Source organism: Phyllobacterium sp. UNC302MFCol5.2 (genome assembly GCF_000686005.1).
Lineage (GTDB): Bacteria > Pseudomonadota > Alphaproteobacteria > Rhizobiales > Rhizobiaceae > Phyllobacterium > Phyllobacterium pellucidum.
The window spans coordinates 1-172,988 of record NZ_JMLL01000001.1 but is presented as its reverse complement, the minus strand read 5'-3'; the positions used below and the strand labels follow the sequence as shown (position 1 = coordinate 172,988).

Genomic DNA, 172,988 nt, shown 5'->3' with positions numbered 1-172,988 from the left:
AAGGTGCGTGAAGACGTGCATCCGCGTGGAATTGAACCAGACGAAAAACGGCTTGTCTGCCTTATGCTGGCGATCGATATAGTCCTTGGCAGCAGCAAGGAATTCCTCATCGATGGTTTCCATCCGCTTGGTATTGAGCGCGCCCGTATCTTCGATCTTTCCATCCGCACTCGACTTGATCACACCGCGCGGGCCGAACTGCTTTCGGAACGACGGATCCTTCGGATAAAAATATCCCTCGGGCTCTTCCTCAGCATTCAGGTGATAGAGATTGCCGAAAAATTCGTCAAAGCCATGATTTGTCGGCAGGTGTTGATCCTGATCGCCGAGGTGGTTCTTCCCGAACTGGCCTGTGGCGTATCCTTTCGACTTCATTACATCGGCAATGGTTGGCATCCAATCCTGGATACCGTGCGGATCGCCCGGCATACCTATAGTAAGAAGTCCGGTGCGAAAGGGCTCCTGACCGAGAATGAAGGACGCACGTCCCGCAGTGCAACTTTGCTGACCATAGGAATCCGTAAAGATCGCGCCTTCTTTTGCGATGCGGTCGATATTCGGAGTACGATACCCCATCAACCCCATTGTGTAGGCGCTGATCTGTGGAATACCAATATCGTCGCCAAATATGACGAGAATGTTCGGCGGCTTACCTGACCCGCCGGATTGGGCTTCGGCGGCTGGCTGTTGAGTTTGCGCGTTACTTCGATCCACGGTGGAGGCCACAGCAAGGGCCGCGACGGCAAGGGAACTGCCGCCAAGCAAAAGTTCGCGGCGGCTGACGGAAGGTGCTCCGTCCGACTTTCCGGTCTTTGTATCCTTCATCGGAAATTCTCCTCAAGAGATTACAATGCGATTGCAATTCAGGCGTGAAAATTCATCGGTGGAAGTACGTTACGGTAAATCCGCGCGTAAATGCTTGTCCGAATTTCAGGCGATGCAACTTTACTCCCCAAGAGCATAGTAAAAACTAGGAAAATATTGTGCCTCCTATGGAGACACTGGTCCCTATCTTGGGGGTGCAGCCAGAGGCATACCCACGCCTAACATTGATCAGCTTGCGAAGGACGGAATCATGTTCACGTCCTTTTATGCTCAACCGAGCTGCATTCCCGGACGGGCTGCGATTCAAACCGGTCGGATTCCAAAGCGATCAGAGATGACAACGGTGCTCAGACAGCAGTACGCCAGCGACCAGTCCATGGTGCTATTTTGACCTGTTATTATCGCCCTGCTTTATCGTATTGAACCGTTGCAGCGTGTTGTAGCGCAAGTTCCTGATTTCAACGACGCCGCCTTCCAGAACCGTGTAGACAACTTCCCCGTTCTTGGCTGTCGCGGTTTCGCCGGGTTTGCCCTCGCCTCTTATGATCTTGTTTATGGTTGCAAGCTGAGATGTGCTGTCGTCCTCGGCAAATGCGGGCGGGGAATGCAGGCCGATGGTAAAGACCAAGGAAAGAAGAGCCGTTACTGGTCTGATCATGACTATCCTCAGCAAGGTGAGCGCAAAGCAAAGCGTCGCAACTTAACTCAATTTGTGCCTTGATGGCGAACGTCATTCTTGGCCATCCTTGATGACTTTTGCAGCGCTTGCCAGTATTGAATGCTTGGGCCCAGTCAGGGCGAACCTCCCGCACCGGAGCAGAGAAATGCCATCGAGCGAATTGTTGATCGCGTTCCTGATAACGACGGCGATCTTCGCCTATATTCCAGGGCCAGCCATGCTCTACGCCGCCGCCCAGACGATCGCGCGCGGACGCCGTGCGGGCTTGATGGCATCCCTCGGCATTCATCTTGGTTGCTATGTCCATGTCATTGCCGCCGCGGCGGGCCTGTCGATGCTCTTTCACGCCGTGCCAATGCTCTACATGCTGGTGAAGCTTGCCGGTGCTGCCTATCTTGTCTGGCTCGGCATCTCGTTGTTTCGTGCCAGGGTCGAGGATGTCGCGCTGCCCGGGATTGAGGCAAAGTCCGGCCGCCGCGCATTCCTTGAGAGTATCAGCGTCGAAGTGCTTAACCCCAAGACCGCCATTTTCTTCATGGCGTTCCTGCCGCAATTCATTGATGCTTCGGCGGCATTCCCCATCTGGGTACAGTTCCTGATCCTTGGAACAATCGTCAACCTGATGTTTTCATCCGCCGACATCGTCTGCGTCTTTCTCGCTGGGGCAATTGTCACGCGGCTCCGGCGCTCAAACCACGCCCGCAGGCTCATGCAGCGGGCCGGCGGCGCCCTGCTCGTCGGTCTCGGCACCCATCTCGCCTTGCAGCGCAGCTAGTCTCCTGTCGGCTCCTCACTCCGTCCGGTGACCGCCCGAACGTCACGCGCGACCTCGCGCATATCATTGTTGAGCTGATGGTCCCGGCCTTCGAGCACGCACATCAACGCGTGCGGCAGAGCTTTCATATAAAGGTCCGTGTGCGCGGCGGGCACCACATCGTCGGCCGTTCCGCGATAAAGATAGATGGGAATGCCGGGCGGAAGTCGATCCGCAAGGTCGTCGCACGCCCCGATGTCATCGTCCGGCCACCCGCCTTCGCCGATGAAAGGCGGTGCTATCAGGAACAGCCCGCCAAACGCGCGTGGTAAGGCCGATTCCGCGAGGACGTGCAGCAGGATCGTGCCGCCGACCGAGTGGCCGACAAGAATTGCACCGTCGTCCAGGCCATCGAACGCGCTGAGCAACGCACCTTTCCAGGCGGCATACTTCGGATCACCCTCATCGGGCATGCGCGGATAGTGGACCGGATAGGCGGCACCGAGTTCCTGTCGGAGGCTCTCCGCAAGCTTGTCGTCCCAGTGATCGTGGGTACCTTCCCCGGCGCCTTGAACGAAGAGGATATCTCTGGCCATCTCCCGATTTTATGCGACTGCACTGACGGGTACAAGACGCGGGCCCGGCGCACAGGCACCTCAGGTGGTAAGGGACAATGCCGCCATTCTCTCGCGTAGCAATGGAACGGCAAAATCCACGAATGCGCGAAGTTTCAGTGGAGTCCGCCCTTGCGCGACATAGACCGCGCTTACCGGCCATGCCGGCGGTTCAAAGTCTTCAAGCAGGAGGACAAGTTTTCCAGCGGAGACAGCGCCTTGCGCCTGGTAGGAGAGCAATCGCGTAACGCCGAGCTCGGCTGCCGCCGCGTCGGCCGCCGCTTCGGCGGTCGTCACGCTGAGCCGCGATTGCACAGGAACGTCGACCTCGCGCTTTCCCTCGACAAAGGTCCATATCCTGGGCGAGTTGAATCCCTCGAAGGTGATGCAGTCATGGGTCGCGAGTTCTTCCGGGCGCGCGGGCGTACCACGTCTTGACAGATAGGCGGGGCTTGCATAGGCCGCCCGTCGGATCATCCCGACCTTCGTCGCCACAAGATTGCTGTCCGGCAGATTGCCAATGCGGATGGCAAGGTCGATGTGATCCTCGATCAGATTGACCTGCCGATCGCTAAGGCTCAATCGCAGATTGATCTGCGGATAGGCCTTGAGGAATTCGGTTACCACCGGCAGCACATGCAAACGGCCGAAAACGATGGGCGCGGTGACGGTCAGGTCGCCCTTTGGCGCTACAAACTCCCCGGCAGCTATCCGCTCCGCTTCTTCGACCTGCTGCAGAATCATTTTGCTCGCCTCAACATAGGCGCGCCCGGCGTCGGTGAGCTCGAACTGCCGGCTCGAGCGTATCAGGAGACGCGTGTCGAGGTGAGCCTCAAGTTCGGCGACTTTGCGACTTACCGTTGCAAGCGGCATGTTTAGCCGTCGAGAGGCCGAAGATAGACTGCCCGCGTCCACGGCAGCCAGAAGCACGGCCATTGCATCAAGACGATCCATCAAGCCTTCCATATTTTGGTAGGATAACTCCCGATTTCCCTTTCTACTGCGATTTGATGAAAGAAGCTATATATGCGTCACGTTCAACGCACGAGGTCACAGTCATGTCGTCCGCCCCTGCCTATTCAAGCGATGTAGCCTTCACGCCGACGGTAAAATCGATCCAGGCGCGCAAGGGTTCGCGCGCCGGTTATGCCAGCATGGAAGAGCGTGGCTCGTGGCGGACGGGGTTCACTCCCGATCTCGTCGCCTTTATCGAGAGCCAGACCAGTGTTTTCCTTGCCACCGCCAATGCGGAAGGCCAGCCCTATATCCAGCATCGCGGCGGCCCGGCGGGGTTCATGCACGTTGTCGATGACCATACGATCGCCTTCGCCGACTTTGCCGGCAATCGGCAGTACATCACGCAAGGCAACCTCGCCGACAATTCAAAGGCCTACCTTTTTCTCATCGACTACCGTACGCGCCAGCGCGTGAAGCTTTGGGGCGAGGCCGAGGTGGTCGAAGACGCCGAACTCACCGCCAAGCTCATGCCCGAGAACTATCGGGCCCGCCCGGAACAGGTAATCATTTTCAGGGTTGCTGCCTGGGATGCGAACTGCCCGCAACATATACCCCTGCGATTCGAGGCTGCGGAGGTCGAAGCAATCGTCGCAGGGCGTGACGTAAGGATCAAGGAGCTCGAGGCCGAGGTAGCACGTCTGCGTAAAGCGCAATCCTCGCAGTAACCCAATCGATTTTCGGCGGGATTTGCACGCTGTTGCCCTGCTGCCACGCAGGTGAAATAGGCGGTCTGCAACCGGCAAAAGTAGCGAGTTGTTAACCTTGGTTTTCTATTCAAATAGGGAGCCCATCGGGTAACACCACACCATTCCGTTTGCAGGCATCATGCGCATCCCAAGAACAAATTTTCCAATTAAAACAGACGAATATGAGTTCGAGACCGAATTGGAGCGGGTGCCGAATCGCGTCCCTCCATATGAGGCACCGGTCGCTGCGCCCGCGCCGGCACAAGCGCCGCTACGCGCCGCCGAGCCGCCCCGCCGTGTGAGCGCCCAATATGAACCTGTCGACGTGCGCCGCAGCATCACGCCTGCGGTGCCGGCCCGTCCGGTGTCCCCGGCCATACGCCCGCAGCGGACAAACTCGATGAACGCTGACGACCCGTCCCTGCCAATCTCCAAACGCATGTTTTCGCTTTCCGAGAATGTGCGGTTTACCCGCACGCCCGACAGCGAACTCCTGAAGGGCAAGCTGCCGGAGATCAAGCCGGCGCCTCGGCCGGCCGCGTCCACAGCCAAGCCCACTCCAATCGCTGTGCCGCAAGCACCCGTTGTTCCGCAAACGCCACACGTCGCGGCAGCGCCACGCCTGGGATCCGCACGTATACAGAAGGTACCCGCACCCGTTCGGGCCGCCGAAGTGGGGCAAGCGTCGCTACCGCCGGTAAGCGCCTCGCCCCTCGCCTATGTCTCGGACTTTGCCTTCTTTGATTCGATGGATATTCCCCTCGATACAGCGCCGAAAATTGTCGCGCCGGCGCGGCCGAACCCGAAGCCGGCCTTCAGCCTTGATGAAATCACCGCCCGGTTTCGCATCGTCGAGTGCACGCCGGCAGGTGTCCTGGAGGCAGCGCCGAAGCCCCGGCTTGTGGCACCGCCACTGGATTCCGAGCCGGTTGAAGAAAGGCTCATCGAAACGTCCGCGCCGATCGTAGCGGAAGTGATCGAGGCCGAGATCGTTATGGAAACCATCGAACCCATGGTCGTGATCGAGGCCGAGCGGACACCGATCGTCATTGAACCGACCCAAGCGCCAAAGCGTCGCGACATCGTACGCTCTGCACAGCCGCTCGCGCCCCGCCCGTTCGCGCTTGCACCGGCCGCGAACCGTGCGATTGCAGCAACGCATTCGGGCGGGTATGAAAAGCCGCCGGTGACGCTGCTCCAGGAGGCGGTGACGCAGGATGCGGTTACGATCTCGCAGGAGACGCTGGAGCAGAATGCCGGCCTCCTCGAAAGCGTTCTTGAGGATTTCGGCGTGCGCGGCGAGATCATCCACGTTCGGCCGGGGCCGGTCGTGACGCTCTATGAATTCGAACCCGCCCCCGGCGTAAAATCCTCCCGCGTCATCAACCTTGCCGACGACATTGCGCGTTCGATGTCGGCGCTCTCGGCCCGCGTAGCGGTCGTCCCGGGCCGCAACGTGATCGGCATCGAATTGCCCAATACGACGCGCGAGACGGTTTATCTGCGCGAGATGGTTGCCTCGGAGAATTTCGACAAGACCAAGTTCAAGCTCGCGCTTTGCCTTGGCAAGACTATCGGCGGCGAGCCGGTGATTGCTGAACTCGCCAAGATGCCGCATCTCCTGGTTGCCGGAACGACAGGCTCGGGCAAATCCGTTGCCATCAACACCATGATTCTCTCCCTCCTCTACCGGCTGACGCCGGACGAGTGCCGGCTGATCATGGTCGATCCGAAGATGCTGGAATTGTCGATTTATGATGGCATTCCCCACCTTCTCACACCCGTCGTCACCGACCCGAAAAAGGCGGTCATGGCGCTGAAGTGGGCGGTGCGCGAGATGGAAGATCGCTACCGCAAAATGTCGAAGCTCGGGGTGCGCAACATCGACGGTTTCAATGCGCGCGTAACCGGCGCCGCCGAAAAGGGCGAGACGGTCACATGCACTGTGCAGACCGGCTTCGACAAGGGCACGGGCGAGCCGATTTACGAGCAGGAAGCCATCGATCTGAAGCCGATGCCGTTCATCGTCATCATCGTCGATGAAATGGCCGACCTGATGATGGTCGCAGGCAAGGAGATCGAAGGCGCCATCCAGCGCCTGGCGCAGATGGCGCGCGCCGCCGGCATCCATCTGATCATGGCGACGCAGCGCCCCTCCGTGGACGTCATCACCGGCACCATCAAGGCGAATTTCCCGACCCGCATCTCCTTCCAGGTCACCTCCAAGATCGACAGCCGCACCATCCTTGGCGAACAGGGCGCCGAACAACTTCTCGGCCAGGGCGATATGCTGCACATGATCGGCGGCGGGCGTATCTCCCGCGTCCATGGTCCCTTCGTTTCCGACGAGGAAGTCGAGAAGATCGTCGCGCACCTGAAGGCGCAGGGCCAGCCCGATTATCTCGACACCGTGACGGCGGACGAGAGCGAAGAAGAAGAGCCGGAAGCCGAGGACAGCGCAGTGTTCGACAAGAGCGCCATGGCAGCCGAGGATGGCAACGAACTCTACGAACAGGCCGTCAAGGTGATGCTGCGCGACAAGAAGTGCTCGACCTCCTATATCCAGCGCCGCCTCGGCATCGGCTACAATCGCGCGGCATCATTGGTCGAGCGGATGGAAAAGGAAGGCCTGGTCGGGCCCGCCAACCATGTCGGCAAGCGTGAAATCCTGCATGGCCGTAGGGAAAGCGCCATGATGGACGATGTGGACTAACGACCCATTTAAACGCAAAAGGCCCGCGCCGGTAAAGCGCGGGCCTTTTGTTTGTGAATGAATTAAGCGGCGTCCTGAATCGCTGAAAGCTTCCAGTCCGCATTGGGCTTGCGCACGAAGGTCCAGACTTCCGTGGTCTGGCTCGGCTCCTTCTCGTCGCCATTGACGATGCGGCCGGTTTCGCGGTCGACCATGGAGTCGATGCTCGAATAGCGCATGGCGGTCGTCGCATATTCCGTATCGCCTTCGGCCCAGGCTTCGGCAATATCCGCCTGCAACAGCTTTACGCTGGAAACGCTGTTGCGCAGGCCATCGGTTGCGTTCTGGCCGAGTTCCTCGGCGAGATAGGACATGGCTTCCGGCGTCGTCAGCTTGCGCAACGTGGCATAATCTTCCTTGCCATAGGCAGTCTGCACTTCCGTCAAAAGCTGCTCGAAACGATCGAGATCATCCTGTTTCAGGCCGATCTCGTCGCCGCCCGCGGAAGCTGCCGCCGCTTGATAGCCGCCACCATTACTGTAGTTGGCATTTCCCGCCGCACCTGAACCCGAACCGATCGTCGGAATTCTGAAGGACGCGTTTGAGGGCGCATTGCCTTCGGCGCTGCGGCCGAATGCAGGCCCGCCTGCCGGCGCCATGGTCGTCTGGCGCGAGCGGAAGAAGCGCATCGCAAGCATCACCACGCCAATAAGGAGCCCGATCTGCAGCAACATGCCGAGGAACCCGGCTGCACCGCCGAAGCCGTGGCCAAGCAAGGTGCCGATCAGGCCGCCGACCAGCAGACCGCCGATGAGTGAGCGGCCCATGCCGCCGAAAAGACCCGGACGCTGCTGCTGGCCCAATTGCGGCTGTGCGGCAGAGGGCTGGGCCGCATCGGGCCGCGGGCTCATGCTGCGCTCGATTGGCGCTGCCGGAGCCGGCGCCGTGCGCGTCGGCGCGGGCGCCTGAAACGTGCGGGCGCCGCGGCTGCCAAACCCGCCGCCACCACGCCGGGCGTCAGCGTCATGGACAACGCTGAATGACACCGCCATGCCCAGGGCAAGAATAGCGGCAATCCGGCTTAAGCGGTTTAGAACGGGCAGCATGCAACAGTCTCCTCAATCATGTTACGAAACATCTGTTGCGCCGCATATGGTGAAAGCCGGCGGGCTTTTGAAGGATCGGCGGCAAGTTTTTCGCTGGCGTCGTGTTGAAAGCGTGCTTCCTTGGGCTCTCGTCCCGAGCAAGCACTCTTGCGGCAACCAGCGAAGCGGCGCCTGTAAATAACACCATCCCGGGCATCGTCGTATTCTCGCCACATCAACCGCTAGGCTTGATGCCTGCTGTTGCGATGGCGCGGCACTTAAGGGGAATGGGTTCTCTTCTACGATCAGCCGACGTTGTGGATCAGGTCTGCAGCGAGACACGAATCTCCAGATGAGGGACCGAACTATTGGTTCATCAATGCGTCGTAATACTCGTGCTCTTGACGTTTTTCGCCTTGCTGGGAGCGCTTGCGCTGTTTTCAGACAATAACGGTCCCCTGCGACAGTCGCCACAGACGACCGTTGAGTCGCCCCTTTAGGCAGGTCTCAAATACCCGCATACCATTCATAGCCTCGGTCCTCCCAAAAGCCGCCCTTCCCGCCCCAAATACCCCTGAAACTGTCGGTGAGCTCGATGCGCATCACATATTTGGCGTGCTTGTAGCCGAGTTGGCGTTCAACGCGCAGCCGTAGCGGCGCGCCGTGCGCCACTTCGAGTTCCTTGCCGTTCATGGCATAGGCGAGGATCGTCTGCGGGTGCCAGGCGTCGACGAGATCGATGCTCTCGTAATATTTGCCGCTGCCATCGAGGGTCTGCTCCAGTTCGTCTGCGCAATAGAACACCGCATACCGCGCGCCGGGAGCAAGCCCCGCCTTTTCGAGTACGAGGCCAAGCGGGACACCTGTCCATTTGCCGATTGCGCTCCAGCCTTCGACGCAATCGTGCCGGGTGATCTGCGTCCGTGACGGCATGGCTTTGAGGTCAGCCAGCGAGAGCTCCAATGGCCGCTGCACCATTCCGTTCACGACGAGTTTCCAGTCGGCGAAGTTGGTTTCCCTGAGCTGGGCATACTCCTCGCTGCCCGGTTCCGACGTGCCATTCGGCTTGAACACCGGTGAAAGATCGGCTTCGCTGAATTCGCGCGCCAGGGGCTGGTGCCCCATCAAGAGTCGCTGGGCTCCCATTGTCAGCGATTCTGCCCGTTGCAGTATATCGTTGACGGTTGTGCTCTGGACGAGCGCGTCGCAGCCGGTCAAAAGCCCGGTAGCCGCAACGCTGGAGCCGATGAGGAAGCGGCGGCGGGTCAGGTCGATGCTCATGTCGACTTTTCCTTTTCAGGCTCGACGCGCAGCGCATAATAGCCGGTGCTCATCGAGCGCAAATTGTTCCAGACGCCTGAAACCAGCACCATCACGATATGGACGATGACAAAGGCGACGAGGAGCGAGGCGGTAATGAAATGGATGGTCCGCGCCGATTGGCGGCCGCCGAAGAGATCGAGCAGCCATGGAAAGATCGCGTTGAACCCCGGTGACATCGTCAGCCCCGTGAGGACCATGAGCGGCAGCAGGACGAAGATCACGCCGACATAGGCAAGTTTTTGCAGGGCGTTGTAATGGCGGGCCGCTTCGCCTTTTGGAAAGCGCAGCCGCGCATGTTCGGCAACCTCGTGGGCAAGATGGCCCGGCGTCAGTTCGGTTCGGGTCGGCGCAAGATCGCGGCGAAAATGCCCGGCGAGAAGGCCATAGAGGAGATAAACGAAACCATTGATGACGAAGAACCAGGCGAAGAAGAAATGCCAGCGCCGGCCGGTGGCAAGGTCCTGATAGCTCGGAATCGTGATCCAGGACGGGAAGGCGCGCGGTGCAAGTTCGCCATCGACGATCGATGCACCGAGGACCCCGGTCGTCGGAAGAGAGATGGAGCCGATACGGGTAACGCCCTTGATCGTATCGCCATCCTCGACCGCGCCGATTGAAATGAACTATGGATCGGGTCTCGCATCGGCGCCGTATTGCCCCCAGTAAAGCGCCGGATGGGCATTGAAGATTTGCAGGCCGCTCATCAAAAGAAAACTCAGGCAGAGGACGTTGAGCCAATGCGTGATACGCACGAGCACCGAATGCCGATAGAAGAGCACCTTGCGCGACTTCGCCGTTTCGGATTGTGCAATGCTTGTCATGGACGGCCTCCAAAGCCGAAGCGGCTGCAATTATGCGTGGCGAACTCACCCGCCACGCACGATCTCCATGTTACTTTTTCTTGGGCGCCATCGTGCCCATGGCATCTGAGGTGCCGCTCTTCTTCATCATTGTATCGGATTTCATTGTATCCTTTTTCATCGCCATCTGGTCGCATTCCTTCATCATGGAATCCTTCTTCATGGCGTCCTTCTCCATGCCCGCATGCTTCATGCAATCGGATTTGGTCATCGGCTTCATTGCCTCCGCGGCCGATGCCGCGTTTGCCCCGGCAATGCCGGCGCCAGCAATGAGAGCCGAAACGGCGATGCGGCGAATGAGAGTGTTCATGGGTTTTCTCCTTTGGTTTGAAGTAGATACGGTGCGACGCGTCCTTTAGTTTCGGGACACATTCCGCATCCTTGCCTTCCGGTCGTTGCCGGAAATTCTCTGCTCTCGCTGTCACGCCGGCTGTGCGCCGATCACATGAAGCAGTTCGCGGTGAGGCACGGATCGGTTACAGCATCACGCATTGGTGATCATTCTTTAGTGGAATACGGCGCAAGCCATTGACGCGCCGGCGGCTTGGCTCTCATCTGTAACCTTTTCGCCATGCCTGCGAATAAAGGATGAATGAGAGTGCTTTCGCTCGAAACGCGATTGAAGGAACTCATGCTCGCCAGCCTTGCCGGCGATGCGCGCAGCTATGGAGCCCTTCTCAACGAGGTGGCGAGGCATCTGCGCTTTTATTTCTTGCGGCGGCTGTCCGATGCGCACAAGGGCGATGCCGACGACCTGGTGCAGGAGACGCTGATGGCGCTGCACACGCGGCGGGCAACATATGAGATCGACAGGCCCTTTACGGCCTGGCTGCATGCTATTGCGCGTTACAAGCTGATCGACCATTTCCGGCGCAACCGCATCCGGGCCACTGTGCCCCTCGACGATGTGGAAGACCTGTTTGCGACGGATTTATCCGACGCTGCAAGCGACCGCATGGATGTCGAGCGGCTGCTTGAAGCGGCGCCGGAAAGAACGCGCGATCTGATCCGCCGCACCAGGATCGAAGGACAGTCCATCGCCGAGGTGGCGGAAAGCACTGGCCTTACCGAAACGACGGTCAAGGTCAGCATTCACAGAGGAATAAAGGCCATAGCGACGAAGCTCAAAGGGCGGGCTGCCAATGACGACAAATGACCTGATTGCGCGTCTGACAGGCGAGTTGAAGCCGGTGTCACCCATGGCCGTCGTTGGCCGCGTTGCTGCGGGGCTCGGCCTTGGCTCCATCGCCTCGGCGCTTCTCATGTATTTCTGGCTCGGCCTGAGGCCTGACATGGCAACAGCCATGGGCACGACGCCGTTCTGGGTCAAGTTCGCCTATACGCTTGCGCTTGCCGCCGCTGGCGGCTGGGCGGTAAAGCGCATCGCCCATCCGCTCGGCAGCATCCGCGTTAGCCTTGCCTTGATGGCGGTAGCAATCATCGTGATCAGTTTCCTCGCCTTTGCCGAGCTCGCGGCAACGCCCCCCGAACAATATATGGCAATGATGAAGGGCCGTTCGGTCAGCGTGTGCACGTTCAACATCGTCATGCTCTCGCTGCCCCTGCTCATTGCAGCATTCTGGGTATTGCGCGGCCTTGCTCCAACGCGGCTGACAGTTGCGGGCGCCGCTGCCGGCCTGGCGGCCGGGGCGATCGCCTCATTCGTCTATTCGTTTCATTGCACTGAAAGCGGCATGCCATTCATCGCCATGTGGTACACGCTGGGCGTGCTCGTAACCGGCCTCATCGGGGCGATAGTGGGGCGGTATGTTCTGCGGTGGTGAGTCCCTGGGCGTAGTGTGACGCGCTACGCCTTCATCAGCCACTCGTGTTCGGCAGCATTGTGGAACTTCCAGGTGCGCTTCGGTCCCGCCATGACATTGAGATAGTAAAGGTCGTAGCCATGACAGGCGGCGCAGGGATGGTAACCCTTTGGCACCATCACCACGTCGCCATCCTCGATCGCCATAGCCTCGTCGAGCGAGCGATCATCCGTGTAGACCCGCTGGAAACCGAAACCCTGCGGCGGATGGAAGCGATGGTAGTAGGTTTCTTCCAGATAGGATTCGGCCGGCAGATTGTCCTGATCGTGCTTGTGCGGCGGATAGCTGGATGTATGCCCGCCAGGCGTGATGACCTCGACCACCAACAGCGAATCCGCTGGCTCGTTCTCCGGCAGGATGTTGGTGACATAGCGCGTATTGGTGCCCTTGCCCCGTGTTTCCTGGCCGAGATCGTCGGGGGAAATCACTCGCGCCGGCAGTCCGCCGCCAAGGCCCGGCGCCGAACATACCGCAAGCTCGACGGCCGTCTCGGCGACGATCGACCACTCCTTGCCTTGCGGAAGATAGACGGACCAGGGCTTGCCATCAAACGGCGACATGCGGGTTCCAAGGATGCCGAGATCTTCGCCATCGACGACCACCCTGCCCTTGCCGGTCACGAAGACGAGGCACACTTCCTTGTCGCCCGTGGTGCCGCTCGCAGATTGGCCCTCGTCCAGTTTGTGCAGGTCGAAGCCGACATAGGTCCAGCCCGCGCTTTTCGGCGTCACATGCGCAACACGTCCCTTGCCGGGCGCTGCCTTGATGAGCAATTTCGACATGCCCTACTCCTTCTTGTTCTCAGGGTCCGGCTGCTGCTCCGACGCATCGTAGATAATGAAGAACTGCCAGACGCCGTAGCCGGCAAATCCGAGCGCGATGACACCCCAGAACGGCGTGCCGGTGGCAAACTCGAAGATCGCCCAGGCAACACAGAAGGCAACCACGGCAATACGGCGCCACAGCGGACGGAAAAACGGATGGTTCGAGTCCTTGATCAAGCGAGACCTGCTTCCTTGATGAAGCGGCTGAGATTGGCGTATCCAAGCTTCGAATAGACGGCCGGATCGGCCTTCTCCGGATCCTGCTCAGCCTCGACCACAACCCAGCCGCTGTACCCTTTCAGTTCTTTCAAAACCCGAACATAGTCGATCATGCCGTCGCCAGGAACCGTGTAAACGCCGGCAAGGACGGAATCGAGAAACGACCAGTCCTCGCGGTTCGAGCGCCACATCACGTCCTCACGAATATCCTTACAATGGACATGGCTGATGCGCGCCTTGTAGTGGCGTGCAAGCCGCGCCGGATCGGCGCCGCCCCACGTCGCATGGCCGGTATCGAGAAGAAGGTGCACCGGTGCGCCGGTGGCTTCCATGAACCGGTCGATCTCGCACTCGGCCTGAACCACTGTGCCCATATGGTGATGGTAGACGAGTTGCAGGCCGTAAATCTGCTGGATGGCCTCGGCAAAACGCGTGTAGCGCTCGCCAAACACCGTCCAGGAAGCCTTCTGCAGGACGGGGCGAGCCGAGAGCGGCATATCCTTGTTGGAATGGATGGCATTGGACGTCTCCGCGGCGATCAGCACCGAGCAGCCCATATCCTTGAGCAAGGTCGCATGTGCCTTTGCGGCTTCAAGTTCCGCATCGACATCGCGCAGCAGGAGTTCTGTGGAATACCAGCCGCTGACGAGGCTGTGGCCGTAAGATTCGAGAATGGGCCGCAATTTGTCGGCGGTGCGCGGAAACTTGTTGCCGAGTTCCATGCCGGTGAAGCCGGCCGCCTGCGCCTGCTCGAGGCAGGTCTCCAGCGGTATGTCCCCGCCGATCTCAAGCATATCGTCATTGGACCAGCCGATTGGGTTCGCCCCGATGCGGATCATTCTTTCATTCCTTTGGTTCTGGGTTGATTTGAGATTGTAAATCGGCGCCGTCGCTTCGCTTCGACCCTGCCCACAAGTGGAGGGTAAGGGCAGCGACTTGCCTGATCAATCACCAACCCGTTGCAGTTTCTGTTTTGCTTCGTAGTTCCGCCGCGCATCGTTCACCTCGCTGCGCGCACTGACCTCCGGTACGGCGACATCCCACCAGAAACCGCCGTCCTCGGTCGAGATCAGCGGATCGGTATCGATAACCACCACCGTCGTTCGATCGTTCTGCTTGGCGCGTGCCAGGGCACTTTCGAGCTCCGCGATGGAGGCTACCTTTTCGGAAATGGCGCCAAGACTGCGCGCGTGAGCGGCAAAGTCGATCTCGGGCAGAACCTCGTGCTTCGTGTCCTTGAGAAGATTGTTGAAATTCGCGCCACCGGTGCCCATCTGCAGCCGGTTGATACAGCCATAGCCGCGATTGTCGAGCAGCACGATGTTGATCTTGTGGCCGAGCATGACCGAAGTCGCGATCTCCGAATTCAGCATCAGATACGAGCCGTCACCGATCATCACCACGACCTCGTCGTTGGGCTTTGCCATCTTCGCTCCGAGACCGCCGGCGATCTCGTAACCCATGCAGGAAAAGCCGTATTCGGCGTGGTAGGAACCGGGAGCGCCCGCCTGCCAGAGTTTGTGCATTTCCCCCGGTAATCCGCCCGCAGCGTGCAAAACGGTCGCCTGCGCGCCCATGGCGCGTTGCACGGCGCCAATCACCTGCGCGTCGGAAGGCAGGGACGCATTGGTCGGTCCCGTCACCTTGGCCGCCGCCCGCTGCCATTCTTCCTTGCCGCCTTTCGCATTGCCGGTCCAATCTATCGGGGCGCGGTAATCCTTGAGGGCGGCCGCAAGCTCCTCGAGCCCTTCCCTGGCGTCGGCGACAAGCGGCAGCGCCCGATGTTTTGTCGCGTCAAAGGGCTGGACGTTCAGTCCGATGAAGGTCTTCTCCGCGTTCTGGAACAATGCCCAGGACCCTGTAGTGAAGTCCTGAAGCCGCGTTCCGACGGCGAGAATGACATCCGCCTCCTGCGCGAGCCGGTTAGCCGCCGAGGTGCCCGTCACGCCGACCGCGGCCATGTTGAGAGGATGCACGTCCGGTAACGAGGACTTGCCGCCTTGTGTTTCGCAAACGGGTATGCCTGCCGCCTCGACGAATGACGCAAGTTCGTTCGATGCCTGCGAATAGATAACCCCGCCGCCCGCGATGACGAGCGGTTTCTTGGCCGATTTCAGCGCGGCAACCGCCGCAGCAAGCTCGTCGCGATCCGGCCGCTGCCGGCGTCGAGTCCAGACGCGTTCCTCGAAAAAGCTTTCCGGATAATCGTATGCCTCAGCCTGCACATCCTGGCACAGTGCAAGCGTCACCGGTCCGCACTCGGCCGGATCGGTCAGGACGGCCATGGTGCGGGCGAGCGCCGGGATGATCTGTTCGGGACGAGTGATGCGGTCGAAATAGCGTGAGACCGGACGGAAGCAATCATTGGCCGAAACAGTTCCGTCGCCAAAGGACTCGACCTGCTGCAGAACCGGATCAGGCACCCGGTTTGCGAATACGTCGCCGGGCAGCAGCAGGAGCGGCAGGCGATTGACATGCGCCAGTGCCGCCGCAGTCACCATGTTGGTGGCCCCGGGTCCAACCGAACTCGTCACCGCCATCATCCGCTGGCGGAAGCTCGCCTTGGCAAAAGCGATCGCCGCATGCGCCATCGCCTGTTCGTTGTGGGCGCGATAGGTCGGAAGCTCCTCCCTCACCTGATAGAGCGCCTCGCCGAGGCCCGCGACGTTGCCATGGCCGAAAATCGCCCAGACCCCGGCAAAGACCGGCACCTTTTTGCCATCGACCATCGTCATCTGGCGGCTAAGGAAACGCGTCAGGGCCTGCGCCATGGTCAGGCGTATCGTCTTGGTCATCTCAGTCTCCTCCCGGGAAGTTCGCTATCCCGACGCTGGCAATAATAGTCCTATGCCGCCTGCCGGTCGCGGCTGGCAAGCCAGGCCTTGGTCAATTTTTCGAAACGGCCGGCCATGTCGTCGATCGCAGCCTCGTCCGAGATCCGTCCCGCGAGCCAATTCTCCGCCGCATCCATGAACAATGTCCGCCCGACGGCAAAGCCCTTGACGATCGGGGCACCAGCGGTGGCAACGAAAGCCGCCTCAAGTTCGTCATGTGGCGCTTCAAGTCCGAGGAGTACGACACCACGGCACCACGGATCGTTCTTTTCGATCACCGCTTCAATTTTCTTCCAGGCGCCAGCCGATGCCTGCGGTTCGAGCTTCCACCAGTCCGGCTTTATCCCGAGCGCATAGAGTTCCTCAAGCGCCTGCGGAATAGTGTTGTCATCGACCTCGCCATGCTTGCCGGCGATGATTTCGATCAAGAGCTCGCGGCCGACCTTGCGAGCGGCCTCGAAGAGTGACCGCAGCTTCGCCTGCTGCTCTTCCTTCAGCGCCGCCGGATCATCCGGCCGGTAGAAACACAGGCACTTGATGCAATGATCGACCGGCCATTCCGCCAGTTGCGAACCGATGTCCTGTGAAAACTCGAAGCGCAGCGGGCGCGAACCCGGCAGTTCGACCGGACGCCCGAGCCAATCGAAATTGTGGCGGGCGAATTCGAACATCGCCTCCCGGCCGAACTTCTCGTCGATCAGCATGCCGTAGCCGCTGCGCCCATCTGCGACCTTGGCGGCGGCCTTCACCGCCAGTTCCTTGAAGGCCTCGATTTTATCAGCCCCTGCGCCGAGCTTCTCTGCCAGCGCTTCGAGCTGGACGCGGTGATCGATCGCAAAAGCCATCATTGCCGGAATATCGCGGCGGCGCGTCGTCGCCCAATGGACGTGGTTTATCGCCTCGTCCTTGCGCAGCGCATGGTAGCGGCTGCCATGTTCTAGGAAATATTGCAGTTCCTCGTAAGTCGGAATTTCCGGGGCGCATAGCAGCCTCGACACGGCAAAGGCGCCGCAGGCATTCGCCCAGGTCGCGGCGGTGGCAAGGCTTTCGCCGCCGAGCCAGCCGCGCAGGAAACCGGACATAAAGGCATCGCCGGCGCCGAGCACGTTAAAGACCTCGATCGGAAAGCCTTTGCCGACGATTCCGTCCTCGAGGTCATCGGATATGGCGCCTTCATAGACGATACAACCCATGGGACCGCGCTTGAGCACGATGGTCCCGCTGGAAAGGGCGCGGATCGCCTTGAGGGCGCTCAAAAGATCGGCTTCGCCCGAGGCGATCAGCACTTCTTCCTCGGTGCCGACAATGAGGTCGCAATCGGCGAGAACCGTCTTCAGATGGTTGGAGACCTTGTCTGAGGCGATGTAACGGCTGTCGCCAGCCCCATGACCGGCAAGGCCCCAGAGATTTGGACGGTAGTCGATATCAAAGACGACCTTGCCGCCGGCTTCCTTGATCAGGCGAATTACCTTGCGCTGCGCTGCATCGGTATTGGGCTTGGAAAAGTGCGTGCCGGTCACGACCACGGCGCGCGCCGACCGGATGAATTCCGGATCGACATCGCTTTCATCGATGGCCATGTCGGCACAATTCTCGCGATAGAAGATGAGCGGAAAGCTCTTGTCGTTTTCCACCGAGAGGATGACGAGCGCCGAAAGCCGTTCCGGATCGGTGATGACGCCTTGCGTCGCAACGCCTTCGCGCTGCAGTTGCTCACGGATAAAACGCCCCATCTGTTCGTCGCCGACTCGTGTCAAAAGCGCCGAGCGCAGTCCGAGCCGCGCCGTACCGACAGCGATATTGGTGGGACAGCCGCCGAGGGACTTGGCAAACGAGGCAATGTCCTCAAGCCGCGAGCCGATCTGCTGGCCGTAAAGGTCAACCGAGGAACGACCGATCGTTATGACATCAAGCAGCTTGCTCGTATCAGCTCCGTCCATGATGGTCCTCCCGATATGCTGATTGTCCCGCTCGCTGAGCCTGGGAATTTTGCCATATGAAATAATAATTCTATCAAATCGTCAATATGGAATGTCTGTTCTTTTTGTAATCGAGCCAGAGTGAACGCGCATTTCATGCGTCAAGCCTGGCTATGAATGAGGACGAGATTGCACCGCTAGGTATTTCTGCGTTTCTCCGCGACACTGACAGTCAGCGCCATTGCCAGTGCCATGGTGCCGGAGAGGGAGCGGAAGCCGGAGAAATCGCCCTCTGCCGCCTCGAACCATACGCTCGCAGACTGGGCAAGTGGTGAGAAGGCGCTGTCGGTAATGGCGACAACCGGGACATTTCGGGCCGATAAAGCCGCAGCATGTTCGATCGTGGCAGAAGCATATGGCGAGAAGCTGATGGCAATGGCGGCATCGCGGGGCCCGGCAAAGGAAATGATCTCAGGGTCGATACCGGCGGTCGATTCGATCAGCTGGTTGCGAATTTTCAGTTTGCCGAATGCATATGCCATGTAAGCGGTAATAGGATAGGAGCGGCGGCGCGCCAGGAGATAGATCGTCTCAGCACCCGATAAAATGTCGACCGCCCGTTCGAGTACATCCTCTTCCACATTGTGGGAAATCGTCTCGATCGAATGCGTCGCTGCCGTAAGGAAGCCATTCAATATCGTGCGGTTCTTCGAAAGCCCGTGCGTGTCACCCCGCAGGGCCGATAGCCGTTCTTCGTACGATGTTTGCCGCTCGCGCAGACGTTCCCGAAACACCGCCTGAAGGCTGGTAAAGCCGTCGAAGCCGAGATGCTGGGCAAAACGGATGAGCGTCGACGGCTGCACGCCCGCTGTCTGGGCGATACTTGCGGCGGTGCCGAAGGCGATCTCATCGGGATTGCTCAATGCGTAAGCCGCAATCTGCGCGAGGCGTTTGGGCAGCACTTCGCGGCGATCGAGGATCATCGTGCGCAGCGCATCGAAATCCCGCGGCAGGGCCGCCTCGTTGTCCATGCTCGCCACCCCTATCCTTTCCCGCAACTGGTGCCCGCCGCGACAAAATATTTATATCGAGACGGATCAGTTATTCCATTTACTCCACTTATAGATTATTTCAATCAGGAACTGCAAGCGATGGGAGAGAGCGATGCTGGGTGTTGGGCTGATCGGAACCGGCTTCATGGGCAAATGCCATGCGCTGGCGTGGAACTCGGTTCGCGCCGTCTTCGGCGATGTGGGGCCGGTGCGGCTTGTGCATCTCGGTGAAGCCAACGCCGAACTCGCAGTGCGCAGAGCCGGCGAATTCGGCTTTCAGAAGGGCTCCGGCGACTGGCGCTCTGTGATCGAGGACCCGGAAGTCAATGTCGTTTCGATCACGACGCCAAATCAGTTTCATCCCGAAATGGCAATCGCCGCGCTGGAAGCCGGCAAGCACGTCTGGTGCGAGAAGCCCATGGCACCGCTTTTCGCCGACGCCGAAGCCATGCTTGCAGCAGCGAAGCGAAGCGACAAAGTGGCCGCACTCGGGTACAACTACATCCAGGGACCAGCGATCCGCCACATTCGCAAGCTCCTGGCCGAAAGGATCATCGGCGAGGTCAATCATCTGCGCATCGAGATGGACGAAGATTTCATGGCCGACCCCGATGCGCTGTTCAACTGGAAACACGCATCATCATCAGGCTACGGTGCACTCGACGATTTTGCGGTGCATCCCCTGTCGCTGCTGTTTACGCTATTCGGCCGCGTGTCGCGCGTGATGTGCGACATGTCCAGGCCCTATCCGACGCGCAAGACGGAGGATGGCAGCGATCGCGCCGTAGAGACCTTCGACAGCGCCAGCGTGCTCATGCACATGGAAAACGGCGTCGCCGGAACGTTGCAGGTCAACCGCTCGGCATGGGGCCGCAAGGGGCGTATCTCACTGCAGATTTTCGGCTCAAAAGGCTCGATCCTGTTCGACCAGGAGCGCGCAAATGAGTTCCAGCTCTACGTGACCTCGGATCGGAAGACTGAACAGGGTTATCGTACGATCCTCACGGCGCCGCATCACGAGCCCTATGACCGATTTATCCCCGCGCCCGGCCATGGACTTGGTTTCAACGACCTGAAGATCATCGAGTGCCACGAACTTATCAAGCGCATCAATGGCGCGCCCGCGCATTTGATCGAATTTGCCGATGGGCTCGAGATCGAGCGGACTGTTCACGCCATGGCCCGCTCCTACCAGGAACAGCGCTGGGTGGACGTCCGATAGCCCGCAGGCACAACTTCGTTCAACCTCTATAACGTGTTGCGTTATAGTACGAGTTCGATTATCGTTTCAGGATGATCCAGAGCTTTGCAGACCGCGAAACGCAGTTGATTTGGTCTGGCATCAGAAGCCGCAAGTTGCCGTCCGATATTCAGGCTGTCGCCTTGCGAAAACTGCGCTTGCTTAACCAGGCGCGCGTGATCGATGACCTTCGGATCCCTCCCGGGAATCGACTTGAGGCACTCAAAGGTAATCTCGCCGGGCAGCATTCGATCCGCATAAACGATCAATGGCGCGTCTGTTTCAAGTGGGCGGAAGGAGGGCCACGCGATGTCAAAATTATCGACTATCACGACTGAAGACAACTTGTTGCCGAACCCGCATCCCGGTGAGATTCTGCTGCACGAGTTTTTAGTGCCGATGGGCCTTAGCCAAAATGCGCTGGCGCGAGCGGTTCATGTCCCGCCGCGACGCATTAATGAAATCGTCCTGGGCAAGCGCGTAGTAACTGCTGATACCGATCTTCGGCTTGCCAGATATTTCGGCATTTCCGAAGGTTTCTTTCTCGGGCTGCAGGCCGATTATGATTTGCTGAAACGGAGGCGTGAAATCGGAAACGACCTCGTTGCGATCGAGCCCAGGGCAGCTTGACAGAACTTGGGATTCCACCCTCCCCGCGCCGGGGAGGGTTTCGCCGAGCATGGCTTATAGAGTGATGGTTCGACCTTCCTTTACCGAGCGCAGAGCCGCATCTGCAAGCGCCAATGCCTTGAGACCATCGTCGCCGCCTGGCGCGGCCTTTGATCCCTTGGCGATGGCGTCAATGAATGCAGCGATCTCATTGGCGTAAGCTTCGGTGTAGCGCGTCATGAAGAAGTCATGCAGCGGCGGGCGGGTATAGCCGCTGCCGTTCGCCACTTCGATCGAGACCGGCCGCTGGTTCTCCGCCGAAACCATGCCCTTCGAGCCATGCACTTCGATGCGCTGGTCATAGCCATAGGTGGCGCGGCGCGAATTCGAGATCACGCACTGCTTGCCCGAAGCCGTCGATAGAATGACGCTGACGCTGTCATAGTCGCCAAGTTCGCCGATCTTCTTGTCGACGAGCACCGCAGCATGCGCGGTGACGGCGACCGGCTCCTCGCCGAGGAGGAAACGGGCCATATCGAAATCGTGGATCGTCATGTCGCGGAAAATGCCGCCCGAGCGCGTGATATATTCCGCCGGCGGCGCACCCGGATCACGCGAGGTGATCGTGACCATCTCGACATCGCCTATCGCGCCATCGTCAATCGCCTTGCGCACCGCCGCAAAGTGCGGATCGAAGCGCCGGTTGAAGCCTACCATGAGCGTTGCGCCGGTTTCCTGAACGACGTTCAGACACTGTCTGACGCGCTCGACGTCGAGGTCGATCGGCTTTTCGCAGAAGATCGCCTTGCCGGCGCGCGCAAAGCGCTCGATCAGTTCGGCATGCGTGTCGGTCGGCGTGCAGATGATCACCGCGTTGATGTCCGCGGCCTTTTCAATATCGTCGATGCTGCGGATTTCGCAGCCATGTGCCGTGGCAAGGTCCTTGGCAGCCTGTTCGAAAGCATCCGCAACGGCGACGAGCTTCGCCTGCGGGTTCGATGTGACGGCCTTCGCGTGAACCTTGCCGATGCGGCCCGCCCCGAGCAGGCCAAAGCGTACAGTCATTTTCAATACCTCTTTAAAGAAGCCCGGAACAAACCCGGGCGTTGTTATCCGCTCCCTGCCGTGATCCCCCGGGCTAGACCCGAGGGCTCAAAGGACGCAGAGGGCGTATTTGCTTGGATCCTGGGGGGCAAGCCCGATCCTCGGGTCAGGCCCGACGATCGCAGTTCAACAGTCGTTACCCTTTATACCTTGCGCTTCTTCTGGCGGTACACGTCAACGATAACCGCCGCAACGATAATCACGCCCTTGATGATTTCCTGGTAGTAGGCATCGACCCTGAGGAAGGTGAAGCCGGAAATCATCACGCCGAGGATGATGGCGCCAATGACCGTACCGGTGATACGGCCAATACCGCCCGTCAGGGATGTGCCCCCGATAACCGCAGCGGCAATCGCGTCAAGTTCGTAGGTAACGCCCATGCCGGCCTGTGCAGTCTGGGCACGTGCGGCGGTGACGATGCCGGCAAGCCCCGCCAAAAGACCGGCAATGGCATAGACCTTGATGAGATGGCTCTCAATATTGATACCGGAAACGCGCGCAGCCTGGGCATTCGCGCCGATCGCATAGGTGAACTTGCCGTAGCGCGTATAGCGCAGCGCAATGTGAAAGACGAGCGCAACGACGAGGAAGACGACGACCGGCCAGATGCTGGTGCCGATGAAATTGAACTGATCGGTCAGCCCTGAAACCGGCGAGCCTTTTGTATACCACTTGGCCACGCCGCGCGCCGATACCATCATGCCGAGCGTCGCGATGAAGGGCGGTATCTTGGTATAGGAGATCAGCCAGCCGTTGACGATGCCGGCGAGGAGACCGATACCAAGGCCAACGCCGATCGGGATAAAAAACGGCAGGTCTGTCAACGCAGGATAGACCGGCCGTGCCCATGTGGAGGATTGGGCAAAACTTGCAGCGATCATCGCCGTCATGCCGACCACGGAGCCGGATGAAAGATCAATGCCGCCAGTAATGATGACCTGGGTAACGCCGACTGCGATAATGCCGATCACCGAGACCTGCAGAATGATGATGCGCAGTCGCTGGACATTCATCAGAAAGCTCTGACCGGCAAAAATCCAGCCCAGAATCTCGAAAATCAGCGCAATACCGATAAGGACGAGGAGGATATTTACCTCAGGCGGCAGCCGCCTGCGGCTTCGCGGCGCTAGAGGGGGTGTCGTTGCCTTGGCGGTTACAGGTTCGCTTGTCATTGTTCGTTCCTCCCCGGCGCGCTCACTTGGAAGCGAGCTCCATCACCTTGACCTGGGTTGCTTCGTTTCGATCGAGAAATCCGGTTACGCGGCCTTCGTGCATCACCATGATGCGGTCGCTCATGCCGAGCACTTCCGGCATTTCCGACGAGATCATGATGACGGCGACGCCCTGTTTGGCGAGTTGTGAAACAAGGCGATGAATCTCCGCCTTGGCGCCAACGTCGATGCCGCGGGTCGGCTCGTCGAGAATGAGAATTTTCGGGTTCGTCAGGAGCCAGCGGCCGATCAGCACCTTTTGCTGGTTGCCGCCTGAAAGGTTTTCGACCTTCTCTTCAAGGCTCGGCGTCTTTACCCGCAGCGTATCGCTCATTGTCTTGCACGCCTTGGAAATCTGCCTTTCCGCAACGAAGCCATATTTGACGAAGCGGTCCTGAAGCACGGCGATCTGCATGTTCTCAAGCACATCGAGAATGAGCAGGCAGCCGGTTTCCTTGCGGTCTTCGGTGATGAACGCCATGCCATGGGCGATCGCCTTGTGGGGCGTATCGATCTTTACGTCCTTGCCGTTGATGGCGATGGTGCCTGTCGTTGCCGGCGTCACCCCGAAGACCGTCTCCGCCACATTCGAGCGGCCCGAGCCGACCAGTCCGGCAATGCCGAGGATCTCGCCCGCGCGCACATCGAACGAGATATCGTGGAAGACGTTTTTCAGTGAAAGGTCCTTTACCGAAAGCACCACATCGCCGATCGGCACCGTTTCCTTCGGAAACATCTGCGTAATTTCGCGCCCGACCATCATCTTGATGATGTCGTCGCGGGTAACGTCCGTCGATGCATGTGTGCCGATAAAGCGACCGTCGCGGAACACCGAAAACTCGTCGGCAATCTCGAAGAGCTCGTTCATCTTGTGGGTGATGTAGACGATGCCGATACCCTGCGACCGCAGATCGCGAATGATGGCAAAGAGATGCTCCACTTCGCGCTCTGTCAGCGCCGAAGTCGGCTCATCCATGATAAGGACGTCGGATTCGTAGGAGACCGCCTTGGCGATTTCGACCATCTGCCGGTTCGCGACGGATAGGTCGCGCACCTGGCTGTCGGGATCAAGGTTGATATTGAGCCGCTGGAACAGCTCTGCGGTCATGTCGTGCATCTTGCCATGATCGACGAAGCCGAACCCGTTCTTGGGCTCGCGCCGGATCCAGATGTTCTCCGCCACGGTCATGAACGGCATCAGGTTGAGTTCCTGATGGATCATGGCGATGCCGTTTTCGAGCGCATCGAGCGGCGATTTCAGGCGGATCGGCACCCCTTTGAGGAAGACTTCGCCCTGATCTGGAATATATATTCCAGCGAGGATCTTCATCAGGGTGGATTTGCCGGCGCCGTTTTCGCCCATGAGCGCGTGCACCGTGCCCCGCTTCAACCGGAACTGGACATTGTCCAGCGCGAGGACGCCCGGAAACTCCTTGCGGACGTTTTCCGCATTCAGGAGATATTCGGCCTGCGGTATGGCGCCACTGGCGCGCACCGCCGCCATGGTCGAGGGACTGACTGCCATGATCATCTCCTCCCAGAGAGGCTCCATTATAGACCGGAACGCATGAAAACGATGCGTTCCGGATCGTCAAAAGGCGTTGAACGGCCTTAGTTCGACTTCTGGTACTTCGAGAGGTTCTCCGGTGTTACCAGTTCGAACGGAACGTAGACCTTGGCCTCGACCTTCTCGCCCTTGGCAAGTTTCAGCGCTGCATCGACAGCGCCCTGCCCCTGGCCCGCGGCGTTCTGGAACACGGTTACGTCGAGATCGCCCGCCGCCATGGCGGCAAGCGCGTCCTGCGTCGCATCGACACCGCCGATCACGACGGAATCCATGGTGCGGCCGGCAGCCTTCAGGGCCTGGATCGCGCCGATGGCCATTTCATCATTGTTGGAGATCACCGCATCGAACTTGAGACCGGCGGAAAGCCAGTTCGTCATGAGGTCGGCGCCCTGCGTACGGGACCAGTTAGCAGTCTGTTCTTCAACGATTTTAAGGCCTTTGCACTCATCCGTGGCGATCACATCGTGAATGTCCTTGGTGCGCTGGCGCGCGGCCTGGTTGGAGAGTTCGCCCATCATGACGACGACGTCGCCCTTGCCCTTCAGCAGACGGCAGACTTCCTTGGTCTCGAGGGTACCGGACTCAACCTCGTTCGACGCCACGAATGCCTGCTTCTCGGGCAGTTCATTGACGTTGACGGGTTCGCGGTTGACGTAAACCAGCGGAATGCCGGCGTCGGCGGCGATCTTCGACATGGCCGCAGTCGCGTCCGTATCGACCGGGTTCACGATGATCGCATCCACCTTGGAAGCGATGAAATTCTGGATCTGGCTCTGCTGCTTGGCGACGTCGTTCTGCGCGTCTTCAACCTGAAGGGTCACTCCATCGAGCGTCTTGGCATAGTCCTGCATTCCATTGCGCAGAACGGTGAGGAAGTTGTCATCGAACAGAGCCATCGACACGCCGATATTGGCGGCGAAGGCCGAACTGCTCATCAGGGCCGAAACAGCCACGGTCATCAGTAACTTTTTCATTTCATCTCCTCCACAAATGGTGCCCGGCCACACCCGCTTTAATCCGGATTGTCCCCACACCTTGGTACACGCAGCCAACCTACCCCTGGATGCGAGATTGCGGCGAGGAGAGTGCGCGAAATTTCGCGCAAACCTGATCCTGAGCCTCCTAGAACGGAATATACAAACCGTTGTGCTCAGTTTCTGAAATATTTATTCCATTTTATCGTTCAAGCGTCAAGCAAGATTCAATTGAAGCGGCAATAATTGCCGGTCTAATTTTGCACGGCTGTGCAACTGGAAGTGGTTCCTGACGATGCTCATAGGCGAAACGATCGATGCATCGTGTACGACTTTGGTCCGATTGACACCTTTTGCACCAACTCGAAATATGCAGCGTTTGTTTAATCGGTTTAGGTTGGCATTTTGGGAGGAATGCGACATTCGACGCCAGTCGATATTTGAAGGCAGCGCCCATTTGCGCATCAACACATTTTTCAAGAATTCATTTGGGAGGAGACGATGATGATTAGACGCACCTTGGTGGCGTCCCTGCTTGGTTGCACGATATTGACAGGTTGCGACGGCAAGGACGAAGCGCCAGCACCAACCAGTACGTTTGCAGCGGATGTTGAAACGCTCAAGCACGACAATGCCGCGCTCAAGGACGATAACGCTTCCCTGAAAGCAGCGGGCGAGGCGGCCAGCTCACAAATCGCCCTATTGCAGTCACAGGTTGCGGAGAGCAAAACCACCGACAGTGTTGCGACAACGGCTATGTCGGATGCCATCAACCGCCTGCAAAGCCAGTTCGACGCCCTGCAGCAGTCTGCGACTGACACCAAACAGTCGGACGACGCGTTCAAAGCCAGCCTGCAAGCCGGCCTGGACAAACTGGCCGAACTTTCGAAAAATCCGCAACTGACCCCAGCCGACCGCATCGCGCTTGACGGGTTGACCGGCACGCTCAAAACGATGGGCGACGGCATTGCCGCCGCCGCAAATGTCAAGGATTTGGAAGCTGTAAAGGCCAAACTGGCAGAGCTGCAAAAGAGCCCGCAGCTCACGGCCTCCGACCGTACAGCCCTTGATGAACTTGGCGGCAAGCTCAAGGGCCTGAGCGACGATATTGCCACGGCGGTCAAGACCGCAGGCGACGACAGAACGAAACTCACAGCCGCCAGCGACAGCATCAAGCAGTTGCTTGAGGCGATGAAATCCAAGGCGGACACCACGACCGTTGCCGCTCTCGGCGAGCAGCTGGCCAAACTGCAGAGCGCCTTCGACGTTTCCGCCAAATCCAGCGCCGAGACCGCAAGCAAAATCGCCGCTCAACTGGCCGCGATCGAAGGTTCGATGGCCAAGCTGGTTCCGGACGATTTGACCGCCTACGTCAACCAGTTTGTCGGCACCGCCGACGCCAAGATGGCCGAAGGCGCTGTTGCCGTCGCCGCCGGCAAAGGCGGATCGCTTTCGCCAGGCGCGGGCGTACCATTCGGCATGGTCTTCTGGGCGCCGGAAAATCATTACAATTGGGAGTCGAAGACCTGGCCTTCCGGTTATTACTGGAGCAATAATGGGACAACAAAGGGCATAAAGGGTTTCAGCCTTACCCATATGAACGGCGCAGGCTGCGCCGGCAATGGCGGTGAGTTTCCCATGATGCCGCTGACCGGCGCCTCCTTCGACCTTTCCAAGGGTGTTACCTTTTCCCACGCCAATGAGTCGGCGGCGGCGGGATACTACCAGGTCAAGCTCGACTCAAACGTCAATGTCGAACTCACCGCGACTGCGCGCACGGGTTTCGGCCGTTTCGTCTATCCCGCCGACGGAAAAGCCTTTCTTTTGATCGATCCGACGCGCACGAATGTACGCAAAGGGCAGTCCGGTGAAATCAAGGTTGCCCCGGACTCGCCCCGCGCCCTCGTTGGCAGAGCGCAGACCGGCGCGTTCTGTGTTCCGTACAATGGTGACGATAAGCCTGATGCCTTTATCTATGCCGAATTCAATCAGGACTTCGTCCTGACGACGATTGCCGGCGCGCCGGCATTAGAGTTTACAACGGTACCCGGCAAGCCAACCGATATCATGATGAAGGTCGGTGTTTCATTCGTCAGCCAGGACAACGCCAAGCTCAACCTTCAGCAGGAAAGCGTCAAGGAATGGAATTTCGACGCCGCAAGAGCGGTGAATCGAAAGCAGTGGAATGACAAGCTTGGAACGATCAAGGTCGATTGGGACAAGGCGAAGAACAACGATTATTTCATCCATCAGAAGCAGAAGCTCTACACTTTTTTCTTCAGGTCATTGCTTGCGCCGACGATCGCAAGCGACGTCGATGGCAGCTATATGGGTTTTGACCGTCAGATCAAAAAGGCTGAGGCGGGACGCGTTCAATACACCAACTTCTCTGGCTGGGATATCTACCGGCAGCTTACGCCCCTTCACGCCCTGTTCTTCCCGAAAGAGGCCGCCGATATGGCCCAGTCCATGGTCAATATGGGCAAGGTGTGCGGCGCACTGCCCCGTTGGGTCAACTACAGCAACGACAAGGGTGTCATGTCCGGGGATTCCGGGCCTATCATTGTGGCTCAGGCACATGCCTTCGGCGCCACGAATTTCGATACGGAATCGGCGAGACAACTTATGGTCAATGCCGCCGATGATCCGGTCGCGCACTGCCAGGGCAAGTCGATTGCGGATGTGCGGCTCGGCTATCTTTCCCGCGGCTATATTTTCAGTGCTGATTGGAACGGGTACATCTCGACGAGCCTCGAACTCGCCGCCAGCGACTACGCTGTCGGAAAATTCGCCAGCAAGGTTGGCGACACCGCTAATGGCAACCGGCTGATTAACCAATCCGCGAGCTGGAAGAACTCGCTGAACAAAACGGGTGCCAAACCGGTGATGGCGCAAAAGGGTCGTGACGGCAAATGGGGCGGCTCCTGCGCGCCAAACGGCTGCTTCATGGAAGGTTCGGACGAACAATATCTATGGATGGTGCTGCATGATCTCGGCGGGTTGGTCGATGAACTCGGCGGTGCGAAAGCGACATCCGACAGGCTTGACGTGTTCTTTACTGAATTGAACGCCGGTGAAAAGAGCAAGCATGCCTATCTTGGCAACGAGCCATCATTCGGATCGGCCTGGGTCTATAATTGGACGCAGAACCCGGCCGGAACGCAGCGCGTGGTCCGCCGAATGGTCGGGACAGTCGAGGACTTCCAAAACAAGAAAGACGCCGTCTTCGAGCTCAATCCGGCGGGCCTCCCAGGCAACGACGATCTCGGCTCGATCTCAGCCATGTATGTGTGGGGAGCACTTGGCTTCTATCCGGAAATTCCAGGAGAAGGCGGCGTAAGCCTCCACTCGCCGCTGTTCCCGACGACGCAACTGCGTCTTGCTGACGGTAAGGCCGACGTGGCCATCAGAGCTGCGAATGCGCCAGCAACCTATACCCAAGGCCTCCGCCTCAACGGCGTGCTGTACGACAGCACCTGGCTTCCGGTGGAAAATCTGATCGCCAACAGCCTGGCGACTCTTGACTTCACCCTTGGCGACGAACCGTCGCAATGGGCAACGCTGGCAACGCCGGCAATTCTCCCGCCCTCACCCGCTAAGGGAAAGGTCTGGGAAAAGGCTTCGTACAAGGGCTTGGCTGCCGCGTTCAACAATTGCGGCATCGGCGGCCTTGCGACATCGTGCATTACCACTTCGATGATGGTGCCAACGCCCAATGACAGTGTCTATTCAAGTGGCGGCGTCCCTGGAACAAGCATCGATGGGACGACGCTCAAACTCGCCGATGTTAATTCGGAGGGATTGAAACTCATTGCCGGACTTTTCGATGCGCTACCGACCCAAACAAGACTGCATCCGCTGGGCCGCGACAACGTCATTTCCTACGGGCAGATTGTAAAATTCGACAAGCCATTGAAGGGAAATACGCTTTTCGTTCTTGGTGCAGGGTCGAGCGGCACCGGTAGCGGCAAGGCGATCTTGACTTTTGGCGATGGCACGACAGAAACCGTAAGCATATCCTTGCCGGATTGGACGGACGCCACCGCATATTCGCTGCCAGCAATAGCCGCGACAGGCAGCACTGATGCACAAAAGCTTGCTGCCTATAGCGCCGACTCGACCAAAGGAAACGGCTACAGGATCGTGTATGAAGCGGATGGACGCCTCAAATGGGCCGGTGGTAAAACCACGACGAAGGCAAGGCTCTACTACCAGGCCATCAAGCTGTCGGGGACAAAGGAGATTGCCCAGATTGAACTGCCCGACATGGCAAGCAGTTCCAGCACGTCTCCTCCTTCCAACCTGCTTCATATCTTCGGCATCAACGCCGCCGATGTGAGCTACCCATGATCCCGCAACGGCGCGATTGATGTAGAAATGGCCACCGCAAGGTGCCATTTCATTCCGGAATGTTGGTAGAATATGCTTTTTGCATCCGCACCTTCGAGCGCTGCGGCCGGTCAATTTCTTCTCCCACCACTCGAAGCTTCGCTCAATTGAGCGAAGCTTCCTTCGCAGTTGGACCACTATAAGGCGGTGCGTCGTAAAATTTATCGAGCGCCGCTTTCAACGGTTTGCGCGCTTCCTCCGAATAGTGGGTCGAGTGCCCGCCCTCGAACAGCTTCACCGGTACGCGCTGCCCCAGCCCCGCGCCCTTTAGATCGAGCTCGGTCTGATAGAAGGGTGTAACCGCATCATAGTAGCCGTGGATTACAAGCATCTTTATCGAAGGGTCCTTGCCGATCACTGCCTTAAGATCCGGCAGGCTGCTCCGCGCCGCAGATCCCGGGGCGGAGCGTTCGAAATTCCAGGCATCAAACGCAGGATCGGAAGAGCTTATATACTCCGCCTGCGCATTGTAGTTTAGCGTATCGGGCAGGTAACGGTCCATTTCGTAGCCTAATGCATAGCCGGCATAGCCCTCCGGGTCATAGGGTGTCGCCACTTTATAGCCATCCGCATCTTTCACCCACTGACCCTTGATATGAACCCGGGCGTCGTACTGACTTTTAAGATAGTCCGTTCTGAAAAGCTGCTTCAGGAAGTACCCGGGAAACATGTTCAAACCGTCCTTCCAGTATATCTGCTTGGCCGTCGTGATTTTTTCCAGATATTGAGTAAGATCTTTCCCCTCCTTTGAGGCGAGATAACTCGTCCATTCTTTTGACTCGAAGTTCATCGTATCTTCGTTCGGCGTGCCGGCATAATAAATCTTGTCGGCAGCTGCGAACTTCGTCTTCATGAAGGTCCGGATCGTATCCAGGTAGGATTCGACCGAGGTCTCGCTCGGCCTGGCTTTCGATTCCTTGTACCAATCGGCGATCATGGCGTAGGTCGGCACATAGCCGGCACAGGAAATAGGCTTCTTCCAGTCGTCGCCATGGGCCGAGCAAAGCGAATCATAGTCGAGCGCGGGTGAATTGAGGATGACACCCGACAGGACAATTGGATCCTTGCCGGATTTGTCGGGTTCGAACTGGCTCTTGCCCGCATCTTCCATGAGATTTGCAAGTATTGGCGTGCGAACGCCGCTATAGGAAATACCGTAGAGATATTTGGGTGAAAGCTGGCGGGTGTTGAGGTTGACGTAACGCCGGATGAAATCCCGCAAAACCGGCGGATCTTCGTCCAGGCCCCAGAAGTCGGCATTTTTCTTCGGCGCGATTGCCTGTGAGTACCCGGTGCCGACGGGATCGACGAACACGAGATCGGTCTTGTCCAACAATGTCTCGGCATTGCTGATAAATGGAAGCCGGTCGGGCTCCGATGTTTGGTATTGATCGGGGATATCCGGATAGCCTGCCTTCAGGCGCTTCGGGCCCCATGAACCCATCTGCAATGATAGCGATGCTCCGCCCGGGCCGCCATTGAAGAGGAAGGTAACGGGCCGCTTACCTTTGGGCAGTCCGTCCCTGGTATAGGCCATGAAAAATATCGTCGCCTGCGGCTTGTTGGTCTTGAGGTCGTGTGACGTTAGGTGACCCGCAGACGCGGTAAACTGCACCGTTTTGCCACCGATCTTCATGGAAGTGCGCTTGACGGATACCACCTCATCAACTTTATCGAGTGCCAGCGACCCCGTTTCGCTGCCGTCGTAGATGCGGTTGTCGTCGACGACTTTGTCTTTAGGCGCGAGAATCTCGAAAGCCTCGTCCTCGTGGCCGGCATTGGCGAGCATTTCTCCAGCCTCCTTGGAAAGCCCTGCCCCCTTCAAGGTATTGACTGCCTTTGTCAGGTTGCCTTTCTTGAGGTAGTCGTCAGCGGCTTTCTTGGCCGAAGCTGCGTCGAGCTCAGCCTTAGGCATATCAATTTCTTTGCCTTTCGCCTCTTTGACCGCAGATGCATTGGCGGCTTGGGAGACCCCTTCCCCAACGTCTGGGGCAGGGCCGGCGAGCAGCGTCGGCCGTACTTCGGTGAGCGCAACGCCCGCGCCATTTTGGGACAAGGACGAGTTGGAGCCGTCGTAAGCGGTTAACAGGAGAAGCGAGGCAAGTGCATAAAACTGAAATTTCATCGACGCCAAATCTCTGTACTGAATGAATTTATGACATTCAACTCTTTGCAATCAGAAAGATCAGCGTCAATTCTTCTAAAGTTTAATTGGATATTTATCCGTCGATTTATTCAAGTATTTGAGCTGAATACATAATAGCATTCGCCATTAATTCCTACTTTTCAATCTATACTTGTAGAAGTAAACCTGAAACTCGATATCTCTCGAAGGAGTAATTAAGAGCGAAATGGCCACGGGGTGGCCATTTCGCTCTTCCCGACACCGTACTTGAATGCAAATGTGTCACGTAGGAATGACGCAGCAGGCGCGACCGAGGCCGCGCCTTGCCATCCATTTATTGCGTCGATAGTGCCTTGACCGCAGAAGTCCGGGACCGGCATATGGCGGGGCGTCGTAGAACGCGTTCAACATCTCTTTCAGTGGCCTGCGGGCTTCTTCGGACGAGTAGGTCATATGACCGCCTTCAAAGAGCCCTACCGGCATGCGGTCTTTCAGACCTGCCCCCTCAATGTCCAGTTCGGTCTGATAGAACGGCGTCACAATGTCGTAGTAGCCATGGAACACCAGCGTTTTGATCGATGGGTCCTTGACGACGATCGCTTTCAGGTCGGGCAAGCTGGTTGCCTGCTTGCTTGCCGTTGCAGTCCGTTCCCACTTCCAGCCGTCATATGCGGCGTCGGAGGATTTGATATAAGTGGAACTCACATTGTAATTGGTGAAGTTCGGCAGATACGTCTTGATTTCATTCTGGAACGCCACATCCTCGTAGTCGCTCATATTATAGGGCTCTTCGTGAGCCGGAACATCGCCGACGCGCTTGACCCACTTGCCAGGAATGACCATTCGAGCATCGTAATAATTCTTGATAAAATTCTTAAGAAGTACGGTGTCCATGAAGAACACTTCGCCGTTGTTCAGTCCGTGCCGCCAATTGCCCTCCTTGATAGTCGTGATAGCACTCAGGTAGGAGGTCAGGATATCGCCGTCGGGGGTATCGACGAAGGCTGACCATTCCGGCGAGTCGAAATACTCCGTATCCTCGTTCGGGACGCCCTTGTAGTAAAGCTCGTTAGCCGGTGCGAAGCGCTCCACCATGAACTTTCTGATCGTAGACAAGTAGCTTTCGACTGACGTTCCCGCCGGTCGCGCTTTCGATAGCTTGTGCCAATCCGCGATCATGGCATAGGTTGGTACTAACCCCGCACAGGAGAGGGGCTTTTTCCAGTCATCGCCATAGTCGGAACATGTGACATCGTAGGCAAGAACCGGCGAATTTAGGATAACGCCGGAAAGGACGACGGAATCCTTGCCGGATTTGTCCGGCTCGAACTGGCTCTTGCCGGCGTCTTCCATAAGGTTCGCTACGATCGGCGTGCGAATGCCGCCATAGGATTCGCCGTAGACGTATTTCGGCGAAAGCTGACGATTGTTGACGTTGACATAGCGCCGGATGAAATCGCGGATGACAGGTGGATCCTGGTCGACGCCCCAAAAATCGGAATTAGTGTGCGGCGCGATCGCTTGGGAGTAGCCGGCGCCCGGAGGATCGATGAAGACGAGATCCGACTTGTCGAGAAGCGTTTCGACGTTGGGAACCAGAGGAAAGTGCTGCGGCTGTACGGTCTTGTATTCCTCCGGAACGACCGGCGCGCCCGTCTTGAGGCGCCGGGGCGCCCACGATCCGAGGTGAAGCCAGATCGAAGCCGAGCCCGGGCCGCCGTTCCAGAAGAAGGTGACGGGACGCTTCTCCTTCGGCAGGCCGTCGCGTGTATACGCGGTATAGAATAGCGCGGCCTGTGGTTCCTTGGTCTTCAGATCATAGGCGATTAGGTGACCAGCGGATGCTGTGTAGGGGACAGACTTGCCGTTGACATCAACGACATCGCGCTTCGCCGAGGCGACTTCGACAGCATCCTTGAGCGCAAGCGATCCGGTTGCACTGCCATCATATTGATAAGTGTCGTCGACAACCTTGTCCTTGGGCGCAAGGAGATCGAACGCTTCCTCTTCCTTGCCCGCATTGGCAAGCAATTCACCGGCATCCTTGGCGAGCCCCGCTGCTTTCAGCGTACTGACAGCCTTTGTCAGTGCGGCTTCCTTGGTTTCTTTGGCCTCTACAGTCGCAGCATCGAGAAGCAGCTTGGCATTCGTTTCGGCTTTGTCCAACGTTGCCTTTGCGTCAAGTGTCGCCTGATCTTTCAGTTGCACGGCCTTTTTGTCCGCGGCGTCGGTGAGTGCTTTTGCATCCGCGGCAGCCTTGTCTGTAACCGCCTTGGCCTCGCTCTCCGCCTTGTCCTTCACTGCCTTTGCAGCTGAGGCAGCGGCCTCTGCCGACGCTGTGGCATCTTTCGAGGCCTTGTCGGCAAGGGCGGCCGCGTCCTTCGCAGCCTGATCCGTGATTTGTTTTGCTTGCTTTTCGGCAGTGTCGGTGAGGGCTTTGGCTTCCTTCGCGGCAATGTCCTTTGTCGCGATGGCGTCCAGCTTTGCTTTTTCGGTGAGTTCCGTTGCCTTGACTTCGACTGCCTTCTTTGCAGCGTCGGCTGCATCGGTGAGCGCCTTTGCGTCTGCGGCAGCCTTGTCTGTAACGACCTTGGCCTCACTCTCCGCCTTATCCTTCAATGCCTTTACGGCTGCGGCAGCAGCCTCTGCCGACGCAGTGGAATCTTTCGAGGCCTTGTCGGCAAGGGCGGCCGCATCCTTTGCGGCCTGATCCGCAATTTGCTTTGCTTGCTTGTCAGCGGTGTCGGTGAGTGCCTTGGCGTCAATGGTTGCCTGGTCTTTGAGGGCCTTGCCTTCTTTCGCGGCAATGTCCTTTGTCGCGATGGCGTCCAGCTTTGCTTTTTCGGTTAGTTCCGTTGCCTTCGCTTCCGCTGCCTTTTTTGCATTTTCGGCATCGATGGAAGCCTTCGAAATGACAGCGCCCGCATCCGTAGCGGCACGATCGAGCAGCTTCTTCGCCTCACCCTCGGTGTTGGCCTGTAATTCCTTGGCCTTTTTCTCCGCCTCATCCAGAATGTTCTTGGCAGTGAGCGAAGCAGCGTTATTGGCGTCTTTGCTTGCCTGTTCGCGAAGTATTACGATTTCGGCGTTGGCTTGTTGTCGCATCGCCGTCGCATCCGCTTCGGCCTTTGCGGTGATTGCCGAAGCATCGGCTACCGCCTTTGCCTGCGTGTCAGTAAAAGTCCCGGCCGTTTCGTTTCCCGTGGACGATGAGTTGGAGCCGTCGCACGCTGCAAGAAAAAGCAGCGCCGCAAGCGATGAATACCGCAAATTCATTTTGGGCTAAATCCTTGAATTTATGACAATAATACGAACGTCCACGGCGACGCCTCCGATCTGAAGATCAGAAGTCGTGGTGCGGAAAAAAAATATTCAAATACGCGATGGGGAGTGACAGTTACAGGCAGCAGTGAAAGTCATGGAGTTCAATCCCGAGCCAAGTTGAGGGTTGTAAAACTTGATTCATGTCAAGGAGAGAGGTCGGCGTCAATTCGCCTAAAGTTTAACCGGATAAAGAATTGGGCCGTTTATTTAGTCATTGTTTTCAATAAGATATCGATGGTTGCATGGACATGCGCCTCCGTCAACCTTAGCGTGTAGACCCGTTTCATGCATCTGCGCCTGCCACTGACTCGTTCTAAACCAGCCCGGCCTTGATTCCGTCCATGCTGTCCCGGACTGCCTCGGCAGGATTCTCGAGTTGCTGAACTTCCTCGGCAAAAGGCTCGAAGGAAAAGGCGCCGTCATACCCCTGATCGATGAGCGCGCGCATCTGCTCGATATTGCCGAGCCGGTCCTTGTCGTCGACCAGCACCCGATGCGGATCGCGCATGGCGCTGACCGTGACGTCCGGATCGGTCACCCCGGAAATATGGACGAGGCCGGTCATCGCCGGGAAAAGTTCCGGCTCGCCGGCAAGATGATGGTGGAACGTGTCATGCACGAGCTTGAACCGCTCCTCCCCGCCGACCGCCTGAATTGCCTCGACGGCCTCACGCTTCGAGCGCAGGGAGCAAACCTCGAAGCCGAGCGGCTCGACATAGCCGATCAGGCCACGCTGTTCGAGAATGGGCTTTAGCCCCTTCAGCGCAGAGCGAAGGTTTGCCTGGCGCTCACCATCCCTTTGCCCGGTGCCGTCATTGACGGGAACGAGCACCAGTGCCTTGGCGCCGACGTCCCTTGCATAGTCCGCAAGTTCTACTGCCTCTTTCTCGCGCTCCGGTGTCCAGTCGTTGAAGCGCTGCAGCGCGTTGATTGTTGCGATTCTCACGCCCACCTCGTCGGCCAATGCCTTCACTTCGCTCGCGTCCGTGCCGTCCATGATGGCGTTGCCGCCAAGATCATTGCGGATCTCGACATCCTTGAGGCCAAGCGACTTTGCCAGTTCAAAGAATTTGCGCGGCGAAAGCCCGGGAGCGACCATATGATTAAGAGCAAAAACTGGATGCGAAATTGTGTCGGTCATGTGATTTCCTCCCGAAGATCCCAACGTCGCGCAAGGACGTTGCCGTTGGGCGTGAACATCTGTCGTGATCGCCTCGTCGTCAATCACCATGATGAGCGAAAAACTATCATTCCTGATAGATTCGGTGGTGACGAGACGTCAGATATTCTCCGGCAGGTAGATGTCGAAGGGCAGGAAGGTCTGGCCCGGTGCATTGGCCGCGCCCCGCTCGATCGCATGGCCCATGAGGTCGACGAGTTCGCGGCAAAGCCGCTGCAGCGGCGTGGAAATCGCCATTGTAACGATGTTGTCGGCAAGCGCGGCGCGCGATTCCGGCGTGATCTCATTGACGATCATCACCGGCGGCGGTTTGATGCCCGTTTCCCGCAGCGCGGCGATTGCCCCCTCCATGCCGCCACCCGCCACATAGCAGCCCGCAAGGTCGGGATGGCGGCGCATCAGGTCGAGCATGGCCTCATGGGTGATCTGCCGGGTTTCAAGGTTTACCATCGTATCGAGAACGGTGAACTCCTGCGCCTCTTCGCGGAAAAATGCCCGAAAGCCGATCTCGCGCAGTTCGTGACCGTGATAGCGATGGCTTCCAACGAAGATGACGACCTTTCCGGGCTTGCGCGCCGCCTTGGCAATCATCCACGCCGCAGTGCGCCCGACCTTGCGATTGTTGACGCCGATATAGCCTTCGCGCACCCCGGCGGCGAAATCGGACAGCAGTGAGAAGACCGGAATATCCTTCTGCTTCAATTCCTCGACGGCAGCGGTGATGGCCGGATGATCCGGCGCAACCAGGCCGACCGCCCGGCACCGGCCGGCAAGCGGCCTCAGCTTGGCGACGATATCTTCGGGCGATTGCGAAGCGCAGAATTCAACCTGGGCAATGCCGCGAAAATGCACGGCTTGCGCAACGGCGTTTTCGATCTCGCGTGCAAAGCTTTGATAGAATTGATGACCCGGCTTGCTGAGCAGGAATCCAACCTTGTATTCCGGGAGTTCCTGACGCATGCGCTGGCGAATAAGACCCGCGGCGTGATAGCCGATCGTGTTGGCCGCCTCATAAACGCGCCGCGCCGTCTCTTCACGCACCGGCAGCCGGTTGTTGAGCACCCTGTCGACCGTGGCAACGCTGACACCAGATTCCCGTGCAAGATCAGCAATAGTCGGTCGGTTCGCCAATGTCTTCTTCGCCTGATAGATTCTATCATCGTTTCCTACCATGGCATGAGGGTAAATGATAGAATTTCCTCATCCTCGATTGAGGCGCGGCAGCCATACTCATAATATCCCGGCGACACGCAATTCCATTGCATCGATCTGGGAGGTCACGCAATGAACACAGCCAGCTCGGCGGCGCCGACAAAAAGGGATTACAGCCTCATCGGCCGGGATTCCCGCCTCGCCGTGGAATCCGGTCTCGCCGCTGCCGAGTGGTATCATACTGACATTCCGCGCAAGCAGATGAAGGAACTGATGAAACGCAGCGATGGCCCCGCAATTCGCGATACGATCATCTGGCTCGGGAGCATGACCATCCTTGCCGGTCTCGGCATCTACTTCTGGGGCAGTTGGCTATGCGTGCCCTTCTTCCTCGCCTACGGCGTGCTCTACGGCTCCGCATCTGACAGCCGCTGGCACGAATGCGGACATGGCACTGCATTCAAGACGCGCTGGATGAACGACGCGGTCTATGAAATCGCCTGTTTCATGATCATGCGCAACCCGATCACCTGGCGCTGGAGCCACACGCGCCATCACACGGACACCGTCATTGTCGGCCGTGATCCGGAGATCGCGGTCATGCGCCCGCCCGACCTCTTGCGCCTCGTCCTCAACTTCTTCGGCATTCTCGATGCCTGGCACGCGATGACCGATCTTGTCCGCAATGCGTCCGGCATTGTCAACGCCGAGGAAAAGACCTTCATTCCCGAACAGGAACAGCCCAAGGTCATCCTTGTCGCGCGGATCTGGGCGGCGATCTATCTCGCAACCATTGCGCTTTCCATCTATATGGGCTCGATCCTGCCGCTGATGGTCATCGGCCTGCCTCGCCTTTATGGCGCCTGGCATCATGTCATGACCGGGCTTCTGCAGCATGGCGGCCTTGCCGACAATGTCATCGACCACAGGCTGAACAGCCGCACGGTTTACATGAATCCGGTCAGCCGCTTCATCTACTGGAACATGAATTATCACGTCGAGCACCACATGTTCCCGATGGTGCCCTACCATGCGCTGCCGCAGCTCCACGCCATGACCAGGCACGACCTGCCCGCGCCGAACCCATCCATTCTCAGCGGCTACCGCGAGATGATCCCCGCCTTCATTCGCCAATTGCGCAACGAGGACTATTTCCTGAAGCGTGAACTGCCGGCAACGGCAAAGCCCTACCGCGAGGCGTTTCACAACGAAGCTTTGGCATCCGCGGCGGAATAGTCGGGTCTGTATCCAGGACAACATTCGGGAGGAATGAATATGAGCAATTGGGTTGAGGCCTGCACCTCCGAGGATATCGACGAGGAGGACGTCATGCGCTTTGATCACGACGGGCGCACCTTCGCGATCTATCGCAGCCCCGAGGACGAGTTCTTCGCCACCGACGGCTTGTGCACGCATGAGCATATCCACCTTGCCGACGGCCTGGTCATGGATGAGATTATCGAATGCCCGAAACACAACGGCCGCTTCAACTACAAGACCGGCCAGGCCAAGGGCGCGCCGGTCTGCGTCAATCTCAGGACATATCCGGTCAAGGTCGAGTCCGGCAAAGTCCTCATTCAGCTCGGGTGACAGTCATGGAACATGGCATGGTCATCATCGGCGCCGGCGAATGCGGGGTGCGCGCGGCATTTGCCCTGCGTGAAAACGGCTATGGCGGGACGATCGCGTTAATCGGCACCGAACCGCACCTCCCCTATGAACGCCCGCCACTTTCGAAAGAGGCGATGGTCTCCGACGATCATCCCTTGCCGAGAACCATCGCCAGTATCGAACAATTCGCTGAGCAGCGGATCGACTTCATTGGCAATTCAACGGCTGCGTCTATCGACCGGGCCGCAAAGTCGGTCGTCCTTCACAACGGCCGAAAAATTGCATACGAGCGGCTGCTGATTGCCACAGGCGCTCTGCCGCGCGCCCTGCCGCTTGCTGCAGGCAGCAAACATTGCGTCACCTTGCGCAGCTATGACGACGCGCTGCGCATCCGTGCGCGCTTCGGTCCGGCGGCACGCATTGCTATCATCGGTGGTGGGTTCATCGGCCTCGAACTTGCCGCAAGCGCACGCAAGCGCGGCGCGGCGGTGACGGTCATCGAGGCGCAGCCGCGTATCCTGATGCGGGGCGTGCCGCAAGAGATCGCCGAGGTCATCGCCGCCCGCCATCGCCATGAAGGCGTCAGTCTGCGCTGCGGAACAGGGATCGCATCGATCAACGACACGGACGACAGCGTCAACATCACCCTTGCTGACGGCATGGAAATTGCCGCCGATCTTGCGGTGATCGGGATTGGCGCTGTCCCTGTCACGGATCTGGCTGAAGCGGCCGGTCTCGAAACCGCCAATGGCATCATCGTAAATGATTGGCTGCAGACGAGCGACCCTGACATATTTGCTGCCGGGGATTGCTGCGCCTTTCCACTCGCGATCTATGGCGGACGACGCGTCCGCCTGGAGGCCTGGCGCAATGCGCAGGAACAAGGTTCCCTCGCCGCGCGCAACATGCTCGGCGGCCGGGAGCCACACGAATCCGTACCGTGGTTCTGGTCCGATCAATACGAACTCGGCCTGCAGGTCGCGGGACTTGCCGACGAAGCGACGGAGACGATCCGCCGTGACCTTGGCGACGATGCCTTCATCCTCTTTCATCTTGCCGCCGATGGCCGGCTTGTCGCGGCAAGCGGCATCGGACCCGGCAATGCTGTCGCCAAAGATATTCGCCTCGCCGAGATGTTGATCCAACGCAGCGCGCGACCGGTTCCAGCGCAGCTTCAATCGAGCCATGTCAAACTCAAATCGCTGCTCGCGGCCTAAGGCGGATAACCATGCGAAACCTGCGCCCCACCGTCGCGGACATTCTTGCACTTAAGGGCCGCCGCCAGCTAACCATGCTGCGGGTCGAAACGCTGGAGGAAGCCGAGGCCGCCGAACGCGCCCGCGTCGACATGCTTTCCATACCGCCGGCGTTGCTTACGCCGGAATTTCGCGACGCGGCGCCCTCTGCCTTTACCGTGCCGGGGCTCGAATACGGCGATTTCGTCACCGCCGAGGATTACCTGCGGGGTGCGTTCACGGCACGCAAGGCGGGCGCTGACGCTGTCTATTGCGCCGCAAGTCTTGCCACGGTGCGCCGGCTTCGCGACGAGGGAATCCCCGTATGCGGACATGTGGGCCTCATCCCGTCCAAGGCGACCTGGACGGGCGGATTCAGGGCGGTAGGGAAGACTGCGACGAGCGCGCTCGAAATCTGGCGGCAGACCAGGGCGCTTGAAGAGGCAGGCGCCTTCGCCGCCGAGATAGAGGTCGTGCCGGTTGACGTCGCCTCCGCCATCAGCGAGCGAACATCGCTTTTCATGATCTCGATGGGCGCGGGCGCGGGCTGCGATGCGCAGTATCTTTTCGCGGCCGACGTGCTCGGTTCAAATCGCGGCCATTATCCGCGCCACGCCAAGGTCTATCGCAACTTCACGGCTGAACTCGACCGCCTGCAGCAGGAAAGGATCGCGGCCTTTTCCGAGTTCGTCGCCGACGTGAGTGCCAGGACATATCCGGGACCAGAACATGTCGTCGGCATGCCGCGCGAAGAACTGGACCGGTTCTTGCGCGAACTGCCCTCTCTCTGATCTACGGTCGCCGTTTGCCTTAAGCCTCGACTTCGACATTGCCGAGCGGCTTGGAGCAGCAGGCGAGGATATAGCCCTCGTCGATTTCCTCATCGAGGATGCCGCCATTGTGGTCCATGTCGACGTTGCCGGCGAGCTTCATAACTTTGCACGTGCCGCAAAGACCCGACTCGCAGGCGGCGGCAATGCGGATGCCAGCACCGCGCGCCGCCTTGAGGATCGTTTCTCCGGCCGCGCATGGCACCTCCATGCTCGACATCGAGAACGTCACCGTCGCGCTCGCGGCCGGCTCCGTGGAGATCCCGTCGAGCATCGGCAGGACAGGCTCGGGCGCCGGGCCGAAGCTTTCCTGATGGTAGTGGGCCATGTCGAATCCGGACGCTTCGAGCATATTGCGCACATCACGCATGAAGCTTTCCGGACCGCAGCAGAAAATGGTCCTGTCCTTGAAGTCCGGGGCGAGCAGCGGCAGCTTCGGCGTTTCGAGCCTGCCGCGTATGCCGGTCCAGACCTGCCCCATCTCGTGCTCCTTGATGAGGAAGGTCAATTTCAGGTTCGGCATGCAACTCGTCAGATATTCGAGTTCCTTGCGGAAAATGATATCGCTCGGACGCCGCGCGCAGGTAACGAAATTGATATCGCTCTGCGGCGCGCAATCATGCATCCAGCGCGTCATCGACATCATGGGCGTGATGCCTGAGCCGGCTGATATGAAAAGATACTTGCTGCCGGGATGCTTGCGCATCGAAAAGTCGCCGAGCGGGCCAAAGGCCTTGAGGCGCACGCCCGGCATGAGATGATCGAGCATCCAGCGCGTGCCGATGCTATCTTCCTGCGCCTTGACCGTCACGGCGACGGTGAAGGGTCGGGAGGGGCTCGATGACAATGTAAAGGTGCGCAAAACCGCTTCCGGTTGCACGGGCAGCTCGAAGGTCATGAACTGGCCAGGCTCATAACGAAACCAGTTATGATTATCCGAGCGGAAGGTGAAGGTCTTCACATTGGGCGCTTCCTCGACGACCGAAAGACATTCGAGATGCAGCCGGTCGTTCCACGGCTGCATCTGGTCGAGGTGCGGATAATTCTGGGAAACGCCAATGTTCATTCAAGCAACCCTGCTGAGTTTCGTATCGCCGGAAAGCCGCGCTTCCATGGCATTGCTATACCATTCCAGGAATTGAAGGACGCCGCCTTCATGCTCGACCGAATAGGGACCGGGTTCATAGGCCGGCGAGCGAATGCCGAACGCGTTTTCTTCGACGATGCGACGGTCCTGATCGTTGGTTTCCAGCCAGACATGCGTCAGCTCTTCGAGATTATAATCGACGCCCTCAACCGCATCCTTATGAACTAGCCACTTGGTCGTGACTTGCGTCTCGTTCGGACCGAGTGGCAAGACACGGAAAGAGATCGCATGGTCGCCAAGGATGTGATTCCAGGTCGTTGGATAATGGTAGAGGAGCAGTGAACCTATGCTCCTGGCGTTGACGTCGTCGCTGAGCTGACGGCCGACGGCGCGCTTGCCCGATAGAGTATAGCTCTCGGCATTGTTGATGAGCGGAACACGGGTCGCCCGATACTGCCCATCTTCAGCGATGCGGAATACGCTTGGCAAACCAGCCGCCTCGCACTTGTCCCAGTGCGATACCATTTCCGGATCTTCCTTCGAACCCTGAATTCCGGTGGCGCTCGGCGCTTCAGGGAAGGTCTTGCAAAGCTCAGGATGGTTGCCGGCGCAATGGTAGCACTCGCGGTTATTCTCCCAGACGAGCTTCCAGTTGCCTTTCTCGACGATCGAACTCTGGAAGGCGACCTTGGTTTCCGTCAGCCGGTGTGGCGCAAGGTACGGCTCGAGCAGGGTTCGTGTCGGGGTGAAATCGGGCGCGATCTGCGCCAGGCAGATGAAGATGTAGCCGCCGACGCTCTCGCAATGCACCGTTTTCAGACTGAACTGGCTCGCGTCGAAATCGTCACCCATCTGGCGGGCAAAAAGTAGACGTCCGTCGAGCTCATACGTCCACTGGTGATAGGGGCAGACGAGTTTTGCCGAGCTCCCCTTCTCACCCGCGCAGATGCGCGAACCGCGATGGCGGCAGGAATTGTGGAAGGCGCGAATCTGTCCCTGGCGGTCGCGAACGATGACGACGGGGTAGTCGCCGACCTGTACCGTGAAATAATTGCCGGGTTTGGCGACTTCGCAATCATGGCCGATGAACAGCCAGTCGCGATAATAAATCGTCTCCATGTCGAGACGGTAGTAGTCTGGGTCCGAGTAGAAAGCCTGTTCCAGTCCGTAGCCCGGTTTCCGGTTTCCGAGATTCCGGAGAAGTTCATTGCGAATGTCCATGTCGCGTCCTCGCCTTAAGCCTGCAAAGAACTGACTGGTGGTGACGGAGAAGAACGTCCGTGCAGCCAACGTTTGTCGGCCGCACAAAGCCATGCTCCTTGATCGCCCACCGCGATCAGTCGGTTTTCCCTCAAGGCTGGTTTCCGGGCTCTGGAGTTGCCTTTTCAGACTTCACGGCGCCTTCCCGGGGTGCACTCCCAGTGGCTGTTTTGCCGCGTTTTACTCCACTACCGTTGCGGGGGCAGCGCCGGGTTTTAACCGGCTTCCCAATTCTCCGCCTTCCCTAGAAAGCGGCACCTCAAGTGATTACGATAAAAGCATCGGGCTTTGGAAAAGGATAGGTGCGGAAACGACATCCCATTTACGAACGGCGACACGCGGCATTGCGGTCAAATGGTGCGCCGCACCCTTGACCCCGGGCGCTGTCGATTTGTGGCACTGACGCTGATCATACCATTGGGCGATGCAGATATTGCCTGATCGATTCCGGCTTCATCTCTATCGAGAATCCCGGCATCGAAGGGGGCATATAGGCGGCATTGCGAATATCGCAGGGATCGACGAAATGCTCGTGCAGATGATCGACATATTCGATCACCCGCCCCTCCTTGGTGCCCGACACCGCGATGTAGTCGATCATCGACAAATGCTGCACATATTCGCAGAGGCCAACCCCACCCGCATGCGGCCAGACCGGCAGATTGTATTTCGCCGCGATCAGCAGCACCGCCAGCACCTCGTTGAGCCCGCCCATGCGGCAGGAATCGATCTGGACCACATCGATCGCACCTTCAGCGATGAACTGCTTGAACATGATCCGGTTCTGGCACATCTCGCCGGTCGCCACCTTGACCGGCTTGATCGCCTCGCGAATCTTGCGATGCCCGGCGACATCATCCGGGCTCGTCGGTTCCTCGATGAAGAACGGCTTGACGAAGGCAAGCTTCTTCACCCAGTCGATGGCCTCGTTGACCTCCCAGACCTGGTTGGCATCGATCATCAGGATACGGTCTGGCCCGATCACCTCGCGGGCGATCGTCAGCCGGCGGATGTCATCCTCGAGATCGCGCCCGACCTTCATCTTGACGTGGTTGAAGCCGGCATCGACGGCCTCCTGGCAAAGCCGGCGCAGCTTTTCGTCGGAATAGCCTAGCCAACCGGCGGAGGTCGTATAGCAAGGATAGCCTTCGGCCTTGAGGGCAGCGATGCGTTCCGCCTTACCGGCATCGGCTTTCCGCAGAATGTCGAGTGCCTCGTCGCGAGTCAGAACATCGGTCAGGTAGCGGAAATCGACAATGTTGACGATTTCCTCCGGCGTCATCTCGCCGACCAGCTGCCAGACTGGTTTGCCGGCTTCCTTGGCCAGCAAGTCCCAGACGGCGTTGACGACGGCGCCGGTGGCAAGATGCATGGCGCCCTTGTCCGGCCCGATCCAGCGCAATTGGCTGTCGCCAGTGATGAAATGCCAAAAGCGTCCCGGATTTTCCTTCACCCAGTCGAGTTCAAGTCCGATGACCAGATGCTTCATCGCTTCGATGGCGAGGCAGCAAATCTCGTTGCCACGCCCGATGGTGAATGTGAGGCCGTGCCCGGCAAGACCACCCTTATCCGTATCAAGAACGACATAGGCCGCCGAATAATCCGGATCCGGGTTCATCGCGTCGGAACCGTCAAGCCCCTGCGACGTAGGGAAACGGATGTCGAAAACCCGAAGATCGGTGATGCGGGTCATGTCTTGCTCCTGAAATTGCCCAGTAATCTCGTTTTCAATTTTAGTTTGTCGCAAATGATCAGGTGTCGGCGCGCGCCACCTGCTTCTGGTTGCCAAGGCCTTCAATTCCAAGCTCGATGACATCGCTCGCCTTCAGATAGCGCGGCGGCTTCATGCCCATCCCGACGCCGGGCGGCGTGCCGGTTGAAATGATGTCGCCGGGCTGCAGGCTCATGAACTGGCTGAGATAGGAGACGAGGAAGGCAACGCCGTAAACCATGGTCTTTGTCGAGCCGTTCTGCATCGTCTCGCCATTGACGGTGAGCCACATTTTGAGGTTTTGCGGGTCGGCGATCTCTTCCTTCGTTACCAGCCACGGACCGGTCGGCCCGAACGTGTCGCAGCTCTTGCCCTTGGTCCATTGCCCGGCACGCTCGATCTGGAACGCGCGCTCGCTGACGTCATGGACGGTGCAGTAGCCGGCGACGTAGTCGAGCGCGTCGGCTTCGCTGACATATTTTGCGGTACGGCCGATGACGACGCCGAGTTCCACTTCCCAGTCGGTCTTTTCCGAACCGCGCGGTATGAGCAGGTCGTCATTCGGCCCGACAATGGCGGAGGTCGCCTTCATGAAGATCACGGGTTCCGGTGGCACGGCCATCCCGGATTCTGCTGCATGGTCGGCATAGTTGAGGCCGATGCAGATGAACTTTCCGGTGCCGGCAATGCAGGGACCAAGGCGCGGGGCGCCCTCGACGAGCGGAAGGCCATCCATATCGAGATCGGCCAGCTTTGCCAGCGCTGCTGGATCGAGTACGGCGCCCGAAAGGTCGCTGACTTTCCCCGAGAGATCGCGAATCTGGCCCTTAGTGTCGAGTATGCCGGGCTTTTCCTGCCCGGGGGCGCCATAGCGTAGAAATTTCATCGTTTATTCCTTTGGTTAGACGGTCCAGCCGCCATCGATATTGTAGGCTTGGCCGGTCGTGTAGGTCGCGCCGGCAAGATAGACGGCAAGATCGGCAATCTCTTCCGGCAAGCCGAGGCGTCCCATGGGCTGGCGGGCGATGAATGCCGCACGCGTCGTCTCATAGTCGCCCCCGGCGCGCATGCGCTGCTCCAGCGACGGGCTTTCGACCGTGCCCGGGCAAATCGCGTTGCAGCGAATACCTTGCGTGATGTAGTCGGCGGCCACCGCCTTGGTCAGACCGAGCACCGCGGCCTTGGTCACGCCGTAGGCGAAGCGGTTCGGCACGCCTTTCACGCTGCTTGCAACGGAAGACATGTTGACGATCGCGCCATCCTTTCGCTCGATCATTCCGGGCAGCACCGCCCTGATCGTACGGATCATCGCGCGAACGTTGAGGTCGAGGGCAAAGTCGAGATCGGCATCCGGCATTTCGAGGATCGAGCCGCCGTGCACGAAACCGGCGCAATTGAACAAGATGTCGATCGCCCCGATCTCGCCGATCACCCTGTTGACCTCGTCGGTTTTCAGCACATCGAGCTCGCGCGGATGGATACTGTCTTCCTTGGGCAAGGCATCGAGAAGTTGCTCGTTGATATCCGTCGCATGGACGATTGCGCCTTCGCGGGCGAATGCGAGCACGGATGCCCGCCCGATGCCCTGCCCTGCCGCCGTGATGAGAACGCGCTTGCCCGCAAGCTTGCCTGTCATTTCAAACCTCCATTTCGACACGTATCGTGCCTGTCATGCACCCGATGCCCTGCGCTCGGCAATCAGGATGTGATCTGCGGCGAGAACCACCTCGTCGCGCTGGTTCAGAACTTCGCAGCGCTCGACCACGCGACCGCTGCCGGTGCGCTTCGGATCATCTTCCTTGACGCTGATGGTCACGCGGGTCCGGATCGTATCGCCGATGAACACCGGGCGCACAAAGCGCAGCCGGTCGTAGCCATAGGAAAAAGCCACGGGATTGATCAGGCTCGCCGTGAGCCCGACGCCGATCGAAAAGATCATCGTGCCGTGCGCCACGCGCTGGCCGAACGGCGTCGTCTTGGCAAATTCCGCGTCCATGTGGTGCGGGAAGAAATCGCCGGTATGGCCCGCATGCACCACGAAATCGGTCTCGGTGATCGTCCTCCCGGAGGTGACGCGTACATGGCCAAGTTCATAGTCCTCGAAATAGATTGCCTGTTCGGCCATTCACGCCTCCGCCAGTTTCGCCAGCGGCGTTGCCGGCATTGCGCTCGATTCATAAGCCGCCTCGACCAGCGCCATCGTCTGCCAGCCATCTTCGACCGAACTGACCAAGGTCTCGTCTTCTCCACTCGCGAAACGCTGCAGATTGGCCATGCGCCCAACGAAGGCATCCGGGAACCAGGCGCCCTTCAGGGGAACGTCGATCCAGTCCGAGCCGCCCTTCGGGTAGATCATCAGCACGTCCGGCTCGCCGCGCGGATAGTCGAGATTGACCCCGAGCTTCACATAGGCAGCGCCTTCAGTGCCGCAGATACGGAACTCGCAGGCCTGGAATTTGCGGCCGAATTTGTGGTCATGGTTGATGGAGAGCGCACAGCGCACGGTATCGCCGTAATCAAGAATGGCGCTCGTCCGCGTCTGCGCGACCTTGTGGTTCGGATGCCCCAGCGTCTTGGCATGAACGCCCAGCGGATTGCCGAGAATCTGGCGGATGAGATCGATATAATGGATCGAATGCATGGCGATTTCGACTCGGGGCAGGCCAGCGAGGAACGGCCAGAGCGACCACGGCGTGTCAAGCGCCAGCCAGGCATCGAAATCGATGACGTCGCCAAGCCAACCTTGCGCAATCGCATCTTTCAGGGCGAGCATCATCGGCGCAAAGCGCAGCTGGAAGTTGACGGCGGCCGTGATATTGCGCTCGCGGCAAATCTCCACGATTTCGGAGGCTTCTCCAAGATCGCTCCCCATAGGCTTCTGGATCAGCGCGAACGATCCCTGCGGCAGCGCCCGCAACACATCCGCATGGCGCGAAGGCGGCGTCGCCAGATCGAAGATCGCATCCTCCACCGCAGCGGCTTCCGCCAGCGACGCGTAGGCGGTCACGCCCCACTGATCGGCAAGCTTGCGCGCCTTGTCGAGGTCGGGATCAAACAGCCCGGCAATCGGAAAGCCGCCCTTCCGATAGGCGGGGTAGTGCGCATCGCCGACGATGCTGCCGGCGCCGAAGGTCACGATGGGCCTTGGCTTTTCGGGCAATGGCCAATTCTGCTGCAGGGCCGTAGGGTCAAAACGCATCACTATTCCTCATCAGTCGAGATGGAACACTTCTTCCATCGTCGCCCACCACTCGCCTTCGGCCCTGGTTTCAAGCGGAATCTGGCATGGCATGCACTCGGCCCACCATTCCTGGTTCCTCGGGTCCGCTGCCATCTTCGCCATATCGGCGGCAAAATCCGTCCCGTGATATTCGAAGGTACCGAACAGGACGTTTTCCGGCTCGCGTAGAAAGATTGTGTAGCTGCGGATATTGCAGCTCGAAATAAGCGCGAGAATCTCCGGCCAGACAGCAGCATGCAGGCGCTTGTATTCGGCGACCTTATCCGGGTTGAGCCCGATTATCATGCCCATGCGCTGCATCGTCAGACCCTTATCTCGGTGGTGAATTCGTCGACGCTCCGGCCTTTGACCGCATCCCAGTCCCAATCGATGCCGATACCGGGTTCGGACGGCGCCACAGCATGGCCGTTCTCGATCCGCATCTGCGTATGGGTGAGATCGTCGAGCTGCGGGATGTATTCGACATATTTGCCATTCTGGACGGCGCAGGTAAGGCTCACATGCAGTTCCATGAGGAAGTGCGGGCAGACCGGCATGTCGAAGGCTTCCGCCGTGTGCGCGACCTTCAGCCATGGCGTGATACCGCCGATACGACCGACATCGACCTGCACGATCGAGCAGGCACGCTTCTGCATATATTCGCGGAAGTGGCGTATCGAATAGAGCGATTCGCCGACCGCGACCGGGATTGCCGTGGCGGATGAAAGGCGCACATGCCCATCGATGTCATCCGCCGGCAGCGGCTCTTCCAGCCAGGCAAGATCGACATCGCGCAGCACATGCGAACGACGAATGGCCTCGTCGAGGGTAAAGCCCTGGTTGGCATCCGTCATGATTTCGAAGCCGGAACCGACAGCATCGCGCACGGCGGAAAGCCGGTCGAGATCCTCCGAGCCATGCGGCCGGCCAATCTTGACCTTGGCGCCGCGGAACCCCTTGGCCTGCGCCTGCAGCGCATCGTCAACCAGCGCCTGCTTTTCAATGTGCAGCCAACCACCCTCGGTTGTATAGAGGGGACAGCGATCCTTGGTGCCGCCTGCAAGTTTCCATAGTGGCAGGCCCTGCTTCTTCGCCCGCAAATCCCAGAGCGCCGTATCGACGGCGGCCAGCGCTATCGCCGTGATTGCACCAATGGTCGTCGCGTGCGTTGCGAATTCGAGATCACGCCAGATGGCTTCGATCTGGTCGGCATCCTTGCCGAGTATGCGCGGAACAAGGTGATCGGAAAGGAGCCGCATGACCGAGGAGCCGCCTGTGCCGATCGTGTAGCTGTAGCCGGTGCCGGTTGCGCCATCGCTGTCGGTAATGGTGACAATAGGTGTTTCCTGGCTGACGAAACTCTGGATAGCGTCAGTCCGCAGGACCTTCGGCGGCAGATCCACCATACGCAGTTCGACGCGTTCAATCTTTGCCATCGTATCAGCTCCGCAAGGTTTTGCCGGTTTCGGGCGAGAAGAGATGCGCCTGCGACAGGTCGAAACTGAACTTTACCACCTCGCCGCCGGCAATGGCGCGCGGATTGAGCATGCGCGAAACCCATTCGCGCTCTGCCATGGTGACAAAGAGCAGCGTTTCATTGCCGAGCGGCTCGGTGATCGACACCGGCAGCTCCAGTTCGTGAACATCGGTGGCTTCACCGGAATTGAGGCCGTGCCCGGTCGGGTAGATATCATCAGGACGCAAGCCGAAAATCACCTTGTCGCCGGCCGCGACCTTGTTGCGGAATTCGGCCGGCAGCGGCAGGCTCTGGCCGCCCTCGAAAATGAGCTTTCCGTCCGCGACGCTGGCCTCGTTGAGGTTCATCGGCGGCGAACCGATGAAGCCGGCGACAAAGCGCGTGGCCGGACGCTTGAACACCTCGTCTGGCGTTCCGACCTGTTCGATATAGCCGTCGCGCATGATGACGATGCGATCCGAAAGCGTCATCGCCTCGACCTGATCGTGCGTCACATAGATCATGGTGGATTGCACCTTGTTGTGCAGGCGCTTGATCTCCGTTCGCACCTGCGTGCGCAGCTTCGCATCGAGATTCGACAGCGGTTCGTCGAAGAGGAAGACGTCGGGCTGGCGCACGATGGCCCGCCCCATCGCGACACGCTGGCGCTGGCCGCCGGAAAGCTGCGACGGCCGACGGTCCATATATTTGCCGAGATCGAGAATCTGTGCCGCTTCGTTGACGCGGGCGTCGATCTCGCTCTGCGCAACTTTGCCGATCTTCAGCGAAAAGCCCATATTCTCCCGCACTGTCATATGCGGGTAGAGCGCGTAGGATTGGAACACCATCGAGATATTGCGGGCGCGCGGCGGCAGATCGTTGACGGGCTTGCCGCCGATCTCGATCACGCCGTCGCTGATATCCTCGAGCCCGGCGATCATCCGCAGCGTCGTCGACTTGCCGCAGCCGGAAGGTCCGACCAGCGCGATGAACTCGCGATCCTTGACCTCAAGATCGATGCCATGCACGACGTCGACATTGCCGTAACGCTTGACCAGCTTTTTGAGTGTGACGGGAGCCATGCGAACTAACCTTTCACCGCGCCGAACGTCAGTCCGGACACGAGATGCTTTTGAATGATGAACGTCAGGGTGAGCGCCGGAATGATCATGACGACGGCGAGCGCGCACATGCCGCGCCAGTCGATGGTAAATTCCGACGTATAATCGAGAAGGCCGACGGGCAGCGTCTTCGAATTCACCGAGCGGGTGATCTGCGAGGCAAGCGCATACTCGTTCCACGAGGTCAAGAATGCGAAGATGCCGGCGGAAGCAATGCCGGGCCCGGCGAGCGGAAATTCCACCTGCCAGAATGCCTGCCAGCGCGTGCAGCCGTCGATCTGCGCGGCCTCCGCAAGGTCTTTCGGCACCTGGCGGAAGAAGCCGTCGATCAGCCAGATCGTAAAGGGCACATTCAGCGCCACATAGACCAGGATCATGGCAAAGTGCATATCGATGATGCCGAGGCGCGCGAAGATCATGAAAAGGGGCAGCGACAGCGCAATGCCGGGCACCGCACGCGTCAGCATGAAGCCGAGGAAGATACCGGACTTGCCCTTGAACTTGTAGCGGGCAAAGGCGTAGCCGCCGGCGGTGCCGACAACCAGCGCGATGATGGTCGACGTAATCGAAATGATCAGCGAGTTGCGGAAATAGTCGATGACTGGAATGCCACCCTGCCCGGCCCCGCCGAACATGGCGCGATAGGCGTCGAATGACAGTTCCTGCGGAATCCAGACCGGTGGCTTCGCCATGATCTCGACAGTGGGACGCAGCGAACTCAGGACGATCCACAGGCCCGGCAGGCAAATTACCAGCATCGCGAGGAACAGGCCGACGAGGTGGGCGAACTTCAGCGCGCGGCGCTTGAATCTATGGGATGTATTCAGATCCATCTTACCACTCCGCTCCAATCTGCTGGCGCGCAGCCGCAAGTTTCCTGAAGAAATAGACAGTGAAAAGGATCGACAGCAGGATCGAGATATAGGCCATGGCATTGGCAAACCCCATGCGGCCATCACTATAGGCGGTGCGCCCGATGAGGGTCCACAGGAGTTCGGTGCGCTTGGCCGGCCCGCCATCGGTCATGATCTTGACAATGTCATAGGCGCGCGCAACGTCGAGCGAGCGGATCGTCATGGCGATGAACGCGAACGGCATCAGGTACGGCCATGTGACGAAACGAAAAGTCTGCCAGGGCGTGCAGCCGTCGACCCGCGCCGCTTCGATCGGCTCCTGCGGCATGGCGAGAAGTCCGGCAAGGATCAGGATGGCGAAGACCGAGGTCGACGACCAGATCTCGGCGACGATGATCGAGAACAGGGCAAGGTTGCCGTCGATCAGCCACGGTATGGCATTGGTGGCAAGACCGAGCGATTGCAGGGCGTTGTTGATGAAGCCCACATTGTCATTGAAGAGGAACTTGAACTGGAAGCCGACAAGCACCGGGGAGAACATCATCGGGAACATCATCAGTGTGCGCAGGAGCCGCTGACCGTGCGTTGCCTTGTTGACGAGCATGGCAAGTCCGAGGCCGAGCATCATTTCCGCGTTAAGCGCAATCGTCAAAAGCAGAACGGTGCGTCCGAACGCCGTCCAGAATTCATAGCTGGTGAGTGCCGTGACGTAGTTCCGGAAGCCGATGAGAACCCAGATCGTCTCGGGCTTGGTCAGACGGAACGGCGTAAAACTCGAATAGAGCGAGAAAAGCAGCGGCAGGACGATCACGGCGGCAAGAACGATGATCGCGGGCAGTAGCAAGAGTGTCGGCGCTGATAGTTTGAGAGATTTCATCGGATGCCTTGTTCTGACGTCACCTGGACAGCGAGCCAGCGCAATAATCACTGACCTTAAAGGTAAAACTTCCAGCTCAGGGCAAGGTCATTGCCCCGCGCCGGATGAATTGGACGATCGGGACAGCACCGCGTGCGGCACCGTCCCGAAACTGAAATCAGATCAGAGCTTGCCGGCGTCCTTCAGGATGTCGGTTGCCTTCTGGGCTGCGGTATCAAGCGCTTCCTTTGACGTCTTGTCGCCAAGGATCGCCGCCTGCAGTTCCGGATAGACCGCGTTGGAAATTTCGATCCATTCGGCAAGTGGCGGAACCGGGAAAGCGCTCTTTGCCTCTTCCTGGAACGCATTTAGCACTTCCGACTTGTACGGATCGGATTTCGACTGCTCGATATCCCATTCCCATACCTTGGTGCGCGTCGGCAGCGGGCCATTCTTGGCTTCGAGCTTTTGGCTGTCTTCGTTGGTCAGCCACCAGACCAGGGAAGCAGCGGCATCCTTGTGGGCGCAGTTTTCCGTGACCGAGAAGCCGTGATGGCCGGACCAGCCGGTGCGCTTGCCGGAAGAACCCTTAGGCGCCACCTTGATGCCGACATTGCCCGCGACCTTCGACGACTTCGGGTCGTTGAAGAAGCTGGCCCAGCCCGGCCAATCGAGGTTGATGGCGATCGAACCTGAAGCGAAGCCCTGGCCGAGATCATCCCAAAGATAGTTGGTCGTGCCGGCAGGCACAGCCTTTGCCTTGTAGAGGTTGACGAACCAGTCGAGCGCCTTAACGCCGGCTTCCGAATTGAAGGCCGGCTTGCCTTGCGCATCGATATACTCGCCGCCTTCGGCAATGACCATTTCATAGAAGCGGCCGTTGATCGCCTCTTCCTTGCCGGCGAACTGCGTGCCGTAGAAATCCGGCGCCTTGGTGAAGAACTGCGCCTGATCCGAAACCTGCTGCCAGGTATCCGGCGGCGTCAGGTCGTAGCCGTACTTTTCCTTGAACGCCTTCTTGTTGGCGTCGTCCTCGTAAAGGCTCTTCTGGTAATAGAGCGCCGATACGTCGAACTGCGCGCGCGGCAGCATGACGAGCTTGCCGTCAAGCGTCGAGGCCTTGATGTTGTTGGGGACGAATTCCGCGATTTCTTCCGCCGGAAGCAGCTTGTTCAGGTCGGTATAGATGCCTGGATACTGCGGTGCGAACGACGAGTGGTTCGATCCAACACACCAGTTCAGGCTGCCCGAGGCGATGTCCGACTTGATCTCCTTGTCGAGCTCGAAGTGGTTCTTCTTCGACAGGATGTTGACCTTGGCGCCCGTCAGCTTTTCCCACTCGCCGATACGCTCGTAGAGGGGCTCGTACTGCTGACCGCCGATAAGCTTGGCGTCGATCGTCACGCCGTCGAATTTTCCAGGCAAGTCTGCCGCAACGGCTCCCTGCGCTGCCAACAACGCGATAGCCCCAGCTGAAACGCTGGCCAAAAGATACTTCATCGAAATTCCTCCCAAAGCGGGACCGCTCCCCGGCTCCCGCACAGTTAAACACCCATATATGGGCGCTTCATTCATATACAAACATTAATTAGGCTCTATCGTCAAGCAAGGAATTCGCTTTCCTACGAATATCCTCTTCGTATATGCATACTCTCAATGGGGAGATTTTTCATGACGGACGAAGACGACAGCGACCGGTATCGGGCGCCTGCGCTCGACAAGGGGCTAGATATTCTCGAACTGCTTTCCGGGATTGATGGGGGGCTCACCCAGGCGGAAATTGCCAAGTTTCTCGGGCGAAGCCCCAATGAATTTTATCGTATGCTCGACCGGCTGGTGCGGCGCGGCTACGTTACACGGCTGGAGGGAGACCGCTACTCTTTAACCCTTAAACTCTTCGGCCTTGCGCAGCTCCATGCACCGGTACGCCGCCTGGTATCCTATGCGACGCCCTTGATGCGCGACCTTGCCGTCAATTCTAAGCAGGCCAACCAGCTCAGCGTCTTCGATCGTGGCGCGGCGGTGGTCATCGCCCAACAGGAAGCCCCGGAATACTGGGGCATCTCGATCCGCGTCGGCTCGCATATCAGCCTGTTCAACACCGGCTCCGGTCACGTGCTTCTTGCCTTCAGGTCGGATGATGAGCGGGCCCTGATGATTGCCGAATACGAAAAGCACGCGGACGATATTGCCCAGCCTGCGGACTTTCTCGAGCGCCTCAACCAGATTCGCGAACGTGGATATGAGGTCATGCCGAGCGCTCAGACCGCGGGCGTCTACAACGTTTCGGCGCCGGTACTTGGGCCGGACGGGCGCGCCATTGCCGCCCTGACCTGTCCCTATATTCAGCTCCTGAACATTGCGAACGCTCCAGCCATCGACGATGCCCGCAAGATGCTGGTGGCGACGGCCCAGAAATTATCGGCACTCGCCGGGGCCGACGTCATTCATTCAAGTGTGCCCCGGCACGCCTGACCGAAAGAGGAATTCCCCATGTCAGTCATGCCCTTGATCGATACCCACCTTCATATTATCGATCAGTCTGCCCTCTCTTATCCCTGGCTTGCCGGCGCAGATTCCCTCAACCGCGACTTCAGCTACGAGGAATATGCCGTGCAGGCGCGCCGCGCCGGCATTGCACAGGCGCTACACATGGAAGTGGATGTCGCCGCGCACGAGATCGAGACGGAAACGGCCTACATTGCGGGCCTTGCCCGTCGAGAGGACAGCCTTATTGCCGGAGCCATATCCTCCTGCCGTCCGGAAGACGGGGATTTTCCCGCCTTCCTCGAACGTCAGATTGCCAACCCCCTGGTGAAGGGTTTCCGGCGCGTGCTCCATGTGATGCCAGACGCGCTTTCGGAAAGCCCAACGTTTCGCAACAATATCAAGAGCCTCGGCAAAACGCGGCTGACTTTCGACCTCTGTGTCCTGCCGCGCCAGATCGACAAGGCGATTACGCTCGTTGATCTTGCACCGGATGTCACCTTTATCCTCGATCACTGCGGCGTGCCGGATATCAAGGGCGAGAAGTTCGACGAGTGGAGCGGAAAGGTTGCCGAGATCGCCAAGCGCAGCAACGTCATCGCCAAGATATCTGGGGTGGTTGCCTATGCGGACGCCGACGCTTGGCAGGTGGATACGCTCAAGCCCTATGTTCATCACGTGATTGACAGTTTCCGCTTTGACCGGCTCGTCTGGGGCAGCGATTGGCCCGTTTGCACGCTTGGCGGCGGGCTTGCTACCTGGGTCGCGACAACCCATGCGCTCGTTTCCGGCTGCAGCAACGAGGAGCGGGGCAAGCTTTTCTCGCAGAACGCCCGTCGCATCTGGAACCTCGGCTGAACCTGCCCTCGGTTCAAATAGGCTTGCCTGCCGCCGCCTGCCGCTTTACCCATGGTAAAATCAGCGGCACAAACGGCAGGGGCGACAATGGCGGTAGAGACAAGCGGACCGGATCTTTTAAGCGTCGTGGTCCTGCTCGGCGCGGGCGTCGTCGCCGTGCCGTTATTCAAGCGCCTCGGCCTCGGCTCCATCCTCGGTTATCTCGCGGCCGGGGTGGTCATCGGTCCTTTCGGTCTTAAGTTCTTTTCCGATCCCGAAACGATCCTGCATGTGGCGGAACTCGGCGTCGTCATGTTTCTTTTCATCATTGGCCTTGAGATGCAGCCTTCCCGGTTATGGGGGTTGCGCAAGGACATCTTCGGACTTGGCGCGCTTCAGGTCGGTGTCTGCGCCCTCCTTCTGACCGGCGTCGGCATCGCCACCGGCTTTCCTGTGGCGCATTCCTTTGTCGCCGGCGCCGGCTTCGTTCTGACGTCGACCGCCATTGTCATGCAACTTCTCGAGGAGCGCGGCGAGACGGCGACGCCACAGGGCCAGCGCATGGTGTCGATCCTTCTTCTTGAAGATCTGGCCATCGTCCCCTTGCTGGCGATCGTCGCTTTTCTCGCCCCGATGAGCGTGGAAGCCGCAGGCGGCATGCACTGGGTTCCGATCGGCATAGGGATCGGAGCCATTGTCGGCCTCGTGCTCGCCGGCAAATACCTGCTCAATCCGCTATTCGGATTTCTTGCGCAATCGCGCGCCCGCGAGGTCATGACGGCGGCGGCGCTGCTTGTCGTCCTTGGATCGGCGCTGCTGATGCAGGTGAGCGGGCTCTCCATGGCCATGGGCGCGTTCCTTGCCGGCGTTCTCCTTTCCGAATCGACGTTCCGCCACCAGCTCGAAGCCGATATCGAGCCTTTCCGCGGCATCTTGCTCGGCCTGTTCTTCCTCGCAGTCGGCATGTCGCTCGACTTGAGCGTTGTCGCTGCCAACTGGAAGACCGTCATTTTCTACGTCGTCGCCTTCAAGGTCGTGAAAGCGACCGGGATCTATGCCGTTGCACGGCTGCTGAAATCTTCCAACCGCGAGGCAATCGAACGCGCCGTCATCATGGCCCAGGGCGGCGAATTCGCTTTCGTGCTCTATGCGACAGCCACGGCCGTGGGCATTCTCGACGGCCAGGCGAATGCAATTCTTACAGCCGTGATCATCTTCTCGATGTTCCTGACGCCCCTGCTTCTCGTTGCCCTGCGTTTTCTCATGCCAGAAGAAAAACAGGACCTGGAAGCGGTCGAGGTGGCGGAAGGCCTTTCGGGCAACGTGCTGATCATCGGCTTCGGCCGGTTCGGACAGATTTCCTGCCAGCCGCTGTTGCTGCGCGGCGTCGATATCTCAATCATCGACAACGACGTTGAAATGATCCAAGCGGCATCGCAATTCGGCTTCAAGGTCTATTACGGCGATGGCACGCGGCTTGATATTCTGCACGCCGCCGGCGCCGGTCGGGCCCAGGCCGTTCTCATTTGCGTCGACAAGGCTGAGACAATCCTTTCGATCGCCAACCTGCTCAAATCAGAATTCCCGCTCGTGCAAATCTATGCGCGCGCCTACGACCGCGGCAATACGATCGAACTGATCAAGATCGGCGTCGATTACCAGATGCGCGAGACCTTCGAATCGGCGCTGATCTTCGGCGAGAATACGCTCGTCGGGCTCGGCGTCGACAGGCGCGAGGCCGCCGACGTGATCGAGGATGTGAGACGGCGCGACGCCGAACGTCTCGACCTTCAGGTGGCAGGCGGCATACGCGCCGGCATCGACCTCATGAAGGGCAATGCCCCGGTTCCCGGCCCGCTGATCAAGCCGCGCCGCGCCGGTCAGGTAATCAACCCCGAGGTCGCCGGGGTGCAACCGCCGCAAAACGCCGACGCAAACTGAAGGGATCATCATCATGCCTGACACGGACGATGCGAAGATCACGGCCATTGTCGATTTCTGGCGCGAGGCCGGAGAGGAAAAATGGTGGACCAAGGATGAGGCATTCGATGAACTGTGCCGCGCGCAGTTTCTCGACGACCACTATGTCGCGGCGCGCCGCGAGTATGAACACTGGGTCGATACTCCCCACGGAGCTCTGGCGCTGATGGTGCTGCTCGATCAGTTTCCCCGCAATTTCTTTCGCAATACCGGCCACATGTATGCGACGGACTCGCTGGCCCGCATGTATGCCCACCGCGCCCTCGAACAGGGTCACGACATCTCCATCGAAAATCCCTTGCGCGCCTTCTTCTATCTGCCCTTCATGCATTCCGAAGACCTCGACGATCAGAGGCGGTGTGTGGAACTTTGCAGCGGCGGCTCGCCTGCCAATGTCGAATACGCCCATGACCACTACGATATCATCCAGCGCTTCGGCCGCTTTCCGCATCGCAACGCCATTCTCGGCCGCACAATGACCGAGGAAGAACAGACCTTTCTCGATGCCGGCGGGTTTGCAGGGTAGCCAAAACACCCGGCTACCCCTTGAACTCGAACCTTGCGGCTGCCATTATAGGCCTATCTGGCACACGCAATTTTCACTTTGACAGCCAGTCAAACAGGGACTGACCGCGCATCGATGCCGGACGATCAATCTGAAGAGCCTCCAAGTCCGGACTTGCGAAGCATGCTGACTCTGCATGCGCAGCGTCAGCGACTACACTCCTATTGCGCTATTTATTCCGTTTTCCCCCACGCCCGCGGCTCCCGCTGTGGCATCGCGTTGTCACGCGTCGGCGCATCCGCCCGCCGCGCTGTACGCTGATTATTTTCTTCGAAAGGACCTGACGTTCCAATGGAATGGACCCTTGACTGGATTGCCGATCCCAATGCCTGGATAGGACTCCTGACCCTGATCGTGCTCGAGATCGTTCTCGGCATCGACAATCTCGTCTTCATTGCGATTCTTGCCGACAAGCTGCCTGCGCACCAGCGCAATCGCGCGCGCATTCTTGGCCTTTCGCTGGCGCTGATCATGCGCCTGCTGCTGCTTGCCTCGATTTCCTGGGTGGTGAAGCTCACGACCCCGCTGTTCAGCGTGGCAGGCTTCGGGTTCTCCGGGCGCGACATTATCCTCATTATCGGCGGCGTGTTCCTCCTGTTCAAGGGCACGATGGAACTGCACGAGCGCCTTGAAGGGCATCTTTCCGCCAAGGAAACGAATGCCGCCAACGCGGTTTTCTGGCAGGTCATCGCCCAGATCGTCGTTCTTGATGCTGTGTTCTCCCTCGATAGCGTCATCACCGCTGTCGGCATGGTAAAGTATCTCGAAGTCATGATGATCGCTGTCGTCATCGCCGTCGGCGTGATGATGCTGGCGGCAAAGCCGCTCATGAACTTCGTCAACCGCCATCCGACGGTCGTCATCCTCTGTCTCGGCTTCCTGATGATGATCGGCTTCAGCCTCATCGTCGAAGGCTTCGGCTTCCACATTCCGAAGGGCTATCTCTACGCCGCGATCGGCTTCTCGGTCCTCGTCGAAGCGGCCAACCAGCTTGGACGCCACAACCGCGAAAAACACGTCACCACCATGGACCTGCGCGACCGCACCGCCGGCGCCGTGCTGCGCCTTCTCGGCGGCGGACGTGGCGCCGAGGCGCCGCATTCCGATACGCTCGACGTCATTGCCGAGCACAGCGCCGCAAGCGACGTCTTCCATCCGGAAGAGAAGGAAATGATCCGCGGCGTGCTCGACCTCGTCGAACGCCCGGTGCGCTCGATCATGTCGCCACGCAATGAAGTCGAATGGCTCGATCTCGACGAGACCAACGAAGAACTCCTTGCCGAGATCCGCACCCTGTCCCACAGCCGCGTCGTGCTGGCGCGCGGGCGCGTCGATGAATTTGTCGGCGTTGCGCTGACCAAGGATCTGCTGTTTGCCATACTCGACGGCGGCAAGATCGATTGGGAGAAAGTGACGCGCCAGCCGCTGATCTTCCACGAAAACGCCAATGTGCTGCGCGTCATGGAACAGTTGCGCGGCTCTTACGTGCAGATGGGCGTGGTGCTCGACGAGCATGGTTCGTTCGAGGGCATCGTCACGCCTACCGACGTTCTTGAGGCGATCGCCGGCGACTTCCCCGAGGAGGGCGAGGATAGTCCGGTCATCGAGCGCGCCGAGGACGGCAGCATGGTCGTTGACGGCTATATCGACATTCGCCGCCTTGGCGGCCTGATCGATCGCGACCTGGTCGACGATGGCGACCGCTACACGACGCTTGCGGGCTATATCCTGTGGAATCTGGGTCACATTCCCGCAGCGGGCGAGAAACTCACCGTCGACGACCTCGAATTCGAGATCGTCGAGATGGAGGGACGCAACATCGGCAAGGTCCGCATTTCGCCGGCCCAGACCGCAGCCTTCATCTGACGCCAGTCGCGGTCCGGACGTTTCCGGACCGCAGTTGCGATCAACTGCCGAGGATGGCCTTTTTGAACGTCTCTATATTGTGGTGCATCATGTCGATGTAGGTGCTTGCACCGTCGTCCGGCTTTGACAATGCATCCGAATAGAGCGTCCCGCCGACCTTGAGCTTTGTTTCGCTGGCGATCTGCTCGATGAGGCGCGGATTTGTGATGTTCTCAACGAAAATCGCCGAGGCCTTGTCTTCCTTGATCTGCTTGATCAGGGCGACAATATCGGCAGCAGAGGCCTCCGAATCCGTCGATATGCCCTCAGGCGCAAGGAAGGTCAGACCATATTCATGCTGGAAATAGCCGAAGGCATCATGTGACGTGATGACCAGCCGCTTCGACTCCGGGATGGAGGCGATTGCCGCCTTGACCTCGGTTTCGGTTGCGTCGAGCTTTGCCGTATAGGCGGTCGCGTTGCTTTTATAGGTATCGCAATTTGCAGTGTCGGCCGTGCAGAAGGCATCGACGATATTCTTCACATAAATCTTGGCATTGCTGATCGACTGAAATGCATGTGGATCGAACGCCTCATGTTCTTCGTGCTGCGTGCCGCTGGCCGCTTCATAATGGTGTTCGTCCTCGGCGCTCTTGATCGGCTCGACGCCCTTGCTCAACTCAATGATCGGCGCCTTTGTGGCGCTCGCCTCAACGAGACGCGGCAGAAAGCCTTCGAAATGCAGGCCATTCACCAGCACCACATCGGCGCTGGCGACCGCCGCGGCATCAGCGGGCTTCGGTTCATAGACATGCGCATCGCCGTCCGGGCCGACGAGGGTCGTCAGCTTGATCTTGTCGCCGCCGACATTCTTGGCGAAGTCCGAAATCACCGTGAAGCTGGAGACCACCTTGAGCGGATCCGCAAATGCGGTCGAGTAGGCCCCGCTCAGTAATAGTATAACATTCACAGTTGCGGCAAGTTTGAAGGCTTTTTTCATGGGTTCCATTCCTGGTTTGCTAGGCGGTTCTGTGGCGGTGAGGACGCAGGCGGCTATTGATGACGCCACGCGTGCCGATGACGATCGAACTCAGATAGATCGTGCCGGCCGATAGAATGATGGCGGGCCCCGAAGGCACGGCAAAATGATAGGAAATCAAAAGCCCGCCGGCGCATGAAATGCAGCCGATGACGATGGCAAGACCGCACATGGGTCCGACGCGCGACGTCCAGAAACGGGCAGCGGCGGCTGGCAGCATCATCAGGCCGACGGCGAGCAAGGTGCCGAGCGCCTGGAAGCCGCCGACGAGGTTGATGACAACCAGGGCGAGGAAAATGAAATGCACCGGCGTGCCGATGCGGCTTACCGAGCGCAGGAAGAGCGGATCGAGACATTCGGCGACAAGGCCGCGCCAGAAAATGGCGAGCGTGACGACGCTGATGGCGGAGATTATCCCGATCAGGCTAAGCGCCTCATTGTTGAGTGCGAGCACCGTTCCGAAGAGAACATTCATCAAATCGACATTCGAGCCGCGCAACGAGACGATCAGGACCCCGAGCGCCAGTGAAATCAGATAGAAGGCCGCCATCGACGCGTCCTCCTTCTGGATGGTGAAGCGCGAGACGGCGCCGGCGCCGAGCGCGACGATGACGCCGGCCACAAGACCTCCAATCGTCATCGGCACGATTTGCAGCCCGTAAAGGAGAAAGCCGACCGCGGCGCCAGGCAGGATGGCATGCGCCATCGCATCGCCGGTCAGGCTCATGCGCCGTAACATCAGGAATACACCGACCGGGCAGGAACCGAGGGCAAGTGCGACCGAGCCAAGCAAGGCGCGCTGCATGAAGCTGTAGTCTGCGAACGGCGCGATAAAGAAATCATACATGGTCGCGCTGCCCGTGATGATGGTGCTCGTGATCATGATGCGCGTGATGGTGATGACCATCATCGTGGTGGTGCGCCGCTACATGGGCGTCATCGTCCTCGCACCAGGGCGCACCCTCTTCCCAGGCCTCGTGAAATTGGCGCGCATGCAGGAGATTTTCCGGCCGCAGCGTCTCACGCGATGCGCCCCAGGCGATGGGTTTTCGCGCAAGGAGCAGCGTCTCTGGAAAATGCTCTCGCACGAGGTCGAGATCATGGACGACGACCATAATTGTGCGATTCTCGCCGTGCCAGCGTTTGATAAGATCGATCAGGTCGCTGACGGTTTTCGTGTCGATCGCATTGAACGGCTCATCGAGCAGTATAAGATCGGCATCCTGCAGCAGGACCCTGGCAAATAGCGCACGCTGCAACTGTCCGCCGGAGAGCGTGTCGATCGGGCGCAGTTCGAAGCCTTCGAGCCCGACGCTCATCAGAGCCTTGGATACTCTTTCCTTGTCTTTAGCGGTGATGCGTCCGAGCAGTCCGCGCTTTGGCCAAAGGCCAAGCGAGACGAGATCGACGACACGCGCAGGGAATGAGCGGTCGAGTTCGGACTGCTGCGGCAGGTAGGCAATGCGCGTCCCCTTCTCGACCGTACAGGACCCCGACATCGGCTTTAAAACACCGACAATCCCCTTCATAAGAGTGGATTTGCCCGACCCGTTCAGGCCAACGACGGCCGTAAGCGAGCCGCGGCGAACGCTTCCATTCAAATGATGCACGGCCGGGTGCCGGTGATAGCCGAGCGTAAGGTCGCGAAAGGTCAGGCAGGGTACGGGCATTGTTTCTACTGCGTTCGCTGAAGGTGCCGCCAGTGCGCGGGCTTTGCCAAATCGATATGTGATGTTATTACATTAGTCAACAATGGCGAATTTGAGAACCGCCGAAAATCGTGTATCCACTGGCACCAAGGCCCAAGACTGACTATCTGCTACTGATGATCAAGGAGCATTTTCGGCAATGACATCGACGCAAGAGCTGACCAAGAACCAGGCGCTGGTTTTCAATGCCCTGGCTCGCGCCGAGGGGCCTCTCAGCGCTTATACGATACTCGACCAGCTGCGCGGCGAGGGTTTCCGCGCCCCGCTCCAGGTCTATCGGGCCCTCGACAAATTGCTCGACTACGGCATGATCCACCGGCTCGAAAGCATCAATGCCTTCGTCGCCTGCTCGCATCCGCACAACCACAGCCATAGCCATGGCATGACCGCCTTCGCCATCTGCGAGAAATGCGGTCAGGTATCTGAATTCTCCGATGATGTGATCACGGGACGCGTGCGGGAGTGGACAAGCGAAAATGGCTTCAGGCAGTCGAAGACCACGATTGAGATTCGCGGCGTTTGCGCCAATTGCGCGGCAGCCTAATCGCCTTCTACAATCAGCGTTTGTAAGCCTTCAGCCAAATATCCACGCCGGATGTCACCGTCTTGCGGATAAGCGCAGACGACGGAGGCGTCGCCATGCAGCCGAATATGCGCTTCTTGAAAAGTCCTGACATGAAAAGGTCAGCCAGCTGATAGGTTGCAAGCTCGGTGTCCTCGATGTCGAGGGTCCCGGCGGCGACATGCTTGTCGATCAGCGCCCGCATAAGAGCTTGGCCACGCCGCGGACCCCTTTCGTAGAAATCGCGGCTCATTGACGGCATGCGCTCGGCAACGCCGATGACGACACGCTGCGCGCGGATGACGACATCGGAGGTTACGACCGTCGCCAGAGCAGTGCCGAACTCGATCAGAGCGTCGCGCAGATCGCCTTCGCTTTCCAGCGCATGGTAGATGTCGGCAAACAGCACTTCGCGATAGTGATTGCAGAGCTCCATGAAGAGCTCTTCCTTGCTGTCGAAGTAAACGTAGATCGTGCCCTTAGAAACGCCGGCCTCACGCGTGATGTCATTCATGCTGGCCGCATCAAAACCCATCTGCGAGAAAATGCGGTTTGCCCCCTCGAGGATCTGCTGACGCTTGGCCGGATCCTGGCCCGCTGCAAGACGACCCGGACGGTCCCCATCGGTCATGAACTCGGCATCCGAAAGGGGGTGCGCCTTCACGACGTATGGCTTGGTAGACGACATATGAAAGTATTTTCCTTATTTCCGATTCTTTTTCGAACCAGTCGGTTCGATCCACTTGATATGCGCCTCCATTTGCGCTATGTCAATGATCGAACCGATTGGTTCAATCACTTTTCAGAGTGAATTCCATAAGAAAGAGCCTTTCAATGCCAGCGTCCAAAGCAAAGAATGAAGCTGATATCCGTCAGTTTCCGGCCCCGGCTCCTGCCGCCAAGGTAGAGGCTCCGGCGAAGGTCGAAGCGCCGCAAGCCGACATTGCCGCGGCAGCGCCGGCAGCGCCGAAGAAGCGTTCGAAGAAGCGCTTGATCCTGCCGGTCGTGGTTGTCGCTGCCCTGTGCGCAGGCGCCTGGTACGGCCACGAATGGTGGACGACGGGCCGTTTCATGGTTTCCACTGACGACGCCTACGTTCAGGGCGATATCACCGCCATTGCCCCGAAGGTCATGGGCTATATCGACACGATCAATGTCGTTGCCAACCAGCGCGTTAAGGCGGGCGACCCGCTGATCACGCTCGACAATGGCGACTATACGATTGCCGAGAAGCAGGCCGAGGCGCAGATCGAAACGCAAAGACTTTCTCTCGACCGTATCAAGGCGCAGACGGAAGCCGCCAGGGCTTCGCTGCAGCAGGCCCAGGCTGGCAAGCTTGCCGCTCAGGCGGTGCTGACCAATGCGCAGAACTCTTCGGTTCGTGCCAAGCAGCTTCATGCAACGAGCTTTGCATCGCAGTCGCAGCTCGACGACGCGACGGCAGCTCTCGACCAGGCAAAGGCAAACATCGCTTCGTCCGATGCGCAGATTGCCACGGCAAACGCCAATATCGGCGTACTCGACGCCCAGTATAAGGAAGCTGAAAGCGCGATCGCCTCGCTGCAACTCGCCAAGGACAAGGCGGCTCGCGACCTGGGCTTCACCATCATCCGTGCGCCCGTGGATGGCGTCGTCGGCAATCTTGCCGCCAAGAAGGGCGATCTCGTCAGCTCGGGTCAGCGCCTCGCCGCCCTCGTTCCGGTGAACGCGCTCTATATCGATGCAAACTATAAGGAAACGCAGCTCAAGGATATCGAAGTCGGGCAGAAGGTGCATGTACGTGTCGACGCGCTGTCGGGCGAGACCTTCGAAGGCACCGTTGCCTCCGTGGCGCCCGCTTCCGGCGCCGTCTTCTCGCTGCTTCCGCCTGAAAACGCGACCGGCAACTTCACCAAGGTCGTCCAGCGCGTACCCGTCCGTATCGCCTTGCCCGCCGACGTGCTTGCCAGCGGCAAGCTCCAGGCTGGTTTGAGCGTTGTCGTCGACGTCGATACCCGCACGACGCCGAGCTCATAGCCGGATAGGCCGAGAATCATGTCAAAAGCCGCAGCCATCGGAGGGCCCGCAGCACCTGCGGTTCCTGACGAACATATCGATCCAAAGAAGGCGATCGCCTTCCTCGCCATGGTCTTTGGCATGTTCATGGCGATTCTCGACATTCAGATCGTCTCGGCCTCCCTGGCCGAAATCCAGGCCGGCCTCAGCGCCAGTTCCGATGAAATTTCCTGGGTGCAGACGTCCTACCTCATCGCCGAAGTCATCATGATTCCGCTGTCCGGGTTCCTCGGACGGCTGCTTTCGACACGTGTCCTCTTTTCGGCATCGGCCGCAGGCTTCACGCTCGCCAGCATTCTTTGTGCGACGGCGACGAACATCGACCAGATGATCATCTACCGCGCAATCCAGGGCTTTATCGGCGGCGGAATGATCCCCAGCGTTTTTGCTGCGGCCTTTACCATTTTCCCGCCTTCTAAGCGCTCGATCGTTTCGCCGATGATCGGTCTCGTCGCCACGCTCGCGCCGACAATCGGTCCGACAGTCGGCGGCTATTTGAGCAACGCTTTCTCCTGGCACTGGCTGTTCCTCGTCAACGTCATACCGGGCATTCTGGTCGCCGTCGCCACCTGGAACCTCATCGACTTCGACAAGGGCGATCGCTCGCTGCTCAGCAAGTTCGACTGGTGGGGGCTTGCCGGCATGGCAGCGTTCCTTGGTTCGCTCGAATACGTTCTGGAGGAAGGCCCGCGCAATGACTGGCTGCAGGACACGACGATCTTCTATTGCAGCATCGTGCTCGTTATCGGCGCCGTCACCTTCTTCTACCGCGCCTTTACCGCCGAACAGCCGATCGTCGACCTTTTCGCCTTCAAGAACCTGAACTTTGCGTTCGGGTCGGCATTCTCATTCGTCCTCGGTATCGGCCTCTATGGCTTGACCTATATTTATCCGGTCTATCTTGGCCGCATTCGTGGCTACGATGCGCTGATGATCGGCGAGGCGCTGTTTGTCAGCGGCCTTTCCATGTTCCTGACGGCACCGATTGCCGGCTTCCTTTCCGGCCGCATGGATCCGCGCATCATGATCATGATCGGCTTCCTTGGCTTTGCCGCCGGCACCTGGACCATGACGCATCTCACCGCCGACTGGGATTTCTACGAGCTTCTCATTCCACAAATCCTGCGCGGCTGCTCGCTGATGCTGTGCATGGTGCCGATCAACAATCTGGCGCTCGGCACATTGCCACCATCGCGATTGAAGAATGCTTCAGGCCTTTTCAACCTGACGCGTAATCTCGGCGGTGCGGTAGGGCTTGCGGTTATCAACACAATTCTCACGGACCGTGGCGCATTACACTATGCGCAGCTTTCGGAGAACGTTCGCTGGGGTAATCCTGAAGCGCAGGACCTCATCGACAGCATGACCAGGAAGTTTGCGGCCAACGGCCTCGACGGCCCGACAACGGCGCTGAGCAAGGTCTCGGGGATGGTGCATCAACAAGCGTCGCTGCTGTCGTTCATGGATGTTTTCTACATCCTGACGCTGCTCTTTGCCTCGCTCGCGGTTTTTGCCATTCTCATGCGCAAACCCGGCGCACCAGCGCCCGGGGGCGGCGGCGGCCACTGAACGGAATAACTATTTAGTCGGCGCATATTGCCTGCAGGTTCCCCTCGCCATTTCCGGGTCAGCTAAGCTACTCGAACTAATGCGTAAGATGTACCTTTCGTATTAATTGCTAAGCCACGAAAAAAGTGGTTCACTCCAGCGTACCCGCTCAGGGAGAAGACGTTCACCAGCTTGTCATCGGTCTGTCATCCAACTGACATGAGAGACCTTTATCGGGGAGCAGAACGTCCAAAAGAGCCAATGACGTATCGCAAAAGGGGTTTACCAAATGATCGATTATTCCAAACGATTGCTCGCGCTGTCGACGGCTGTGCTGTTCGCTGGTACGACGATTTCGTTCGCCGAAGCACCGGCCGAACTGGTCGCCGCGGCCAAGAAGGAAGGCACGTTGACGACGATCGCCTTGCCGCACGACTGGTGCGGATATGGTGACATCATCGCCGGCTTCAAAGCCAAGTACGGCCTCGAAGTCAACGAACTCAACCCGGATGCCGGTTCGAAGGACGAAGTCGAAGCCATCAAGGCGAACAAGGACAACAAGGGCCCGCAGGCTCCTGACGTCATCGACGTCGGTCTTTCGTTCGGCCCCGATGCCAAGAAAGACGGCCTGACGATGCCCTACAAGGTATCGACCTGGGATTCGATCCCGGCCGAACTGAAGGACGCCGATGGCCATTGGTTCGGCGACTATTATGGCGTCATGTCGCTGCAGGTAAACACCGATATCGTCAAGAACGTCCCGAAGGATTGGGCCGACCTGCTCAAGCCGGAATATGCCAACAGCGTTGCGCTGGCCGGTGATCCGCGCGCCTCGAACCAGGCGATCCTCGCCGTATCGGCTGCCGGCGCGTCGACAGGCGCCAAGCCCGGCGCCGCAGGCGGCGAAGCCGGCCTGAAGTACTTTGCCGAACTCAACAAGGCTGGCAATTTCGTTCCGGTCATCGGCAAGTCCGGCACGCTCGCGCAGGGTGCAACCCCGATCATCATAAGCTGGGACTACAATGCTCTTGCTGGCCGTGACACCCTCAAGGGCAACCCGCCGGTTGAAGTCGTCGTTCCGCCGTCCGGCGTTCTGGCCGGCGTTTACGTGCAGGCCATCAGCGCCTACGCACCACACCCGAATGCTGCCAAGCTCTGGATGGAATACCTCTATTCCGACGAAGGCCAGATTGGCTACCTCAAGGGCTATTGTCACCCGGCCCGTTTCCAGGATCTGGTAAAAAACAACAAGGTCCCGAAGGAACTTCTCGACAAGCTTCCACCAGCAGCAGCCTACGAGAAGGCATTCTTCCCAACGCTCGATGAACAGGCTGCCGCCAAGGAAGTCATCACCAAGGGTTGGGACAAGGTCGTCGGCGCCAACGTCCAGTAAGCCGCATTCAGCGATCCCCGCGGAGCAATCCGCGGGGATTCCTGCATTGAGCAACGCGTTGTGCTAGGTTGCACACGCGGGCTTATCTGAAAGCGATTGTCGGCTCATCCTGTGCTGGTATCCTGCACCAGGAATTGGAACCCAAGAAGCGGTCTCGAACACTCCATGAGTGCAATCTCAGAACCAGGTCCTACACTTCCCGTCGCGGCGGCCGAGAAAAAGCGGCTTTCGCTCGATTGGCTCGGCGTCATGCCGTTCATGATCTTCGCGCTCCTGTTCCTGGTCCTGCCGACCGTCTTTCTCGTCGCAGGCGCATTCCAGGATCCGCAAGGCAAACTGACTTTTGCCAATATCGCCAACCTCTTCCAGCCGTCGATCCTCAATGCCTACTGGATCTCGATCAAGATTTCGCTGGCCTCTGCCCTTCTTGGCGCGGGAATTGGCTTCGCCATCGCCGCCGCCGTCGTCCTGGGCGGTCTGCCTGCATGGATACGCGCACCGTTGATGACCTTCTCCGGCGTCGCATCGAACTTTGCCGGCGTTCCGCTCGCCTACGCTTTCCTGTTCACATTGGGGCGCACCGGGCTTGTTACCTATCTTTTGTTGAACATCTTCGGCTTTAACCTCTACGCCCACGGCTTCAACCTGCTGAGCTTCTGGGGCCTGACGATAACGTATCTGTATTTCCAGATCCCGCTGATGGTCCTCATCATCACGCCGGCGCTTGACGGACTGAAGCGGGAATGGCGGGAAGCTGCGCTCATTCTCGGCGCGACGAAGAACCAGTATTGGCGAATGGTTGCCTTTCCGATTCTCTGGCCGGCATTGCTGGGCACGATTCTGCTATTGTTTGCCAATTCGTTCGGAGCAATCGCCACCGCCTATGCGCTGACCGGGTCTTCGCTCAGTATCGTGCCTATCGTCCTTTATGCGCAGATTCGCGGCGACGTCCTGCAGGACCCGCAACTCGGCTACGCGCTCGCCTTCGGCATGATCGTCATCACCGGCATTTCCAACGGCGTCTATATCTGGATGCGTGCCCGCAGCGAACGGTGGCTCAAATGAAGACGAATCGCTTCTGGTCCTGGCTCGCGCTCGCCTTCGGCATCCTCTATTTCACACTGCCGCTGATCGGCCTTCTCGAGTTTTCGCTGCGGATGCGGCGCGGCACCTATTCGCTTGACGCCTACTGGGTCGTCTTGAGCGATCCGGGCTTTCAGGCAACCTTCGGTTATTCCGTCGTCATGGCCATCGCGACGATCATCGTCGGCGTAGTCCTGGTCGTTCCGACCGCCTATTGGGTACGGCTGCGACTACCGGGGCTGCGTCCGTTCATCGAGTTCATCACCCTGTTGCCGCTGGTCATTCCCGCAATCGTTATCGTCTTCGGCTATATTCGCCTTTATAATACCTCGTCGATCTTGCCTCTGACCGGATCCGCGATGGGAACCAACATACTGCTTTGCCTCGGCTATACCACATTGGCGCTGCCCTATATGTACCGTGCTGTCGACACGGGCCTTGGCGCCATCGATATACGGACCATGACGGAAGCCGCCGAAAGTCTCGGCGCAAGCCGGATCACCATCATGTCGAGCATTATTCTGCCGAATGTGCTCGTCGCCGTGCTTTCGGGTGCATTCCTGACCTTCGCCATCGTCATCGGCGAGTTCACCATGGCGGCGCTGCTCAACCGGCCCGCATTCGGCCCGTTCCTGCAATTGCTCGGCGCCAACCGTGCCTATGAGCCGGCCGCGCTATCCGTGATTGCCTTCGCCATTACCTGGGTCTGTATGGGCCTCATCCAGGTCGTTACCCGCCTTAACAAATCTCTCGCTGCGACCCGGCGATAATCGGAAGAAACAACACCATGTCGTTCCTTACCATCAGCCATTTGAAAAAGAGCTTCGGAGCCACAACAGTCGTTCATGATTTCAATCTTAACGTCGAGAAGGGCGAATTCATTTCGTTCCTCGGGCCGAGTGGCTGCGGCAAGACGACGGTGCTGCGCATGGTTGCGGGCTTCGAAACGCCATCTTCGGGCAGCATCAGCATCGGCGGCAAGGATGTCGTCAACTTGAAGCCGAACCAGCGCAATATCGGCATGGTCTTTCAGGCCTATGCGCTTTTTCCCAATATGACAGTTGCGCAGAATGTTGCTTTCGGTCTGAAGGTGGCAAAGAAGCCGCAGGCCGAGATCACTGCGACGGTGCAAGAGATGCTGTCCTTGATCAAACTCGATCACCTGGCCGAGCGCTTCCCCTATCAGCTTTCCGGCGGACAGCAGCAGCGCGTCGCGCTTGCACGGGCGCTCGCGACGAAGCCACAGGTGCTGTTGCTCGATGAACCCCTCTCGGCCCTCGATGCCAAGATCCGCGTCTCGCTGCGCGAGGAAATCCGCGCCATCCAGCGCAAGCTCGGCATCACCACCATCTTCGTAACGCACGACCAGGAAGAAGCGCTGTCTATATCCGACCGCATTGTCGTCATGTATGAGGGCCGTGCCGAACAGGTCGGCGCTCCTTTCGAGATCTACAACCAGCCGGCATCACGCTTTGTCGCGTCGTTCGTCGGAACGCTGAATACGATCGACGCCGTGGTTCGCGACGCCAAGACCGGCATCATCACGGTTGACGGCAAGGATGTCGCCATCGGTCCGCGCCTCAACGGTCACCAGTCCGGCGACCGGATTTCGCTCGCGGTGCGCCCCGAGGCGGTCAGCCTTGGCGAAGCCACGGACAAACGCGAGACAACGCTCGACGGCACGATCAACAGCGTGCACTTCCTCGGCTCGGTGATCCGTATCCGCGCATCGCTTGGCGAAAACGTCGTCTCGTTCGATACGTTCAACAATCCGAGCGCTCCACCGCCGGAACCCGGCGAGAACGTCAAGGTCAGCCTCGCGGCAAAGGACCTCCTGGTGCTCGGGCACTAAGTCTTGAACTCACGAGCCATGCAATCTATGTTAGCTAAGTAACTCTAGCTAAGGCTTGGTCAATGGTCACTGTAAACATGCACGACGCAAAAACACGTCTGTCGAGTTTGGTTGAAAGCCTCGAGCTTGGACAGGAAAGCGAATTTATCCTGGCACGCAACGGCGAGCCGGTTGCGAAGCTTGTGCCATTCACCCTGCCCAAACGCATTGGGGCAGCGCGTCACATTCTCGCTGGCCTCGACATTCCCAAAACCGTGGAAGCTTTTAATGCCGGCGACCCAGATGTAAGCGAAGATTTCGAAAGCAGCGCTTTGACGCCGATAATCCCGTGAAGCTTCTACTGGATACGCATATAGCACTCTGGATTGCCGAGGGTTCCGATGGTCTCTCGAGTAAGGTCATCGAGATGGCCGCAAATCCAGACAACAGCTTGTACATCAGCGCTGCCGCCATCTGGGAAATTTCGATCAAGCACTCGAAGGGCAACCTCAAACTGCATCCCCGCGATGCTCGCTCGGCGTTCCATCTTGCCGGGATCGTCGAGCTTCCGGTTTCGGGTAACCATGCGGAAGCCGTGGCATCGCTTCCATACTATGCCGATCACTCTGATCCGTTCGATCGCATCATGGTCGCCCAGGCACTGCACGAGGCTGTGCCACTGCTCACCGCCGATGCCAAGCTGTGGCGCTACCACGCGACACTCGTAATTCCTGCCTGATATCCACTCAATTTCGCGATTAAAAGGGAGCGCCGTTTCCCGCGCCCCCTTGTTTTAATCGCAGTACCTGCGGCTATCCCGCAATCGCCTCATCAAGCAGTTTCAGTGCCGCTTTCTTGGTGAGTTTTACTGGATTGCCACCGGCCGTCGGATCGACAATCGCCATATCCGCGATGTGTTCCTTCTGCTTCTTGCTCATGTCCAGATCCTTGATTAGACCGGGCAGCGTGTGCGGGACTTTCAGTTCCTTACGCAGTTTCAGCACCGCCTTGGCAAAGCCGTCGAAGCCCCCCTTGATGCCGATATAGTTGGCAAGGCGGCCAATTCGCTCCTCGACGGCGTCACGGTTGAAGGCGAGCACATAGGGCATGAAGACCGCATTGGTCATGCCGTGATGCGTGTCGTAGATCGCGCCGATCGGATGCGACAGCGAGTGGATTGCACCGAGCCCTTTCTGAAACGCCGTTGCGCCCATGGCCGCTGCGCTCATCATGTGTGCGCGCGCAGTCAAATCCTTGCCGTCGGCAAAGGCCTTGGGCAGGTTTTCGAATACCAGCCGGATGCCTTCGACCGCAATGCCGTCGGCCATCGGGTGATAGCCCGGCGCGCAATAGGCTTCGAGGCAGTGGGCGAGCGCATCCATGCCCGTGCCTGCGGTGATGAATGCCGGCATGCCGACCGAAAGTTCAGGATCGGCAATCACGATCGCCGGCAGCATCTTCGGGTGGAAGATTACCTTCTTGGTGTGGCTTTCCTCATGGGTGATCACGCCGGCGCGGCCGACCTCAGACCCGGTTCCGGCCGTTGTCGGGACGGCGATGACCGGCGCTATCGCATCGCCATTCGCCCGCGTCCACCAGTCGTCGATGTCCTCGAAATCCCAGAGCGGCCGTGTCTGCCCGGCTTGAAAGGCGATCAGCTTGCCGAGGTCGAGCGCCGAACCGCCGCCAAAAGCGATGACGCCATCATGCTTGCCCTTCGTGAAGGCGGCGATACCCGCCGTCAGGTTCGATTCCACCGGATTGGGTTTCACATCCGAGAATACCCCATAGGGCACTTTGGCGTCGTCGAGGATTTTCAGCGTGCTCGATACGACCGGCAGTCTGGCGAGCCCTGGATCGGTGACGAACAGCGGATTTTTGATCCCCGTCGCTTCCAGCACTTCCGGCAGTTCCTTGATGCGCCCCGCGCCGAAACGAACCGTCGTCGGATAATTCCACTTGGAAATGAGTTTGCTCATGTGATTTTTCTTTCGGATGGATGGGATCAGTATGTGAGATTACCCCCTCTGTCCTGCCGGACATCTCCCCTGTCGGGAGATGGGCGGTAGCCCAGAGGAGGGTAGATCATCATCAAATGGCTTCGCGCAAATGATACGACTTGGGCCGAGTGAGATTGCCATAGCCGATCGCCGACATGGCACCGCCCTTGCCCGTCTCTTTGACCCCGGTCCAGACCAGCGCCGGATCGATATAATCGCAGCGATTCATGAAGACGGTGCCGGTTTCAATTCGATCGCCGATCTTGGCGGCGTGGTCGGTGTCGGTCGTCCACAGCGATGCCGTAAGGCCGTACTGGCTGTCGTTCATCAGCGCGAGCGCCTCCTCGTCATTGCGCACCTTCATGATGCCGACGATCGGACCAAAACTCTCTTCTCGCATCACGCTCATCTGATGATCGACGCCCGTCAATACCTCTGGGGCGATGTAGGGCGAACCTGCAATGTCCTTGGCGACACGCATGTTGACATGGGCCTTGGCGCCCTTGCGCAGCGCCTCCGCCTTTTGCTCGCGCACAAGATCGGCAAAGCGCGTCTGCGCCATCGGTCCCATTGTCGTCTCTGCATCCAGCGGATTGCCGACCACATACTGCTTGGTCAGGTCGATGAAGCCGTCGATGAAGCGGTCATAGACGTCCTCATGCACATATATGCGCTCGATGCCGCAGCAGCATTGACCCGAATTGAAGAACGCGCCATCGACGAGGTTGGCGACGGCGTGGTCGAGATTGACATCAGGCAACACGTAAGCGGGGTCCTTGCCTCCAAGTTCAAGGCCAAGTGTCATGAACGTCCCCGCTGCCGCCTTCTCGATGGCACGACCACCGGCCACCGACCCGGTGAAATTCACATGGTCGATACGGCCGGAACCCAGGAGCTTTTCGGTCTGGGCGTGGCCGAGGACGATGTTCTGGAAGACACCCTTGGGTAGCCCCGCTTTCTCGAAAGCCTGCGCGAAGCGTTCTCCAACGAGCAGCGTTTGGGCCGCGTGCTTAAGGATCACGGCATTGCCGGCCATCAGCGCGGGAATGATCGTGTTGACTGCAGTGAGGTACGGATAGTTCCACGGCGCAATGACCATGACGACGCCGAGCGGCACATGTTTGATGTAGCGGCGAAAGCCCGGCCTGTCGTTTTCGACGACGGGCGCAAGCGCCTGCTCGGCGATGCGGACCATATAGCGGGTACGCTCCTCGACGCCGCCCTTTTCACCGCCATAGCGCACGGGACGGCCCATTTGCCAGGCGATCTCTGGCACGATCTCGTCATTCATGGCGAGCAGCGCGTCAAGCGCCGCAAGACAGAGCCGTCCGCGCTCTTCGATGCTCGTCTGCGCCCAATCCGTCTGCGCAAGTTTCGCTGCTTCCACCGCTGCATCCACGGCCTTGTCGGTAGCGATGGAGCGTTCCGCGTAGACGGAGCCGTCAATGGGGGTAATCAGTTTGACCGTGTCGGCCATGGTTCAACCTCTAGTCTGGTTCTGGTGTTCCGTCTTCAATACCGTTCGAAGCCGCGATGCAACTCCCAGTCGGTCACGCGCCGATCATATTCGAACTGTTCCCAGCGCGCGGTGTGGACATAGTGCTCCACAACATCGTCGCCCAGCGCGGTTTTGAGCATCTTGGAACGGGCAAGCGTTTCGGTGGCGTCACGCAGCGTCTTCGGAATTTCCTTGAGACGAGCGCCGCCGTAGGCGTCACCCTTAAAGGGCGCGGCAAGCTCCAGTTTCTCGTCGATTCCCGCCAGCCCCGAGGCAATCAGTCCGGCGAAGGCGAGGTATGGATTGAGGTCTGCGCCGCCGATGCGGCATTCGATGCGGATGCCCTTGGTGCCTTCGCCGCAAAGACGGAAACCTGCCGTGCGATTGTCTAGGCTCCATACATTCTTCGTCGGCGCGAAGGTACCGGCCTGAAAGCGTTTGTAGGAGTTGATGTAGGGCGCGAGAAAATAGGTGAAATCATCGGCATATTTCAATTGGCCGGCCACCCATTGACGCATCAGTGCCGACATCGTGTGTTCGGCGTTCTTGTCGTAGAAGAGCGGGGTCTTGCCGTCGGCGCTCCATAGCGAATTGTGGACATGGCTCGAACTGCCGGCGAGAGAATAATCGTACTTTGCCATGAAAGTGATCGCCTTGCCCATCTGGGTGGCGATCTCCTTGCAGCCATTTTTCATAACGACGTGGCGGTCGGCCATTTCCAGCGCCTCGGCATATCGTACATTGATCTCTTCCTGGCCCGGGCCCCACTCTCCCTTGGAATTCTCGACCGGAATGCCGGCGTCGAACAGGCCATTGCGGATCGCCCGCATGACCACATCTTCCTTGGTCGTCATCTGGATAATATAATCCTGGATATAGGGCGAAGCCGTCGCCATGCCTTTCCAGTTCTTGGCCCGCGCCGTCTCATAGGTCTCATCGAACAGATAGAATTCGAGTTCTGATGCAAAATAGGCGAGATAGCCACGATCCTTCAATCGCGCGAGTTGGCGCTTCAGGATGCTGCGCGGCGAATGCGGCAGGTCCTCGTGATGATGATGGTCGAGAATGTCGCAGAGAACGAGGGCGCATTTTTCGAGCCACGGAATATGGCGGATGGTCGAAAGATCGGGCTTGATGACGAAATCGCCATAGCCCTGCTGCCAGCTCGCGGCCTTGTAGCCTGGCACCGGCTCCATATCGATGTCGTTGGCCAAGAGATAGTTGCAGCCATGCGTTTCGTCATGCGCCGACTCGACGAAATAGGAAGCGTGGAACCGCTTGCCGACGAGGCGGCCCTGCATGTCGACGAAACAGGCCAGCACCGTATCGATCTCGCCATTGGTCACGTGGCGCTTTAGTTCGTCGAAACTCCAATGTCCGGGCATAGTCTTTCCTTGTACGAGATATATTCATCACGGGCAAAATAAGGGCGGCGACCAGCAAGCCCGGTCGCCGCCCTTGCGTGGGTCAGCTTCGTTCGCCGACGGCCTGCTCGGCTGCCTTGATCGCAGCCTGACGTGCGGCAATGATTTCGCCGAGTGGAGGACCCTGGAAACGACGCTTTTCGAAGGCGAACCAGACGATTGCCGTCAGGATGAAGAAGCCTACCGTGATGTAGAGCGCCCAGTCATTCGGCGGCTGAATGCCAATGATGAAGATCAGGATCATCGAAATAACCGACAGGATCGCGAACAGCGTGAAGATGCCGCGTCCCATGTTCCATGGTCCCATCTTGTCCCATTTCGGCGTGCCCCAGGCGAGGAGGCCGAGAACGATCGGAACGGTGAACGACAGGAACAGGAAGATGACCGTGCACGAAACGACGATCGTATAGGCGGAGGTACCTGCAACGGAGACGATCGACGAGCCCCAGACGAACAGAACCGAAAGCACTGCGGCCGTCCAGATAGCGGCAACGGGCGTGCGGTAGGTCGGGCTGACCTTGGCGAGTGCAGCGGAGCCCGGCAGGCCCCCGTCACGCGAGAATGCGAAGATCATGCGCGACGCCGATGTCACCGTGGCGAGACCGCAAAGCAGCTGCGCCAGGAAGACGACGATATAGACGAATTCCTTAAGGCCGGTGCCGACGCGCTGGTCGAAAGCCCAGAAGAAAACGTTCCAGCCCTGTGCTGCGGCCTCGTCCATGTTCGGAATCATCAACACGAAAGCGGCAAGGAACAGGTAGCCGAAGATCGCCGACCAGACGACCGACATGACCATCGCGCGCGGCACGGAACTTGCGGCCTTCAATGTTTCTTCGGATGTATGCGCGGAGGCATCGTAGCCGGTGATCGTATAGATCGGCAGCAAGAGCCCGAGTGCGAACACCCATGCGTTCGATACCGACGGCCAGACGTTGCCACCCGCTTCGCCGGAATAGTTGTGGAACGAGAAGAGACGGCTGAAGTCCCAGGTCTCGGCGGAGAGAAGGCACACGACCGCAATAAGGATCGACCCGAAGAAGATCAGGTAGCCGGAGAAGTCGGTGAGTTTCGCCGTGAGCTTAATGCCGAGGTGGTTGATGAGCGCTTGGGCGCCGGTGATGATCACGAGAAAGATCATCTGCGTCGTCAGCGTGTTCTCAATGCCGAGCGCCGGGCCGAAGGCGCCGACGAAGAACGTCCAGGTGCCGACATTGATGGCGCCAAGAACGGTGATGAGACCAAGCAGATTGAGCCAGGCCGTTACCCAGCCGGTACCGCGATTGCCGAGGATCGAACCCCAATGGTAGAGACCGCCCGCTGTCGGATAGGCGGAGCTGATCTGCGACATGGCGACGGCAAAGGTCAGCGAGACGAAGCAGCCGACCAGCCAGCCGATACCGATGCCGATGCCGCCCGCGCCCGACGTGGCCTGGGCCAGCGAGTTGATGCCGCCGGAAAGGATGCAGATGATCGAAAAGGAGACGGCAAAGTTGGAAAAGCGGCTGAGCCGCCGCTCCAGTTCCTGGGCGTAGCCCATGCTGTGAAGGACCTTTATGTCCTCCGATTTATCTGTGTCAGTATAGTCCTGCTGTGTCATCACGTTCCCCTATTATTCTGGTAAGTTGCAACGTCAGATACTCGCGAGCGCTACTCCGTAAGCTTGTCTATGCCGTCCCCGTTTTTGGTGAACTCGCCGCTTGCGCAAGCGGCCGCTCCACAATCTCCCTGAGCAGCCTTGAGAGCGTTTCGCCCCAGGCCATTTCTTTTTGAGCGGTGGTGATGAGATCGTTACGGATCTCGATCATCACTGCCGGAAACCCGAGAGCGGACGCGTGCCGCTCCAAAGTGTAATAGACGCGATCCGCCGGCGAATAGGGTTCGTTGACCCCAACGCAAAATTGTGTCAGCGCCTCAAGGCCGGCAATGAGCGGTGCGGCGATCCTGTCGTCGGCATCGTGGATGATGCCGATGTCCCAGGGCCGCGGAATGCCCCGGTAGACCGGCGTAAAGGAATGCACGGCGACGTAGATCGGGTCGGGCAGACCCTTGGCGGCACGTGCACGCGCCAGATCCTCGATCGCTGAGTGATAGGGTCGATGCGAAATGCCAATTCGCCTTTGTTTCTCTTCCTCGCTCAATTCGGCATTGGCCGGAATTGCCGTTGATTCGCTCAGCGAAGGAATAAGATCGGGCGCATCCAGCGGGCGATTGCAATCGATGATCAGCCTAGACACGCAGGATTCGACCAGCGGCGCATCGAGAAGGCTGCTCATCACCATGCTTACGCCGATGGCGCCGGGATCCCAGGCAATATGCCGCTTCAGGTCGATCGGCTTGAGTCCAAGCGTGCCATAGCCTTCGGGAATGTGATTGGACGCGTGATCGCATAAAATGATGAACGGGCCGGCGCCATCCGCGTTAGACACGCGGACCACATCCTCGCTTTTTACCGTTGCCTGCGACATTCCCATTGCGGCTCTCTGGCAAGCTGTAATTTACGTTACATTTTGTATTTTTGTTTCCACTCGCGTATGATTTGATACACAACGATAAAATTTGTCAAATCCGAATTTACGTTCCAGCGGATATTGGCGGCGAAGATGGGGAAGCACCGATGCAGACCAGCATTTCCGAGCTGATCGCCGAAAGAATCGACAATATGTCGACCTCGGAGCGCAAGGCAGCACAGACCCTTGTCGCCAACTATCCGTTGATCGGACTGCGAACGGTCGCTGAATTTTCGACTCAGGCGGGCGTGAGTTCACCCACAATACTTCGATTTGTCTCGCGCCTTGGCTTCCAGAGCTACCCGGAATTCCAGGGCGCGCTCCAGGAGGAGCTTGCTGCGCAGTTGCAGTCGCCCTGGAACCGCGCGGCAACCATCCAGGCGAGCAATAACAGCGCCGAATTTCCGTTGATGGAAGCCGCGATCGACAATATCCGCGAAACGTTCCAGCATCTTTCCGTGCAGCAGCTCGGCGATGTCGTCGACGCGATCAGCCGTGCACGCGCCCGCATCTACCTGCTTGGCGGGCGCTTTACCGATCCCATTGCCCGCTACATGGCCGCACATCTCAAAATAACACGTCCGGGCGTAACGCATCTTACCGGCCAGGAAAGCCATTGGCGCGATCAGCTGATCGACATGGGCAAGAAGGACGTCCTCGTCATTTTCGACATTCGGCGCTATCAGGACAGCCTCATCCGCTTTGCGGAGAAGGCACAGGCTCGGGGCGTGGAAATCGTGCTGATCACCGACCAGTGGCTCTCGCCGATTGCGCGCTTTGCACGGCACGTGATCGCCGGCCGCACCGCGGTCCCATCGCCATGGGATTCGTCCGCGACGCTATTTCTCGTCGCCGAGACCCTGATCGCCGAAGTGACGCGCAAGCTCGAAAAAAGCAGCGCCAACCGCATACGTGACATGGAGCAACTGCGCGACAAATGACAGGCGGGGCATTGCCCCCTCGCCCGATTGATATACAAATGCGGTTCCCGGCCAGGCAGGCCCGCCAGGCGCGTGGCTGCGCTGAAAAACATTATCGGATTGATCAAGGACAAATATCATGCAGCAAGCTGACATCGGATTGATCGGCCTTGGCGTCATGGGCGCCAACCTGGCGCTCAATATTGCCGAGAACGGTTATCGCGTCGCGGTCTTCAACCGGACGGTTGCAAAGACCCACCAGTTCTACGAGGACGCCGGCGACCTGAAGGACAAGATAGTCCCTTGCGAAACGCTCGAAGACCTTGCGAAGAACATCAGGGCGCCGCGTCCTATCATCCTGATGGTCAAGGCTGGCGAGGCCGTCGACGAGCAGACCGCTGCCCTTAAGCCGTTCCTCGCCAAGGACGACATCATCATCGACGCCGGCAATGCCAATTTCCATGACACGGTGCGCCGCCTGGCCGCGCTCGGCCCCAATGATCCGACCTTCGTCGGTATGGGTGTTTCTGGCGGCGAGGAAGGCGCGCGCCATGGTCCCTCGATCATGGTGGGCGGCACGCCTGAATCCTATGCTCGTATCGAGCCGGTGCTCACGGCCATATCGGCGAAATACAAGGGCGAGTCCTGCTCGGCGCTGCTCGGGCCCGATGGCGCCGGTCATTTCGTCAAGACCATCCATAACGGTATCGAATATGCCGATATGCAGATGATCGCCGAGGTCTACGGCATATTGCGCGACGGCCTTGGCCTTGCGCCGGATGCCATCGGCAGGATTTTCGAGAAATGGAACGAAGGCCCGCTCAACTCGTACCTCATCGAGATCACTGCCAAGGTTCTTGCGGCCACTGACAAAGATACCGGCAAGCCCGCAGTCGATGTCATCCTCGATAGCGCCGGCCAGAAGGGCACGGGCCGCTGGGCCGCCATCGAGGCGCAGATGCTGGGCATCCCGGCAACGGCGATCGAAGCGGCGGTCGCGGCGCGTTCGATCTCTTCGCTGGTCGGTGAGCGCAAGCTGGCCGCGGACGCCTATGGCGATCTGCTTGCCGGTAGAAAGCTCGTCCATGATGCCGCGTTTATCGACGCGCTTGAAGACGGACTGCTTGCCGGAAAGATTGCGGCCTATGCGCAGGGCTTCGAAGTCATGGCAGGCGCTTCAAAAGAGAATGGCTGGAACGTCCCGCTGGCGACAACTGCCCGTATCTGGCGCGCGGGATGCATCATCCGCTCGCAATTTCTTGACGAGATCGCTGCCGCCTTCGAAGGCAGCGAGGGCAAGAACCTGCTCCTGGCGCCAGCCTTCGTCGAGCGTATGAAGACCGGGTCGGCATCCCTGCGCAAGGTGGTCGCGGAAGCGGCGCTCGCCGGTCTGCCGACACCTGCTTTGTCCGCCGCGCTCAACTATTTCGACGGCTACCGGCAGCAACGCGGCACGGCCAATGTCATTCAGGCGCAACGCGATTTCTTCGGCGCGCATGGCTTCAAGCGGCTCGATCAGGACGGTGACTTCCACGGCCCCTGGTCGGACGTCGATTAATTTTTGGCGTCGTCGCGCCGCCATTGTCTACGGGACGGCGACAATCCATCAAGCGGAAGCCGGGTTTAAGCACGCCCGGTTCGGCGACATATAGCAGGCATGTAACGCAACAAGAGGGCCGGTAAATACCGCGCCGGAGTGACGGATCATGTCAGTCAGCAGCTATCAACATCGCATTCACAAGGCAGGGAAACCGGGCAAGCCGCTGTTTTTCGTTTTCCACGGCACCGGCGGCGACGAGAACCAGTTCTTCGATTTCGGCCGCAGGCTGCTTCCTGAAGCCGGCATCGTCTCGCCGCGCGGCGACGTCTCCGAACATGGCGCCGCCCGGTTTTTCCGCCGCCCGGGCGAAGGCGTCTACGATATGGACGATCTCGCCTGGCGCACTACGGCTATGGCCGATTTCATCCGTGCTCACAAATCTGAAGCCCAGCCTCCGAAGCTCATTGGCCTTGGCTATTCCAATGGCGCCAATATTCTTGCCTCAGCCCTGTTGGCGCAGCCCGATCTCTTCGATGCAGCGGTGCTGCTGCATCCGCTCATCCCATGGCAACCGGCGCCGCAGCCGGCGCTCAAGGGCAAGCATGTGCTCATCACGGCCGGACAGCGCGACCCGATCTGCCCTCCCGCGCTGACGCAGGCGTTTGCAGATTACCTGACGGCGCAGGGCGTTGATATCGAGCTCGTCTGGCATCCGGGCGGCCACGAGATTCAGCAGAGCGAAGTCACCGCCATCGAGCGTTTCGTTAGGCAATTTGCCTGACGATGCCTGGCCCCCTCTGATGGAGGGGGCTCTCGTGGCTACATCGAAAAACGCAGGGAAACCGGCGCAGCCTGTGTTGCACGTGACGGCTTGCGGCCGCGCGGCGACAAAAGGCCATGTGCACCCGCAAGGTGGCCGGGCTTGAGTTCCAGCGCCAGGAACCGGCGGCGCTCGACCGGGCCGGGCATGGCAAGCAGCGCCGTCTTCTCGCCCTCAAAGCCGAAGCGCTCATAATATTCCGGATCGCCGACGAGGATGATCGCGCCGTGACCAAGGCGAGCAGCCTCGCTGATGCCATGGCGCATCAGGGCAACGCCGATGCCGTGCCCCTTCAGTGTGGGCTCGACGGCAAGCGGTCCGAGCAGGAGCGCGCGCACCGGCTTGCCAGCCGCGTCATGGCCCGCCTGAATATCCCACAGCCGCACCGAACCGAGCAGCATGCCACCATCGCCGCGTGCGACAAAGGCGAGGCCTTCGGAGGGCAGGCGCCCACGCCGCAGCTTTTCCGAAGACTTGCGGCGACGTCCCTCGCCCATGGCGCGGTCGAGCAGCGCTTCGCGCGCCGCTTCGTCCTGCGCCGTCTCGTTGCGTATCGTATAGGCCTGTGCGCCTTGGACGTGCAGGTTCTGGTTGAAATCTACTGCGTTCATCTTCTTGACCAATCTTCAATCATGGGCGTCATCAAGGCCGGCAAATTGCCGGCCAAATTCCACGATCGGGCGATGCCCGATCAGATGACGTATGATCGGAGGGGTTCGAAGCCGTTGAAGGCAACCGCCGAGTAGGTCGTTGTGTAAGCGCCCGTACCCTCGATCAGCACCTCGTCGCCAATTGTCAGCGAGATCGGCAGCGGATAGGGGTTCTTCTCGTACATCACGTCGGCGCTATCGCAGGTCGGGCCGGCGAGAACGCAAGGCGCATTGTGATCGCCATCACGCGGCGTAGTGATCTGATAACGGATCGCTTCGTCCATCGTCTCGGCGAGACCGCCGAACTTGCCGATGTCGAGATAGACCCAGCGTACATTGTCGTTGTCCGCCTTCTTCGAGACGAGAACGACCTCGGCCTTGATGACGCCGGCATTGCCTACCATGCCGCGGCCGGGTTCGATGATCGTCTCTGGCAGGCGATTGCCAAAGTGACGGCTCAGCGCCTGGAAGATCGCCTGGCCGTAGGCCTGTGCGGTCGGCACGTCCTTGAGGTAACGGGTCGGGAAACCGCCGCCCATGTTGACCATCTTCAGCGTGATGCCTTCCTTGGCAAGCGCATCGAAAACCTGCTTTGCATCGCCAAGCGCGCGATCCCAAGCGGAGAGATCCGTCTGCTGCGAGCCGACATGGAAAGAAACGCCATAGGAGTCGAGGCCGAGCTTCTGCGCAGCGCGCAGGACGTCGACAGCCATCGCCGGAACGCAGCCGAACTTGCGCGACAGCGGCCATTCGGCGCCGGCACCATCGGTCAGAACGCGGCAGAACACACGCGAACCTGGAGCAGCGCGGGCAACCTTTTCAACTTCCTCGACGCAATCGACGGCAAAGAGACGGATGCCGAGTTCGAAGGCGCGGGCGATGTCACGCTCCTTCTTGATCGTGTTGCCGAACGAAATGCGGTCTGCCGTTGCGCCGGCGTCCAGAGCCATTTCGACTTCGGCCACGGAAGCCGTATCGAAGCTCGAGCCAAGCGAGGCGAGCAGGCGCAGGATCTCAGGCGCGGGATTTGCCTTAACGGCATAGAAAATCTTCGACTCAGGGAGAGCCATTTCGAAATTGTGGAAATTTTCCCGAATGACTTCAAGATCGACGACGAGGCAGGGGCCGTTCGGGCGTCGGGTGTTGATGAAGTCGAGGATGCGCTGCGTAGCCATCTTGGGTCTCCAATCCGTAGCGGCACTTCCGGCCGCCTTGAGCAAGTCGCGGTTTCATGGGACGCGCCCGATGTACCGCATGGACAAAGTGCATGAGTCGGTCCTGCGTGAGGCCAGCCTTTGGAGATGCTGAAACCACGAGACTTTTTTCATGCGGCGATGGACCGACGCTGAAACCAGCGTAAATCCGCTTTGTCTGCCTTGGCTTGGATGTACCCATCCGCACTACAGGCAATGAAGGTGTGCCTCTTCAGTAATCCCGGCTTATGGACAGCCGGAAGACACCAGAAAGGCCCGCACCGTCGTTGCTTCAAGATGTCCTCAGTTCAGCAGTAGGCCGCTAAACTGACTGGAGGGGTTAGTTCCAGGTACCATACCGTTTCCTCACCATTATGAAGATCGGCGGACACCCACAGGCACGTGCGACTTTGGGCAAGCGCCATATAAGGTGAAAGATGTGTCCAATCAATGAAAATTCTGCGGCAACGCCAATTTTTTTATTCGTTGAACAAGGTGTCGAAAATGGCCTAGAATCATTGAACGATGCACACAATTCCGCCCCTGAATGCCCTGCTCGACGTTCCGTTACCCGCGCTTGCTTCGGGTCGCGGGCCTCTGACCGGCGAGACGCTCGCCGTAAAGGACATTTTTGATGTGGCCGGGATGGTAACGGGCGGTGGCAACCCGCAAAAAGCGGCCGAATCACCCCCTGCCATGCACACGGCGCCAGCTATCCAGATGCTGCTCGACAACGGGGCGAAACTCGCGGGAAAATCCCAGACGGATGAATTCGCCTTCTCGCTGCTTGGCCAGAACGCCCATTTCCCGCATCCGGTCAATCCGGCAGCGCCCGACCGCGTGACCGGAGGATCGTCGTCAGGTTCAGTCTCCGCCGTTGCCGGCGGTCTCGTCACCATCGCAGCGGGCTCTGATACGGGCGGTTCGATCCGCGCACCGGCAAGTTTTTGCGGGCTCCCGGGCTTGCGGACGACGCATGGGCGTATCACCCTCGAAGGTGCATTGCCGCTCGCGCCTTCGCTCGACGTCTTCGGCTGGTTCGCCAAGGATATTGCGCTTTACGAAAAAGTCGGAGCTGTCCTTCTTGACGCCGACGCCCAGGACTTCAAGCTGACGCGCCCGCTTTTCATCCCGTTGCTCGAACATTTTCTGATCGGCGAGGCAGAGGATGCCGCCTACAGAAAAATGTACGCCACCGTTTGCGCCCATCTGGGCCAAGCCCGTTCCGCACGCCAGCCGACTGCGTCGATGGACGATCTATATCTGTGTTTTCGCCAGATACAGGGTTTCGAGGTCTGGCAGGCGCATGGCGCATGGATCGCCGCCAAGGATCGCGGCCTTGGACCGGGCGTGCGTGAGCGTTTCGAATATAGCTCAAAGATCGACCGGACCACTTACGATACGCAGACGCGCCGCCGCGATCTCTTCCGTTCCGAACTCGGCGACCTGCTGCGCGACGATGGCGTCCTCATCCTGCCGACTGTGCCCGGCGCGGCGCCGCTGGCCGCCGCGGCCTTCGACGATCTACAGACCTATCGCGAGCGAATGCTGCATCTCCTTTGCCTGTCGCCCCTCTCCGGCTTCCCGCAGATCACCTTGCCGTTAGGGGAGGTGCACGGCGCACCTTTCGGCATATCGCTGCTTGGACCGAAGAACAGCGACCGCGCGCTGATCAGGCTCGGCCGGGCTATTCTCGACACATCGGCAAGGGCGATCTGAGATGGACACGCTCACCCGCATGCGGGCTTTCATCGACGTGGTCGAGGCCGAAGGCTTTTCGGCGGCGGCGCGCAAGATCGGACGTTCCAAGGCCCTGCTTTCGAAATATGTGCGGGAACTTGAAGATGAACTCGGAGCGCTGCTCCTCAATCGCACCACGCGGCAGTTCTCGCTGACCGAAGCCGGGCACACATATTACCAGCGCGCCAGCGAAATTCTGCGCGAAGTCGAAAGCCTGCAGGAGGCGGTGCGCGAATCGAGCAGCGATATCAAGGGCCGCATCAAGATATCCGCGCCGCGTACCTTTGCCGATGCCGAGATCGGCCAGTGCCTCATCGACTTTTGTGCCGAGCAGCCGGATATTGTCCTCGACGTGCGGCTGGACGACCGCTTCGTCGACCTTGTGGAAGAAGGGTTCGACCTTGCCATCCGCATCACCCGCATGCAGGACTCCTCGCTTATAGCCAAGCGCCTCGCACCCTTCCATGTCATTGCCTGCGGCTCGCCGGACCTGATCGAGCGGCTGGGACGCCCTGAGCGCCCCGAGCTTCTCGCCTCTTTGCCCTGCCTTGTCGATACGAACAATCGCTCGCGCAATACCTGGCAATTCCTGAATGAAGACGGGGCGCCGTTATCCGTCCAGGTATCGGGGCCGATCGAAATCAACAGTCCGCTTTCAACGCGCCGGGCCGCCCTTGCCGGCCTCGGCTTTGCCCTGCTGCCGGATTTTGTGGCCCAGGCCGATATTAATAGCGGCAGGCTGGTCAGCGTTCTTGAGCAATTCATTCCACGCGATGCCGGCATTCATGCGGTCTATCCGCACCGCCGCTACCTGCCTGCAAAGGTGCGCGTTCTCGTCGATTATCTTGCCAAGTGGTTCAAGGACAATCGCCGCTCCTAATTATGTTAAATGTTATATTATATCGTCCCAATTTCGCCAATTTCGGCATATCCCTTAGCGCAACTCACGAAAGGCTTTTCATGCAGCAGAGATTCGCGGTTTTTATCGGCGCAATGGCGGCGGGACTGACCTTTGCCACCCCTGCCTATGTGCACCCGCATGTCTTTGCCGAAGCGCGCCTGGATGTGTCGATCAAGCCCGACGGGACCGTTGAAAAGCTCGGCCATGTCTGGCGCTTCGACGACATATTTTCAAGTACGGTGCTGGTCGAGTTCGACAAGAACGCGGACATGAAACTCGACGAAAAGGAACTGACGGAACTCGCCTCGACGATCAACGCGTCGATATCGGAATACGACTATTTCCAGTCCGTCACGCTCGATGGCAAGCAGATCGCCATGGGAGCGCCACAGCACCTCATCGCGGACTTTCAGAACAACCAGTTGCTGATCATCTTCGAGAGTGCGCCAAAGCAGCCGCTGAAGCTCGGCAAGAAGACCAGTTTCGGCGTCTATGACCCGACATTCTATACGGCAATCGACTATGTGAACGACACGGACATCCATGTCACGGGCGTGCCCTCCGGCTGCACGCATAAGGTGGTCCGTCCGGATCCTGACGAAGCGATCGCCGCCAACCAGGCGACGCTGACCGATGCCTTTTTCAACGATCCAACAGGGACCAACATGTCGAAGATCTTTGCGACCCGGCTGGAAATCGAATGCCCCAAGGGCTGAGTGAAGGATAGACCATGCGCAAACGCACCCTGGTGGGTACCCTGGCAGTCCTCGTTCTTGTCGGCGGGCACGCCCTCGCCCAGACCTCCTCGCTCGGGATCGGCTCCAACGAGGTTGCCATGCAGCCGACAGGGCCGTTCGCCGAGCTCATCCTCTGGATAAACATCCAGCAGCGCAATTTCTATCTCGCCATGACCCACGCCCTGAAAGGCATGCGCGAGGATCCCTGGCAAGTGTCGATACTCGTCGGCCTGTCATTCCTCTACGGTATCCTCCACGCGGTCGGCCCGGGACATGGCAAGGCTGTCATCTCCTCCTACATGCTGGCCAATGAGACGACCTTGCGGCGTGGCGTGCTTCTGTCATTTGCCTCATCCATGCTGCAGGCGTTCACCGCGCTCTTCATCATCGGCCTGACATTTCTGGCGCTACGCGGCACCACGGTTTCGATGAACGACGCGGCGCGCTACATGGAGATCGCGAGCTTCGTGCTGATTATCGCCTTCGGCCTTTCATTGCTCTGGCGCAAGGTTCCGCAGCTGTTTCGCCCGCGCGTAGCTCAACTCGTGGCACACGGCGACGGCACTGCCGTACTCGCCCCCGATCATCATCACCACCATCACGACCATGGTCATCACGCCCATCACCAGCATGATCACGTGCACCATGCCCATGCCGGACACGATCATGAACATCATCATGCTCATGGTCACCATCACCATGCCGAAGGCGACGTGTGCGAGACCTGTGGGCATTCGCACGCGCCGGACCCTGCCATGCTTGCGGGGGAGTTCAACTGGAAGACAGCCTGGGCGGCGATCGTAGCCGTCGGTTTGCGTCCCTGTTCAGGCGCGCTAATCGTCCTTACCTTCTCGCTGCTCAACGGGCTTGTTCTCGGCGGTGTGCTTTCGGTGTTCGCAATGGCGCTCGGAACGTTCATCACCGTCGCGGTCCTCGCCACACTGGCAGTGACGGCAAAGAATGTAGCGCTGAGGGTTTCGGGCGCCTCCGCGCTTTCCGGGCGGGTCCAGAACATTATCGAAGTTGCCGGGGCACTCTTCATCGTGCTCTTTGGCATCCTGCTCCTGACCGCATCGCTGCGGTTCTAGAGCTTGCTCGAGATCAGTCGTCCTTGTGCTGTCGCCTGGCACGCAGCCAGAACACCACGAAGAAACCGGCAACGAAGACGACGGCAAGGATTCCGGCGGCCGGTGCCGATCGCTCGCCAAGCGCCAGCATCAGTGTCGGCATGAAATAGGCGACGATGCCAAAACCAAACATGATGCAGGCAGCCGCGATGGCGGCACTACGGGTTTTCGGATCCATCACGCTTCAAACGCCTCGATTGCTGTTGGCAGGTTTGTAGCGGCAGCACGTATTTATGCAAGGGGCGCTTTCACGCAGCGCGAAACTCTTCGAGCCGCTTGATCTGCTTGCCCGCGGCATCGAAATTCTCCGGTGAAAGCCATTTCTGGTAGGCGGCCTTCAGCGCCGGCCATTCGCTGTCGATGATCGAGAACCACGCCGTATCGCGGTTCTTGCCCTTTTGCACCATATGCTGGCGGAAAATGCCTTCGAACTTGAAGCCGAAGCGTTCTGCCGATCGTTTGGAGGGCTCGTTGGCATTGTTGCACTTCCACTCATAGCGCCGGTAGCCGAGTTCGTCGAAAATATAAGCCATGAACAGAAATTGCGCTTCGGTGGCCGCGGGCTTGCGCGAGATCAGCGGGCCCCAATAGATATTGCCGATTTCGATCACGCCGAAGGCCGGATCGATGCGCATCAGCGTCTGGCGTCCGGCGACCTTGCCGCTCGCCTTGTCGATAACGGCAAAGAAAAGGGGGTCCTTGCTTGCGGCAACCTTCTCCAGCCATTCACTGAAAGCCACGCGGTTCTGGGGCGGAGCCTCAAACAGATAGCGGAAACGGTCGTCGGCATCGGTGACGCTCGATGCCTCGAAGAGCCCGTCGCCGTGTTTTGCCGGATCCAGCGGTTCGAGGCGGGCGAAGCGTCCTTCGAGGGGTTCGCGCGCAGGCAGGGGCCGGGGTGTCCAGGTCGTCAGGTCGGTCATGGTGAAATTTGCTCGCTCAGCGTCATCCAGAATGTTTGACTTGTTACTGTACTCAAAGCACAAAGCAGAAGTTGAAAATTGTATGTGGGACAAGAATATGCTGCGCACTATTCCGGGGTTTGACCGCATCGGTGAAGAGAATGCGTTTGCCGTGCTGGCACGCGCAACTGCTCTGGGCGCCCAGGGCAGGGACATCATCAATCTCGGCATTGGCCAGCCGGACTTCAAAACGCCCGCCCACATCGTGGACGCCGCAATAAAGGCGCTGCGCGATGGTCACCATGGCTATACGCCCGCCACGGGGCTCGTCGCAGCGCGCGAGGCCGTGGCACGGCGCACGCTGACAACGACCGGCATCGAAGTCTCTCCGGACAACATCATCATCGTACCTGGCGGCAAGGTGACGATGTTTGCGGCGATCATGATCTTTGGCGAACCCGGCGCCGAAATCCTCTATCCCGATCCGGGTTTTCCGATCTATCGCTCCATGATCGAGTTCACCGGCGCCAAGCCGGTTCCCGTCCCGATACGGGAAGAAAACGGCTTTGCCTTTTCGGCGGATGAAACGCTTGCGCTGATCACGCCGAAGACGCGTCTCCTGATCCTCAACTCGCCGGCCAATCCGACCGGCGGCGTTACGCCCCGCGTGGAAATCGAAAAGCTGGTGAAGGGCCTCGAAGCCCACCCTCATGTTGCGATCATGTCGGACGAAATCTATGACGTCATGACCTATGATGGCGAGGAGCATCTCTCGCTCTTGACCTTCCCATCCATCCGCGACCGCCTGATCGTGCTCAACGGCTGGTCCAAGACATGGGCGATGACCGGCTGGCGCATGGGCTGGTCGATCTGGCCGGACCAGCTTTACGACAAGGTGCGCAAGCTCGCGGTCAATTGCTGGTCCTGTGTGAACGCGCCGAGCCAATATGCCGGCATCGCCGCCATCGACGGACCGCAGGACGATGTCGAAAAGATGTGCCGGGCCTTCGACAATCGCCGGCGCATTGTCGTCGACGGGCTGAACAGCCTGCCGGGCATCAGTTGCGCGACGCCGAAGGGCGCCTTCTATGCCTTTCCAAATGTCAAGGAAACGGGTTGGCCGGCCAAACAGCTGGCGTCAGCCCTGCTCGAGGAGGCAGGCGTCGCACTGATCGGCGGGCCGGATTTCGGCATTCTCGGCGAAGGATATGTGCGCCTTTCCTATGCCAACTCCGAAGAAAACATCCTGCGCGCCATCGAGCGGATCGAGAAGTTCCTGGCGAAGTAGGGCAGAGATTTGTCAGCGTCCATCAACGGGCGCGGGAGGGTGGGATTCTTTTGATATCCCGCCGTGATCTTTGCTTCGACCTGCACTGCCGTCATCCTTTGGGCGCCTTCACTTCCTCGACGCCCTCAGACTGCCGTCTTCCTCGGGCCCCCACACTGCCGTCATCCTCGGGCTCTTGTCCCGAGGATCCACTTCTATGACAAGTGATGCGTCGATGGCTTGAACTGCATGATCATGGACCGGGACAAGAACCCGAGGATCCAAATACAGGGCACCGAATCCCTCTACGCAGAAACGCGCTTTAAGCGGCCGTATTCGCCTTGGCGTTTGCGACCGTCGCCTCGATATGGTCGATCAGGCTGTCCGGCAGTTTCAGCCGGCCTGCAAGCAGGTCGAGATAGCCGCGTTCGGCTCGGGTCTTCGGATCGATCGCAAGGCGTGAAGCCGTATAGAGCTCAACTTTCTGCGCGTCGGTGACGGCCGCGGCAACGATTGCGTCGAGGTCGACGGGCGCATTGAGTTCGTTCGTGAGAAACGCCTGCGTATCGCTGTTGAGGCCGGAAAGGGCGAGCTTGTCGGCAATGCGCTTGCGCTCCTCGTCATCGACATGTCCATCGGCACGGGCGGCCGCGATCATCGCGCGCACCAGCACAAGCGCAAATTCGTGCTCGCCCTGCGGCGCGGTTTCGGGATGGAAGCTCGAGTCATTCGGCGGCGGCAAGAGCTCGCCATCGAGCGTCGTCGGCTGCTCGGCCTCGGCAGGCGTCTTGCCCGACTGGTAATTCTGATAGGCTTTGTAGGCGAGGCCCGCCACGGCAGCGAGACCGCCGAGCTTCAGGGCACCGCCCGCAACGTCCCGGCCAGTTCCGGTGCCAAGCAGGATAGCTGCGATCGCGCCAGCTGCCAGCGGATTGTCCTTGGCCATCTGCGTCGCCTTGCCCGCTGTATCCCGCACGGACGTGCCGACGCCGGGGATATTGCTTCCAAGGAAATCATCGAGAATCTTCTTCGGATCAAGCATGCTAATCTCCTCTTTGGCTGCATGAACTGGCCTGGCTTAGTTAGGACCGGGTTCATGGCATTGCAATGACAGGAAGGAGATTTGTCGTCCGGGCCTACGAGCCTATGTGCTCTTTGGCCCCACGCGCACGGGCAAGACGCACCTGCTTCTGCCGCTCGGCAAATCGGGCACGGTCAGCGTCAGTTCGCTCATGATAGCAATGGGGGCAGGAAACGCCTTCTTCGAACAGCTGCGAAAGCTTATCCTCGGGCGCGATCGGATTGCGGCAGGCGTGGCAAAGCTCCGCCTCACCCTCGACAAGACCGTGACCTACCGAGACCCGCTCGTCAAAGACGAAGCATTCGCCATTCCAGCGGCTTTCCTCGGCCGGCACGTCCTCGAGATATTTCAGGATGCCGCCTTTGAGGTGATAAACGTCCTCGAAACCGAGGCCCTTGACGAAAGCCGTCGCCTTTTCGCAGCGAATGCCCCCCGTGCAGAACATGGCAATCTTCTTGCCTTCCAGTTCGTCGCGGTGGTCTTCGACCCATTGCGGAAATTCGCGGAAGGTCTTTGTCTGCGGATCGACTGCCCCGGCAAAGGTGCCGATCGCCGTCTCATAATCGTTGCGCGTGTCAATGAGGATCGTATCCGGGGCGGCGATGAGCGCGTTCCAGTTCTCGGGCTCCACATAGGTGCCGACGCTTTGCAAGGGATCGATATCAGCAACCCCCATCGTGACGATCTCCTTCTTCAGCCGCACCTTCATCCGCTTGAAGGGCATTTCGCTGGCATAGGAATATTTCAGCTCCATGCCGGCGATAGCAGGCTCGGCATTAAGGAAATCGACAAGCTGCTGGATGGCTGCGGCCGATCCCGCGACAGTGCCGTTAACACCTTCGGCGGCAAGCAACAGGGTTCCCTTGATGCCGAGACCGCAGCAAAGCTTCGCCAGCGGCTCCTGCAGCGACTGGTAGTGATCCAGTCGCGCAAAGCGATAGAGCGCGGCCACTTTGAAGGGCAGGTTTGAAGAATGGTCTGTCATGATCGCCTCCAACTACTGTGCCGGCAGCCGGATTTCAAGCATTTTGGCAAATCGACGCGGTCGCCTCACACTCTCGTCGCACTTGTTTGCCAGTATTTCCGGGTTTCGATGGACAAAACCGCCCCGCGCTACTAAATCGATTGAACCCAAGGCTAGTGGAGAGAATGACATGACCCAGAAGACCGATTTGCTGTTACCCGTCCTCAAGGGCCAACCGGTCATTCCGGTCATTCTCGTACACGATGTAGCCCACGCCATGCCGCTCGCAAGGGCGCTTGCCAAGGGTGGCCTGCCGGCGATCGAGATCACCCTGCGCACGCCCGCCGCCCTTGACGCCATCCGCGCAGTCGCCGCGGAAGTGCCGGAAGCGATTGTCGGCGCGGGCACGATACTCAATGCGCGCCAGTATGAGGAGGCCAGCGCTGCGGGCTCTCGCTTCATCGTCAGCCCCGGGGCAACGCCGCAGCTGATCGAGGCCGCGAGGGACAGCAACGTACCGCTTTTGCCCGGCGCGATTACGCCCGGCGAGATCATGGCGCTGCGCGAGGAAGGCTATACGATGCTGAAGTTTTTTCCGGCGGAACAGGCAGGCGGAGCGACTTTCCTGAAATCGCTGGCTTCCCCGCTTGCGGGCACCATGTTCTGTCCCACGGGTGGGGTCAGCGCCGCCAACGCCAGAACCTATCTGAGCCTGCCGAACGTCGTCTGTGTCGGCGGATCGTGGGTTGCGCCGGAAGAGCATGTCAAGGCCGGCAACTGGGACGAAATCACCAGGCTTGCGGCAGATGCCGCAAAGCTGGCGGGCTGACGTTCCACATCAGCTACTCGCCTCAACCGCCATCCTCGGATCGACCGTCTCCCGGCATCCTCCGCCGCTGCCCCGCCATACCCTATTTCCACCGTCACGGGCGTTGTCCCGTGGATCCACCTTCAATTCGGATGCGTGTGTGGCTCCGCAACGTAGTTTGGGTCCTCGGGTCAGGCCCGAGGATGACGGCGGTGGTGGTGGATAACGGTGGTGCTGGATGAAGGCCGGGATGGATGGATCGATGTATGCATGACGCCAATCTTACCGGATAAGGTGATACATCCACACTCACCAGGAGGGGTCACGTAACCGCGATGTCATCCACGGTTCAATAGCATCCGCGTACTATCCCGCGGCGACCACCGCGACGCGCTAATTCCACACTGGATTTGAACGGGCAATAACGGGTTCGGAGGGGTGTCTTCTCTAGTCCCTACCCCTCCGCCGTCATCCTCGGGCTCTTGTCCCGAGGATCCACCTTCAATTCGGATGCGTGTGTGGCTCGGCAACGTAGTTTGGGTCCTCGGGTCAGGCCCGAGGATGACGGCGGTGGTGGTGAATAAGGGTGGGGGTGGACGAAGGTCATGATCGACGGATGACGCCAGTAGTGGCGGATAAGGGTGATACCTATCCACACGCACTGGGAGGTGGTCACGTGACCGCGATGTTATCCACGGGCATCCCCGCACTATCCCCATGGCGGTCAACGTGCCAACATTGCCCTTCTCTGTGTCGCAGGAGGGGAACCTACGAACCGCTGGTCGGGCTGAACTTGGCGATCTGCAGGAACGTCACGGCCTTGCCAGTGAACTTGTTGGCGTCGACCGGCGCATCATGCTGGAAGCCCGTGACATAGACCGTCGTCGGCGCGGTGCGCAGCAAGGCGTTGCGGATCACTGCCGGTTCGACGTGCGGCGCCACCGCTGCTACCTGCCGGGTCGAGAGTGCGCGATCGGGCACCTCGTTGCCAACCTGGATTGCCCGCGGCGCCTGTTCCTCCGCCGACTTCCGGTGCGGTTTGGCACCCTTCGTCGTGGTCACGACGCCGCTGTTGAGCATTGCGGCAGGATCGCCCTTGGCATGCAACATCGTCTCGCGCAGCGTCGCCATCGGCTCAGCTGAAGCCAGTTGCAGGTTTTGCTGGGCTGCCGGCTGCGGGTGGGCCACGCGGCCCCCTGTCGAGCCTTGAACGGTTGGCAGAACCTTGGGCTGCGACGCCGCTACCGACTGGCGCAGGAGCGCCTCCGGTGTCGGGTCCTCGTCCGGTATGGTGATGACATCCTGTTCGGCCGAAGCGTTCTGCGCTGATGGAGTGTTTGCCACGGCTGCAGCACTCGCGGGCGCGGGCCGCTGATCGGGAACGATCGACGCCATCAGCATGTCATTGTGCTTCGGCTTTTCGAACGGCACGGGCACCAGCGCATTGACCATCTCGGCCTGCGCCTTGCCGGCATCGCTGTCGGCATCGTCGGGGTTGGCCGCGATCAGCTCGCGGATGGCGCTCGCGCTATCCTGCGGACGCGGCTCGGGCAAAGCAGCGATCACCGTCGACTTGTCGGACGCTAGCGCGTTGAGCGTTGCCGGAGCCTCCGGCGCGGGCGTCGGCGTATAATCGGGGCGGCGCAGCGGCACCGGCACGTTCAAGGCCAATGTCTGGCTGTCGTCCGGCGTACCGGCCTGGTCCTGTTCGGCCGGCTGCGGCGCCTTGGCCGTCGTTGCGACCGGAGCGGCCGTACCCTCGGCCTCGTCCGCGACGGATGCGGGCTTGGTCACGGCGCTTTTCGCAGGCTTTGCCGCCGACGCTACAGCAACTGAACCTTCGCTGTTGTCTTCATCTTCGTCGGCACCGCCGCCAAAGAGCATGCCGAACAACGTCTTGCTGCGGCCAGAGCGCGAAGCGCTGGCGATCTGGATGGAGCTGCCATTGCGGCGGCGCGCTTCATAGGCGGCAACGGCCTGTTCATAGCCAGGAAGCGGCTTGCCATCCGACGGAATGTGCAAAGTCTTGCCATCCGGGAATACGGTGAGGAGTTCCTTGCGGCTCATGCGCGGCCAATAGCGCACATTACCGACATCGGTATGAACGAAGGGCGAGCCGGATGTCGGGTAGTAACCGACGCCGCCGGCCTGGAACTTCAGGGCAGTGTAGCGAAGCGTTTGCAGCTTCACGCCCGGCAGGTACCAGTCCATGGCCTTGCCCAGAATATGCTGGCTTTTTTCAGCAACGCCACGCGAGCGCGAGCGCAACATGGAATTGGTCGATGGCGAACGATAGCCGCAGACGACATAAATATAGTCGCGACCGCCGACCGTCTGGTAAATCTGCCAGACCAGATCGAACAGGCGCGGATCCATCTTGGTGGGTTCGTTGCGGCGCCAGTCGCGCAGGAACTGGTTGAGCTTGTTCAAACCATCCTGCTGGAAGCGGCCATCTTTCTTGAACGTGACTTCGATGCGTTCATTCGTGTGGACGGCGTAGAGCTTGAGGGTGCGGGTTTCTGCATTTGCCTGGGTGGAGGCAAAGAGCATCGACGCGAAGATCATTGTGACGGCAAACCACGCAGTACGCGCGAGCGAGGCAACCGTCAAACCGCCGTTCTTTGCATGCTTCATATATGCCAATTTCGTCCCAACCCTGACCGCGATACACAACCCCCGGATGGCTGAATTATCGGATTTAATGGTTAATGGTCGCTTTACTGAAGAACAAATACGTTGAGAGCATGGCAAAAACGCACGAAGAATCCATCGTTTTGTGACATGGTCAACGGGTTGTTAACAGCACAATTAAGGCGTTTTAACGAATGAATCCATCCTGCAAAAGTCTAAAAAGTGCTTCAATGTAAAATAAGCTAGATGCTACTAGGACCATTGCAAACTCGTTTTTAAGGTTTAGCAATTTCCGACTGATTACTCCGATTCGATCCTTCACGGATTGTTTCACTGCTTTAACATGGTGCTGAAATGACTTTGGAAACAGATAGATACAGAGGTGAAGATGCTGTGCGGGCTGCTCCTGCAAAGGGCGCTGGCAATCCGGCGAAGGCCGACCAGGCCGCACTCGGCACGCTTCCAGTATGGAACCTCGGCGACCTTTATCCTTCCGCGGACAGCAGTGAACTCAAGGCCGATCTCGTCCGCGCCAACGCGCTTGCGGTGGCATTCGAAGACCGCTGGAAGGGCAAACTTGCCGCTGAAGCCGGAAAGCCGAATGGGGGCGACTTCGTTCAGTCCATCACCGAGTTCGAGACGCTTGAAGAGCTGATCGGCAAGATCGTCTCGTTTGCCGGCCTCGTTTATGCCGGTGACACGTCGGACCCCAAACATGCCAAGCTTTATGGCGACATCCAGCAGAAGATGACGGATGCCAGCACCCACCTCATCTTCTACAGCCTCGAATTGAACCGCATCGATGACGCCATTCTCGACAAGGCGATGAATGACAATCCCGCAATCGGTCACTATCGCCCCTGGCTGACGGATCTGCGCAAGGACAAGCCCTACCAGCTTGAAGACCGACTGGAGCAGCTGTTTCACGAGAAATCGATAACCGGGCGCGGTGCCTGGAACCGTCTGTTCGACGAGACGATGACGGCGTTGCGGTTTACGGTGAACGGTGAGGAAATGGCGCTGGAGCCCACTCTGAACCTGCTGCAGGATGCAGATCCGGCTCTCCGCAAGGCTGGCTTCGAAGCACTCGCTGCAACATTCAAGGATAATTTGCGCACCTTCACCCTCATCACCAACACGCTCGCCAAGGACAAGGAAATCTCCGATCGCTGGCGCGGCTTTGAGGATATCGCCGATAGCCGGCACCTCGCAAACCGGGTCGAGCGGGAGGTGGTCGATGCGCTGGCGGCGGCGGTTCAGGCTGCCTATCCGAAACTGTCGCACCGCTACTATGCGATGAAGGCGAAGTGGCTCGGCCTTGAATTTCTCAACAACTGGGATCGCAACGCCCCGCTGCCGGAAACGCCGCAGGCGGTCATCTCCTGGAACGATGCGCGTGAAACCGTGCTTTCGGCCTATAGCGGCTTTGCCCCCGAAATGGCCGATATTGCGCGCCGGTTCTTCGACAGGAACTGGATTGACGCACCCACTCGGCCTGGCAAGTCACCCGGAGCCTTCGCACACCCCACCGTTCCCTCCGCCCATCCCTATGTGCTTCTCAACTATATGGGCAAGCCGCGCGATGTGATGACGCTTGCCCATGAACTCGGCCACGGCGTGCACCAGGTGCTTGCGGGCGGTCAGGGCGCCTTGATGGCCTCGACACCGCTGACGCTTGCAGAGACGGCATCCGTCTTCGGCGAAATGCTGACGTTCCGATCGCTCCTCGAACAGACGCGCGACAAGCGCGAGCGCAAGGCGATGCTGGCACAAAAGGCCGAGGACATGATCAACACGGTCGCGCGCCAGATCGCCTTCTACCAGTTCGAGCGCCGTGTTCACACCGAACGCATGGAAGGGGAACTTACCTCCGACCGTATCGGCGAAATCTGGCTCGACGTGCAGAAGGAGAGCCTTGGGCCGGCGGTGCATTTCGCCCCGGGCTACGAGACCTTCTGGACCTACATCCCGCATTTCATCCATTCGCCGTTCTACGTCTATGCCTATGCCTTTGGCGACTGCCTGGTGAACTCGCTCTATGCGGTTTACCAGAATGCCGAAGCGGGCTTTCAGCAAAAATACTTCGACATGCTCAAGGCCGGCGGCACCAAGCACCACTCCGAGTTGTTGGCGCCATTCGGCCTCGATGCCACCGATCCGGCTTTCTGGCAGAAGGGCCTTTCGGTCATCGAAGGCATCATCGACGAACTGGAAGCCATGGACGCCGACTGATGGATGCAGAGTCACCCTGGCAAGCCCCGACGCACACGCCCTATGACGGTTCGGCGCAACCTTTCACCATCGGCTTGCAACAGCTCGACCACAGGGACTGGATCGAAATTGACGATCATCTGCTTAGCTATCTTGCCGAAAAGCAGCGGCTTTTTGCACGCCACGGCGAGAAGATTTTCGTAGAGGAGTCAGGCAGCGAACCGGGCCAGAAGGAGGTTTTCGACCTGCTGACCGCCCACCTCATCGAACATTATCCCGAACGATATGTGCGCAAGGGCAATGCTGTCATTGTCTCTGGCAGGGACGATGCCATTGCGATCGGCGAAGCCGCAACGCCCTACCTGCACCGGGCGGCAAACCTCGTGCAGGAGGACCTTGTGCTCATGCGCAAGGACGAAAGGCGCGGCTGGCACCTCGGTGCCGCTTCGTTATCCTTCCCATCATCATGGACCCTTCTCGAAAAATTCGGCCGTTCCATGGAAGAGATTCATGCGCCCGTCCCGGATTTCGGCGCAGGCACCCGCAATGCGGGCCTCATCGCGCGCATGTTCGACAATCTGCGCCCGGACCGCTCGGTTTTGCGCATGAACTGGTCGCTTCAGCCGGATGGCGAGCTCTACCACCCCTTGGCAAGCCATGAGAAAGGCGCGCTCTATACGGACGACGACATTGCGGCGCAGAGTTTCGTCCGGGTCGAGCGTCAGACGTTGCGCAAGCTTCCCGCCTCCGGCGACATTCTCTTCACCATCCGCATCCACCTCGACCCCATAAAGGCGCTCAAGAAACACCCGGAGTGCCGGGCCGTCGCCGAAGCTTTTTGCCGGCAACTCGAGGCATTGAACCCGGCGCAATTGCACTACAAAGGTATTATGACGATCCGCGATCGGCTTTTAACCGCGCTGAGAACCCTATAATCGCGCCTCGATTAACAGTAGATTGAAATTTTCAACATGCAACGCAAAGGGTTGTTTGCTCTTTGTCACATCTATGCTCTATGGTTTCTTTGATGCCGATCTATAGCGGCTGCCTCAATGATGGAGATCAAAATTAGGAGCACGAAAAAAATGGCGAAGGCTGAATGGCCTATACATGGAGAAATTACTGGTCCGATCGTGATGATCGGTTTTGGATCCATCGGTCGGGGTACCCTGCCCCTCATCGAACGCCACTTCAAATATGACAAATCCCGCCTGGTCGTTATCGACCCCAGCGATGCCAACAAGAAGCTTCTTGACGAGCGCGGCATCCGGTTTATCCAGCAGGCGATCACCAAGGACAATTACAAGACCGTCTTGAAGCCCCTTCTTACCGAAGGCGGCGGCCAGGGCTTCTGTATCAATCTTTCCGTCGACACCTCTTCCGTCGATATCATGCATTTGTGCCGCAAGAACAACGCACTCTATATCGACACCGTGATCGAGCCGTGGATCGGCTTCTATTACGACAACGACATGGACAATGCCGACCGCACCAATTATGCGTTGCGCCAGACATTGCTGGCCGAGCGCAAGAAGCATCCGGGCGGACCGACCGCTGTTTCGTGCTGCGGCGCAAATCCCGGCATGGTGTCGTGGTTCGTCAAGCAGGGCCTGCTTGAACTCGCCCGCGACCTCGGCATCGATCATAGCGAACCGGCACGCGACGACCGCAAGGGCTGGGCCAAGCTGATGAGCAAGGTCGGCGTCAAGGGCATCCATATTGCCGAGCGCGATACGCAGCGCGCTGGCGACCCGAAGCCCTTCGGCGCATTCTGGAATACGTGGTCGGTCGAAGGGTTCATTTCCGAAGGCCTGCAGCCGGCCGAACTCGGCTGGGGCACCCACGAAAAGTGGATGCCGAAAAATGCGCGCAAGCAAAAGAAGGGCAACAAGGCGGCGATTTTCCTTGAGCAGCCTGGCGCCGACACGCGCATTCGCACCTGGTGCCCCACCGAAGGCGCGCAGTTCGGACTGCTGGTGACCCATAACGAATCGATCTCGATCGCGGATTTCTTCACCGTGCATGACAAGAAGGGCAAGGTTTCCTACCGCCCGACCTGCCATTATGCCTACCATCCCGCGAACGTCGCGACATTGTCGCTCGACGAGATGTTCGGTGCCGCCGGCCAGCCACAAGCGATCCAGCACGTGCTCGACGAATCTGAAATCGTCGATGGCGCCGATGAACTCGGCGTTCTGCTCTACGGCCATGAGAAGAACGCCTACTGGTATGGCTCGCAACTGACGATCGAGGAAGCGCGCAAGCTTGCCCCTTACCAGAACGCGACCGGACTCCAGGTTTCCTCGGCGGTCATGGCGGGAATGGTATGGGCGCTGGAAAATCCGGACGCCGGCATTGTCGAAGCCGACGAGATGGATTTCCGCCGCTGCCTCGAGGTGCAGACACCCTATCTCGGACCGCTCAAGGGCCACTATACGGACTGGACGCCGCTCCACAACCGACCGGGTCTGTTCAAGGAAAATCTCGACATGGATGATCCCTGGCAGTTCCGCAACATCCTCGTCCGCTCGTGACGAAAACGGCAGCTTCCGGGCTGCCGTTTTCATCCGCCCCCGAGCGTCATTCCCTACCCCCCGCCGTCATCCTCGGGCCCAGTCCCGAGGATCCATCTTGCAAAAGAACGACCCAGCGAAGCCACCGGAAGACGAGCAGTAGAACCGCCGAGCGTGCGGCACCCAAGCTTCAAAGCGATTCTCCTGACCGCATGACCGCCTAAGCCCATGATTGCGGACATTCGCTTCGGTCTTGTTGGCTAGCCATGCCGAAAGCCGTTGCGAGTCGTTCGCGTGATCGTCATCACACAACTCTATTATGGATCGGCGAAGGACGCGGCAGGCATTGATCGCATCCTTGTGTGTCGCGGGTCGAACGATCATCTGGTCCTGCGCCTGGAAGCGTGTTTAGCCGGATGCATCTTGGAGTTGAATGTCTGGATGGAACAAATGGTAGCCTCAAACACTTCCAATCTGCAATTAAACTTAGGTCTTGTTTCTGCTTGATTTTCACGGCATCTAGATATCCAGAACCATGGGAGAATATTGGATGAGACGTTTTTCGCTGCCCGTCGCCGTTACGCTTAGCCTTTCCCTTGCCGGCTGCATGAGCGGGTCCATGCAGGATGGCGCAGGCGTGCAGGTCGCCAAGCCGACGGACGCCGTCCAGGGCCAATGGTTCGACACCTCGGGCGTCGCCTTCTCGAATTTCAACGGCGGCGTCTTCGAGACCCGCGCCAACGACACCAAGGAAAAACTCGCTGAAGGCAATTATCGCTTCGCCTCGGCCAATCTGATCGAGATCAACATGCGCTCGCTCGCGCGCGGTACCCAGTCTAAGGTGAATTGCGCCCTCGTCAGCACGGGCCAGCTCAATTGCACCTCGTCCAGCGGCCAGCAATTCTCGCTGACGCGGCGCGGCCCGCAAACGGGCTGAGGCCGAAACATTCGACCAATTGCTCGATTGCATGGCGGTCAAAGGAATGAAACCATTGCTCGTCAACCGATGCTCCACGCGCCGATTTGGAGCCAGTCAACCGGGAGCAGATCATGTCCGGAATTCTTGCCCGACTTCTCGTTGCAACTTCAGTGTTTGGCCTGTCGGCCGGTGCGGCGATGGCCGACTATACGCTCAACATCCTGCATATAAACGACCAGCATTCGCGCATTGAGCCGATCAACAAGTACGATTCGACCTGCTCGGCTGAAGAAACGGCCAAGAACGAGTGCTTCGGCGGTATAGCCCGGGTCAAGGCCAAGATCGACGAGCGCCGCGCTGCGCTGTCGAAGGATGGCGGCAATGTCATCGTCCTCGATGCCGGCGACGAATTCCAGGGTTCACTGTTCTACACGACCTACAAGGGCGACGACACCGCCGAATTCATGAACCAGATGGGCTTCGACGCGATGGCCCTCGGCAACCACGAATTCGACGACAAGCCGGAGAGCCTTGCAAAATTCCTCGAAAAGGTGAAGTTTCCGGTCATTTCCAGCAATACGGAAGCCACGCCGGATTCGCCGATCGCCGGCAAATTCAAGCCCTATCGCATCAAGGAGATTGGCGGCCAGAAGATCGGCATCATCTCTGCCTTGACAACCGATACGGCGGAAATATCCAGTCCCGGCCCGAGCGTGAAATTCGCGAATGAAGCCGAGACACTGCGGAAGGTTGTCGACACCCTCAAGGGCGAAGGCGTCAACAAGATCATCGCACTCAATCACGATGGCTATCTCAGGGACAAGGAATTGGCGGCGCAGGTCGACGGTATCGACGTCATCGTCGGCGGCCACAGCCACACGCTGCTCTCCAATACCGATCCCGAAGCAATCGGCCCCTATCCGACGCTGGTCAAAGGCCCTTCCGGCCGCGATGTGCCGATCGTCCAGGCCAAATCCTATTCGAAATATCTCGGCGAACTCAAGGTTACCTTCGATGACGAGGGCAATGTCATCAAGAGCGAGGGCGCGCCCATGCTTCTCGACTCGAGCGTGACGCCTGACCCGGCCTTCGCCGCCCGCATCAAGGAACTTGCCCAGCCAATCGAGGAATTGAAGTCGCGCAAGGTCGGCGAATCGACCGGCGTGATCGAAGCCGCCCGCGAGGTGTGCCGCGCCCGCGAATGCAGCATGGGTAATCTCGTTGCCGATGCCATGCTGGACCGAGTCAAGAGCCAGGGCGTGACGATCGCCATCATCAATGGCGGCGGCCTGCGTGCCTCGATCGATGCGGGCGACGTGACCATGGGCGAAGTGCTGACCGTGCTGCCGTTCCAGAATACGTTGGCGACATTCCAGTTGCGCGGATCGGATGTCGTTGCCGCACTCGAAAATGGTGTCAGCCAGATCGACCAGGGCGCGGGGCGCTTCCCGCAGGTAGCCGGTCTGAAATACACATTCGACATATCAAAGCCGGTCGGCAGCCGCATCTCCGATATAGCGGTGATGCAGGGCGACAGCTTTCGGCCGCTCGATCCTGGCGCAACCTATGGCGTGGTTTCGAACAATTACATGCGCGCCGGGGGCGACGGCTACAAAATCTTCTCGACGAATGCCGTCAACGCTTATGATTACGGCCCGGGACTGGAACTCGTTCTTGCCGATTATCTCGGTCAGCACGTCCCCTACAAACCCTATACGGATGGGCGCATAACGATGGCGGCGGCCGCGCCGGGCGTCGATCCGGTGCCAGCGCCCCCAGCGCCGCCCGAAACGCCGAAGGCGCCCGAACCGGCAAAGCCGGCGGCGCAAAGCGTCGCCAACCATCATCCGGACAGCTATACGATCAAGCGCGGCGACAATTTCTGGGAGATTGCCGAGGAGATTTACGGCAAGGGCATCGAATGGAAAAAACTTGCCGGAGCCAATCCCGGGATGAAACCGATGAAGCTGCCGATCGGCGCGCAAATGAAGGTGCCCGGCCTATAGCCTAATTGTACATGACCGCACATGAGGTGGATCCTCGGGACGAGGGCTGGAGGACCCATGATTAAAGACAGAACCACGCGCATCCGCCTTGAAGGTTGATCATCGCAAAGTCCAAGGACGAGCATGCGGCCTTTCGCACTCTTGCAATAAAGCCTGCCCGCTCTACGTTCCACCGCGCAAGCGTGGAGTATGTATATGGCAATTTCAGACGAGGCCCGGGTGGCGGTGCGCAAGCCCGACGATCATCTGGCAATCGAAACGTCGAAGGTCGGCGTTCTTCTCGTCAACCTTGGGACGCCCGATGGCACCGACAAGGTTTCCATGCGGCGATACCTTGCCGAATTTCTTTCGGACAAGCGCGTCATCGAGTGGCCGCGGGCCATCTGGCTGCCCGTGCTCTACGGGATCGTGCTCAACACGCGCCCGAAGAAATCCGGCGCGCTCTACGACAAGATCTGGAACCGGGAGCGCAATGAGTCGCCCCTGCGCACCTATACGCGTTCGCAAAGCGAAAAACTCGCCGCAGCGCTTTCCGCCCATCCCAATGTCGTCGTCGACTGGGGCATGCGCTATGGCCGGCCCTCCATCGAGGAAGCGTTGCAGCGGCTCGACCGGCAGGGCTGCAAGCGTATCGTCATGTTCCCGCTCTACCCGCAATATTCGGCGACGACCACGGCAACGGTGAACGACAAGTTCTTCGAGGCGCTGGTCAAGATGCGGTTCATGCCGGCGACCCGCACCGTTCCCTCCTATCAGGACGAGCCGGCCTATATCGATGCCCTGGCGACCTCGATCGAAAAGCACTACGCGTCGCTGGGCTATGAGCCTGAATTGCTCATCGCTTCCTATCACGGCATCCCGCAAAGCTACTTCAAGCGCGGCGATCCCTATCCATGCCACTGCTGGAAGACGACGCGACTGCTGCGCGAACGGCTCGGCTGGGGCGAAGACAGGCTTATCACCACCTTCCAGTCGCGTTTCGGCCCGGAGGAATGGATGCAACCCTATACCGACAAGACGTTGGAGCAGCTGGCCAAGGACGGCGTGAAGTCCGTCGCCGTCTTCAATCCGGGCTTCGTTGCCGATTGCCTCGAAACGCTCGAGGAAATTGCTGGCGAAGGCGCGGAAATCTTTCATCACAATGGCGGCGTGAATTTCACGCATGTCCCATGCCTGAATGATTCTAAGGAAGGCATGAAGGTCATCGAGACTCTTGTGCGCCGCGAGTTGCAGGGCTGGATTTAGAAGGTCCGGGCGGGCTCGCTCGAATCGCTGCTTTGGTCTATCTTGCGCTTGCCGGCTCACGGGCGATAACGTTTCGTAACGCCGCTTGAGCGGTTGTCGGCCAGGGAGAGCAGCATGCCGTTGAGCGGATTCGACTTCACCATACCGGTTCTGGTCATCCTCGTGCTCGTGGTCCTGTTTGCCGGCGTCAAGACGGTGCCCCAGGGCTATAATTACACCGTCGAGCGCTTCGGCCGCTATACGCGCACGCTCGCGCCGGGTCTCAACCTGATCGTGCCCTTCTTCGACCGCATCGGCGCCAAGCTCAACATGATGGAGCAGGTGCTGGACGTTCCGACCCAGGAAGTCATTACCAAGGACAATGCCAACATTGCCGTCGACGGCATCGCCTTCTACCAGATCCTCAACGCGCCGCAGGCTGCCTATCAGGTGAGCGGCCTGCAGAACGCCATTCTCAACCTGACGATGACGAATATCCGCACCGTCATGGGCTCGATGGTTCTCGACGAACTTCTCTCCAACCGCGATGCGATCAATGACCGGCTGCTACGCGTCGTCGACGAGGCGGCGCATTCGTGGGGGATCAAGATGACCCGCGTCGAGATCAAGGATATCAACCCGCCAAAGGATCTGCTCGATTCTATGGCAAGGCAGATGAAGGCCGAGCGCGACAAGCGTGCGGTCGTTCTTGAAGCCGAAGGCACGAGGGCGGCGCAGATCCTGCGTGCCGAGGGTCTGAAACAGTCGCAGATTCTCGAGGCCGAAGGGCGGCGCGAAGCCGCCTTCCGCGAGGCGGAAGCGCGCGAGCGCCTGGCTGAAGCCGAGGCCAAGGCGACGGAAATCGTCTCGGCCGCCATTGCCGGCGGAAACGTCCAGGCGCTCAACTATTTCGTCGCCCAGAAATACACCGAAGCCTTCGGCAAGTTTGCCGGAAGCCCCAACCAGAAGATCATCTTCATGCCGATGGAAGCGTCTTCACTCGTCAGCACGCTCGGAGGCATTGGCGCGCTTGCACGCGATGTCTTCGGCGACGGCGCGCCGTCACCCTCGACGCCACCGGTGCGCGGCCGAACGGTACCCGGCACCGGCGGAACGAATAGCTGACGCCCGGCGAAGGAGCACAGCCATGCTTGAGCGCCTTTTTACCGAACTTGGGCCATGGAATTGGGTGGTGCTCGGTCTCGTGCTGATGATCTTCGAAGTGGCGGCGCCCGGCATCTTTTTCCTGTGGTTCGGCATCGCAGCCATCACCGTCGGCGGGCTCGCGATTCTTTTTGCCGAGGCGCTTGGGCTTACCTGGCAAATACAAGTCATCATCTTCCTTGTACTCTCCGTAATTGCCGTCTTCATCGGCCGCAAGCTTATCGGCGCGACAGATGCCGTCTCCGACGAGCCATTGCTGAACCGCCGCGCCGAACAGATGGTCGGTCTTGTCGTCACGCTGGAGGAAGCAACCGTCAACGGACGCGGCAGAGCCCGCGTCGGCGATAGTCTGTGGCGGGTTAACGGGCCGGATCTCGCCGCCGGCACGCGCGTGCGCATAACCGCCGTCGATCATGGGATCCTGGTCGTTGAAGCAGCCTAGGCCGCTCCAATACGCAACAGGTCGTGGAAGTGCACGATCCCGACCGGATAGTTCTTCTCGGTCACGATCAGGGCGCCAATATTGTGCTGGTTGAGAAGCGCAAGGGCGGCGCTCGCCAGCATGGTCGGCGGCACGGTCTTCGGATCGCGCGTCATAATGTCTTCGACATTCATGGCGATGAGGTTGCGATGCAGGTTACGCGACAGATCGCCGTCGGTGATGATGCCAGCGAGTGTGCCTTCCTCGTTCTGCACCGCAATGCAGCCGAAGCGCTTGGCTGCGAACACCTTCATCGCGTCGGGAATGGGCGTTCCGAGCGGAACAAGCGGTATCTGGTCGCCGCTATGCATGATCTCGCGTACATGGGTCAGGCTGGCGCCAAGCGACCCGCCCGGATGAAACGTCTTGAAATCCCCGGCCGTGAAGCCGCGTGCTTCCAGCAATGCGATGGCAATCGCATCGCCCATGGCAAGCTGCATCAGCGTTGATGTCGTCGGCGCAAGACCATGCGGACAGGCTTCCGTCACGCGGGGCAACAGCAACACAACATCGGCGGCGTTCGCCAAGGCCGACGTCTCACCGGCCGTCACCGCAATGAGCGGAATACGGAAGCGCATCGCATAACTGACGATGCCCTTGAGTTCCGCCGTCTCGCCCGACCATGATAGGGCAATGATCGCATCGTCGACGGCAATCATGCCGAGATCGCCGTGGTTTGCCTCCGAGGGATGCACGAAGAACGCCGGAGTTCCGGTCGAAGCAAATGTCGCCGCAAGTTTCGAACCGATATGGCCGCTCTTGCCGACCCCGGTCACGATGATCCGCCCGCGGATCGAGGCGATCTTTTCGATGGCGCGGCAGAACGGTTCGGCCAACGGGCCGCCGAGCGCTTCGCTCAGCGCAACGAGACCGTCGGTTTCGGTTGAGATGGTCCGTTTGGCGGATTCAACCGCTGCGGATTTGTCGAGATCGGTGTGATTGATAGCCTGCATGGCGAGAACCGTTAGCGCTTTGCACCCCGGCTGTCCAATTTTTGTTCAAGGCAATGCCCGGGAATGGCATCGAACGACCGCGAATTAGCGGGTCATTAACCATGCCTCTTTACCATCCCTCAACGTTCGAACTCATTGGCAAACCTGCATATGCATCCTCGGCACCCACGTTTGGAAGCCCCGCCCGGCGGCAGCTTCAGACCTGCCAGCATCGTCTGTCTCCTGACAGCGCTGCTCGGCACGACCGTACTTGCCCCCCACGCACTTGCCCAGCAACAGGTCCCCCTGCGCGGTCCCGTCGGCGAAAATGTGCTGCAGGCACAGAGCAATGGCAGGCGCATTCTCGCCCAGAATACCGTTCCGCCGACGGGAACCCCACCGCCCGACAGCGGTATCCCCTCGCGACCCTACGAACCCCTGAGCCCTGGCGCCCTACCGCCTGTGACGGGCGATGAAGGTCTTGGCCTGCGCGGCGTCCCGCCGGACAGCGATCTCCTGCCTTCCGGCCCCGCCGATGACAGCAACAATCTTGGCGCGCAGTCACCGCCAGTCGACCAGTTCGGACCGATTCCCGAGGACAGGGCGGCACGCACCGTGGCGTCGCGTCGCGTTCGCGCGGCTGTTGACGAGGAGACGACCAATTCGATCCCAAACCCGCCGATTGAGCAGAACCGGGAGGCAAACCCGCTGGCGGGCCCGGCCGAGCGCGACAATCTGCCGGAACCCGCCATCGAACGGCGCGCCATTCGCCCCGATCCAGAACCTTTTGCGCCTTTTGGCATTAGAGCCGGCACGGTAACCCTGCGCCCGTCAATCAGCACGGGCCTCCGCGCCACGACCAATGCCGACGGCAGTTCCGATGGGTCCGGCGCGCTTTTGTCGGAAACGCGCCTGCGCGCCCGCGCCACAACCGATTGGTCGCGTCATTCCGCCTGGCTGGATTTTGATGGCCTCTACGACAAATCCCTCGTCGGTGAGGACTATTCGGCGCCCAACATCGCCCTGCGCAGCGGATTTCAGCTCGACCTCGGCGCGCGCACCACGGTAAAGGGCGAGGCCGGCTATCGCTACCGGCAGGAAGACCCAAGCGCGCCCACGACGATCGTCGGCACCTCGAATCGCCCGGCCGTGCAGGATATCGACGCCAATCTTGGAGTGCGCCGGGAATTCGGCCAATTCTTCGCCGACGTCAAAGGCAATGTCGACCACACCACCTACGGCAATGCCGAATTCTCCGACGGCAGCACAACGAGCCAGAAGGACCGGGACAATACCTTTGCGAGTGTCGCGCTGCGCGGCGGCTTTGAAATGTCGCCGGCGATCAAGCCGTTCGCCGAGGTAGAAATCGGCAAACTGATGTATGACGAGGCGGTGGATTCCAATGGTTTCCGCCGCTCCGGCATGCGCACGGGGCTGCGCGGCGGCGTCGAGCTCGATATCCGTGAAAAGCTGACGGGAGAACTGGCGCTCGGCTACCTGCGCCAGGACATTGAGGACGATCGCCTCAATGCTGTCGAAGGCCTCAGCGTTGACGGGGCGATCAAATGGTCGCCGCAGCGAGGAACCGACGTCGATATCGGCCTTCTCACCCGCATCGAAGGGGCGACGGCACCCGGCGATAGCGGCTCGATTTTCTATGAAGGCACGGTCGGCATCAAGCGGCAGGCGCGCGCCAATCTCGATCTCAAGGCTAATCTCTTCGTTTCGCTGCGCGACAACAAGGACGATACCGGCTGGGACAAGGGTTTCGGTGCCGAGATCGGCGCTACCTATTGGTTCAACCGTTTCTTCGGTCTTGATATCAGCGCCCGTCACGAACTGACGCGCAGCGAGGTGGACACCCGCAATACGAACGAGACCAGCATATTCGTGGGGGTCACGCTGCAACGATAGGCGGTCATGGCCATGCCGGCCCTGTTGCGTCCGGAAGTTCAGCGGCACTCCGCGACTGACACGGCGTTCGTACACCCCACTGCTATCTACCCACCACGACCGTCATCCTCGGGCCCTTGTCCCGAGGATCCACGATTACGGCAGATAGGGCGAATTTCCGCGACCTAGCGGACCACGTACAAGGATAACGGTGGAGGGGTAGACTAGGAGCGGGAAGCCGCCAGTCGAGGCTACCCGCCAAACGCCCACTCAGTCCTTCGGCTGGATCGTCTTCAGCATATTGCCGATATTGTCGATAACGCCGCCACGGATGTCGTTGCGCCACAGGGCGAAAGCGACATTGGCTTCGACGAAGCCTTCCTTCGAGCCGGTGTCATAGGTACGTCCCCGGAAGTGGTAGCCGAAGAAGTCCTGTTCCTTCGTCAACTTCAGCATGGCGTCGGTCAACTGAATTTCATTGCCTGCGCCCCGCTCCTGATGCTCGAGAATGTCGAAGATTTCCGGCTGGAGGATGTAACGGCCATTGATGTAAAGATTGGACGGCGCCGTGCCCTTGGCCGGCTTCTCGACCATCTCGGTCAATTCGAAACCCTTGCCGACCGGCCTGCCCTGACCGACAATGCCGTATTTATGCGTTTCGGCCGGATCGCATTCCTGCACGGCGATGACATTGCCGCCTGACTTGTTATAGAGCTCGACCATATCGGCCATGCAACCGGTCGATTCGGGCTGCATGATCATGTCAGGGAGCAATAGCGCGAATGGCTCATCGCCGACGATGTCGCGTGCGCACCAGACCGCGTGGCCAAGCCCCATGGGCACCTGCTGGCGGGTGAAGCTCGTTGTTCCCGGTCCTGGCTGGATGCTTTGGAGTTCCTCGAGAAGTCCGGTCTTGCCGCGTTCAGCGAGCGTAGCATAGAGCTCGTACTGCGCGTCGAAATAATCCTCGATGACAGCCTTGTTGCGTCCGGTCACGAAGATGAAATGCTCGATGCCGGCCTCGCGCGCCTCATCCACCACATATTGGATGACCGGCTTGTCGACAACGGTCAGCATTTCCTTGGGAATGGATTTTGTCGCCGGGAGCACGCGGGTACCAAAACCCGCAACTGGAAAGACGGCCTTACGGATTTGCTTTCTCGTCGTCATCGTTACCTCGTCAGTGTTGCACGCTTCGATTACTGACGATGCATTCTGCACAAGATGCAAGCGAACAGTATCATTTCAAATTTACGCATAAACTTGTACAAAACCGCCGCCGGCTCTGGGTTTATGCGCTAGACAATTCGGTCTCAAAGACCCAAAATACATAACGCTGTAAAATAAATATTCGTTGCCGTTGTTAATGTAGCCTGGCAGCGCGCGTTTGCCGATGCATGGTAAACCAATTCCTAACTTTGCCATGTCTATTTTATCGTTTGACCCAAAAATGTGGAAACACAGTTCGAGGAGAAAACATAATGGTGAGTTCAACGGGGTTCGCACGGCGCGTCATGATCGCTGCAGCGGTTGCATGCCTTGGATTGGCAGGATCGACGGGGATCGCGGCAGCCGACGCGAAGTTCCAAGGCTGGATACAGGATTTTCGTGCAACCGCGTTGAGCAGCGGCATTTCCGCCGCCACCTACCAGCGTGCCTTCGCCGGCGTGACGGAGATCGACCCGGAAGTCCTGCAGAAGGCTCAATTTCAGCCGGAGTTTACCGAACCGGTCTGGGGCTATCTCGACAACCGTGTGAATGAGCATTCGGTGCAGACGGGCCGCGAAATGGCGCGCAAGTATAGCCGCTGGCTCGGAGCGATCGAAAAATCCTTCGGAGTCGATCGCAATATCCTGCTTGCCATCTGGTCGATGGAAACCAATTTCGGCGAGATCATGAAACGCGACGATGTGATGCGCGACGCGGTCCGTTCGCTTGCGACGCTTGCCTATGCCGATCCGCGACGGGCAAAATATGCGCGCACGCAACTTATCGCAGCGATGAAAATTCTGCAGACCGGTGACATCGACCGCAGCCATCTGACGGGTTCGTGGGCGGGCGCGCTCGGTCACACCCAGTTCATTCCGACCAGCTATCTTGCATACGCGGTGGATATGGACGGCAATGGCAAACGCGACATCTGGAATTCCGTACCCGATGCGCTCGCCACTGCCGCAAACCTCTTGCGCAAGAATGGCTGGGAGAGCGGCCGCACCTGGGGCTATGAAGTCGTCCTGCCGGCCGGCCGCAAACTCCCCGGCGGCTCGCACACCATCGCCGAATGGCAGCAGCTTGGCGTCGTGCGCGCCAATGGCAAGCCCTTCCCCCGCGGCAGCGAGAAGGCGACGCTGAAGGTGCCGGACGGCCGTGCCGGCCCTTCGTTCCTGATGACACGCAACTTCTTCGTGTTGAAGAACTATAATAATGCCGACAAATATGCGCTTGCCGTGGGTTTGCTCGCCGACCAGATCGCCGGGGCCCCGGGCCTGCGCCAGGACTGGAACCGCCCCTTCACGCCGATCACCATGAAGGAACGCGAAGAATTGCAGAGCCATTTGCGCGAACTCGGCTATTATGACGGCAAGGTCGATGGCAAGATCGGTACGAGCTCGCGGGATGCCATCCAGGCGTTCCAGAAGCAGATGGGACTTGATCCGGACGGTCATCCCAGCAAGGAAGTGTTGACCGTCATCCGGAAAAAATAGCTAAGTGACGCAGATGATTGGGTTTGGCAGGTACAGATTACGTTCGCGGGTTGGTTCACGTCCCGCTCTCCTGCCGGCCTGCCTTGTTGCCGCGCCAACCGTCCTTCGGTCGCCGTCGCTGCTTGCAATCGCCATTGCCCTCGCCGGCACCTTTCTCTTCATCGAACATGCAACTGCCCGCACGCTGCTTGACATGTTGTTCGGTCCGCGCATTTACCGCGAAAATACAGACCGCCTGATCGATGACGGCAGGCGCGCCCGCCCGCCAAGCAAGAGCAGGCCGCCGCTAAAGCGCGCCCGCCCGCGGCCGGACACGGTCAGGACATCGCCGGTTCCAAACAGCGAGACCCCCATCCAGGCAAAATTGCCCGACGCAAAGCAGGTGCTGGTCGTCGGCGACTTCATGGCCGGCAGCCTCGCGGAAGGGCTGGATGCCGCGTTCATCGATGCACCGGGTGTGCGCGTCATCGACAAGGCCGATGGGTCTTCGGGTTTCGTGCGCAGCGATCATCGCGATTGGCCGGCTTCCATCGGTGAAATGATCGCTAAGGAAAAACCGGCCGTGGTGGTCATCATGATTGGGGCCAATGATCGCCAGCAATTCTCGGACGGCAAGGTACTTCTGACCGACGACTGGACCAAGGAATACCAGGCGCGGATGAACGGCTTTCTCGATGCGGTGAAGAAGGCGGGCCAACCTGTCGTATGGGTTGGCCAGCCTGCCTTCAAATCGAAAAGCATCACCAACGACGTCCTCGCCTTCAACGAGTTCTATCGCAATGCCACCGAAAAGGCGGGCGGCACCTTTGTCGATGTCTGGGATGGTTTTGTCGATCAGAGCGGCAACTTCACCCTGTCCGGCTTCGATGTTTCCGGCCAGACGGCGCGTCTGCGCAACAATGACGGTATTGGCATGACTGCCGCCGGCAAACGCAAACTGGCATTCTATGTGGAAAAGCCGCTGCGGCAGATGCTCGGCAATGCAACATCGCCGGACATTGCCGCGATCAAACCGGGGGCTCCGGTACAGGCGCTGACCGGCGCGCCAGGGGCGCCCTCCAAGATCGACCGGCTTGCGCCGGTCAGCCTCAATGATCCGGAACTGGACGGTGGTACCGATCTGCTCGGCGCTGCTCCCCGTCCGGCAGTTGGCGGCGACAAATCCGCGCGAGACCGGCTGGTCATTGACGGCGTAGCGCCAGAGGGACAGCCTGGCCGGGTCAACGATTTTTCATGGCCGAAACAATGAGGCCACTATCGCCAGTTTTTTTCTTAAGACGGAATCTTTGCTTCGGTCTCGGATGGTGTCTTGACCGGAACATAGATGACCGGCATCGGCTGAGGCTGATCGCTGGCGCTGGTGGCGACGGAAGCCGTTGCGGGTGCATTGCCCTGGACGGCAGCGTCCGTGGGTTGGTTGCATGAGGCAAGTCCAAGCAGGGCGGCGGTAAGCAGAATTCTCAAATACATTGGTAAAATACTCCACGACAACAGGTCTATGAACGGTCTGGCGACCTAAATCAATTAATCAAAAGTCTAATATTGATGGGTCTCGGGCTCGGTAAATGAGCGTCGACAGGATATGCCACCGGCACGCGATTTAAGACGTGCCGGCCTTTTGCGTCAGCGGGGGAGGACCGAGGAACCCATGATCGCGGCGTCGATGGCATGGGCAGCCTGGCGGCCTTCGCGAATAGCCCATACGACCAGCGACTGACCGCGGCGCACGTCACCGGCGACATAGAGCTTGTCGACACTGGTCCGATAGTTCTTGTCGTCGGCGGAGACGGAACGATTGCCACGCCGGTCGGCGCGCATGTCGAGAGAGCCCGAGAGCTCCTTGACGATATTGTTCTCGAATGGGCCGGAGAAGCCGATGGCGATGAACGCAAGATCGGCCCTGATGAAGAAGTCCGTTCCGGGGATCGGCTTGCGCACCTCATCGACTTCGCAGCACTTCACATGGGTCAAGCTGCCGTTTTCGCCGATGAATTCGAGCGTCGCCACCTGGAATTCGCGATCCGCGCCTTCAGCCTGTGAGGATGATGTGCGCATCTTGGTCGCCCAGTAGGGCCAGACGCTGAGCTTGTCTTCCCTTTCCGGCGGCTGCGGGCGAATATCGAGCTGCGTAACCTTTACAGCGCCTTGGCGGAATGCTGTTCCGACGCAGTCGGACGCCGTATCGCCGCCACCGACCACGACTACATGCTTGCCCGACGCGACGATTGGATCGCTCGGCCAGGCGACCGACTCGATGTTCTCGCGGCCTATGCGCCGGTTCTGCTGGACGAGATAATGCATGGCGTCGTGGACGCCCTCGAACTCCGCGCCGGGAATGCCGGCGGGACGGGGGGTTTCGGCGCCACCGCAGTAAAGCACCGCATCATAGGTATCGATAAGCTCCTGGACCGGCTTGTCCACGCCAACGTTCACGCCGCAGAAGAAGGTTACGCCCTCGCCTTCCATCTGCGCGATGCGCCGGTCGATGAAATGCTTCTCCATCTTGAAATCGGGGATACCATAGCGCAGCAGACCACCCGGCCGGCTTTCCCGCTCGTAGACATGAACCTCGTGGCCGGCGCGGCCAAGCTGCTGGGCGGCGGCAAGGCCTGCCGGACCCGAGCCGATGACCGCGACATTCTTGCCGGTCTTGGCAAGAGCCGGCTGGGGAATGATGAAGCCCTTTTCATAGGCCTTGTCGGCAATCGCCTGCTCCACCGTCTTGATCGAGACCGGTACGTCCTCGAGGTTGAGCGTGCAGGCTTCCTCACAAGGCGCGGGGCAAATACGGCCGGTAAACTCCGGAAAGTTATTGGTGGAGTGAAGATTGCGGATCGCCTCGTCCCAATTGTCGTTGTAGACGAGATCGTTCCAGTCCGGAATCTGATTGTGGACCGGACAGCCCGTCGGTCCATGGCAGAATGGAATGCCGCAATCCATGCAGCGCGCCGCCTGCTTCTTCACTTCGCTGTCCGACATCGGGATCGTAAACTCCCGGAAATGCCGTATGCGATCCGACGCCGGCTGATACTTGCCAACCTGCCGGTCGATTTCGAGAAAACCTGTAACCTTACCCATAAAACTTCTCTCCCTCGCCTCTCGGGGGACTACCCTCGCCTTTTCAGGGGTTAGGGCAGCATTCGCCCCATGCCGAGCGTCTTTGATAAGACGCTCGAAGCATGGTGCTTGTTGACTTTATTCGGCTGCGACGCCCATGCGCATGCGCTCCATATCTTCGAGCGCGCGACGGTATTCGACCGGCATGACTTTCACGAATTTCGGCCGGAAGCTTTCCCAATTGTCGAGAATTTCCTTCGCCCGCGCCGAACCGGTGTAGTGCATGTGGTTCGAAATCAGTTGTACAAGCCGTTCTTCGTCGTGCCTCGTCATATTGGCCGAGACATCGACACGACCCTTGTGCATGAGATCGCCGCCGTGATGATGCAACTTTTCGAGAATGTCGTCCTCTTCCGGAACCGGTTCGAGTTCGACCATCGCCATGTTGCAGCGCTGCGCAAAATCGCCGGCTTCGTCGAGTACATAGGCGACACCGCCCGACATACCCGCCGCGAAGTTGCGCCCGGTCTGGCCGATGACGACGACGACGCCGCCGGTCATGTACTCGCAGCCATGGTCACCCGTACCCTCGACGACGGCAATCGCCCCAGAGTTGCGCACGGCAAAACGTTCGCCGGCGACACCGCGGAAATAAGCCTCGCCCTCAATGGCCCCGTAAAGCACGGTATTGCCGACGATGATCGAGTTTTCCGGGACGATCCTGGTATTTTCCGGCGGGCGGATGACTATGCGTCCGCCGCAAAGGCCCTTGCCGACATAGTCGTTGCCATCGCCGATAAGATCGAACGAAATGCCCCGCGCGAGGAAGGCGCCGAAGGATTGCCCGGCCGTCCCATGGAATTTGACCGAAATGGTCTCGTCCTTGAGCCCCTTGTGCCGGTAGCGCTTGGCCACTTCGCCCGAGAGCATGGCACCGGCCGAGCGGTCGACGTTCTTGATGTCCATCTCGATCCTGACAGGGATCTTGCTTTCGAGCGCGGTCCTTGCCTGCTCGATCAGCTTGCGATCGAGAATATCGACGATCGGATGGTTCTGCCGCTCGGTCCACCGCGTCTTTTCTTCGGGCGCCTCGGGCTTGTGGAAGATGCGGGTGAAGTCGAGACCCTTGGCCTTCCAATGTTCGATCGCCTCGCGCTTCTCGAGGAGTTCCGTCTTGCCGACGATCTCTTCGAGCCGGGTGTAGCCCATTTCGGCGAGGAACTGCCGTACTTCTTCCGCCATGTAGAAGAAGAAGTTGATGACGTGCTCGGGCGTACCCTTGAAGCGCTTGCGCAATACCGGGTCCTGCGTCGCAACGCCGACCGGGCAGGTGTTGAGGTGGCACTTGCGCATCATGATGCAGCCCGCCGCGATGAGCGGCGCTGTCGAGAAGCCGAACTCGTCGGCGCCAAGCAGGGCACCGATGATGACGTCACGTCCCGTGCGCAGACCGCCATCGACTTGCAGTGCGATGCGCGAGCGCAGGCCGTTGAGGACGAGCGTCTGCTGCGTCTCGGCTAGGCCCATTTCCCAGGGGCTGCCCGCATGCTTGAGCGAAGTCAGGGGCGACGCACCGGTTCCGCCGTCATAGCCGGAAATGGTGATGTGATCGGCGCGCGCCTTGGCGACACCGGCCGCGACCGTACCGACGCCGACCTCGGAGACCAGCTTTACCGAAACATCCGCCTCGGGGTTGACGTTCTTGAGATCGTAGATCAGCTGCGCCAAGTCTTCGATCGAATAGATGTCATGGTGCGGCGGCGGCGAGATAAGGCCAACGCCGGGCGTGGAGTGCCGGGTCTTCGCCACGGTCGCATCGACCTTGTGACCGGGCAACTGTCCGCCCTCGCCGGGCTTGGCACCCTGCGCCACCTTGATCTGCATCATGTCGGAGTTGACAAGGTACTCCGTCGTCACGCCGAAGCGACCCGATGCCACCTGCTTGATGGCCGAACGTTCCGGGTTCGGCTTGCCGTCCGGCAGCGGGTAGAAGCGGTCTGGTTCCTCGCCGCCCTCGCCGGTGTTGGACTTGCCGCCAATCCGGTTCATGGCGATGGCGAGCGTCGTATGCGCCTCGCGGCTGATCGAGCCGAATGACATCGCGCCCGTCGAGAACCGCTTGACGATCTCTTTAGCCGGCTCAACATCGTCGATCGATATCGGCTTGCGGCCCGCATCTGTTGCCAATCTGATCTTGAAAAGGCCGCGAATTGTCTGCGCACGTGCCGACTGGCTGTTTACGAGGTCCGAGTATTCCTTGAACGTTGTGGCCGATTCCGTGCGCACCGCATGCTGCAGCTTGGCGACCGCATCGGGCGACCACAGATGCGCCTCGCCGCGAATGCGGTAGGCATATTCGCCGCCGACCTCAAGCGTGCTCGACAGGACAGGATCGTTGCCGAACGCATCGCGGTGACGGCGCACCGTTTCCTCGGCAACTTCCTCAAGACCAACGCCCTCGATGGTCGTTGCCGTGCCAAAGAAGAAGCGGTCGACAAAATCAGTCTTCAGGCCGACGGCGTCGAAAATCTGCGCACCGCAATAGGACTGATAGGTGGAGATGCCCATCTTGGACATGACCTTGAGGATGCCCTTGCCGATCGACTTCATGTAGCGCGAAACGACTTCCTTGGCGTCGACCTCCGGAGGGAACTCGCCGCGCTTGTGCATGTCGAGCAGGGTGTCGAACGCGAGGTAGGGGTTGATCGCCTCCGCGCCATAGCCGGCGAGGCAGCAGAAGTGGTGCACTTCGCGCGGCTCGCCCGATTCCACGACGAGACCAACCGAGGTGCGCAGGCCCTTGCGGATCAGGTGATGGTGGACTGCGGCCGTCGCCAAAAGGGCGGGGATCGGTATGCGGTCCGGACCTACCTGACGGTCGGAAAGGATGATGATGTTGTAGCCGCCATGGACGGCCGCTTCAGCACGGTCGCACAGGCGTTCGACCGCACCGGCGAGACCGGCAGCGCCTTCATCGACGCTATAGGCTATATCAAGCGTCTTCGTATCGAAACGATCTTCGGTGTGGCCGATGGAACGGATCTTCTCGAGATCGCCGTTGGTCAGGATCGGCTGGCGCACTTCCAGCCGCTTGCGACGTGAGGAGCCGACGAGATCGAAAATGTTCGGACGCGGGCCGATGAACGAGACCAGGCTCATGACCAGTTCCTCGCGGATCGGGTCGATCGGCGGGTTGGTGACCTGGGCGAAGTTCTGCTTGAAATAGGTATAGAGCAGCTTCGACTTGTCCGACATGGCCGAAATCGGCGTGTCAGTGCCCATCGAACCGATCGCTTCCTGGCCCGTCGTCGCCATCGGCGACATCAGGAGGCGCGTGTCTTCCTGCGTATAACCAAACGCCTGCTGGCGATCGAGAAGGCTCACATCCTTGCGCAGCGCGCGCGGCTCGACCGGGCTCAGTTCTTCAAGAATGAGCTGCGTGTTCTTCAGCCACTGCTTGTAGGGGTGGCGCGTCGCGATCTCCGACTTGATCTCCTCGTCCGAAACTATGCGCCCCTTCTCGATGTCGATCAGCAGCATGCGGCCAGGCTGCAGGCGCCACTTCTTGACGATCTTTTCTTCCGGCACCGGCAAGACGCCGGCTTCCGACGCCATGATGACGTAATCATCATCGGTCACGATGTAGCGCGCGGGACGCAAGCCGTTGCGATCGAGCGTCGCGCCGATCTGGCGGCCGTCGGTAAAGGCGATCGCCGCCGGGCCATCCCATGGCTCCATCAGCGCTGCATGATATTCGTAGAACGCCTTGCGCTCTTCCGACATCAGCTTGTTGCCGGACCATGCTTCGGGAATGAGCATCATCATCGAATGCGCGAGCGAATAGCCGCCCTGGAACAGGAACTCCAGCGCGTTGTCGAAGCAGGCGGTATCGGACTGCCCCTCATAGGAAATGGGCCAGAGCTTGGAGATGTCGTTGCCGAAATACTCGCTGTCGACCGAGGCCTGGCGTGCCGCCATCCAGTTGACGTTGCCGCGCAGCGTGTTGATCTCGCCATTGTGCGCGACCATGCGATAGGGATGCGCCAGCTTCCATGACGGGAAGGTGTTCGTAGAAAACCGCTGGTGGACAAGAGCAAGCGCGCTTTCAAAGCGCGGATCCTTCAGATCCCTGTAGTAGGCACCAACCTGATAGGCGAGGAACATGCCCTTGTAGACGATGGTCCGCGCCGACATCGAGACGACGTAGAAATCGCTCTCCTTGCCGCCGTTCTCCTGGTAGATGCGGTTCGAGATGACCTTGCGCAGGACAAAGAGCCGGCCCTCGAAATCCTCGTTGGTTTCGATGTTGGGGTTGCGGCCGATGAAGACCTGCCGGTGGAACGGTTCGGTCGCCGCAATATGCGGTGCCTTCGACAGCGAGGAATTGTCGACCGGAACGTCGCGAAAGCCAATCAGCGACTGGCCTTCCGAAGCGATTACCTCCGAAATGACGGTTTCGATATGCGCCCGCTCTTCCGCATCCTGTGGCATGAACAGGTAACCGACCGCATAATGGTTGACCGGGGGCAGCTCGACACCTTTTTCGGCCCATTCGGCCCGGAAAAACGCGTCGGGAATCTGGACGAGCATGCCTGCGCCATCGCCCATGAGCGGGTCGGCGCCAACCGCACCGCGGTGGGTGAGGTTTTCGAGCATGAACAGGCCGTCTTCGATGATCTTGTGCGACTTCACGCCCTTCATATGCGCAACGAAGCCGACGCCGCAGGCGTCATGCTCATTGCGCGGATCGTAAAGGCCCTGTTTTGATGGAATACCCGATGATTTATTGGTTTTGACCGCACGAGTCTGTACGGCCTGAGCAAGTTCAGTCGTTACAGATGGCGTCAAATCCGTCATCGTCAATTCCTCCAATTCGGCCCGTTGCGGGCGGTCAATCTCTCATGGGACGGAATAGCATAATTCCAGTCCCGCCTCGGTGCGGCATATCTTCCGGTTTGCAGGCTGCGGTCACCATTCTAGGGACGGAAGCAAGATTGCCCACCATCCCGTTTCGGTTCACGCAAATAGGACAGCAATGCTGTCTTATTGTGGTATGCCAGAATAAACGCCATCACACAAGATGGAAAAGTAAAAAATATGCGCACTGCGCGAAACATCATTGCGCAAAAGACCGCCAAAGTATCGCGATAGTTTCGATTAGGGTGATTTCCGCCAAAAAAATGCCAAGGAAAACAGCTGCTTCCTCCGCAGCCTCATGCGAGCATGGCTTTCCACGCGTCTGCTAAAGGGATATGCCAGCCCCATCAGATCGTACTGCAGGACAATCACATGCATTTTGCTTCCGACAACTGGGCCGGCGCCCACCCCAAGATCGCTGAAAGCTTGGTCAAGAATGCAGGCGGCTTTGTGCCTGCCTATGGGTCGAGCGCGCTCGATAAGGCAGTGGAACAAACCTTTTGCGAGATATTCGAACGTGAGGTCGCGGTCTTCTTCGTTGGAACCGGCACGGCGGCCAATTCTCTGGCGCTCGCAAGCTTTGCCAGGCCCGGCGGGATGACATTCACGCACCGGGAAGCACATCTTATTGGCGATGAGGCCGGGGCTCCCGAATTCATCAGCGCAGGCGCGCGCCTGCGTCCCGTCGATGGACCGACCGGACGCATGGATTTGAATAACCTCAGATCCGCTCTTGAACCCGTTACGCCCGGTAACGTCTTTATCGGCCAGGCGATGGGCGTGTCTATTACCCAGGCCACCGAGATCGGAACGCTCTACGAACTCGCCGACATTGCCGCCATCTCCGCGCTCTGCCGCGAGCACGATCTGCCGCTGCATATGGATGGCGCCCGCTTTGCCAATGCGCTGGTATCGCTTGGATGCTCGCCGGCAGACATGACGTGGCGGCAGGGGGTAGACATCGTGTCCTTCGGCGGCACCAAGAACGGCTGCTGGTGCGCCGAAGCGCTGGTGTTCATGGACCCGGCAAGAGCGGAGGGCTTCCCCTTCCTGCGCAAGCGCGTCGCCCAACATTTTTCAAAATCGCGTTTCATCGCCGCCCAGTTCGAGGCTTACTTCGGCGGGGGCCTATGGCTGGAACTTGCGGCTCACGCCAATGCCATGAGTGCACGCCTCGCGGGCCATATTCGCGCATCAAAGCAACTGCGCCTCGCCTGGGAGCCACGCGCAAACGAGGTGTTTCCCGTGATGCCAAGAGAAACAGCCGCAAAACTGCGGGAAGCCGGCGCTGTTTTTCACGATTGGCGAGCGCCGCATTTTGAAGGAAGAGTTGCTGCTGAAGGCGAATCGCTTGCTCGGATGGTGACGAGCTTTGCAACAACGCCGGATGAAGTAGACCGCTTCGGCGCCCTCATCGCATGAAAAAAGCGGCGTTTTCACGCCGCTTTCTCCCGTTGCACCTGCCAATCGCTTAGCGGGCGGCTTTAGCTTCTATCTGCTTGGCTTCCGTGTCCGACAGGGAAGTCACGGCAATCTTGCGCGGCTTCATCTCTTCCGGGATTTCGCGCTTGAGATCGATATGCAGCAGGCCGTTTTTCAGGCTGGCACCACTGACCTCGACGAAATCGGCAAGATGGAAGCGGCGTTCGAAAGCCCGCGAAGCAATGCCGCGATAAAGCGTTTCGGCATTTTCATCGGTTTTCTCGGCATTCTTTTCGCCGGTGACCTTCAGCTGGTTGCGATGTGCCTCGATCTGGATCTCGTCCTCCGAGAACCCTGCAACGGCCATGGTGATGCGATAGGCGTTGTCGCCGGTCCGCTCGATATTATAGGGCGGATAGGTCTGGGCGCCTTCCGGCTGAGCCAGCGAATCAAGAATGGTGAACAGCCGGTCAAAGCCGACGGTAGAACGGTAAAGGGGTGAGAAATCAACGTGACGCATGTTTAAGCCCTCCTTTAGAGCGACAATGTTTGCGTATTTTGGTTCGATTGAGAGCTCCCGCAGTGGCAAGCCTTCGTAAACCAGCGACCCCGTTATGGCGGTCACAACGTCTATTTGGTTAGGCATTTTCTCGATTTCAAGGGCGCGGCAGGCATCAAAAAGTCCAGCGCCAGCGTGACGATCCCGGCCGCCAGATGAACGCAAAATGAACATGTTCTTCGGAATACGTTCAGCTCGATGCCGCTAAACCTACACTCAATCTGGCATTCGATCCGACACGACAAAGGACTTTGAAATGAAAAAAACCGTTCTTGCGCTCACGTCAGTGGCGCTTCTGATCACCGGCTTCTCGGCTTCGGCTTTCGCCGATGGCCGCTACTACCGGAACAGCGCGCCGGCGATCTACGTGGACGACGAAGATTACAATGATGGCTATCTGGTACAGGACCGCCGCTACTACGAAGGCTACCGCGATGACCGTCGCTACCGGTTCGGACCGCGCGACGTTACCCGCATGCTCGAACGGCGCGGCTACAGGGTGCGCGATGTGAACTTCGATCGCGGTCGCTACTTTGCCCGCACCTCGCGCCGCGGCGAGCCCGTCCTTGTAGTTGTATCTCGTGACGGCGACATTCTTGAAACCCGGCGCATGGGCCGCGATCGTTACTACGACCGTCCTAAGAGCGGCTTCAGCATCGAAATAAATCCGGCTTACTGATCAAACAAGCCGAGATCGTTGCGGATGTAACGTCCCTTCCAGCCGCAACGTATTGACCGGAAACTCCCAGGCAGGGTTTCCGGTCATTCTTTTTCTGGATGCCGCCGTTTGACCTTTAAGGCGGCGCATCTTATCAAAAGTGCATTCAACCATCACATCGAGCGGGCACCGACGTGGACCAGCCAACGCAAACGATCCGCCCCCTTGTCGAAACTGCCGCCAATCCGATACCGGCCGGCACGCGTGTCGAAGGGCTCGATCTCCGCAAAGGCAAGGTGCTGCGCTATGCGATCACCCCCGCCTCCAGCCACCCGCTGCATGGCACGATCATCATTCTGCATGGCCGCAACGAGTGCATCGAAAAATACTTCGAGACGATTGCGAATCTCTCCGCGCGGGGTTTTGCGGTGGCGACGTTCGACTGGCGGGGGCAAGGCGCATCAAGTCGATATTTGCGCAATGCCGCCAAGGGCTTCGTGAAGCGTTTCGATGATTATGCGGGCGATTTTGAGCTCCTGTTTAAGTCCGTCATCCTGCCCGACTGCCGTGGCCCCTATTACGTTCTCGCCCATTCTGCCGGAGCACTGGCTGCCCTCGTCGCCGCACCGGCCTTTGCCAACCGTATACGGCGGATGGTGCTGATTGCACCACTTCTCGACATCAATTCCGGCCGCGCCCGCAAGCTGACCGCACGGGTCATCGCCAATACGCTGCGTTCAACCGGGCTCGGCGGCACATATATGCTCGGCGGTCCGCATGTCTTGCGCCCGTTTGCGGCCAATGAGGTGACATCTGATGCGAGCCGCTACGATCGCAATTGCGGCGTCCTTGAAAGCGCGCCCGAGCTTGCGATCGGGGGCCCGACCGCAAGCTGGATCGTCGCCGCCGCGAAGGCGATCAAGCGCGTAACCAGGCCCGACTACGTCGACACGATCCGCATCCCGACACTCATCGTTGCGGCCGGGGCCGACACCGTCGTCTCGACGCCGGCAATAGAACGGTTCGCCGTGCAGATGCGCAATACGACGCTGCTTACCATCGATGGCGCGCGCCACGAGATCCTGCAGGAAAAGGATTTGTACCGAGAGCAGTTCTTCGCTGCCTTCGATGCCTTCATCCCTGGCACCGGCGGTGACGATGGGTCCGTTCTGGCGGAGGCTGGCGAAGAAAACGAGCCTGCCCTGGACGGCAGCGCCTGAAAACCGACGAGGCGCGCAGGCGCCGCCGCATGTGGTGCACTACCCGTTCAAAACCTCAAGAACCTGAGCATGGAGTTCGGCGTTGGCGGCGGCAATGATACTTCCGGCCTTCTCGGCTGGACCGCCATCCCAGGTTGTCACAACGCCGCCCGCCTTTTCGATGATGGGTATCAGCGCAACGATGTCATAGGGATGAAGGCCCGTCTCAATGACGAGATCGACAAAACCCGCAGCAACCATCGCATAGGCGTAGCAATCGGTGCCGTAGCGGGCGAGCTTGACGCGCTGTTCGACGCGATCATAGGCAGTCCGCTTCTCTGCCTTGAATATAGCGGGCGTCGTCGTGAACAATGTCGCATCGGCAAGATCGCGCGTCTTGCGTGTCTCAAGCCGCCGCGTCCCGCCCGGTCCCTCATACCAAGACGCTGCGCCATCACAAAGGAACAGCTCTTTGGTAAATGGCTGCGCCATGACGCCGGCAACCGCGTCGCCATCCACAGTAAGCCCGGCCAGGGTACCCCAGACCGGGATACCGGAGATAAATGCGCGCGTGCCGTCGATCGGATCGATTACCCAGATATGCGAATGGTCGAGGTTCTCGCCGCCATATTCTTCACCCAGAATACCGTGGTCTGGATGCTCCGCATTGATCAGCGCGCGAATCGCTTTCTCGGCCTCCCGATCAGCCTCGGTAACCGGATCAAACCCCGACTCGAACTTGTTGTCGATGAGCGAAATATTGCGGAATCGCGGCAAGGTCTGCTCTGCGGCAACACTCGCGATTCGCTTTAAAAAGGAAAGTTCTACGACCAAAATGGCTCCTCGCGATTAAAACATTCTCATACAAGTGCATTATGGATGAGATTTGTGCATATTATTTGAGCAGTCGCCATCAGTGCACAAAAACATACACAAATTTCTTGACATTTGTGCGACGCAGCATAGAGTTGTGGGTGAACGGGGCGACCTGTTCTGCCCTCCTTGGGCGTTTCCTCCCTAGACTTGGACCGCGCTTCATGCGCGGTCTTTTTTATTGGCCGCGCTGCTATGCGCCTATTCTGCCGCGAGCGGTTGGTCGAGAAAATAAAAATCTGGCAGCGAGACGAGATCGGCAAGAAACTGGGCGATATCCCGCTGTAATTGGTCGAACCCGGACTTCTTCTCGTAACTCTGTTCGTTGAGATAGAGGCCGCGATTGACCTCGATCTGCAGCGCGTGAAGGCCCTTCAGCGGGCTGCCGTAGTGTTCGGTGATATAGCCCCCGGCATAGGGCTTGTTGTGCGCAACAAGGTAGCCCATTTCCCGCAGGAGATGGATAGCGGAGTTGGCAAGTTCCGGCGCGCAGCTCGTTCCGAACCGGTCGCCGATGATGAAATCCGGGCGCATCCCGCTCTCCGGGAAGCGAATGCCTGTCGGCATCGAATGGCAATCCACCAGGACGCCGTACCCGAAGCGCTGTCGCGTGGCCGAGAGAAGGCCGCTGAGCCTGGCATGGTAGGGCTTGTAGATCGTGCTGATGCGATCCAGCGCCTCGCCCAGCGGCAATTTCTTTGCATAGATTTCCTGGCCCTCGCCAACGAGGCGCGGCACGGTACCGAGGCCTCCGGCGACACGGGCGGAACTTCCATTGGCATAGGAAGGCAGAGCCTCCTGAAACATCTTGGCGTCAAGTTCGTAGGGTTCGCGATTGACATCGAGGTAGGCGCGCGGGAAGTGCGCCAGCAACAAGGGTGCTCCAAGCGGCACGGCGGTGGCGAACAGCTGGTCGACGAAACAATCCTCTGACCGGCGAATGGTTTGCGGGTCGAGCTGCGACTGTTCGAGGAAAGCGCGCGGGTAAAAGCGGCCGCTATGCGGGGAATTGAAAACGAAAGGAATGCGCTGGTCGGAGGGTTGCCGCACTTCGAACGGCTGGATATCGGTGAAATCGCGCTCGACTGTCATCTTCTGCTTCAAGGTTTCGCTGCAAGGCGGGCTGGTTTTCCCCACTCTAGTGCAAGTTTCCGCGATAGGGAATTGATGAACGGTTCGAAACGGCTTGTCCGCCAACTTTCCCCGGCGTTAAGGCTCAATGCTGATCACACTGGCGACACCTCGACTTTTGCCCCGTTCGCCCTTATTTCTAGCAAATCATTCACGCGATCTTTACCAAAAAAGCGTTTTGTTAAGAGTAGTACGACGCAGGGTTTGGGGATGATCCGGCGCTAGAGAATTCGGACGGACTGATGAAGAGAATCCTTCTTGCAGAAGATGACAATGATATGCGGCGCTTTCTGGTCAAGGCGCTGGAAAAGGCGGGCTATCACGTCACGCATTTCGACAATGGTGCCAGCGCCTACGATCGCTTGCGCGAAGAGCCGTTCTCGCTGCTTTTGACCGACATCGTCATGCCGGAGATGGACGGGATCGAGCTTGCACGGCGCGCCTCGGAGATCGACCCGGATCTGAAGATCATGTTCATTACCGGCTTTGCCGCGGTTGCCCTCAATTCCGATTCGAAGGCGCCTAAGGATGCCAAGGTGCTGTCGAAGCCGTTCCATCTGCGCGATCTCGTCAACGAAATCGAAAAAATGCTGGTCGCAGCTTGAGAAGCTGCGACATTCTTTCGTTCCGATAAAGAAAGCCCGATAAGTTCGACAGGCGCTATTGACGGGGCTGATTCAATATGGTGTATGCGCCCCGTCAGATGGGCGTGTAGCTCAGCGGGAGAGCACTACGTTGACATCGTAGGGGTCACAGGTTCAATCCCTGTCACGCCCACCATCTGAACCCCCACTCATAGTTCGTATGTCAAATGTCTGCAGCGCAGATGTTGAGGCTGGGCGAGCCAGAAATCCTAAACCTTCGCACGCTTCAAGACGTCATTGATTTTACTCTGCCAGCCCTTGCCCGTGGCTTTGAACTTGGCAATGACGTCTGCATCGAGACGGATCGTAACCGGCATTTTGGTTAGTTCCGCCTTTGGCCGGCCGCGTCTGGCAATTTCTCTGTCCATCTCGGTGGCAAGCTCTGGAAGAGCTTCACGGAAGGGCTTTGCTTGGGCGATCTCTTCCGTCGTCAACGGCGGGCTATCGACTGCGTCCCAATCCTCTTGTGTGAAACCACGACCCGATTCAAAGCCTGTCTTGAACGTTTTTTTGACCATCAGAGCAAACGCCTTTCGTCTATACGTGCTGGACGCATCGAGATCACCGACAATGCTTCTTTTCCAAGCACGTTAAAGACCACCACAATCATGCCGCTCTCGAAACGACCGATAGCTTTGCTGCGGCCTGCCCTGGCTGGAATGATCATCGAAGCAAGAAAGAACTCAAACGACAAGGCAGCAAAGTCCAAGCCATGCTTCGATATGTTAGCCAATCGTTTAGGTTCGTCCCAAATGATCTTCATTTATAATGTACGTACATTAATTCATTAAACAAGGTCTTCCTGCGCACAGTTAAACCCATTGCATTCTCGTGGCGCAAGCGTTCTCCCACGTGTATGATCGGTGTGAGCGTAGACGAGCGCGGGGACATCATGGATTGGAACGAGCTTTCAGGGCCGCAGTTGAAAATCCTGCGCGAGGCTATACTGCGCTCGTTTCCGACAGTGTCGCGCTTCGACATGTTCCTCTCCGACGAACTCGACAAGGGGTCGCTCGCCAATGAGGTCGGGCCCGGCAGCTTCGAGCAACAAATCCATGCCTATCTGATCAGCATCCAGAGCGAGGGATGGACCGACAGCCTCGTCGACGCCCTGCAGAGACAACGCGGCAAGAATCCGTGGGTGCGGCGTCTGCCCGATGCCATCCGTGCAGCGGGGACCTCCGCACCGGAGCGCTTGGCCGCCGCCCCCTCGATGCAGCTCGAAAAGATCGTGCAGGGTGGTGGCTTTGCCGATCTGAGGATCTGGGCGCAAAGCCTCGCTCTCGTCAGCGCGGCGACGTGCAGGATCGAGTTTCCGACCGGGCAGGCCCAAGGCACCGGGCTTCTCGTCGCGCCCGATCTGGTCCTCACCAATTATCATGTCGTCAAGCGGCAGTTGAACAAGGAGGCGAGCCCCGCCGATATCGTTTGTCGTTTCGGGTATGCCCGCGATGCCAACGGGCTCGACGAGGGCACGCCCTATAATCTTGCCGCAGGCGACGCATGGACGCTTGATGCCAGCCCGTTCGATACGGTCGACACCGGCGGTGCAGGCATCGCCAGCGCGTCGAACCTCGATTACGCGGTGCTGCGCCTTGCATCGCCGCTGACCGACTGGAAGCCGATCCGCGTTGCAGCCAATATCGCTCTTCCCAATGCTGATTTGCCAGTTCTCATCGTTCAACACCCGGCGGGAACGCCGCAAGCGCTGGCGATCGGCAAATCGCTCGGCACCAACGAGAATGGCTCCCGCTTTCGCTATGACGCCGATACGCTCGGCGGCTCGTCCGGTTCGCCGGTGTTCAACCAGCGTCTTGAACTCGTTGCCCTGCACCATGCAGGTGATCCGCGGTCCGAGATTCGTGCCGCGTACAATCAGGGCATACCGATTGGCCTAATCGTCGCGGCCTGGCAGTCCAAGCAGTTTCCCCCGTTCTGGCAATAGGCCTAGCCCGCAGCCGCAATGAACGCGGTGGTCTTTGGCGCCGCGGCGAGATTGCTCTCGATTTCCGCCAGCACCACGTCGGCCACCGCCTGGTGCGACAGGCGGCAAAACATGGTTTCGGTGCTGTTGAAGGTCCTGTTCTCGAAGAGCTTGTTGACCGGCGCGCCGCCCATGCACAGGTTGAAATAGGCGCAGCTTGCCTTGCATCGGCTGACCCCTTCATCGATGTCGCGCCACATTGCCCGGAACGCAGGCGATGCAAGCGCGCTGGACGGCGTCGCGTCGGCGAGATTTCCAATACAGAAATCCCCAAAGGCTTTATTTTTGAGGCCTGCAAGCTCAGGCGAGAAAGTGAAAAGATCGCCGCCGGACGATACGGTCACGATTCCGAACGGCGCGTTCTGCGAATTGTGGCCGAAGTAGCTGAAGGCCGGGCTCTGCAGGCAGGCGAGAAGGTCCTCGCGTTCGCGGATCAATATGGGAGGATCGGCTGCGCGCGCTCTTTCGCTCACGTGGGCGAAGAAACGGCGGAATGCGGTGTCAGACCCTTCCGCCTCAAGCGTCGACGTTTCAACGGAGCCCTCTATTTCCTCGACGTTGAAACCCACATGGCGAATATCCTCAGCATTGAAGAAATCCATCAGTTCTTCCGCAGCATCGAGGGTCGCCTTGCCGACTACGCAGATGATATGGAAGGGGACGCCGCGGCGGCGCAGATGATCGATGCCGCGCATGACCTGCGCATGCGTGCCTTTCCCCGATCGCGTTTTGCGCCGTGCATCATGCAGCCGCGCTGTTCCGTCGAGGCTGACACCTACGCGCATATGCGTTTCCAGGAAGAAGTCACACCATTTGTCGTCGATCAGCATGCCGTTGGTCTGCATGGCGTGCGGCACGGCGAGTCCGGCCGGCGCCACCCGGTCGAAAAGGGCAATGGACTGACGATACCATTCCGGCGCAACGACAAGGGGCTCGCCGGCGTGCCAGACGATTGTAAAGTCCGGCGCATTGAGTTGCGAATCGAAGATGAAGCTGGCGGCGCGGCCGACTGTTTCCAGCGGCATGACTGTCTTCTCGTTACGATGCGGCAAATAGCAATAATCGCAATTGATGTTGCAGAACGCCGTCGGCTGCATCACCAGCAGCCGGGTCGTGCCGCGCAAGGACTGCGCGTCTAGTAGTTCTGCCATCCATTCGCCCAGTTCGGAAAATTACCGAAGTTCGGAAAATTCTGCCACTGCGCAATCTGCGTGCTGTCGGGCGCTGCCAGTTCGGGCTTGCCGATTGCTTTCAGATAATCCGACCTGATCTGACCAAGCCTGTCGATCGCCCGCAGGTTTTCCACGGCGACAGGTGCTTCGGGCGATGCGTTCCCCGGCGGGGTCAGTGCGACTGCCGCCAGGGCGCCGAGGCCCAAAGTTCGCAGATTACTCGTTACTTTCATCTTCAACTCCAGGCCAACCTTTATCGGGTTTCGAGACAAATGCCTTGCATTCCGCGATGTCCTTGCACGTCTGCGGCAAGCGATATTTGAAACCGGCAGCACCCTGAAGCGAGGCTCCGCTGGCATTCTGCCACCGCATCTCGAGGATATCGCTCAGCGGCTGCGTACCAACAAGATATCGCCACTTGCGCAGCTTGACGTCTTCGAGCCACAGCCAATCGCCCTGAACGCCTGCGTCGATGATTTTTGGACCGATATATACGATGCGGGTCCGAGCGGTATGCCCATCATCCGGCTCGGCAAGGCCCTTCGCAGCATCCCTGTACTGCACCTCTATCGTGTTCTGGCAGTCCGACAGATCATCGAGGCATTTCTTGTTGTCATAACCTGCCCTGTATACCACAAGCTGCTTGTCATTTGTATCAAGATCGACGGGACCGGCGTCACAGGTGCGATAGGTCGGCCTCGTGTCGAGGGCCCTGACATCGTCGGGTCCGCCCTTCCCTGCCGTCGCCCTGAAAAGGTTCACCTTGTAGGACCGGCACGCCCGCCCGTCTTTGGCCGCATCGTTCCCTTGTCCGTCGGCCAGCAACCCTGCGCCAGCCATTCCGGTCGGGACCTGGATCGGATCAGAAAGGCCTGTCGTTGTCCACAAATACACATTCGTCCGCTTGCCCGCATGTTCCGGGCCGATGTTCGGAATCAAAAAGCCGACGACCGCGCCGGCCTGGACGAACTTCACATCCTGGATTTTTACATCTGCCAGCCGCGTGCGTATCTCGCGATCCTGGACGAGGAGGTTGATTTTCTCGCCGCTTTCAGTCGAGCGCGGTCCGCGAACGCCAAATTGCGTCGGTGTGTTGAGCCGCCGCAAGCCTACATATGTGTCGAGCCGCGTGGTCATATTGTTGCTGGGTGATTCCGATACGTCGAGACGGAAAACCCAGTTGCCGTCCTTCGACCCGCATTCAAGTTTTGTAACGGTACTTATGGGGTTTCCATCGAAGGGTGACGGCACCTTGAACGCTATCTTGGACGCATCTAATGCGCCGGAATTCTCGGTCGCCTTCTTGCAGTCCACGTTCTGGATTTCGCCCTTCGGCAAGCCAGGCTCGAACGAAACCATAAGATCGGCGCCGTAGACCGCGCGCGCACCGGTATCGATGAGTCCGATGGTTTTGCGCAGCACGGATTTCTGCTGTTCGTCATGCGTCGACTGATAGTCCGCTTTTACCGTGTCGATCAGCCATTTCAGGGCGCGATCGTCCGCACCGTTGCGCGGGGCCGTCGAATTGGCGAAATCGTTGACCGCGAGCGCACGATTGAGTTGCACCGCAAGGCCGTCTGCCCTGACGCGCTCATTATTGGCCCACAAGGAAGCTCCAAGCGCGACCATGGCCAAAACGGCGATGGCGCTGACGCCCCACATGACGAGGGTCTGCAACTGGTTGACCCATTTGCTGCCCCATTCGCGCCATTTGACAGCGTCGCGCCAGAGGTCGCCTATCCAACGAATCCGCTTGTCCGGCTCTACCAGGGCCTGGCCAGTATCGCCGATCGAAACAAGTTGCTTCTTTTTCTCGACAAGAACGTCCTTAGCCCACGCATCGCTGTAACGGGAATCCGGGCCGAACAGCAGGCGTAGTGTCGCCTGGCTTTCCGAAGGGATCAGCGTGCTCGCCGCCTCCCAGTTCCTGTGGAACAAGCGATGCAGCAGCCCGCTTTCGATATTGTCGATCGCCGGAAGCTCCTGGATTGCGAGCTGCGCCAGGCGCTGTTCGAGGCGCTTTTGCAATTCGAGATGCTGCTTGTAAGCCGCCCAGTTACGGATGAGCGACTCGTGCGTGACATTGTAGATGTCCGACCTCTCTCCGCTCTCGGATGGCAGGAGTTCGACGAGGCCCGCATCCTCGAACTTCTGCAGCGCATCGCGCAGGTAGGACCGAAGGAGCCCCTTCGCCGCCTTCGATGTTCCGAGCCGAACCGCGCCGGCGCTCGTCGCCAGCATCTCGTCGACCGAAACAAATTTTCTCACCGCCTGGCCGCCATCATCGAGCTGCGCCAGACAGCACAAGGAGACGGAAAGAATACCTTCCGCCTCAAGACGCAAATCATTCTGGCCGCCTTTGAAGCCTTGCTCCTTCGCCATCGCCGTCATCACGTCCTCGGCCTCGGCGAAAACCCGATCGGCGGCGGCGTTGAGACAGCGCCCGAGCCGGCATACCTGCTCGTTGGCCGCCGTTGGCGTCCAACCGGGAACGGACGCAAGATGCTGCGTATCGATTTCGAACTGCGCATCCTTGTTCTTTGCCCGCCTTACAATCCAGTCATCGACGGCGTGTTCCCAGACCAGCGGCAGAAAATGCTGCAAGAGGGGCAACTTATCGGCCTTGTGCTGAAGAGCTTCGCCGGCCTCCCGGTACGCCTCCTTGAGCTCCTTCACCGATTCTGCCGTGTAGGGTGCGATCCGCGCTTCGGTGGCGGCGTCGAGGGGCAGTTCCCAGAGCTTGGCAAGTCGGCCTGCCGGCTCGACGATTGCCGCCTCGATGTCATCACCGGTGACGAGGTCAACCAGATACATCGAGGAATTGATAACCTCGGCCATGCCGGCATATTCGGAAAACCGGTGGAGTTCCTCGCTGCGCATCGTGGCAACCGCGAAGAGACATGCAGGCTTGTACTCGTAAATATCGCGGAGCAAGCCAATCAGCGCCTTGCGGCCATCCGCATCGCACTCCTTGCGGAATATCTCCTCGAACTGATCGATGTGAAGCAGGAGCAGTGGGCGCCCGCTCCGCTCGCCATAGCTTGCGGCTTCGTCAAAAGTCGCAAGGACTTCACTGACGAAATCAAATACCGATCGGGTCGATATGGTGCCTTTGGTCGGCGAAATCTCGCGATCCAGCCATCGCAGCGTTGCTGTCTCGACATCGTGCTGTGTTGCACCGTCGGGCCATTCGATACCAAATTCGCGCGCCGCTCCGCGTATACGGTCCGTTGCCCCACGGATCGAGGCCGATTTTTCCGCGGTCGAGCGCTCGGGGAAATCGCCTTTGGGCATGTCTTCAGTATCGGGATCGACATAGGCGAGGTCGATGATCGAACGTAGAACGCTCCACAAAGCTTGTTGAAGTTGCCCGATCGGATCTTTTGCCGGCCGCATTTCGGCGACATACCAAGCGCCCCATTGCCCCTTGATCGGAATACTGTCGAGTTCCGCGATAAGGCCAGCGCGTGTCAGCGAAGACTTGCCGCTGCCCGAACCGCCGACGACAAAGGTCATTCTCCCGGCTGTCGCCGTGTTCTCGGTCTCGCGATTGGCGAAGAATTTTTTCAGATCGCGCTTTTGTGTTTCGCGGCCACAGAAATACCGCGCAAGGTCCCTGCGAAAACTGCGCAGGCCCGGATAGGGGGTCGTGATGAGGATACCCGCCCCCTTGGCAAAACACGATTTGTCACCCGCTAGCCAGCGCCGGATGAAGATCTCGGCATGGGTCTCCGGCAGGTCGGTCGCTGCACCAGGGATTACGTTCACGCGTACCGCCTCCCTAGTGGTGCATCATGTCTTTGGCCGCATCGATCAGATGGTTCATATCGCTGCTGTTGAAATCGATCTTGTTGTTGTCGCGTCTGACCTTGAGCAGGTTCCAGCGCCGCACAGAAAGGCCTTCGTCAAATTTGAGACCATCGAACTTATCGAAATTCTGAAATAGCACGGCGATACGGAAAATCTTCGGCTCGCGATCCGGAAAATATTGTCCGACCAGTCGGTCGATCCGCGTATCCCAATCCTCGAAATGGTTGATGGTATGCTGTTTATCGCCGGGCCTGGTTCTCTGATCATGGGCGGCGACGATATTGAGTTGCGCCCGATTAAAACGGCTCACACTCTCCTCGAGGCTATCGAGCGATACGGCGACTGTTTCATATTCGCCAGGCTTGACCACGGTCTGGCCGAGCTTTTGCAGGTTGGTCGAAAGAAGCTGGCGGTTTGGATCGCTGTCGGGAAGATTTTCGAAACGCGTACGCAGCTTGCTCTCGCAAAGGTCGCCGAAGCCGGCAAGTTTGGCAAGCTTTGCCCCGATTTCTTCGACCGAACCTTTCCAGGCGTTCTCTGTTTTCGGATTGATCTCCGTGCTGTCCCACCACTCGCCTGCCGAGCGCCAGTAGACGCGCTGGAACTTGCTGACGCTATCGCGCCAAATGCCCACCACATCGTCGTTGGAATACCCGAGGGCGTCCATGAGCAGCGGGATCATCTTGTCCTTGAGCCCGCCGACAGTGGTGTTTCGCTCCGATGCGGAGCGTGTAAAAATCGGCGGATATCGGAAGAACTCGTCACGCTGCGGCACGGTCATCCGCATTGTATCGCCCCAGCCATCCTCCCAGTACTGTACACGGTCCGCGTTGAATCGGCGCAGATATTGAAAAAGCGCAACGTCGCCGGCCTGCGTACCCGGATCGGTGTCAGCGGTCGACGGCGTCCCAAGCAACAAGACATTGGACAATTTGGGTGACAGCGGCTCGTCCGGCAGATTGAGAAAAGCCTGAAGCTCAGCGCGGACGCTAGCCCGGTCTTTTGGATCATTCTTGAGCTCCCGCAAGAATATTGGCTCGTCATCGATGGCAGGATACTTGGCGCGATAGCGGTCCTTCCATTTGTTCCACCAGTTGCCCATCTCCTCCTTCTCATAGATGAGCATGAAACGTTTGCGCGCCTCGGGAGGACCCGAACGGGATTTGAGCCAATCGTTGAACGCATGGTCGAAGACAGTACCATCCGTCGCTTCCAGATTTTCGAGATCGACCGGCGTTACAATAGCGAGGAAATACTTGGACTGGCTGATCTGCTCTGCTTTGAGTTCAGTAACTTTCGCCCACAGTTCAGCAGTAAATGGATGGTATTGTGCAAAGTAATCGAAGACGCCTTCGTCATCGCAATACTTGAAAGCGACTTCCCCTTGCATGTAGGTCCGGAGCCACATGTTGCTGTCGATATCGACTGGGTCCATAAGCGACTGGATCTGCGCGCGGATTCGCTTCTTTGTCGTCAGAATACGCAGGAACTTGTTCATCAGGGCTTCAGGAATAATCGTATCGACAATGTAATCCTGCAGCGCTTCCTCATAGCCGAGGTCCGGATTGACCACCGTTGCGGGAAGCGGCAAAAATTCCTGATCGGATAGAAAGATAGAGAAGAGGTTCAGGTTGGGAAACGCCTGACCAATCAAATATCGAAGCAATTTGATTTCACTGCCACTCAAGTCACTCACGCAAGCGTCCCCCGAGACACGAGAACTCTGATTGGTCAATATAGCATAAATTACTTAAAGTTCACTCGGATAGACTGGAGAATCTTTAATCACTTGGTATTAACATGTTCGACCATAACTTGTTCATCGCCCGCCTTCTACAACTAAGTACTCGATTTCATTGCAGAAAACACTGAATAGACGCGCAGGGTTCTTACTTTACGTAGCGTGGTCCGGAAATAGCGGCGTTACAATCCCTGATCTATCATTATGTCATACAGCCAGAACGCTCTCGAAATACTGAACGGCGCTTTCGAGGGGGTGGATTGCCGCAATCACCTCTTCTTGAACCAACTAATTCCTTTGGAGCAAATGGGGCAGGCTTCAGCAGATTTCGCTTGATCAGGCGCAATTTTGTGTCAAGATCGTCAAATATTCGCTTGAATATTACAAGTTACTAAAGCATTTGCAACAACTTATAGTTGATAATACTGGAGTTTATTAGGTTTATTGGTCTTGCACCAATGCTGAAGATTCCGGGTCGGATTACTTTGCCTATTGAATAGCAGTGCATGGCGGCAACCCGAGGAACGCGACCTGACGGCGATATCGGGAATTGACGTGGACGGCAGACTGGAGTTGCGCCCGTTTTACGAAGCCAGGCGTTGGCGGGTCTTGGACCATGTTCCATTTTGCGGAGGATAGGATGCCTGCGACCCCTCAACTGCTCGATCTGACGGCACTCGGCACCATTGGCGGCATGACACTTGCAACGACGGCAGTGACCAACGGCCTTTGGCGTTCCCTTGGCTGGCAACCGCGATGGCTGGGGCTCGCAGTGTCGTTGGTGATCTGCCTCGCAACGGCCTTCTTTGCCGGCAGCACCGCCGGAGCCGACCTCTTCCTTGCGGTCCTCAATGCCTTTGTCGTCTATCTCGCCGCGGCTGGCACGAGCGGCGCCGGCGCTGCGCTCCAGGGCGGCGGAGCGCCCGCTCCCGCAAATGAGGGGCGCGAACTGCCCGGAGTGGACGAGGGACCAGCGGAAAGGCAGTTCCTGCGCTCCTGGTTTTGACGAATGGAGCTTTCGCAATGAGTTGCGCCCGAGGGCGGACAGGTGGGGAAAATGGGGAATACGGACGCTGACAGGCTGAAGGATTATCTGACGCTCATCACCAGGAAACATGGCGGTATCGAGCCCATCAGAAACATGCTGGAGGAGCGGACCAAGGCTGGAGGCGATTCCGGTCTCGAAAGCATGCCCGGCGATACGGATGAGACGAGGCTCGCCAAATCGGGCCTCGAAGCGATCGAGCTTGGCCGCGATCCCTCCAAGGGTGAGCTTTACGGGCTTGAAGCGATCATCCTGCCGGACTTGCGGCCGGCGATCGACATCGTCGACAATACCTTTACCGTCACGCATCCGCTCTGGCGACGCCTGTCGGATGATGCTGCCATCCGCACCAGGATAGAAGGGGTCATTCCGTCGATCGGCCGCATCGAATTGCCGGGCAACAACAAGTATCCCTATGGTGGCACCGGCTTTGTCGTCGGCGACGGCCTGCTGATGACCAACAGGCATGTCGCCGAAATTTTCTCGAAAGGGCTTGGCGACCGCAGGCTCGCCTTTATCGACGGCGCACGGGCGGCCATTGATTTCAAGCGCGAACAGGGACGTCCGACCGGCCCGATGCTCGACGTCGTTCGCGTGGTCATGATCCATCCCTATTGGGACATGGCAATTCTTGCCGTGAACGGCCTTCCCGCAACCGCCAAGCCGTTGAAGCTTTCGCTATCGGATGCGCGCGACCTTACGGGCCACGATATTTTCGCCATTGGCTATCCTGCCTTCGATCCCCGCAACCCCTCCGATGTCCAGAACGATGTCATGGCGGGACGCTACGGCGTCAAGCGGTTGCAACCGGGCGAACTCCAGGGCGGCATAACGACATCGAGCTTCGGCAAGATGGTACCCGCTGCGACACATGATTGCTCGACGCTGGGCGGAAACTCGGGCTCGGCAATTCTCGACCTTGATAGCGGCGAGGTCATGGGCCTGCACTTCGGGGGCCTTTACCAGAAGCAGAATTATGCCGTGCCGGCCTATGAACTGTCGCGCGACAGCCGCGTAATCGCGGCCGGCGTGCAATTTGCCGGAGCCCCGACCGGCGGTGCCAATGATTGGGGCGATTGGTGGCAGCGGGCCGATGGTGCCGAACTTGTTGCGAATGGCGGCGACCCGACGATTTCCAGCACGGGGAATACCGCTTCCAGCGCCACCGCCCACGCCGCGTCGTCGATCACGATCAAGCAAGAACGCGAGGTGGGACGCATCGTCCTGCCGCTACGCATTACCATTTCAGTCGACCTCGACGATCAGAAGGCCGTGGTCGTGGCAAGCGAAAGTGTGAGCGCCGACGACGCTGGCATGACTGAGTCCGCGCGGGCGCCGTTCCGCGATACGGACTTCAGCACGCGCAAGGGCTATGACGCACATTTTCTCAATGACCCAAGTCAAGAGGCGCTCCTCGCGCCGGTCGAGGTGGCCATGCCGCAGGCAGCGGATGCGAGCGTGCTCGCCCGGACGCTCACGGGATCGGACACGCTTCACTATGAGAACTTCTCGATCAGGATGCATGCGCAGCGCCGCCTTGCTCTGATCACCGCGTCCAACGTTACCAAAGCGCCGGAACTCAAACGGCCCGAACCCGGTCGCGACTATACGCGGCGCGGCCTTTCCGGCCTCGGCGAGAGCGACCAGGAACTATGGTTTACCGATCCGCGCCTCGATGAAGCCCTGCAGATTCCGGATGTGTTTTTCACCAGAGATCGCAAAGCTTTCGACAAGGGCCATATCGTGCGCCGCGACGACGTTGCCTGGGGCGCAACCTACGATCAACTGCGTCGGGCGAATGGCGATACCTATCACGTTACCAATTGCTCGCCGCACGTCGCGGGGTTCAACCGGGCCGCCAGCGGCCACGAAAATTGGGGCGATCTTGAAAACTGCGTGCTCGCCGAGGCAGCCAACGAGCGGCTCTGCGTTTTCGCTGGACCGGTGCTCGACCCTTCAGACGAAGTCTTCACCGGTGTCGGCGAGGGGCGAACTGTGCTGCGTGCCAAGATCCCGTCCCGCTACTGGAAGGTGATCACCAGCCGCGTGGCCGATGGCATCGCCGCCTATGGATTCATGCTTGAGCAAGACCTTGCCGACGTCGATTTCGAGTTCGCCGTGCCGGCCGAATTTGTGCCGGCAATGTATCCGATTGCCGACATCGAACGCCTGGCCGGTGTCCGCTTCGACGAACAGGTGCGCAAGGCCGATCAGTACGAGACGGTTCGCGGAACCGAAGTCGGGCTGCACGCAGGCAGTCGCCGGAAAAAAATGGCGGCAGGCGGGCCGGCTCAACCCGCTCGAACGCAAAAATAAGGGAGGGAACAATCGATGCCACGTTGTCCTTTTGCGACCTGGAAGCCGATCAGCGGTTCGTCTGGAACCTACACCGGCGGCCCGTTCAAGATCGTTCATCACACAACCGAAGGAAGTTCGGCGGCGGGCGCATTCGCCGCGTTCAAGGCGAACAGGTCCGATCCGCATTTCACGGTTGATGCCACCACAATTTACCAGCACATCGATACGGACACTGCCTCACGCGCGCTCAAGAACCTCGCTGACGGCGTCCAGACGAACCGCGATTCAGCCATCCAGATCGAAGTCGTAGGGTTCGCCCACCGGCCAAAGGTTCGCGCCACCCTCGATAATGTTCGACGGCTTTGCCGCTGGCTCGAAGCCACCCATTCCATTCCGAAAGTCTGGCCGAATGGCTTGCCCAAACCTGCGGTCAACGGTCAGGATCCGGGCGGCCATAACCGCAACGCCAGTATCTGGGATACGAAGGGCGGCCATTACGGCCACAGCAACGTGCCGGAAAATACCCACTGGGACCCGGCCTACACCAAGCCGGAAGTCGATTACCTGATGCTGGAAGATACTGAGGGACCGGAGGTCGTGGAGGGGCTGGAAACCATTCCGTTTTCCGATCCCGGGCTTGAAAGCGACCATTCGCATATGCCGGACCATGCCGATCCGCAAGGCACGCATACTGAAATGCCGGCAAGGCGACCGGCACGTGCCCGGGCCAAGCCGGCCGCAAAGGCGCCTTCGCGGCCTAAGAAGACCGTCAAGTTCGACGAGAGCCCCGTGGGCACAGTCAAGGTCGCAAGGGCAGCAGCCGGAACGAAGAAGGCCCCGCGGACGCCTGTAAGGGACAAGGCGCCGCGGAAGATCGACTGAGCACGCTAGGCGGCGCAGGCTTCGCAAATGGCGGCGACGTGGCGATGATCGGTTCCGCAGCATCCGCCGAGGACGCTCATCCGCGGAAACGCCCGGGTCAGCGCTTGATAGCGGCGTCCCAGATCGAGTGGATCGCCCACGTCGAGCGTGGTCGAGTCGTCGAGCTCAGCGTGACTTTTGGTCGAAGCATTGGCTCTCAGGCCGCCAATGCGGCGCGTCCACGCTTCACCTTTCTCCAGGACCTGCGCAAAGTGCGTGGGATGCGCACAATTGATCATGTAATATTGCGGCGAACCACCCGTCGCCTCGTCGACCCGTTCGATCGCTTCCCGCAGAGACAAACCCGTCACCAGCTTGCCATCGGTTTCCACCGTGAATGATATCACACAAGGCATTTCACTGGCCCGGGCGGCGCGCGCGATGCCAATCGCTTCGTTGTAGTTGGTGAGCGTGTAGGCGGCGACCAGATCGGCTTCGGTATCGGCAAAGGTTGCGATCTGCGCGGCATGATAGGCTTCGGCCTCATCGGCATTCATATTGCCGGCCTTATAGCCGTCGCCGCGCGGACCGATTGCGCCGCTGATGACGCAGGGCGTTGCAGCCGTTTCATACTCCTGGCGAAGTTCGACAAGCAGATCCACCGAACGGCGGTTGACGGCGTCCAGTTCGGCGCGGCCGTAGCCGAGCTTGGCGCCCCAGTCCGCGTTTGCCCGCCATGTCGGCGTGTCGAGGATGAAGCCGGTAGCGTTCTCTTTCGCCACTTCAAGATAGCGAACATAGTAGTCTCTGAGATGCTGCCGTCCCTCGTCGGTCGACATCAACACGAATGCGGCAAATTCCGGCAGCTCAATGCCTTCGAGGAATATGAGCGTCGTTTCCATCCCCCCATCGCTGAGGAAAAGGCTGCCGGAAAGCTGCGGCAGATTCTGGCGATATTTTGCCATGATCGTCTCCAAGGTTACTGCCGCACTCCCCGGTCATTTGACCCTTGTCGGCATGGTCCTTTTTGCGCTCTTTGGGCTGCACGATCTAGAAAGCTTGCGGTGCGGCCGCGGATTGGCTGATAAAACTTTGTCATTTCAGAGACTTAGCTGCCACAATGGCCGGGATCGCCCTTTCCATGCTATGCTACCAATCGCAAAACTGTATCGACGGTACAGTAGTTCTGGGGAAGGCCATGGGCAAGGGCGCGGAAACCCGCGAACGGATCATCGAAATTGCAGAAGCTTCGGTCCTCGCCAAGGGGTTCGGCGCAACGTCGATCGAAGAGATCATTGTCGAGGCCGGTATTACCAAGAGCGGCTTCTTTTATCACTTCAAGGACAAGAACGAACTCGCCCACAAGATGGTTCGGCGCTACGTTGACGAGAACAATCGCGTTTTCGACGAGATTTTCGAACGCGGCCATCAATTGTCAGACGATCCGCTTCAAGCCTTCCTCATCAGCCTCAAGCTTCTTGCAGAAACCATGTCCGACCTTCCAAGCGGCCATCCCGGCTGTCTCATTGCCAGCATCTGCTACCAGGAAAGGCTCTTCGATCGCAATGTGCGCAATCTTATCGCCCAATCGGTAAAGGAATGGCACATGCGCTTCCGGGCGATACTCGACGACATTGCCGATGTTCACCGCCCGCGCGATGCGATCGATCTCGGCGATGTGGCCGACATGCTCTCATGCATCGTCGACGGCGCGATCATCATGTCGAAGGCGCTCAACGATCCGAAGCGTATCGAACGTCAGGTGTTGGCATTTCGCAGCTTCGTCAAACTGTTGTTTTCACCCGCAACCGCCCAGCTCGAAAAACCACCTGTTCCAGACAGCATACAGGCCGCATGAGATGGTGCTCCTTTATGACGGGATGACATTCACGCCATAACCCGCTATCGAACAGCCTAAATAGATCACAAGACGTTCGGAAAGCGCGAAGTTATGAAGGAAGCGATTTCACTCAAGCAGTTGAAGGAAGCGGTTGGCACCGAGGTCGGCTGCTCGGAGTGGCGGGTGGTCAGCCAGGAAATGATCAACCAGTTCGCAGATGCCACAGATGACCACCAGTTCATCCATACCGATCCGGAGCGCGCAGAGAAGGAAACGCCCTTCGGCGGGACGATCGCCCACGGGTTCCTGACGATTTCGCTGCTTTCGACGCTCGCCTATGAAGCCTTGCCGATGCTTGAGGGCGCGACCATGGGCATCAATTACGGTTTCGACAAGGTTCGGTTCATGGCGCCCGTAAAGTCCGGCAAGCGGGTTCGCGCCCGCTTCAGGCTGGCGGATGCCGATATCCGCCCTTCCGGCCGCGTGCTCAACAATTACGAAGTGACCCTGGAAATCGAGAACTCCCTCAAGCCTGCGCTGGTCGCCAATTGGCTGACCATCGCGGTCCTCGAAAATCCGCCTGAAATGGATTGAACGGCGAGCGCTTGCCTCAAGCGGCGAGCTTGCCTTCCAGATCGAGCGGCGCCGACACCCCCTTATATTTCGTCACCAGTTCCTTGAACGGAAACGGCCCCTGCACGAACATGCCCATGTCGTAGGGGTTGCGAATCTGTGCGCCTTTGAGGAACAACAGGTGCATCTTGAAGAAGTTTTTCCTGGCACGGACGTAACGCTTTGCGCTGTGGATGCGCTTGAAACGAATGCGCTCGATGACCGGAGCCTGACGCGGCTTTATCCCAAGAGCCACTGCCGGATCGGATTTGTAGAAATGCACGATGTCGGTAACCGTCTGGAACTCCGCCCACTGGACCGGTGTCTCTTGCATGACCACGCGCACATCTTCACGCAAACCATTGGCACGCGGGTGCAGTGCAATCATCAGCAGGCAGGAACCCGCAGCGACCAGTGACACCGGCTTGCGCCTGAGCAATTCCGGATCGATACGCCATACGTCAGCGATGGCCTCGACCGCGGGCACCGTACCTAGACTATGGGCGATAATGACGACCTCGTCAGCGTCAGTCACTCGAAGCTTCTCGGCAAGATTGGCTGCAAAAGCCTTGCGGCGTTGGTTGAGAGCGGGATTGCGGCCGTAAATGCGGTCGGAAGCTGCAGCCCAATCGTCAAGCAAGTACGAGAAGAACACTTTCTCCCCGGGCCAACGGATGACCACACAGCCAATGACGAGCGCGAGCGGCACCGTCCATAGAAGGTGAAGCTTGCTGCCCTCGGCGAGCACGGGAAAGAGCCCAACCGCCAGCGCGGCAAGCGTCACGAAGCAGGCATAGGCGAACGGCCAGAGAAAGAAGATGCAGAAGCGCCAGCTGGTGCGCAGATATCGCCAGAAGGTGCCGGTCAACAAAATGTCGAGGAACGCCATGAGACCGGTTGCGAAGCGCGTCACGACGTTGCGTGCTGCATAGGCGTCGAAGATATCGGCCGAACCGTACTGGCAGAATTTCGTTTCGGTTTTCCAGTCGCTGCCGCGCGTGGTGATATCCATGGACGCGATGTCGTCGCCTTCGGCAACCATCGGGCCGGCAGCGGTTCTTGCGCCCCAGAGCTTGTTGAAATCCGCCGCGCTATTGAGATAACGCCCGCGCACCGCATCAGGGTGCAGGCCCTCATAGCCGGTAAAATTGATGACGAGACGCTTTCTGACGGCCATTTCACTTCTCTCGGCAAAGAGACCACGCGAAATCGGCAGTCATCACAATAGCTGCAAACGCGGCAGCGATCCAAAGTGGATGGCTCCGCCCGCATGATCGCGCCGTTTACATGAAAATGGCCGGACTGCACAACCGGAACTTCATGCAGTCCAAAAAATCAGCCGTCGATCAGACCCAGATGTCGCGCGCCGATTCCTGCAGGAAAGCGAAAGCATAGGGAGAGAATGAGCGCCAGCATTCGACGCGGAATGTATTTTCCGCCGTGCGCCAAAGGACGACCTCGATCTTGCCGAGAACCGTGCGGGAGGCGGCCCCCACCGGGAATGCGCGTTGCGAAAGGTCCTGAGGACAGCCGCCATTGACGACGCCTTCCGCCCCTTTGCCCGAAACGATGATCCCGACATTGCGATGGGAAACGTCGACTGCCGAATGCAGTACCTTGGCCTTGGCGAGGTCCGCAACGAGGTTGCTTTCGCCGTCGTCGATGATCAGCCACTCGTCGGGGCCAAGCCACAAGGCGGCGCGGCTCCCATTCACGGCGGTCGATTTCGGTTTTGTCGGCAGCGTCAGACCGAGTGCTTTCGAAAGGGCAGCGACAGCGTCCGGGCGGGCCCGCAGCGAGATACGTGTCGCATTATCAGCCAGCGTCACCGAGACCGCGGCCGGACCGGTGCGACCCGACTGCAGCGGATGCAAGCGTGTTGCCTGGATCGTCTCAACCATTCAAACGCTCTCCCTTGTCATCGAAGAATACAGTTCCGGTGACTTCCACTTCGATCACTCCATTCGGCATCGGCACATAGAGCGTCTCGCCGAGCCGCTTCGTGCCATCGATAACCAGCGCGAGGGCGATGGAGCGGCCGCAATTTTCCGACCAGTAGGATGAAGTCACATGTCCGATCATTGTCATCGGCACAGGCTGGTTCGGATTGGCAACGATCTGCGCGCCTTCCTCCAGCACCACCTTCGGATCAACGGTCTTGAGACCGACGAGCTGCTTGCGTCCCGGAGTGACGAGATCGCGGCGCAAGAGCCCGCGAATACCGACATAGTCGGTCTTGTTCTTGCCAATGGCCCAAGTCAGCCCGGCATCCTGCGGCGTCACCGTGCCGTCGGTATCCTGACCAACGATAATATAGCCCTTCTCCGCGCGCAGGATATGCATTGCCTCGGTACCATAGGGCGTCAGGCCAAGCGGCTTGCCGCGTTCGTAGATCGCTTCCCAGACCGCCTGCCCGTAATCGGCCGGAACGTTGATTTCGTAGCCCGTTTCGCCAGTGAACGACATGCGGAACAACCGCGTGGGCACGCCGCAAATCTTGCCTTCGCGCCCGCTCATGTGCGGCATGGCTTCATTGGACATGTCGATTCCTTCGACCAGCGGCGCGATGATCTCGCGCGACCTTGGCCCCTGCACGGCAATAACCCCCCATTGCTCGGTGGTCGAGGTAAGCCACACATCAAGGTGCGGGAACTCGGTCTGCAGGTAGTCTTCCATGTGGTTCATGACGCGGGGCGCACCACCGGTCGTCGTCGTGACGTGGAAGCGGTCCTCGGCGAGGCGGCCGACAACACCGTCATCGTAGATGAACCCGTCTTCGCGCAGCATGATGCCGTAGCGCAGGCGCCCGACGCCAAGCTTTTCCCATGGATTGGTGTAGAGCAGTTCCAGGAACTTCGCCGCATCTGGGCCAACAACCTCGATCTTTCCAAGTGTCGAGGCATCGAAAATGCCGGCCTCGGTGCGAACGGCAACGCATTCGCGGTTGACCGCGGCATGCATATCCTCGCCGGCCTGCGGATAATACCAGGCACGCTTCCACTGGCCGACATCCTCAAAGGCAGCGCCCTGCGCCGCATGCCAGGCGTGCATCGGCGTGCGCCGGGTCGGATCGAAAAGATCGTGCCGCGCATGATTGACGATGGTGCCAAACGTCACCGGCGTGAACGGGGCGCGGAACGTCGTGAGGCCCACGGCCGGAATCGGCTTGTTCAGGGCCTCGGCAGCGATGGCAAGGCCGTGCAGGTTCGATGTCTTGCCCTGGTCGGTCGCCATGCCGTTCGTCGTGAAGCGCTTGACGTGTTCAATCGAGTGCATGCCTTCGCGCACGGCGAGCCGGACATCCTTGGCCGTGACATCGTTCTGAAAATCGACGAAAGCCTTGACCGTCGTGTCTGGGCCAGCGCCGGCAGCCGAGCCGATCATCCCGCCGATCCAGCTGGCACTGCCGGTGGCGGTCAATGATACCGGCGTACCCTTGCCGGCAAAGCCCGCCTGCTCGGCCGACGATCCGCCGGCGGCGATGGCCTCATTGATCACGTCCTGCAAGCCGTCCGTGCCGTTGCAGGCACCGACCGACAGGCAGTCCTGCGCGTAGGTGCCGGGAAGAAACCTCTCGTTTGCCGCGTCCCACGCCACCTTGCCGCGCGACTGCGAGAAGAGGTGAACGGAGGGCGTCCAGCCCGCGGAGACGATCACGGCATCGACCGCGACCTTGCGCTCGCTGCCGCCCCTGTTGGGCTTGATCAGCATCGATGAAACACGACGCTTGCCGCCGGCGCTGAAGACCGCATGTCCCGGCAGTACCTCGATACCCAGCGATCGCGCTTCCTCGACGATGGCCGATTTCGGGTTGTCGCGCGTATCGACGATGATCGGAACGTCGATCCCGGCCCGCTTCAGGTCGATCGCTGCCGCGTAGGCCGAGTCGTTGGCCGTGTAGACGCCAACCTTGCGGCCGATCGCAACACCGTAATGATTGAGGAACATGCGCGCAGCCGAAGCCAGCATGACGCCCGGACGGTCATTATTCGCAAAAACCATGTGCCGTTCGATCGCGCCCGTCGCCAGCACGACCTTCTTGGCGCGAATCTGCCAGAGGCGTTCGCGTGGCATTTCCGCTGCCGGAGTGCTGAGATGATCGCTGATCCGCTCCGCGAGACCGACGAAGTTCTGCGCATAGTAGCCGAAGGCCGTCGTGCGGGTCAGAACCGTGACATTGTCCATGGCACGCAGCCTGGCGATGGTCGCCGTCGCCCATTCGTACCCGGGCGCGCCGTCGATGGTGACATCGCTTTCATAGCGCAGCGCGCCACCGACTTCCGGCTGTTCATCGCAAAGGATGACGGTTGCACCGGTGGCTGCAGCGCTCAACGCTGCGGCAAGGCCTGCGGCACCGGCCCCTACGACAAGCACGTCGCAATGGGCAAAGCGGTTGGAATAGCGGTCGGTATCCGGTTCGCCAGGAACCACGCCGAGGCCGGCGGCTGCGCGAATCTTCGGCTCGTAGATCGTCTTCCATGCGAATTTCGGCCACATGAACGTCTTGTAGTAAAAGCCTGCCGGCAGCATCGGCGAGAAAACATCGTTGATCGCGCCGACGTCGAATGTCAGCGACGGCCAGCGATTCTGCGACTTCACCTTCAGGCCGTCATAGATTTCCTGAACCGTTGCGCGGACGTTGGGCTGCTTTCGTGACTTGTCACGCTCGATATCGACCAGCGCATTCGGCTCTTCGCTGCCTGCCGACAGGATGCCGCGCGGACGGTGATATTTGAACGAGCGTCCGACCAGATGGATGCCGTTGGCGAGGAGCGCCGATGCAAGCGTGTCGCCTTCGAGGCCGGTAAGGCTCTGGCCGTCAAATGTGAAACGGACTGTCTTTGCGGGTGTAAGCCGACCTGCGCCGGAAATACGGTTGCTGCCGGAATGAACCTGGTTGGTCATGGCTCAGGCCTCCGCTTTCTTGGTGCGCGGCGTGCGCGGCGCGGGAGATTCAACGACTGCTTCTGCCGGCGTCGTCCCTCGTGTCACAAGTTGCTCGACATTGGGCTTCGGTTCGCCCGCCTTGTAGACGGTCAAGAACTTGTCGGAAACGGAATCGCGCACGGCATTGAAGAACCGTCCGCAGCCATGAATGTGCCGCCAGCGCTCGAACTGAAGTCCCTTCGGATTTTGGCGGAAGTACAGGAAGGCGGCGAAATCATCGTCCGACTGGTCAACGATCGGGTTTGCACGGACCAGATGCGCTTCGCCGGCATTGCGGAATTCCAGTTCCGGGCGCTCTTCTTCGCAATAGGGGCATTTGATGAGAAGCATGTCTTCGTCTCGTTTCTAAAAAAGTCAGTGCGCCACGGCAGCGGCGGCTGCCTCGTCGATAAGCCGGCCACTGGTAAAGCGCTCGATCGTGAACGGAGCGTTGATACGGTGCGGCTCGTCGCGGGCGATCGTGTGGGCAAACACGTTGCCCGAACCCGGCGTTGCCTTGAAACCGCCCGTGCCCCAGCCGCAGTTGACATAGAGGCCGGGAACCGGGGTCTTGGCCAGGATGGGCGAGCGGTCGGGTGTGACATCGACAATGCCGCCCCACGAGCGCAGCATCTTGAGGCGTGTCAGGACCGGGAACATCTCGCAGATCGCATCGAGCGTATGGTTGATGATGTGAAGGCCGCCTGTTTGCGAATAGGACGTATACTGGTCGGTGCCGGCGCCGATCACCATTTCGCCTTTGTCCGACTGGGAAATATAGGCGTGCACGGTGTTCGACATGATCACGCAGGGAATCAACGGCTTGACCGGTTCCGAGACCAGCGCCTGCAGCGGGTAGCTCTCGAGCGGCATGCGGACGTCCGCCATGTTCATGATGACCGACGTATGTCCGGCGGCGACGACACCGACCTTCTTGGCGTTGATGGGGCCACGATTGGTATCGACACCGACCACGGCGCCATTGGCGGCGCGGCGAACACCGGTGACTTCGCAATTCTGGATGATGTGAACGCCGCGGTCTGCAGCCGCACGGGCATAGCCCCAGGCCACGGCATCGTGGCGTGCGGTCCCGCCGCGGCGCTGCAATGCTGCACCGATGATGGGATAACGTGCATCAGCAGAGAGGTTGATCGGCGGGCAGAATTCCTTGACCTGCTCGGGCGTCAACCACTCATTGTCGATGCCGTTCAGCCGGTTGGCATGGATGTGGCGCTTGAACACCTGAACGTCGTGGATGTTGTGCGCGAGCATCATGACGCCGCGTGCCGAGTACATCACGTTATAGTTGAGGTCCTGGCTCAGCCCTTCCCAGAGCTTTACCGCATGTTCGTAAATACCGGCGGATTCGTCATAGAGATAGTTGGAGCGGATAATGGTCGTATTGCGACCCGTATTGCCACCGCCGAGCCAGCCCTTTTCGAGCACGGCCACATTGGTGATGCCATGTTCCTTGGCAAGATAGTAGGCGGTTGCGAGACCGTGGCCACCGGCGCCGACAATGATGACGTCATATTCCGACTTCGGTTCGGGCGACGTCCACTGCTGTTCCCAGCCCTTGTGGGCACGCATGGCTTCGCGGGCCAGAGCAAATACCGAATATTTCCGCATTACCTATTCCCTTTGCGCACAACTTGGCTTCGAGCGCCGATTGTTCAAAGATTTCTCGCCGGTTTCCTGTCCCAAAATCGACATGGAGTTTATCGACATGCGCGGCGTGTTAGCGCATCACTATCGTATCTGTCCAAGCGTCTTTTGCCATTTTGCGACGGAGATTGGCGCGCGATGCCGGTCAGCCCCAAATTAAACCGTGGTCCATGGCTTTGGCGAACGAATATCAGCAATTCCATGCCAAATCGCCATGGACATCGTTTTGAGTTTCTGCTAATGCCGACCGCAGTTTGCGATGGATGACCGTCGCGAAGTCCGGTTTGTTGTCCCATGATCTTCGGTCGGGGATCGGTGGCCAGGCTCAGTGAAATCTAAGAGATACAGGATAAAACGTGCAGGTACTCGTACGCGAAAACAATGTTGATCAGGCTCTCCGCGTTCTCAAGAAGAAGATGCAGCGCGAAGGCATGTTCCGCGAAATGAAGATGCATGATCACTACGAGAAGCCGTCGATCAAGCGCGCTCGCCAGAAGGCGGAAGCAATCAGCCGCGCTCGCAAGCTTGCCCGCAAGCAGGCACAGCGCGAGGGTCTTCTGCCGATGCCGGCACGCAAGGCGCCGGTTCGCGCCGCTGCGGCTCGTTGATCAGCGGTTTATCGACGCTTTTAACCCGATATCGGGGTGGAGTGGCTTCACGCCGCGCCGCCCTTTTTTCGTTTGGTGCCATCGGAGCAAAAGAGCTTGCACGGCTCTGAGTTGTACGGGACACATAGACAATGACATATTCATTTGAACGCGCCGCATACGGCAAATTTCCCTCGGTACGCTATGCCGGATTGTTGATCGCGTCGATCTCCGCGCTCGGCCTTGCCGCATGCCAGAGCACTTCGACCACCGACATGACCGGGATCGACAAGGCACAAGGATCGACCGAGAACATCAGTTCTTTGAATGATGTCATCCGCAACAATCCGAAGGATCCCGAGGCATACAATGTCCGCGGTTCCGCCTATGGCCGCGCCGGCAAGAACAATGACGCGATCAAGGATTTCAACGTCGCGCTTCAGTTGAACCCGAACTTCTACCAGGCCTATTCGAACCGCGCGCTCGTCTATCGCAACATGGGCAACTCCGCCCAGGCGATTGCCGACTACAGCCGGGCAATCCAGATCAACCCGCAATATGATGCTGCCTATATCGGGCGCGGCAACCTCTACCGCCAGGCGGGCCAGCTCGACCAGGCGATGAACGATTTCAACCAGGCGATCCAGCTCAGCACCACGGATGCCCGCGCCTACCACAATCGTGGTCTCATCTATCAGGCGCGCAACCAGCACAAGCAGGCCATCGAGGACTTCTCTACGGCGATCTCGCTGCAGCCCGATGCTGCGGAGCCTTATAATGGCCGTGGCATTTCCTATGTGGCGCTCGGCGATGACGACAACGCCTTCGACGATTTCAATACGGCGATTAAACTCGACGGCACGATTGCCGAGGGCTGGGCCAACCAGGCCCTAATCTACGAGCATCGCGGCGACAAGGCCCGCGCCGCCAAGTCCTACGCCCGCGCCGTTCAGCTTGACCCCAAGTACAAGCCTGCTGTCGACGGTCTGGCGCGCACGCGCAAGTCCTGATGCGATAGATGGGCAAGAGCGTCGTTGTCGTTTTTGCTCACCCTTTGAAAGACAGCCTTTGCGCGCACCTTGCTTCGCTCATAACCGCCAGGCTCGATGAGGCCGGTCACAGTATCACCTTCGCCGATCTCTATGAGCGCGGCTTCGACCCCCGCCTCACGGCAAATGAGCGCAAGGCCTATTACGCGGATGCTTATGACAGAAGCGCCGTGGCCCTCCATGCAGAAGACCTCGTCCGCGCCGACATTCTGATCCTTGTCTTTCCGACATGGTGGTTCGGCCTTCCGGCGATTCTCAAGGGTTGGATCGACCGGCTCTTTGTGCCGGGTGTTGCCTATGACCATGCCCCTGATTTTGGCCGTATGATTCCGCGGCTCACCAGGCTCAAGTCTTGCCTTGCCGTCACTACGCTCGGCTCGCCCTGGTGGATCGATTGGTTCGTGATGTTCCGTCCGGTCCGCCGCATACTTTCGCGCGCCATCATCGGCACATGCGCGCCGCAAGCGCGGTTCTCCATGCTCTCGCTCTACAACACCGAACAATTGTCAGCGGAACGGTTGGCGGCCTTTGAGCGTCGGCTCGGGCGGAAATTGGAACGCCTGATCTAACAAAAAGCCCGCCGATGGGCGGGCCTTTGCCTCATTCGCGAAACACAAGTTCAGTGGTCCAGCGCCTTGACGATATTCTCTACCATCTTCTTGGCATCGGCAAAGAGCATCATGGTGTTGTCGCGGAAGAACAATTCGTTCTCGACGCCCGCATAGCCGGAGCCCATGCCGCGCTTGATGAAAAGCACCGTCCCCGCCTTGTCGACATCAAGGATCGGCATGCCGAAGATCGGCGATTTAGGATCGGTCTTTGCCGCCGGGTTGGTGACGTCGTTGGCGCCGATGACGAAGGCGACGTCGGCCTGTGCAAACTCCGAATTGATGTCTTCGAGCTCGAAGACCTCGTCGTAAGGCACATTGGCCTCGGCAAGAAGCACGTTCATGTGACCCGGCATGCGCCCAGCGACCGGATGAATGGCGTATTTGATTTCAACGCCTTCTGCCTTCAGCTTGTCGGCCATCTCGCGCAGGGCATGCTGTGCCTGCGCAACGGCCATGCCGTAGCCGGGCACGATGATGACCTTGGAGGCGTTCTTCATGATGAAGGCAGCATCGTCGGCGGAGCCCTGCTTGACCGGGCGCTGTTCGACTTCACCGCCGGCAGCAGTGCTGGTCTCGCCGCCGAAGCCGCCGAGGATGACCGAAATGAACGAACGGTTCATGCCCTTGCACATGATGTAAGACAGGATCGCGCCGGACGACCCAACCAGCGCGCCGGTGATGATCAGAGCGAGGTTGCCGAGCGTAAAGCCGATGCCCGCTGCCGCCCAGCCGGAATAGGAATTCAGCATCGAGACAACGACAGGCATGTCCGCGCCGCCGATGGGGATGATGATCAGGCCACCGAGAACCAGCGACAGGATGACAATCAGCCAGAAGATCGCATGGCTCTCGGTCAGGACCAGTGCGATCACCAGGAGCACTATGGCAGCAAGAAGAGCAATGTTGAGCACATGGCGCCCAGGCAGCATGATTGGCTTGCCCGACATGCGGCCGTCAAGTTTCAGGAAGGCGATAATCGAGCCGGTGAAGGTGATCGCGCCAATGGCGACGCCGAGCGACATTTCCACGAGCGCTTGACCATGGATGCTGCCGACTTCGCCTATCCCGAAGGAGTCGGGCGAATAGATCGCGGCCGCGGCAACCATGACCGCAGCCAGACCGACGAGTGAGTGGAACGCGGCAACAAGCTGCGGCATTGCCGTCATGGCGATACGCCTGGCAATGTACGCGCCGGCAGCGCCGCCGATGGCAAGACCGAGGACGATCAGGCCGAGGCCCTTGAAGCTAGGCTCGGCAAGCGCCAGCGTTGTCGCGATGGAAATGCCCATGCCCGTCATGCCGTAGTAGTTGCCCTGTCGGCTGGTCGTCGGATGCGAAAGGCCGCGCAGCGCGAGGATGAAGAGCACGCCGGAGACGAGATAAAGGAAAGTTGCGATATTCACATTCATGCTCACTTTTCCTTCTTCTTGTACATGGCGAGCATGCGGTGGGTGACGAGGAAGCCCCCGAAGATATTGACGCTGACGAGGACGAGCGCGATGAAACCGAAGCCGGTCGCAAAGCCGCTCGCCGACAGTCCGACCGCCAAGAGCGCGCCGACGACAATGACGGAGGAGATCGCGTTGGTAACGGCCATGAGCGGCGTGTGCAGTGCCGGCGTCACCGACCAGACAACGTAGTAACCGACAAAGATCGACAGGACGAAAATTGCGAGGCGGAAGACGAACGGATCGACCACTCCGCCTGAAACGGCGTGAGCCGCGGCGCCAGCGGCTTCCGGCATGTTTTCGGCAGCCTGACGGACGATCTCGGTGGCCTGGTTCAGGGTCTCGAGGGCCTTTTCGAGTGTAGCATCAGCCATCATGCCTCTCCTTCAGTCTTTGGCGCCGCCTTGGATGCAGCAGCCTTTTTCGGCGCGGCTTTCTTGGCGGCCGGTTTCACTGCGGCGTCTTTTAGAGCGGCAGGCTTGGCCGGCGCGGCCTTCTTGGCGACAGGCCTGGCAGCCGGCGTCTCGGCAGGGGCAGCAACAGCCGCAGCGGCCTGGGCAAAGTTCGGGTGAACCACCTTGCCGTCATGGGTCAACATGGTCGCCTTGACGAGCTCGTCGTCGAAATTGATTTTCAGCACCTTCGCTTCCTTGTCGACCAGCGTCTCGACAAAAGCGACGAGGTTCTTCGCGTAGAGCTGCGAGGCAGTCGCCGCAATACGGCCCGGGACGTTGAGATGTCCAACGATCTTGACCCCATCGATCTCGGTGATCTTGCCAGCCACCGCGCCTTCGACGTTGCCGCCGCGCTCGACCGCAAGATCGATCAGAACCGAACCCGGACGCATGCGCGCATACATTTCGCGTGTCACCAGCCTCGGCGCCGGACGACCCGGGATAAGCGCCGTCGTGATGACGATATCCTGCTTGGCAATGTGGTCATTGACCAGCGCCGCCTGCTTTGCCTGATATTCCTTCGACATTTCCTTTGCGTAGCCGCCAGCGGTCTCGGCAGCCTTGAACTCCTCGTCCTCGACAGCGAGAAATTTGGCGCCAAGCGATGCGACCTGCTCCTTGACCGCAGGACGGACGTCCGTGGCGGTTACCACAGCTCCAAGGCGGCGCGCAGTTGCGATAGCTTGCAGGCCAGCGACGCCGACACCCATGACGAAGACTTTCGCGGCCGGCACCGTGCCTGCTGCTGTCATCATCATCGGCAAGGCGCGGTCATATTCTTCGGCGGCATCGATGACCGCCTGGTAGCCGGCAAGATTGGCCTGGCTGGAAAGAACGTCCATCACCTGCGCGCGGGTGATGCGCGGCATGAACTCCATGGTGAAGGCGGTAAGCCCGGCATCGGCGAGTTCCTTGACGGCGCTGTCATTGCCGTAAGGATCGAGCATGGCGATGACGACTGCGCCTTTCTTGTAGGATTTGAGCTCAGGGGAAGCGGGTCGGCGCACCTTGAGGACAATGTCGGCGTCCTTGACGTCCGCGGCCTTGCCGATACTTGCGCCGGCGCCCGTAAACTCTGCGTCAGGAATGCGCGACGCGGTTCCGGCACCCGTTTCGACAACGACGTTGAAGCCAAGGCCAATAAGCCGCTTTACCGTCTCCGGCGAGCCACCGACACGCGCCTCATTGGCATCGGTCTCTTTCGGTATGAATAGTGTCTGAGCCAAGCTCTTCACCCCCCAAAGCAAGTTTTCACTACAAGGCAGTGGCCTTTCGGACCAGCGCGCCTTCCCGCTTGTAACGATTGGCAGTCTTAAAGACCCGCCCGGTCAAGATCGAGCGGGCTTTGGACGGGCGTCCAGGCTCTTGAGAACCAGCGCGCCCTAAAGGAGGAACCAGGCAGCTCCGCAAATAACAAAGAAAAGAACCAGAGCAGAAAAGAATCCCCCGGCGAAAAAGCCGAAAGCCATGGCAACGACCAGCGCTATGCAGGAAACGAAGCCCCATTTCGAAAGCGAGAGAAAAAGATTGTAGGTCTTCTCATGCTCCGCATAGTCCATGGGCGCGCCCAGTTCTGCAGGCGTGGTGTCGTGATGTTCAGCCATCTTCAAACCTCTTCTAGTCGACGTCGTAAAGGCAATAGCGAAAAGCCGACAACTGCGCAATGCGCAGATCGTCGCTCACCCTGACCTCGATCAATATAAATCAAGAATAGAGTTTCATCGCGGTCGAGCCTAATTAACTAACCGAGAAGATGCGGAAAAAGACCGACAACGCCAATGATGATCAGGTAGAGCGCAACGACATAGTTCAGCAATCGCGGGGCGATCAATATGACGATGCCGGCGATTAGGGCGACGAGTGGTGCGATGGCGATTTCAGCAATCATTTCGGTATCCTTTGTGTGCGCAAGCTACCAGCTCAGAACAGAGCGCTATTCGAATACAATGATTCTGTCGGTAACGGCCGGGATCGTTTAATTTATATTCAAATTGGCAAACAACCGTTCAGTGAAAGACGTGCGGGCCAGCTTCGTTGCCCACGAGCTTGTGCTCCATCGTCACGTCGAGCAGCTTCACGATGTCATCGGCTGACATCGCAGCACCGTAGAGAAAGCCTTGCACGTGCTCGGCGCCGACGAGTTGATTGACGAGCTCCGATTGCGCGCTCGTCTCGAGCCCTTCGATGGTCACCGACAAGCCGAGTTCATGCGACATGTGGACGATGCCGCGCAAAAGTTTCAGCGATCGTCCCTCTTCAGCGATATCGGCAATGAAAGAACGATCGATCTTGACCTTGTTGACTGGCAAGTTCTTGAGATAGCTCAGGCTGGAATAACCGGTGCCGAAATCGTCGATGGCGACCTGCACGCCGTAACCCTTCAGCTCGGAAAGCACGCTGCCGGTCGTGGCGCGGTCGGTTATGAGCGCTCCCTCCGTAACCTCCACTTCAAGAAGGTGCGGTTCGATCGCGTGCCGTTTCAAGGCGGATTGAATGACGCTGACCGTATTGCGGTTCTGCAGATCATGCGAGGAAAGGTTGACCGAGACGGCGATACGCGAATTCCAATTGCGGCAATCCATCACCGCGCGGTCGATGACGTTGCGGGTCAGATCCGAGATCAGCCCCATTTCTTCTGCGAGCGGGATAAACTCTGCAGGCGATATCGCTCCGAATTCCGGATGGTCCCACCGCGAGAGCGCCTCGCACGCGGTCATGCGCGAGGTGCGGATATTGACGATCGGCTGGTAGGCGACCGAGAGCGTGCCTTCCGCGATGGCCCGGCGAAGATCCGCACGCAACCGCTGCTTCGACCGGAAGGTATGATCCATAGTCTGGACAAAGACCGCCCAGTTCTTCTGGCTATCCTTCTTGGCGACATCGAGCGCCAGATCCGCATTCATGTGCATCACCGAGAGGTCAAACGCATCCACCTCGACGATGGCGACGCCGGCGCGGGCGCCGGTCTGGATATCGTGACCCGAAACACTGTATATGCCGGTAATGGCGGACATGATCCGCTCGACCGTTCCAATCGTTTCCTCATGCGAGCAGGCGGAAAACAGCAGCACGAATTCGTCGCTGCCGAAGCGCGAAAGCAGCGGCCGGTCAGCCTCGACAAGGCTCAGCCGGTCGGCAAAGGCGCGCAACATCTCATCGCCGATGCGATGGCCGAAGGTATCGTTGGTTCGTTTCAGGCCATCGATATCGATCACCATGAGCGCGATCTGCGCGCCCTGCACCATGTCGTCGGCATAAGTCGCGGCGATCTCGGCAAACTGGCTGCGGTTGGGAAGTCCCGTCAGGCTGTCGAAGCGCGCCATGCGGTTGATCTGCGCTTCGGCGTCCGCACGCCGCGTGACATCCTGGATGACGAGCACGGTGCCATGCTCGGGATCGGGCGTCGCCGTGAATTCATAGTGGCGCTTGTTCGGTGATTCAAACGTGTCGCGCTGTTTTGAACCGGACAGGAGATCCTGCATCTTGGTGCGCAAGGATTGCAGTGCATCCTCGGGGAAATAGGAACGCGATTGGGCAAGGCGCAACAAGGTCGCAAGCGACCTCCCTTCGAGCTGAGCCGGAGAATCGAAACCCATCATCTTCGCCGCCTTCATGTTGGCGACGGTTATCGTCTGCTGGCCATCGAACATCAGCAGGCCCTGCGGCATACCATTGAGCGCAGCATCGAAATTGGTGGCGACGCGAGCCAGCTGGCGCTTGCCCAGCAGTGCATCGAAGAGCGAATTGCGAAGACTGCCCGCAACGCCGATATTGCTCCAGAAATATGGAAGGATCAGCAGGGCAAGCAGCCAGTTATAGACGCCACCGAGCAGCACCAAGGTCGCGCAAAGCGGTGCGAGAATTCCAATCGACAGGCCGAGGACGACCATCGGCGAGACGTAATTGCGCGTGACAAGCGCAAGCATCGATCCAGCAACAATGATGACGCTGGTGATCGCGGCGGTCGCATCGGGAAGCATGTAGATGCTGACAAAGCATAGGGCCCCGAGCACCGAACAGCTTGCAAGCGCGCCGAGCAAATAGCGCCATTCCCACCTCTTCAGCGTTGCCGCCGAAGCTGACACAAGATTGGCGCGTTCGAAAGCGCCGGCATTGGCGGTGCGCGCGAGGTCGACCACCAGAAAGGCCAGCGCGAAGGCAAGATAGATCGCATGATGCGTCTTCAAATAGATTGTCGCCGTGGCGAGGATCTGAATGATCGAACTCCACCACGTCGCCTTGCCGTTCGCATATAATGTGCGAACCGCAATCAGCTCGATCGACAAGCCGTCGTTGGCTTCAACTTTCATCAATAGGCCCGCAAAAGTTTGCCCGTACCGGGAATGTCGACGAGGAACGCCAACGATGCCAGCGTTATAAATCGCACTTCCGACTAAATCGTTTAATTCATCTTCTGTCGCCAGAAATTCCCAACAACCGGCAAATAGAATTACCAATTTCTAAAAGAAGATCATCGCTATGCCGGGCATATCGTCGGCGGGGCTGGTTGCTTGTCGGGATTGGGATCGTAGAACGGTCCAACAACAAGTGGCTTGTCGGGCATAAGTGACTGATCGGTGTCCGAGATCATCTTCCGCTCGATGGTCTGAAGCACGACGCCTTTTGCATCTTCGAGCCGCATTGTCACCTGATACTCCCGGTTCGCTTTCACGCATTTGACGGGTGGGCTTTCGACGGTGATCTTGTCCATTGTCGGCCATATATCTTGCCGTACGACAAAGGGATCGCCACCAGCCGGATTTTCGAAAGTGGTCTCCAATGACGAGCCATCGGGAATCTTCCGCAGTTTCGCCAGGGTGAGAAGATAGGTCGCCTCGGCGATACGATAATTGAAGACGAAAATCTTGCCGGAAACGTTGACATAATCGCCCTGACCGCTATCGCGGCATGCCGCCAGCGTAACCGCAAGGGCAAGCAAACAGGTTGCCATCCGGCGCGAGGCATTCTTCGTCCTAGACATGGCCGCTTACCATCTGCTTGGCGTTGCGATCGTAATAGCGGCGCGCCTTGGCCCTGTTGCCGCAGACATTCATGTCGCACCAGCGGCGGCTGCGATTGCGGCTCTCGTCAAAGTAGAGCCAGTGGCAATTCGGGCAGACCTTTATGCGTTCCAGGCGCAAAGGCTCAAACAGACGCACCCCGGAGAGGAATGACGCCGCCGCCAACGATATCTGCCCGCCGTCCCTGGAGGGCCGCGGCAGCGCGAGCGCTTGGTTTCCCGGTTCGTCGCCGACGAGTTTCGACCCGAGGCGCAAGAATTCGGAGAGCGGCGCGGGGCTCAATCCGCCGCCATGCACCGCCGTCCTGAACAGGCGATTTATCGCTTCGCGCATGTCGATGAGGCCTGTGATCTCCCGCTCGGAAAGTGGCGGGCGGAACTCGACGTTTCCCCACTCCCCCTGACGGAAATCCGCCGCCGCCGCAGCAAAGCGCGTAACTTCGGCGGGATCGGAGAAGCGATCGAGCGACCGTTCCGGCGATTCGCGAAAGACGACGGTATTGGCAAGGTCGAGTGCCAATACGCCCCCGCTAAAACGATGTGCATTCCATTCAAAGGTCATCGCCAAATTCTAACTGGTAAAATAGGTTTTGCAAGTTAGAATAAGTTGCAAAAGGCGAGGAGTGATTGACCTATTTCCTGCAGCTCCTGTTGAACGGAATCCACAATGCGGCACTCTACGCGCTGCTTGCCTATGGCTATGTCCTGATCCACGGTCTCACGCACAGAACCGACCTTTCGCTCGGCGCAATCTTTGCCTTTTCCGGGCAGACCTTTATTCTTGTCGCGGCCTTTGCCTGGTCGATCCTCTGGATGACCCTGCCCGCCGCCCTGGCCTTCGGTCTGCTGATCGCTCTCGTCTATGTCATGACCGGCGGCTATGTAATCGCTAGGGTGATTTATGCGCCGCTCGAAGCCGGCACGCGCAACACGATCCTTGTCGCAACCCTTGGCCTCAGCATATTTCTTGCTGAGCTTTCCCGCATCGCTGCCAACACGCGCGATTACTGGCTTCCGCCCATGCTGTCGCAACCCGTGCCGGTCCTTGGCCCGCAGGTGGATATCAGCCTCACCCAGATGCAGGTTCTCAACATCGCTGTGGCGCTCACCGTGATCGCTTGCGGTGAAGCGATCATGCTGCGAACGGCGGCGGGACGTATCTGGCGCGCGGTGAGCGACGAGCCGCAGGCAACTGCCATGTGCGGGATCGATCCGAAGCGAGTGAGAACGCAAGCCATCCTTGCCGCATACGGCATATGTGCGCTAGCGGGATTTCTGGCGGCGCTCTACTACGGCAATATCAGCTTCAATACCGGCATGATCTTCGGATTGAAAATCCTCTTCATCACCGCGGCCGGCGGCTTCTCACGGCCGCTTCATGCTGCGTGCGGCGCAGCCCTTGTCGGCATGGTCGAATCGCTCTGGGGCGGATATTTTTCCGTTCTGTGGCGGGATGTCGCCGTTTTTTCCCTGCTGGTCTTCGTACTCGCCACCCGCATCACGGGCCGGGACGAGGAGCGCATCTAACCCTGCAGGCTGTGACCGCCATCGATGGTAATGACCGTGCCGGTGATATAGCTGCTCGCGTCAGACGCAAGCATGAGCACGGCACCATCGATATCTTGCGGTTCTCCGAGGCGTCGCATGGGATTCTTGCCTTTCAGGAAACCGCGCGCCGGCCCATCCATCAGGTCTTCGTTGAGGCGGGTCGGAAACCAGCCGGGAGCAATCGCATTAACCCTGATTCCATGTGCCGCCCATTCAAGCGCCATCGAGCGGGTCATCACAGAAGCGGCGGCCTTCGACATGGCGTAGGCGGTGGAACCCTTGATGGGGGTGTCGGCAAGAATGCTCAAGAGGTTGACGATGGAGCCGCCGACGCCTTTGGCGATCATCCGCTTGGCGGCCTCCTGAGCGACGAAGAACGCGCCTTCGGCATTGACCTCGAGAATGCGGCGCAACTGGTCGCGGGTCGTGTCTATCGCCCGGATGATCTCGGCAACCCCGGCATTGTTGAACAGGACCGTCACAGTGCCCTTCCAGCTTTCAGCCTCATCGAATGCACGTTCGATATCGGACGCTTTCGTGACGTCCCCGACAATGCTGAGGATTCTGGGATTGCATGAACCTTCCGGGACCGCCGTTCGCGAGATTGAAACAACATTTGCGCCGTTGGCCGCAAGGACTTCCACCATACGCAGCCCGAGACCGGAGGATCCACCGGTGACCACAATGGTTTTACCTGCAACTGAAAGAGAAGATTCGCCTGCCATTCGCCCTTTTACCAGTAAGTCCTGCATCATGTGTCCAGCAACTGTTAGACCGCGGCTCGACACATGACAACTGCTGAACGTTATACCACCCGGCGCTGCACCTGCGGCCTATCGTATCCCTTTATGAACTAATCAATTCTGTTGATGGTTTCAGATCGTGCTGTTACCAGTGCGCGAAGATGTTCTTATAGGCAAGGCTGGGAGGGCCACCGCGGAGAGCGGGGTGTATTGCCGGCTATCTGAATGAATTGGGAGGACGCCAATGCCGGCTTTGCTCGCGATTTCGCGAACGATCGATCGTATCAATGAACTCGTCGGGCGCGCCGTCGCCTGGCTGATCTTCCTGGCGGTCGTCGTCAGCGCCGGCAATGCGATCATTCGCAAGGCGTTCAACGTTTCGTCGAACTCCTGGCTCGAACTGCAATGGTATCTCTTCGGCGGCGCCTTCATGCTTGCCGCCGCCTATACGCTGCAGCAGAACGAGCATATCCGCATCGATATCGTCTACGGCGCATTTTCGAGGCGCGTCCAGCATTGGATCGATCTTCTCGGGCACCTCTTCTTCCTGATGCCGTTCGTCATTCTGATGATCTTCTATTTCGTCCCCTATGTGCGGCTCTCCTTCAACAGCGGCGAAGTCTCATCAAGCGCCGGCGGCCTCATTCTGTGGCCTGCCAAGCTCATTCTTCTCGCTGGGTTCGTACTCCTCGGCTTCCAGGGCGTCTCCGAAATCATCAAGAAAATCGCGGTAATACGCGGCGACATGCCCGACCCTAACCCACCCGTTTCGATGGAGGAAATCGCGGAACAGGAAGTGGCGACGATTGCGGGAGCGCGCAATGATTGAATTTATCGCCCAGAACATGGCGCCGATCATGTTCGCTTCGCTGATCATCTTCCTGTTGATTGGCTATCCCGTCGCGTTTGCCCTCGCCGCAAATGGCCTTTTGTTCTTCTTCGTCGGGGTCGAACTTGCGCCGCTGTCGAACGGCAGCATCACGCTCTCCTGGCCGTTGCTCTATGCCCTACCTGACCGGTTTTGGGGACAGATGTCCAATGAGACCCTGCTCGCCATTCCATTCTTCACCTTCATGGGCATCATTCTTGAGCGGTCCGGCATGGCCGAGGACCTTCTCGACACCATCGGCCAGCTCTTCGGACCCATTCGCGGCGGTCTCGCCTATGCCGTCATTTTCGTCGGCGCGCTGCTCGCGGCAACAACCGGTGTTGTCGCGGCCTCAGTCATCGCGATGGGCTTGATCTCGCTCCCCATCATGATGCGGTACGGCTACGACAGGCGTGTCGCCTCGGGCGTCATCGCCGCATCCGGAACCCTGGCGCAGATCATTCCGCCTTCACTCGTGCTCATCGTCCTTGCCGACCAGCTCGGGCGCTCGGTGGGCGACATGTATCATGGCGCGATTATTCCTGGTCTCGTGCTGACCGGGCTCTACATGCTTTACATCCTTGCCATGACCTTCCTGAGGCGCGATTCGATGCCGGCCCTGCCCAAGGAAGCGCGCACGCTCGGCTCCGGCGTCACATCGCTGATTGTCGCCCTCGTCATTGCCGGGGCCATCGCCTATGGCGCGCATAAGATGCTCGCGCAAAGTGCCGGTGCGAACGCGGATATTTGGGGCGGCACCATCGCCATCATTGCCATCTATCTCTATGCGCTCGCCGACCGGGCGTTCGGCATGAACACGATGTCGCGGCTTGCACAGCAGGTGATCATAGTCCTCATACCGCCGCTCGCCCTGATCTTCCTAGTGCTCGGCACCATTTTCCTGGGCATCGCTACGCCGACCGAAGGCGGCGCGATGGGCGCTGTCGGTGCACTGGTGATGGCTGCCTCCAAGGGCCGCCTCAACATGACCGTGATCAACCAGGCGCTGGCATCGACAACGCGGCTTTCATCCTTCGTCATGTTCATCCTCCTCGGCGCACGCGTGTTCTCGCTTACCTTCTACGGCGTGAACGGGCACGTCTGGGTGGAACACCTCCTGGTCTCCCTCCCGGGGGGCGAAGTCGGCTTTCTGATTGCCGTCAACCTGCTTGTCTTCTTCCTCGCGTTCTTCCTCGATTTCTTTGAGCTCGCCTTCATCATCGTGCCACTCCTGGCACCTGCCGCAGACAAGCTTGGAATCGACCTGATCTGGTTCGGCGTCCTCCTTGGCATCAATATGCAGACGAGCTTCATGCACCCTCCCTTCGGCTTCGCGCTCTTTTATTTGCGCTCGGTTGCGGCAAAGGTGCCCTATCTCGACAAGATTACCGGCAAGAAGATCCAGCCGATCACCACGGGGCAAATCTACTGGGGCGCCGTGCCGTTCGTCGGCATCCAGGTGCTGATGGTGGCGCTTACCATCATGTTCCCGCAAATGGTCATGCACTACAAAGGCACCGGCCCGGTCGTCGACCCGTCGCAGATCAAGATCGAGGTTCCGGGTTTTGGCGGCGACAACGGGCTCGGCAACGGATTGGGTGGAGGCGGACTTGGCAACGGCCTCGGTGGCCCCGCCAACGATCTGAGTTCACCGCCGCCTTTAGGTGGGCCTGCGCCAAATCCGGCAGCGCCTGGGCAACCGGCCGCCCCGGCGCAGCCGCCGGTGCCTGACCTCAGCCAGCCACCGAAGATGTGACGGCAACAAAAAACCCCGGGGACCGCAAGGTTCCCGGGGTTTTGCTTTTGGCTGTATTCAGCGCCTAAAGCTTGCCGTTGCGCTGCTGGATCATCATGAACGTATCGAAGGAATATTCCGCGACCTGCGCATAGAGGAAGTGCTCGTTGCGGAACGCCTTGATCGAATCCCAGATCTTCTTGAACTCGGGGTTTGTGGCTTCCATCTCGCCGTAGACGCCGTTGGCCGCTTCGAAGCAGGCGCTCATGATCTCCGGGCTGAACGGACGCAGTTGCGCGCCGCTCGCGACGAGGCGCTTGATCGCCGCCGGATTTAGCGAATCGTACTTCTGCAGCATGTCGGCATCGGTGGCCTGCGCTGCCGTGCGGAAGAGAGACTGGTAAGCAGGCGGAAGCGAATCCCACTTCGCCTTGTTGACCATGAAGCTGACCGTCGGACCGCCTTCCCACCAGCCGGGATAGTAGTAGAACGGCGCAACCTTCTGGAAGCCCAGCTTCTCGTCGTCGTAGGGTCCGACCCATTCGGCAGCGTCGATCGTGCCCTTTTCCAGCGATGGATAGATGTCGCCGCCGGCGATCTGCTGCGGCACGACACCGAGCTTTTCGAGCACCTTGCCGGCAAACCCGCCGACCCGCATCTTGACGCCCTTGAGGTCTTCGACCGTCTTGATTTCCTTGCGGAACCAGCCGCCCATCTGCACGCCGGTATTGCCGCCGGGATAGACCTGCAGGCCCTGCTTGTTGAAGAACTCGTTGAGGAGATCGATACCGCCCAAATGATACTGCCAGGCATTCATGCCCCGCGCATTCAGCGCAAACGGAACGGCAGCGCCGAGCGCCCAGGTGGGGTCCTTGCCCCAGTAATAGTACGCGACCGTATGGCAAAGCTCGACAGTACCGGCTGCCGCCGCGTCAGCAGCCTGCAGGCCCGGCACGATTTCACCGGCCGCAAATGGCTGGATTACGAAATTCCCGTCCGTGGCTTCCTTCAGGTACTTCGAGAGCACTTCCGCGCCGCCATAGATCGTATCCAGCGATTTCGGAAATGACGACGCGCACCGCCATGTGATTTTCGGTAGCGACTGCGCAATCGCGGGCGCAGCAAGCGTCGTAGCTGCGGCCGCGCCGACACCGGCAAATCCAGCCTTTGTGATAAATGAACGACGATCCATAAAATCTCCTCCAAACAATTGATCTGGACCATTCTCCCGATCCCGCGATCACCATACACACTCACTATTTCAAGTCCAGCGGGTGAACCGACAAAGCCGCACCGGCATTAAGTGGATTGATATTGTTGCAGGATTCTCGTCGCAATTCCGATTCCGGCGCGAATGTCGCGGCGCCTCTCCGGCCATTGGAAACGCTGGGGAATTGCACTAAATAGAGGGAACAATCTTTGCGGGAGCACCTTCATGCGGCAACCCCTCGTCGCCATAACATCCGATGTACGCGCTTTCGAAAACTATACCTGGCACGCAGCGCCCGATCAGTACCTGATGGCTGCCTATGATGCCGCTGGCGTTATTCCGCTCATCGTCCCTTCCTTTGGGGATGGGCTTGATATCGACGCTATTCTCGACGGGGTCGACGGGGTGCTGATTACGGGCTCCAAGTCCAATGTTCATCCCGCGCTCTATGGAGCCGAGCCCAGCCCGGCGCACGAGCCCTACGATCCGGCACGCGACGCGACTTCCCTACCCCTCATTCGGCGCGCCATCGAGCGCGGCATTCCGCTTCTCGCCATCTGCCGTGGCATTCAGGAACTGAACGTCGCGCTCGGTGGAACGCTCGCCACGGAAATTCAGGAACTCGACGGCCGCATGGACCATCGCGCCCCGCAGTCGGATCAGCAGGCAGAACGCTTTGCCATTCGTCATCCGATACGCATTAAACCCGGCTCCTGTCTTGCCGGCGTCATGAACAGCGATTCGATCAAGGTCAATTCGGTCCACCGCCAGGCCATCGAGAAGCCAGCGCCCGCGCTCGAGATCGAAGCCGTTGCCGAAGATGGCACGATCGAAGCCGTATCGGTGAAGACCGCCCGCAACTTCGCCGTCGGCGTGCAATGGCATCCGGAATACTGGGTGAAGACCGATTCGCCGTCGCGCAAGATTTTCGCCGCTTTCGGCGATGCGGCGCGCGCGCACAAGGCGAGCCGCGAGCGGCTGCACGCAGCCGAATAATTATCTAGTACGTCAACACGCCTTCGGTGGACATCGAAAGGACGACGGAGCGCGGTTCGATGCTGATATAGGCAAGCCCATCACCCGGGCTGAAGGCGACGATGGTTCGGCCCGTATCATCGGCAAGGTCAATCGTCCCGTCCTCATTATTGTGCCAGGTCCTGGCTTGCGCGAGCGGCGGATAGAGCCCGGCGCAGCCCTGCTCGATCGTCAGCGCATTGTGGCCGGGAAGACCGTTCTCAGCGGGAAAAGCCTTGCATTTCGCACTGCCGCCCGGGCCGCTGATGACGAATGTCGGCACATCGAGAATATCGTTCTGTCTCGGCTCTTCGCTGGTGATCGACGCGGTGGTCACCGTATCGACATTCGTTTCCCCACCTGACGTGTAGGTGGCGAAATCAAGAAACATGGCAATGACTGCAACTGCGCTCACAAGGGCGAGCAAGACCGTGTTGGCGGGTTTCATGCCAAGCTCCACAGGGATCACTCTTTCGAAAACCCTAGTCCCGTAGCGTTAATGAACCGTGAACCATCGGCGCAGCACGCACTTCAGCGCTCTTTCGGCTTCGAGGTGGATTGGCGGATGCGCAGTTCCGGCTTGATCAATTCCTGGCGCGCATGGGTGTCGGCACCATTGAGCTGATCGAGAAGCGCCCTCGCTGCGCGCTGGCCGACTTCGCGCTGGCCGTTCCAGACCGTGGTGAGCGCCGGCGTCGCAATCGCCGCTTCCTCGAGATCATCATATCCGGTGACAGAGATGTCGACGCCTGCGACGAGGCCGGCGCGGGCGATGCCGTTCATCATGCCGATCGCAGCAAGGTCGTTCCAGCAGACGGCCGCCGTCGGATGGTCCTTTAAGGCAAGGAATTGCGGCGCCGCATCGAAGCCGGCCTGCTTCGTGCGTGGTCCCGGAATTCGCCACTCGGGCTTTACCTCGAGGCCGGCCTTCTGCATGGCCTGGAGATAGCCTTCGTAGCGATCGCGGCCCGTCGACGTCTGGTCCGTTCCGCCGACCATGGCGATGCGCGTATGGCCGAGTGAAATGAGATGGTTGGTGGCAAGCCCGATGCCGTAGGCGTCGTCACCGCGGAAAACCGGGACATTTGCATCCTTGACGCTGCGGGCGATCAGGACTACCGGCAGGCCATTGTCTTCCGCCATGCGGATATCTTCAGCGGGCGTTCCGATCGCGGGCGACATGATGACACCATCGCCGCCAAGCTGCAGAACCGTATCGATGAAGGTGCGCTGCTTGTCCAATTGGTCGTAGTGATTGGAAAGGATGAATGTTTGTCCGGATCGGTCGAGTTCACCTTCGATGGCGCGCAGGATCTCGGCAAAGAAAGGGTTCATGATGTCATGGACGACCACGCCGACAATGCCGGATCGCGACGTGCGCAGGCTTGCCGCCCTCCGGTTGTAAATGTAGCCGATCGTTCGGGCGTGTTCCTTGATCTTCTCGCGCGTCTGATCGGCGACGAGAGGACTATCGCGCAGGGCCAGCGAAACGGTCGCAGTGGACACTTTCAGCGCGTCGGCAATCGTCGATAGTTTGATCTTTTGCGCCAAAAACCGCCTCCCTCAGTGTCGTCCGACAAATGTAATCTTTACACGGCGTTATGCCACCGCAACCGAATAAATCAAAGTTCTTTCGTTCGGGATACGGTCAGCCATTCTTGCGCTCCTGGCGGGATTTTGCGACCGCTCGCAACTGCCGCTCGCGGTGTACGACGTAAAGGCCGCTCCCTATGATGATCACGGCTCCGCACAGTGTGTAGGCATCCGGAAACTGGCCGAAGATGAAATAGCCGAAACCCAGCATCCAGATGATCTGTAGAAACGGATAGGGAGCGAGCGCCGCCGTTGTTGCGCGCTTATAAGCGAGAATGATGAGGAAATGACCAAGTCCGCCAAAAAAGCCCAGAAGACACAGAAGCAGGATCTGGAACGGCGTTTGCGGAAGGACCGCCTGGGTGATTGCCGGCGACATCAGGATCGCCGGCGCAAGGGCGGAATAAAAGATAAGGCTTTCCGGCGATTCAGTTGCGGCCATCTTTCTCGTGAGCAGCACATAGAATGAATAGCTCAGCATTGCCGTGATCGAATAAGGCAGGCCTGGATTGATTTCGCCAAATCCCGGACGCGCAATGATCAAAACGCCAATGAAGGCGACGATGATGGCAAGCCAGCGCCGCCAGCCTGCCCATTCTCCAAGGATGGGTCCGGCGAGCGCCGTGATGACCATGGGCGCCGCAAAGGTAATCGTCATCGTTTCGGCCAATTGCATGGTCTGCAGGGCGTAGAAGTTAAAATAGGTCGAACCGAACAGGCAGATGCCGCGCAATATCTGCATCGGCAGGTTGCGCGCCCTGAATATGCCGGGATTGGACCATGGCCGAAAGAAGATCAGGACCAGCAGCGTGTGCTCGACGAACCGCATCCATGAAACGAATGCGGTAGGTACGCCGGACAGCACCAGATATTTGGCGCTGGAGTCGAGACAGGAAAACAGGAACCCGGTTGCAAAAATATAAAGGATCGCAGCTAACGGCGCAGAGTCCTGTGACGTAGAGGGTGTGGAAGACAAGGAAACAAACCAATCAGGCGGGCGGAAGCGAGTCCCATGATAACAAAATAAGCTACTTTGTAACCGCCGATTGCGAAAACTTTCGACGAATAATCACTCGTCGTCAGCGTCCTCATCGTCGTGATCCTCTTCGGCCGCCGTCTGGCGCAGATGCTCGGCTGTCGAGAGATTGACCTCGAGGCGCGAGAGCATCTTGACGAAGGCTTTGCGCTCCTTCTTGTCGAAACCCTTCATCGCATCCTTTTCCGTCTTGCGGATCGATTTTTCGATGGCCTTGATCGCTTCATTGCCGGTTTCGGTCAAGAAAATATGAGCCTGGCGCTGGTCCGTCGTCGAGCCCTGCTTCTTGACGAATCCCTGGGTCTGCAGTCGCGAAATCGTCTTGGTGATCGTCGGCGGGCGCACGCCCAGCCGCTTGGCAAGAATGCTGGGTGAAAGGCCGTCCTCATGCGCAAGTTGCAGCATTACGGCATCCTGCCCCGCATAGAAGCCGTGGCCGAGGAGCCGCATCGCCAATGCCGTCCGCGTCAGGCGCGCGGTCGATTGCAGACGATGAAGAATGAGGGGCTTACGATCCTTGACCATTCAAACTCCTGCTCGCTTTTCAGCGTTGTTCCGTTGATGATAAGACGGCTAGCTCTGTTTGGTGGATGACAGTTAACAGACAAAGTTTATTACGCGGACAGTTACGAAGGAACGAGCAATTTGCTCGCCGAAGAGCGCACGCCATAGTTGACTTATACCCAATATCCGCCCGGCAAAATCGCGTTACAACGCTTATATGACAATCTGATGAAATTTGCCGACGAATTGCTCGTGAAGCAATAATAAGCGCATTGCTTATACGCCGTAAGATGTAGGAGCGGCATTTCCTCCGCTTGCGGATACCGATATGATCAGCCGAAGCGCCCGACAGATGAGCACCTCATGCCGATATCCTCTTCACATATAATCGCCATTTTGCCCCTTGGCGCTCACGAGCAGCATGGTCCGCATCTTCCCTTCGAAACCGATACGCTGATCGCAACCGGATTGGCCGCGCGGCTGAAGGCAGCGCTTCCCAAGACGCTGTCCGTCGAATGGCTGCCGGTCGAGCCCGTTGGGTATTCGATCGAGCATATGGACGTTGCCGGCACGCGGACGCTCGCCTTCGACGAGGCGGTGCATCGCTGGATCGGTATTGGCGAAAAGCTGGCGCAACGCGGTATTCGCAAACTTGTCATCCTCAATGCCCATGGCGGCAATTCGCCCTTGACGACAATCGTTGCGACAGAACTCCGTATCCGTTTCAACATGCTTGCGGTGGCAACGAGCTGGACACGATTTGGGCTGCCGGAGGGATTTATTTCCCCCGACGAGAAGGCCCTGGATATTCACGGCGGTTTCATCGAGACCTCGGTGATGCTGGCGCTTTATCCGCAATATGTGAATATGACCAAGGCGGGAACCTTCGACTCTCGACAGCGGCAATTTACGAAAGACTACAGGCACCTGCGCGCCTACGGCCCGCACGCCTTTGGCTGGAAGATGAGTGATCTCAACCTGCAAGGGGTTGCCGGCGACGCGGCACGCGCAACCGCAGCGGCAGGCGAAGCGATTATCGCCCATAGCGTCAAAGGACTCGTCGAGCTCATTGAGGATGTCGACCGGTTTGATCCGGCTGTTCTTGTCTAAAACCATCAATGCTCAACGCGATTGAAGCAGCCATTCACGCAATTGAAGGCGTTTGGTGTGGCAATATATAATCTTATCACCTATATCGTGGGTCAATCCATCCAAAGAGGCGCACGATGAGTGAAGCTCAAACGACATCCGCTGCCGCGGCAGCAACGGGGCGCGCAGCCCAGATCCCGGTAACCGTATTGACCGGCTATCTTGGCTCCGGCAAGACGACGCTGCTCAATCGCATCCTCAGCGAAGACCATGGCAAGCGTTATGCCGTCATCGTCAATGAGTTCGGTGAAATCGGCATCGACAACGACCTCATCGTCGAATCCGACGAAGAAATCTACGAAATGAACAATGGTTGCATTTGCTGCACGGTTCGCGGCGATTTGATCCGGGTCGTCGAGGGCTTGATGCGCCGTCCGGGCCGGTTCGATGCCATCATCGTCGAGACGACGGGGCTTGCCGATCCGGTGCCGGTGGCGCAGACCTTCTTCATGGACGATGACGTGCGCAGCAAGACCGCGCTTGACGCCGTCGTTGCGCTGGTTGATGCCAAGCATCTGCCGCTGCGTCTGAAGGACAGCCGAGAAGCTGAAGACCAGATCGCCTTCGCCGACGTCGTCCTTCTGAACAAGACCGACCTCGTCTCCGCCGATGAACTTGCAGCCGTCGAAGCGACGGTTCGTGCCATCAACCCGCATGCCGTCATTCATCGTACCGAGCGCGCCGGCATTGACCTTTCCCGTGTGCTTGACCGCGGCGCGTTCGACTTGAAGCGCGCGCTCGAAAGCGATCCCCACTTCCTGGATCATGATCATCCGGACCATGCCTGCGGTCCGGACTGTGATCACCACCATCACGATCATGATCATGATCATGAGCACCACGACCACGACCACGCGCATCATCATCATGATCACGCGTCACCCATCCACGACGTGACCGTCCAGTCGGTTTCGCTGCGCACCGGCGAACTCAACCCCGACAAATTCTTCCCCTGGGTTCAGAAAATCACTCAGGAACAGGGTCCGAACATCCTGCGCCTCAAAGGGATTATGGCCTTTAAGAACGATCCAGAGCGCTATGTTATCCAGGGTGTGCACATGATCATCGAAGGCGACCATCAGCGCGCCTGGAAGGATGGCGAAAAACACGAGAGCCGACTGGTGTTCATCGGCCGTCAACTTGATCATGCCGCCCTTAAGGCTGGCCTTGAAAGCTGCCTCTAGGACAAGACCTTATGCCGACAATTGCACCGCTCGATCTGGCCGGCCATTGCGTCGATGCGCGCTTCATCCGGGACGTTCCATTCTTTGCCCTGGCTGATGGCACGGTCCATCGCCTCGACAATGGTCATAAGACGAGCGAGGTCCACGACGGCCTCCTATGCGCGGTTCTTTCGGCAGATGGTAAGTCACTGCTTACGGGCGGAGAGGACGGCCGGGTTTGTTCGACCGGGCTCGACGGCGAAGCAACAGAACTGAGCAAGCTGCCGCGCAAGTGGATTACCGCGCTCGCTGCCGCGCCCGGTGGAGCGATTGCCTTTGGTTCAGGCCGCTCGGCGTGGGTCCGTTCCGCTGACGGAACATTGCGCGAGTTTGCTCATGAACGCAGCTCCGAGGGCCTCGCTTTCGCACCAAAAGGACTGCGGCTCGCGGTGGCCCGCTATAATGGCGTTACGCTGCACTGGCCGGCGACGAACAGTGCGCCGACGGAACTGGAGTGGAAGGGCGCCCACGTATCCGTGATCTTCTCCCCTGACAACCGGTTTCTGGTCACATCGATGCAGGAGAATGCCTTGCATGGATGGCGGCTCGAAGACAGCCGCCACATGCGCATGACCGGCTATCCGAACAAGGTAAAGAGCTGGTCCTGGAGCGTGAAGGGCAAATGGCTGGCGACGTCGGGTGCGCCCGCTGCCATTGTCTGGCCCTTTGCCGGCAAGGATGGCCCAATGGGCAAGGCGCCGCTGGAACTTGGAACGCGCGGCGACAGTGTCGTCACCGCCGTCGCCTGCCATCCAATTGAGGAGATCGTCGCGATCGGCTATTCGGATGGCATGATCCTTGTTGCCCGCTTCACCGACCAGAAGGAAGTGCTTTTGCGCCGCCCCGGCAAGGGTGCGGTTTCAGCAATGAATTGGGATGCGTCAGGCCATCGGCTGGTCTTCGGTTCGGACGCCGGCGATTGCGGGGTCGTGGATATAACGGCCTGACGGCAGACTGCACATCAAGCGTTCAGTGTTTGAAGCAATTTTCTCGATGCCACCGCAAGAAATGTGGATGCGGTCTTTGACTGACACGTTGTGGAACGATTGCTCGGCCAGTCTTGTTGAAGAGCATCTGGATGCCTTCTGGATCATTCGCCTGTCGCGAGATCAAAATCTCCAGATCATCGGAGAAGGCAATCAGTCCTCGATCGAGCATCCAGTGCACGGTTCCGGAAAGGGCCACGCCATTCGTCAAAATATCTGGTCCGTTGGCTTCGACCGGGCGGATATGCGCCGCGTTGACCATTGATGAGTTTCAGTCCAGTGACCGCGCATCGCTTGTCGTAAGTAACCACGCGTTTCTGCCACCTCTCTCGGCTCGTAATAGATGATCCAGTCACCTACGCACGCCTGGACACGTCCAAGATATTGGCTCGGGAACTGATATCGTTCAGCCGGGCTATCGTCGTAGATCGAATCTGAGCGGTGAATGAAAACCCCGAATCCCATGAAAGTGTTCTAGCACGCTCGACGGTTAAGGCCAGTAGGCCGATGCTGGAGCGGGCGCACCCGCCTTTCTGTGGTTACGGGGACAGTATTTGCACCTCGGGTAGTCTCCCTGCAAGGATTCTCTGGTTCGGTCGGAAAGCCACTCACCTTGAGGTAGTGGCGAGCGTCGCCGCTGTTGGCTTCGATTGAATTTGCCGCTTGAACGCACGCAAGCCCGGGGGATGCCGGGCTTTTGTGTGGGTTGTTGTTTTGTGATGTTGGTTGCGGGGACAGGATTTGAACCTGTGACCTTCAGGTTATGAGCCTGACGAGCTAC

General features: G+C 59.1%; 151 protein-coding genes, 1 tRNA gene, 3 pseudogenes and 1 riboswitch. Of the genes and pseudogenes, 69 read left to right on the top strand and 86 right to left on the bottom strand.

Annotation, left to right across the window (positions count from 1 at the left end; genetic code table 11):
- Positions 1–825, bottom strand: an 825-nt coding sequence (locus BR48_RS0100790; RefSeq protein ID WP_027229594.1) for a sulfatase-like hydrolase/transferase, incomplete at its 3' end; no start/stop codon positions are given.
- 166 nt (positions 826–991) lie between these two features.
- On the opposite strand from BR48_RS0100790, the pseudogene BR48_RS25640 reads away from it, so the two are divergent.
- Positions 992–1,171, top strand: a pseudogene (locus BR48_RS25640) (sulfatase-like hydrolase/transferase); the annotation flags it as partial.
- A gap of 36 nt (positions 1,172–1,207) precedes the next feature.
- On the opposite strand, the gene BR48_RS0100785 reads toward BR48_RS25640, so the two are convergent.
- Positions 1,208–1,483, bottom strand: coding sequence for a hypothetical protein (locus BR48_RS0100785; protein WP_027229593.1), 276 nt, complete (start codon positions 1,481–1,483; stop codon positions 1,208–1,210).
- Between the two features lie 166 nt (positions 1,484–1,649).
- On the opposite strand from BR48_RS0100785, the gene BR48_RS0100780 reads away from it, so the two are divergent.
- Complete coding sequence (locus BR48_RS0100780; protein ID WP_027229592.1) at positions 1,650–2,279, top strand: LysE family translocator; 630 nt, start codon at positions 1,650–1,652, stop codon at positions 2,277–2,279.
- Here BR48_RS0100780 and BR48_RS0100775 read toward each other — a convergent pair.
- Together BR48_RS0100775 and BR48_RS0100770 are read right to left on the bottom strand one after the other, a co-directional pair.
- A complete protein-coding gene (locus tag BR48_RS0100775; protein WP_027229591.1) occupies positions 2,276–2,854 on the bottom strand; it encodes an alpha/beta fold hydrolase in 579 nt (192 codons plus the stop codon). The two genes, BR48_RS0100780 and BR48_RS0100775, sit on opposite strands and share 4 nt — an antisense overlap.
- 60 nt (positions 2,855–2,914) lie before the next feature.
- Positions 2,915–3,826: a LysR family transcriptional regulator gene (locus BR48_RS0100770; RefSeq protein ID WP_027229590.1), complete on the bottom strand. Its 912-nt coding sequence runs from the start codon at positions 3,824–3,826 to the stop codon at positions 2,915–2,917.
- Positions 3,827–3,930: 104 nt separating this feature from the next.
- Here BR48_RS0100770 and BR48_RS0100765 point away from each other — a divergent pair, with 104 nt between their 5' ends.
- Together BR48_RS0100765 and BR48_RS23345 are read left to right on the top strand one after the other, a co-directional pair.
- The gene (locus tag BR48_RS0100765) at positions 3,931–4,554 is read left to right on the top strand and encodes a pyridoxamine 5'-phosphate oxidase family protein (protein ID WP_027229589.1); all 624 of its coding nucleotides are present in this window, start codon (positions 3,931–3,933) and stop codon (positions 4,552–4,554) included.
- A gap of 160 nt (positions 4,555–4,714) precedes the next feature.
- Positions 4,715–7,288 carry a DNA translocase FtsK gene (locus BR48_RS23345; RefSeq protein WP_051614387.1) on the top strand — a complete coding sequence of 858 codons (2,574 nt, stop codon included), beginning with the start codon at positions 4,715–4,717 and terminating at the stop codon, positions 7,286–7,288.
- Positions 7,289–7,350: 62 nt separating this feature from the next.
- Here BR48_RS23345 and BR48_RS0100755 read toward each other — a convergent pair whose 3' ends face one another.
- The 4 genes and pseudogenes from BR48_RS0100755 to BR48_RS23335 form a co-directional block, all read right to left on the bottom strand.
- Complete coding sequence (locus BR48_RS0100755; protein WP_027229588.1) at positions 7,351–8,373, bottom strand: Tim44 domain-containing protein; 1,023 nt, start codon at positions 8,371–8,373, stop codon at positions 7,351–7,353.
- A 486-nt stretch (positions 8,374–8,859) separates the two neighbouring features.
- The gene (locus BR48_RS0100750; RefSeq protein ID WP_027229587.1) at positions 8,860–9,633 is read right to left on the bottom strand and encodes a molybdopterin-binding protein; all 774 of its coding nucleotides are present in this window, start codon (positions 9,631–9,633) and stop codon (positions 8,860–8,862) included.
- A pseudogene (locus BR48_RS23340) lies at positions 9,630–10,496 on the bottom strand (cytochrome b/b6 domain-containing protein). Before BR48_RS23340 ends, BR48_RS0100750 begins: the two are co-directional and overlap by 4 nt.
- A gap of 70 nt (positions 10,497–10,566) precedes the next feature.
- The gene (locus tag BR48_RS23335; protein WP_051614385.1) at positions 10,567–10,845 is read right to left on the bottom strand and encodes a hypothetical protein; all 279 of its coding nucleotides are present in this window, start codon (positions 10,843–10,845) and stop codon (positions 10,567–10,569) included.
- 288 nt (positions 10,846–11,133) lie between these two features.
- Between BR48_RS23335 and BR48_RS0100725 the strand changes: the two genes are divergently transcribed.
- Together BR48_RS0100725 and BR48_RS0100720 are read left to right on the top strand one after the other, a co-directional pair.
- Complete coding sequence (locus tag BR48_RS0100725; protein WP_027229583.1) at positions 11,134–11,691, top strand: sigma-70 family RNA polymerase sigma factor; 558 nt, start codon at positions 11,134–11,136, stop codon at positions 11,689–11,691.
- The gene (locus BR48_RS0100720) at positions 11,678–12,319 is read left to right on the top strand and encodes a DUF1109 domain-containing protein (RefSeq protein ID WP_027229582.1); all 642 of its coding nucleotides are present in this window, start codon (positions 11,678–11,680) and stop codon (positions 12,317–12,319) included. The genes BR48_RS0100725 and BR48_RS0100720 overlap by 14 nt, the downstream gene beginning before the upstream one ends.
- Positions 12,320–12,342: 23 nt before the next feature.
- Here the strand turns inward: BR48_RS0100720 and iolB are convergent, their stop codons facing one another.
- From iolB to BR48_RS0100690, 6 genes are all read right to left on the bottom strand, one after another.
- Positions 12,343–13,140 carry a 5-deoxy-glucuronate isomerase gene (gene iolB / locus BR48_RS0100715; protein WP_027229581.1) on the bottom strand — a complete coding sequence of 266 codons (798 nt, stop codon included), beginning with the start codon at positions 13,138–13,140 and terminating at the stop codon, positions 12,343–12,345.
- Positions 13,141–13,143: 3 nt separating this feature from the next.
- Positions 13,144–13,356 (bottom strand): hypothetical protein, encoded by a 213-nt coding sequence (locus tag BR48_RS0100710; protein WP_027229580.1) that lies wholly within the window; start codon positions 13,354–13,356, stop codon positions 13,144–13,146.
- Positions 13,356–14,240, bottom strand: a complete 885-nt coding sequence (gene iolE / locus BR48_RS0100705; RefSeq protein WP_027229579.1) for a myo-inosose-2 dehydratase — start codon at positions 14,238–14,240, stop codon at positions 13,356–13,358. Before iolE ends, BR48_RS0100710 begins: the two co-directional genes overlap by 1 nt.
- Positions 14,241–14,345: 105 nt before the next feature.
- Positions 14,346–16,196 (bottom strand): 3D-(3,5/4)-trihydroxycyclohexane-1,2-dione acylhydrolase (decyclizing), encoded by a 1,851-nt coding sequence (gene iolD / locus BR48_RS0100700; RefSeq protein ID WP_027229578.1) that lies wholly within the window; start codon positions 16,194–16,196, stop codon positions 14,346–14,348.
- Positions 16,197–16,246: 50 nt separating this feature from the next.
- A complete protein-coding gene (iolC, locus tag BR48_RS0100695; protein WP_027229577.1) occupies positions 16,247–18,175 on the bottom strand; it encodes a 5-dehydro-2-deoxygluconokinase in 1,929 nt (642 codons plus the stop codon).
- Positions 18,176–18,351: 176 nt separating this feature from the next.
- Positions 18,352–19,185, bottom strand: coding sequence for a MurR/RpiR family transcriptional regulator (locus tag BR48_RS0100690; RefSeq protein ID WP_027229576.1), 834 nt, complete (start codon positions 19,183–19,185; stop codon positions 18,352–18,354).
- 133 nt (positions 19,186–19,318) lie between these two features.
- On the opposite strand from BR48_RS0100690, the gene BR48_RS0100685 reads away from it, so the two are divergent.
- The 3 genes from BR48_RS0100685 (at position 19,319) to BR48_RS25635 (ending at position 21,076) form a co-directional block, all read left to right on the top strand.
- Entirely contained in the window at positions 19,319–20,428 is a 1,110-nt protein-coding gene (locus BR48_RS0100685) for a Gfo/Idh/MocA family oxidoreductase (RefSeq protein WP_027229575.1), read from the top strand.
- Positions 20,429–20,499: 71 nt separating this feature from the next.
- Positions 20,500–20,784: a type II toxin-antitoxin system RelE/ParE family toxin gene (locus tag BR48_RS0100680; protein WP_027229574.1), complete on the top strand. Its 285-nt coding sequence runs from the start codon at positions 20,500–20,502 to the stop codon at positions 20,782–20,784.
- The gene (locus BR48_RS25635; protein WP_081815705.1) at positions 20,756–21,076 is read left to right on the top strand and encodes a HigA family addiction module antitoxin; all 321 of its coding nucleotides are present in this window, start codon (positions 20,756–20,758) and stop codon (positions 21,074–21,076) included. The genes BR48_RS0100680 and BR48_RS25635 overlap by 29 nt, the downstream gene beginning before the upstream one ends.
- A 54-nt stretch (positions 21,077–21,130) precedes the next feature.
- Here the strand turns inward: BR48_RS25635 and iolG are convergent, their stop codons facing one another.
- From iolG to BR48_RS0100655, 4 genes are all read right to left on the bottom strand, one after another.
- Positions 21,131–22,120, bottom strand: coding sequence for an inositol 2-dehydrogenase (gene iolG / locus BR48_RS0100670; protein ID WP_027229572.1), 990 nt, complete (start codon positions 22,118–22,120; stop codon positions 21,131–21,133).
- 182 nt (positions 22,121–22,302) lie between these two features.
- Positions 22,303–23,331, bottom strand: coding sequence for an ABC transporter permease (locus BR48_RS0100665; protein WP_027229571.1), 1,029 nt, complete (start codon positions 23,329–23,331; stop codon positions 22,303–22,305).
- A gap of 22 nt (positions 23,332–23,353) precedes the next feature.
- Complete coding sequence (locus tag BR48_RS0100660; RefSeq protein ID WP_027229570.1) at positions 23,354–24,895, bottom strand: sugar ABC transporter ATP-binding protein; 1,542 nt, start codon at positions 24,893–24,895, stop codon at positions 23,354–23,356.
- 86 nt (positions 24,896–24,981) lie between these two features.
- Positions 24,982–25,911 (bottom strand): sugar ABC transporter substrate-binding protein, encoded by a 930-nt coding sequence (locus BR48_RS0100655; RefSeq protein WP_027229569.1) that lies wholly within the window; start codon positions 25,909–25,911, stop codon positions 24,982–24,984.
- A gap of 501 nt (positions 25,912–26,412) precedes the next feature.
- Here BR48_RS0100655 and BR48_RS23330 point away from each other — a divergent pair.
- On the top strand, positions 26,413–30,261 hold the full coding sequence (locus BR48_RS23330) for a GH92 family glycosyl hydrolase (RefSeq protein ID WP_051614381.1): 3,849 nt from the start codon (positions 26,413–26,415) through the stop codon (positions 30,259–30,261).
- Between the two features lie 142 nt (positions 30,262–30,403).
- Here BR48_RS23330 and BR48_RS23325 read toward each other — a convergent pair whose 3' ends face one another.
- The 4 genes from BR48_RS23325 to BR48_RS0100630 form a co-directional block, all read right to left on the bottom strand.
- On the bottom strand, positions 30,404–32,425 hold the full coding sequence (locus BR48_RS23325; protein ID WP_051614378.1) for a hypothetical protein: 2,022 nt from the start codon (positions 32,423–32,425) through the stop codon (positions 30,404–30,406).
- A 282-nt stretch (positions 32,426–32,707) separates the two neighbouring features.
- Complete coding sequence (locus BR48_RS25340) at positions 32,708–35,701, bottom strand: hypothetical protein (protein ID WP_051614376.1); 2,994 nt, start codon at positions 35,699–35,701, stop codon at positions 32,708–32,710.
- Between the two features lie 361 nt (positions 35,702–36,062).
- Positions 36,063–36,878 carry a TIM barrel protein gene (locus BR48_RS0100635; RefSeq protein WP_027229568.1) on the bottom strand — a complete coding sequence of 272 codons (816 nt, stop codon included), beginning with the start codon at positions 36,876–36,878 and terminating at the stop codon, positions 36,063–36,065.
- Between the two features lie 150 nt (positions 36,879–37,028).
- The gene (locus BR48_RS0100630) at positions 37,029–38,060 is read right to left on the bottom strand and encodes a LacI family DNA-binding transcriptional regulator (protein WP_027229567.1); all 1,032 of its coding nucleotides are present in this window, start codon (positions 38,058–38,060) and stop codon (positions 37,029–37,031) included.
- A 153-nt stretch (positions 38,061–38,213) separates the two neighbouring features.
- Between BR48_RS0100630 and BR48_RS0100625 the strand changes: the two genes are divergently transcribed.
- Genes BR48_RS0100625 through BR48_RS0100610 form a run of 4 tightly spaced genes read left to right on the top strand, consistent with a single transcriptional unit; the run spans position 38,214 to position 41,718 of the window.
- On the top strand, positions 38,214–39,317 hold the full coding sequence (locus BR48_RS0100625; protein WP_027229566.1) for a fatty acid desaturase family protein: 1,104 nt from the start codon (positions 38,214–38,216) through the stop codon (positions 39,315–39,317).
- Between the two features lie 39 nt (positions 39,318–39,356).
- Positions 39,357–39,671, top strand: coding sequence for a MocE family 2Fe-2S type ferredoxin (locus BR48_RS0100620; protein ID WP_027229565.1), 315 nt, complete (start codon positions 39,357–39,359; stop codon positions 39,669–39,671).
- 5 nt (positions 39,672–39,676) lie between these two features.
- A complete protein-coding gene (locus tag BR48_RS0100615) occupies positions 39,677–40,909 on the top strand; it encodes an FAD-dependent oxidoreductase (RefSeq protein ID WP_027229564.1) in 1,233 nt (410 codons plus the stop codon).
- 11 nt (positions 40,910–40,920) lie between these two features.
- The gene (locus BR48_RS0100610; RefSeq protein WP_027229563.1) at positions 40,921–41,718 is read left to right on the top strand and encodes a 3-methyl-2-oxobutanoate hydroxymethyltransferase; all 798 of its coding nucleotides are present in this window, start codon (positions 40,921–40,923) and stop codon (positions 41,716–41,718) included.
- A 19-nt stretch (positions 41,719–41,737) separates the two neighbouring features.
- Here the strand turns inward: BR48_RS0100610 and BR48_RS0100605 are convergent, their stop codons facing one another.
- The 13 genes from BR48_RS0100605 to BR48_RS0100545 all read right to left on the bottom strand — a co-directional run bounded on the left by BR48_RS0100605 (position 41,738) and on the right by BR48_RS0100545 (position 54,822).
- Positions 41,738–42,823: a hybrid-cluster NAD(P)-dependent oxidoreductase gene (locus BR48_RS0100605; protein ID WP_027229562.1), complete on the bottom strand. Its 1,086-nt coding sequence runs from the start codon at positions 42,821–42,823 to the stop codon at positions 41,738–41,740.
- The gene (locus BR48_RS0100600) at positions 42,824–44,065 is read right to left on the bottom strand and encodes an aromatic ring-hydroxylating dioxygenase subunit alpha (protein ID WP_027229561.1); all 1,242 of its coding nucleotides are present in this window, start codon (positions 44,063–44,065) and stop codon (positions 42,824–42,826) included.
- Between the two features lie 116 nt (positions 44,066–44,181).
- Positions 44,182–44,381: riboswitch (cobalamin riboswitch) on the bottom strand.
- A gap of 132 nt (positions 44,382–44,513) precedes the next feature.
- Positions 44,514–45,797, bottom strand: coding sequence for an L-fuconate dehydratase (locus BR48_RS0100595; RefSeq protein ID WP_027229560.1), 1,284 nt, complete (start codon positions 45,795–45,797; stop codon positions 44,514–44,516).
- Between the two features lie 58 nt (positions 45,798–45,855).
- Positions 45,856–46,701, bottom strand: a complete 846-nt coding sequence (locus tag BR48_RS0100590; protein ID WP_027229559.1) for a fumarylacetoacetate hydrolase family protein — start codon at positions 46,699–46,701, stop codon at positions 45,856–45,858.
- A gap of 15 nt (positions 46,702–46,716) precedes the next feature.
- The gene (locus BR48_RS0100585) at positions 46,717–47,451 is read right to left on the bottom strand and encodes an SDR family oxidoreductase (protein ID WP_027229558.1); all 735 of its coding nucleotides are present in this window, start codon (positions 47,449–47,451) and stop codon (positions 46,717–46,719) included.
- Positions 47,452–47,484: 33 nt separating this feature from the next.
- On the bottom strand, positions 47,485–47,940 hold the full coding sequence (locus BR48_RS0100580) for a MaoC/PaaZ C-terminal domain-containing protein (RefSeq protein WP_027229557.1): 456 nt from the start codon (positions 47,938–47,940) through the stop codon (positions 47,485–47,487).
- On the bottom strand, positions 47,941–49,020 hold the full coding sequence (locus tag BR48_RS0100575) for a Gfo/Idh/MocA family oxidoreductase (protein WP_197030309.1): 1,080 nt from the start codon (positions 49,018–49,020) through the stop codon (positions 47,941–47,943). It lies immediately after the preceding gene.
- Positions 49,021–49,026: 6 nt separating this feature from the next.
- Positions 49,027–49,356, bottom strand: a complete 330-nt coding sequence (locus BR48_RS0100570) for an L-rhamnose mutarotase (protein ID WP_027229555.1) — start codon at positions 49,354–49,356, stop codon at positions 49,027–49,029.
- Between the two features lie 2 nt (positions 49,357–49,358).
- Positions 49,359–50,471: a mandelate racemase/muconate lactonizing enzyme family protein gene (locus BR48_RS0100565; RefSeq protein WP_027229554.1), complete on the bottom strand. Its 1,113-nt coding sequence runs from the start codon at positions 50,469–50,471 to the stop codon at positions 49,359–49,361.
- A 4-nt stretch (positions 50,472–50,475) separates the two neighbouring features.
- The gene (ugpC, locus tag BR48_RS0100560; RefSeq protein WP_027229553.1) at positions 50,476–51,573 is read right to left on the bottom strand and encodes a sn-glycerol-3-phosphate ABC transporter ATP-binding protein UgpC; all 1,098 of its coding nucleotides are present in this window, start codon (positions 51,571–51,573) and stop codon (positions 50,476–50,478) included.
- A gap of 5 nt (positions 51,574–51,578) precedes the next feature.
- On the bottom strand, positions 51,579–52,445 hold the full coding sequence (locus tag BR48_RS0100555) for a carbohydrate ABC transporter permease (RefSeq protein WP_027229552.1): 867 nt from the start codon (positions 52,443–52,445) through the stop codon (positions 51,579–51,581).
- A gap of 1 nt (position 52,446) precedes the next feature.
- Entirely contained in the window at positions 52,447–53,343 is an 897-nt protein-coding gene (locus tag BR48_RS0100550; protein ID WP_027229551.1) for a sugar ABC transporter permease, read from the bottom strand.
- Positions 53,344–53,505: 162 nt separating this feature from the next.
- Positions 53,506–54,822 carry a sugar ABC transporter substrate-binding protein gene (locus BR48_RS0100545; protein ID WP_027229550.1) on the bottom strand — a complete coding sequence of 439 codons (1,317 nt, stop codon included), beginning with the start codon at positions 54,820–54,822 and terminating at the stop codon, positions 53,506–53,508.
- A 171-nt stretch (positions 54,823–54,993) separates the two neighbouring features.
- Between BR48_RS0100545 and BR48_RS0100540 the strand changes: the two genes are divergently transcribed.
- From BR48_RS0100540 to BR48_RS0100520, 5 genes are all read left to right on the top strand, one after another.
- Entirely contained in the window at positions 54,994–55,797 is an 804-nt protein-coding gene (locus BR48_RS0100540) for an IclR family transcriptional regulator (protein ID WP_027229549.1), read from the top strand.
- An 18-nt stretch (positions 55,798–55,815) separates the two neighbouring features.
- Entirely contained in the window at positions 55,816–56,667 is an 852-nt protein-coding gene (locus tag BR48_RS0100535) for an amidohydrolase (RefSeq protein ID WP_027229548.1), read from the top strand.
- 87 nt (positions 56,668–56,754) lie between these two features.
- The gene (locus BR48_RS0100530) at positions 56,755–58,587 is read left to right on the top strand and encodes a monovalent cation:proton antiporter-2 (CPA2) family protein (protein WP_027229547.1); all 1,833 of its coding nucleotides are present in this window, start codon (positions 56,755–56,757) and stop codon (positions 58,585–58,587) included.
- A 13-nt stretch (positions 58,588–58,600) separates the two neighbouring features.
- Positions 58,601–59,152, top strand: coding sequence for a DUF924 family protein (locus tag BR48_RS0100525; protein WP_027229546.1), 552 nt, complete (start codon positions 58,601–58,603; stop codon positions 59,150–59,152).
- 330 nt (positions 59,153–59,482) lie between these two features.
- Positions 59,483–61,057 (top strand): TerC family protein, encoded by a 1,575-nt coding sequence (locus tag BR48_RS0100520; protein ID WP_027229545.1) that lies wholly within the window; start codon positions 59,483–59,485, stop codon positions 61,055–61,057.
- Between the two features lie 40 nt (positions 61,058–61,097).
- On the opposite strand, the gene aztC is transcribed toward BR48_RS0100520, so the two are convergent.
- The 3 genes from aztC to aztA are packed head-to-tail and all read right to left on the bottom strand — an operon-like array spanning position 61,098 to position 63,745.
- Positions 61,098–62,036, bottom strand: coding sequence for a zinc ABC transporter substrate-binding protein AztC (gene aztC / locus BR48_RS0100515; protein ID WP_027229544.1), 939 nt, complete (start codon positions 62,034–62,036; stop codon positions 61,098–61,100).
- Positions 62,037–62,055: 19 nt separating this feature from the next.
- Positions 62,056–62,922 (bottom strand): zinc ABC transporter permease AztB, encoded by an 867-nt coding sequence (gene aztB / locus BR48_RS0100510; RefSeq protein WP_027229543.1) that lies wholly within the window; start codon positions 62,920–62,922, stop codon positions 62,056–62,058.
- On the bottom strand, positions 62,915–63,745 hold the full coding sequence (gene aztA, locus BR48_RS0100505) for a zinc ABC transporter ATP-binding protein AztA (protein WP_027229542.1): 831 nt from the start codon (positions 63,743–63,745) through the stop codon (positions 62,915–62,917). The genes aztB and aztA overlap by 8 nt, the downstream gene beginning before the upstream one ends.
- A gap of 178 nt (positions 63,746–63,923) precedes the next feature.
- On the opposite strand from aztA, the gene BR48_RS0100500 reads away from it, so the two are divergent.
- A complete protein-coding gene (locus BR48_RS0100500) occupies positions 63,924–64,328 on the top strand; it encodes a Fur family transcriptional regulator (protein WP_027229541.1) in 405 nt (134 codons plus the stop codon).
- Between the two features lie 13 nt (positions 64,329–64,341).
- Here BR48_RS0100500 and BR48_RS0100495 read toward each other — a convergent pair whose 3' ends face one another.
- The gene (locus BR48_RS0100495; RefSeq protein WP_036812880.1) at positions 64,342–65,034 is read right to left on the bottom strand and encodes a TetR/AcrR family transcriptional regulator; all 693 of its coding nucleotides are present in this window, start codon (positions 65,032–65,034) and stop codon (positions 64,342–64,344) included.
- A 146-nt stretch (positions 65,035–65,180) separates the two neighbouring features.
- Between BR48_RS0100495 and BR48_RS0100485 the strand changes: the two genes are divergently transcribed.
- The 8 genes from BR48_RS0100485 to BR48_RS0100450 all read left to right on the top strand — a co-directional run bounded on the left by BR48_RS0100485 (position 65,181) and on the right by BR48_RS0100450 (position 72,995).
- Entirely contained in the window at positions 65,181–66,362 is a 1,182-nt protein-coding gene (locus BR48_RS0100485) for an HlyD family secretion protein (protein ID WP_027229539.1), read from the top strand.
- 18 nt (positions 66,363–66,380) lie between these two features.
- On the top strand, positions 66,381–67,970 hold the full coding sequence (locus tag BR48_RS0100480) for a DHA2 family efflux MFS transporter permease subunit (RefSeq protein WP_036812877.1): 1,590 nt from the start codon (positions 66,381–66,383) through the stop codon (positions 67,968–67,970).
- Between the two features lie 268 nt (positions 67,971–68,238).
- Positions 68,239–69,342, top strand: coding sequence for an ABC transporter substrate-binding protein (locus BR48_RS0100475; protein WP_027229537.1), 1,104 nt, complete (start codon positions 68,239–68,241; stop codon positions 69,340–69,342).
- Between the two features lie 165 nt (positions 69,343–69,507).
- The gene (locus BR48_RS0100470) at positions 69,508–70,407 is read left to right on the top strand and encodes an ABC transporter permease subunit (protein WP_027229536.1); all 900 of its coding nucleotides are present in this window, start codon (positions 69,508–69,510) and stop codon (positions 70,405–70,407) included.
- Positions 70,404–71,195 (top strand): ABC transporter permease, encoded by a 792-nt coding sequence (locus tag BR48_RS0100465; RefSeq protein WP_027229535.1) that lies wholly within the window; start codon positions 70,404–70,406, stop codon positions 71,193–71,195. The genes BR48_RS0100470 and BR48_RS0100465 overlap by 4 nt, the downstream gene beginning before the upstream one ends.
- Before the next feature lie 17 nt (positions 71,196–71,212).
- Positions 71,213–72,277, top strand: a complete 1,065-nt coding sequence (locus BR48_RS0100460; protein ID WP_027229534.1) for an ABC transporter ATP-binding protein — start codon at positions 71,213–71,215, stop codon at positions 72,275–72,277.
- A gap of 62 nt (positions 72,278–72,339) precedes the next feature.
- Positions 72,340–72,609, top strand: coding sequence for a type II toxin-antitoxin system Phd/YefM family antitoxin (locus tag BR48_RS0100455; protein WP_027229533.1), 270 nt, complete (start codon positions 72,340–72,342; stop codon positions 72,607–72,609).
- Positions 72,606–72,995, top strand: a complete 390-nt coding sequence (locus BR48_RS0100450; protein WP_027229532.1) for a type II toxin-antitoxin system VapC family toxin — start codon at positions 72,606–72,608, stop codon at positions 72,993–72,995. The genes BR48_RS0100455 and BR48_RS0100450 overlap by 4 nt, the downstream gene beginning before the upstream one ends.
- A gap of 73 nt (positions 72,996–73,068) precedes the next feature.
- Here the strand turns inward: BR48_RS0100450 and BR48_RS0100445 are convergent, their stop codons facing one another.
- The 5 genes from BR48_RS0100445 to BR48_RS0100425 form a co-directional block, all read right to left on the bottom strand.
- Positions 73,069–74,235: an iron-containing alcohol dehydrogenase gene (locus tag BR48_RS0100445; protein ID WP_027229531.1), complete on the bottom strand. Its 1,167-nt coding sequence runs from the start codon at positions 74,233–74,235 to the stop codon at positions 73,069–73,071.
- A 112-nt stretch (positions 74,236–74,347) separates the two neighbouring features.
- Positions 74,348–75,733: an aldehyde dehydrogenase family protein gene (locus BR48_RS0100440; RefSeq protein WP_027229530.1), complete on the bottom strand. Its 1,386-nt coding sequence runs from the start codon at positions 75,731–75,733 to the stop codon at positions 74,348–74,350.
- 35 nt (positions 75,734–75,768) lie between these two features.
- Positions 75,769–77,139 carry a glutamine synthetase family protein gene (locus BR48_RS0100435; protein WP_027229529.1) on the bottom strand — a complete coding sequence of 457 codons (1,371 nt, stop codon included), beginning with the start codon at positions 77,137–77,139 and terminating at the stop codon, positions 75,769–75,771.
- Positions 77,140–77,221: 82 nt separating this feature from the next.
- Positions 77,222–78,775 (bottom strand): amino acid permease, encoded by a 1,554-nt coding sequence (locus BR48_RS0100430; protein WP_027229528.1) that lies wholly within the window; start codon positions 78,773–78,775, stop codon positions 77,222–77,224.
- A 67-nt stretch (positions 78,776–78,842) separates the two neighbouring features.
- Entirely contained in the window at positions 78,843–79,649 is an 807-nt protein-coding gene (locus BR48_RS0100425) for an N-formylglutamate amidohydrolase (RefSeq protein ID WP_027229527.1), read from the bottom strand.
- Between the two features lie 143 nt (positions 79,650–79,792).
- Here BR48_RS0100425 and BR48_RS0100420 point away from each other — a divergent pair, with 143 nt between their 5' ends.
- From BR48_RS0100420 to BR48_RS0100410, 3 genes are all read left to right on the top strand, one after another.
- The gene (locus BR48_RS0100420) at positions 79,793–80,626 is read left to right on the top strand and encodes a MurR/RpiR family transcriptional regulator (protein WP_027229526.1); all 834 of its coding nucleotides are present in this window, start codon (positions 79,793–79,795) and stop codon (positions 80,624–80,626) included.
- A 118-nt stretch (positions 80,627–80,744) separates the two neighbouring features.
- Positions 80,745–82,163 carry an NADP-dependent phosphogluconate dehydrogenase gene (gene gndA / locus BR48_RS0100415; protein ID WP_036812872.1) on the top strand — a complete coding sequence of 473 codons (1,419 nt, stop codon included), beginning with the start codon at positions 80,745–80,747 and terminating at the stop codon, positions 82,161–82,163.
- 148 nt (positions 82,164–82,311) lie between these two features.
- A complete protein-coding gene (locus BR48_RS0100410) occupies positions 82,312–82,926 on the top strand; it encodes an alpha/beta hydrolase (protein ID WP_027229524.1) in 615 nt (204 codons plus the stop codon).
- Between the two features lie 38 nt (positions 82,927–82,964).
- On the opposite strand, the gene BR48_RS0100405 is transcribed toward BR48_RS0100410, so the two are convergent.
- Positions 82,965–83,576 carry an N-acetyltransferase gene (locus tag BR48_RS0100405; RefSeq protein WP_027229523.1) on the bottom strand — a complete coding sequence of 204 codons (612 nt, stop codon included), beginning with the start codon at positions 83,574–83,576 and terminating at the stop codon, positions 82,965–82,967.
- An 80-nt stretch (positions 83,577–83,656) separates the two neighbouring features.
- Entirely contained in the window at positions 83,657–84,790 is a 1,134-nt protein-coding gene (gene odc2, locus BR48_RS0100400) for an ornithine/lysine decarboxylase (protein WP_027229522.1), read from the bottom strand.
- Between the two features lie 543 nt (positions 84,791–85,333).
- Between odc2 and BR48_RS0100395 the strand changes: the two genes are divergently transcribed.
- The 4 genes from BR48_RS0100395 to BR48_RS0100380 all read left to right on the top strand — a co-directional run bounded on the left by BR48_RS0100395 (position 85,334) and on the right by BR48_RS0100380 (position 89,274).
- Positions 85,334–86,527, top strand: coding sequence for an amidase (locus tag BR48_RS0100395; protein ID WP_027229521.1), 1,194 nt, complete (start codon positions 85,334–85,336; stop codon positions 86,525–86,527).
- A 1-nt stretch (position 86,528) separates the two neighbouring features.
- Positions 86,529–87,428 carry a LysR family transcriptional regulator gene (locus BR48_RS0100390; protein ID WP_027229520.1) on the top strand — a complete coding sequence of 300 codons (900 nt, stop codon included), beginning with the start codon at positions 86,529–86,531 and terminating at the stop codon, positions 87,426–87,428.
- 113 nt (positions 87,429–87,541) lie between these two features.
- A complete protein-coding gene (locus BR48_RS0100385) occupies positions 87,542–88,165 on the top strand; it encodes a DUF1007 family protein (RefSeq protein WP_228019362.1) in 624 nt (207 codons plus the stop codon).
- 14 nt (positions 88,166–88,179) lie between these two features.
- Entirely contained in the window at positions 88,180–89,274 is a 1,095-nt protein-coding gene (locus BR48_RS0100380) for a nickel/cobalt transporter (protein ID WP_027229518.1), read from the top strand.
- A gap of 13 nt (positions 89,275–89,287) precedes the next feature.
- On the opposite strand, the gene BR48_RS0100375 is transcribed toward BR48_RS0100380, so the two are convergent.
- Together BR48_RS0100375 and BR48_RS0100370 are read right to left on the bottom strand one after the other, a co-directional pair.
- Positions 89,288–89,491: a hypothetical protein gene (locus tag BR48_RS0100375; RefSeq protein WP_036812866.1), complete on the bottom strand. Its 204-nt coding sequence runs from the start codon at positions 89,489–89,491 to the stop codon at positions 89,288–89,290.
- 70 nt (positions 89,492–89,561) lie between these two features.
- Complete coding sequence (locus BR48_RS0100370) at positions 89,562–90,236, bottom strand: GNAT family protein (protein WP_027229516.1); 675 nt, start codon at positions 90,234–90,236, stop codon at positions 89,562–89,564.
- A 97-nt stretch (positions 90,237–90,333) separates the two neighbouring features.
- Here BR48_RS0100370 and BR48_RS0100365 point away from each other — a divergent pair, with 97 nt between their 5' ends.
- Positions 90,334–91,503, top strand: coding sequence for a pyridoxal phosphate-dependent aminotransferase (locus tag BR48_RS0100365; RefSeq protein ID WP_027229515.1), 1,170 nt, complete (start codon positions 90,334–90,336; stop codon positions 91,501–91,503).
- 301 nt (positions 91,504–91,804) lie between these two features.
- On the opposite strand, the gene BR48_RS0100360 is transcribed toward BR48_RS0100365, so the two are convergent.
- Complete coding sequence (locus BR48_RS0100360) at positions 91,805–92,524, bottom strand: tellurite resistance TerB family protein (protein WP_027229514.1); 720 nt, start codon at positions 92,522–92,524, stop codon at positions 91,805–91,807.
- Between the two features lie 94 nt (positions 92,525–92,618).
- Positions 92,619–93,548, bottom strand: a complete 930-nt coding sequence (locus BR48_RS0100355) for a rhodanese-related sulfurtransferase (RefSeq protein WP_027229513.1) — start codon at positions 93,546–93,548, stop codon at positions 92,619–92,621.
- A gap of 169 nt (positions 93,549–93,717) precedes the next feature.
- Between BR48_RS0100355 and BR48_RS0100350 the strand changes: the two genes are divergently transcribed.
- Entirely contained in the window at positions 93,718–94,356 is a 639-nt protein-coding gene (locus BR48_RS0100350; RefSeq protein WP_027229512.1) for a 2-dehydro-3-deoxy-phosphogluconate aldolase, read from the top strand.
- Between the two features lie 747 nt (positions 94,357–95,103).
- Here BR48_RS0100350 and BR48_RS0100345 read toward each other — a convergent pair.
- Positions 95,104–96,969 carry a DUF882 domain-containing protein gene (locus tag BR48_RS0100345; protein ID WP_051614374.1) on the bottom strand — a complete coding sequence of 622 codons (1,866 nt, stop codon included), beginning with the start codon at positions 96,967–96,969 and terminating at the stop codon, positions 95,104–95,106.
- Positions 96,970–97,320: 351 nt separating this feature from the next.
- Between BR48_RS0100345 and BR48_RS0100340 the strand changes: the two genes are divergently transcribed.
- The 8 genes from BR48_RS0100340 (at position 97,321) to BR48_RS0100305 (ending at position 107,445) form a co-directional block, all read left to right on the top strand.
- Positions 97,321–99,198, top strand: a complete 1,878-nt coding sequence (locus BR48_RS0100340; RefSeq protein ID WP_155810771.1) for a M3 family oligoendopeptidase — start codon at positions 97,321–97,323, stop codon at positions 99,196–99,198.
- Positions 99,198–100,112 (top strand): DUF3445 domain-containing protein, encoded by a 915-nt coding sequence (locus BR48_RS0100335; RefSeq protein WP_036812861.1) that lies wholly within the window; start codon positions 99,198–99,200, stop codon positions 100,110–100,112. The genes BR48_RS0100340 and BR48_RS0100335 overlap by 1 nt, the downstream gene beginning before the upstream one ends.
- 150 nt (positions 100,113–100,262) lie before the next feature.
- Complete coding sequence (locus BR48_RS0100330; RefSeq protein WP_027229508.1) at positions 100,263–101,711, top strand: homospermidine synthase; 1,449 nt, start codon at positions 100,263–100,265, stop codon at positions 101,709–101,711.
- Positions 101,712–102,240: 529 nt separating this feature from the next.
- The gene (locus BR48_RS0100325) at positions 102,241–102,627 is read left to right on the top strand and encodes a hypothetical protein (RefSeq protein WP_027229507.1); all 387 of its coding nucleotides are present in this window, start codon (positions 102,241–102,243) and stop codon (positions 102,625–102,627) included.
- A 113-nt stretch (positions 102,628–102,740) separates the two neighbouring features.
- Complete coding sequence (locus tag BR48_RS0100320) at positions 102,741–104,615, top strand: 5'-nucleotidase C-terminal domain-containing protein (RefSeq protein WP_027229506.1); 1,875 nt, start codon at positions 102,741–102,743, stop codon at positions 104,613–104,615.
- A gap of 195 nt (positions 104,616–104,810) precedes the next feature.
- Positions 104,811–105,860, top strand: a complete 1,050-nt coding sequence (gene hemH, locus BR48_RS0100315) for a ferrochelatase (RefSeq protein WP_027229505.1) — start codon at positions 104,811–104,813, stop codon at positions 105,858–105,860.
- A 120-nt stretch (positions 105,861–105,980) separates the two neighbouring features.
- Positions 105,981–106,964 carry an SPFH domain-containing protein gene (locus BR48_RS0100310; RefSeq protein ID WP_027229504.1) on the top strand — a complete coding sequence of 328 codons (984 nt, stop codon included), beginning with the start codon at positions 105,981–105,983 and terminating at the stop codon, positions 106,962–106,964.
- 22 nt (positions 106,965–106,986) lie between these two features.
- Positions 106,987–107,445 (top strand): NfeD family protein, encoded by a 459-nt coding sequence (locus tag BR48_RS0100305; protein ID WP_027229503.1) that lies wholly within the window; start codon positions 106,987–106,989, stop codon positions 107,443–107,445.
- Here BR48_RS0100305 and BR48_RS0100300 read toward each other — a convergent pair.
- Positions 107,442–108,437, bottom strand: coding sequence for a KpsF/GutQ family sugar-phosphate isomerase (locus BR48_RS0100300; RefSeq protein WP_027229502.1), 996 nt, complete (start codon positions 108,435–108,437; stop codon positions 107,442–107,444). The two genes, BR48_RS0100305 and BR48_RS0100300, sit on opposite strands and share 4 nt — an antisense overlap.
- Positions 108,438–108,608: 171 nt before the next feature.
- Here BR48_RS0100300 and BR48_RS0100295 point away from each other — a divergent pair, with 171 nt between their 5' ends.
- Positions 108,609–110,330: an outer membrane beta-barrel protein gene (locus BR48_RS0100295; RefSeq protein WP_051614371.1), complete on the top strand. Its 1,722-nt coding sequence runs from the start codon at positions 108,609–108,611 to the stop codon at positions 110,328–110,330.
- A 249-nt stretch (positions 110,331–110,579) separates the two neighbouring features.
- On the opposite strand, the gene galU is transcribed toward BR48_RS0100295, so the two are convergent.
- Positions 110,580–111,479 carry a UTP--glucose-1-phosphate uridylyltransferase GalU gene (galU, locus tag BR48_RS0100290; RefSeq protein WP_027229500.1) on the bottom strand — a complete coding sequence of 300 codons (900 nt, stop codon included), beginning with the start codon at positions 111,477–111,479 and terminating at the stop codon, positions 110,580–110,582.
- A 311-nt stretch (positions 111,480–111,790) separates the two neighbouring features.
- Between galU and BR48_RS0100285 the strand changes: the two genes are divergently transcribed.
- Complete coding sequence (locus BR48_RS0100285) at positions 111,791–113,014, top strand: lytic murein transglycosylase (RefSeq protein WP_027229499.1); 1,224 nt, start codon at positions 111,791–111,793, stop codon at positions 113,012–113,014.
- 13 nt (positions 113,015–113,027) lie between these two features.
- Positions 113,028–114,263, top strand: a complete 1,236-nt coding sequence (locus BR48_RS0100280; protein ID WP_051614369.1) for a DUF459 domain-containing protein — start codon at positions 113,028–113,030, stop codon at positions 114,261–114,263.
- Between the two features lie 23 nt (positions 114,264–114,286).
- On the opposite strand, the gene BR48_RS0100275 is transcribed toward BR48_RS0100280, so the two are convergent.
- From BR48_RS0100275 to gltB, 3 genes are all read right to left on the bottom strand, one after another.
- Positions 114,287–114,484: a hypothetical protein gene (locus tag BR48_RS0100275; protein WP_027229497.1), complete on the bottom strand. Its 198-nt coding sequence runs from the start codon at positions 114,482–114,484 to the stop codon at positions 114,287–114,289.
- 153 nt (positions 114,485–114,637) lie between these two features.
- Positions 114,638–116,092, bottom strand: a complete 1,455-nt coding sequence (locus tag BR48_RS0100270; protein WP_027229496.1) for a glutamate synthase subunit beta — start codon at positions 116,090–116,092, stop codon at positions 114,638–114,640.
- A 117-nt stretch (positions 116,093–116,209) separates the two neighbouring features.
- Complete coding sequence (gltB, locus tag BR48_RS0100265; protein ID WP_027229495.1) at positions 116,210–120,928, bottom strand: glutamate synthase large subunit; 4,719 nt, start codon at positions 120,926–120,928, stop codon at positions 116,210–116,212.
- A gap of 432 nt (positions 120,929–121,360) precedes the next feature.
- On the opposite strand from gltB, the gene BR48_RS0100260 reads away from it, so the two are divergent.
- Positions 121,361–122,410: a low specificity L-threonine aldolase gene (locus tag BR48_RS0100260; RefSeq protein WP_027229494.1), complete on the top strand. Its 1,050-nt coding sequence runs from the start codon at positions 121,361–121,363 to the stop codon at positions 122,408–122,410.
- A 49-nt stretch (positions 122,411–122,459) separates the two neighbouring features.
- On the opposite strand, the gene BR48_RS0100255 is transcribed toward BR48_RS0100260, so the two are convergent.
- On the bottom strand, positions 122,460–122,930 hold the full coding sequence (locus BR48_RS0100255) for an Hsp20 family protein (RefSeq protein WP_027229493.1): 471 nt from the start codon (positions 122,928–122,930) through the stop codon (positions 122,460–122,462).
- A 295-nt stretch (positions 122,931–123,225) separates the two neighbouring features.
- On the opposite strand from BR48_RS0100255, the gene BR48_RS25335 reads away from it, so the two are divergent.
- Positions 123,226–123,648, top strand: a complete 423-nt coding sequence (locus BR48_RS25335) for a hypothetical protein (protein WP_051614367.1) — start codon at positions 123,226–123,228, stop codon at positions 123,646–123,648.
- A gap of 173 nt (positions 123,649–123,821) precedes the next feature.
- Positions 123,822–124,847 carry an alpha/beta hydrolase gene (locus BR48_RS23305; RefSeq protein ID WP_245273329.1) on the top strand — a complete coding sequence of 342 codons (1,026 nt, stop codon included), beginning with the start codon at positions 123,822–123,824 and terminating at the stop codon, positions 124,845–124,847.
- Between the two features lie 39 nt (positions 124,848–124,886).
- Here the strand turns inward: BR48_RS23305 and hisN are convergent, their stop codons facing one another.
- Positions 124,887–125,660, bottom strand: a complete 774-nt coding sequence (gene hisN / locus BR48_RS0100240; RefSeq protein ID WP_027229492.1) for a histidinol-phosphatase — start codon at positions 125,658–125,660, stop codon at positions 124,887–124,889.
- Between the two features lie 240 nt (positions 125,661–125,900).
- Positions 125,901–126,791: an N-formylglutamate amidohydrolase gene (locus BR48_RS0100235; protein ID WP_027229491.1), complete on the bottom strand. Its 891-nt coding sequence runs from the start codon at positions 126,789–126,791 to the stop codon at positions 125,901–125,903.
- A 281-nt stretch (positions 126,792–127,072) separates the two neighbouring features.
- Here BR48_RS0100235 and BR48_RS0100230 point away from each other — a divergent pair, with 281 nt between their 5' ends.
- Positions 127,073–127,435 (top strand): response regulator, encoded by a 363-nt coding sequence (locus BR48_RS0100230; RefSeq protein WP_027229490.1) that lies wholly within the window; start codon positions 127,073–127,075, stop codon positions 127,433–127,435.
- A 100-nt stretch (positions 127,436–127,535) separates the two neighbouring features.
- Positions 127,536–127,610 (top strand) — tRNA-Val (locus BR48_RS0100225).
- A gap of 73 nt (positions 127,611–127,683) precedes the next feature.
- Here BR48_RS0100225 and BR48_RS0100220 read toward each other — a convergent pair.
- Positions 127,684–127,992: a BrnA antitoxin family protein gene (locus BR48_RS0100220; protein WP_155810769.1), complete on the bottom strand. Its 309-nt coding sequence runs from the start codon at positions 127,990–127,992 to the stop codon at positions 127,684–127,686.
- A complete protein-coding gene (locus BR48_RS0100215; RefSeq protein ID WP_027229488.1) occupies positions 127,992–128,237 on the bottom strand; it encodes a BrnT family toxin in 246 nt (81 codons plus the stop codon). The genes BR48_RS0100220 and BR48_RS0100215 overlap by 1 nt, the downstream gene beginning before the upstream one ends.
- 129 nt (positions 128,238–128,366) lie before the next feature.
- Between BR48_RS0100215 and BR48_RS0100210 the strand changes: the two genes are divergently transcribed.
- On the top strand, positions 128,367–129,419 hold the full coding sequence (locus tag BR48_RS0100210) for a trypsin-like peptidase domain-containing protein (protein ID WP_197030308.1): 1,053 nt from the start codon (positions 128,367–128,369) through the stop codon (positions 129,417–129,419).
- Between the two features lie 2 nt (positions 129,420–129,421).
- On the opposite strand, the gene grrM is transcribed toward BR48_RS0100210, so the two are convergent.
- Genes grrM through BR48_RS0100190 form a run of 4 tightly spaced genes read right to left on the bottom strand, consistent with a single transcriptional unit; the run spans position 129,422 to position 136,136 of the window.
- A complete protein-coding gene (gene grrM / locus BR48_RS23300) occupies positions 129,422–130,609 on the bottom strand; it encodes a cyclophane-forming radical SAM/SPASM peptide maturase GrrM/OscB (RefSeq protein WP_051614364.1) in 1,188 nt (395 codons plus the stop codon).
- A complete protein-coding gene (locus tag BR48_RS0100200; protein ID WP_155810768.1) occupies positions 130,594–130,863 on the bottom strand; it encodes a hypothetical protein in 270 nt (89 codons plus the stop codon). The genes grrM and BR48_RS0100200 overlap by 16 nt, the downstream gene beginning before the upstream one ends.
- Positions 130,847–134,398 (bottom strand): hypothetical protein, encoded by a 3,552-nt coding sequence (locus BR48_RS0100195; protein WP_027229485.1) that lies wholly within the window; start codon positions 134,396–134,398, stop codon positions 130,847–130,849. Before BR48_RS0100195 ends, BR48_RS0100200 begins: the two co-directional genes overlap by 17 nt.
- A gap of 13 nt (positions 134,399–134,411) precedes the next feature.
- Positions 134,412–136,136, bottom strand: a complete 1,725-nt coding sequence (locus BR48_RS0100190) for a hypothetical protein (RefSeq protein ID WP_155810767.1) — start codon at positions 136,134–136,136, stop codon at positions 134,412–134,414.
- A 685-nt stretch (positions 136,137–136,821) separates the two neighbouring features.
- Between BR48_RS0100190 and BR48_RS0100180 the strand changes: the two genes are divergently transcribed.
- The 3 genes from BR48_RS0100180 to BR48_RS23290 are packed head-to-tail and all read left to right on the top strand — an operon-like array spanning position 136,822 to position 140,406.
- Positions 136,822–137,187 (top strand): hypothetical protein, encoded by a 366-nt coding sequence (locus BR48_RS0100180; protein WP_027229483.1) that lies wholly within the window; start codon positions 136,822–136,824, stop codon positions 137,185–137,187.
- A gap of 51 nt (positions 137,188–137,238) precedes the next feature.
- A complete protein-coding gene (locus tag BR48_RS25330) occupies positions 137,239–139,542 on the top strand; it encodes a DNA/RNA non-specific endonuclease (RefSeq protein WP_027229482.1) in 2,304 nt (767 codons plus the stop codon).
- Positions 139,543–139,557: 15 nt separating this feature from the next.
- Positions 139,558–140,406: an N-acetylmuramoyl-L-alanine amidase gene (locus BR48_RS23290; protein ID WP_027229481.1), complete on the top strand. Its 849-nt coding sequence runs from the start codon at positions 139,558–139,560 to the stop codon at positions 140,404–140,406.
- 5 nt (positions 140,407–140,411) lie between these two features.
- Here the strand turns inward: BR48_RS23290 and BR48_RS0100165 are convergent, their stop codons facing one another.
- Positions 140,412–141,350, bottom strand: coding sequence for a homocysteine S-methyltransferase family protein (locus BR48_RS0100165; RefSeq protein WP_027229480.1), 939 nt, complete (start codon positions 141,348–141,350; stop codon positions 140,412–140,414).
- Positions 141,351–141,583: 233 nt separating this feature from the next.
- Between BR48_RS0100165 and BR48_RS0100160 the strand changes: the two genes are divergently transcribed.
- On the top strand, positions 141,584–142,243 hold the full coding sequence (locus BR48_RS0100160) for a TetR/AcrR family transcriptional regulator (RefSeq protein WP_027229479.1): 660 nt from the start codon (positions 141,584–141,586) through the stop codon (positions 142,241–142,243).
- Positions 142,244–142,336: 93 nt separating this feature from the next.
- Complete coding sequence (locus BR48_RS0100155; protein ID WP_027229478.1) at positions 142,337–142,819, top strand: MaoC family dehydratase; 483 nt, start codon at positions 142,337–142,339, stop codon at positions 142,817–142,819.
- Positions 142,820–142,835: 16 nt separating this feature from the next.
- On the opposite strand, the gene BR48_RS0100150 is transcribed toward BR48_RS0100155, so the two are convergent.
- The 5 genes from BR48_RS0100150 to BR48_RS0100130 all read right to left on the bottom strand — a co-directional run bounded on the left by BR48_RS0100150 (position 142,836) and on the right by BR48_RS0100130 (position 149,392).
- Positions 142,836–144,014: a hypothetical protein gene (locus tag BR48_RS0100150; RefSeq protein WP_027229477.1), complete on the bottom strand. Its 1,179-nt coding sequence runs from the start codon at positions 144,012–144,014 to the stop codon at positions 142,836–142,838.
- A 169-nt stretch (positions 144,015–144,183) separates the two neighbouring features.
- Entirely contained in the window at positions 144,184–144,738 is a 555-nt protein-coding gene (locus BR48_RS0100145) for a sarcosine oxidase subunit gamma (protein ID WP_027229476.1), read from the bottom strand.
- Positions 144,731–147,742 (bottom strand): sarcosine oxidase subunit alpha, encoded by a 3,012-nt coding sequence (locus BR48_RS0100140; RefSeq protein ID WP_027229475.1) that lies wholly within the window; start codon positions 147,740–147,742, stop codon positions 144,731–144,733. The genes BR48_RS0100145 and BR48_RS0100140 overlap by 8 nt, the downstream gene beginning before the upstream one ends.
- 3 nt (positions 147,743–147,745) lie before the next feature.
- Positions 147,746–148,114, bottom strand: a complete 369-nt coding sequence (locus BR48_RS0100135) for a sarcosine oxidase subunit delta (protein ID WP_027229474.1) — start codon at positions 148,112–148,114, stop codon at positions 147,746–147,748.
- Positions 148,115–148,138: 24 nt separating this feature from the next.
- A complete protein-coding gene (locus tag BR48_RS0100130; RefSeq protein ID WP_027229473.1) occupies positions 148,139–149,392 on the bottom strand; it encodes a sarcosine oxidase subunit beta in 1,254 nt (417 codons plus the stop codon).
- 392 nt (positions 149,393–149,784) lie between these two features.
- On the opposite strand from BR48_RS0100130, the gene rpsU reads away from it, so the two are divergent.
- The 3 genes from rpsU to BR48_RS0100115 all read left to right on the top strand — a co-directional run bounded on the left by rpsU (position 149,785) and on the right by BR48_RS0100115 (position 151,633).
- Positions 149,785–150,036, top strand: coding sequence for a 30S ribosomal protein S21 (rpsU, locus tag BR48_RS0100125; protein ID WP_027229472.1), 252 nt, complete (start codon positions 149,785–149,787; stop codon positions 150,034–150,036).
- Between the two features lie 131 nt (positions 150,037–150,167).
- Positions 150,168–151,025: a tetratricopeptide repeat protein gene (locus tag BR48_RS23285; protein ID WP_051614362.1), complete on the top strand. Its 858-nt coding sequence runs from the start codon at positions 150,168–150,170 to the stop codon at positions 151,023–151,025.
- An 8-nt stretch (positions 151,026–151,033) separates the two neighbouring features.
- A complete protein-coding gene (locus tag BR48_RS0100115; protein WP_027229471.1) occupies positions 151,034–151,633 on the top strand; it encodes an NAD(P)H-dependent oxidoreductase in 600 nt (199 codons plus the stop codon).
- Between the two features lie 50 nt (positions 151,634–151,683).
- On the opposite strand, the gene BR48_RS0100110 is transcribed toward BR48_RS0100115, so the two are convergent.
- From BR48_RS0100110 to BR48_RS0100075, 8 genes are all read right to left on the bottom strand, one after another.
- Positions 151,684–153,084 carry an NAD(P)(+) transhydrogenase (Re/Si-specific) subunit beta gene (locus tag BR48_RS0100110; protein ID WP_027229470.1) on the bottom strand — a complete coding sequence of 467 codons (1,401 nt, stop codon included), beginning with the start codon at positions 153,082–153,084 and terminating at the stop codon, positions 151,684–151,686.
- Positions 153,085–153,086: 2 nt separating this feature from the next.
- Positions 153,087–153,497: an NAD(P) transhydrogenase subunit alpha gene (locus BR48_RS0100105; RefSeq protein ID WP_027229469.1), complete on the bottom strand. Its 411-nt coding sequence runs from the start codon at positions 153,495–153,497 to the stop codon at positions 153,087–153,089.
- The gene (locus tag BR48_RS0100100; protein ID WP_027229468.1) at positions 153,497–154,804 is read right to left on the bottom strand and encodes a Re/Si-specific NAD(P)(+) transhydrogenase subunit alpha; all 1,308 of its coding nucleotides are present in this window, start codon (positions 154,802–154,804) and stop codon (positions 153,497–153,499) included. The genes BR48_RS0100105 and BR48_RS0100100 overlap by 1 nt, the downstream gene beginning before the upstream one ends.
- 156 nt (positions 154,805–154,960) lie before the next feature.
- Positions 154,961–155,182 carry an aa3-type cytochrome c oxidase subunit IV gene (locus tag BR48_RS0100095; protein WP_027229467.1) on the bottom strand — a complete coding sequence of 74 codons (222 nt, stop codon included), beginning with the start codon at positions 155,180–155,182 and terminating at the stop codon, positions 154,961–154,963.
- Positions 155,183–155,319: 137 nt separating this feature from the next.
- Positions 155,320–155,466: a DUF3096 domain-containing protein gene (locus tag BR48_RS25630; protein ID WP_081815702.1), complete on the bottom strand. Its 147-nt coding sequence runs from the start codon at positions 155,464–155,466 to the stop codon at positions 155,320–155,322.
- A gap of 118 nt (positions 155,467–155,584) precedes the next feature.
- Complete coding sequence (locus BR48_RS23280; RefSeq protein WP_051614360.1) at positions 155,585–157,888, bottom strand: GGDEF domain-containing phosphodiesterase; 2,304 nt, start codon at positions 157,886–157,888, stop codon at positions 155,585–155,587.
- 167 nt (positions 157,889–158,055) lie between these two features.
- Positions 158,056–158,559, bottom strand: a complete 504-nt coding sequence (locus BR48_RS0100080; protein WP_027229466.1) for a hypothetical protein — start codon at positions 158,557–158,559, stop codon at positions 158,056–158,058.
- Positions 158,552–159,160: a CGNR zinc finger domain-containing protein gene (locus BR48_RS0100075; RefSeq protein WP_027229465.1), complete on the bottom strand. Its 609-nt coding sequence runs from the start codon at positions 159,158–159,160 to the stop codon at positions 158,552–158,554. The genes BR48_RS0100080 and BR48_RS0100075 overlap by 8 nt, the downstream gene beginning before the upstream one ends.
- 65 nt (positions 159,161–159,225) lie before the next feature.
- Between BR48_RS0100075 and BR48_RS0100070 the strand changes: the two genes are divergently transcribed.
- Entirely contained in the window at positions 159,226–160,125 is a 900-nt protein-coding gene (locus tag BR48_RS0100070; protein ID WP_027229464.1) for a branched-chain amino acid ABC transporter permease, read from the top strand.
- Here the strand turns inward: BR48_RS0100070 and BR48_RS0100065 are convergent.
- On the bottom strand, positions 160,122–160,871 hold the full coding sequence (locus BR48_RS0100065; protein ID WP_027229463.1) for an SDR family oxidoreductase: 750 nt from the start codon (positions 160,869–160,871) through the stop codon (positions 160,122–160,124). The genes BR48_RS0100070 and BR48_RS0100065 overlap by 4 nt on opposite strands.
- 262 nt (positions 160,872–161,133) lie before the next feature.
- Here BR48_RS0100065 and BR48_RS0100060 point away from each other — a divergent pair, with 262 nt between their 5' ends.
- A complete protein-coding gene (locus tag BR48_RS0100060; RefSeq protein WP_027229462.1) occupies positions 161,134–161,718 on the top strand; it encodes a TRAP transporter small permease subunit in 585 nt (194 codons plus the stop codon).
- On the top strand, positions 161,711–163,513 hold the full coding sequence (locus tag BR48_RS0100055) for a TRAP transporter large permease subunit (RefSeq protein WP_027229461.1): 1,803 nt from the start codon (positions 161,711–161,713) through the stop codon (positions 163,511–163,513). Before BR48_RS0100060 ends, BR48_RS0100055 begins: the two co-directional genes overlap by 8 nt.
- Before the next feature lie 64 nt (positions 163,514–163,577).
- Here the strand turns inward: BR48_RS0100055 and BR48_RS0100050 are convergent, their stop codons facing one another.
- Positions 163,578–164,684 (bottom strand): TRAP transporter substrate-binding protein, encoded by a 1,107-nt coding sequence (locus BR48_RS0100050; protein WP_027229460.1) that lies wholly within the window; start codon positions 164,682–164,684, stop codon positions 163,578–163,580.
- A 243-nt stretch (positions 164,685–164,927) separates the two neighbouring features.
- Between BR48_RS0100050 and BR48_RS0100045 the strand changes: the two genes are divergently transcribed.
- Positions 164,928–165,698: a gamma-glutamyl-gamma-aminobutyrate hydrolase family protein gene (locus BR48_RS0100045; RefSeq protein ID WP_027229459.1), complete on the top strand. Its 771-nt coding sequence runs from the start codon at positions 164,928–164,930 to the stop codon at positions 165,696–165,698.
- A 4-nt stretch (positions 165,699–165,702) separates the two neighbouring features.
- On the opposite strand, the gene BR48_RS0100040 is transcribed toward BR48_RS0100045, so the two are convergent.
- From BR48_RS0100040 to BR48_RS25625, 4 genes are all read right to left on the bottom strand, one after another.
- On the bottom strand, positions 165,703–166,164 hold the full coding sequence (locus BR48_RS0100040; RefSeq protein WP_027229458.1) for a hypothetical protein: 462 nt from the start codon (positions 166,162–166,164) through the stop codon (positions 165,703–165,705).
- A gap of 83 nt (positions 166,165–166,247) precedes the next feature.
- A complete protein-coding gene (locus tag BR48_RS0100035; RefSeq protein ID WP_027229457.1) occupies positions 166,248–167,267 on the bottom strand; it encodes a LacI family DNA-binding transcriptional regulator in 1,020 nt (339 codons plus the stop codon).
- Positions 167,268–167,364: 97 nt separating this feature from the next.
- Positions 167,365–168,285 (bottom strand): DMT family transporter, encoded by a 921-nt coding sequence (locus BR48_RS23275; RefSeq protein ID WP_081815701.1) that lies wholly within the window; start codon positions 168,283–168,285, stop codon positions 167,365–167,367.
- Between the two features lie 93 nt (positions 168,286–168,378).
- Positions 168,379–168,870 (bottom strand): MarR family transcriptional regulator, encoded by a 492-nt coding sequence (locus BR48_RS25625; RefSeq protein ID WP_081815700.1) that lies wholly within the window; start codon positions 168,868–168,870, stop codon positions 168,379–168,381.
- A gap of 342 nt (positions 168,871–169,212) precedes the next feature.
- On the opposite strand from BR48_RS25625, the gene BR48_RS0100020 reads away from it, so the two are divergent.
- From BR48_RS0100020 to BR48_RS0100010, 3 genes are all read left to right on the top strand, one after another.
- Positions 169,213–169,959 (top strand): creatininase family protein, encoded by a 747-nt coding sequence (locus tag BR48_RS0100020; protein WP_027229456.1) that lies wholly within the window; start codon positions 169,213–169,215, stop codon positions 169,957–169,959.
- Between the two features lie 116 nt (positions 169,960–170,075).
- Positions 170,076–171,182, top strand: a complete 1,107-nt coding sequence (locus tag BR48_RS0100015; RefSeq protein WP_027229455.1) for a GTP-binding protein — start codon at positions 170,076–170,078, stop codon at positions 171,180–171,182.
- Between the two features lie 11 nt (positions 171,183–171,193).
- The gene (locus tag BR48_RS0100010) at positions 171,194–172,168 is read left to right on the top strand and encodes a WD40 repeat domain-containing protein (protein WP_027229454.1); all 975 of its coding nucleotides are present in this window, start codon (positions 171,194–171,196) and stop codon (positions 172,166–172,168) included.
- A gap of 22 nt (positions 172,169–172,190) precedes the next feature.
- On the opposite strand, the pseudogene BR48_RS23265 reads toward BR48_RS0100010, so the two are convergent.
- A pseudogene (locus tag BR48_RS23265) lies at positions 172,191–172,672 on the bottom strand (HNH endonuclease).
- Positions 172,673–172,988: the final 316 nt, after the last annotated feature.

What these genes read in the sequence shown, in the direction of transcription:
- BR48_RS0100330 (WP_027229508.1), top strand. Translation starts at nt 100,263, where the DNA reads ATGGCGAAGGCTGAATGGCCTATACATGGAGAAATTACTGGTCCGATC.
- galU (WP_027229500.1), bottom strand. Translation starts at nt 111,479, where the DNA reads ATGACGACGAGAAAGCAAATCCGTAAGGCCGTCTTTCCAGTTGCGGGT.
- BR48_RS23330 (WP_051614381.1), top strand. Translation starts at nt 26,413, where the DNA reads ATGATGATTAGACGCACCTTGGTGGCGTCCCTGCTTGGTTGCACGATA.
- BR48_RS0100340 (WP_155810771.1), top strand. Translation starts at nt 97,321, where the DNA reads ATGACTTTGGAAACAGATAGATACAGAGGTGAAGATGCTGTGCGGGCT.
- BR48_RS0100220 (WP_155810769.1), bottom strand. Translation starts at nt 127,992, where the DNA reads ATGGTCAAAAAAACGTTCAAGACAGGCTTTGAATCGGGTCGTGGTTTC.
- BR48_RS0100565 (WP_027229554.1), bottom strand. Translation starts at nt 50,471, where the DNA reads ATGGCAAAGATTGAACGCGTCGAACTGCGTATGGTGGATCTGCCGCCG.
- BR48_RS0100130 (WP_027229473.1), bottom strand. Translation starts at nt 149,392, where the DNA reads ATGCGGAAATATTCGGTATTTGCTCTGGCCCGCGAAGCCATGCGTGCC.
- BR48_RS0100625 (WP_027229566.1), top strand. Translation starts at nt 38,214, where the DNA reads ATGAACACAGCCAGCTCGGCGGCGCCGACAAAAAGGGATTACAGCCTC.
- BR48_RS0100555 (WP_027229552.1), bottom strand. Translation starts at nt 52,445, where the DNA reads ATGGATCTGAATACATCCCATAGATTCAAGCGCCGCGCGCTGAAGTTC.
- BR48_RS0100545 (WP_027229550.1), bottom strand. Translation starts at nt 54,822, where the DNA reads ATGAAGTATCTTTTGGCCAGCGTTTCAGCTGGGGCTATCGCGTTGTTG.
- BR48_RS0100430 (WP_027229528.1), bottom strand. Translation starts at nt 78,775, where the DNA reads ATGACACAGCAGGACTATACTGACACAGATAAATCGGAGGACATAAAG.
- BR48_RS0100750 (WP_027229587.1), bottom strand. Translation starts at nt 9,633, where the DNA reads ATGAGCATCGACCTGACCCGCCGCCGCTTCCTCATCGGCTCCAGCGTT.
- BR48_RS0100045 (WP_027229459.1), top strand. Translation starts at nt 164,928, where the DNA reads ATGCGGCAACCCCTCGTCGCCATAACATCCGATGTACGCGCTTTCGAA.
- BR48_RS0100770 (WP_027229590.1), bottom strand. Translation starts at nt 3,826, where the DNA reads ATGGATCGTCTTGATGCAATGGCCGTGCTTCTGGCTGCCGTGGACGCG.
- BR48_RS0100410 (WP_027229524.1), top strand. Translation starts at nt 82,312, where the DNA reads ATGTCAGTCAGCAGCTATCAACATCGCATTCACAAGGCAGGGAAACCG.
- BR48_RS0100230 (WP_027229490.1), top strand. Translation starts at nt 127,073, where the DNA reads ATGAAGAGAATCCTTCTTGCAGAAGATGACAATGATATGCGGCGCTTT.
- BR48_RS0100525 (WP_027229546.1), top strand. Translation starts at nt 58,601, where the DNA reads ATGCCTGACACGGACGATGCGAAGATCACGGCCATTGTCGATTTCTGG.
- BR48_RS0100600 (WP_027229561.1), bottom strand. Translation starts at nt 44,065, where the DNA reads ATGGACATTCGCAATGAACTTCTCCGGAATCTCGGAAACCGGAAACCG.
- BR48_RS0100540 (WP_027229549.1), top strand. Translation starts at nt 54,994, where the DNA reads ATGACGGACGAAGACGACAGCGACCGGTATCGGGCGCCTGCGCTCGAC.
- BR48_RS0100155 (WP_027229478.1), top strand. Translation starts at nt 142,337, where the DNA reads ATGAAGGAAGCGATTTCACTCAAGCAGTTGAAGGAAGCGGTTGGCACC.
- BR48_RS0100060 (WP_027229462.1), top strand. Translation starts at nt 161,134, where the DNA reads ATGCCGGCTTTGCTCGCGATTTCGCGAACGATCGATCGTATCAATGAA.
- BR48_RS0100260 (WP_027229494.1), top strand. Translation starts at nt 121,361, where the DNA reads ATGCATTTTGCTTCCGACAACTGGGCCGGCGCCCACCCCAAGATCGCT.
- BR48_RS0100425 (WP_027229527.1), bottom strand. Translation starts at nt 79,649, where the DNA reads ATGGGAATGTCGCAGGCAACGGTAAAAAGCGAGGATGTGGTCCGCGTG.
- BR48_RS0100355 (WP_027229513.1), bottom strand. Translation starts at nt 93,548, where the DNA reads ATGACAGACCATTCTTCAAACCTGCCCTTCAAAGTGGCCGCGCTCTAT.
- odc2 (WP_027229522.1), bottom strand. Translation starts at nt 84,790, where the DNA reads ATGGCTACGCAGCGCATCCTCGACTTCATCAACACCCGACGCCCGAAC.
- BR48_RS0100140 (WP_027229475.1), bottom strand. Translation starts at nt 147,742, where the DNA reads ATGACCAACCAGGTTCATTCCGGCAGCAACCGTATTTCCGGCGCAGGT.
- BR48_RS0100495 (WP_036812880.1), bottom strand. Translation starts at nt 65,034, where the DNA reads ATGTCGTCTACCAAGCCATACGTCGTGAAGGCGCACCCCCTTTCGGAT.
- iolD (WP_027229578.1), bottom strand. Translation starts at nt 16,196, where the DNA reads ATGACCAAGACGATACGCCTGACCATGGCGCAGGCCCTGACGCGTTTC.
- BR48_RS0100605 (WP_027229562.1), bottom strand. Translation starts at nt 42,823, where the DNA reads ATGAACATTGGCGTTTCCCAGAATTATCCGCACCTCGACCAGATGCAG.
- BR48_RS0100215 (WP_027229488.1), bottom strand. Translation starts at nt 128,237, where the DNA reads ATGAAGATCATTTGGGACGAACCTAAACGATTGGCTAACATATCGAAG.
- BR48_RS0100460 (WP_027229534.1), top strand. Translation starts at nt 71,213, where the DNA reads ATGTCGTTCCTTACCATCAGCCATTTGAAAAAGAGCTTCGGAGCCACA.
- BR48_RS0100065 (WP_027229463.1), bottom strand. Translation starts at nt 160,871, where the DNA reads ATGGCAGGCGAATCTTCTCTTTCAGTTGCAGGTAAAACCATTGTGGTC.
- BR48_RS0100395 (WP_027229521.1), top strand. Translation starts at nt 85,334, where the DNA reads ATGCACACAATTCCGCCCCTGAATGCCCTGCTCGACGTTCCGTTACCC.
- BR48_RS0100475 (WP_027229537.1), top strand. Translation starts at nt 68,239, where the DNA reads ATGATCGATTATTCCAAACGATTGCTCGCGCTGTCGACGGCTGTGCTG.
- BR48_RS0100350 (WP_027229512.1), top strand. Translation starts at nt 93,718, where the DNA reads ATGACCCAGAAGACCGATTTGCTGTTACCCGTCCTCAAGGGCCAACCG.
- BR48_RS0100300 (WP_027229502.1), bottom strand. Translation starts at nt 108,437, where the DNA reads ATGCAGGCTATCAATCACACCGATCTCGACAAATCCGCAGCGGTTGAA.
- BR48_RS0100380 (WP_027229518.1), top strand. Translation starts at nt 88,180, where the DNA reads ATGCGCAAACGCACCCTGGTGGGTACCCTGGCAGTCCTCGTTCTTGTC.
- iolE (WP_027229579.1), bottom strand. Translation starts at nt 14,240, where the DNA reads ATGATCCGCATCGGGGCGAACCCAATCGGCTGGTCCAATGACGATATG.
- BR48_RS0100570 (WP_027229555.1), bottom strand. Translation starts at nt 49,356, where the DNA reads ATGCAGCGCATGGGCATGATAATCGGGCTCAACCCGGATAAGGTCGCC.
- BR48_RS0100445 (WP_027229531.1), bottom strand. Translation starts at nt 74,235, where the DNA reads ATGAGCAAACTCATTTCCAAGTGGAATTATCCGACGACGGTTCGTTTC.
- BR48_RS23325 (WP_051614378.1), bottom strand. Translation starts at nt 32,425, where the DNA reads ATGAAATTTCAGTTTTATGCACTTGCCTCGCTTCTCCTGTTAACCGCT.
- BR48_RS0100405 (WP_027229523.1), bottom strand. Translation starts at nt 83,576, where the DNA reads ATGAACGCAGTAGATTTCAACCAGAACCTGCACGTCCAAGGCGCACAG.
- BR48_RS23345 (WP_051614387.1), top strand. Translation starts at nt 4,715, where the DNA reads ATGCGCATCCCAAGAACAAATTTTCCAATTAAAACAGACGAATATGAG.
- BR48_RS0100165 (WP_027229480.1), bottom strand. Translation starts at nt 141,350, where the DNA reads ATGGCAAAATATCGCCAGAATCTGCCGCAGCTTTCCGGCAGCCTTTTC.
- BR48_RS0100180 (WP_027229483.1), top strand. Translation starts at nt 136,822, where the DNA reads ATGCCTGCGACCCCTCAACTGCTCGATCTGACGGCACTCGGCACCATT.
- BR48_RS0100010 (WP_027229454.1), top strand. Translation starts at nt 171,194, where the DNA reads ATGCCGACAATTGCACCGCTCGATCTGGCCGGCCATTGCGTCGATGCG.
- BR48_RS0100210 (WP_197030308.1), top strand. Translation starts at nt 128,367, where the DNA reads ATGGATTGGAACGAGCTTTCAGGGCCGCAGTTGAAAATCCTGCGCGAG.
- BR48_RS0100720 (WP_027229582.1), top strand. Translation starts at nt 11,678, where the DNA reads ATGACGACAAATGACCTGATTGCGCGTCTGACAGGCGAGTTGAAGCCG.
- aztA (WP_027229542.1), bottom strand. Translation starts at nt 63,745, where the DNA reads ATGCCCGTACCCTGCCTGACCTTTCGCGACCTTACGCTCGGCTATCAC.
- BR48_RS0100765 (WP_027229589.1), top strand. Translation starts at nt 3,931, where the DNA reads ATGTCGTCCGCCCCTGCCTATTCAAGCGATGTAGCCTTCACGCCGACG.
- BR48_RS0100325 (WP_027229507.1), top strand. Translation starts at nt 102,241, where the DNA reads ATGAGACGTTTTTCGCTGCCCGTCGCCGTTACGCTTAGCCTTTCCCTT.
- BR48_RS0100335 (WP_036812861.1), top strand. Translation starts at nt 99,198, where the DNA reads ATGGATGCAGAGTCACCCTGGCAAGCCCCGACGCACACGCCCTATGAC.
- BR48_RS0100755 (WP_027229588.1), bottom strand. Translation starts at nt 8,373, where the DNA reads ATGCTGCCCGTTCTAAACCGCTTAAGCCGGATTGCCGCTATTCTTGCC.
- BR48_RS0100050 (WP_027229460.1), bottom strand. Translation starts at nt 164,684, where the DNA reads ATGGATCGTCGTTCATTTATCACAAAGGCTGGATTTGCCGGTGTCGGC.
- BR48_RS0100040 (WP_027229458.1), bottom strand. Translation starts at nt 166,164, where the DNA reads ATGAAACCCGCCAACACGGTCTTGCTCGCCCTTGTGAGCGCAGTTGCA.
- gltB (WP_027229495.1), bottom strand. Translation starts at nt 120,928, where the DNA reads ATGACGGATTTGACGCCATCTGTAACGACTGAACTTGCTCAGGCCGTA.
- BR48_RS0100055 (WP_027229461.1), top strand. Translation starts at nt 161,711, where the DNA reads ATGATTGAATTTATCGCCCAGAACATGGCGCCGATCATGTTCGCTTCG.
- BR48_RS0100480 (WP_036812877.1), top strand. Translation starts at nt 66,381, where the DNA reads ATGTCAAAAGCCGCAGCCATCGGAGGGCCCGCAGCACCTGCGGTTCCT.
- BR48_RS0100015 (WP_027229455.1), top strand. Translation starts at nt 170,076, where the DNA reads ATGAGTGAAGCTCAAACGACATCCGCTGCCGCGGCAGCAACGGGGCGC.
- BR48_RS0100280 (WP_051614369.1), top strand. Translation starts at nt 113,028, where the DNA reads ATGATTGGGTTTGGCAGGTACAGATTACGTTCGCGGGTTGGTTCACGT.
- BR48_RS0100270 (WP_027229496.1), bottom strand. Translation starts at nt 116,092, where the DNA reads ATGGGTAAGGTTACAGGTTTTCTCGAAATCGACCGGCAGGTTGGCAAG.
- BR48_RS0100585 (WP_027229558.1), bottom strand. Translation starts at nt 47,451, where the DNA reads ATGACAGGCAAGCTTGCGGGCAAGCGCGTTCTCATCACGGCGGCAGGG.
- BR48_RS0100550 (WP_027229551.1), bottom strand. Translation starts at nt 53,343, where the DNA reads ATGAAATCTCTCAAACTATCAGCGCCGACACTCTTGCTACTGCCCGCG.
- iolG (WP_027229572.1), bottom strand. Translation starts at nt 22,120, where the DNA reads ATGACTGTACGCTTTGGCCTGCTCGGGGCGGGCCGCATCGGCAAGGTT.
- BR48_RS0100385 (WP_228019362.1), top strand. Translation starts at nt 87,542, where the DNA reads ATGGCGGCGGGACTGACCTTTGCCACCCCTGCCTATGTGCACCCGCAT.
- BR48_RS25330 (WP_027229482.1), top strand. Translation starts at nt 137,239, where the DNA reads ATGGGGAATACGGACGCTGACAGGCTGAAGGATTATCTGACGCTCATC.
- BR48_RS0100470 (WP_027229536.1), top strand. Translation starts at nt 69,508, where the DNA reads ATGAGTGCAATCTCAGAACCAGGTCCTACACTTCCCGTCGCGGCGGCC.
- BR48_RS0100075 (WP_027229465.1), bottom strand. Translation starts at nt 159,160, where the DNA reads ATGACCTTTGAATGGAATGCACATCGTTTTAGCGGGGGCGTATTGGCA.
- BR48_RS0100365 (WP_027229515.1), top strand. Translation starts at nt 90,334, where the DNA reads ATGCTGCGCACTATTCCGGGGTTTGACCGCATCGGTGAAGAGAATGCG.
- BR48_RS0100020 (WP_027229456.1), top strand. Translation starts at nt 169,213, where the DNA reads ATGCCGATATCCTCTTCACATATAATCGCCATTTTGCCCCTTGGCGCT.
- BR48_RS0100610 (WP_027229563.1), top strand. Translation starts at nt 40,921, where the DNA reads ATGCGAAACCTGCGCCCCACCGTCGCGGACATTCTTGCACTTAAGGGC.
- BR48_RS0100345 (WP_051614374.1), bottom strand. Translation starts at nt 96,969, where the DNA reads ATGAAGCATGCAAAGAACGGCGGTTTGACGGTTGCCTCGCTCGCGCGT.
- BR48_RS0100390 (WP_027229520.1), top strand. Translation starts at nt 86,529, where the DNA reads ATGGACACGCTCACCCGCATGCGGGCTTTCATCGACGTGGTCGAGGCC.
- BR48_RS0100465 (WP_027229535.1), top strand. Translation starts at nt 70,404, where the DNA reads ATGAAGACGAATCGCTTCTGGTCCTGGCTCGCGCTCGCCTTCGGCATC.
- grrM (WP_051614364.1), bottom strand. Translation starts at nt 130,609, where the DNA reads ATGGCAGAACTACTAGACGCGCAGTCCTTGCGCGGCACGACCCGGCTG.
- BR48_RS0100655 (WP_027229569.1), bottom strand. Translation starts at nt 25,911, where the DNA reads ATGAAAAAGTTACTGATGACCGTGGCTGTTTCGGCCCTGATGAGCAGT.
- BR48_RS0100145 (WP_027229476.1), bottom strand. Translation starts at nt 144,738, where the DNA reads ATGGTTGAGACGATCCAGGCAACACGCTTGCATCCGCTGCAGTCGGGT.
- BR48_RS23285 (WP_051614362.1), top strand. Translation starts at nt 150,168, where the DNA reads ATGACATATTCATTTGAACGCGCCGCATACGGCAAATTTCCCTCGGTA.
- BR48_RS23280 (WP_051614360.1), bottom strand. Translation starts at nt 157,888, where the DNA reads ATGAAAGTTGAAGCCAACGACGGCTTGTCGATCGAGCTGATTGCGGTT.
- BR48_RS23290 (WP_027229481.1), top strand. Translation starts at nt 139,558, where the DNA reads ATGCCACGTTGTCCTTTTGCGACCTGGAAGCCGATCAGCGGTTCGTCT.
- ugpC (WP_027229553.1), bottom strand. Translation starts at nt 51,573, where the DNA reads ATGGCTCCCGTCACACTCAAAAAGCTGGTCAAGCGTTACGGCAATGTC.
- BR48_RS0100440 (WP_027229530.1), bottom strand. Translation starts at nt 75,733, where the DNA reads ATGGCCGACACGGTCAAACTGATTACCCCCATTGACGGCTCCGTCTAC.
- BR48_RS0100305 (WP_027229503.1), top strand. Translation starts at nt 106,987, where the DNA reads ATGCTTGAGCGCCTTTTTACCGAACTTGGGCCATGGAATTGGGTGGTG.
- hemH (WP_027229505.1), top strand. Translation starts at nt 104,811, where the DNA reads ATGGCAATTTCAGACGAGGCCCGGGTGGCGGTGCGCAAGCCCGACGAT.
- BR48_RS0100590 (WP_027229559.1), bottom strand. Translation starts at nt 46,701, where the DNA reads ATGAAATTTCTACGCTATGGCGCCCCCGGGCAGGAAAAGCCCGGCATA.
- gndA (WP_036812872.1), top strand. Translation starts at nt 80,745, where the DNA reads ATGCAGCAAGCTGACATCGGATTGATCGGCCTTGGCGTCATGGGCGCC.
- BR48_RS0100360 (WP_027229514.1), bottom strand. Translation starts at nt 92,524, where the DNA reads ATGCTTGATCCGAAGAAGATTCTCGATGATTTCCTTGGAAGCAATATC.
- BR48_RS0100690 (WP_027229576.1), bottom strand. Translation starts at nt 19,185, where the DNA reads ATGGACAACGAGGCGGCCCTGCCGCGGGATTTCGATGCGCTGCGCACG.
- BR48_RS0100160 (WP_027229479.1), top strand. Translation starts at nt 141,584, where the DNA reads ATGGGCAAGGGCGCGGAAACCCGCGAACGGATCATCGAAATTGCAGAA.
- BR48_RS0100285 (WP_027229499.1), top strand. Translation starts at nt 111,791, where the DNA reads ATGGTGAGTTCAACGGGGTTCGCACGGCGCGTCATGATCGCTGCAGCG.
- BR48_RS0100775 (WP_027229591.1), bottom strand. Translation starts at nt 2,854, where the DNA reads ATGGCCAGAGATATCCTCTTCGTTCAAGGCGCCGGGGAAGGTACCCAC.
- BR48_RS25630 (WP_081815702.1), bottom strand. Translation starts at nt 155,466, where the DNA reads ATGATTGCTGAAATCGCCATCGCACCACTCGTCGCCCTAATCGCCGGC.
- BR48_RS0100580 (WP_027229557.1), bottom strand. Translation starts at nt 47,940, where the DNA reads ATGGCCGAACAGGCAATCTATTTCGAGGACTATGAACTTGGCCATGTA.
- BR48_RS0100115 (WP_027229471.1), top strand. Translation starts at nt 151,034, where the DNA reads ATGGGCAAGAGCGTCGTTGTCGTTTTTGCTCACCCTTTGAAAGACAGC.
- BR48_RS0100685 (WP_027229575.1), top strand. Translation starts at nt 19,319, where the DNA reads ATGCTGGGTGTTGGGCTGATCGGAACCGGCTTCATGGGCAAATGCCAT.
- BR48_RS0100200 (WP_155810768.1), bottom strand. Translation starts at nt 130,863, where the DNA reads ATGAAAGTAACGAGTAATCTGCGAACTTTGGGCCTCGGCGCCCTGGCG.
- BR48_RS0100375 (WP_036812866.1), bottom strand. Translation starts at nt 89,491, where the DNA reads ATGGATCCGAAAACCCGTAGTGCCGCCATCGCGGCTGCCTGCATCATG.
- BR48_RS0100235 (WP_027229491.1), bottom strand. Translation starts at nt 126,791, where the DNA reads ATGACAGTCGAGCGCGATTTCACCGATATCCAGCCGTTCGAAGTGCGG.
- BR48_RS0100535 (WP_027229548.1), top strand. Translation starts at nt 55,816, where the DNA reads ATGTCAGTCATGCCCTTGATCGATACCCACCTTCATATTATCGATCAG.
- BR48_RS25340 (WP_051614376.1), bottom strand. Translation starts at nt 35,701, where the DNA reads ATGAATTTGCGGTATTCATCGCTTGCGGCGCTGCTTTTTCTTGCAGCG.
- BR48_RS0100110 (WP_027229470.1), bottom strand. Translation starts at nt 153,084, where the DNA reads ATGAATGTGAATATCGCAACTTTCCTTTATCTCGTCTCCGGCGTGCTC.
- BR48_RS0100150 (WP_027229477.1), bottom strand. Translation starts at nt 144,014, where the DNA reads ATGGCCGTCAGAAAGCGTCTCGTCATCAATTTTACCGGCTATGAGGGC.
- BR48_RS0100370 (WP_027229516.1), bottom strand. Translation starts at nt 90,236, where the DNA reads ATGACCGACCTGACGACCTGGACACCCCGGCCCCTGCCTGCGCGCGAA.
- BR48_RS25625 (WP_081815700.1), bottom strand. Translation starts at nt 168,870, where the DNA reads ATGGTCAAGGATCGTAAGCCCCTCATTCTTCATCGTCTGCAATCGACC.
- BR48_RS0100485 (WP_027229539.1), top strand. Translation starts at nt 65,181, where the DNA reads ATGCCAGCGTCCAAAGCAAAGAATGAAGCTGATATCCGTCAGTTTCCG.
- BR48_RS0100785 (WP_027229593.1), bottom strand. Translation starts at nt 1,483, where the DNA reads ATGATCAGACCAGTAACGGCTCTTCTTTCCTTGGTCTTTACCATCGGC.
- BR48_RS0100105 (WP_027229469.1), bottom strand. Translation starts at nt 153,497, where the DNA reads ATGGCTGATGCTACACTCGAAAAGGCCCTCGAGACCCTGAACCAGGCC.
- BR48_RS0100665 (WP_027229571.1), bottom strand. Translation starts at nt 23,331, where the DNA reads ATGACAAGCGAACCTGTAACCGCCAAGGCAACGACACCCCCTCTAGCG.
- BR48_RS0100520 (WP_027229545.1), top strand. Translation starts at nt 59,483, where the DNA reads ATGGAATGGACCCTTGACTGGATTGCCGATCCCAATGCCTGGATAGGA.
- BR48_RS0100455 (WP_027229533.1), top strand. Translation starts at nt 72,340, where the DNA reads ATGGTCACTGTAAACATGCACGACGCAAAAACACGTCTGTCGAGTTTG.
- BR48_RS0100660 (WP_027229570.1), bottom strand. Translation starts at nt 24,895, where the DNA reads ATGGCAGTCAGTCCCTCGACCATGGCGGCGGTGCGCGCCAGTGGCGCC.
- iolB (WP_027229581.1), bottom strand. Translation starts at nt 13,140, where the DNA reads ATGTCGAAATTGCTCATCAAGGCAGCGCCCGGCAAGGGACGTGTTGCG.
- BR48_RS0100095 (WP_027229467.1), bottom strand. Translation starts at nt 155,182, where the DNA reads ATGGCTGAACATCACGACACCACGCCTGCAGAACTGGGCGCGCCCATG.
- BR48_RS0100435 (WP_027229529.1), bottom strand. Translation starts at nt 77,139, where the DNA reads ATGCCCGGACATTGGAGTTTCGACGAACTAAAGCGCCACGTGACCAAT.
- BR48_RS0100620 (WP_027229565.1), top strand. Translation starts at nt 39,357, where the DNA reads ATGAGCAATTGGGTTGAGGCCTGCACCTCCGAGGATATCGACGAGGAG.
- BR48_RS25335 (WP_051614367.1), top strand. Translation starts at nt 123,226, where the DNA reads ATGAAAAAAACCGTTCTTGCGCTCACGTCAGTGGCGCTTCTGATCACC.
- BR48_RS0100530 (WP_027229547.1), top strand. Translation starts at nt 56,755, where the DNA reads ATGGCGGTAGAGACAAGCGGACCGGATCTTTTAAGCGTCGTGGTCCTG.
- BR48_RS23335 (WP_051614385.1), bottom strand. Translation starts at nt 10,845, where the DNA reads ATGAACACTCTCATTCGCCGCATCGCCGTTTCGGCTCTCATTGCTGGC.
- BR48_RS0100780 (WP_027229592.1), top strand. Translation starts at nt 1,650, where the DNA reads ATGCCATCGAGCGAATTGTTGATCGCGTTCCTGATAACGACGGCGATC.
- BR48_RS0100680 (WP_027229574.1), top strand. Translation starts at nt 20,500, where the DNA reads ATGATCCAGAGCTTTGCAGACCGCGAAACGCAGTTGATTTGGTCTGGC.
- BR48_RS0100500 (WP_027229541.1), top strand. Translation starts at nt 63,924, where the DNA reads ATGACATCGACGCAAGAGCTGACCAAGAACCAGGCGCTGGTTTTCAAT.
- BR48_RS0100135 (WP_027229474.1), bottom strand. Translation starts at nt 148,114, where the DNA reads ATGCTTCTCATCAAATGCCCCTATTGCGAAGAAGAGCGCCCGGAACTG.
- BR48_RS0100320 (WP_027229506.1), top strand. Translation starts at nt 102,741, where the DNA reads ATGTCCGGAATTCTTGCCCGACTTCTCGTTGCAACTTCAGTGTTTGGC.
- aztB (WP_027229543.1), bottom strand. Translation starts at nt 62,922, where the DNA reads ATGTATGATTTCTTTATCGCGCCGTTCGCAGACTACAGCTTCATGCAG.
- BR48_RS0100595 (WP_027229560.1), bottom strand. Translation starts at nt 45,797, where the DNA reads ATGACCCGCATCACCGATCTTCGGGTTTTCGACATCCGTTTCCCTACG.
- BR48_RS0100255 (WP_027229493.1), bottom strand. Translation starts at nt 122,930, where the DNA reads ATGCGTCACGTTGATTTCTCACCCCTTTACCGTTCTACCGTCGGCTTT.
- BR48_RS0100275 (WP_027229497.1), bottom strand. Translation starts at nt 114,484, where the DNA reads ATGTATTTGAGAATTCTGCTTACCGCCGCCCTGCTTGGACTTGCCTCA.
- iolC (WP_027229577.1), bottom strand. Translation starts at nt 18,175, where the DNA reads ATGGACGGAGCTGATACGAGCAAGCTGCTTGATGTCATAACGATCGGT.
- BR48_RS0100420 (WP_027229526.1), top strand. Translation starts at nt 79,793, where the DNA reads ATGCAGACCAGCATTTCCGAGCTGATCGCCGAAAGAATCGACAATATG.
- BR48_RS0100080 (WP_027229466.1), bottom strand. Translation starts at nt 158,559, where the DNA reads ATGTCTAGGACGAAGAATGCCTCGCGCCGGATGGCAACCTGTTTGCTT.
- aztC (WP_027229544.1), bottom strand. Translation starts at nt 62,036, where the DNA reads ATGAAAAAAGCCTTCAAACTTGCCGCAACTGTGAATGTTATACTATTA.
- BR48_RS25635 (WP_081815705.1), top strand. Translation starts at nt 20,756, where the DNA reads ATGTCAAAATTATCGACTATCACGACTGAAGACAACTTGTTGCCGAAC.
- BR48_RS0100615 (WP_027229564.1), top strand. Translation starts at nt 39,677, where the DNA reads ATGGAACATGGCATGGTCATCATCGGCGCCGGCGAATGCGGGGTGCGC.